Here is a 230686-nt window from a genome sequence, read left to right as displayed (position 1 = left end):
ATCGCCGCGCCGAAAAGCAGCTTTCACCAGTTGATGATCGAGACTGACAAAGAGGCCGGAATAGTGTGCAAAGGCTTGGTTTGCCACGCTCCGGTGGGAGTCCGTGCATAATTTTTCGAGCAGCCGTCGGGTCGTGGCATCCGCCACTTCAAACCTGCTCAGAACGCAATAACGCACCTGCCATACCGGCGAGGACGCTTCCGCTTCCAGGTCATGCGCCGATGCGTGTCTGCCAGTCAAGATGAGGATGAGCGCGATGGCTTGCAGAGTTTTCATGGTGGAGGAGGGGCTCCGCCAAAATGCCCTCGCCTGATCAATGCGCAATGCACACAAAGCAGCCTCAGCGGCGAGCCTTGACCTTTTGACTGCCGGAGCCGTTTCCCGCTCAACCAAACAACTGCGTGATCGGCCTGCCTTTGTCCGCGACGGTGAAGGGGCGCTTGCTGGGGCTGTAGAGCACCTGATCCAGCGGAATGCCGAGGGCGTAGGCGATGGTGGCGTTGAAATCGGGGATGGTCACCGGATTGACGGCGGCTTCGAGGCCGGAGTCATCCGTGGCCCCATAGACCTGGCCGCCGCGAATGCCGCCGCCTGCCATGAGGCAGGAGAAGCCGCGCGCGTGGTGGTCGCGGCCGTCGTTCGCATTGATCTCGGGGGTGCGGCCAAATTCCGTGGCCAGCACCACCATGGTATCTTGCAGCAGGCCGTGGGATTCCAAATCCTGCAGCAGGGTGCTGAGGGCGGAGTCCAGTTCATCGCACAATTCAGGGACGCGGGTGAAGTTGGCATTGTGGGTGTCCCAGCTCCCGAAGGAGACTTCGACAAAGCGCACGCCGTGTTCCACCAGCCGGCGGGCGAGCAGGCAGCCCTGGCCGAAGCGGTCGGTGCCGTATTTGTTGCGCAGGGCTTCGGGCTCCGCGCTGAGGTCAAAGGCGGCGAGCTCCTCGCTCTTCATCATCTTGAGGGCGTCGTCGTACATGTCCGCGTAGGCGCGCACGTTTTTGACGTTGTAGGTCTCCGCAAACTGGCGGTCGAGCTGCTTGGCGACGCTGAGTCGGCTGTTAAAGCGCTCTTCGGTGAACCACTGGTTGGTCTTCACGTTGTTGATGCCGCTTTCGGGATCGTTGATCATCAGCGGTGCGAAGCGGCTCTCAAAGAATCCGGCGCCGGGATGGCGGCTGTCGTTGCCGATCATGACGCTGCCGGGGAGCGTGGGATTGCCACGATCCTGAAACTTCTGCAGCCACGCCCCCATGGAGGGATGGCGGATGCTGCTGCGCTGCGTGTAGCTGGTGTGCTGGTAGTAGTTGCCCTGCTCATGCGCGCCCTGCGTCGTCATCATGCTGCGGATCACGGCCAGCTTGTCCATCTGCCGGGCGATGAGGGGGATGTTTCCGGCGACGCGGATGCCATCGACGTTGGTGTTGATGGTCTTGGTCAGGCCCATGATTTCCTTTTTCTCCGGCTTCGGATCAAAGGTGTCCAGATGGCTCATGCCACCGTTCATGTAGAGATAGATGACATTGCGCGCCGTGGCCGCCTGCTTCAGCGGCGAGGCTCCCTGACCGGGGGCTGCCAGAATGCGGGAGCCGAAGTGCGCTGCCGTGCTGACGCCGAGGAAGGTTTTGGCGGCACCGGAGACAAAGGTGCGGCGGCTGAGGTCATTGCGGAAAGGATTCATGGACAGGAAAGGGCAGGGGATGGGGGGATGCGGCCCTTTAACGCAGGCAGGCGGCGGACTTATCACAAGATTTGCGTTCTTTGGGACATGGAGGTCAGGCCTCTGGCCTGACAACGGCCCGGGGCTTCCAGCCTTCGGCTCAAAGGCGGGCCGGGTCTGGTTGCGCGAGCTCTACCAGAAGGGCGTTTTAGGAAAGGGGGTGAGCGAAAGGGACAACTGCCCGCGATGGGACGAAGGAATCTACGGACGCGCACAACGCGTCCCTACCCTCCGCGCAGCACGCCCAGGGCTGGTAGGGATGCGCTGTGCGCGTCCGTGATTTCGGGTCTGTCGCGTCGCAGGCGCTCAAAAAGGTGCGCCGTCCTTGCTGCGATGAACAGCAGGCTTTTTCCCCGAGGGCAGGGGATTCCCATCGGGCGAGACGCCCATCCTCCGTGGTGCGGCGTGCTACCCCGGCGCTCTCCGCCCAAACTTACGCTCCAGTTCGCTGGTGGAAATCTGCACCAAGGTGGGCCGGCCATGGGGGCAGCAGTAGGGCATCTCGCAGGCGAAGAGGTCTTTCAGCAGCGCCTGCATCTCGGGGATGGAGAGCACGTCGTTGCTCTTCACTGAGGCGCGGCAGGCGATGGTGGCGATGGCGTCCTCGCTCAGGCGCAGGCTGGAGGATTTGGTGCTCAGGCTGCTGAGCTCTTCGATCACCTGGTCCAGCCAGGCGGCGGGATCGTCGGTCTTCAAAAACGAGGGCAGGGTTTCCACCTTGAAAATGTTCGGGCCGAAGGGCTCGATCTCGATGCCCAGGCGGTTCAGCGAGGGAAGATTCTGCTTCAGCAAATCGGCGTCACGCGGCGTGGTTTGCAGGGTCACAGGCAGCAGCAGGCGCTGGCAGGGGACGCCGCCAGACTCAATGGCGCGGCGGAATTTTTCGAAGTTCACCCGCTCATGCGCGGCGTGCTGGTCCATGAGGACGAGTCCCTCTTTGCCTTCCATCAATACATACAGCTTCTGCAGCACGCCGATGATGCGGTATTCCGGTGCTTCAGCGGGCTCGGCTTTGGCCGGGGCAGGGGAGACCTGCGGCGCTTCCTCTTCTTCCGGGGCTTTTTCGGGTGCCGCTGCTTCCGACGGAGCCTGAGGCTCAATGGCGGTAGCACTGCGACCAGCGGCGATTCTCTCCAGCACATCTGCTACGCGATGAGAAACGGCGGGAGCGGCTGGTTGCGTTCGTGGGGTGGATGCGGGCGTGGGTGCTGGCGCCGGGGCGATGTTTCTCAGCGGTGCGGATGAAACCGCCACTGGCATGGCAAACTGCTCCTGACGGCTTTCGGGCACCAGCGGCACTCGCGCTGCAGCAGGGGCGGCTGGAATGGCGCGTGCCGGGGCGTGGCCCGTGGGCAGTTTGGCGGCGTTTTCCAGCGTGTGGCTCACACAGCGGGAGATGGCATCCCGCACGCTGTGGCCATCATGAAAGCGCACCTCTTTTTTGGCCGGATGCACGTTCACATCAAACGCGTGCGGATCCATCTGGATGAAGAGGAAGGTGACCGGATACTGGCCCTTCATCAGCGCAGTGTGGTAGCCTTCGCGCAGGCCATAAGAGATGCTGGCGCTCTCGATCGGGCGGCCGTTCAGATACGTGGTCTGCATCTGGCGGTTGGAGCGGCTCATGCCCGGCCCGCCGATGTAGCCGGAGACGGTCACGCCCTGCACGGTGGTTTCCTCCACTTTGAGCAGGCGGGAGGCCAGCTCGTCCCCCACCAGGCCGCGAATGCGTTCCAGCATGTCGCGCGTGGCCGGCAGGTGCAGCACGAGTTCTCCATTGTGCGTCAGGGTGAAGGCCGTCTGCGGATTGGCGATGGCATGCAGCCGGAGCTGCTGCTCCACGTGGGCAAATTCCGTGTTCTCTGTGCGCAGGAATTTGCGGCGGGCAGGCACATTGAAAAACAGCGAGCGCGCCTCGATGACCGTGCCCGGAGCGCCGCCGTGATCGCGCACCCCCACCAGCTTGCCGCCATTCACTTCGATCTCCGTGCCCACCAGCGCCGATTTCTCACGCGTGGCAAGCCGGAAGCGCGACACGCTGGCGATGCTGGGCAGGGCCTCGCCACGAAATCCGAAGGTGTGGATCGCGCCGAGGTCCTCCTTGGTCCGTATCTTGCTGGTGGCATGGCGCTCCAGACACAGCATGGCGTCCTCCCGGTCCATCCCGCTTCCATCATCGACAATGCGAATCATCGCGATGCCGCCGCGCTGGGCGTGCACCTCGATGTGGGTGGCTCCGGCGTCCAGGCTGTTCTCCACCAGCTCGCGCACCAGAGCGGCCGGCCGCTCCACGACCTCCCCTGCCGCCACCTGGCTGGCGAGTGCGTCTGGAAGAATGCGTATTTTTGCCATGTATTTCGATAAAGTGCGGTGTGGGAGGCGTAGCCTGTACCGCCACCCAGAAATGTTATCTTGGATGCCAGATGGGGATTTGCAATCTCCGCGCTTCTCGGCCATCAGACACACGCCCGCCATTGCCTGCTCAACCATGATTTCCCTCACCTCCAGCGCCATCGAACATCTCAAATCCCTCATCGCGGAAAAGAACGCCGATGCGGGCACCGGGCTGCGCCTGCGGGTGGAGAAGGGCGGCTGTGCTGGCATGCAGTACGTCATGGGCCTGGATCAGGCCAAATCCGACGACGAAGTGCAGTCTCAAGATGGTGTCTCGATTATCATCGATCACGACAGCCTCGGCTACCTGCGCGGCTGCCAGATCGATTACGTCGACTCCCTGGCGGATGCCGGGTTCAAGCTCACTAATCCCAACGCCGCGCGCAGCTGTGGGTGCGGCACCTCCTTTGAACCTCAGACTACGTGAATCTAAGCCTCAGATTCATTGATTTCCTTGGCCAACATTGAAGCAATCTTGTTGCCAACTTATTCACAAAATTTCCTTTTCAAATTCAGTCAATATTGTAGAATTTGAACATTCCTAATTTATAAATACTAAAATTTTCGCAAAACTGTCATGCAAATCCGATTTTTGAGCGACGGCAATGAGTACCGTTCTTACGGTGGCGGGAGCTTTTCCAAGAAGAAAGACTCCGGCGGCATTTTTTGGTGGACCATTCTCATCACTTTGCTGATGGGCTTTGCCACCTTTTGCTGGTTCTTCAGCATCATGGTGTTCGCCCACCCTGAAAAACCATTCAATTACCGCGTGCTCGCACGTTTCGACAAGCTCGACCCCCTTCGCAAGTTCACCAACTACACCGTGCCGCAGGGCAAGTTCCTTCCTGCGCGTGATCTGCTGGCCGAGTTCTATGCCTTCAATGGCGAGCAGCTTGCCGTGAAGAATGATCTCCTCAAGCGTTCCTACATCCGCAACTACAAGCAGGAGCAGCCACTCTACGTGAAGGGCACCTTCCAGGTGATCAACGCCCGCCCGCTTACCGCCAAGGATGTCATCACCGAAGGCTGGGTGGTGCGTGCACGTTCCGCAGACATCGAGGACGTGGACATTGAAATCGTGCTTCCCGGCAACAAGGACAAGGCTGACCCTTATCAGGTGGGCGACTCCCTGGTTCTCGATCAGAAGAGCACCTTCGCCGCAGCGCTGCACGTGCAGAAGTTTGATCAGGAGCGCGTCTGCATCACGCTCATGCCGCTTGCCTATCAGGGCTTCGCCACCAAGGCGGGGGAGCAGTTCAAGATGGCCCCGCCCGCCAAGCTCAACATGGACGCCTACTGGCCTCTCACCCGTGATCCCGGCGCCGCCGTTCTTGAAAGCACCGCCGACAAGGTTGTGTCCAAGCAGGGCTGAGCCTCGTCTCAGAGATTTTGAAAAAGCGGAGGGCATTGCCTTCCGCTTTTTTTGTGCTCGGAGAGTATGCTTCTTGATAGTATGTAAAGATACATCTGTTTAGCTAAAGGTAGAATGTGGTATGCAGAGTGCGAGCGCATTTCTGATATGGAGTGCGATCGCGAAGTGAGGAACGAACGCAGCTACCGCTTTCGACGTGCTGCACGGCTCACGCATGCCACCAGTTGTTCGAAGGCGGCAGCCGGTGCACTTCCGCCTCACCCCTCGCACGCCACGAGACGTTCGAAAGCGGCAGCTTCACCCTTTCAGGGTTGCGCAGCCGCACTCCAAATTCACGCTGGCCACCGCTGTCCTTGCCCCAAGCTCCACCCTGGGATCAAGGAAGAAAAACGCACAAACCAACAACGAAAATTTGACTGCACCACCGCCACTCCATCCCAGCTTCTCCATCCTTTAAATTTCCAACCTCTCCCACCTTGCATCCGCCACGCTTCGCGCCAATAGCAAAGCATGCCCGATGACTACACCCCCGCCACCATCGCCGATGTACGGCGACTGCGTGACACCCTGGATCAGCAGGGAAAAAAACTGGTGTTCACCAATGGCTGCTTCGATCTTCTGCACGCAGGCCACGTGCGCTACCTTGAGCAGGCCCGTGCGCTCGGAGATGCCATGGTGGTCGCTTTGAATTCAGATCAGTCCGTGCGCCAGCTCAAAGGCCCGGACCGCCCGCTCAATCCCGAACATGATCGTGCGGAAGTGATGTCCGCGCTGCGTGCGGTGGATGCCGTGGTCGTGTTTGATGACGAACGCGCCACTTCTCTCATCGAAGCCATCAAACCGCACGTGTATGCCAAAGGCGGTGACTACACTGTGGAGTCCCTCAATCGTGAAGAACGCAACGCGCTGGAAGCCGCAGGCACGCAGATTTCCATCCTGCCGCTGGTGCCCGGGCGCTCCACCACGAAAACGATCAACAAGATGCAGGCGGGTGATGGCGGCGCGAAAAGCAGCGGCCTGCTGCGCATCGCCGTGCTGGGCTCCGGTGCTGGGTCCAATCTGCGCGCCATCATCGCCGCCATCGCGGACAAAAAGCTGAAGGCTGAGATTGCCATCGCCCTCACGGATCAGGCGGAGTCCGGTTTCCGTGAGATCGCCCGCGCCGCCGGCGTGCCCGCGCTGTTTGTGGATGGTGGTGACAATCCACGCCGCCTCAGTGATGCGGCGCAGAAAGAAATCTTCGAGCATCTGGAGCGCGCACGCATTGACGTCGTCGTGCTCGCGGGATTCATGCGCATTCTCAAGGAGCCGGTGATCAGCGCCTATGCCGGTCGCATTGTGAACGTGCATCCGTCGCTGCTGCCGAAGTTCAAAGGGGCCAATGCGCCTCAGCTGGCCATTGATGAAGGCGAGCTTGAAACCGGCTGCACCGTGCACCTCGTCACCGCAGAGATTGATGCCGGACGCATACTGGCGCAGGCCAGGGTGCCGATCAAAATCGGTGACACCGCCGAGATGCTGCATGCGCGGATCAAAGTGGAGGAACACAAGCTCCTGCCGCAGGTGCTGAATGAATGGCGTGAACTGGGTCTGCCCGTACGAGGTGAGGGAGCATCATGAGCGGCTTCACCGGAACACTCAATGCCCAGCAGCGCGAGGCCGCCACGCACATCCACGGGCCGCTGCTGATTCTCGCAGGTGCGGGCACCGGCAAGACGCGCGTGCTCACTGCGCGCATCAGCTTCATGGTGAACGAGGGCATCAACCCGAAGAACATCCTGTCGGTCACCTTCACCAACAAGGCCGCCAATGAAATGCGCGAGCGTATCAAAGGCATGGTGCGCGACGGCCTTGGCAAGAAGGTCGTGGTGGGCACCTTCCACGCCTTCTGCGTGCGTCTGCTGCGCGAGTTTGCCGAGCACGTGGGCTACAAGAACAACTTCGCCATCTACAGCCAGGGCGAACAGGAGACGCTGATCAAGCGCGTGCTGCAGACCCTGCTGGTGAAGGACGAGACGCTGGACCCCAGCATGGCGCTCTCACGCATCAGCAAGGCCAAGAACGCAGGCGAGGGCTTGGGGGATCCGAAGGAGAGCCTCGATGCCGCCGTCATGGAAAAGTACATGGACGAGATGCGCGGGCTGAACGTCATGGACTTTGATGATCTCATCATCCTCGGCGTGCGTCTGCTGGAAGAAAACGCCCAGGTGCGTGCCACGGTGCAGAGCCGCCACCACTACGTGATGGTGGATGAATTCCAGGACACCAACTCGCTCCAGATGCGCCTGCTGCGTGCCCTGGTGCCCGCGCCGTACAACGTCTGCGTGGTGGGAGATGACGACCAGTCCATCTACGGCTGGCGCGGTGCTGAGATCACGAACATCACCGAGTTCGAAAACTTCTTCCCGAATCCGCACGTGGTGAAGCTGGAGGAAAACTACCGCAGCACCACGCCCATCCTGCACACGGCCAACAGCCTCATCAAAAACAACGTGGGCCGCCGCCCCAAGTCCCTCTGGAGCCGCAACAACGGCAGCGATCTCGTGCGCCTCATTGCCAACGAGGATGACAAGGAGGAGGCGGACATGATTGCGAAGGAAGTGGAAACCGCGCACTTCGCGAACAAGCAGCCGCTGGAGGAATTCGCCGTGCTCTTCCGCACCAATGATCAGTCGCGCGTTCTGGAGCAGGCCTTCCGCCAGCGCAAGATCGCCTACCGTGTGGTGGGTGCGCGCAGCTTCTTTGACCGGCGTGAGGTGAAGGACATCGTGAGCTATCTCTCGGTTCTACACAATCCGCACGATGACATGGCGCTGCTGCGCATTTTAAACACGCCCACGCGTGGCATCGGCAGCGCCACCGCCGAGCTCGCGCGCGAGCGCAGCATGGAGAAGCACCACAGCATCTGGGTGGCGCTGTGTGATGAGGAATTCCTGCGCCAGATCCCCGAGAAAGGGCGCAATGCCATCCGTCTTTTCACTGCGCTCATTGTTAAATACTCAGGCCCGGCCAGCACTCCCGGCACCAACCTGGTGGACATGACGCAGGCCTTGATTCTGGAGATCGGCTACATGGAGTATCTCAAAAAAGCCGCCAAGGAGCCGGAAGATTTCGCCGGCTGGGAGAACGGCATCAATGAACTGTTCAAGAGCATGACGAATCATGCCGAGCGCGATCGCGCCAGCGGCCTCGCGGGTTTCCTGGATGAAGTCAGCCTCAATGATGAGCGTGAGGAAAAGGACGACATCGAAAAGAAAAAGGGCGTGTGCTTGATCACCATGCATGCCTCCAAGGGGCTCGAATTTCCGGTCGTCTATCTGCCGGGCATGGAGCAGGGGATCCTGCCGCACAAACGCAGCTTTGATGAAGGCCGCGTGGATGAAGAGCGCCGCCTCTTCTATGTGGGCATCACCCGTGCGAAGCAGAAGCTCACGCTCAGCCACACGCGCACGCGCATGAAGTGGGGCAAGAAGCAGAGCAACATGCCCAGCACCTTCCTCAAGGAGCTCGACCGCAAGTACGTGGAAGAGCTGGACTACACCAAGCACATGAACGAAACCACGACGCAGGAGGAAAACACCAACTTCTTCTCCGGTCTGCGGGCCATGCTGGCGGACAAGTAATCGCCTGCCGCTGCGCTCCATGTCGCCCTCCCGTCTCAATTTCCAGCTCGATGCCCAGGCCAGCGATTCGCACGCCCGTGCCACCACGTTTCACACTCTGCACGGCACCATTCAGTCGCCGCTGTTCATGCCCGTGGGCACGCAGGCCACAGTGAAGGCGCAGACGCAGGAGTCTCTGCATGCCTCCGGCTCGCAGATCCTGCTGGCGAATACCTACCACCTCCTGCTGCGTCCTGGTCCCGATGTCTTCACCAAGCTCGGCGGCATCCACCGCTTCATGAACTGGCCCGGCTCCGTGCTCACGGACTCCGGTGGCTATCAGATCTTCTCGCTGCCGCACTCACGCTCCATGACGGAGAAGGGGGCCGTGTTTCAGAGTTACGTGGATGGCCAGCGCATCCTCCTCAGCCCCGAGCTCAGCATTCAAACGCAGCGCGCCATCGGCAGCGACATCATGATGGTGCTGGACCAGTGCATCCCTTCCACCGCTGATGAAGCCACCGCCCGCGCCGCCCTGCAGATGACGCAGCGCTGGGCCGTGCGCAGCCTCGCTGCGCGTGAGGATTCGCCGCAGTCCATGTTTGGCATCGTGCAGGGGGCTCTGTACCCTCAGCTCCGTCGCGAGAGCGCCGCCGGCCTTATGCAGCTCGACTTCGACGGCTTCGCCATCGGCGGGCTCGCCGTGGGGGAGGAGAAGAACGAGCGCGAAGACGTCTGCGAGCTCACCGCCAAGCTGCTGCCCGCAGACCGCCCGCGCTACCTCATGGGCGTCGGCACACCCGTGGATGTGCTGGAGGCCGTGCATCGCGGCGTGGACATGTTTGACTGCATCATTCCCACGCAGGTGGCCAAGCGCGGCACCGCTTTCACTTCACGCGGAATCGTGGAGTTGCGCCGCTCCGTGTACAAATTCAGCGAGGATCGTCTCGATCCCACCTGCACCTGCCCGGTGTGCGCCACGCACAGCCGCGCCTACTTGCACCACCTGACTAAAACGCAGGAGCCGCTCGGCTGGACGCTCGTGGGCCAGCACAACATCCACTTCTACCACCAGCTCATGCGCGAGATCCGCCAGAGCATTCTGGAAGACCGCTTCATGCCGCTCTACCGCGAGCGCCGCGAGATCCTGCCCATCGAAGATGTGGACCATCCCGTCACGCATCCGAAGCGCACCTCCACCAAACCGCAGCACGAAGGCGACTACGAGCTCCACGGGGAGCCCCCTGCCATTCGCCAAATCAGCAGCGGCCGCACATTGCCCACCACGCCGCAGCTCGATCCCGCCATCGAATCCCAAATCATCCAGCACCTGCGCCAGCCTGCCGACTCGCCGCCACTTGTCGTGTGGGACACGCAGTTAGCCACCGCCGCCACCGGGCTCGCCGTCATCCTCCTCTACGAAGCCGAAGCCGCCAAAGGCCCCCTCCGCCCGCTGCATCTCATCAGCTTCAGTGAAGACCTCGCCCCGCTGCGCCTCGCCCTCCACCACAAACGCCACTTCCCCTACCTTCGCCACGGCGCCGCCGACACCCTCATCCGCCGCGATGCCTGGGAATCCCGCTACTGTCCCGGTCTGAAATGGAGCCTCATTCACGGTTCACTTGCGGAGATGAAGACGAATGCGCCTGCGGCAGATGTGGTGGTGGAAAGTACTCACGAGCTTTAGCTCGTTCTGGAAAAGCGCCGCACCTCCAAGAGCGAGCCAAAGCATTTTCCAAAACGAATTTCCGAAGCGCATGCGTGGCGACGCTCGACGGCGCTTGGAGGACCAAGCGCCCTACCTCACGCCGGACACGCGCATGCCCAGCGCAGGTAGGGCTGGCTGTCCTCAGCCAGCCGCCGCCGAAGCCCATGATCTTCGAGTCAGTAGCACCCTGCTAAACGGAAATAAGTTTTGCGAGCCGCTATAGACTCTCAGAGCCCTACGCAAAGATCACTTCGTCTCGACATCAATGTCATGCGTCTTCGGCGCCGGTTTCTCCTCCGTTCCCTTGCGTCGCAAGAAGTGCCCGATGTCCACGCCGAAGTACGCCAGGCAGTTGATCAGCAGCGCCGTCGCCGCCGCTTCATCCAGATTGCCAAAGATGGGGAAGTTGTCCGGAATGAACTCCGCAAAGCCGAAACCAATGTTCAACAGGTAAAGAGCCGACACAATGCCCGAGGCGAGCACCAAAATATCACGGATCAGTTTCATAAGGGGCAGTATGGCCTCTCGATCATCACCACGCTAAAACATCCTTGGGCTGATTTTGGAATGACCTGTGACGCTGCTCCACTCAGGTTGACTCATCCACACGTCATCCCACTTTGCCCCATGAATCTGGAACAAATCGATCACCTCGCCCTGCGCTGTGCTTCGCTGGAAACGACCAAGGACTGGTACATCCGCACCCTGGGCTTTGAGCACGTCTATCCCGGCCACGGCGGCGGCATCCCCGTCTTCATCCGGCTGGGCACCACCTACCTCACCCTGTTTCCCCAAAAGGAAAACGACCCTCCCGCCAAGAACGGCCAGGCCTGACACCTCGCCCTGCGTGCCGCCACGTATGCCGACTTTCAATCCGCACAAGCCGAACTCGAATCCAAGGGAGTTCCATTCCAGTTCCGCGATCACGAGATCTCCCACTCCGTTTACTTCTCCGATCCCGACGGTTTCCTTCTCGAAATCACCACCTACGATCTTCCAAAAGAGCCCAATCATCAGTGATGCGGGCACTCCTGCCCGCATCAAATGTCCCTTAACCTTCGCCACAATGGAATCCATCCCATTACCGCCAATCGGCCGCACTCAATTCTCGGTGGCGCGGTCCATCATCCTCTTGCTGGTGCTGTATTCCATCACCCTCTGGCTCCTCATGGAAAGGGCCACGGATTCAGGTGCTCTTCTGGAGAGTTATCGGCATGAGTATGCAGGCGGTGGCAGCATGGCATTTCGCACTCCCGAGGGCCATTCCTTCGTCTCTTTGGCCATTCCCTGGGGCTTGCTTGTCTATCCTGCGACTCTGATAGCCGCACTGTCGCTCCTTGTTGCTGCTTCTCACTCCAATTCCATCCGGCAACGAATCTGCAGGCTATCTCTGTGCGCCGCCATGTTCGCCATCCTCATGCGATTTTTCTTTCTTGGCGTCGCAAGCTGTTCACTTGGCAGCTTCTGAAATGATGAGGGTATGGCATCAAGAAGGCAGACCAATTGCACCGCAACTGGTCTGACAAACTCGCCACGCCATAGCGCCCTCCTACTTCTTCACCCACCCATCCTTCAACGTTACCGTGCGGTTAAACACCGGTGCACCGGGCTTCGAATCGATCGGGTCAGCGTAGAAATAAGCGACACGCTCAAACTGCCAGTGCGTGCCGGGGGCGGCATCCTTCAGGGAGGGCTCCAGCTTGGCATCGGTGATGACTTCCAGCGAAGCGGGATTCAAGAACTGCGCAAAATCGCCGTCTTCACCGGCATCAGCATCCGGCGTCTCCACCGTGAAGAGGCGGTCATACAGGCGGACAGCAGCATCCACGGCATGGCGGGCGCTCACCCAGTGAATGATGCCTTTCGGCTTGGTGCGGCCTTCGGGCTTTTTGCCGTGGCGCGTGGCGTCGTCATATGTGCAGCGCAGTTCCACGATTTTACCAGCCTCATCCTTGATGATCTCCTGGCAGATGATGCAGAAAGCAAACTTCAGGCGCACCTCGCCGCCGGGCTTGAGGCGGTGGAAGCCGTCGGAGGGGAACTCCATGAAGTCGTCGGACTCGATGTAAAGCTCACGGCACAGCGGCACCTGGCGCGTGCCCGCAGCAGGATCTTCCGGGTGGTTCGGCGCTTCGAAGTACTCGACCTGATCCTCAGGATAGTTCGTGATCACCACCTTGATCGGACGCAGCACGCCGTAGGCGCGGTGAGAGATCTTGTTGAGGTCTTCACGGATCGAGTGCTCCAGCAGCGCGATCTCCGTGAGCGAGTTGAACTTGGTCAGGCCGATCGTTTTGCAGAAACTGCGAATCGCAGCCGCAGTGATGCCACGGCGGCGCATGCCGCTGATGGTGGGCATGCGTGGATCATCCCAGCCGTTGACGAGATCGTCCTTCACCAGACGCAGCAGCTTACGCTTGCTCATCACCGTGTAGGTGAGGTTCAGACGCGCAAACTCGCGCTGATACGGTGCGCCGGGCAGGCCGTCCACGTTGTTGATCAGCCATTCGTAGAGCGGGCGGTGGTGCTCAAACTCCAGAGTGCACAGGCTGTGGGTGATTGATTCCAGCGCATCGCTCAGCGGATGGGCGTAGTCATACATCGGGTAGATGCACCAGGCATCGCCGGTGCGGTGATGGTGAGCGTGCAGGATGCGGTAGAGGGCCGGATCGCGCATGTTCATGTTCGGCGAAGCCATGTCGATCTTTGCGCGGAGCACCTTTTCGCCTTCCTTGAATTCGCCCTTTCGCATGCGGCGGAAGAGATCCAGGTTTTCCTCCACGCTGCGGTCTGCGCCGGCGCTGCGGGTGCCGGGGGAGGTGAGTGTGCCACGGTTCGCGCGCATCTCCTCGTGCGTCTGGTCATCCACATAGGCGAGGCCCTTGGTGATGAGCTGCTCGGCGAAGCCGTAGAGCTTCTCGAAGTAGTCGCTGGCGTAGAAAAGGTGCTCGCCCCAGTCAAAGCCGAGCCATTTCACATCTGCCATGATGCTGTCCACGTACTCCACTTCCTCCTTGGTGGGATTCGTGTCGTCAAAGCGCAGGTGGCAGCGTGAGTTCGGCGCATGCTCCTGGGCGAGGCCGAAGTTCAAGCAGATGCTCTTCGCGTGGCCGATGTGCAGGTAGCCGTTCGGCTCAGGCGGGAAACGGGTGACGACCTGACCGCCGTTGCGACCTGCGGCGAGATCGGCAGCGATCATTTCACGGATGAAATCAAGGGAGGCGGGAGGTGTGGCGGCGGCTTCGGACATGGAGGGCGGAGTTTCGGCCCAAAGATTTAAGTTCACGGACATCGAGGGCGAAGGAGGGCGAAAGTAGGAGACGGAAGTTTAAAGTTCAAAGTTTAAAGTTCAAAGTTCGCGGTTCTGTCTTCCCAGTTGCACAGGCACGGAATCCGTTGTTTTTCCCCGGAACCATGTCCCATCCCGCCCCAGCGCCCACGCATCTCGATCTCTCGAAACTCGGCGAGCCCGTCTATCGCGGCTCCGTGCAGAATCTCTACGCCGTGCCGGATCATCCTGGCTACGTCGTGTGTGAGACCACGCCTGCAGGCTCCGTCTTTGATGTCGGCTCCATCTTCAACATCGAAGGCAACGACCTGAACCGCGCGATCTTCCGCCACGCGATGTATTCCCGCCTCGGCCAGCCGGAAACCTGGCAGCGAGTGAAGACCGCCATCGAAAACACGCCGATGGACGCCGCCTGGCGCAAGGAACTGCTCACCGGCCCCATGGAAACGATGCTGGAGCGCGGGGCCGCGACGCACCACGTCGGCATGGTGGATGCCGTCACGGGTGAGATCGTCCGCACAGGCCTCCCCACGAATCCGAGCTGCTACAATGTCGTGCGCCGCTTCCCGGTGATGCACCCACCGCAGCGCCATCTGCTGGGCACCCACGTCTTTGACTACGCTCAGTTTCACCAGAGCGCCACCTACGTGGTGCCTCTGGAGTACATTGTGCGCTTTGGCGTGACCAGCGGCTCTTCCATTCTGAAAAAATACCAGGGCCTCAGCGAAGCAGCCAAGCGCAGCTACGAGCAGGAGCTCGGCCTCTCCAAGCCCATGGGCGTGTGGGAGATGCTGGAGCGCCCCATCTATGACCTCACCAGCAAGTACGAGCCTGAAGACCGCGCCGTGAGCAAGCAGGAGGCCCTGATGATGTCCGGCCTCAGCAGCGATGACTTCCTGCACACCGTCAAGCTGGCCATCCTCGGCGGCTGGGCCGTGCGCGAGCTGCTGGAAAGCGCCGGCCTGCTGCTGTGGGATCTGAAATGGGAGTTTGCCGTGGATCGCGAGGAACTGCTCTTTGTGGATACCATCGACGCCGACTCCTTCCGTGGCACCACCTTCCTCGACGTGGAAGGCCGGAAGCTGGTCATCCATTACAACAAGCAGGCCATGCGCGACTATTACCGCCTCGTGCATCCAGACTGGTACGCAGGCATCAATGAAGCCAAGACCCAGGCGCAGAAGATCGGCAAGCCCTTCAAGCAGGTGCTCAAGGCCGGGCAGGCCGACGGCAAATGGCCCCAGACACCAGTGGTGGACATCGAATTCCTCGATTTGCAGGCCCTCAAGACCGCGCTGATTCGTCAGCACGTCGCCGCAGAGCGTGATGCCGCAGAGATTCGCGCTGATTTGGAAGCCGCCGGCGTGGCTGAAGTGGAGTTCTATCGCCAGCGCGGATTGCTGGGTGATTTGCTCGCGGCAAATGCCGTGAGTTAAAAACTCTTCAAAATCAGTGCCAAAAAAACTTGCGTGATGGATGAGAACGTTTATCCATCTCGCCCCCTTCTTCGGGAGCGGGAAAAAGTGATTCCTGAGTAGCTCAGCGGTAGAGCGGGTGGCTGTTAACCACTAGGTCGTAGGTTCGAACCCTACCTCAGGAGCCATCGCAATGGCAGAGTAGCTCAGGGGTAGAGCAGAGGACTCATAAGCCTTTGGTCGGGAGTTCAAATCTCCCCTCTGCCACCACGATAACCCCCACACGTGGTAGGCCAAAAAATTGAGACTGGCGAACATGGTGCGCCCGGTTCGTTGATGATCTGACTCGGCAGCACTTGCCATGGGTCCGCAAAACGGCTATTTTTTTATAGTAATGGCCACTGTGACACTTGATCAAACCTCGCGCATCGAAAGCCTGCTGGCTGCCGGCGAGCTGGTGTTTTTGTCGAAAGCCGGAAAAAAGCTGGGGGTCATCATTCCTGCTGTGGAAAAGGCGCACGGAGTGCCTCTGCCTGATTTTCGTACACGCCTTCGGCAGACATGGGGCAGCCGCGTGTTCAGTGACGCGGAAGTGAAAGCCATGCGCGAGGCCGAACTCGAACATTGCCACGGCTGAGGCACTGCGCGGATACGTCCTTTTTATGCTCGCTTTACCGGCAGCAAAGCCATTCAGAACTGGCCATTGTAACTCTTGAAGACATTGGCGCTCCCATAGTGATTTCTCCTTTGCTTTCGTATGAATTTCGGCAGGCCGCCAGGTTTCAGGTGTTCCTTCGCTCCAAGGATGCCAGCAAAGGATATTTGGAGGCAGAAGCGATGGCAATGCTCGCGCAGTTTGACCTTGATCTGGATTCGGGCGTGGTTGTCGAAGCAGGTGTAAATTATGCAGAGATGGGCAGGGAAGTGGAACGGTTGAGCGAACGCTACACGATGAAACGCGGAGCGCGTTCCTTTGACCTGCTGCACATTGCCACGGCGTTGCAATGGCAGGCCTCTGTGTTTCTGAGTTTTGACGTTTTGCAGCGTGAAATTGCTTCGGCAGAGGGCCTGAAAGTTTTGCCGCTGATGCCTTGATTCGCCATTTGCCCATCGCCCGGCTTTCCCCCAATATTCACGGCAGATGAACCTTCCGATCCGTCCTCGTCGCAACCGCCAGTCTCCCGCCATCCGTGATCTCGTTCGCGAGACGGAACTGACACCGGGCCATTTGATCTATCCGCTCTTCCTGCAGGAAGGGAATGCCAACACTCCCATCGCTTCGATGCCCGGCTGCACACGCTGGAGCATTGAGGGGTTGGTCAAAGAAGCCGGAGAAGCACATGCACTCGGCGTTCCTGCCGTCGTTCTGTTCCCGCGCATTCCCGATGAACTCAAAACTCGTGGCGCCGAAGCCTGCCATGCCGATGACGGCCTCGTGCCACGTGCGATCCGTGCGCTGAAAAGCGCGCACCCAACACTGACGGTGATCACCGATGTCGCGCTCGATCCCTACAACAGCGACGGCCACGACGGCCTCGTGACCGATGACGGCCGCATTTTGAATGATGAAACCGTGGCCGTGCTCTGCCAGCAGGCGCTCTGCCACGCACGCGCCGGTGCGGACATCGTCTCACCGAGCGATATGATGGACGGACGCGTCGCTGCGCTGCGTGCTGCGTTGGATGGCGCAGGATTTCAAGCCGTTTCCATTATGAGCTACACCGCCAAGTATGCCAGCGCCTACTATGGTCCCTTCCGTGGCGCACTGGACTCCGCGCCGAAGGCCGGCGACAAGAAGACCTACCAGATGGACCCCGCCAATGCTCGCGAAGCCCTGCGCGAAGCCGCGCTCGATGAAGCCGAGGGTGCCGACATCCTCATGGTGAAGCCCGCAGGCCCGTATCTCGACATCATCGCGAAACTGCGCGCCGCCAGCACGCTGCCCATCGCTGCCTATCAGGTCAGTGGCGAGTATCTCATGATCAAAGCCGGTGCCGCAGGTGGCTGGATCGACGAGACCAAAATCGTCAACGAATCCCTCATCGGCATCCGCCGTGCGGGCGCGGACATGATTCTCACGTATTTCGCGAAGCAATGGTCTGCCGCGTGGCGCTGAGTATCTGAGCGCCCGCTCGATTAATCCAAGAACCGAAACTCCGGCGTGGACCACAGCGTCTGGATGAAGCGCGCCCAGAGGTCGCGCACGTCATCGGCTGTGGCATTGCCAGACTGGCTGGATTCAAGGAACTCGCGGACCTGAGTTAGCTCCTTCTCCGTGGGGCTGCGCTGCAAGGAGTTCTGGAATGCGGTATCGATTCGTTTATCAGTCTCATGCGATGACTTGAGCACCACCTCTGCCGCATGGCGCGCCTGCTCGATGACCTTCGGGGAGTTCATCAAAAAGAGCGCCTGCGTCGCCACCGTGCTGGTGGTGCGCTGGGCGATGGGCTGGTTGATGTCGGCGAAATCAAAGACTTCAAACAGCGGGTGGCGCACATTGCGGAAAGCTGCGGTGTAAAGGCTGCGGCGCGTGTCGAGGAACTGATAGCCGTATTCGATGTTCTGAATCTTCTGATCGTTGGCATCCACCGCTTTGACTTCACTGACACCGGGTCCGCCAAAGGCGCGATCCAAGGTGCCTGCTGCCGTGAGCATGGCATCACGCAGGCACTCGGCATCGAGGCGTTTGCGGTTCATGTGGCTGAGCAGACGGTTGTCCGGGTCCATCGCATGCTGAGCTGCGGAGGCCGCGCTCGTGGAAGCCATGCGGTAGGTGCGGCTCATGACCATCTGTTTGACGAGATGCTTCAGGCTCCAGCCGTCTTCAATGAACTTGATGGCGAGATAGTCGAGCAGTTCGGGATGGCTCGGCGCTTCTCCGGTGGAGCCAAAGTTGTCGGTGGTGCGGACGATGCCCGCGCCAAACAGCCAGTGCCAGACCCGATTGACCATGATGCGCGCAGTCAGCGGATTGTCACGGGAGGTGATCCACTGGGCCAGTTGAAGACGGCCGCTGGCTTCGGCGGGAATGCCTGGGGCATTGCCATGGAGCGCCGCCTGAATGAAACCACGCGGCACGCTGGCACCCAGATTGCGAATGCTGCCACGGATGTGAATCTTGGCGTCTTCGGGTGCGCTGTCTTCCGCCACGGACATTGCCTCGGGGCGGTCTGGAATGTCCTTTTGCAGGGCCTTGAGTTCTTTCTCCAGAGCGGCGAGACGCTGCTTGAGCTTGCTCGCGGTGGCTGATTCTTTTTTGGCCGCGGGTTCCGCGAGGGTTTCATCTGCAGGTACAAACTGCACGGCATCAATGGTCACGTAGCCCTGCGAGCCCGCATTGGAGATGAGAACGAAGCCCTGACCATTGGCTTCAAAGCGATAGGTGCCCAGCGCGGCAAATTGCAGACCCTTGAGTGAGTCCGTGGTCATCTTCACGCCTTTCAGTTCCTCTCCATCGGCATGGAGGATGGTGGCCGTGGCGCTCTCAGCACGGTTGGGCCCGGCATTGAAGGCCACGCGCACCTCGTAGCGCCCGGTCTTTGGAATCTTCGGTGTGAAGGTGACGGTCTTCTCGCCTTTGCCTTCGTTGTTGTCACTCAAATAGCCGGTGCCGATGTAGGGCGCGTAGCTGGTGGACTGCTTCCAAAAGCCGACTTTCTGCGCAGCGCTGTCATCCACCACAATGCCAGGCAGATCGCTCAGCGCGATGTTCTTTCTTGTCCGCAGATCCGCACTGCCAGCATCCCGCAGGTCGTCTTTGAGCGCGGCGATTTGATCCTTCAGCGCATTCACCTGCTGCTCGTGTTTTTGCAAGGTGGTTTCCGCTTCGCCATCCAGCGGCAGCGGGGTGTCGATCCAATGCGCCACGTTGTCGGTGTAATTCTTGAGCGTCTTGGTACTGCGCAGAATGCCCGCGAGGGCGTAGTAGTCCCGCGCAGAGATGGGATCAAACTTATGATCATGGCAGCGTGCGCAGCCGATCGTGAGGCCAAGGAAGGCGCGGCCCAGCGTGTCGAGCTGTTCATCCACGATGTCCATGCGCAGCATGCCTTTGTCCTGCTCCTCGTAGTTCGTGGGACCGAGCGCGAGAAATCCCGTGGCCGTGACCTGCCTGCGGCGGGCGGCGGAGTCTGTGGCCGGCAGCAGATCACCCGCCAGATGCTCGGTGATCATGCGGTCCACCGGCACATTGTCGCGGATGGCTTCGATGACGTAATCACGGAAACGCCACGCATCTTTGAAGGGCAGGGAACGACCGCCGCCTGAGGATTCCGCAAAGCGGGTGATGTCCAGCCAGTGTGAGGCAAATCGCTCCGCAAAGGCGCTGGAGGCAAGCAGTTCGTCCACGCGCTTCTCATACGCCTGCGGCGTCAGCGGAGCAGGCTGGGACAGGTCAGGCGGCAGTCCCGTGAGGTCAAAGGCCAGCCTGCGCTGCAAAATGGAAGTGCTGGCATCTGGCGCTGGCGCGAGCTGGTTGGCCTCCAGTCTGGCAAGGATGAAGCGGTCGATGTCATTCGCAGGCCATCCGGTGTTTTTCACCGTAGGCACTGGCGCAGCCTTGGGCGGCTGAAAGGACCAGAAGCTGGCATCGGCACGGGCGGATTTCGATTTGCCCCCGGTGCTGGCCACGTCATCGCGCGGATCGGGTGCGCCGGATTCGATCCAGAGCTTGAGGTCGGCGAGTTCGCTGTCCTTGAGCTTGCGCTTGGGCGGCATCCGTAAATCTCGGTCCGCATAGCTCACGGCCTGCCAGAGCTTGCTCTCGGCGAGCTTGCCGGGCACCAGTGCTGGGCCCGAGTCGCCCCCGGTCTGCCATCCGGCGCGGGAGTCGAGGCGAAGGCCGCCCTTCTGCTTGTCAGGGCCGTGGCAGTCGATGCAGTTCGCGATGAGCAGCGGGCGGATGCGCTGCTCAAAATGCGTCATGTCCGCAGCACTCGCAGCGGCGGAGAGAGAAGCGAGAAAGAGGGCTCGTCGGATCATCAGGGGTGCGAAGGCAAACGAGACCCGTCAGGAGCGTCTTTCAGGCCGTGAACCGCAAGATGTAATGCTGCTGATACCGGCCAATGATCTGCGGCTCTGACAGTGCCGCCTGCCTGGCCATCTGCGTGAGGTCGGCCAAGGTCTCTGGAAAGTCATAGGCGGCCACGTGGGAGCAGGCTTCGTCAAGATGCTCCGGCAGCACCTCCGTCCACTGCGTGCGCATGAAGTTCAAGTAGCCGTCGAGGTACTGCTCGCGTGTCTGACCGTCCTCGCGCACGACATCGACCAGGATGAACTGACCGCCAGGAGCCAGACGCTCGGCGCAGGCGGTGAAGAGGCGCTGCTTGTCGGCGGCATTCAGATGATGCACGGCAAAGCCGCTAAAGATGACGTCAAAGGCCGAGTCCGTGTCCTCCACCGCCTTCAGCATGTCCTTGTGGTGCAGCCCCGTGTTGGCAATGCCCTGCAAATACGTGCGTGCTTCCTCCAGAGCGGAGGCGGATAAATCCACGCCGTCATAGCTGGCCGGCGGTGCCGTTTTCAGGCAGGGTGCCAGGAAGCGCGCGTTCCCACAGCCCAGATCGAGGAGGTGATAAGGCCCCTGCGCATGGCGCTCCTGCAGCACCCCGGAAACGTGGTCATAGATCTCACGATGGAACATGTAGTTCTTCTCAGAGATCGCGTCGTAGAGCGTCCAGGCTTTGCGAAAAAGGGCGGTGTTGTCGTCTTGAGTGAGGGAAAGGCTCATGTTTTGCGGGAAAGGGGACCGCTGCAATCGAGGGCGATCACAGCGGCGATGCCGTTGTGCACCTTTCTCACGTCGATACTGGTTTTCAACTGCGGCACCAATGGCATGCCAGCGAGTCTTTAATAAGGGCGCGGAACGATGATGTGCCCGCCGCCATGGGGGCGGTACCAAACGCCGTGATGATTGTAGTATCGCACCCCGCCGTGGTAGTAGGGGCGTGCACCGTAGGGCAGAACAACCGGGCGGCCCACGGGTCGCACGAGAGGCCGACGATAGACGGGACCGACAACGCATGAGGCCAGCGAGAACAGAACAAGGGCGGAGCAGAGCAGATGCTTGAGTTTCATGATGTGGATTGGGTTGCGTCGTTAAAATGACCCCTGTTTGACGAAGTTGCTGAAATTTATTTCACGCTTCTTGATCGAAAGGCTGTGATTTCCACTTTCGTTTACTGCCTCCCGTTTCACATTCCCCGCTCCCATCCCCCCGTCCCGTCCATGACTCCAGCCGAAGCCAAAACCCAACTCGACACCCAAGTCCGCGAAATCATCAACTGGCATTTCTCGCCAGAAACCGGCTGCCCCTTCTGGCTCGACTGGGCTAAAAACAATTTCGACCCCCGTGGCAAGGTGAACAGCTACGAGGACATCCTGGCAAACTTCACCCATTTCCAGGACGAATGGCTCCGCGATCAGCAGCCGGAAGTCTGGGTCCCCGCCGCCTTCAAAGGCAAGCCCTTCAATATTTTCGAAACCGGTGGCACCACTGGCATGCCCAAGCAGCGCATCGGCTGGAATGACTTCCGCGTTGATTACGAGGAGTTCAGCCACAAGCTCGACGACAAGCACTTCCCGCCGGGTGAATCATGGATCATGGTCGGCCCCACCGGCCCCCGCCGCCTCCGCCTCGCCGTGGAGCATCTGGCCAACTACCGCGGCAGCTCCTGCTACTTCGTCGATCTCGACCCCCGCTTTGTGAAGAAGCTCATCTCCAACAAGCAGTTCGACGTGGCCCGCCAGTATATGGACCACGTGGTGGACCAGGCTGTGCTTCTGCTGAAGAACCGCAAGATCTCCGCCATCTTCACCACTCCCAAGCTCCTCGAAGCCCTCGCTGAAAAGGTGGATCTCTACTCCGCTGGCATCCGTGGCTGCTTCGTCGGCGGCACCACCATGACTCCGCAGTACGTGCGCTTCATCGTCGAAGAGGTGCTGGAAAACCGCATCGGCTTCTACCCCACTTACGGCAACACCCTCATGGGCCTCGCCGCCAGCGTGCCGCTGACCCCGGAGGACAACTTCTCCATCACCTACTACGCACCGCAGCCCCGCGCCGTGCTGCGTGTGGTCGATCCGAAGAACACCGACCAGACCGTCGAATACGACGCCTGGGGCCGCGTGGAGCTCACCACCCTCACCAAGGAATTCTTCATGCCCCGCTTCCTGGAGCGTGACGAGGCCATGCGCCGCAAGCCCCGCGCTCCCTATGCCTGGGACGGTGTCGCCGACGTCCGCCCCTTCGGCGCGATGGAGAAAACCATCGTGGAAGGCGTGTACTAAACGCGCCGTTTAAGCCTGCGTTTTTTCAGCCGGGAGTGCAGCCACTGCACTCCCGGTTTGTTTTTGTCCTAGATGGCCAAAAACTCCCATTTGCATTCCCGCTTCCGCACGCTTTAAGACTCGTTTCCCGATACTTTTGAAGACTCTCACGCAACCGCAGGAATGAAGATCGCACTGGATGTCATGGGGGGCGATTTCGCCCCGCAAAACCCCATTGGCGGCGTCAAACTCGCCCTCGAGTCGCTGCCCGCCATCACCAAACTGTTTTTGGTGGGCGTCCCGGCTGCCATTGAGCAGGAACTGCAGAAGCAGGGAATCTCCAGCCCGAAACTGGAAATCGTCCCCGCCAGCCAGGTCGTCGAAATGTCGGACAGCGGCATCGACGCCGTGCGCAAAAAAAAGGACAGCTCCATCAGTGTGGCCGTGGACCTGGTCAAAGATGGCAAGGCAGATGCCGTGGTCAGCGCCGGTCACACCGGTGCCGCCGTGACCGCCTCTCTGATCAAACTGCGCACCCTCACGCATATCGAGCGGCCGGCCATCGCCTCGATCATGCCCTCCTTGACCAAGCACTGGGTGCTGATCGATGCCGGGGCCAATCCGGACAGCGAGCCCTCCCATCTGGTGCAGAATGCCATCATGGGCAGCGTCTTTGCCCGCCATGTGCTGGGCCGGGAGAACCCCAGAGTGGGCCTCATGTCCAATGGCACCGAGGCGGAAAAGGGCAATGCCTTGTGCAAAGAAACCGGCAAGCTGCTGCGCCACACCGCTGGCATCAATTTCATCGGCAACGTCGAAGGCCACGACGTGTGGGAAACGCCGCCGGATGTCGTCGTGTGCGACGGCTTCACCGGTAATGTCATTTTGAAAAACGCCGAAGCCCTGGCCCACACCATTTTCAGCATGGTGAAGAGCGAAATTAAGAGCGGCTTCTGGACCAAGATCGGCGGCCTGCTGGCCAAGCCCGCCTTCAAACGCGTCCACTACCGCACCAATCCCGACGAGGTCGGCGGCATGCCGCTGCTGGGCCTGCGGGGCATCACCATCATCGCCCATGGCAGTGCATCTCCGCTTGCCATGAAGAATGCAATCCGTCAGGCTTGCGAATCCATCCAACACCAGGTGGGGCCGCACATCGAAGCCGCCGCCACCGCCCATTCCATTTCCCTCCATGCCCGCTCCTAGTTCCCAGCCCTTTTGCGCCTCCAGCATCATTGGCACAGGCAGTTACATGCCTGAAAAAGTGCTGACCAACGACGATCTGTCGAAAATTGTCGATACCTCCGACGAGTGGATCACCTCCCGCACCGGCATCAAGGAGCGCCGCATCGCCGCACCAGAGCAGGCCACCAGTGATCTCGCTTCCGAAGCCGCCCGCCGTGCCATGGCCAGCGCCGGAGTGGCCCCCGAGGAAATCCAGCTCATCATCGTCGCCACTGTCACGGCGGACATGTTCTTCCCGTCCACCGCCTGCTTTGTGCAGAAGAAGATCGGAGCCGTAAATGCCGTCTGCTTTGACATCTCGGCCGCCTGCTCCGGCTTTTTGTACGCCCTCCAGGTCGCACGTCATTTCATCAACACCGGCAACCGCACCACCGCGCTCGTCATTGGCGCAGAAAAGCTCAGCAGCCTCATCAACTGGAAGGACCGTAACACCTGCGTGCTCTTTGGTGATGGCGCCGGCGCCGTGGTCATCCGCCGGGCCGATGAATCGGAAACCGAGGCCCCAGGGCGCGTTCTGTCCACGGTCATGGGAACCGACGGCACCTTGGCTGACGTCCTCAAGGTTCCAGGCGGCGGTTCCGCCTGCCCAATCACCCCCGAAAACGTCGAGTCGCATCCCAACACCATTCACATGGAAGGCCGCGAAACCTTCAAGCATGCCGTCACCCGCATGCTGGAGGCCTCCCAGCAGGCGCTGGAAATCGCCGGCCTGACCGCAGCGGATGTCTCGCTCGTCATTCCACATCAGGCCAACGCGCGCATCATCAGCGCCATCGCCGAACGCCTGAACCTGCCGCTGGAGCGTGTGTTCATGAACCTGGACAAATACGGCAACACCAGCGCCGCCACCATCCCCGTCGCTCTCGACGAAGCCAACAAGGCCGGCCGCCTCCAAAAGGGCGATGTCGTTCTCCTCGTTGCCTTCGGCGGCGGCTTCACTTGGGCCAGTTCCGTGGTGCGGTGGTAAGATTCGGATTGGCCGCAAAGAGGCACAAAAAGGGCAAAAATCAGAGTCTGATCTTCTTTCGATTCGGGCTCTGAATTACGGTTGGATTCCGTATTCCCTGGCACAGCCGCCCCACGCCTCTTTTTTGAACCGCTTTGCGCCTTTTTGTGGCCACCCCTGCGCCTTTTGCCCTTTGCATCGCAGCGCACCCCGCCATATTCGCCGCCCTTCGTTTTCCCCCTGACTCATGGCCTCCAAGCGCATCGTTCTCAAATTCGGCTCCGGTATTCTCACGCGTAAAGATGCGCCTGAACCCGATCCTGTGCAGCTGCGCAAACTCGTCGAGGCCGTCGCATTGCTAAAGCGTGCCGGGCATTCGGTCGTCGTCGTCAGCAGCGGTGCCGTGGCCTCCGGCCTGAAGCCGCTTGAATTCAAGCAACGTCCTTCCGATGTGACCACCCTGCAGGCGCTCGCCGCCGTGGGCCAGACGCACCTCATGCACGCCTATGAATCCCTGCTTCGGGATCACGGCCTGCACGTCGCCCAGCTGCTCGTCACCCATGAAGACTTCGAAAATGCGGATCGCGCCCCGCGCGTCAAAGCCGTGCTGGATCGTCTCATGGAGTTCTCCCAGGTGGTGCCCGTCATCAATGAAAACGACTCCGTCGCCATCGAAGAACTGCGCTACGGCGACAACGACAAGCTCTCCTCCCGCGTCGCCCGCTTCTGGGGTGCTGACGTCCTCATCCTCCTCACCAGCGCCCCGGGACTTCTGCGCGACACCAAGAAGCCTGAAGAGGGTCCGATCCCTGTCGTCGAGAATGTCGATGACGTGATCCACCACGCCGAAGAGGAAAAATCCACCCTCGGCACCGGCGGCATGATTTCCAAACTGCGCGCCGTGCAGGACGCAGTGCACGGCGGTGTGGAGTGCATCATCGCCTCCGGTCGTCATGCCGAGCAGATTCCCAGCCTGATCGAAGGCCAGGGCATTTGTACGCGTTTCCCGGCTTCACGTTCGTAATCCTGATTCACCATGGCTTCTGCTGACATCGCAACACTCCTCATCCATTGCCCGGACCGTCCCGGACTCGTGCATGATGTGACCGGGTTCATCTTCTCCCATCAGGGGAACATCATCGATCTGCAGCAGCACATCGACCCCGAGCAGAACGCCTTCTTCATGCGCCTGGAATGGAGCCTGGAGAAGTTCACGCTCGAAAATGAAGAGATCGAATCACGCCTGCAGCCCATGGCGCGCCGGCATGAAATGCAGATGCGCCTGAGCTTTGCCAGCCAGCGCAAGCGCATCGCCCTCTTTGTCACCAAGGAGAACCACTGTCTCTACGATCTCCTCGCCCGTCATGAATCCGGCGACCTGCCCGTGGACATCCCGCTCATCGTTGCCAATCACGAGACCCTGCGGCCGGCGGCGGAGCGCTTCGGCATTCCGTTTCATCACTTTCCAATCACGAAGGACAACAAGCTCGCGCAGGAGGCCGCCCAGATCGAACTGCTGCGCCAGAACCGCATCGACACCGTCGTGCTGGCCCGCTACATGCAGATCATCAGTCCGGCGATGATCGCGGAGTTTCCTCACCGTATCCTGAACATTCATCACAGCTTCCTGCCTGCTTTCGTCGGTGCGAAGCCCTACCATCAGGCCTTCCAGCGCGGCGTGAAGATCATCGGCGCCACAAGTCATTACGTCACCGCAGATCTCGACGAAGGTCCGATCATCCATCAGGACGTCATGCGCGTCAGTCACGAAGACAGCGTGCAAGACCTCGTGCGCCTCGGTCGCGATTTGGAAAAAACCGTCCTCGCCAAAGCCCTCTGGTGGCACTCACGTGACCGCGTGCTGGTCGTCAAAAACAAGACGGTGGTGTTTGACTGAGGATAGCAGACAGCAACGCTGCCAGGCATGAATGGCACTCAGTTAAAGGGGGCGTGCGTTCTTGAGGTCTTGGGCACCCGAGTCACGCGCCAGCGTCTTGGAGTGCGGTGGCAGAGATGCACGGCGCAAGCCTGCATCGCCGACACCGCTTTCGCTAGGTGTTGTATGCTCCTCTTGGCCTGAGACTTCTGTCCGGCCTGCGAAAGCGGCGTCGCGCCCAGGCTTGCCGCACGCACTCCAAGACGCTGCCGCGTTCTCGTGAGTGCAGGACCAGAAGCAAGCGAAGCGAACGATACCCAGCCTTAACTGAGTGCCATTCTTGCAACGCATTTACTTCTTCTTCGCTTTCGCACCACTCGATTTGGCAGGCGCGGCCTTCGGTGTGGCTTTCACTTCACCGGACTTTGTCGCATCGGGGGATGGCGGGATGGGGGTGAGATTGATCGGTGCCGTGGCAGGGCCGGGCAGGGGAGTCGTGGTGGATGGAACTGCCGGCGGGGCCGTTATGGTCCCTGGAGTGCCGGGGGTGGCTGCGTCACTGGTCGCAGGTGGCATGACGGTGACGGGTGGTGGCGGCTCCGGTTTCTTGAACGGGTCTTCCCAGGTGTGCAGCTCAAAACCAGCACCCACGCCGCCCACTTCTCCCAGCAGGGCCAGGCATTTCTCCCGCCATTTCGCGAGATCCGGCGCACTGCGCTCCTTCTCCGCCGTGCCGGGAAAGATGAGGTAGGTCACCTTGAGATCGCTCTCGGGCCGGATGTAGGGAGTGGCCTTGGGATTGATGGTTTTGGCCATGAGCAGCGAGGCTTCGCCCATCTTGAAGCTGGGGCCGTAGTCGCCGCAGATGGCAGGGTAGATTTTTCCTTCGTGAATGACGGCCGCGTAGTCGCCGATCTGCGGCGTGAACTTGTTCTGGTCCGCATAGCCACGGAACAGCAGCGAGATGACGATGAAGGGATCTTTGTCCGCGATGAGACTGCTGCGCACCTTGAAGTCGGAGACCTCAAGCTTGAGCTGGTCGATCATGACCTTGAGCTCCCGGTTGCGTGATGAACTCAGGCCCTTCTTTGAGAATTCATCCTGCGCTTTCTGCAGGCGCTCCTCCCATTTGGCGAGGAGCGGGTTCGGCGTCTTCGTGGTCTTCGCCCACGCATAGCTCGTGAAGGGCTGGTAATAGTCGGAGAGGTAGATGTACTCCTCCAGCGTCGGCATGCGGTCGCCATCCGAGCCGTCGGCCACGACATCCATCTCCGACTGCACGAGCAGTGCGCGGCGCTGAGTGGTCGGGTGGGTCAGTTCTAGGATGGTCTCGGTGTCATAGAAGTTGTGACTGTCGAGGACTCTGTTGAGGCGCGTGAGGTCGTTCTGCACGCGGTTGGTTTTGTTCTCGTAAAGCTTGTGGTAGAAGCCGCTCACCTTCGCCGCAGTCATCATCACCTCGAGTCCGGGCAGGATGGCGGGCAGGTTTTTGTTGATGCGGGAGAGTTCGTCCAGCGTCTGATTTGCCTTGGGCACGCGGATGCTGAGCTGGAACTCCGCCTTGTAGGCCTCGGGATCAAGCCGTTCCAGACTGGCAAATCCGCCTTCTTCGGTGATCAGGTTCGTCTTGACCGTGATGCCGTTGAAGAGCCTGGCCACGTCGATGTCCTTGCGCGGGATGAATTTCTCCGGCAGCGGCGGCTGGACTTCGCGGATGACCTCCTTGGTCACTTCTTTGACGACGGGAACTTCCTTGATCACATCCCGCATCACGTCTCGTGTGATGATGCGTTCCTTCGTGCTCCGTGCGGAGGCGACGATGTCCTGGATGGCTTTTTTGATCTTGCCGGCAAAGGGGGTGAATGGCAGCACCAGTGCAATGAGCAGGATGAGCAGAAACAGCAGGCGGATGAGCGAGCCAAAGCAGCCGCGCTTCTGGCGCTGAGGTCCTGGGAGGGGAGGGGAGTCCGTGGCGGGCATGGGAGATTCCGAAGACATACGCGTGCAGAAGTTTAATCTCGTTTCAGCACCAAGGCGAGTGCATCAACCTTCTTCGAGACGGCCTTCTTTGAGGAGCAGGCGGCGGTCACCGCGCTTGGCCAGGGTTTGATCATGCGTGACGACCACGAGTGTTTTTTTGGCTTCATCGACCACCTGCATCAGCATGTCGATGACGCCGCTGCCGGTGCTTGCATCGAGATTGCCGGTGGGCTCATCAGCGTAGATGATGCCAGGGTTGTTGATGAGCGCACGGGCGATGGCCACGCGCTGCTGCTCGCCGCCGGAAAGTTCGGTTGGCAGGTGTTGGAGACGTGCCGTGAGGCCCACCTTGTCCAGCAGTTCGCGGGCGCGTGTCTCGGCTTTTTTGCCGCCGATCATGGCCGGCAGCATCACATTTTCCAAAGCCGTGAGTTCCGGCAGCAGGAAGTAATGCTGGAAGACAAATCCCATGACCTCGTTGCGAGTGCGCGCACGCTCGGCTGCGGCCGCCTGATACAGCGAGCGGCCATGCACCATCACATCTCCCGATGTGGGCTGCTCCAGCCCGCCGAGGACGTAGAGCAGAGTGGTTTTGCCTGCACCGGACTGGCCGCAGAGAAACACCTTTTCACCGGCTGCGACTTCGACATTGACGCCGCGTAGCACGGGCAGATCATGCCCCGCAAGGTGGTAGGTACGGTGCACATCGTGTGCGGCGAGTGGGGCTGCTTCCTGGCTCATGTAGTAAATTAGGGTGTACGCTCCGCAGATGCCACGCGGCGTCAAGGCATGATGCCCGCCAGCGCGCGTTGTCTGAGCGTCTCATACATCACAATGCCCGCTGCCGTGGCTAGATTCAGACTCCGCGTGCCCTGCATCGGGATGCGCAGGCAGCGCTCCTGCTGGATCACCGAGGTCGGGATGCCGCGTGTTTCCGGGCCAAAAACGAGGAAAATCTCATCCGCTGTGAGATCGGCCTCCCAGTAGGTATGCTCGCCCTGGCATTCGATGAACCAGCACGCGGCTGCGGCAGGAATCTCCGCGGCCAGCGCCTCCCAGCTCTCCCAGACCCGCACATCCACCTCCGCCCAGTAGTCCAGTCCGGCGCGCTTGAGCTGCTTGTCATCAAGGCTGAAGCCGAGAGGTTTGATCAGATGCAGCCGCGCATTCGTGGCCAGGCACAGCCGTCCTATGGCACCCGTGTTGTGCGGAATCTCCGGCTGAAACAAGACGACGTTCAGCATGTGAGGTCAGCCTTTGAAGACAAAAAGCTTCCGGCAGATGAAATTCACCAGAGTGGAAGAAATGATCAGCATCAACTGGGCGGTCAATGTGCTGATCCCATACCACTTGATGAGATACGGCCCGGAGAGCAGGCCAATGGCAAACCCTGTCGAACTGACCACCGAAAAATAGACAAACTCCAACACCCGGTGATGCCGTCCCGGGGTGAATACCCAGAGGGAATTGGTCACATAGGCAAAGATGTTGCCAAAGAAAAAGGCGATGATGTTGTTGTAGATGCTGTGCAGCGCACGCACCTCATCGGTCACACCACTGCTGACCAGGGCTGGATACATGCCCCATCTGGACAGGGCATAAAAAATCGCCGTTGTGAGGGTCAGCGATCCAATTCCGCAGATGCCATACTTGATAAACTGGATCAGCGGATGCGTGTCCCGCGTGTTCAGACGCACCAGTATCGAACGCCAGTCGTTCTCACGAAAAAATAGAAGAGCCTCACCGATTTTTGACATCATCAGGTGAGGCTCTCCGGGGATCGTTGCTCTGCAAGCAAAGATGCGTTGCGTTTAGTAGTAGTGGTAGTTGCCGTTGCGGTCGTAGTAACCCTGCTGCTGCTGGCGTCCACGGTAGCCCTGCTGCTGGCCCTGGTAGTATTGCTGCTGCTGGCGCTGGTCACGAGAATTGCCAATGGCGTTGCCACCCAGAGCACCGAGGCCGGCACCGATGGCGGCGCCTTCCAGGCCACGTCCGCTCTGATTGCCGATGATGCCACCGACGGCTGCGCCGCCGAGTGCACCAAGCACAGAACCTGTTTGAGCATTAGGGCCGGAAGCGCAGGAAACCAGCGAAAGGGCGGTGAGAGCAGTGAGGAGAGTTTTTTTCATGTTTGGATTAATGGATTGAATGTATTTGCAGGGGCTTGATTAATAGTAGTAACCACGGCGGCGGTCACGGGCATTGCCGATAGCATTGCCGCCCAGAGCGCCGAGCGCACCACCGATGGCAGCGCCTTCGAGGCCACGACCGCTTTGAGAGCCAATGATGCCGCCGACAGCAGCACCGCCGAGGCCGCCGATAACAGCGCCCTGTTGAGCGCCCGGGCCGGTGGCGCAGGATGAGAATGTTGCAGCAGTGATGAGGGTGAGGATGAGATGTTTCATAATAGTTTGATTGTTGTGATCAAGCAGACTGCTTTGTCGGTAAATAGGCTCTAATTGTTCATAAAGAAAAGCGAAATCCTAAAGGCATGACAAGTTGACACCTGTAATACGCAGCCCGCGATAACTCCGGCCTGCTCCGGCTTTCTTTATTTGACGCGCATTCTGCCAGCGGCTACAAACCCTCCCGCCCCCTACAACTTTTCTATGCACGTGCGTTTCTTTCTTCGTAGCCTGTTTGCCGTTTCACTCCTCAGCCTTACCGCTTTGCCGGTCCAGGCCGAGCAGCTGCCGCTGGATCACCCCTGCGCCGCCCTGGTGAAAAAGTACCTCACCGCCGTCGTGCAGCAGGACTGGAAAACCGCATCCCAGATGCTGGTTCCCTCCTCCTTGGAGCGCCGTCAGCGTGAAACGGTCAACATCATCAAGTCCGCTCCAACCATGTCCGACGAGGAGAACATGCTCGCCGGTTACAATGTGAAGGGCGTGAGCGAACTGGAAAAGATGTCCCCTCAGGAGTTTTATCAGGTGGATCGCGAAGCCTGGCACAAAAAGCTCAAGCTCACGCCCGAAGCTACCAAGCGGAAGCAGGAGACTCTCAAAGTCATCGTGCTCGGCCTCGTTCAGGAAAAGGACAAGGGCTACGTCCACGCCACCGTCCGCACTTCCCAGGAAACCCTGACCGACAAGATCGAGGAACTCTTCCTCATCTCTTTCATCACCGATCCGGCCAATCCGAAAAACTACCTCATCTCCCCCGAGATGAAAGACCGCCCCGTCATCACCCCGCTGGATGGCTCGGCTCCAAAGGAAAACTGATTACCTCAGCAGCTCCCGCAGACCTGCCAGGAGCACTTTGCCCAGATCGCTGCGCGGTATCGCATGCAGCATGCGGACATCTTGAATTTGCTCAAAAGGCCTCAACGTTTCGTTGAGGCCTTTTTGCATCTGCGCGGCTTCGCCCTCAGTCATGCCGCTCACGGCCAGCACCAGGCGGCTTTCTTTGCGAGCATCTGGGACATCACAAACGGCGGCATCTGCAGTGCTTGAGCCAAGCTTGAGCCGCAGCGCCTCGATGAGGTCCTGAATGGGGCCCAATGCCACCAGCTCGCCGAGGATCTTCACCGTCCCCGCCTCGCGCCCGAGGAAGCGCAGTCGGCGTTTTCCCTCCGCTTCGATAATCTCCACCCGGTCGCGTGTGCGTAGCCCTTCCGCTGGGATCGGCTCCCAGCGCCAGCGGCCTTCCTCAAAGATCGCATAACCCTGCGCCAGTGCGGGGCCGCTCACGATTAGCACGCCCTCCGCATCCGTGCGGACCTGCCAGATCGGCAGCACCTCCAGTTCAGCACCCGGACGCGGCTGCGCGGCAACGCTGGAGCCGGTCTCCGTCATGGCATAGGTGCGGTGCACCTGCCAGCCCAAGTCCAGTGCCGCAGCCTCCAGCTCTGCATTTAAAGCCCCACCGCCCACCAGCACCGCACGCATGGAATTCGGTGCCCTCAGTTGTGCCGCTACCAGATCAAAAATCTGTGTTGGTACCAGCGAAGCCAGCGTGGCCCCCGCCTCTTCACAATTCTGCACAAACGCCGCCGCATTCCATTTTCCCTCCAGCCGGGTGACGGGGCTGCCGCTGAGATGCGCGCGCGCCAGAATGCCGAAGCCTCCCACATGGTGCGTGGGCAGCGCCAGCAGCCAGTGGTCCTGCGCCGTGATGCCAAAGTGCTCGTTCACCGCGCGCGCAGAGATCAGCAGCGACTCTTTGGTCAGCCCCACCCATTTACGCACGCCCTCCGTACCGCTCGTTTGAAAGAAGCACCAGTCCTTCGCCTCTAGCTCGCGCAGCGCCATTTCGGCCAAGCCCGCACCTTCCGTGGTGTGCTCAGAGCGGCCTACCCACACGCTGCCGTCCGTCCAGAACTCGGGTGCCATGTTCACAGCAGTCTCCATGGCAGCGCCTCCAAAACCTCGCCAAATCCCAACCCGCCACCACTGCGGTCCGCTGACAAATGGCCGCCATGGGATGTCACGCGCTCAAAGAACACATCCTTCTCAAACAGATGCTCCGTGCACAGCCCGCAGAAATCCAGCGCTTGCCCCTCGGACTGCGCCACCGCCGCTTCATACGCCGCAAACATCTGCCCCAGCGCATGATCCATCGCCGAGGTCAGCACCAGCGGATGCTGCGGATGGGTTTCTGCCACGATTCGCCAGTCACGCCGCGCCGGTTTCACCACCACGGCATCAAAGCCCTGCGTACCGTCCTTCCAGCCTTTGTCCAGCGCCAGCTTCACACCCCACTTTTGCCGCACGGCCTCCCACGCCGCCGCATCATAGGGGAAGGGGTCCTCCACGAAATCCAGCGCACGGTACACGCGCAGCGGCATGAACTCGATGAACTTGCCAAACGTCAGCCGGTCCAGCACGCCGTTGAAATCCACGCGCAACCGCACGCCCTGCGTTTCAAACCGCTTTGCGCAGCCTTCGAGGAATCGCGTTGTCTCGCCATAATTGGCAAACCCCTTCGCCTTGATCGCGGGCCATCCTTCCGTCAGCACACGCTCCATCTGCGCCTCGGTGTCGGTGGCAAAGCTCCACGAATAGTGGCTGCGCGGAATCTCCAGCCCCTCAAACAAACTCACACCCGCACGCCGCGCCGCACCGTCGATCTCCGCACAGCGCAGCGCCATCGCCGTCACCGGAGTCGTGATACCTTCACTGAGCAGACGCAACTGCTCCTCCACCGGCGCATCGCCAAACTCCGGCCACGGATGCACACAGCCATAGCCGCCATCCACGCAGATCAGCGCTCCTGCAAACACCCGCCGCATCGAGACCGCATTCAGCGCCACGCCACTGCGCAGGAGATACTCATGGACGTAGATAGGGGCGTCGGTCATTCGGGTTTAGCTTTTGTACTTCATATACGCCGCACCCGGCGTGTTCACCGCATCACATCCGCACTCTTCACAATCCCCCAGCACATCAGCGCCGCAAACAGCAACAGTTGCCCCCCGCTCATTGCCAGCAGGCGGTTGTGCCCCCGGCTGGGCGGTTCGGCGATCACCCGCCACGCCACAAACAGCCCAATCGGCAGCGTGATCAGCGGCAGCGTGAACGCTCGCGGCCAGCCCTGCTGAAACCAGTAAATCCCCGCTGCATGCGCCGCCACGATGAGAAGCACAATCTCCGCCCGCGCAAAGCCCACGCCGAAGCGCACGGCCAGCGTTTTCTTGCCGGTCTGCCCGTCCTCCGCGACATCGCGCAGGTTGTTGATGGCGATCAAGACCGTGCTGAGGCAGCCGATTTGAAACCCCGCCACGATGGCGGCTTCATACCACTCTCCGGTTTGTACAAAGGCCGTGCCCGTCACCGCCACGAAGCCGAAGAACAAGATCACAAACAGTTCTCCCAGCCCACGATACGCCAGCGGCACCGGCCCGCCCGTGTAGCCAAAGCAGAAATACAGCGATGGAATGCCGATGAAGAGAATCGGCAGCCCCCGCGCCTCAAACAACGGCACCGCCAGCAGCGTCGCCACCGCCAGCATCAGCCAGGCCGCAAACTTCACCGCCCTCGGCGAAGCCACACCACTTGCCGTGATGCGCTTTGGCCCGATGCGTGCCTGCGTGTCCGCCCCTTTGATCGAATCCAGTGCGTCATTAAAAAAATTCGTCGCGATCTGCAGCGCCCCGCAGCTTCCCAGCGTGCAGAAGGCCAGCCACCAGTCGAAGTGTCCCGAAATCTTCGCCCCCAGCGCACACCCCACCACCACAGGAGCAATGGCCGCCCCAAGTGTTTTCGGGCGTGCAGCGGCGATCCAGTCGAAGAAGTGAGGCATGGGGAAGGGGAATGACGAATGCAGAGCTGAGCAAAGCGAATCATTGCAGAATGACGAATAGCGGTATTATCGCAAACGCTTCGTCATGCGGTCATTGGAACTCCCACCGCCCCAAGGTGCCGGGGTCTCCTGACCCCGTGCCACTCAGACGGTGGATTTTCCTTCATGAGTTGCTATCTGGCTCCCCGCCTTCCAGACGGGGGCGGGAGACCCCGTCGCCTTGGCTTACTTCGGCATCTCCACCTGGCCGTTCGACATCAGGTAGGCGATCAGATTCTTCACATTCTCGTCTCCCAGCGCCGACAGCAGTCCTTCTGGCATCAGGGACATGGGAAGCTGCGCCTGCTTCACGATCTGAGTTCGTTCAATGATGATCCGCTCGGCTGGCGTCTGCACCGTCAGGGTGCGTTCAGTCTGCTCAGGGATGACGCCGGTGATGGTGCGGCCATCCTTCAGATTGAGCACGCTCACGCGGAAGTCCGCAGGCACCACCGCACTGGGGTCCAGGATGTTTTCAAGGAGGTACTTCAGGTTGTGGCGGTCACTGCCCGTCAGCTCAGGGCCGATGGCACCGCCCTGGCCGTAGAGCTTGTGGCAGGCGCTGCACGCCGCCGTGAAGATCATGCGGCCTTTGGAGGGATCCGCCTTGGCCAGGGTGTCCTTCGTCAGCAGTCCTTCCCATTTCGTAAATTCCGCCTTCTTCGCTTCCGGTGTGTCGCGAATCTCGCCCCAGGCTTCGGTGAGCAGGGTATTGAGGGATTCATCACCCAGGCTGCGGATCTGCCGTGCCTGGAAAGGTGAGATCGCCGTTGCTGGCACCTTCTTCGCCTTGATCGCTTCCAGCAGCGCCTTCGCGTAGCTCGGGCGTGAGGTCAGCGTCGCCACCGTGGCGGCCTGCTGCTCCTCGCTGCGGCCGGGCCAGGGATTCAGCATCGCCTTCGGAATGTTCGGATCATCATACGCGGCCAGCGCGTTGCGCGCCACCGTGCCCAGCACCTTGTCATTGATCTGCGCACGAATCACGGCCAGCAGCTCCGGCTTGGCGGTGCGCGTGAGGCTCTTGAAGGCGTTCAATCTCGCATTCGCATCTCCCTCGGTGTTTTTCACGATGGCGATCAGTTCGTCCGCAGCACGGCCGCTGCCAAAGACTGCGGAGAGCGCGAGGAGGGGGGACGTCGCCGTTCCCTTGTCCGCCCCAGCAGCCGGGAGACCGCCGCTCTTGGTGATAAACTCATCCCAGCCCTTCGGCTTTTTCGCCGAGCTGAAACCATCCAAGCCTGCCGCCAGTCCGGCCAGCACATCGTCACGTACATCTTTCTGCTCCGTCATCAGCGCCACCAGCGCATCCACCGCTTCCGGCTTCGCCTCGATCATCTCCGCGATCCGGCGCGCCACCAGACGACGCACGGTCGGGATCTTGGCCTCTTCGATCAGCTCTACGCCCCTCAACGGGTCCGCCGCGACTGAGGGCTCGATGCCGTACCAGATCATGAGCGGTTGCTGGCGGTCGTTTGCGTCTTCGGCATGTTTGGCGAGAGCGTTGGCGATGGGCCAGCGGGATTCGAGGGGGAGATTCTGAAGTGCAGAGGCGATGTGAAGGCGGACGAGGCCATTGGTGCTATCCTTGGCCAGTTCGGTGAACCGATTCAAATACCAGGCGATATTCTCGTCTTCTGGACGGACATTTTCCGGGGCGCTGGGGTGCTTGTTCCAAACCAAATTGAATGCCTGGATCACATGCTTGTCCTTGTCCTTGGCGGAGAGTGCCATTCTAAAGAGCGCCTCTGCTCGCGAATCGTCCTCCGTCTTCCTAATGGGATCTGTTCCCTCAAACCTGAGTCTGCGGTGCATTCTCGTCCACCAATTGTTCTTGAGGAGTTCGTCGGATGGGATGGTTTCGAGGCTGGCATAAGCCTTGGGCTCAATTTTCTTCGACTCCCCATACACAATCTTGTAAATCCGCCCGCTGGTCCGGTGCACGCCGTCGTTGTCATGGCACTCGCCGCTGTCGCTCCAGTCGGAGACGACGACGTTGCCATCGGGGCAGGTGAGGAGGTCGATCCCGCGGAACCACTTGTCCTTGGCCTGCATGAAGTCGGGCGCGTGCTTGCCCACGTAGCCGCAGCCCTCGCGCTCCAGCTTGTCCATGTTGATGCGGTTGCCGTGCAGGTTGCAGGTGAGCATGGCGCCGTGGTATTCCTTCGGCCAGACTCCGCCCTGATAGATGAGCATTCCCACATGCGCGTGCCCGCCGCCGAGCTCCGAGGTCTTCGGGCTGGCACCGCCTTTGCGGATGCTGTCCCACTTTTCCGCGCCCGTGTCCCAGTGGAAGTGATCCGCCGTCTGCTCGATGATCTCATACACATGCGGATTGAGATGCGTGCCGAACATGCGGCGGTAGTACGCACCGGGGATCACATGCCACAGGTGGCCGATCACCGTGTTGATCATGAACAGCTCACCGTCGGCATTCCAGTCATGCCCCCAGGAGTTCGTGCCGCCGTGGGCCACGGTTTCCAAAATCTTCAGCGTGGGGTGGTAGCGCCAGATGGCGCAGTTCATCTTGATGCGCTTGTCCGCAGGAGTGCCCGGTGCGCCGACGCTCGAGGTGTCGGTGATGCCGTGGCGACCGTACAGCCAGCCGTCCGGACCCCAGCGCAGACCGTTCACGATGTTGTGGCCGATGGTCTTCACGTTGAATCCATCCAGCAGCACTTCTGGCTCGCCGTCCGGCACGTCGTCGCCGTTTTTGTCAGCGATGAAGCTCAGCGTCCCGTTGTGCAGCACCCAGACGCCACCATAACCGGTTTCCACGCTCGTCAGGTAGCTGCCTCCTTCCCAGAATACCTTGCGTCCGTCGTGCTTGCCGTCGCCGTCCTTGTCTTCCAGGATGATGATGCGGTCCCGCAGCTTGGTGTCCCAGCGCATGGGGTTCTCCGCATAGGTGTAGTTTTCAGCCACCCAAAGACGGCCCTTTTTATCCCAGCTCATCGCAATCGGCTGCTGCACATCCGGCTCGGCGGCAAACACCACGCACTTGAAGCCCTTCGGCAGTTCCATCGTCCGCGCCACCTCCTCGGCAGGCATAGGATCGCCCTTTTCGGTGTTGAAGGGTTTCGGGAACTCGTCCGCCCATGTGGCGAGAGTTGAAAAGGACAAGAATGACAGAAAGGCGGCGCGGCGTATGCTCATAAACGAAAGTGGACCTTTCCAAACGCCCGGCACGTACGCAATCTTCAAATCATCCCATGAAACGCACCCTCTTTTTTCTGGTCGTGTTTTCCGTGTGTTTCACGGTCGGTGCCACCGCCGCGACCAAAGGCACCGCCAAACCTAAAAGCCCGCCTGCCCGCACCGCCACCGATCTCGCCGCCTCCATCCGCCCCTCGCTGGTCAAGATCACCCAGCTCGGCCGTGAAGGAACCGACGGCATCGGCTCCGGCTTCATCGTCAGCGAGGACGGCCTCATCGCCACGAATCTGCACGTCATCGGTGAGGCCCGCCGCCTTCAGGTGGAGATGCACGATGGCAAAACCTACGATGTCACCGTCGTTCAAGCCAGCGACAGCCACCACGACCTTGCCTTGATCAAGATCGACGCCAAGGGCCTCAAGCCACTGCCGCTGGGAGATTCCAGCAAAGCCCGCCAGGGCGATCCCATCGTCGCCATGGGAGCACCGGAAGGTCTGGGCTTCAGCATTGTACAGGGCGTGCTTTCCGCCACCCGAGACATCGACGGCCTGGAGATGCTGCAGGTCGCGGTGCCCATTGAAAAAGGCAACAGCGGCGGCCCCTTGCTGGACATGCAAGGGAACGTGCTGGGGCTGCTCACATTGAAGTCCCTCAAGACCGACAACCTTGGCTTTGCCATGCCGGTGAACGACCTCAAAACCCTCATCGAAAAACCGAACCCCGTCCCCATGTCCCGCTGGCTGACCATCGGCGCGCTGAATCCCAAGCAGTGGCAGACCTTTCTGGGCGCGCAGTGGACGCAGCATGCCGGCGTCATCCGGTCCGAATTTCCTGGTGCAGGCTTCGGCGGTCGTGCGCTCTGCCTCTCCACGCAAAAGGTCCCGGAGGGCACCTTTGAGACTGCGGTGACGGTAAAGCTGGATGATGAAGCCGGTGCCGCCGGTCTCACCTTCTGCTCCGACGGCAGCGACAAACACTATGGCTTCTACGCCTCCGGCGGCAAGTTGCGCCTCACCCGCTTCAACGGCCCCGATGTCTATTCCTGGACCATCCTCGCCGACGTCCCCAGTGATGCCTACAAGGCCGGTGAATGGAACACCCTGCGCGTGCGCGTCGAGCCTGAGCGCCTGGTCTGCTTTGTGAATGGCAAGCAGGTCATCGAGAGCGACGACACCGGCCTGCGCAGCGGCTCCGCCGGGCTGTGCAAATTCAGAACCACCGTGGCGGATTTCCGCAATTTCCGCGTCGGAACCGATCTCGCAGAAAAACCCCTTCAACCCGAAGTCGCCTCCCAGCTCCGCTCCAAGGTGGAGGAATACATCGCCGCCGCCGCCACCGCCGACAAAACTCTGGACGGCCTGCTGGAAAACCCCGCCGCCGCCCGTCGCGTGCTCGTGGAGCAGCGCCGCAGGCTGGAGGAAGAAGCCGCAAAGCTCCGCGATCTCGAGCGCGAACTGCACCGCCGCGCCATGACCAAGGAAATCCTCGCCGAACTCGCCAAGCCCGAGCCAGAAATAAATTTGCTGCGCTGCGCCCTCCTGCTGGCGCGCCATGACAATCCAGAGATCGACATCTCCACCTACTTGAACAGCTTCAAGGCCATGGTGCTGGATCTCAAAGACGATCCCGAAATCACGAAAGGAACCATCCCTGCGGTGAAACGTCTCAGCCGCTACCTCTTTGAAGAGAACGGCTTTCATGGCAGCCGCGGCGACTACGGCAGCCGCTCCAACAGCTACCTCAACGAAGTCCTCGATGACCGCGAAGGCCTGCCCATCACGCTCAGCGTGCTCTATGTCGAGCTCGCCTCCGCACTCGGAGTGCAGGGCGTGTTTGGCGTGCCGCTGCCCGGCAAGTTTATGGTCGGCTATCGCGACGGCCCTGAAGGCGAACTCCAGCTCGTGGATGTGTTTGAGCATGGCAAGCTCGTCACCGTGGAGCAGGCCGCGAAGGACCTCACCGAAGACGGCCATTTCCCTGAGGGTGCCCTCTCTCCCACCTCCAAGCAGGCCATCCTCCTGCGCATGCTGCGCAATCTCATGAGCAGCGTCTTCGATGACAGCCGCTCCCTGCGCGAATCCCTCCCGTATTTGAATCTCGTCCTCGCCATCGATCCCCAGTCCGCCGCCGAGCGCCTCACCCGCGCGCAGATGCGTCAGCGCCTCGGTGAAAAAGCCGGTGCCCGCGAGGACGTCACCTGGCTGATCGACAACTTCCCCAATGATGGTCCTCCCGAGCTCATGCAGCAGCTCGACCGCTGGTTGCAGTCGCTGCGGGAGTAAAGTTGACCAGTTGCGCCGCAACTGGTCTGGTCCGGAATCCTCCAGTTGCAGCGCAACTGGTCTACTTTTTCACCCCTTAAACCCCGCCAGCCGCACCCCAAACAGCCACCGAAACGGCGGCTTGAGCGCGATTGCTTTGCGCAGTCCATGAGGCAGCAAGTCCAGAAGCTTCTCACAGATTACAGCCGGCCAGGTGGGCAGCAGCATGAATTTGCCACGCCCGCCGAAAATGATGCGTGTTTTGGCAAAACCGACCTGCCGGAAAAGCGCGGATAAATCACCCACGGTGTATTCCTTGAGGTGAAACCCCTTCGCTTCACGATCAATGATGCAGCTGATGTCATGCGGCCCGGTGAAGCGGCTGGGGGTGATGCAAAGATAGACGCCACCGGGAGCCAGCGCGGCATGCAGGTGACGCAGCTGCTCCACCGCATCCTCCGGGTGCAGATGTTCCATCAACTGGTTGCTGTAGGCCACGTTCACGCTGCCCGGTTCCACCGGGATCGTGCTGCCGTCGGAGAGCACCAGCCGCAGATTCTCCGGCAGCACACGTTTGCGGGTGATTTCATCGGACACATCCACTGCCAGCACCTGGGCGACTTGGGCCGCCACCGTTTTGGCCAGCTCACAATCTCCCGGCCCAACTTCGAGGAATACCGTTTTCGGCGTCAAAAAGGGCGTCAGGATCTCCATCTTCTCCGCCACATCGGCCGCCAGCCGTTCGGGGGAGGACTTGTTCGTGTGCTGCGGGTGCTGCGGCACGCGTTTGAACAGCTCGTCATAGACTTCCGAGTAGAGCGTGCGGCGCTGCTCCTTGGTCGCATTTCGCAGCCGGTCGGCGAGTTCGCGCTCCACGTCGTAGTGCTGGCGGAGCTGTTCCGGGGTGCGGGTGTCGGTGACGGTGACGGGCATGGGTGCCGAAAAGCTAAGCGCCATATCCGTTTCAGGCAAGGGTTCGCACTCTCTTGCTCATTGCCGAAGGCGAATTAGCATGGGGGCGATGCTGAAACACCTCCTTCTGCTCTGTCTTTTGACGCTCGTGGCCCATGCTCAGGATTTGGGCCCGGCCAAGGACGATCCCTCCGTGCCCAAGGATCGCGATACCATCCTGCGCATCCAGATCTTCCTCGACAAAAACCTCTTTGGCCCCGGCAAGCTGGATGGCGCCATCGGTGAGTTCACCTACAAGGCGGTGGTGAATTACAACTTCGCGCACGGTCACAAGGATCTCTACAACTGGGCGCGCATTCAGGAGGAAGCGGAAGCCGAGGTGCCCATCATCTTCGCCGCGTTCAAGATCCAGCCCATCCTGACCCGCTACGTGACCGCCGATCTGCCCGAAGACTATGAAAAAGCGTCGGTCTATCCATTCATGGCCTACCGCAGCATGCTGGAGCTCATCGCCGAGCGCTTCCACACGGACGAGTCCTTCCTCACCGTCATCAATCCCAAGAAGAACATGGCCACGCTCAAGCCCGGAGACATCATTGTGGTGCCCAACGTGAAGTCCTTCCGCATCGAGGACATCAAGCCGATGCAGAGCTTCAAAACGGATGCGACCCTCAGCAGCCACACCATCGTGGTGGACACCACGGAGCGCATGGCCGCCATCTACAGCGACAAGGAGATGATGCTGGCCGCATTCCCCATCACCCCCGGCAAGCCGCAGTTCATCCCCGTCGGCACCTGGAAAGTGGTGACCATGATGGCCACACCCACCTTCCGCTATGACAAGCAGTTCCTCGAAGAAGGCGTGCGCGGGGAGGAGGCGTTTCAGATTCCACCGGGGCCGAACAGCCCCATTGGCGTCATTTGGTGCGGCCTGAGCAAGTCGGGCATCGGCCTGCACGGCACCGCCATGCCGCGCACCATTGGCCGCACCCGCAGCGCCGGCTGTGTCCGCTTTGCCAACTGGGACGCCATTCGACTTCCGCAACTCATTCGGCCAGGAACGCGCGTCATTGTGCGTTAATCTTCCACTATGCGCATCCTCATCGCCGGTCTCTTCCACGAGACCCACACCTTTCTCGACGGCCTCACCCCGCTCTCCGATTTCCAAATCCTGCGAGGCGAGGAACTCTGGGCCAGCAAAGGAGACTCCTCACCCCTCGGTGGCGTCCTGGAACTGGCCGATGAATTCGGCTGGGAGATGATTCCAACCGCCGACTACCGCGCGCAGCCTTCCGTCACCGTAGCGGATGAAGTCATCGAGCAGTTCTGGAACGACATCGCCCCCGCTGCTGCCAAAGCCGACTACGACGCCATCTACCTGGTGCTGCATGGTGCCATGGTCTCGGAAACCCTCCTCGATGTGGAAGGCGAAATCCTCCGCCGACTGCGCACCCTCACCACGGTTCCCATCTTTGGGGTCTTCGATCTGCACGCCAATTTCTCGCCGCAGATGGCTGCGCTGGCCGACTGTTTGGTAGGTTACCGCGAAAACCCGCATACGGACGCACGCGAGGCTGGATTGATCGCCGCGCGCCTGCTGAACCGCTGCCTCACCACCGGCCAGCGTCCGCACATGCAGCTCCTGCAGCCGGGCCTCAACTGGCCGCCGACCGGCACCGGCACGGCGAATGATCCCATGCTGACGCTGGAAACGATGGCGCGGCAGTTTGAAAGCGAGAACCCCTCGCTCTGGGTCATGAACATTGTCGCAGGCTTCAGCTTTGCCGACACCCCGGACACCGGAGTCAGCTTCGTCGCCTGCACCACGGCGGATGCGACGCAGCCGTTGGAAGCGCTCAGCAAGCGTGCGCATGAACTCAGCCACCTCGGCCAGATCACCGATCCGTCCGCGGATGAAGTTCTCGAACAGCTCAAACCATTGCCTGCGGGCCTGACCGTGCTTGTGGAACCCGCCGATAACATCGGTGGCGGTGCCCCCGGAGACTGCACCGGACTGCTGCGTGCGCTCATTCGCCATGGCATTCCAAACGCTGCCATTTGCATCAACGATCCGCAGTCCGTCAGCGAAATCGAAGCCGGTGCACGCACCCTCAAACTCGGCGGCAAAGGCAGCCGTCTTGACCCAGGCCCGCTGGAACTCGAAGTCGAACTCGTCGCCTTGAACGGCGGTAGGTTTGAACTCGAAGACAAGAACAGCCACCTCGCCAGCATGTGCGGCGATGCCTTCGACATGGGCCGCTGCGCTGTGGTCCGGCATGCAGGCATCACTATTCTCATCACCAGCGTGAAGACCCCGCCTTTCGACCTTGGGCAGTGGCACAGCCAGGGCATCGCGGTGGAAAATCTCTCGGTGGTCGCCGTCAAAGCCGCCGTGGCTCACCGCCGCGCCTATGACAAGATCGCCGCCCGTATGCTGTGGGTGGATACGCCGGGACCTTGCAGCAGCAATCTGCAGACGCTGCCTTACCGGCATCTCCAGCGCAGCTAATAGATTTATCCCAAGAGGATCTTCAGTGCAGCGTCATGCGGTGTGATTCCACGCCGCCATGAACACGAACGATCCCAATCAGCCGTCTGCGTATCAAGTGCCACCCGGCTGGGAGCGGTTTCAGCCGCCGCCTGCGGCGGAACCCATTATGCAGGCGGTGATGGTGGAAGATGCGGCACCATTACCGCAGGTGCGCACTTCGGTGTGGCTGCGGTGCTGGCGGCAGTTGGGTGGTGGCTCGCTTTTGCTAAGCCTTGCGGTGCATTTCGGTTTGTTGCTGCTGGCTGGTGTGATCATCGTCGGCTCCCAGATCGCGAAGAAGGAGGTGGACTTTATTCCGGCGGGGCAAACTCAGGCGAGTGTGAAGGCTTCGCAAGATTTGGAACATCGAGTCAGCATGAAGCAGATGAGTGCGATGGTGAGAAGGGTGCCGCAGACACGGATTGGGGTGGAAGTGGGAGAGGGGCCTGTGCTGATGGACGGTGAAGCGATGCCGTTGCCGGAGGCAGGGCAGGGGGGTGATATTGGAAGGTTGTTTAATGTGTTTATCAGCAATGGTTTAGGCTCGGATGGGGCCGGGCCTATGACCATGCTGGCTCGTGCTCCCAACATGTTTGCAGGGCGTTGCTCGATGCAGAACCGGCTTGAGAAATTGAGGGAAAATGGGGGCACGCCGGAGTGTGAGATGGCAGTTTCGCGCTCGTTGGCGTGGTTGAAGACGCAGCAGAATGCGGATGGTTCCTGGGGGAGGGCGAACAAGGCGGCGATGACGGGTTTGACGCTGCTTTGTTACCTGGGGCGCTGTGAGACGCCGGATTCGGCGTTCTACGGCGACAATGTGCGGAATGGGATGCTTTATTTGGTGGAGCTCGCGAGGAAGAATCGATATGGGATTTTGGCGGAGAATCTTGTGTCGAATTCCGCAACTTATGAGCATGGAATCGCGACTTACGCGCTCGGCGAAATGTATTCGTTTTACCGGCTGGGAAACCGCAGCCTGCCGGGATTGCGTGATGTTTTTGAGAAGGGGGTGCAGCTCATCATCGAGCAGCAGAATCCGCAGGGCTCATGGACCTATGGCGGCAAGAATGCGGGATTGCCGACTGCTTACAACAAGGACAGCCGAGGGGAGGATTTGTCGGTGAGTGGCTGGCAGTTTCAGGCGCTGAAGGCGGCGAAGCATTCGGGTTTGAAGATTGCGGGGCTTGATGGGGCGATCAAACGGTGCTGTGATTATCTGGAGTCGAAGCAGACGAAGGACGGCGGTTTTGGCAAAACGAACCGGGATGAGCATTACAACCAGTGGAGTCTCACTGGCTGTGGGTTGCTGGGGTTGCAGACTTTGGCGCACAACAAGGCGACTCCGGTGAAGAAGGGGATTCGTTTTCTGCGGGAGTTTCTCACCAGCGAACCGCTGGACTGGGAGCGCAACTGCAACCTGTACTGCTGGTATTATTACACCCAGGCTTTCTTTCAGGCGGGGGCGGATGACTGGAAGTTCTACAATGCGCAGTTTCTGCCACAGATTCTCGGCGCGCAGCAGGCTGACGGCTCCTTCAAACGGGGACGTCCGAACTGGCCTGCAGGGGATGCGGCAGACGCGATTTACCGTCAGTGCCTGTGCACGCTTCAGCTCGAGGTTTATTTCCGTTATCTCAAGGTCGCGGATCGTGATGAGCCGTCGATTTTCGAGAAGTGACAGGAGCGGAAAAAGCGCAGGAATTGCGCTAGGTCACAAGATCGGGTGAGGCATTACCAAGGGGGGGGGAGCGACGGGGGGTAATCTGCGCTTCTATGGGTCCTGCGAGAGCCTGATGCTTCGCAGCCCCTTATGGAAGTATTCGCAGTCACCATCTTCGTCAGCCTGATGTTCGCCGTCCTTTTTGCGGCCCTGTATCTGGCCGAGCGGGGGCAAAGACGGAGGGGCAGCCTCGAACAAGATGCGCTGCTGCCACTCGACGAACCTGAGGGCACTCGCGTGACCGTGCCTGCAACACTTTCCACACAATCCCTTTCCCATGACTAGCACCGCAGCCTCCAAAGTACCCATTGAATTCAACGACAAAGTCGTCCGCCAGTTTATGCTGGCCTCGATCATCTTCGGCGTCGTTGCCATGCTCGCAGGCGTGTTCATCGCCAGCCAGCTTAACTTCCACCAGCTCAACCTCGCTGAATGGCTGACCTTCGGCCGCCTGCGTCCGCTGCACACCAATGCGGCGATTTTTGCGTTCGTGGGCAACATGATGTTCGCAGGCATCTACTACTCCACGCAGCGGCTGTGCAAGTGTCGCATGGGCAATGACACGCTGAGCGCCATCCACTTCTGGGGCTGGCAGCTCATCATCGTGGCGGCGGCGATCACGCTGCCGCTGGGCCTTTCACGCGGCAAGGAATACGCCGAACTGATCTGGCCGATCAACATCGCCGTGGCGGTGATCTGGGTGGTGTTTGCGGTGAACTTCTTCCTGACGCTGCACAAGCGCAATGAGCCCAGTCTCTACGTGGCACTGTGGTTCTACATCGCCACGATCGTGACGGTGGCGATGCTCTACATCGTGAACCATCTCTCCATCCCCACGAGCTGGACGCACAGCTACGGCATCTTTGGTGGTGTGCAGGACGGTCTGGTGCAGTGGTGGTACGGGCACAACGCCGTGGCCTTCTTCCTGACGACGCCGATCCTCGGCATCATGTATTACTTCCTGCCGAAAGCGGCAGAGCGTCCGGTGTACTCCTACCGTCTGTCGATCGTGCATTTCTGGTCGCTGGTTTTCCTCTACATCTGGGCAGGTCCGCATCATCTGCTGAACACGGCGCTGCCCAAGTGGCTGCAGATGCTGGGCATGTTCTTCAGCCTGATGCTGTGGGCACCGAGCTGGGGCGGCATGCTCAACGGCCTGCTCACGCTGCGCGGAGCCTGGGACAAGCTGCGCACTGATCCGGTGATCAAGTTCTTCATCGCCGGTGTGACCTTCTACGGCATGTCCACCTTTGAAGGACCGCTGCTTTCCATTCGTGCGGTGAATTCGCTCTCCCATTACTCCGACTGGACCATCGGGCACGTGCACAGCGGGGCGCTCGGCTGGAACGGCTTCATGGCGGCAGGCCTCTTCTACTGGCTGGCACCGCGCCTGTGGGGCACCAAGCTGTATTCCATCAGCCTGGCGAACTTCCACTTCTGGATCGGCACGCTGGGCATCCTGCTCTACGTGGTGGCGATGTGGATCAGCGGCGTGATGCAGGGGTTGATGCTGAATCAGGTCACTGCTGACGGGCTGGCTGTGAAGAACACCTTCCTGGACACGCTGCAGGCGATCCGCCCGCTCATGGGGCTGCGCATCATCGGCGGCGGCATGTTCCTTCTGGGTTGGATCGTGATGTGCATCAATCTGTGGAAGACCATCCGCAGCGGCAAGCCGGTGAACGAGGTGCGTGAGGTGGCGGTGCTCCAGCGTGGCCAAACAGACACGATGGGCATGAAGGAAACCTTCTTCAACGACCCCACGGCCTGCACCTTTGGCGCGATGCTGCTGGTCTTCGGCTGGATCTTTCTCCCTCCGGGCGCTGACATCGCCTCCCTTGTCTGTGCAATCATCTTCGGTTTCCTGGCGGTGCGCCGCTTCCAGAAGACAAGCCACACATGGGCGCTCTGGTATGAGAGCCTGCTGCACAATTACCTGCCCTTCACGGTGCTGACGTTTGTGGCCGTGGTCATCGGTGGTCTGATCCAGATCATCCCGACTGTGACGGTGAACAGCGCGAAGAACGTGGAAGACCGCATCCAGAAGCTCTATGAGCCGCTGGAACTCGCAGGCCGCGACATCTATGTGAGCGAAGGCTGCTACAACTGCCACTCGCAGATGATCCGCACGCTAGTGCCGGATGTGATGCGCTACGGTGACTATTCCCGCCTCGGTGAGAGCATCTATGATCATCCGTTCCAGTGGGGTTCCAAGCGCACGGGGCCCGATCTGGCACGTGAAGGCGGCCAGCGTCCGGACTCCTGGCACTACGAGCATCTGATGGACCCGCGCTCGATGTCCCCGCAGTCCAACATGCCGCCGTATGCGCACCTGAACACGAAGCCGTTTGATCAAAAAGCACTGCCCGCAAAGATCGCCGTGCTGCGCCGTCTGGGCGTGCCTTATCCGCCGATGGATGGCACGGAGATCAAGATGAAGGCGCTTGAGCAGGGCGTGAAGATCGCCACGGAGCTGAAGAAGTCGAACATCGTGGTGCGGCCCGACAGCGAGATGGTGGCGGTGATCGCCTACCTGCAGAAGCTCGGCCAGTTTGAGCAGCCAGCGGTGGAGGAAGCGCTCGCGAAAAAAGGACAGGGAGTGCCATTCCCGCTCGCCCCGATCATTCCTGACAACGGCCGCCGAGCCAACGGCGCAGAGTAACCCCACGCCCCTCCCAAGCAGCCCATGTACAAGCGCATCATTTACGAAAACTGGCACCTCGTCGTGCCTGTCATCTCCTTCGCCACCACCGTGCTCGTTTTCGGCATCATGACCCTTCGCGGCATGCTGCTGCGCAAAGACAAGGCCGAGCACATGTCACGTCTGCCACTTGAATAACTCTCTCCCTGCCATGGACCCCAAGAAGCCATCCCCCAACAACGAGCCCCAACTTCGCGACCACATCTACGACGGCATTCAGGAGTATGACCAGAAACTGCCGAACTGGTGGTTGTTCACCCTCTACATCGCCATCGCGTGGTTTGTGGTCCACTGGCTGTGCTACTATCAGCTTGGCCTGGGCAGCAGTGACACGGTCGTGATCGACAAGGCGATGGCCGAGATGCAGACGGCACGTGACAAGCAGATGGAATCCATCAGTGACGAGCAGCTATGGGCGCTCTCACGTGATCCCGCCGCCGTGGAGGCCGGCAAGGCCACCTTCATGACACCGGGCATGTGCGTCACCTGCCACGGGCCTGATCTCAGCGGGACACTTGCCGGAGTCAAACTGCCGGGCCTGCCATTGAACGACCAGGAATGGAAGCATGGCGGCAAGCCGACGGAGATCTTCAAGATCGTCCGCAAAGGCTCGCCCGACATCACCAAAGGCATGGCCGCATGGGAGCTGGTGCTGGGCATGAAGCGTGTGAGTGAAGTGGTGGCGTTTGTCCTGAGTCATCACAAAGAAGGCGAGCCGATCACGCGCGCCGCAGATTCACCAGCAGCCGCACCGGGAGCCGCCCCTGCCGCGCCGGCAGCAGCAGCCACCGCTGCACCCGCCGCCGTCATCCCACCGCCTGCTGCCAAATAGCCGCCAGGCCCCCATATGCCCCTTAACCCCCTGAACCTCGTTTCTCTTGGGTCCATCAATGAAGATGGCAGCAAGAAGACACTGCACCCGGCCGATGTGTCCGGCAAATTCACGCGGGGCAGGCGCCTGGTGGCGCTGCTGCTGCTGATCATCTATGTGGCGCTGCCGTGGATTCCGGTGAACGGATTCCCGGCGGTGTTTCTGGACGTGCTGAACCGCCGCTTTCACTTCATGGGCCTGACGCTGGCGGTGCAGGATCTGTGGGTGGGCTTCTTCCTCGTGACGGGTCTGGGGTTCTCGCTGTTTTATATCACCGCGCTGTTTGGGCGCGTGTGGTGCGGGTGGACCTGCCCTTACACGGTGTTTCTGGAGCACATCTACCGCCGCATTGAGCGGCTGGTGGATGGCGATGCCTCGGCGCGGCGCAAGCTGGACGCGGCACCGTGGACGGCGGGAAAGATCGCCAAACGTGTGGTCAAACATGCGCTGTACATCCTCTCTTCGCTGATCATTGCGCACATCTTCTTGAGCTACTTTGTCTCGCTGGAGAAGCTGTATGAAATGATGCATCACTCGCCACAGGCGCACATGATCGCCTTTGGGGTGGTGATGTTTCTCACCGCCGGCTTGTATGGGGCGTTCAGCTGGTTTCGTGAGCAGTTTTGCGTGATCATGTGCCCGTATGGCCGCATGCAGTCCGCGCTGGTGGATGATCACACGATCAATGTGGGCTACGACAAAAAGCGCGGCGAGCCACGCGGCAAGGCGGGCACAGTGGGAGCGGGAGACTGTGTGAACTGCCTGCGCTGCGTGCAGGTGTGCCCCACGGGCATCGACATCCGCAACGGACTGCAGCTTGAGTGCATCGGCTGCGCGGCATGTGTGGACGCCTGCGACACGATCATGACGAAGCTGGGGCGGAAACCCGGGCTGGTGCGCTACTCCTCCCTCGTCGGTTTTAACGGTGGCAAAACGCGCTTCATCCGCCCGCGCATTATTCTGTATACCGGGCTGCTGTTTCTCGGGGTGGCTGTGTTTGCGTTCTCGGCGAGCCGGATCGAGCCGATGCGCGCCAATGTGCTGCGCATGCAGGGCTCGCCGTATTATGTGACGAACAACACCGTGCGGAACCAGTTCCTCGTGCGTCTCATCAACAAGCGCAATGAGCCGCGCACCTTCACGCTGGCGCTGGATGGCGGACTGCCCGCTGGACTGGCCGCCGCAGGTGCGGACGCGCCGATCACCATCGCCGCGCAGGGAGATGAACTGAAACCGCTGATGATCACGCTGCCGGAGAAAGACTTCAAAGCCCCCTTCAAGCTCAGCATCGTCATCACCGACACGAAGGACGGCAAGATCTACCGCACCAAGCCTTTCGAGTTTACCGGACCTGACCCAACCCTGAAATCCAATGACTACCTTGACCCCGGACAATATCTCCAAAAGTGAAACCCTGGGCTGCATCGCCAGCCGGCCGTGGCTGTGGGTGGTGCTGGCCTTTGTGGTGCTTCTCAGCGCGTGGAGCGTGCTGTTTTACATCGCACTCAACAATCAACCGGAGATCGTGCCGCTCAAGCATCTGATACCGGCATGATGCAGATCGACACCAGCGCCGCAGCCTTCGTGGCGGGCATTGTCACCAGCGTCCACTGCGTGGGCATGTGCGGGCCGCTGTCGTGTTCGTGGGCTATCGGGCCGAAAGGTGGCGGCTTCATGCGCAGCACGGCGTTGTACCACACCGGGCGCATGATTTCCTATGGCGCAGCGGGCGCTATCGCTGGAGCGATAGGGGCGGTGCCGCTGGCTTTTTTCCAACATGGGGCGGGCATGGTGCTGCCATGGCTGCTGGTGCTGGCCTTTGCCTGTGTGGGACTGGGGCTGGATGCCTGGCTGCCCAAGCCGCGTTTTCTCTCCGCCGGGCTGCGCCGGGTGCAGACGGCGGCGTTTAAGATGAAGAGCACCTGGCGTGCCGCGCTTCTCGGGCTGGCCACGCCGCTGCTGCCCTGCGGGCCGCTGTACATGATGCTGGCGCTGGCCTCGGCGAATGGCAGCGCCATGAAGGGTTCTGGATTTGCGGTGGCCTTTGGTCTGGGCACGCTGCCGCTGCTGTTTTTGGCGCAGACGCAGCTTCATTTGCTGGGCGGGCGGCTGCAGCCTGCGACGATGCGGAAGGTGCAACGGGGGCTGGCGCTGGTGACGGCGGTCGTGCTTGCGTGGCGGCTGCGGGATACGCTGGACTTTGAAAGCAGTGAGGCTGCGAGCTGCTGCCATGCGATGAACTGATTTTTTTGAAGCTTATGAACACGACCTGCAAGCACTGCGGGACACCGGTCCCCAACACCCGCAGCGACGGCTTTTGCTGCGCGGGCTGCCACTCTGTGCATGACATGCTGCAGCAAAATGGACTGGAACATTTTTATGATCTCAAGTCCGGGCTGAACCTGCCGCCCGTTCCTGCGCAGGCCATGCGGCAGCAGGACTATGGGTGGCTGGAAGCCGCCACGCTGGCTGCAGAGGGCACACGGGTAAGCGAGGATGTGGCTGCTGAGCTGAGCGTGTCTGTGCAGGGTCTCTCCTGCATGGCCTGCATCTGGCTTATTGAACGGGTGTTTGCCAAACTGGGTGGCACGCAAATCAATGTGGACATCTCCAGTGGTGAACTGCGCATGGCGTGGCAGCCGGGAAAATTTCAGCCGGTGGAGTTTGCGCGAGAGCTGCAGCGCTTTGGCTATCTGCTGGGCATGCAGCGTGCCGATGGTGGGCAAACCCGTGACAACGGCTTGGAGCGCCGCACCGGTGTGTGCGGCGCCTTTGCGATGAATGCGATGGCGTTCTCCCTGCCTGCGTACTTTGGCATGCCGGCGGACTTTCCCTTTGCGCATTGGTTTGACCTGGTGGCGGCGGCATCGGCCACGCTGTCGCTGCTGGTGGGTGGAAGCTACTTCGCGCAGCGTGCTTGGCATGCGCTGCGTGCTGGGGTGCTGCACATCGATACGCCGATCACGCTTGGCATTCTGGCGGCTTATGTGGGGTCGCTCATTGGCTGGATGAGTGGTGAGCCGGGGCTGAAGTACTTCGACTTTGTGGCGATGTTCATTTTCCTGATGCTGGGCGGCAGGCTGGTACAGCAGATGGCGGTGGCGAGAAACCGCCGCAGGCTGCTGCGTGATCCCTCCATCCCTGAGGCAGAGATGCTGGAGTCACTGCAAGCGGGCGCGACCTTCACCGTGAAGCCCGGGCAGGCGGTGCCGGTGGCAGCGAAACTGACGGATGAGCATGCGAGCATCAGCCTGGAGTGGATCAGCGGAGAGAGCGACTCCTGCACGCGGAGCAGCGGCCAGCTTCTGCCTTCAGGTGCGCTGAACGCGGGCACACGCACGCTGAATGCGGTGGCTTTGGAATCTTGGAGTGAATCGACACTGCACAAGCTGCTGGATGCACGCCGTGGTGGGGAGCACCGGGATCTGCGACTGGAAAAACTGCTGCGTGGATATTTGGTGGTGGTGGTGCTCGCGGGTGTGGTCGGTGGACTTTGGTGGTGGTGGCACACGGGTGAATGGGCGCGTGGGCTGCAGGTGATGATTTCCGTGTTCGTTGTTTCCTGCCCATGTGCCCTCGGCGTAGCGGCACCGCTGGCGGATGACATCGCTGCAAGCCGCGCGGCCGACCAGGGAGTCTTTGTGCGCACGTTGGGGCTGTGGAAGAAGCTCACGCGGCTGCGTCAGGTGGTGTTTGATAAAACGGGGACGCTCACGCTGGAGAACCCGATGCTGATGAATCCTGCGATGCTGGATGAACTGGATGACCAATCCCGCCAGATGCTGCGCCACCTGACCAGCGGCAATCTGCACCCGGTGAGCCGCAGCCTGTTTGATGCACTGGGCGGCATGCATGGTGAAGGATTTGAAGCTGAAGTGTGGGAGGAGCCCGGACAGGGGCTGCGCTGCGAGCATGCAGGCGCGGTGTGGGCGATCTCACGACCGCAGGATGCGTCTGCAGATGCGATCTTCACACGGGATGGTGTGACGCTCTGCGCCTTCCGTTTTCGTGATGCGCTGCGCGCTGAATCTCTGGCGCAGGTGGAAGCGCTGCAGGCACGTGGGCTGCGGGTGAGCATCCTCAGTGGTGACCGCGAGGCCAAGGTGGCGGCGATCGCCCAGCAGCTGCATCTTCAGCCGGAGCAATGGCAGCACAGCCTGACGCCGGATGAAAAGGCGGCGTGGATCTCCGGCCATGAGCCGCAGGGCACGCTCTACATCGGTGATGGTGCGAATGACAGTCTGGCGTTTGATGCGGCATCATGTGCTGGCAGTCCGGTGACGGGACGCAGCTTTTTGGAGCACAAGGCGGACTTCTATTTCCTGGGACACAGCATGCGCTTCATGAGCAGCCTGCTGGACATCGCCGCCACGCATCGTCGTGCGGTGCATGCGGTCTTTGGGTTTTCAGTGACCTATAATATTGTCACGGTGATCGTGGGACTGATGGGGCATCTGAGTCCGCTGCTGGCTGCGATTTTGATGCCGCTGAGTTCTTTGGCTACGCTGTCGCTGGTGGCGCTGGTGTTTCGGCGTGGTGGGGGCGCTGGGGTACGGAAGTATGCGGAGCCGGATGAGGTGGGTGGGGTTCCGTGTGTGACGGCGTGTTGAGGGGTTTGTTAGGATGAGTAGCGCTATTGAAGCCTGAATCCCAAGCTGGCGAAGGATCTTCTTTGGCCCCTCACCCTGGCCCTCTCCCCCACGAGAAGTATGTGTTTTCGTCGTGGTTCAGGGGCGGGGAGAGGGAGAACTGCTTTGGCCGCCTTGGATATGATGACACTAAATGATTTTAAGCGCGCCTAAATGAGGTGTGGAAAGCGACAGGGGTCTGGTGGCGCATCTTCTTCTGCGTCTTCGAGGTGTGAGCGTGTCTTTAGCCAGAGCTTCAAGGTGCCGTCGTAGGCTGTTTTGATGCAGGTGTAGCATTCGGGGACTTCGGCGCAGCTGCCGTAGTAGGTGACGATGCGGGTGCCGAGGGGTTTTAGCTCAAGCTGCTGCTGCACGTGCAGGGTGTAGTCGTCGTAGAGGCGTGACTCCATTTCCACATCGTGGTCGATGCGCAGCATGGGGAGGATGTTTTCTTCGAAGGGATTGAAGAGATAGAAGGCATCGAAGGCGGCAAAGGAGATGGTGGTGATATTGCCGTGAACGATCTCAGCGCGCGTGATGCGGAGGCGCTCCAGGAGCTCGCGTGCGGCTTTGACGAGCCGGCTGCGCTGCTCCACGCCGGTGAAGTGGCCGAGGGTGGTGGTGGCACCAACGGCGCAGAATTTTCCAGGGCCGCAGCCGATGTCCAGCACGCGGGTGCCGGGCTTCTCGACGAGCATTTGCGCGGCCATCTGGCAGACATCCATGGGGGTCCAGTGGCAGGCGGATTGTTCGCGAATGTGCTCGGGATAGTGCTGGTCGAATTCGTGATCTCTGAATGCGGTCAGGAATTCGGTGTCTGACTCGATGGGTGGAGTCGTGCCGGGAGGTGGGTAGAAACGAGTGGGCATGGGGACGGCCGGGACTGCCAACTCGGCGGTCAGGGGAGCCCGTGAATTTGTCGATTCGCGGAAGGGGAGCGAGAGGTTATTTCACGTGAGCATTACGGACACTTTGGTCTGTGGATGCCGGAATGAATGCAAAGCGGGACGGGGCCGGAGCAGTAACGTGTGGCTGCTGAGGGATGGCGAGGGCGCTGGCCGACAGACAGGAGTGTCTGTCGTACTTCATGGCTTCCACCATGCGTCCAGCTTTGTGCTCAGTGATTTGACTTTGTCTGCGTTTTCGGCTGCGAGGTTTTTCTCTTCGGTGGGATCTGCTTTTAGATCGTAAAATTCCAGGACATCGTTTGGCTGGTTGGTTTTGTCGGGGATGATGAGCTTGTCGAAGCCGTTGATGATCCAGCGCCAGCGCAGGCTGGCGGCGGGGACATTGAGATCCACGAAGTTGTGGGTGAAGCATTCGCCATAGAGTGTTTTGCGGGCGCTGACGGCGGAGGTGTCGAGAAGGTCGATGCCGGGGAAGCTCTTGGTGGGGGCGATGCCGACGGCCTTGAGAAGGGTGGGTACGAGATCGATGGATTGTGCGAGGTCTTCGGACATTTTTGGCTGCACGTGGCCGGGCCAGCGGATCATGATGGGGGTGCGCAGGCCGCCGTCGTACTGGCTTTGTTTTGATTTTTCCGCGTAGCGGCCGGTCTTGGGGTTGGTGATCCAGCCGTTGTCGCTGAGGTAGAGGAAGATGGTGTTTTCCGTCATGCCATTGTCGTCGATGTGCTTGATGAGTTCGCCGCAGGTTTCGTCGAACCAATCCACCATGGCCCAGTATTTGGCCACGTGCTCGCTGGGGGCTTTGTCCTTGTATTTTTCCAGCAGGCGCTTTGGCGGCGTGTGGGGATCGTGAGGCATCATGGGGGCATACCAGACGAAGAAGGGTTTTTGCTGCTTTTTGGCTTCGCTGATGAAATCATAGATGGGCTGCATGGTCTTGCGGCCGATGTCGAGGCCGGCATCTCCATGGCGGCCGCCGTGGGTCATGCCATGGGTGAAGCCGCCGCGCTCGTAGCTCTTCTGCCACCATTTGCCGGTTTGCAGGCTGAGGTAGCCTTTCTGCTTGAGCATGGTGGGCAGCGTGCCGGCTTCTTCGAGGTGCTTGCTGATTACTTCGCGACCGGCGTCAAACTGCGGGCTGGTTTGAAACTCGCGCGGCTTCATGCCGACGGGGATAGGAGGATCGTTGCTGGTGACTTTATGCTGATGGGGATAGAGGCCGGTGATCAGCGAGGCGAGGCTGGGGCAGCAGAGGCTGCAGGGGACGTAGCCACGGGTGAAGGTGAGGCTTTCTGCGGCGAGCCGGTCCAGATTTGGCGTCTGGATGATCTTGTGGCCCATGAAGCCGTAGTCGCTGTACAAATGATCGTCCGAAATGATCATGACGATGTTTGGCGGTGCATCGGCGGCGGAGAGCAGGCAGGGCAGGGCGAGCAGCGAGAGAAGAAGGCGGCGGATCATGGGCGGATGGGAACGACGGGCCAGTGAGGCATCTTGCCGTGCAAAATGGTGCTCAATTGCAGGATGAAGCAATCCAGACTTGCGCATCTGCGCCGGAACGGCAGCCTAGAAGTATGATTCGGAAACGCTTTCGGCGCGTGGTGCCGGCGCTCAGCATCTGCCTTTTTTCACTTACCTCCTGCAAAATGCACGTGGGCTCGTTTGCCTACAGAGCCATGCACAGTGTGTCGAAACCGCTGACCTCGGAGCCGCTGGACTACCTGCCATTTCCGGATCTCAAGCAGTGGGCAGCCCTTCCGGGACCCATGCTGGAAGTGCAGGGGGGCAAAGCGATCCCGCGCAGTCTTTTTATTCGAGATGAGGAGCTGCCGAAGGGATCGCCGAAGGCCAAGAGACCGAGCTCGGGGCTGACGGGCAAGGCGGGGGATCTGATGGGGATGGTGACTTCGCTGCTGGCGATTGCGGCGGGATCCACTTCGGATGACAAGCTGGGATCGATCGATGACACGCGGCGTCAGCTGGCGGTGAATGAATTTCCCTTTGTGCTGCTGCAGGGGGCGGACCTTGTTTATGTGAAGGCGGACAAGCAGATGTGGCCGCGCCTTGCGCGTGCGGACAAGTGGAGCAAGATCACCGTCATCACAAAGGACGGCACGTTCTTCGGCATCGCGCAGCGGATTCATTTTCGCAGTTCATCTTCGGAGGTGGTGCTGGAGGGGGACCCGACGGTGCAGTCCGGGCAGCAGCACATCAAGGGGGCGAAGCCGGATGCGATCATGATTTTGGATTTTGCGAAGCGTCGTGTGGTGGTGAACGGGCCGGTGGTGGAGAAGAAACTGTTTCGGTGAGCTGAAGGGAGGTTTTTCATTTTTCGGTCTGGCGCAAGCCTGTGCCTTCTTCCTGCGTTCTTTGCGTATGGATCCTTTCCTTGAATATCACCGCAGCCAGACCCGCCGGCAGTTTTTTGGCCAGACCGGCTTGCGCCTGGGTGGCGTGGCGCTGGCGGGCATGATGGGTGAGCAGTTTGCGAGCGGGGCATCCAGCCTGGTGCAACCGGCGCTGCCCGGGCTGCCGCATTTTGCGCCGAAGGCCAAGCGGCTGATCTACTTGCACATGAATGGTGCGCCGTCGCAGCTGGATCTGTGGGATCACAAGCCGCAGCTACAGCAGCATTTTGACAAGGATTTGCCGGACAGCATCCGCAACGGGCAACGCATCACGACGATGACGAGCGGGCAGGCGCGGTTTCCGGTGGCGCCGAGCATGTTCAAGTTTACGCAGCACGGGCAGTGCGGGCGGTTTGTGAGCGAGTTGCTGCCGCACACGGCGAAGATTGTGGATGAGATCGCGGTGATCAAAAGCGTGCACACCAGCGCGATCAATCATGACCCGGCCTGCACGTTTGTCATGACGGGCAGCGAGGTGCCGGGCAAGCCGAGCATTGGCTCGTGGCTGGGGTATGGGCTGGGCAGCGAGAGCAATGATCTGCCGTCGTTCGTGGTGTTTACGCCGACCTTCCCTGCGGCGAGTCAGGCGCAGGCTTTGTTTACGCGCATGTGGAGCAGTGGTTTCCTGCCCACGAAGTACACGGGTGTGGCGCTGCGAGGGCAGGGGGATCCGGTGCTGTATGTGAAGAACCCGCCGGGGGTGGATGGCAGTGACAGGCGGACGATGCTCGACGCGCTGAACAGGCTCAATACGATCAATCATGACCGCATTGGGGATCCGGAGATCCAGACGCGCATCGCCCAGTATGAGATGGCTTTCCGCATGCAGACGAGTGTGCCGGAGCTGACGGATCTGAGCAAGGAGAGCAAGGCGACGCTGGAGATGTATGGGGACGATGTGAACCGCAGCGGAAGTTTCACGCACAGCGCGATCATGGCACGCAGGCTCATCGAGCGTGGCACGCGTGTGGTGCAGATTCTGCATCGCGGATGGGATCAGCACAGCAATCTGCCGAAGCTGCTGCGTGGCCAGGTGGAGGACACCGAGAGGGCTTGTGCGGCGTTGATCATGGATTTGAAACAACGCGGGCTGCTGCAGGACACGCTGGTGGTTTGGGGCGGAGAGTTTGGGCGTACGGTCTATTCACAGGGGACGCTAACCAAGGAGAACTATGGGCGCGACCATCATCCGCGCTGCTTCACCATGTGGATGGCCGGTGGTGGGGTGAAAGGCGGCATCGAATACGGTGAGACCGATGACTTCAGCTACAACGTGGTCAAAGACGCGGTGCACATCAATGATCTCAACGCGACGATTCTGCATTTGATGGGGATCGATCACCGCAAGTTCAGCTTCAAATTCCAGGGACTGGACCAGCGGCTCACGGGGGTGGAGGAGCACAGTCCGGTGAAGGCGGTGCTGGCGTAGAGCTAGGGCGTGCTGTGGTTGATTTCCACCGTTACGGAGCGGTGGTCGGAGCCTGTTTCGGGGCCGAGGGTGCGCTTTTGGATGGTCAGGCCGCGTTTGGTGAGGACGTGGTCGATGGGGATCATCATGGGCAGGTTTAGGCCCCAGGTGGGTGGCCAGACGGGATCGATGGAACGGAAGTCCAGTCCGCCTTTTTCACGCAGCAGGCGCATGCCCTCGCACCACGGCGTGGCATTGAGGTCGCCGGCCACAATGACTTCGCCGGTGAGGCCTGCGACGAGGGTGGCGATGCCTGACAACTGCTCGCGCCATTCATGCGCCCGCTGGCCACTTGTCGGCGGGATGGCATGGGTGCCGATGAAGGTGAGAGGTCTGCCAAGGTGATCGAGATTGAGCAAGACAGCGGGCAGTCGCCAGATGGAGAAGCGGCGAACTTCGGAGCTTTTCAGGGGCAGCCGCGTGTAGCAGGCGATGCCGAAATGGACGTCGCTCAGCTCTTCCACGTGATGCGGGTATTTGATGCGAAGCGGCTCCAAGGAGGCGCGCCAGGAGTCATCGACCTCCAGCAGGCAGACGATGTCTGCGTCTGTCTGCATCACATGGCTGACGGCTGAGGTCTGGTTTTTGTTTTCCGTCAGGACATTGAAGGTCATGACGCGCAGGGCTTTCTCATGGGGCGTATCTGCCACCTCGGCCGTTTGGTGGAAGGCTTCAATTATTTGGGCGTTCCAGAGCAGGGAGATCAGGGAGATGAGCACCAGCCAGGTGCGACGACGAATCAGCGCGTAGATCAGCGCGAGGGCGCAGACGATCACGTACTGGAGCCGGAAGTGTGAAAGGAGATCGAAAACCCAGCCATAGCGGCCCAGGCTGCCGAGCCAGGTGCAGGGGAGGGCCAAAAAGACGATGGCATCACAAAGCCCGCCCAGTGAGACGGTTTTTTTTACAGGGATAGGTTTGTCGGCTGGCGGCGCATCGTCACTCATCGGCAATGCAGAACCCTACGCATGCGGGGTGTCGATGCACCTTCTTCTTGCACGCTGAAGCATGCCGTTCATGGATGAAGGCATGGGTAAACTTCAAGATAAAATCGCAGTCGTCACCGGTGCCGGACGCGGCATTGGCAAAGCCATCGCCGAAACCTTCGCCGCCGAGGGCGCGAAAGTGGCCGTCGTCAGCCGTACACTGGCCAATGCGCAAAGCGCTGCGGATGCCATCAACGCCAATTATCCCGATGCTGCGAAGGCTTATGCGCTGGATGTGGCCGATGGGGCGGCCTGCGCCGATGTGGGCAAGCAGATCCTGGCAGACTACGATCACGTGGACATTCTGGTGAACAATGCCGGTGTCACCAAGGATGGTCTGCTGCTGCGCATGAGCGAGGAAGACTGGGACGTGGTGCTGGACACCAATTTGAAGGGCGCTTTCAACATGGTGAAGGCGTTTCAGCGCAGCATCCTGAAGCAAAAAGGCGCGCGCATCATCAACATCAGTTCTGTGATCGGCTTGATCGGCAATGCGGGTCAGGCGAACTACGCGGCGAGCAAGGCGGGCCTCATCGGTTTCACGAAGTCCCTGGCGCGCGAGTTTGCTGGTCGTGGCGTTACGGCGAACTGCATCTGCCCTGGGTTCATCGCCACGGACATGACGCATGTGCTCAATGATGCGGTGAAGGGTGAGATTTTGAAGAAGATCCCGCTCGGTGATCTTGGGGCAGGTGAAGACATTGCTGAAGCCGTTCTCTTCCTCGCCAGCCCAGCGGCCCGGTATATCACGGGCCAGGTGCTGGCCGTGGATGGTGGGATGGTGATGTGAGCTGGTAGCTAGAGGCCTAGATCTGAATGGCACTCGGTTAAGGACATTGATCGTGAGTTTTGGAGCTGTAGCACACTCTGCTACTGCGGCGGGGCTCATTGCAGACGCTGCTGGCGAGCGGGGCGTGTAGCGAAGGCGTTGGGTTTGCTTCCCGGTCGTGTATTGGCATACCCAGGGTCGCCTCGCTGAGGCTCGGCTGACCCTGGGCTGAATTACGCAGCCCCGTTGGGGCTGGTGTGGGCGCGAGGGTGGAGTGCTGGAAGAGAGCTGAACGGCCAAAAAAACGCAGAGTTACTGGCATTGTGAACCAACGAAAAGCTGCCTTAACCGTGTGCCATTCAGGCTAGATTTTCGATCCCTGATGCCAGAATCCAGCATCAGTTTTCTAGGTCTTGTCCACAAACAGCATGGCGATGATGCTCACGGCATTGAAGATGGAGTGAAGGAGCATCGGCACCAGGAGGCAGCCGGTGATTTCGTAGGCGAGGCAGAAGAGGACTGCGAGCATCCACAGGGGAAGGAGGCTGCCGACGTGCATGTGGATGACGGCAAACATCAGGGATGAACTCAGTGCTGCGAATGGGGCATCGGTGTAGCGTTTGAGCACGCCATAAACGAACCCGCGAAAGAGGGTCTCCTCTGCGAGGGGTGCGATCACCACGGCCAGGAAGATCACGAGGAATTTGAAGCCGATGCCGTCTGATTTCTGGAAGGCTTTGACGGTTTCCTGAGGCTCGAGGTCGGTCCAGAAGTTCTGCAGCCAGGTCACCGTAATGGCCGATACCACATTCACGGAGATCAAGATGATGATGGTGAAAATTCCCATCGTCACTGCCAGCGAGCGCCAGTGCAGATTCTGCAGGCCAAAGAGTTCGGCTGGATTCAGGCCGCGCACCTGAAAGAGGTAGAGCAGAAGTCCTGCGCAGACGGTGAGATGGAACACCATGCCGAGGACCAGGCTGCCGTCGTTGACCGTATCTCCTCCGGACTGGCCCGACTCATGGGGCTGCATGGAGAGGATGAAAAGCAGCCCTATCCCGGCCAGCACCAGCAGATCTGGGGCACCATAGGGGCGAGAGAGCACGGACCCTTCGTGGTTCCAGGAGACTTCGGGACGTGCGTGCCGAAGCAGCCAGTAACTGATCACCGCCAGAGCGGTGGCGATGCTGACAAAGACGGACAGATCGTGCAGGACCCCGAATGAATGCACATCCAGCATGATCAGTGGGCGAAGCTCGGGGGCAGGTAATAGGGAACGCCTGGCAGCAGCTTCGGCAGCAGGCCGCTGCTCAGATCCAGCTGAACCTTGGCAGGTTGAGCACCCGCTTTGGCTGAGGCCGCGCCGAACACGTCAAAGAAACTGACATCATGACGATACTTCACGACGCCTGCATCGGCGGCTTTGCCGAGGGTGCGAGCCAGAGCGTAGGCGTCCTCCACATAGCCGATTTGATCCACCAGTTTGGCGGCGAGGGCTTCACGACCTGTCACCACGCGGCCGTCGGCCACGGTGCTCTTGAGCTGCTCTTTCGGCACGCCGCGTGCCTCGGACACGATGCCGAGGAAACGGTCGTACATCTGCATCACCAGATTCTGCACGTAGGCCTTTTCATCTTCACGCATGGGGCGTGCGCCGCTGAGCGAGTCCTTGAAGGCGCCGCTGGTGAAGGCGGTCATCGACAGGCCCACTTTGCCAAACAGCTCGCTGTAGTTCATGGTCTCAATGATCACGCCGATGCTGGCGGTCAGGGTGGTTTCGCTGGCCACGATTTTGGTGGCGCCGCAGGCCACGTAGTAGCCGCCGGAGGCCGCCATCGAATCCATGTAGACGACCACAGGCTTCACTTTGGCGGCTTTCTTGACCGCATTGTAGATGATGTCTGAGGCGGTGACCTCGCCACCGGGGGAGTTCACGCGCAGAACGATGGCTTTCACGTTGGTGTCCGCCACGGCCTGCTCCAGTGAGTTTTTGAGCGACTCCACACTGGGCATGGCTTCGGCAAAAAGCCCGCTCATGGTCATGGAGGAGATGACACCTTCGAGGTCGATGTGGACGATTTTGTCGCGCGAGGACTGCTTGGGGGACTCGACGGTGGATTCATGCAGATGGCGCTTGGGCCGTGCGGTTGAAAAGCTGGCGTCAGCGCCAACATCAAGGTCCAGCTTGCCGAGGAACTGGCCCACATTCAGGCCGAGACTCACGATGAGTCCGAGCAGCAGCAGGGCGATCAGGCATCCATAAGATTTATTGCTCATAAGGGGCGATACTAAGCGGCGTGTGCTGGCTTGCCAAGCCATTCGCGCCGCAATTTAGCGGGATGATTTAGTCGGTGAAGATGTCTTAAATACCAATGGAACAGGGGGCTTTGCCAGGATGGTTGTAGCGAATGGATTCGCGACCTTTTTACCCGACGCGGGAGCCAATGAGCATTCAGCATGGCGCAAGGTTGGCAGGTTAAGCGCTGGCATCGCTACGCGATGCGAGAAAATGGATGTGGACGTTTGACCGGGACGAGGGGTGTCGCTGCGCTCAACCCCTCGCTACAGGCTGGGATGGCTCCGCCATCCTGGTGAGGTTAGCTGGGGGCGTTCACCACAGAAAGTGGTCTACAGGGACGTCGGTGTGGTTTTCAGCAAGTAAGACTGCCCAGACACCGCACAGAGGATTGCCTTCGGCGCGCTTCGCGAGGTGCGGACCACTTTGCTGGCGCCCTCGCCACATGCCCTTGGCGTTTTCACCGTTGCGCAGGTTACGTTATTAAATAAACCGCTCTAGTTGCCTCGACTCGGCAAAAGCTTTCGAAGTAGCTATCAACCACCCGAGAGCCAAACACGCGCACATGCGGCGCGAGGTTATTTGAACAAGCCTTTGAGGCCCTTGAAGGTGTTGATGAGGTCCTTGGCTTTGTCTTCGATGTCATTGCCTAGCAAGTTTTCGAGCTTGACCTGGAGGTCGGGTTTGACCTCGGGATGGGAGAGTGAGCCGGTGATGGTGAGGTCGAAGGTGAGGCGGCCACGACTGTCGGAGAGGCCCTCTACGATGAGCTTTGAGATGGTGCGGTTGATGCCGCGACTGGCGATGCCCTGCATGAGGCTTTGCTTCATCGCTTCCCCACAGGAGAGGCGGGTGAGCATGCCCTGCTGGTCCTTGGCGAAGTCCATCCAGGAGTCACGCTTGATGGTGTACTCGTAGTCTGGGAGCGCAAACTGGGTGTCTTCCAGGAAGCGCATGGATTGCTCGCGGTAGAGGATGTGGGCGTGGACGTCCTGCGCTAGCATGCCGCCGATGCGGACGGCGCTGAGGTCGATGCCGTACTTCATGAGCTTGTCCAGATGCTGGCCGGCGGTCTCGCCGATGGTCATGTTTCCGCCGATGGAGGAACCGCGATCGATGATGAGGTTCAGATCCGCCGCAGGGGACCACATGCGTGTGGCGGGATCCACGGGATTGACGTCGCCTTCGCCGTGGAGGGTCATGTCGGCAAAGCGCACCTGCCGGGTCTGACCGCCGATCTTGGCGACGCCATCCACCACGGTCTTGGCTGCCAGGCGGACATGGAGCCGGTTGTGTGCCGTGAGGTCTGCGGGGTCGATGTCGATGTCCGTGAGTGCGAGGCTGAAGTCGCTGATGTCGGCTTTGAACTGTGAATCCACCCCTTGATTGGTGACGCGGAAGTGCGCCTGCTCGATGCTGATTTCCTGCAGGGAGAGACGTTCGGCGCTGGGCTCAGGCGGGGGAGGCGCGGGCTGCTCCGAGACAGGTGGAGTGGTCAAAGCGGGTGCAGGCTGTCCGGGCGAAGGGACGGCGGCCACGGGCGGTGATTGGACAGGGATGGCGCGAGGTACTTCTTCCTGCTGCGTCTGCGCCAGCTTCTCCGGAGGTGGCTGGAAGAGCTTTTGCAGAGAGCTGCCGTCTTGAGGGCTGACGGTTTCAGTCACATCCAGGCCGATGATGCGAAGGACGCGCGGATAAAAATGGCGCTTCCACAGGCCCTCCGGGACCAGCTCCAGGTAGGCCATCTCGATATTCACAGGCGCATGCTGCATCGGTGGGCGGGCTGCGATGGGGGTGCCGGCGTATTGATCGCGCGGGCCGATTTTGATTCCTGAGAGGCGGAGGCTGGGAGGCCAGGAGAGGATGGAGAGGTTGACTTCATCGAGCTGGACGCGGGCATTGATGTTCTTTTCTGTCTCCAGCGTGAGGCGCTCTTGGTTCACATAGCGGCGTAGCCACCAGACGCCGCCCAGAGGGGCCGCCACGGCGAGCAGCACGCCGAGACCGAACAGGATGAGCAGGATGCGGGTGATCTTCTTCATGCCGGTGAGCATAATCAGTCCTGTGAGATTTGAAATTTGAGATTTGAAATTTGAATTGGCGAATTCCGGCTATTGTCGCCACCCCCTGTTTTAACTCGTTCTGAGCGGGCAGGATTGCCCGCACTACTTCCTTCCAATTATGTCCATTCGCGTCCGCTTTGCTCCTTCCCCCACCGGTGATCTCCACGTCGGAGGCGCCCGCACGGCTTTGTTCAACTGGCTCATGGCCCGCAAAAGCGGCGGCACCTTCATCCTGCGGGTGGAAGACACGGACGGCGCACGCAACACGGCGGAAGCGGCTGCGGGCATCATCAAAGGCATGCGCTGGCTGGGGCTGGACTGGGACGAAGGCCCGGAAGTGGGCGGTGACTGCGGCCCGTATTTTCAAAGCCAGCGGAAGGACATCTACGACGCGTATTTCAAAAAGCTGGAAGACGCCGGGCGCGTGTATGCTGAGGCCGATGGCGCGATGCGATTCAAATTCAGCCGCACGGCCATCACGGTGCATGACCTGGTGTGTGGAGATGTGACCTTTGCTCCGACTGAGGAGCCGGACATGACGATCCGCCGCCCGGATGGCAGCTATATCTTCCACTTTGTGAACGTGGTGGATGACATCGAGATGCGCATGACGCACGTGCTGCGTGGTGAGGATCATCTTTCGAATACCTGGAAGCACATTGATCTTTTCAATGCCTTTGGTGCCACGCCGCCGACCTATGCGCACATTCCGCTGATCCTGAATCCGGATGGCAGCAAGATGAGCAAGCGGGATGAAGGCAGTGCCATCGAGCACAGCTACATGAACGCGGGTTTCCTGCCTGCAGCGGTGTTCAACTACCTTTGCATGCTGGGATGGACGCCGAAGGCGGAGAGTGAGAAGCTTTCGCGCGAGGAGCTGACGGCGTTGTTTGATGCGGATGCGATTCACAGCAGCAACGCGAAGTTTGATTTGAAGAAAGCGCTGTGGTTCAACGCGCAGTATTTGCGTGAGCTGAGCCCGGAAGAGTTGCTGAAGCACGCGCGTCCGTTCCTCACCGCCAAGGGGCTGGCTTGGACCGATGACGCCATGGCTGCTGCCGCTGTGCACAGCGTGCGCGAGAAGGTGAGCCTGCTGACCGAACTGCCGGAGTGGGTGCATTACTTCTTCCGCGAGGACTATCCTTTCGAAGCGGATGTGGTGACGAAGCTCAAGGCGAAGCCTGAGAACGCGGGTCTGCTGAAGGCTGCCGCAGAGCAACTGGCCCAGGCTGCCGAATGGACTGAGCAGAGCGTGCATGATGCCGTGGAAGCGGCAGCGAAGGCGCTGAGTGTGAAGCCGGGTGCGATGATGCCGCTGCTGCGCTTTGCGCTGAGCGGACAGTCACGCGGGCCGGGGGTGACGACGATTGCGCATTTGATTGGGAAGGAGAAGACGCTGGCGAGGATTGAGAGGGCGCTGGCGGAGGTACTGGGTGCTTAACTGGTGTTTCTTCGCGAATAATCGATTGTTCTGCTGGAGCCATGACACGATCAGAAATGGCTTGTTACATTCGCAAAGCAGCAGAAGACGAACTTCTTCCTGCTGAGTGGGAAGCCATCATGGTCAATCATTATGAAGACATCGAGACCGAATCAGCAAGAGCTGCTGTCGTCAGAGTCTTCCAAAACAAACATCTTTGCGATCCAGACGAATTCAAGAGACGGCTGCAAGGCTTTGCTGGTTCTCTAGAACTTCCTGTCAATGAGAACACCTTTTACTATCGAGGTGGTGGCGCGGGAGTTTTACAGACCCTCATGCTGGTAGCTGGGGCAAGCACAGTCGTGTATGAACCGCTGCGAAGCGGATCCCATTACGATCTGCACCGGGCTATCGAATCCGGTGAACAGCCAATCTGCGAGTATATGAAACAGGGGCTTCGTCAGAGTTTTCGCGTAACCAAGGCGACAGAATACGGCCGACTAACAATTCAGGTGTGATATTTTACACAAGGCTGGACCCCACCCAGCGGGCATAGGCCTCCGTCACCTGATCTGGTTTCAACGCCACGATTTCTGGAACGTCGTAGGGGTGGAGTTCGTGGAGGCGGGATTCGAAGAGGGGCCAGGCGGTGGGGGTGGTTTTGAAGATGGCGAGGACTTCGGCGGAGGTTTCCACTTTGCCCTGCCAGCGGTAGATGGATTCGATGGCGGGGATGAGATTCACGCAGGCGGCGAGTTGCGATTCCACCAGTGCCGTGCCAGTCTCGCGGGCTTTCCCGATGTCGGGGAAGGTGCAAAAGACGATCAGGAGGTCGTTCATAATCGTCAGCCTATGAGATCTGCCTTCATTGACAAGCTTATCAAACGCATGGACCGCCTGGAACCGGGCGAGGTTCAGGGCATTGTGATGGAGCTGGTGCGCGAGAAGAAATTTCAGGAGAAGGTGTTCGAGGCGCTGCAGGAGGGGGTGATCCTGCTGGATACGGAGGGGAAGGTCAGTTATGTGAACCGGGCGGCCTGCACTTTTTTTGGACTGGAGCAGGACCAGGTGATCGGCCAGCGGCTGGCGCAGGGGGTGCGGGGGCTGGACTGGAATGAACTGCTGAAGCCCGGGACAGTGGTGAGCCGGGATCTGGAGGTGTTTTACCCGGAGAACCGGTACCTGAACTTCTACATCACCAGCATTGATGATGATTCGGCGCTGGGTTTTGTGATGCTGATCCGTGATGTGACCGAGACGCGCAAGCGCACGGAGGAGCAACTGGAAAGCGAGCGGCTGAATGCCTTCACGCTGCTGGCTGCCGGGGTGGCGCATGAGCTGGGGAATCCTCTCAATTCTTTGACGATCCATCTGCAGCTGATGGAGCGCCGCCTGAAGAAAATGGGGGCGAAGGGGGCCAGCCTGCGGGAGCACCTGGATGTGGCCACGGGAGAGATCAAGAGGCTGGACTTTATCATTGGGCAGTTCCTGGCGGCGATCCGGCCTACGAAGCCGCAGCTGCAGCGTGTGCAGTTGCGCGAACTGCTGGATGAATGTGTGCGTTTCCTCCAGCCGGAGATCGAGGCCTGCAAGGTGAAGCTGAAGCTGGACCTGCGGTCTGATTTGCCGGCCATGCCGCTGGATGCGGGGCAGATGAAGCAGGCGGTGTATAATCTCATCCGCAATGCCTGCCAGGCCATGCCCAATGGCGGGACGCTGACGATCAACGGCACCTTCACGGACTTCGAGGTGCGCCTGAGCTTTGAGGACACGGGGAAGGGGATCAATGCGGAGCAGATGGGCAAGCTCTTCCAGCCCTTTTCCACGACCCGGACCACGGGCACGGGCCTGGGGCTGCTGATTGTGCGCCGAATCATCCGGGAGCATGGCGGGGAGATCGACATTGAGAGCCGTGAAGGGCTGGGCACCCGGGTGAGCCTGTGGCTGCCGCTGGTGGAAAAGAGCGTACGGATGCTGGAGTCTGGGCGGGATATGGGGGCAAAAGCCGAGACGTAGGCGTAGGCTTGAGTGTGGGCTGGCTACGCGGATGGCCTACTGTTTCTCAATATTACGTAAAAGATTATAATTATCGCCTCGGATCAATCCGATTCATCACGGAGGTTGACCATGGGGCAAAATTCGGCCAGCATTTACCCCCATGTCTGACTCAACCAATCCGAAACCCGCCCGCAAACTGAACCCAGCCCTTAGCAAACCCGTCCAACCGGATGAGATTCTTGCGAAAGTGATCGGCTCCGAACCGCTCTCCCGCGGCGAAATGACCAAGAAGCTGTGGGAATACATCAAGAAGAACGGTCTGCAGGACCAGGCCAAGAAGACCAACATCAATGCTGACGAGGCGCTGAAGGCTGTCTTTGGTGGCAAGAGCCAGGTGACCATGTTTGAGATGACGAAGCTCGTCTCGGCTCACGTCAAGTAAGCCCAGCGTCCGCAATTCCCTGAGTTTCGGGGAATTCGCGGTGAAAGGCACCCTTTCCAAAACCCGCAGATCGAGGTGATCTGCGGGTTTTTTGCGTCAGGGTGAGGCTGTCTGCTGGGAGGGGGTAGGGCATTGACCGAGGGCTGCCGCATGAGCGCTCAAATCTCCCTTGCATCGACCGCTCTTCCGCGTCATCTCAGGGGAACCTGCTCGTCACCACCACCTTGGCAACCACCGACTCTTCACGCACTCTCGTAGCCATTCCTGCCCGCTGGGGTTCCACCCGCTTCCCAGGCAAACCGCTCCACCTCATCGCCGGCAAACCGCTGGTGCAGCACGTCTGGGAACGCTGCCAGGAGTGTCGGCAGATCGACGACGTGATCATCGCCACGGATGACGCCCGGATTGCGGAGGCCGCGGCTGGATTTGGGGCGAAATTTGTCCTGACTGCTCCGGAGCATCCGAGCGGCACGGATCGCATCGCCGAGGCGGCGAATTCGTACCCGGACCACCGGGTTATCATCAATGTGCAGGGGGACGAGCCGCTGATCTCACCGGCGCTGATTGACGAACTGGCCCGCACACTGCGCGACGACCCAGGTGTGAAGATGATCACTGCTGCCGCGCCGATCCAGGATGCCGCGCAGATCAGCGATCCGAACGTGGTCAAGGTCATTTTCGACACGCAGGGAGACGCGCTGTATTTTTCGCGCTCGCCGCTGCCGTACCTGCGTAATCCGGAGGCCTGGCCGCGCAGCTACCGCCATCTGGGCATCTATGGCTTTCAGCGCAGCTTCCTCTTTCAGTTTGTGGCGTGGCCGCCTTCGCGGCTGGAGCAGACCGAGTCTCTGGAGCAGCTGCGTGCGCTGGAAAACGGCTCCCGAATTCGCGTGGTGCTGACGGACGAGCTCTCGCCTGGCGTGGATACGCCGGAGCAGGCCGACGCGATTGAAAAGCATCTTCAAAAACAATCTTCTTGAACTGCGCCCCGACAACCTCCAACCGAAGAGAATCCATGAAATACATTTTTGTCACAGGCGGCGTCGTTAGTTCACTTGGCAAGGGGCTTGCCGCCTCCTCTCTGGGCACGCTGCTCGAACTCCGTGGCCTGCGGGTCATCATGCAGAAATTCGATCCGTACCTGAACATCGACCCCGGAACGATGAACCCGTACGAGCATGGCGAGGTGTATGTGCTGGATGACGGAGCGGAGACTGATCTGGACCTGGGTCACTATGAGCGGTTCACCCACACGAATCTTTCCAAGCTGAACAACCTCACCTCCGGGCAGGTGTACCAGAGCGTGCTGGACAAGGAGCGCGCCGGGAAATATCAGGGGCGCACGGTGCAGGTGATCCCGCACGTCACTAACGAGATCAAGGCGCGCATGCACGAGGTCGCGGATAAGATGGGCGGAGACGTCATCATCACCGAAATCGGCGGCACCGTGGGTGATATCGAAGGCCTGCCTTTCCTGGAGGCCATCCGTCAGTTTGGCCATGAGGTGGGTGCTGGGAATGTGCTGTACATTCACGCGACGCTGGTGCCTTACATCAAGGCTGCGCAGGAACTGAAGACGAAGCCCACGCAGCAGAGCATCGCGAAGCTGCGCGAGATCGGTATCGCCCCGCACATCATTCTCTGCCGTACGGAGCATCCTCTGGACCTGGATGTGCGTGAAAAAATCTCCCTGTTCGGTAACGTGCCCATCGAGTCCGTGGTCGAGGTGCGCGACGTGAAGCACACCATCTATGAGGTGCCTTTGAAGCTGCATGAAGAGCGGCTGGATGACAACGTCTGCCGCCTGCTGAATCTGACCACTCCGCAGCCGGATCTCACCCGCTGGCGCAACTTTGTGCAGCGCGTCATTCACCCCACGCACCACGTGCGCATCGGGGTCGTCGGCAAATACATCGAACTGCAGGACGCTTACAAGAGCATCTACGAATCTCTCACGCACGCCGGTGCCTCCCACGACTGCAAGGTGGACATCATCCGCGTCGATGCCGAGAGCATTGAAAAGGCCGGTCCTGAGCTCTATCTCACGGGTTTGCAGGGCATCCTCATTCCCGGTGGTTTCGGTGACCGTGGCACGGAGGGGAAGGTGACTGCTGCCCGCTATGCTCGTGAAAAGGGTATTCCGTACTTTGGCATCTGCCTCGGCATGCAGATCGCCGTCATTGAGTTTGCGCGCAATGTCTGCGGCTTGAAGGGCGCGACCAGCACCGAATTTGACAAGACCACTCCGCACCCTGTCATCAGCCTGATGGAGGAGCAGAAGAAGGTGAAGCAGCTTGGCGGCACCATGCGTCTCGGCTCCTGGGTCACTGATCTGGTTCCGGGCAGCAAGGCTTTTGATCTTTATCGAAGCGCCACCATCACGGAGCGTCATCGCCATCGCTTCGAGTTCAATTCCGACTACAAGGAACTGATGGAGCAGAAGGGCATGCTCATCTCCGGCACTTCACCGAAGGGTGATCTGGCTGAAATCATTGAACTGCCCTCGCACCCCTACTTCGTGGGCTGCCAGTTCCATCCTGAGTTCCTTTCGAAGCCGAACAATCCGCATCCGTTGTTCTTCGGCTTCGTCAAAGCCGCCATGGATCACCATGCGGTGGCGGATCCGGTGTGCTGAACAGAGGCAGCTTGAACTTCGGTTTTGGTGCCTTTTGTGGGTGCCTCAAGCTGAGGAAAAGCATCAAAGAGGTCGATTGACCAACCCACGGGGCGTCTTGTAGCTTGTGATTGCAATCACACTCACAAATCATGCGCTCTTCCAATCCTACGCTTAGTGACCATGTCTTTGAGAAATCACGCTCCGGGAATCCGGCAGAAGGAGTGATGACGCTCAATGGCACTGTGCTCAAAACCGCCATTCTCACCCTGCTGCTGGTCACTTCGGCCAGCTGGAGCTGGAAGATCCTCATGGGGGGCAGTGCTCCTGCATGGTTTGGCTCCGCGCTCACCTATGGCTGGATCGTTCCTCTGGCGCTTGCACTGATCATTTCCTTCAAGCCCAAGACGGCACCGGCACTCGCGCCGGTGTATGCGCTGACTAACGGTGTCATTGTCGGTCTCATCTCCGCCATCTATGAGAAGGCCTTCGGTGGCATCGTCCTCACCGCTGTCATGCTGACCTGCGGCATCCTGTTTGCCCTGCTCGCCGCCTACTCGACTGGTATGATCAAGCCGACCGAGAATTTCAAACTGGGCATCTTTGCCGCCACCGGTGGCATCGCGATCTTTTACCTCGCCACCATGGTGCTTGGCATGTTCGGCATCCACATTCCCGGCCTATTTGGCAATGGCTGGGTGGGCATCGCCTTTTCGGCATTCGTGGTCATCCTCGCCGCGCTCAATCTGGTGCTGGACTTCGATTTCATTGAAAACGGCTGTGCCGCCGGTGCGCCGAAGCACATGGAATGGTATGCCGCCTTCGGTTTGCTGGTCACCCTTGTCTGGCTCTACCTTGAAATTCTGCGTCTGCTGAGCAAGCTGCGCAGCCGCGATTGAATCCTTTAGATTGCTGAACTCCAACCTGCTTCCTGCCATGAAAACATCCTTCTTCTTCAGCCTCCTGCTGGCCAGTGCTTCACTGAGTCAGGCCAATCCTGAAATCGCCACGATCATTGATCAGGAATACGGGGCCGCGACCTCCGAAGGAGTGGTGTTGCTGCAATCACCGGCCAGTGCCGCTGATCCTACGCAGTGGTCCGTCTATGCGCGTGATCCATTCCGCCAGGGGGAACTCGTGCGTGCCATCCTCACCGCTGAAAAAAGCGGCTGGGCACCCAAGGCCGCCGGTGGCGGCACCAAGCTGCTCACGCGCGTGCCGCCGCAGGTCATCGCGTTCAACCGCATCAGATTCCGTTCGTCCGACGCACTCAAAATCGCGCAGCAAAACGCGGCGCTGGCCAAGACGAACTTCGTCACTGCTGCTTACCAGCTCGCCGCCAATGCCACCACTGGAGCGCCTGAGTGGGGGCTCGCGCTCAATGGCACCGATGGCAATGAAGTGGGTTTCATCGTCATCTCTGCCGAGACCGGCGCGGTCATTCATCAGCAGTGGGACAACGGTCTGGCCAGCAATGTGCCCGGCGCGCCTGTTTCTTCTCCTGAGCCCGGTTCCAAAGGTGAACGTGCCGCCGACAACGTGAGACGTGCCGCTCGCAACGCCTGGGAATGGACCGGCGACACGGGGCTCGAAGTCGGGCACTTCTTCAAGCGGCTGTTCAAGAGCGGGAATTGATGCTGACAGGGATGCGGGCACTGCTGCTCGCAGCTCGAACGTTATGATGAGTCGTGCGGGCAAGAGCGCCCGCATTCCTCCTGATATTCGTTTATAGCTCCACCGCCTGATTCATCACCGCGATTTTCACGCTGCTTTCTTCGTGCTTTGCATCCAGGGCGGCTTTGAGGGCGCTGGAGCGGTCGGGTTCGCCGTGGACGAGGAAGACGTTTTTCTTGGGACCCTGAACCCGATTGAACCAGCCGAGCAGTTCGTCGTGGTCGGCGTGACCTGAGAAGGAGTCGAGGATTTCAATGCCGGCGTGGACTTCAAACTCGTCGCCGAGGATGTTCACGTGCTGGTGGCCTTCACGCAGCTTCCAGCCGAGCGTGTTCTCCGCGCAGTAGCCGACGAAGAGGATGATGTTGTGATCGTTGCCGACGTTGTTGCGGAGGTGATGGAGGATGCGGCCGGACTCGGCCATGCCTGAGGCGGAGATGATGATCGCCGCGCCTTTGAGCTTGTTGAGGTTCTTCGACTCATTGACATCCCGCACGAGCTGCAGCCCCTCAAAGCCGAAAGGATCATTGCGCATGAAGGCCGCTTCATGCACCGCGGGTTTGAGTTCATCCACATGGAGGCGGAAGATCTCGGTGGCTTTTACTGCCAGCGGGCTGTCCACAAAGGTGGGGATCAGAGGGAAGCAGCCCTCGTGGCGCAGCTGATCCAGCGTGTAGAGGAGTTGCTGCGTGCGCTCGACCGCGAACGCGGGGATGATGAGCTTGCCCTTTTGCTGCAGGATGCGGCGTATGATCCGGCAAATGTGCTCGTTGGAATCCGTGGCCAGCTCGTGGTGTCGTCCGCCATAGGTGCTCTCCATGATGATGTGATCCACCTTTTCACAAGGTTCAGGATCACTGAGGAGGTCGTTGTTGGGACGGCCGATGTCACCGGAGAACAGCAGGCGGGACTTTTTGCCGGTCTCGCGGTCGTCGATGTCTAGGATGACCTGAGCGGAACCGAGGACGTGGCCGGCATCAATGAAGGTCATGGTCACGCCGTCGGCGATGATCATGGGGCGGTGATAGCCCACGGACACAAACTGGCGCATGCAGTTCTCCGCATCCTCCATGGTGTAGCTGGCTTCCAGCAGCGGCAGGTTGTCGTTCTTGCGGTGGCGGTTGAGCCAGTTGATGTCGCTCTCATGAATGTGAGCGGCGTCCGGCAGCATGATGCTGCACAGGTCACGCGTGGCAGGAGTGGCGAAGATGTTGCCGCTGAAGCCGCGTTTGCACAGGTGAGGCAGATTGCCGCTGTGGTCGATGTGCGCATGGGAAAGCACGACCACGTCAACCTGCTGCGGATCAAAGGGAAAGTCGCGATTACGCTCAAAGGCTTCACTGCGCCTGCCTTGGTAAAGGCCGCAGTCTAGCAGGATGCGCTGGCCGTTGACGGTGATGAGATGCTTGGATCCGGTGGTGGTGCCGGCGGCACCGCAGAAAGTCAGTTTCATGGTTGGAGAAAAGGTGGCCAGTTGCGCCGCAACTGACTGTCAGTCTGGACCGGTTGCGGCGCAACCGGGCAACTTTATTTCATCCGAAATGCCTCCACTTCCGTGGTGAAGGCAAACGTGTTCGGATATTCGCCGGAAAGCTTTTCGTGATGATCCAAGTAGGTGATACGGATGTAGCGCGCCTCCGCGTCAGGGAAATTCAGACCGGCACGTTCTGCCTTGCCGAGTGGAAACACGTGCCTGCCGACTTCGCGGAAGGTCTTGCCATCCGTGCTGACGGAGACAGCGATGGTCTTGGTCGAGCCGACTGTGGGAACGCCGACGCGCACGAGATTGAGCGATTGGGCTTTTTTGAGGTCAATCGTGACGTGCTTGGGAAACGTGTCGGTGTTGCTGGTGGCGTAGCAGTTCGGCGGAAACTCTGCATAAGAGCCGTCGGTCAGGCCGGTGTCCCAGCCGTAGGTGTTTTTGTCGCTGCTTTCCCAGGTGCAGCCACGGGCGAGGTTGTCGCCCAGATCCGGGTCCACCGGCCAGTGTGTGTGGAAGGCAGTGGCGGGCAGGCCTTCTTTGTTCATGAGATTGGCGATGGCGAGCTTGCTCCAGGCAAAGCGGGCACGGCGGGGTTCTGGGGCAGCGGCGGAACTGATGAGGACGCTGCTGCCGTCGATTTTGGCTTCGGCGGGGTGGAAGAGGCCGTCCTTGCCGGCGATTTCGAAATGCGTGAGCGGTTTGCCGTCTCGCGAAGCGAGGCCGCTGGCTGCGTGGTCAAACTTCACACGGATGGCGCTGCCTTCAGTGGCGTGACTTGCATAGAGCGGGCCGTTGGGTTCGATCTCACTGCGGCCGTAGTTTTTTGCCAGCGCCCAGAGTGACAAGCGGCGGGCCACTTCCTTTTTATGCGCAGGGTGGATGTCGGATACTTCACCGATGTCCGAGATGGTTGCCATGCCGGTGTTCGGGATATTCAGGCACTCGCGCTGCGCCTGCCAGAACTGCGGCAGGATTTCCACGTCCTCCGCGCCATATTGCCACGGGGCGATCTGCACAAAGTAGAAGGGCAGATTTGGCTGCTGAAAGACGCTGCGCCAGGAGGCGAGCAGGGCCTTCGTCTTCTCCGTGTAGGTGAAGCCTTCCGCGTGGTTCGACTCTCCCTGATACCAGATGGCACCACGAAAGGCGTAAGGTGCCAGCGGATGAATCATGGCATTGTAGAGCGAGGTCGGCGTGACCTGGTTCAGCGGCAGCACCGCCGGCTGTGCGGGCATGGCTGGTATGGCCTGCTTCTGGCCAAGGGCCGCACGTGCGGACTGTGTCCAGCTTTCGATGGCGGACAGATACTTCTCATTCACCGCACGGTAGGAATCGCTGCCGGGAAGCTTGGAGCGGATGTCAGCGGTGAAATCCTTCAAGGCAGGCACGGCTTCAAAGCCCTCAATGCTTGTCCACGGTTCGATCCGTGTGCCGCCCCAGGCGCTGAGAATGATGCCGACAGGGACTTTCAGCTCCTCCTGCAGCCGCAGGCCAAAGTAATAACCGATGGCCGAGAATGAGGCGGCGCTTTCCGGTGAACTGCGCGCCCAGGCGGTCTTCACGTCATCCTGCGGAGTCAGCGCCACGGTCTTCGGCACTTCGATGAGACGCAGATTGGGATGCGTGGCTTTGGGAATGTCTGCGGCGCTGTCCGGCTTCATCTGCATCTCCCACTCCATGTTGGACTGGCCGGATGCCAGCCACACTTCTCCGACGAGCACATCCTGAATGGTCATGTTGCCAGCCTTCAGCACCTGCGGCTCGGCATTGGCGGCAAGTGGGTCGAGTTTCACCATCCACTTGCCACTCGCATCAGCCTGCGTTGTTTTTTTCTGCCCGGCAAACTCGACGGTGACGTCTTCTCCCGGGGATGCCTTGCCCCACACGGGCACCGGCAGGTCGCGCTGCAGCACCATGTGATTGGTGAAGATGGAAGGCATCTGTACTGCTGCATGCGTGGTGGTCAAAACAGCAAGACAGGCGCAGAGAAGCAGCAGTTTCATGGGTGGTGCGCGAATTCTGGCAGGCTTGCCGAATTGCGCCAGCAAAACGGTGCGCTGAATTGCGTACTCATTTCCTGCTTGGCATTCACCACGCAGTCCTTCATCGTTCCAAGTTCCCACCATGCGCCTCCTCCTCACCCTCGCTTTTCTCGTTCAATCTGCCACCGCCGCCGAATGGACCATCTCCACCTTTGCCGGGAATGGCACCCAAGGGGGCAGCGGTGATGGCGGTCCTGCGACTGCGGCTCAGATCGACAATCCCTTCGGCGTCACACGTGGGCCGGATGGTGCCATCTGGTTCTGCGAATACACCGGCCAGCGCATCCGCCGAGTGGCTCCAGACGGCACGATCAGCACCATCGCAGGCACTGGGAAAAAAGGTTACACCGGCGATGGCGGCCCAGCCTTGCAGGCCACCTTCAATCTGCCGCATGAGCTCCGCTTTGATGCGAAGGGGGATTTGTACATCGTCGATATGACGAATCATGTGGTGAGAAAGATCGACATGAAAACGAAGATCATCACCACTTTTGCAGGCACGGGCGTGGCAGGCTACAGCGGGGATGGTGGCCCGGCGGCGAAGGCGCAGTTCAAAAGCCCTCACAGCATTCAGTTTGGCCCCGATGGCAGTCTTTATGTGTGCGACATCGGAAACAACGTCATCCGCAAGATCGACATGAAAACTGGCGACATCAGCACCTTTGCCGGCACCGGCAAACCCGGTGCGACACCGGATGGCGCTCCCATCGCAGGGACACCGCTAAAAGGGCCGCGCTCACTGGACTTCGACAAGGCGGGCAATCTCTGGCTCGTCACTCGTGAGGGGAACCAGGTCTTCAAGTTTGACCTCAAGGCCGGCAAGATCCATCACGTGGCAGGCACGGGGGCCAAAGGCTTCACCGGCAACGGTGGTCCTGCCAAACTGGCGACGCTGAGCGGTCCGAAGGGGGTGGCGATTGACGCGGCAGGCAATGCCTGGCTGGCCGACACGGAGAGCCACAGCGTGCGCATGATCGATGCGAAAACCGGCAACCTCGAACTCATGGCCGGCACCGGTGAAAAAGGCGACGGCCCGGACGGCAATCCGCTTCAGTGCAAAATGGCGCGCCTGCATGGCATCTTCTGCGATGCAGACGGCACCGTTTATATCGGCGACAGCGAAACGCATCGGGTGCGTCTGCTGAAGCAGAAGTAATACCACTACGAGCGGTGGAAGGCAGAAATGGACAGGTTTGCCTGACGCAGGCGGCTGGCGATTTCCTGCGTCATTTCCTGCAGCAGCGTGATCTTCAGCGAGGGGTTGCGCTCGTTCAGGGAATCAAACCAGGCTTTGGTGATGACCACGCATTCCACGGGCTCCAAGGCCACGATGTCTGCCGAGCGCGCTGAGCCGTCCAGAAAAGCCATCTCACCCACGGTCATCCCGGCGGTGAGGACGTCGATGCGCTTGCGCGTTTGATGATCGGTATGGATCTGCACCTCCACGGTGCCGCCGACCAAAACGAACATCTCAGCCGCCATGTCTCCCGTGCGGATGATGGTCTGATCGCCCGCATACTGACGCCGCTGGAGTTCCTTTTCGAGAAAGGCGATGTCCTCATTGGTGCACTGGCGGAAAAGGGAGCAGGATTTGAGCGACAGCGGTGCATGCGGCCGCCACGAGACTCCTGAGACTTCGAGCAGCAAGGAATCCTCGCAGTGTTCCAAGGCGGCATCCATGGTGGGGAAGATATCCGTTTCAGCGATGCCGACGGTGCGCAGGGAGGTCATGAGCTTGGCGGGCTGGCAGAAGATCACGCGCACTCCGTGAGGGGCCAGGCGTGCGCCGAGATTGGCCAGCAGGATCAGGCTCACGGAGTTGGCGTTGACGACTGCGCGCAGGTCAAAGATGATGTGCTTGCACTCTGCGGCAAGTGAAGTGGCATGGCGAATGACCGGCTCAATGGTGGTGAAGGTGAGGCCGCCCTGCAGTTCCATGACCTGAATCATGGAGCCGTTCACACGCAGGAGCTCGCGCGCCTGCGGTGTCAGCCGACGGCGTGAGACCACCTCGCCGCCATGATAGGCCAGGCGGATGGCTGAGAGAGGCGTCGCGGTCGGATTGAGCATGTGCAGCGCCAGCTCGCGAGAGAGATCCATGCAGACTTTGATGCCGCGATCGCTGTTGCCCTGTTTGTCCAGAGGCGGTGAGAAGATGCCGATACCGAGTTGTCCGGGCAGCACGGCCAGGATGCCGCCGCCGACGCCGCTTTTGGCGGGCAGGCCCACGCGGTAGATCCATTCGCCGGACCAGTCGTACATGCCGCAGGTGGCCATGACGCCAAGCACGTTGTCCACGTACTCGGAGGGGATGACGCGTTTGCGCGTCAGAGGCTGGATGCCTTGATTGGCCAGTGTGGCTCCCATCAGCGCCAGATCCCGGCAGGTGACCTCCACCGAGCATTGCTGGAAATAAGTTTCCAAGGTCTCATCCGGGTCTTCATCCAGGATGCCGAAATTGCGCAGCAGCCATCCGATGGCGCGGTTGCGGTGTCCGGTTTCGCTTTCACTGCGATAGACTGACTGATTGATCTCCAGGGGCCTTCCAGCAAAGCCGCTGAGGTAATTCACCACGCGGTCGATGCGGCTCTGGCCGTCTTTTTTCAAAATCTGTCCGGCGGTAGCGATGGCCCCGGCATTGATCATGGGGTTGAAGGGGGCGCCGGTGCCTTCCTTGAGGCTGATGGCATTGAAAGCTTCGCCCGAGGGCTCCACGCCGATTCGCGACAGGACATGGCTTTCACCGCGGTCCTCCAGCGCGAGGCCGTAGACCAGGGCTTTGGAGATGGACTGGATGGTGAAGGCATGGCGGGTGTCGCCAACTTCATAGACATGGCCGTCGCGTGTGGCGATGCAGATGCCAAACAAGCGTGGATCGGCCTTGGACAGTTCGGGGATATAATCTGCCACATGACCGTCCATGCTGGACGCGTAGCGTGAATACAATTGTTCGACGTACTCTTGGATGGGAGAGAGCATCCTTATTGTAAAGCATTCGCCATGCCGAGTGCGTAAAATTCTGAAAATGGATGTATTGGCGATGTGAATATCGTTTGGAAAAAATCGATGCTTCAGCAAGTATCTCTTCATCACCATGATTTCACTCCGCACCTGCCTCTTTGCCCTTAGTCTACCTTTCATCGCACATGCTGATCAAATCGTGCTCGTCGCCGGCGGGGGAGCGAAGGACGCCATGGACATCGCAGCGACGGATGCAGTGCTGAAGGAGCCCTTTGGCACCGCTTTTGACTCCGGCGGGCACATGTGGATCGTCGAGATGGTGTCAGGCAACCGCCTGCTGCAGGTGGATGGTGGCGGCACCATCCAGCATGTGGCCGGTCAATTGAAACCCGGCGACAGCGGTGACGGTGGGCAGGCCATTCGTGCGCAGTTTAATGGGCCGCACAATCTGGCCGTGCTGCCCAATGACAATGTGTTGATCGCTGACACCTGGAACGGTCGAGTGCGCGTGGTGGACGTGAAGGCGCGCATCGTTTCCAATCTTGAAGGCTGGCGTGCCCCTGCTGGCAAGGAAAAGGGAAATGGCCCTTATTGCATCACGCTGAACTTTGAGGGAACCAAGCTCTACATCGCGGATCTGCTGCAGGTGCATGAACTCGATCTTGCCACGCACCAGAGCAAGGTGATCGCTGGCAATGGCAAACGCGGCAGGCCTGAAGATGGTGCCGTGGCCACGGATGCTCCGCTCTCAGATCCACGTGCTGTGGCGCCCGACCGTCAGGGAAACATCTATATTCTCGAACGCGGTGGCAATGCGCTGCGAGTGGTCGATAAAACCGGCCATATCCGCACCGTGGTCAATGCCAGCGGCAAAAAGGGTGGTGAAGGGGATGGAGGTGCCGCGCTCGAAGCCACGATGAACGGCCCCAAGCATCTCTGCGTGGACAAGGACGACAGCGTCATTATCGCGGATGCCGAGGCTCATCTGGTGCGCCGGTTTGTTCCGACCACAGGGAAGATCGAGCGCATCGCCGGGACAGGCAAGCAGGGCAGTGCGGGAGTGGGGGGGGATCCCCGGCAGTGTCAGCTTGCACGTCCGCATGGCGTCACCATCAAGCCGGACACGGGAGAGCTTTACATCACGGACAGCTACAACAATCGGGTGCTGAAGATTGTGAAGCAGTAGCAGCGCCACTCATTTCAAAATCGGCGCTGGGCTGATTTTGAGGACCAGGGGGCGGTGATCGCTGGCTTTGTAAAAGTCGCGGTCGGCGTGTACGAAGGAGTTGCGGGTGTCGATGTGTGGCCGCAGCAGGCGGCTGGTGAAGCAGTAGTCGAGGCGTGAGTAGATGTCCGCGGTATCCCAGAAATGGGTCCAGACCTCGCCATTGGCATCGCGCAGGAGGACATCAGTCAGGGATGTCTCTGCGGATCGCGGGCTGCCCATGATTTCCGCGAGGGATGGCTCGTTGCGATGGGCGTTGAAGTCGCCGTAGGCCAGGATGCAGGCACCGGGCTCCTGGGTGAAGATGGAGTCGATGTGCAGGCGGAGCAGGCGTGCCTCATTACGGCGCATCTCGGCCTGGTCGGCCTCGGAAACCGTGCGCATGGACTTCAGGTGCACTCCCAGGAGATGCAGATCAAAGGTGGGCGTGATGGCAATCGTCACATCGAGAATACCCCGCTGAACCGGCAATGTCTGGGCACCGATTTGATAGGTTAGCGCGGTTTGCGTGTTGCGTGTCTTGATGGGCAAACGCGAGAGGAGGGCGAGACGGCGTGAGGGATCGCCTCCATGGGCCAGTTCGGTGTAGGGCAGATCCACGCCTGCGGCTTGAAGGCGCTGCTGCAACTCTGCCAGGTCGTCGGCGGTGCCGATTTCACAGATGCCGAGGATGTCGGGGTGAATGGAGGCCAGCATTTTCACCACTTGGGCGCGCTCAGCTTCGGGCTTCGGGGTGGGAGGTTTGCCGATGGATCGCTCCATCGTCAGCCAGTTCTTCAAATTGTAAGAGCAGAACGTCAGGCGCTCCGGCTCGGCGGCAGACAGAAGCGCGGCGAGAGCAAAAAAAACGGCGGGTCCCAAGACCCGCCGCGTGAACTGTGAAAGTGGCAGCATGCCAGCGGATGGATTCGACTAGGAATCTTCGACGTTGGCGACGGGCTGGCGCTTTTCCTGAGGAGGCGTGATTTTTGGGCGCTCGACTTCTTCCTGGGCGTTTTGGAGCTCCTGCTCGAACTCGGTGCGGGCCTTTTTGAACTCGCCCATGCTCTTGCCCAGGCTGCGGGCAAAGGTGGGGAGCTTTTTCGCGCCAAACAGGACGAGAATGAGAATGCCGATGATGATCATCTCAGGCGTGCCGAGAGGACCGATTGCAAGGATGGATGTGGGGTTCATGATGGTACTAGGTTTGCATTGTTCGTGGTGACGTGCAACGCGGACTTTAAGTCGTTCCCAGTGGGGCCATGGTCCTTTGCGCGGAGTGAAAACGACCCGGCAGGAATGCCGTGGTGATGTCTTCTGTGTTATTTAACGCCGCAACGGGCTGGAGGTTAGCAAAAATTCCACATTTATGAGTGATTTCTTTCCAGGCAGGCGCGCCTACCATGGTGTGGTCCAAGGAAGATGGAAAACCCATTTGCTGCCGTGCTGACCTATCGCTCCCGGGATGCCGCTTGACCATCTGTCCTACCTCGTGTTCTCCAGAGGACCGCAATTCATGTCGTCCACATCCCGCCCCGAAGGCTTTGTCATCGCCAGCCAGCTGATCGCCCAGGAGGCAGAGGCGCGCACGGGTGTTCTTGATCTGGGCGGGCTAGGCTTGCAGGCCGCGCCGCTTGCCCTGCGGCAGCTCACGCACCTGCGCGTCTTAAATTTAGGCACCCATTGGTATGACTCCTCGTGTGATGACTGGCACAAGGCGGCGCATGATCTGGGGAACAATGATCTTGATGTAGGCTGGTCCAGCCTCGGGGCGCTTGTCAATCTCCGTGAGCTTTACTGTCCGTGTGTCACGCTCCACTCCCTGCAGCCTTTTGCCGCTCTCACCGCGCTGACCCGTCTGGAGTTCTGGCACACCCAGGTCAGCGATTTGCAGCCGCTCGAAAAGTTCACTTCACTGGCCATGCTCATGTGCGCCAGCACGCAGGTCACTTCCTTGCAGCCGCTTGCCAATCTCAGCACACTGACCGAGCTGGACATTTCCTGCACGGGCATCCGCGATCTTGGGCCCCTGGCTCAGCACCACGGCCTGACCACGTTGAAATGTTACTCCACGCCGGTTAGCGATCTGCGGCCGCTGAAAAATCTCACCAAGCTGACTCAGCTCACCGCCTGGCTCACGTTCATCTCTGACCTGACACCTTTGGCAGGACACACGGCACTGACGGAACTGGACGTCAACGACTCCAAGGTCACCTCGCTGGAGCCAATCGCAGAGCTCACGGCGCTCACGATGCTCAGGTGCGGCGAAACCGCCATCAGCGACATCTCGCCCATAGCCCGCCTGACCGCGCTCACCTGGCTGGATATCAGTGGCCTGCCGATACGCGATCTGCAGCCGCTCGCGCAGCTCACCGCACTGACCAGCCTCAATTGCGACAAAACACAGGTCAGCTCCCTTGAGCCACTGGCCCGCCACACCGCGCTGGGACGTCTGGGGTGCTCAGAGACCTGCATCACCTCACTGCAGCCACTGCAAAATCTCACGGCACTGACCCATCTTGACTGCTCCTCCACCCAGGTCAGTGACCTGCTTCCGCTGGAGGATCTTCCCTTGTTAAATGAACTGGATTGCCGCCACACATTGGTCACCCATTACCCGCCCTTGCTCGTGGAGCGGATGCAGAATGAAAAGCTGAAAATCACACCGCTTTCTTCACCGCGCGGTTACGACATCGCCGTCAAATGCATCGCGGACGAAGCGACCCGGCGTACCGGCACGCTGGATCTGAGCGGGCTCGGACTCGTGGCCGCACCGGAACAGCTGCAGAAACTCACGCACCTGCGAGTGCTTGTTTTAGGCCGCGGTGCTTATGATCCGCAAAAAAAGCAATATGCCGCGGAGACGCATGCGTGTGGAAGGAATGATTTGCGGCGCGGGTGGGAAGATCTCGCGGCGCTGGCGCATCTGACCGAGCTCCAATGCTGCGGCACCGAATTCTCCGATCTCACTCTCCTGGCCCGGCTGCCCGCTCTTGCCCGTCTGCGCTGCTCCAACACCAAAATCAGCGATCTGCAGCCGCTCACTCAGCTCACGGCGCTGGTGCAGTTGGACTGCTCCCACACCGCCGTCAGCAACCTCCAGCCGCTGGCGGAAATGAAGGCGCTGACCCAGGTGGACTGCTCCGGCACTGCCGTCAGCGATTTGGAGCCTCTGTCCCAGCTCCCGGCTCTGACCACGCTGCGGGTGAGCGCGACATCCATCCGCGATCTCCGTCCGCTGGCACGGCTCTCGGCGCTGAAGAAGTTGGATTGCTCTGTCACGCAAGTCGCGGATTTGCAGCCGCTGGGGCAGCTTGCTGCCCTGACCTGGCTGGACTGTTCCGAAACGGAAATCAGCGATCTGCAGCCTCTGGCGCAGCTCCGCTCATTGAACTGGTTGAAATTCTCACGCACTCGCATCAGCGATCTGCAGCCGCTGGCAAACCTCACGTCACTGACCGCTTTGAACTGCTCCCGGAGCTGGATCAGCGATTTGCAGCCGCTGGCGCAGCTCAACGCACTCACCACGCTGAATGTGGCGCTGACGTCGGTTTCGGATCTCCGCCCGCTGGCGCAGCTCTCCGGACTGGAGTCGCTCGACTGCAACAGCACCTTGGTCAGCGATTTGCAGGCACTCTCCCAGATTCGTGCCTTGACCACGCTGGATTGCTCAGGCACGCAGGTCGAAACTCTGGAGCCGCTCGCGAAGCTCACCGCACTCAGGTTGCTCAATTGCTCGCTTACGAAAATCAACGAGTTAAGGCCGCTGGCAAAGCTCAAATCACTCACCACACTGGATTGCAGCAGGATCAGCCTCCATGACCTGCAGCCGCTGAGGGGGCTAACGGCACTGAGCCGGTTGGACTGCTCGCTTACCCACGTGCGGGATCTGCGGCCTCTTTCAAAACTCTGTGAACTTGAAACTCTCCGCATCTCCTTCATACAGGTCAGCGACTTGCAGCCATTGGCGCGGCTCTCCAGGCTGAAGACGCTGGACTGTTCAGAGACAAACATCTCGGATCTGAGCCCACTGGCAAAGCTCCCGGCGCTGGGATCGCTGGACATCTCACGAACGAAAGTCGAGAGCCTGCGGCCTCTGGAAAAACGCCGCACACTTACATCGCTCAAGCTGTCCTGGACGTCGATAACCGATTTGGAGCCGCTGGCGCGACTTGAGGCGCTGAAGGAATTGAACTGCTCTTCGAGCCCGTTGAGCGATATTCGCCCGCTGGCAAAGCTGGCGGAGCTGACCAGCCTGAATCTGGCTTCGACGAACGTCATGGATCTCGGCCCGCTCGCGCAGCTCTCCAAATTGACTGTGCTGAATTTGAACCGCACCCTTGTCAGCCATTTGCAGCCGCTCTCCGGGCTTCATGCGCTGACCACGCTGGGATGCGCAGGCCACAACATCAAGAATCTGCAGCCACTGGCGCGGCTCCGCGCTTTGAAGTCGCTGGACTGCTCCGGCTCTGAGGTGAGTGACCTTCGACCTCTGGCGGGGCATGCCGCCATGGAAAAACTCAACTGCGCCGGCACCAAGGTGGCTGATCTGCGCCCCCTGTCCCGGCTCACTGCGCTGACGGAACTGAACTGCCACCGCACGCTGGTCAGCTCTCTGCAGCCACTCAAGCACCTCTCCGTATTGGCCACTCTTGATTGCGAGCGTGCCTGCGTGGCCAGTTTTCCCATGTGGCTTCATGACCGGGTGAGGGCGGGGACGCTGCGACTGCGTGAGTCATCTCCGATCGAAGGTCTGGACATGGCCCGCCGATTGATCGAAAAGGAGGCGAAGGAGCAGACGGGGTTTCTGGATCTAGGGAGGCTGGGCCTGCGGGATGCGCCCCTTGAGCTTCTTGAACTCACGCATTTGCGCGTGCTGAATCTTGGAAGCTGGTACTTCGATTCCAGCAGAAAAGCCTGGTGCAGATCGGCAAATCACGTGGAGTTCCTAGATGAACGTGCCATGAGCGACAATGATCTGATGCATGGCTGGGCTGCACTCGGGGGGCTGATCCATCTGACCGAGCTCTATTGCTCAGCTGCGCTCATTACGGACCTCAAATTTTTGTCGCGCCTCCCTGGCCTGACTGCGCTGGACTGCTCCCATTCCGCGCTCAAAGAACTCACAGCGGTGGTCCAACTATCCCAATTGACTACGCTGAACATTTCCAATACCGAAGTCAGCGACTTTCAGCCGCTGTCGCAGCTTGCCAAGCTGACTCAAGTTTACTGCTCCAGCGCCCAAGTCTCACGCATTCCCGCCTCGCTGATTGAGAAGGGCATTGTGCGGAGTGTCGCTGCCACATGAGCTGGCGGCCGCCTGCTGTAACCGATCTGCACCTGAAATTCCACACTGGTTCCCTCCTCATACCAGACTTTGCTGATTGCACAGACTCTCTGTGCGCGTACCAATGCGCTCACTATGATTCACAACGTTTATTTCTGGCTCAAGCCTGATCTTTCTGCGGAACAACGCGCCACTTTCGAGACGGAGCTGATGCATCTGCTCGAAATCGACTATCTCGTGCATGCCTTTGTGGGCAAGCCGGCGGACACGGAGAAGCGGCCGGTCTGCGATCACTCCTTCAGCTACTCGCTGACGCTGCATTTCAAGGACCTGAAGGATCATGAGTTCTACCAGAAGGAATGCCCGAAGCACCTGCGCTTTGTGGCGGCGTGCAAGACATTCTGGGAGCGGGTGGTGATTTACGACAGTTCTCCGCTGCATTGATTTCACCCTTCCACGGCCATGTCCTACACTTTTCCGAAATCCGCGGAGCTCTTCGCCCGCGCCCAGCTTAGCATCGCAGGTGGCGTCAACAGCGGCATCCGCAAGATGGAGGTGCCGGTGCCTCTTTACTTTGACCACGGCAAAGGCTCGCGCCTTTTCGATGTCGATGGCAATGAGTACATCGACTTCCAAATCGGGCAGGGGGCCATCCTCTACGGTCACGCGCCGGAAGGAATGGCCAATGCCATTGGCACCCAGGCGCACAAAGGCACGCACTGGGCTGCGCAGAGCGAACTGGAGATCGAGGTGGCCGAGCGGCTGCAGAAGATGATCCCGGGCGCAGAACGCGTGCGCTTCAACAACAGCGCGACCGAGGTGGTGCTCTCCGCGCTGCGACTGGCCCGTGCGCACACCGGCAGGTCGATGATTTTGAAGTTTGAAGGTCATTACCACGGCTGGGGAGATGAGGGACTTGTGGGCTACGCACCACCTCCGGGACAGTGGGGAACCGAGGACGACCCTACCCGCCTGCATCCCAGCAAAGGGGTGATCCCCGAGGTGCTGAACACCTTTGTGGTGGCCCGCTGGAATGATCCTGCGCATTTGCGTCAGCGGGTGGCGGAGCATCACGATCAGATCGCCGCGATCATCTTTGAGCCGGTGCTGTGCAACACGGGCTGCATGCCTGCGGTCGCTGGCATGCTCGAAACGATCCGTGAGTTGTGTGATGAGAACGGCATCGTCATGATCGCGGATGAAACGATCACCGGTTTTCGATTTGGAGCGGGCTGCGCGCAGTCGTATTATGGCTTCACGCCCGATCTGACGATCCTCGGTAAGGCCATCGGTGGCGGTGTGCCGTTTGCCGCGCTGGTGGGCAAAGAGAAGATGTTTGCCAAGATCATGAGCGGCGAAGTCGTGCATGCGGGCACTTTGAATGCGAATCCGCTCTGCCTTTCGGCTGCGAAGTGGTGCCTGGATGAGGTCATTGCGCTTGGAGGCAAGCATCCTGCATCCATGATCGCGCTCGGCGAGCAGTTGATGGCTGGTTTGAGCAAACTGGCTGCGCAGCACAACATCCCGCTGCAGCCGCAGGGGCCCGGCCTCGTCTTTCATGCCACCATGCTCAAGCCTGGTGCGCCTGCTGGACCCATCACGAACTACCGCGACTACGCTCTGCGTCAGGATGCGCCGCGCTGGGCCCATCTGCGCCGCTGCCTCCTTGAAGAAGGCGTGCGCGCCATCGAGCGGGGACTGTGGTTCATCAGTCTTGCGCACACGCAGGCGGACATTGATGAAGCCCTGCAACGTGCCGCGCCCGCCTTTGCCCGCCATGCGGCGGAGTGGAAAGCCCCGTGATATGAGTCATGATCAGAGCGATGCTGCCTTTCCAGGTGAGTTTAAGTCCTCGCCTGTATCACTCCTGATCGCGATGATTTCCTGTTTGGGTATCCTTCTGGGCATTGGGTATTGTTGGGAGGACGGCCTGCATGGTGAAATACCACCGCAGACAGCCTCCTTGCTCTTTACTCCAGTCGTTTGGATCGCTTCGCGTCAGCCTCTTGTGGACCACCGATTTCATCGCTTCGCACTGGCCACGGCGTTGTGTTGTTTTGGGCTTGGATGGTTTGTTTATTCAACGGGCATTCGCATGGGTTATATGGATTGGATCATGGCGCGTGGAGTTGGGCGGAATCCACATTCTCAGAGCCTTCTGCTGGGGTATTTGGGGTTCTCGGTTTTGGTCTGCACGCTGGTGGTTTGTTATCCTTTCAAATCAAGAAACACTCTGGAGCCATGCTGATCTCCGAGACTTTTTATTCCGTGCAAGGTGAGGGCTCGCTTGTAGGCGTTCCTTCTGTGTTTGTGCGGACTTCCGGCTGCAATCTGCGGTGCACGTGGTGTGACACACCGTATGCGTCGTGGAAGCCGGAAGGCACCGAGATGAGCGTGGAGGAAATCGTTGCCGTGGTGCAGCGTGAGCCGACGCGCTTTGTCGTTGTCACCGGTGGTGAGCCGATGGTGGCGAAAGGGATGCCGGAGCTGCTGGCGCAACTGCGGGAAGCTGGGAAGCATATCACCATTGAAACGGCAGGGACCATCGCGCCGCAGGGCGTGGCGTGTGATCTGGCCTCCATCAGCCCGAAGCTGGCGCATTCAACGCCGAGCGAAGCGAAGGCTGGCAAGGCATGGGCGGAGAAGCATGAGAGCCTGCGCCTGCAGCCGGAAGTGCTGCGTGCGTGGTGCGAGAGCTACGACTACCAGCTCAAGTTTGTCGTCGCCACTGAGGCGGACGTGGAAGAAGTGCGCGCGGTGGTGGCGTCCATCGGGGTGCCGGTGCCGCCGGAGAAGATTTTGCTGATGCCGGAGGGTATCACTCAGGAGGCGCTCAAGGCGAGGCAGGCCTGGCTGGTGGAGGTGTGCAAGTGCACGGGCTGGCGTTACTCTCCGAGGCTGCACATTGATCTGTTTGGCAACAAACGCGGGACATGAAACGGCGGTCGTCGAGAGGGTCGCGATTTTTGTGGTGGCTGCTGTGGCTGTCTCTCGCGGTGCTGCAGGCTTGGAATCATTACCGTGACAAGCCGGTGTCGACCCAGCCGCCGGAAGCAGAGAGCCGGTTTGTGGCACTTGCCGACGCCCAGCTCGTCGAGGATGCAGGCAATGATGGCGACAGCTTCAAGATCGCGCATGATGGCGGCGAGCACGTGCTGCGGCTGTACTTTGTCGATTGCCCGGAAAAGCGGTTGTATCCGCTGGTGAAAAATCGGCTGAAGGACCAGGCGGCTTATTTCGGGGGCTTGAGCATTCCGCAAACGGAGCACCTGGGGTTGGAGGCGAAGGTCTTCACTGAGAAACTGCTGCATGAGCAGCGCTTCACCATTCAGACACGGTGGGAGCGCGTCTATGACAGCGCCCGCTCCTATGCGCTGGTCTTTTTTGATGATGGCGAGGAACTCTCTGAAAAGCTGGTGAGGGCGGGACTGTGCCGGATTCACACCAAGGGGACGTGGATGCCGGATGGTCGCGGGGAATTCGACTTTGAAACGCATCTGCGTGCCCTGGAGAAAGATGCGAAAGCCAGGAAACGCGGTGCGTGGGGGAAACCGAAGCCGGTGCCTTCTACATCAAACCCGTGAGCAACGGCACATCCGCCGGGGCGAGATTGTAGCTTTGCAACTGCGAGCGCTCCACCCACACCAGAGCGGTGTGTTCGTGTGGGTGAGGGGCGGGGCTTTCAGGAGTGAGTTCGCAGATGAAGGGGATGAGTTCGATGCTGCCCCAGTCATAGGCGTGGACGAAGGGGGTGAGGGTTTGCGTGATGTGCACGGTGCAGCCGAGTTCCTCTTGAAGTTCACGGTGCAGGGCGGTCTCGGCGGATTCGCCGGGCTCGACTTTGCCACCGGGAAACTCCCACAGGCCACCGAGTTTTTTGTCGGGCGGACGTTGCGCCAGCATGATGTGATCGCCACGCACAATGATGGCGCAGACGACGGGCACGGGCGGGGGCGTTTCCATGGACGAAGTTCAGGCGGTCGCGATGGTCAGAGCGGCCTTGGCGGTGCGCACGGCGGCGTCGGGCATGCTGATCTTGGCCATGTTTGCGCGCATGCGGCGGCCCACGGCGCTGTTGTTGGTGAGGATGCTTTCGACGGCGGCGGCGGTTTCCTTGGCGGTCTTGGTGACGATGCCGCCATCGTGCTTGGTGAGCATCTCGGCATTGCCCTCCTCCTGGCCGGGGACCACGTAGTCGATGACGGCGGGGATTTTGGCGGCGAGCACCTCATGCAGGATGGCACCACCGGCCTTGCAGATGACGACGTCATGCGTGCGCAGAAATTCCGGAATGCGCTTGGTCCAGCCGATGATCTCGATGGTGCCGGGCGGCATGGAGTCCGTGAAGCGCCGCAGGACGTGGTAGAGGCGCCTGTCATGCTTGCCCACGGGCAGGGTCATTTTCACGCCGCTGCGGAAGAGGGGCTTGAGGGCCTCCAGCGTGGCAGCGACGCGTCGGCCAGTTGTGGAGGGCAGGTAGAGAATGCGGGCATGCGAAACCGGCGGCTGCTGGGGCAGGGGCTCTGTGAATGCAAGATCCACAGGGAAACCGGTGACGCGGATCTTTGACTCAGGCACGCCGAAGCCGACGACTACTTTTTTCGTTTCGTCATCGGCTACGCAGAAAAGTTCGCTGCCAGACATGACCCAGACGCGGTTCACGCTGATGGAGTCGGTGATGACGGTGCAGAGCGGCGGCACGGCCTGCTGTTTGGAAAGGGTCTCAAGCAGGATGGCATACAGCGGATAAGTGCTGATGATCAGTCGTGGCTGCTCTTGCTTGATGCGCGCTTTGAGAGCGTTCACCATGGCGGTCTGCCAGAGGGCGTCCGGCCCGGTGACGGAAGGCTTGCCCATAAGGTCATAGGTCATGCGCCAGCCGGCCGGCCAGTGGGTGATGGCGAATTGGTACAGGCTTTTGCACACATCGGATATGCGAGGCATGGACTCGCTGATGAGATCGCTGGTCTCGATTTTCTCATTGGGGCACAGACGGGTCAGAGCCTCCGCCACAGAGCGTGCGGCGGTGTTATGCCCATCGCCAAAACCTGCGGTTAGGATCAAAATCACTGCGCATCGCTGGCTGAGAAACGAGTGAAAACAAGCGAAAAGGGCAGGCAAACTCGTGGGTTGACATTATTTCGTATTTGTTAATAATCAGGATTTAACATGACTCGGCAACGTGCCAGAACCACGAGCCAGACGCTCGCAGCCACCGTGACCCTCGCAGTGGTGCTGATCATGCTCACGCCGCTGCGCCGAGGCGCACTGGAAAATCAGTCACGGCAGGCAGGTTGGACACCGCTGCTCAATCTTGGCGGCATGGCCGACAGCGATTCATTCCACCGTTTGCACACCTCTCCTGCTCACTTTGCGGCGAGCGATCGGCCACTTTCCCGCCAACCTTCTTCCATTCCGGTGCCATGAGCGGCCGGTTCAAGCCTCCGGGGCAGTGTCCGGTGTGTGGTGAATGGGTGCCCCGAGGAGCCGCCGCTTGTGATGACTGTGGAGCCTGTGCGAAGTCTGGGTGGAGTGGCGATACGCATGCGGATGGTCTGGATCTGCCGGATGACGAGTTCGACTACGATGACTTCGTGGCGCGTGAGTTTGGCGGCAAGACCTCCAAGCAACCGCTGGGCATGAACCTCTGGTGGTGGGTGGCGCTGGTGCTGCTGCTCATCCTGGTTGTCGGCGTGCTGATGCCGCTGTTTGGGTGAGTGGGGGATCTCTCCGCTTCACTCGGCGCTCAAGCAGTCAGGGGCATCAAGGAGGCGGAACTCTCAGAAATTCCATTGATCGGATGGGTCCGAAAGACCTGAGCGGACTTCATTGGAGGTGGCGCAAAGATGCGGCTGAGAACTTCTGCAAGCTGGTGTTCATCACAGGGTTTATCCAGAAAGTTGGTGACCCCTAATGCTCTAAATTGGCTCTGGACCTCATCCTCCAGGCGACCGCTGGAAACGATGATTGGAATTTGGGGCAGGATCTTTCTGAGCATGCCCACAAAGGAGAGTCCGTCCTGGTTCGGCATGTGCAAATCGGTGATCACGGCGTGCACAGACGGATGCTCTGCCAGCCATACCAAGGCTTCGAGACCGTCCCGGGCCAGCACGACCTGGAAATTCATGCGCTGCAGCACTTCACGGGCGATCTCCCGAACCGTTGTTTCGTCGTCCACGAACAAGATGATTTCGCCCTGACCGTAAAAAGGCATCTTCTTGTTATGCGCCTGCTCGGGCTCGGCGGCGGAAGTGTCGGCAGGCAGAAAAGCGGTGAAAGTCGTCCCTTGGCCGGGGGCTGAGGACACCTCAAGAAAACCATCGTGCCCCTTGATGATGCCCATGACGGTGGACAGGCCCAGTCCGGTGCCTTTGTCAGGTGTTTTGGTGCTGAAGAAGGGATCAAAAATGCGGTCGCGGATTTCTGCCGAAATGCCTGTGCCTGTGTCATTCACTTGGATTGCCACAAAATGACCGACTCTGGCATTGGGGGGCATGCCAGGATGCACGCTGCTGATTTCCACCTTCTTTGTCATTAGAGTAAGTTTGCCGCCTGAAGGCATGGCGTCCCTGGCGTTGACGCAAAGATTCAAAAGAACCTGATGAAGCTGTGTGGCATCCGCCAGTACCGGGGGGAGGTTTTTTTGGCGCTCCACCGTGATGGTGATGTTTTTTGGGAAGGTGCACTCCACGATGGCCCCCATTTCCTGGAGGAGGTAGTTGACCTGGATAGGACTACGTTCTCCCTCCGAGCCTTTGGCAAAGGTAAGCAGCTGGCGGATCATGGCTGCGGCGCGTCTGACGCTGCTGTCAAACAAGTCCACGATGCCGGGTGCGCCCGGATACTTCGCTTTCAGCAGATCCACCCCCATCATGATGGGGGCCAGCGCGTTGTTCAGGTCGTGTGCAATGCCGCCCGCCAGTGCGCCGAGGGCTTCCTGTCGCTGTGAACGAAGCAGCTGCTGTTCCAGCGCCTTGGCTTCGGTGAGGTCATGATTGACGGCGAGGATGCCGTCAGGAACGCCTTGTGCGTCAGTCAGCAAAGTGAGCTGACAAAAGACGACCAGAGCACGTCCTTCTTTGTTCTTTTGGCGTGTCTCACCGTGCCACTGACCGGCGCGCAGCACCTCTTGAAAAATAGCGCTCATTCGCTCCTCGGGTTCGCGAAAAATCACACGGAAAACGGAATCTCCGCTGATCTCGGCCTGGGTGTGGCCGTAGAGCTTGGTGGCCGCCGGATTCCAGAAGCTCAGGGCCATGCTCTGATCACAGACAAAGATGGCGTCTGTGGCCTGGTCGATGAGGCGGGCCTGACGGCGGATGTGTTCGGTTGCCTGCTTGCGCTGTTTCAACGCATGGTATTCTTCCAAGGCACGCTGGACGGCCGAAGGGAGCCGTTCCATGCGCTGCTTGAGAAGGTAGTCCGTGGCGCCTGCTTTCAGGCATTTGACCGCTTCTTCGGCCTCGATCGCTCCAGAGACAATGATGACCGGAACGTCGGGGCAGCTCGCTCTGGCCAGGATCAGAGCAGTAAGGCCGTCGAAGTCCGGAAGATTAAAGTCACAAAGGATCAAATCATGACCCCGCTGTGCCAATGCCTGCTCATAGGGCCCGCGGCTCATGACATGGCTGATCTCACAACGAACACCGTTGTCATCCAGCAGATCGGCCACCAGCGTGGCATCACGCAGGCTGTCGTCGAGATGCAGGATTCGGGTGGGCGTGGATGGAGCGTGCATGGTGTCGGCCTGGCTCTGCGATTACTTTCTCACTTCATGGCTGGGCTGCACGCTGCACGGAGGCGGTTCGTTCATCATCGCCCAGAACCCGCCGACCATTTTCACGGCTTCGACGAATTCATGGAAGCCCACAGGTTTCACCACATATGCATTGACCCCCAGATGGTAGCTCTTAACCAGGTCCTGCTCTTCGCGCGAGGAGGTCATCATGACCACGGGAATGACTTTGAGGTCCGGGTCACCTTTGATCTGGCGCAGCACCTCCAGTCCGTCGACCTTGGGCATCTTCAAGTCGAGCAGGATGACCGCAGGTTGTTCATTGGTGCGGTCTGCGAACGGGCCGCGCCTGTACAGGTAGTCAAGTGCTTCGGCACCGTCGCGCAGGGTGACCACTTCATTGGCCAGATTGTAAGTGGCAAGCGCATCCAGCGCCATTTCAGTGTCGCGTGGACTGTCATCGACGAGGAGGATTCGTTGGAGGTGTGACATGGATTGGGTCGGGTTGAATGCTATGAATTCGTTGATCGTTTCAGGGTGAAATAGAAGGAGCTGCCTTCACCTGGTTTGCTTTCCGCCCAGACACGGCCGCCGTGCCGGGCAACGATGCGGCGCACGTTTGCCAGGCCAATGCCCGTGCCTTCGAATTCATCCGCGCGATGCAGCCGCTGGAAGACGCCAAAGAGCTTGTGGGCGTACTGCATGTCGAAGCCCACACCATTGTCGCGCACAAACAGAATGAGCCGTCCATCCTCCTCGCCAGCGGTGCCGATTTCAATATGTGCCGGATCGCGCGGGCGGGTGTATTTGACTGCGTTGCCCACCAGATTGACCAGCACCTGCCTGAGCACGGCCGCATCTCCGGTGACCGTGGGCAGCGGTGCGATCTTCCACTCGATGTTTCGATTCTGAGTCGTTGGCTCAAGCCCGTGAAGGGCTTCCTGCAAAAGGGTGCTTAGTTCAACCGAGCCTTCACTCATTTCAATGCGGCCCATGCGGGAAAAGGCGAGGAGATCGTCAATGAGCTGGCCCATTTCCGTGCTCGCTTCGTTGATGATTTTGAGATAGCGCCGGGCTTTCTCTGACAACTGGCCGTCGATGTTTTTTTGCAGCATTTCGACGTAGCCTTGAACATGCCGCAAAGGCGCACGCAGATCATGGGATACCGAGTACGAGAAGGATTCCAGCTCCTTGTTGGCTTCGAGAAGTTGTTCGGTTTGATGCTTCAAGTTCGCGTTGAGCCGTGCAATCTTCGCGTCTGCTTCCTTTTGTTCGGTGATGTCACGGCCCGTGGCATAGGTCAGGCCTCGTTCGGCCTCTCGCTGGGCTTTCCAGGAAATGCAACGCCATGAACGGTCTTTGCGCTGATATCGGTTTTCAAAATGAATGGTTCGTTCGCCGCGATTGAGTTTTTCCATTTCAACGAGTGTGCTGGCATGTTCCTCCGGGTGGACAAAATCCAGGATGGGCCTTGCCTGCATTTCATCTGATGTGTACCCGAGTGTCTGGGTGAAGGCCGGGTTGACTTGCTTGAAAAAGCCGTCCGTTCCGGTGATGCACAGCAGATCAAGCGATAGGGTGAAGAAGCGTTCGCGTTCGGCCTCAGCCTGCTGGCGGGCGGAGGTTTCCTCGGCGGCGAGGCGATGCAGCCGCTGATTGTGGCGTGAGACATAGAAAGCTCCCAGAGCAGCCAGACTGCTGGAGACCGCGATCGTCATGGCATGCGACTGCCAGAGGGTGATTTTTGGAAAAAACCACATCTTGATGAACTGGTAACCGGTCATCAAAACCGCGGTGGCCAGCAGCACCATGAGCGAATGAACGTATGAGTTTTTAGAGCTCATGCGAAACAGAACTGGTGCCAAAGAGTGAAGCGGTCTTTCTGAGCTTTCAGCTGCTCTGGATTCAGACGATTTGGATCGAGATAAAGAACGGACGTGGGTTTGCCTTGCGAGTCAGTGTTGTGATGTAGCAGCAGAGGCATTCAATATGTGGGCTGGCTAAAAATGTGGTCCACATCATATCCTTATACATACTGATAATTGTTACAGTTGTGTGATCCTCAACGATCTAAGGCTATGCTTATGCATTTTTGGGCGCAGATGATAAGTGGTAATCCAAATTACCAGATCTCCCAATGATTGGTCCCAGTCTGGCCGCGCTGCCAATGGCGAATGTTCATGCGATGGCATTGATGATATCGCCCGGATTTGACGGATCACCTCTTTCTCAGACGCTCATGGAATGATCGAGGACGATCACGGCGTCGCCGCGCTCATGTCCTTGCCATTCAGCACGGCCAAGAGCGTCAGATCGACGAGAAGCTTCTGCACATTGCAGCTCGATGCCGCAAAACTTTTCTGCAGGTCCTCCAGCGTCTGTGGCCCATAGGCCAACGGCTGCTGTTTGACGAAATGATTGAAGAGCTGGCGGATGAAGGCGCGGTGGCCGTAGGGGCTGGTGGCGACGTAGTTCACGATGTCGCGTGGGCCGCTCAAGTGCACCACCTTGCCTTCGTCATCGGCAAATTCACCGGCGGCATTCACGGGCTTGTTGTTGTCCTGCGTGCGCCAGCGGCCGATGGCGTCGAAGTTTTCCAGGCTGAAGCCGAGCGGATTGATGGTGGAGTGGCAGGACATGCAGGTCTTGTTGCGAGTCAGTTCGGTGATCTTCTCGCGCATGGTCAGCTTCGGATTGAAGTGGCTCTCATCAAACGTGACCGCCATGGGGGGCGGACGGAGCGAGAGGCCGACGATGTTGCGAGTGAGGAAGACACCGCGATGGATGGGCGAGGTGGCACGGCTGGAAGCCAGTGAGGAGAGCAAGTATGGATGGGTGACCACACCGGCGCGCTGCTTGGGATCAAACGCCACCTGCTGGAAGTCGCTGCCCTGCACGGGCTTGCCGTAGAATTTGCCGAGGCGGTCGTTGAGCAGCAGATAATCGGCCTGCAAGAGCTGGCGGTAGTCGGACTGTGGGCTCCAGACGACTTGGTCGAGGAATTCGAACAGCGACTCGCGCAGATCTGCCAGTACGCTGTCGTCAAAGCCTGGGAAAATCTTCAAGTCCTTGGCGTTGCCCTCAGCGCGCTCGAGTTCCAGCCAGTGGTGGAAGAAGCCGTGCAGCTTTGCCTTTGTGCGCGGGTCTGGCAGCATGCGCTGCGCCTCGGCGCGGATCTGCTCGGGCGTGTGAAGTTTGCCTGACGTGGCTGCCTGCATGAGTTTTTTGTCAGGGATGGAGTCCCATAGCGTGAGGGCCAGGCGTGAGGCAAAGGCGACGTCATCGGGCTTTTCGCTTTCGCGCAGTTCGGGGTAAAGAAACTGCGGTGATTTGAGCGTGAAAAGAACGATGCGCTTCACGGCCTGCTCCGGGCTCTTGGCGGTGGCGAATAGCTTTTCCACGTAAAGCTGCTTTTGCTCATCTGTGAGTGGGCGGCAGAAGGCGGCTTCGACAAAGGTGAAGGCGAACTTCTTGAGTTTCTCCAGGCGGTCTGGCGCGTCAGCTTTGGTGCCGGCGAGTTCGTTCAGGTTTTCCTCGACGTGCTCTGCGGTGGAGATGGCGGCCTCCGTGGCGGATTGATCCCAGCCTTTGGAAATGGAGGTGCCGCGCTCATAGCCCACGCTGCGGTCATCGGCGGGGAAGTTGGTGCGCACGATCATGAGCTCGCGTGGGCGGTCGGTGCGCAGCGCGTGCTGCGGGATGATCTCTGTGACGCCATGGGGTGGCTTCCAAAGGAGTTCGATGGAGGCGGACTGTTCCTTGAATTTGAAATGATCCAGCCGCAGCCGGTAGGCACGGCCACCGACGAGGAAGATGCTTTTCTTTTCCTCGCGCACGGTGGGGCCGGCGCTCACCCAGGCATCAATCAGGGCGTCGTTTTCAGTGGTGTCATTGATCCACAGGCGTGCGCCATTTTCGGTCTTGAGGATGAATTCGTAAACGCCCGTTTCTTCGGCCACCAAGCTGCCCTCCCAGGTGTCCTGAAACTGCTCGGCTTCCATCTTCGCATTGTCCGGACTGCCTGCGCCGAAGTGAAACGCCACCTGCGGATCGACACGCTCAAACTTGTAGTTTGGGCGCTTGGCTTTGATGTCGTCTTTCGGCGTGGTATCCACGACTGGCTCGCCGGGTTTTGGCAGTTCGACGCCGCGATAGTTGGCTTTCAGGCCTGCCTCGGCATTGACGGGGCGGTCAAATCCCGGGCCCATGCGGAAGCGCCCGATGAGGTCCATCACTGAAGCACGATACTGAGAGATGGTCAGGCGGCTAAGGTCCTGATCTGGTGGTTGGCTGCGAGCCTGTGCTGCGGCGGAATAGAAAGACTCATAGATGTAGGCGGCCACCTGTTTGGCATCTTCACCCACGCAGGTGCCTTCCTTGTCCTCCGGCATGGTGCGTTCGATTTTGCGCGTCAGCGCATCAAGGGTGAGATCGCCGGTGAGGGGGTCGTCAAACTTGTCCTTCACGCCCTGGCCTTTGGCCCCGTGGCACTCCTGGCACATCTTTTGGTAAATGACGGCACCTGGATGCTCGGCGGCAGGAGCGTACGCCGTCAGCAGGCCAAGCGTGAGCCAGGCAAATCGAGAATGGGGGGATGTTTGAGCCATGAAAGGGGGTGAAACTTGGCTAAGAGAATAATCCCTTCACCGCAACCCTCTTTCAAGGAACTCGTGCATGGCGGCGCCGGAAGCAGCGGGGTCAATGGCAGCTACAGCCGCCGCAGCCCTGCGCTTTGCGAGCGCCAAGCTTTCGCTCGATCTCCAGCGAGGTCGGCGTGATCGCCAGTCCGCCGAGGGAGGTGCAACGGTGCTCGCGCGGCATCATGGCGGCGACGTTTTTGGCGGCGTCGATCACTTCATCCAGGGGGATCAGCGGATCAAAATCGGCGAGGGCCATGTTGGCACAGGAGAGGGCGTTGCTGGCGGCCATGACATTTTTGCCAAGGCAGGGGGCCTCGACGCGATTGGCGATGGGATCGCAGATCAAACCGAGCATGCTCTGAAACGCCATCGAGGCTGCTGCGATGGCCTGATTCCGAGTTCCGCCAGCGAGGGTGACGAGTGCGGCGGCGGCCATGCTGGCGGCGGCACCACCCTCAGCCTGACAGCCGCCCACCTCTGCGGCAAAGGTCCAGCGCGTGGCGATGAAGACGCCGATGACTCCGCTTGCGAGCATGGCCAGAGCCATATCCTCCTCAGACTTGCCGAGAGCCTCCGCCATGCCGATCACCGCACCGGGCAGCGCCGCACAGGCGCCTGCGGTCGGAGCGGCTACGATCACGCCCATGGAGCTTTTTACTTCCATCAATGCGGTGACGTAGAGCACGATGCGATTGAGTGCTCCGCCATCGAGGAGCCTGCCCGCCTGCATCAGTTCATTGAAGCGCCCGCTTTGATGCCCAAGTACGCGATCTTCGTAATGCGTGCCCGCGATGCCGCTGGCGATCGACTTGCGAAGAATGCGCACGATGGCGATCATCTTGTCGATGACTTCGCGCTCGGGGAAATTTCCGCGCGCTATTTCATACTCGACGGCCAGCCGCCACAGCGGCGTGTGGCGCTCGGCATCGTGGGTGAGCATCTCTGTGCAGCTTGTGAACGGCACGCGCATGTCTTTGCGCGAAGGTACGGGGAGCACGGGAGAGAGTCGTTTGACGGCAATGACGGGCAGGTGATCCGTGGCTGCAAATGCGGCCGACTTGACTTGGAGGATCTGGCATTCGCCTGCGTCATGATGAAGGACTTCATCGGCCTCAAACTCAGCGGAGGTGGTCTTTGGCAGCCAGATGAGCGTCTCATGATAGCCGCCGTCCATGGGCATGGGGACGCCATCAATGGTGAGCACCTCCATCATGCCGCCGCCGGTTGAGATGGCGATGAGTGTGTGCTGCTCATGGGCATTGCGAAGCATCAGCCGGTAAGTGTTTGGATGCGGATCTCCGACTTCCACGGTTTCGATGCGCAGTTTGATCCCGGCGTCTGCGAGAGCCTGCGCGGAGTCGGGCAGGCGCTCATCATCGGCGTCCCAGCCTAGCAATCCGCCAAAGAGCCCCATGTCACTGCCCTGGCTCTCATGCGTGGTTGGCAGTGAGCCTGCGCGGTCAAACTCCACCAGCACATCCGTGATGTTTCCCTCCATCAGATCACGCGCCAGCCGCCCGATGCGCAGTGCCGCAGCGCAGTGGGAGCTGGAAGGCCCGCGCATCACGGGACCGATGACGTCATTGAAGATGGAGACGGCGCTCATGGTTGTTTGGGTTCTGTGCTGCGGCCTTCGGTCTTGGATTTATCGAGCAGGGCTTTCAGTTCGGTGGCGATTTCGGGGTGTTTGAAATAGAGGTTGGTGGTTTCACCGGGATCGCTGGCGAGCTCGTAGAGCTGGCCTGGTGCTTCAGGTGAGACTTCGGGCAGCGCGAAGCGTTTCAACTCGGGACTGGCGTAGTTGTTTCCGCCGGAGCCTCGATGGTCGATGTACTTCCATGCGCCACGGCGGATGGAAAGCGTGCGCTGTCCGCCGAAGGCCTGCGTGAGCAGATAGGGACGGACCGGGGCCGTTGCTTTGCCTTCGAGCACGGGCAGCAGATTGAAGCTGTCCTCTGCGGAATTGTGCGGAAGCTCCGCGCCGGTGACCGCAGCGAGCGTGGCCATCACATCAGTGAGGCTGGCGAGTTGATCGCTGGTGCTGCCGCTTTTCACATGACCCGGCCAACGAACGATGAACGGAACGCGGTGGCCGCCCTCCCATGCATCACGCTTCATGCCGCGCCAGGGCTTGGCGCCATCGTGATCATGATCGGCGCGCATGTGAACGACGCTGGTGGTTTCGGGACCGTTGTCGCTGGATAAGAGGACGAGGGTGTTGTCCGCGATGCCGAGCTTGTCGAGTTCCTTCATCAACTCACCGATGATGTGATCCAGTTCGCCGATGAAATCACCATGCGGGCCGGCCTGCGTTTTGTGCTGGAACTCAGGCGCGGCAAAGGACGGCAAATGCACGGCCTGGGTGGCGTGGTAGAGGAAGAAGGGCTTGTCAGGTGCGGTGCGCATGTGCTCTTCCATGAACTCGCGGCTTTTCTTGAGGAAGAGCAGATCCACTTCCTCCAGCGGGAAATCTGGTGCGATGAGGCCTGCGCGGCAGTCGTTCGCATAGGGGTGCTTGGGCAGTTTCGATTTATCAATGGGGGCCGTGGGTGGGGCGGGTATGCGGTCGCCATCAATGAAGGCATAGAGCCAGTCGGTCGTGGGGCAGCAGGCCGTGCCGAAGAAGTGCTCAAAGCCGTGATCAAGCGGCCCGCCTTCGATGCGACGTGTGAAATCAATGCGCCGGACGTCTTCCAATCGACCTTGGTGAATCGCTTCGCCGAGGCTGTCGCGAAAGGTGAGGCCCACATGCCATTTGCCGACGGCTGCGGTAGTGTAGCCCTGTTTTTTCAGCAGCGCGGGAAGTGTGAGCCGGCCCGGCGCGATCAAGCTGGGCCCGCCAGCACCCTGGAACACCGTGTCGCCATTGGGCACACGAAACGCCATCTGGCCTGTCATGAGGCTGTAGCGTGATGGAGTGCAAACGGTGGCCGGGCTGTGCGCATCGGTGAACCGCATTCCTTCGCGTGCGAGGCGGTCGATGTTTGGCGTGAGGACCTTCGACTGCTCATTGTAGCAGCGCACATCACCGTAGCCGAGATCGTCCGCGAGGATGAGCAGCACATGGGGCTTTGTGGCCGCGTGTGCGTGGCCGCAGACGAGGCTGATCTGCAGCAGTAGCAAACCTAGTGATCTCATGAGGTGCATCGATGGCTATTTTTCCAATTCCTGCCGAGTGGCGATGGGCACGTAGCCAGTCTCAAGGCCCTTGGGTGGCGTGAGGATTAAGGCGGGATCAATGTGCGCTAGTGTGCCGACATCGGGTGGAACGAGGTAGTTGCGGTCTTTGGTCCATGCGCGGTGCAGTTTCTCCACGCGGGCTTGTACTTGTTCACGCTCTTCGTCGGTGAGGTCGGCATTGAGCATCGCGGGCTGGTCGGCGAAGCGATACCAATAATAGGTCACTACACTGCCATCCCCGAGCCGGGCTTTGAAAGGGCCGGCGACGGGGCCGGGTTTCTTCCAACTACTTGCTGCATCATCGGGGGTGGTACGTGGCTCTTGTGGCTTTTCGGCGGGGGTCTCAAAGCGGTGCTGCGTGAGGCCCAGTTCCGAAGGCACTTCCTGAGGCGGCAGGACATTCCACTGCGGCTTTTTGCCGTTGGTGCCCAGAGCGTAGTATTCCGGCAGAGTGACGAGCGAGCCGCTGCTGCGTGTGAGTTGCTTGTTCCACTGATAGCCAAAGGTGATTGGATCTGGTGTGAAGGATGTGGCGAAGTCCTTCCAGGCCAGAGGCACTTTCTCCTCCCGTTTTGTTCCTGGTGGATAGATGCTCCAGTTTGAGCCGCCGCCTGTGCGGAAGGTATGAACAACGGATGCGTCTGCTTTGATCGCGCCATCGGCTGGTGCGCCGCCATCGAACCATTTTTGCACATGATCCCACAGGGCTGCTTTTTTATAAGCGGTGAGCCGGTGCAACACGGTGGAGGTGCCATCGGGGCCGATAGGGAATGATGTCGGAGCTACTCGTGCATACTCCTTGCCGTTTGCGTCTTTCGTGAGAACGGCAGGCACGTGCTGCGTCTCCATCTGGATGGCTTTGTTGGGGCCGGCGGGGCGTGAGTCGAGCAGCATTTCTGCCCACTCGGGGTGTTCGACTGTGGCCTGAGTCCAGAAAAACGGCGTGAAGAAAGCGGCAGGTCCTTTGAAGTTGGCGGTATTGAGAAAGAGCGTCCAGCTTTGATTCCCTGTGGGCGTGTTCTTGCCTGCCGTGGTGCTCTTCGGATTGGTCAGCGGCAGAGGCAGATAGCCGTAACCAAAGAGTTCACCGCTGGTTCCTTGCTTGAGGTTCAGGCCATCGAGTGGAAACAGCAGCCAGGGGCTGAGCTGGGCCACTCCATACTGGCCGCGCGGCTTTTCCCAGGTGCCTGCGCCGTAGCCGGGGCCGTTGGCAATGAAGGAAAAATTCGGCCCCACGCCGCCCATGATGAACTTGGGCGTGGTGGTGGGGAAGTGTGTGTCGCGCCACCAGCCGAGGCCGCCTTCGATGTCGGTGTAGCATTTGCCTTCCGGTTTTTTTCCTTCCTCATTCTGCGGATGCATCCAGGTGCCGCAGAGTCCGGTTTGGAACTTATGTCCCGGATAAGTCGCTACCAGCGGCCACGCAGCCGCGTAGAGTGAAAAGCCGCCGTTGAACTCCTCCGGCACTTTTTCCGCCGGACCAAACAGATAACCGGCCATCTCGCCCTGCTGGGGTTCCACCGCAGGCGATGTCTGCCTTGGATGAACAAGGGCTTCAGCGAAGGCGCGGCCCATGAGTGCAAAGGTCTTGGCGCAGCCGAGATAATGGTAGCCGGCATTGGATGCGCCGCGTTGCCAGAGCGCCCCTTCAGCAGGGGAGATGAGCTTCGCTTCATACTGCTTCAAATAATCGCGCTTCTGTTCTTCGGTCATGTGGCCGTCGGCGTTGGCATGGTTTTTGTGCTTTGAGTTCAGGTAGAAGCCCATTTGGCGGACATGGGCTCTTTTGTCGTCGATGGCTCCGAGTTTCTCTGACCAAAACGGCGCGGTCTGCACGGCGATGACGTTACCTTTGAATTCGGGGAGCAGTGATGGCGCGGTCATTGCCTCGCGGAAGGAAAGAATGTCTGGGCTGGCTTTCGCGCCGCCTATGCCCATCACGCCGATGACAAACGGCATCTGGGGTGCGTTCAGATCCTTTCGCACATCGCTGATGAACTTTGCCAGCAGGTCGCTATAGACTGCATACCGCCCGGGCTTGCCACGGTCAGGATAGGTGTGGCCATCCACCATGTCGTTGAATCCCTGAAGCCAGACGAAGCCCGCGATCTCGTAGCCCTGTGCAGCGTCGTAGGCCGGACACACGCGCTTCGGATCAGCGAGCACACGCTTCACATGCTCGACCATGTAGCGATAGAAGCGCCCAGTTTCCTGTTTCTTCTCCGCAAGCCACTGAGTCATGTCCTTCGGAACACCATGACCCGGCGGGCCGTAGTAGAGCTTCTTCTGGTAGTCGTTGAGTTCATACGGCCCCGCGCTCGGCGGGCGAAACTCGGTGTTCAGGCTTCTGCCTCCCCATGCGGTCTTGATGATAAGCACAGGTTCCTTCAGTGCAGCATCCATCGTGAGGCCGAAGGTGAACTCCGGCCCGATCTTGCCGTTCGACTTCGTTGCATCGTCTCGCGCACCAAAGCCCGCCGTGAGCTTCCCCGTGCCTTCGCCATTCGCGCTGCCGTCGTATTTGCCGGTGTAGTATGAAATCCAAGTGTGATCGCACACCGTAGGTTTGCCATCTGCCCCGCGCATCTGTTTCAGCAGCGGCGCGGTGGCCGGATCATCGCCGATATAATCAAACGTCTCGATCTTCGCATGCCCTTCCATGTTCGACTGCCCGGCGAGGATGAATACCTTCAGGGGCTTGGCGTGCAGCGTGGCTGCGCACAGCAGCAGGGCGAACAGGGCAGTGGTGGATTTCATGGCTTGGCGAGTTGGTGAATGGTTCCGTGTTCAAGGCAGGGGTTTCTCTCAGCGGTTATCGATGACAAAAGCTGGCCTGGAAAGCACGCCTTTGGAGAGCTGACCATAGTGGTCTGAGCGCCAGAAGTTCTTCATGTTGTCTGCAGTGATGAGCTGGATGCCCGGTGTGGCGACGGCGGGATTGCAGAGGATGTAGAGGTTTTCCGCTGCGATGTAGCCACACACATTGAGCGTGTGGCCGGCGCTTCCACCGGGGTATTGCGGGCCGATGTATTTGAAGTCCACGACCACTGGGCGGCCTGCGTCGAGTTCGCTCTTCAGCATCGCGGTCGCTTGATCGAACCCAGCGTCGTCGGGTGTGAATGTGATGAGTTTCCACTTTTGTCCGATCTTCTTCGAGGCATCCAGGAGATGGCCCCAGTCCGTGCCGGTGCCTAGTGGCGAGGGGCAAAGGCGCTTGAAATCCCAGCCGCCGATCTCGCTGCCTTGGAAGCGGGCAAAGATGGCGCAGGCGGTGGAGCCGCAGTTGTTGTAGCCCTGCTGGATGTGCGGCATCTGAACGAACGCGAACTTGCCCGGTTCTCTTTTGCGCACCCTGTAGGGCATGAGTCTCAGCAGATCCGCCGCTTGCTGAGCGGAGGCATTGTCAGACGGTTGCGATGGATGGCCCGTGATGCCCGTGGGGTGGAGTTTTGAAGCCTTGGTCCAGTTTGCTATCGCTGCGTCGGTTTCACCGGCTTGAAAGTGCATTTCGCCGAGCAACACCATGCCCGAGGGATTGTACAATTCAGCCGCGCGTTCTGCCAGGCGGCGAGCTTGCGCAGCATCGCGTCCGACTCCTTCACCGGAATGATAGGCCATCGCCGCACATGCGGCGGCTCGTCCATGGCCCATCTCAGCTGCCTTCTTCCACCATTCCAGAGCCTTCGCGCAGTCCTGCTCAATGCCTTGCGCGCCGTAGTAGCACTGGCCAAGATTGAATGCCGCCTGGGCAGATTCATTGGCCGCGGCTTTGAAATAACCGAAAGCGATGGCCGGATTGCGTTTCACCACCGCACCACGAAGATAGGCGAAGCCGACAAAATCCATCGCGTCGGCGTTGCCGGCATCCGCCGCCATATGCGCCCATCTCAGAGCTCCGGCATCGTCTTTGGCGACGCCTTTGCCGTCTCGAAGGCGATGTGCCAGATCCAGCTGCGCTTTGATGTCGCCGGCAGCGGCATGGGCACGCAGCGTTTCCAGCGCGGTTTGAGCATCGACAGACCCAATGGAAAGTATCATCAGCAATGCGGCGAGGGTTGTTAAAGCGAGCTTGTGCATTTCACTGCATTATCTGACAGGAGCAGCCTCTGTGTCTTGAGTCTTCTAACCTGCGGATCTGACAAAAAATGCACAATGACATCGTGGGTGGAAGGCGCATCACTGGCTGCCGTTATGTCTGGCCTTTCCTTACTGTATGAAAAAAGTCTTATCGGCTGTTCCCGGCGTTCTTTCCAAGAAAGGCACGCTGCTCATCGACGCACGTGTGATCGAGCAGATGGCCGACCTGATGCATGACACGGCTTTTTTCATCAAGGATGCCGAAGGGCGCTACCTGGTGGTGAACCAATCCCTAGTTGATCGGCACGGCCTCAAAGATAAGTCGCAGATGATTGGCAGGAGGCCCTGTGATGTCTGCCCCGGGGACTATGGACGCATTCCGACGGAGCAGGATGAGCAGGTGTTGAGAACCGGGCAGCCCATTGTGGAGCGGCTGGAGCTTTTCTGGCGGCGGCCGAACGTGCCTGTATGGGGACTCACCAGCAAGCTGCCCGTACGCGATGAGCTCGGCAAGGTGTCGGGTCTCATCGGCATCTCCAAAGATCTGGCGGCTCCCGTCAGCCGGGAAGATGTCCCTCCCAAGGTGGAGCGTGTGCTGCGGTATCTGGAAACCGCGTACGATGATCCGGTGAGCCCTTCCTTGCTTGCACGAAAGGCTGGCATGACGGCGGCCCGCTTTGCGCGAATCATCAGGCGCATCCACGGCATCAGCCCGATGCAACTGATCACCAAGACGCGCATCTCCGTTGGCAGCCGTTTGTTGTGCGAAACGGATGCCTCCGTCGCCCAGATTGCGCTCGACTGCGGTTTCGCCGATCACAGCGCGTTCACTCGCACCTTTCGTGCCGTCACCGGGACATCTCCCACCGAACACCGGCGGCAGTCACAGCAGGGCTGAGGTCGGCTAGGGTTGCACGCCCCAAAGCTTTTCCAGCAGGGTAAACATTTCAGGATCATGCTGCTTCAGCTCTTCCCGCGTGTAGGGGAAGAAGTCATTGCGGGTGAAGTAGGCTTCGGTGCATTCGGCAAAGTATTCCTGCGGATTGGTCATCGCATAGGCGCGTTCCATGCGGCTGCGTCCCTCGCTGTCCTTGCGTTCGACGCGATCATACTTGCCGCTGGCTTTGGCTTTTTCGTATGCCGCCTTGATCTCCAGATTGCCAAAGCTCATGCGCACAGTGCGGTTGTGGTAAGCGTGCGCCAGTTCATGCAGCGCAAAGTTCGGCATGCGGCGTGTTTCGGCCTCAAAGATGCGTACGTTGGTGAATTCCACTCCCTTCGCCATCACGGGATCGCGGCCATTTGTGCGCAACCATTCTGCATCTGGATGAAACTCGGCTCGGGGGCGCGTGTTTGGATATTCGGGATTAATCCACAGCGGAACTTTCTGCAGCTCCGCCACCGCCTTGGCTGGAACGACGCGCAGGATCTCATCGAGCTGGGCACGCAGAAGTTGCATGGCTTTTTCCAGGGCGGGTGCGTCCGTTTCGATCAGCTTCACATTCACATGCACGGTCCAGCCGGCGATCAGGCGTTTATCATGTGATTTCGTCCCCGTGGCTTCTTGAAAGCGTTTGACCTGCTGCTGCTTGATCAATCCGCGCGCCTGCATGAGCCGCTCCGGCCACACAAACTTCGGCGCTTTGGATGGGGTGTAACCTGCGAGGTGGCCGCTGAGCCGTGTTTGCGGTTTTGTGTACTTCAATTCAGTGTCACCAAAGACCTCGCGGCAGAGTGCTGCGAGCTGTGGGTCATAAGCGATTAACTCAGCGCGGGTATTGACGTGATTGTGCTGGGCGTCGTTCTCGCGGTTGTTGTCAAACCAGCTTTGCACGCCTTCGGCCCAGTATTCGTGATGGTTTGACGAGGCGTATGCTCCTTTCCAGAGTCCGGCTTTCATCGCGGAATCAAAGGCGTCTTTCAGACGTCTGTCGAAAGTGGGATCCACATTCGACAGGCCGCGCAGGTGAATATTGTGGGCGAATTCGTGAATGAGGATGTTTTCGGTGTCATACGGATCGCCATCGTAAGCGAGGAGGTTTTCCTCTGCGCAGGAGCAGAAAGGGTCCGTTTCGCTGCCGCCTAGGCCGCGCGCACGTGCATCCCAGTAGTTTTTGGCGCCCAGGGACTCAAAGCCTTTCACTGGCTCCAGGAGGGAGAATTCGGGCTGGTCAGTGGTAAATTCGTTGTGAGCCAGAATGCACAGGCGTGCACCGCTGGCGATCATCGCTGCGCGCACGTCTGATCGCCTGGCCAGCATCATGTCCACGAGATAGACCGCCTCCTTCACTGCATATGGGCTGACCTTTGCGGAGGCTACGATGGGAAAGCCGCCCGCACTGGCTCGCTGTGTGTAAAACGATGGCACGCCATCCTTTGCAGCAGGATCGTAGCGCAAGCCCTGCACGCGCACCCTGCTCACGACTTCTGTGTCTTTGCCGTCATCCACGATCACGAAGCGATGTCCGAGGGTTGTGCCAATGATGCGGTCCTTGCCGGGTTCGATTTTGCCATTGGATACGCGCTGGCCATCAGGGTTAAGCCAGAAAACCTCTACTGCATTTGGAGCTGCATTGATGATTTGGAGCTTGGGGCGGTCCAGCGCTAGCGCAGCCGTCGATACGAAGAGAAGGGTGGCAAGTGCGGTTTTCATGCAAAGCGGTCGGGTGACATCAAATCGAGTGACAAGACTGGACTCTCTCCGGCAAGCAGATCACTGACGATCTTTCCTGTCGCGGGGGCAAGGCTCAGGCCCATCATGGCATGGCCGGTGGCGAGGGTGAGATTTTTCCAGCGCTGGGTGCGGCCGATGTAGGGCATGCCATCGGGCGAGACAGGGCGCAGTCCGCTCCAGGGTTTGACTTCAGCGAAGTCGCTTTCCGCAAACGCAGGGAAGTAGGTGGGAAAGGCGCGGGTGATGCCGCGCACGCGGCGCTGGGTGATGGATTCATCGATGCCGGCCATTTCCATGGTGCCGCCGACTCGTAGAGTGCCATCCATGGGGGTGACGGCGAGCCGTGCCTCCGTGCAGATGCTGCAGAGTGAAGGGAGCTGCTTTGGCTGTGGCAGAGTGAGGCTGTAGCCTTTGCCTGCCTGCATGGGCAGTTTGAGATTCAGAGACTTCGCCAGATCCGCTGACCAGACGCCGCTGCAAAGCACCACTTCCTGACCTTCGACTTCACCTCTTGTGGTATTGATCGCGCGCAGTGTGCTGTCTTCGACCTTGAAACCTTTCACTTCTGTTTCCCATAGAAACTCAATGCCGAGGTGTGTGAGTTCGGTTTCGAGGGTGGAGATGAAACGGGTGGGGGGGAGATGGCAGTCTTTGGGGAAGTAAACGCTGCCGCAGACATCCATGGTCACGTTGGGATCGAGTGCGGCGGTGGCTTTGGCATCGAGGACTTGGGCGGGGATGCCGAGGGCATTTGCCTGAGCGGCCATGTGGGCTTCTTCATCGAGGGTCTGCTGCTGCTTGCAGAGCATGAGGAGGCCATTTTTGACAAAGCCGAAATCGAGGCCGATGTCTTCGAAGCACTGGCGGCTTAGCAGGCTGAGGTCTCGTAGTGCGGGCGCGGCGGCGGCGACGCGTTGTTTGGTGGCGGCTTTCCAGAAGTGCAGGCCCCAGGAGAGGAGATCGAGATCGAGGCGGGGCTTGATGTAGAAGGGGGATTCGGGATTCCACATCCACTTGAGGCCGAGGCGGACCATGCCTGGCGCGGCGAGGGGGATGAAGTGGCTGGGGACGATCATTCCTGCGTTGCCAAAGGAGCAGCCATCCCTTTGCGCAGGCTTTTGATCAATGATGGTGACCTGCATGCCGCGACGGGCGCAGTACAGCGCCGTGCTAAGGCCGATGACGCCTGCGCCGAGGATGGTGACGTGGCTGCTCATGGCTTCAGATGCTTGACGAGAAACTCCATGCGGAGGCGTGAGCCGTAGGGTGTTTCGGCGGCGCCGTGGCCGGTGCCGGTGATGGGCATGAAGTCGAAAGTCTTGTTAGCTTTTTGGAGGGCGCCGACGACTTGCGTGGTGGTGGCGGGATCGACGTTGGTGTCGAGTTCGCCGACGATGAGGAGGAGATAGCCTTCCAATTTGTGGGCGTCGTCTTTGTTGGAGCTGCGGGCGTAGCTTTCATCCACGGGCCAGCCCATCCACTGCTCATTCCACCAGATTTTGTCCATGCGGTTGTCATGGCAGCCGCAGTCGGCGACGGCGACGTGGTAGAAATCGTGATGATCGAGCAACGCACGCATGGCGTTCTGGCCGCCGGCGCTGCCGCCGTAGATGCCGACGCGGGTGAGGTCCATCCAGGGGCGGGTTTGGGCGGCGGCTTTGATCCAGGCGATGCGGTCGGGGAAGCCGGCGTCTTTGATGTTTTTCCAGCAGACATCGTGGAAGGCTTTGCCGCGATGATTGGTGCCCATGCCGTCGAGTTTTACGATGATGAAGCCGAGTTCGGCGAGGATGTGCTGATTGAGCAGGCGACCGAATTCCTTGGGTGCGAAGGCGCTGTGAGGTCCGGCGTAGATGTCTTCGATGACGGGGTATTTCTTTGCGGGGTCGAAGTGCGAGGGCTTGATGAGGATGCCGTGGATGTCGGCGGTGCCATCGCGGCCTTTGGCGACGAAGCGCTCGGGCAGGGTCCAGCCTGCGGCGAGGAGTTTTGTGGCATCGGCTTTCTCGAGTTCGCAGACGAGGCTGCCATCGCGGCTGCGGCGGAGTTCATGGACGGGCGGGAGGTCGGCGCGGGAATAGGTGTCGGTGAAGAAGTCGCGGTTTGGGGAGAACTCGACGTGGTGATTGCCATCGCCTTGGGTGAGCTGCTGGAAGCCGGTGCCGTCGAAGTTGATGCGGCAGAGGTGGAGGTGGTAGGGGTCTTCTTCTTTGCGCAAGCCGCTGGCGAGAAACCAGAGCTGGCGCTTTGAGTCATCGACGTGAAGGACTTCGCGTACTGGCCATGCGCCATGGGTGATCTGGTTTTTAACGTGGCCGGTTTTGGTGTCGTAGAGGTAGAGGTGGCACCAGCCGTCGCGCTCGCTCATCCAGAGGAGTTCGCTGGTGGTGTGCAGCCAATGGCGCCAGGTTTTGTGGGTGTAGTCGATGAAGGTTTTGGAGGTTTCCTCGACGACGGTGCGCACGGTGCCGGTTTTAGGATCGGCGGCGAGGATGCGGTAGAGCTGGTGGCCGCGCTGGTTGTAGTCGAAGTAGAACTCGTGGCTGTCGGGGGCCCAGGTGACATTGAGCTTGCCGGATTCGGTGAAGGGGTTTGGATAGAGGTCCGTGGGCACACGAATCTTCTGGCCGTCTTTGCGGGTGATGATCATCTGCGGCTTGGGCAGGGGATCTCCGGGCTTGAGGTAGTCGAGGACTTTGAGTTTGGGTTGAACGCCTTCTTTGGGCGAGGAATCCACGAGGGTGATCTGGCGGCGTGTGACGGGATCGGCTTCGCTCGTGACAAGGAATGCTCCGTCGGGTGATCTGAAGCCGGGCTCCCTGGGCTTCTTGTCTTCCTCTTTGGCTTTAGAGATGCCTTTGCCGTCGATGATGAGTGTCTGGACGAGAGGGCCGGCTTCGATGATGGCGAGGTGCTCGCCGGTGCGGCTGGTGATGAGCCAGACATGTCCGTCGAAGGTGTGCTGCTCGCGTTCGGTTCCCGCACGGATGCCACCATAGCGGATGTGCTCGCCCTGCTGATTGATCCAGAAGAGGTCGACGTCGGCATCGAGCTGATTAATGAACTTGAGGCCGGACTCCTCGCCGGTGCGGGTTGTTTTGCGAAGCTCGATCTTGGCGGTGGAGGACTTGAGGGCTTCCTGTTCGGGGAGGCCGATATCTTTGAGCGAGGCGGCCGTTTTGCGTTCGCCGGTGGCGGCCTGGATGACGACGAATTCGTGGGTCTTGGGTCCGGTTTGGGTGCGGTACCAGAATGATTTGCCGTCCGGCAGCCAGTTTGCTTTGACGCGATCACGGAAGACGAGGTTTTCTGTGCGCTTGGGCAAGCTGAGGGCTTGCTCAAAGTCAGCGGCCATGACGCTTGTGGAGAGCAGAAGCAGCAGGATGGATTTCATGGGATGCCAAATTGAAACGGATCAGCAGGATCAAGGATGAGGGTGGACTCGGCCGTGATGTAAGCAGTGCCGGTGATGGTCGGAATGATGCCGTTTTCCGTGGGGGTGTAGCTGCCTTCGAAGACGCTGCCGATGATGCTTTCCTGCCGCCAGATTTCATTGGGGGCGAGTTTTCCATCTGCGGCGAGGCAGGCGAGCTTGGCGCTGGTTCCGGTGCCGCAGGGGGAGCGGTCGTATTCGCCGCCGGGACAGAGGACAAAGCTCCGGCTGTGATTCGCGGGATCGTGCGCAGGGGCGAAGAGTTCGACGTGGTCGACTTCGGGGAATCCGGCGGCATGAATGGCATCACGCATGGCGAGGCTGGCCTGGGTGAGCTGCGGAATGTTTTCGCGCGTGAGGGCGAGGCCGTGGTCGGAGACCAGAAAAAACCAGTTTCCACCATAAGCGACATCTCCGCTGACGCCGCCTGCCTGAACGGCTTTGGCTTTGCGATAAGAAGGAACGTTGCGGATGCTCACCCGGCCATCCTCATGCAAGGTGGCCGTGACGATGCCCACGGGGGTTTCGATGCGGTGCTCACCTGACGAGATGCTACCCAGATGCCGCAGGGTGGTGATGAGACCAATCATCCCATGGCCACACATGCCGAGGAGGCCGACGTTGTTGAAGAAGATGACGCCAGCGGTGCATGACGCATCTTTGGACACCGTGAGGAGTGCTCCCACGATGACTTCATGCCCGCGCGGCTCGCAGAGGATGGCACGGCGGTAGGTTTCGAGATCCTCGGGACTCATGCCGCCAAGCACGACACGCGTGGGTTCGCCGCCGGTGTGGGAGTCGATGATGGGGATGCGCTTCATTGCGGGCGCTTGGCCATAGCATCGCGGATGATCTTGATGACTTGATCGCGCTCGGTTCCTGCGAGGGGCAGGCGTGGCTCGCGGCACCACTCTTTGCCGAGGCCGGTCTCCTGGCAGAGGAGCTTGATGTATTGCACGAAGTGGATGTGGGTGTCCAGCTTCATGAGAGGCTGCATCCAGCGGTAGAGGGTGCGGGCTTCATCCCAGCGTCCGGCGCGGGTGAGTTCCCAGAGTTTTTGGTTTTCTTTAGGGAAAGCGATGCCGCTGCCAGCGACCCAGCCATCAATGCCGAGGATGCTGCATTCGAGGATGAGGTCATCCACGCCCGTGAAGAGCTGGTAGCGATCTCCGACGAGATTGCGCAGTTCGGTGATGCGGCGTGGGTTGGCGCTGCTTTCCTTGATGGAGGTGAGGTTTTCGATGTCGGCGATCTGCGCGAACATCTCCGGGGTCACATCGGTGTGATAGCCGACGGGGTTGTTGTAGAGCATCCAGGGCAGGGGCGTGGCTTTGGCCAGGGTGCGGAACCAGTGTTCGGTTTCGCGCGGGTCGCTTTTGTAAACCATGGGCGGCATGACCATGAAACCGGCTGCGCCGAGTTGCTCGCCATCCTGCATGTATTGAATGGCGGCACGCGTGCTCATCTCTGCCACGCCGCTGACCACGGGGATGCGGCCTTTGGCGGTTTCGATGGCGCACTTGAGCACGGCGCGTTTTTCATCGGGCTGCAGGCACTGGTTTTCACCGAGGGAGCCGCAGACGATGAGACCGGAAATGCCGGAGTCGATGAGGGCTTCGAAGTGGCGGGCTGAGGCGGGGAGATCGAGGGACTGATCTTCGTGGAGTTGAGTGACGACTGCCGGGAAGACGCCGGACCATTTGGGTAGAGACATGGCGGAGCATGAAATGGGATGGCCAAAGGGTCTTGATTGCTTTTTGGCTGAGCGACTGCCAATTCAGTCAAAACCATGGAATCCACCGGCCCATTCTCCGAGCATGCGACGACGGAGTCGCTTTTCGATGCGCTGCCGGATGTGGTGTTTTTCATCAAGGATGCTGCGGGGCGGTATGCGCGGGTGAATCAGACGCTGGCGGACCGCTGTGCGGGAGGCGACAAGACGAAGCTCATCGGCAAACGGCCTGCGGAGGTGTTTCCGGCAGCGCTGGCCTCAAGCTACGCGAGGCAGGATGAGGCGGTGCTGAAAACGGGGAAGCCGGTGGAGCATCAGCTGGAGCTGCACATCTATCCAGGCCACAAGGCGGGCTGGTGCCTGACGACGAAGCATGCGCTGCGGGATGCGAAGGGGCGCATCATTGGCGTGACGGGCATCTCGCGTGATTTGAATGCGCCGAGTGACAAGGCGGGTGGCTTCGCGGAACTGGCGGCGGCGCTAAAGCATATGCAGCAGCACTTTGCCGAGAGCCTGAGGATTGAGGAGATCGCGAAGAAAGCGGGGCTGAGTGTGTATCAGTTTGAGCAGCGGGTGCAGCGGCTGTTTCAAATGAGTCCGCTGCAACTGCTGCACAAGCTGCGGCTGGATGAGGCGACGCGGCTGCTGCGTGAGACGGATCGCTCGCTGGCGGACATTGCCATCGAGACGGGGTGGTGTGATCAGAGCGCGTTTACGCGGCACTTCAGCCGGTATGCGGGGATGGCACCGGGGAAGTACAGGGGACTGAACCGGAAGTGATCAGGCCATCAGTGCCTTCACCGGCTTCGCGGGATTGACGCCGATGAGCTTGGCGTCGAGGCCCTGGAACTTGAAGCTGAAGCGGTCGGCGTGGAAGCCGAGGAGCTGCAGGACGGTGGCGTGGAAGTCGCTGATGTGGAGCGGGTCTTTGACGATGTTGTAGCTGAAGTCGTCGGTCTCGCCGTAAATGGCGCCGCCTTTGGAGCCGCCGCCGGCCATCCACATGGTGAAGCAGCGGGGGTGGTGATCGCGGCCGTAGTTTTCCTTGGTGAGGCCGCCCTGGCTGTAGATGGTGCGGCCGAATTCACCGCCCCAGATGATGAGGGTGTCATCAAACATGCCGCGCTGCTTGAGGTCTTCGATGAGGGCGTGGCAGGGCTGGTCGACGTCTTTGCACTGGCTGGGCATGCGACCGCCGACGTTGCTGTGGTGGTCCCAGTTGTTGAGGTAGATCTGGGTGAAGCGCACGCCGCGCTCGGCGAGGCGGCGCGCCATGAGCACGCTGTTGGCAAAGGTGCCGGGCTTCCGGGCTTCTTCGCCGTAGAGCTTGAAGATGTGTTCGGGTTCGCTGTTGATGTCGGTGAGCTCGGGCACGCTGGCCTGCATGCGAAAGGCCATTTCGTACTGCTGAATGCGCGTGTGCGTTTCGGGATCGCCGACCTGCTTGTAGTTGATCTCGTTGAGGGCGTTGAGGCCTTCGATGGTGCGCTTGCGCACGCTGTCGGGCACGCCGGGCGGGTTGTTGATGAAGAGGATGGGATCGCCCTTGCTGCGGAAGGAAACGCCTGCGTGCTCGCCGGGAAGGTAGCCGTTTGACCAAAGGCGCGAGGAGATGGCCTGCTCCTGCTCACGGTTTGTCGGTGTGGCGATGAGGACGACGAATGTGGGCAGGTTCTCATTCATGGAACCGAGGCCATAGGAGGCCCAAGAACCGAGGCAGGGGCGGCCGGTGATCTGATTGCCGGTCTGCATGGCGCAGATGGCGGGCTCGTGATTGATGGCCTCGGTATGAAGCGAGCGCATCCAGCAGATGTCGTCGGCGTTTTTGGCGAGGTGGGGCAGGAGGTCGGAGTTCATCCACATGCCGCACTGGCCGCGCTGGGCGAAGTTAAACTTCGACGGCGCGATGGGGAAGCGTGCCTGGCCACTGGTCATGGTGGTGAGGCGCTGGCCATTGCGGATGCTTGGCGGCAGGTCTTTGTCATACCACTTCTGCATCTCGGGCTTGTAGTCGAACAAGTCCATCTGCGCAGGACCGCCAACCATGTGCAGGTAGATCACGCGCTTAGCCTTCGGGGGGAACTGTGGCCCCATGGCGGCGTTGTTTGAGGCATTGGCAAATGATTCGCCGAGGAGGGATGCGAGAGCGGCACCACCGAGTACATTTTTACCGCGTGAGAAGAGCTGGCGGCGGGTTTGGTACATATCCCATTCGTGGAGAATATTCATGGCGGTGTGATTACTTGTTGAGGACTTCGTCCAGATTCATGAGCTCGTTGCAAAGCATGGTCCAGGCGGCGAGTTCGGGCTTGGGGAGGGTGGCGTCGGTTTTGGATTCGCCGACTTTGAGGAGGGCTTCGGCATCGGCTGATTGGGCGCTGTAGAATTTGCGGAGGTCGGCGAGGCTGGCGGTGAGGATGGGTGTTTCCTGGGCTTTGAGCGGACGGCAGAGGACGCGTTCGGCGATGTCGGTGAGCCTGGCGGTGTCGTCGCCTTTGACATTGTTGAGCGTGTGCTGGGCGAGGTTGCGGGCGGCTTCAATGAACTGGGGATCGTTCATGGTGACGAGAGCCTGCAGCGGAGTGTTGGTGCGGTCACGGCGGACGCAGCTCACTTCGCGGGTGGGGGCGTTGAAGACCTCCATGTTGGGGGAGGGAGCGGTGCGCTTCCAGAAGTTGTAGAGGGTGCGACGGTAGAGGTTTTCGCCGTTGTCCTGCTTGTACTTTTCGGTGCCCATGCCGACGACTTCCCAGACGTTTTCCGGCTGGTAGGGCATGGTGCCAGGGCCGCCCATGCGAGGGGAGAGCGTGCCGCTGACGGCGAGGGCGTAGTCGCGGATCATCTCGGCATCCATGCGGAAGCGCGGGCCGCGGGAGAGCAGGGCGTTGTCGCGGTCTTTTTCGATTTTCTCCGGTGTGAGGATGGCGGCCTGACGATAAGCAGCGGAGGTGACGAAGAGCTTGAAGAGGCGCTTCACATCCCAGCCGCTTTCGCGGAACTCCACAGCGAGCCAGTCGAGCAGTTCGGGATGCGTGGGAGGATTGCCCATGATGCCGAAGTCTTCGGTGGTCTTGACCAGACCGGTGCCGAAGAGCTCCTGCCAGAAGCGATTCACCGTCACACGTGCGGTGAGGGAGTTCTCCGGACTGACGAGCCACTTGGCGAGGCCGAGGCGGTTCTTCGGTGCATTGGCGGGAAGTTTGCCGAGGGCTGCGGGCACGGCGGCTTCGACGGCTTCACCCACTTTGTCATACTGGCCGCGCATGAGGATGTTGGCCATGGGTTTGGTGTCCATGCGCTCTTCCTGAATGTGGGTGAGTGGGCTGCGGGCTTTGATGGCATCCTGCTCGGCGGTGAGCTTGGTACTGGTGGCGAGGGCTGCCTGATAGGTGGCGTCACGGGTGACGAGGAAATGCTCAAAGAGTGCCTCCTGCTGCTTGGGGCCGCGCTTTTTCGCAGCGAGCATGGTGCGAAGAGGGCCCACTTTGGAAAGCGTCTGCACTTCGGTGGCGGAGAGCTGGCGGTCGTAGATGCGCACGTCCTGCACGCCGCCATCGCTGAAGTAGGCGCCATTGCTGCGCTGGCCGATCCGTGTGGGTGTGGTGGTTTTGATGCTGCCTTTGAGGGCGTTGGTATCGGGCTTGATGGGAACTTCGACGCCATCCACATAGATGCGCACGCTGCCTGCTTTGCCTTTGCCATCGTAGGTCACAAAGACATGCTGCCAGACGCCGGGGCGCAAAGCGGGTTTGGCGGTGGAGACCTTGATGGCATCGTCAGGCCATTTGCTGACGATGTGGACGGAGAGGCGGGTGTCGCTCTGGAAGAGGTCCCAGCCGCGATAGCCGTTCTTTTCATCCATGCGGGCAAGGATGCTGCCGGAGACTCCGGCGCGATCTGCGCGCACCCAGGCACCGTAGCTGAAGGCGTGATCTTTTTCGAAGTCGCCCACGTCGCCGATCTCAAAGGTGCCGTTGGGTTTCATCACGGGAGCGGGGCCGAGTTTGCCATCGGGCTTCCAGGTGACTTCACCGACGGCCTTGAAGGTCTTGGCGGTGCCGCAGGTGCCGGTGACTTCGCTGCCGGTGCCTTCATTGAGGGGCACATGGGCGGTCATGCCCTTCGTGGGCACGTCTTTGTCGAGGTCCTCGGGCTTGGCGCTGGTGAGCCATAGATCGAAGAGAGGCTTGGCGGCTTTGCGTGAATCGTTCTGCTTCGTTTTGGCGGCGGCGATTTCGGTGGGCAATGCGCTCCAGCGTGGGCGGTCTTTATCGGTGGGCAGGACCAAGATGGGGCCGAGGCCGTCCTTCACGTTGCCATCCTTGGGCTTCTGCGTGGTGTTGCGGAAGAAGGCGGCGAGAGAGTAGTAGTCGCGCTGGGTTATGGGATCAAACTTGTGATCATGGCACTGGGCGCAGTTGGTGGTGAGGCCCATGTAAACCCAGCCGAGAGTCTGCACGCGGTCGCTGGCGTAGTTGGCCAGGTTTTCTTCATCGATGGTGCCGCCTTCGTTGGTGGTGATGTTGCAGCGCTGCAGGCCGGTGGCGATGAGCTGGTCTTCGGTTGGCTTGGGCAGGAGGTCGCCGGCGATCTGCTCGACGGTGAACTGATCGAAGGGCTCGTTGCGATTGAAGGCTTTGACGACCCAGTCGCGGTAGGGCCAGATCTCGCGCTCTTTGTCAAAGTGCAGGCCATGGGTATCGGCATAGCGTGCGGCATCCAGCCAGTAACGTGCGCGGTGCTCGCCATAGGCGGGGGATTTGAGAAGTTCATCGACGAGCTCTGAATAGGCGGCGTCGGAGATAGGGCTGCCGTCCTTCGGCGCGTAGCGGGCCACGAGTTCCGGTGAAGGTGGCAGGCCAGTTATGTCCAGCGACACGCGGCGGATGAGCGAGTGTGCATCTGCCTGCGCGTTGGGCTTGAGGCCGGCGGCTTCGAGCTTGGAGAGGATGAAGCGATCCACCGGATTTTTGATCCACGCGCTGTCTTTGACCTGCGGCTCTGCGGAACGTTGCGGGGGGATGAGCGACCAATGCGGCTGCCATGAGGCACCTTGGGCAATCCATTCCTTCACCAGCGCGATCTGTTCCGGTTTGAGTGTCTTGTGCGATTCCGGTGGCGGCATGAGCTCGTCTTCATCCTTGGTGATGAGACGCTGGAAGAGGTTGCTGATCTCCGGCTGGTTTTTGATGACCGTGGGCTTTTCACCTTCCTTGGCGGTGAAGAAACCGGCCTCGGTATCGAGGCGCAGTCCGGCTTTGCGCGTTCCTGGATCGGGGCCGTGGCAGTGGAAGCAGGCGTCTGCAAGGATGGGGCGTATGTCCTTGTTGAAGCCGATGGGCTGCGCCGCAACCGCAGAGGAGGCGAGGAGCGTGAAGAGCAAGGTGGTGTTGATGCGCATGCAGGTTTGCGGTTTGGTATGAAAATGTTGCTGACTGGTATGATTATGCTTACGAAGCTTCGGCGCGGAATTTTGCGCCGATCTGGCTGATTTGTGGCCGACATTTGGCGTCAGACCATGGCGCTGCGCAGCGCGAGGCGTTCGGACTCGGGGAGGCTGCTGGCGGTGATGGCCCGCCAGGCGGCGTTGATATCGATGCGGCTCCATATGGTGGCGAGGCAGGTACCGAGGCTCTGGCGGTCCTTAGCGGTTCGTACATGGGTGAGCAGCATGAGCGCCAGATCAGGCCGGTGATGCTTCACGACAAGAATGAGGTTTTTCAACTCCTCATCATTGAATGAACGGACGACTTCCAGTTCGCCGAGCAGGGCATCGAGTTGATGCAGATCGCGGGTGTGACCGCGGTGCAAGCTTGCGGCGATGCGCCGTAGCTGCTCGCGGCGCTGGAGCAGGGAATGCTGGAGGTGCTTCATGCCCTAGAATACGCTGAGAGCTGCAATGCCGTCTTGCATGGGCATGGCATGCTTGTGTAAAATACGCGCATTATGGCGGCGATTTCACCACAGGCATTCCTACGACGGGTACGCGGCGCGGAGTTGATGAAGCTCTTTGACCTGCTGCCGGATTTGTCATTTTTCATCAAGGACCGCCAGGGGCGCTTCATGGCTGTGAACCGGCGCGGCTGCGACTACTGCGGGGTGAAGCATGAGAAGGATGCCATTGGCAAAACCGACGAGGATTTCTTTCCGCACAGCCGTGCCGCCGAGTACCATGCGGATGATGAGATCGTGATGCGCACGGGGACGCCCATTGTGAACCGTTTGGAAAGCGCGCCTGAGGCGGAGGGCTCGCCACGGCTGGTGATGTCGAGCAAGATCCCGCTGAGGGATGCGGAGGGAAACATCATCGGCATCGCCGGATTTTCGCGTCAGGTAGAGCAGGTGCGCAGCCGGAGCTCGGGGGAGGCGCGCTTTGCCAAGGTGATCGAGCATATGCATCAGCATCCCGACGAAGCGCTGAGCAGTGCGGCGATGGCGCGCATGTGCGGGCTTTCGCAGAGCCAGTTTGACCGCAGCTTTCGGCGTGTCTTTGGCTCCTCGGCGCGGCAGTATCTGCTGCGCGTGCGAGTGGAAGCTGGCTGCCGGCGGTTGGCGGAGACGGAGGAGACCGTAGCCGCGCTGGCGGTGGAGCTGGGGTTCTTTGACCACGCGCATTTCACGCGGTGCTTTCGGCGCATCATGGGGCTGACGCCGGCGGAGTATCGGGAGCAGCGGGTGCCGAAGGGGACGAAGCGGGGGTGAGGTCAGAAAAAAGTCTTCAGAAGATATTTATTGCCGAATCCGAGGCAAAGATGGGGATCTTCCTGCGTTGTCTCTGCATCGAAAAGTGACACATGGAACGAGATGAAGGACTCAAACGTTATCTGAGTGAAATCGACAATGCGAAGCCGCTGACTCCTATGCAGAAGGGCGAGTCAGGGGTGCGCGAGGTTCGAGCTGGCTTGATTCGTGCGAATCTGCGGCTTGTGGTGAAGATCGCGCAGGAGCAACGGGCCAGCTCTGAGGTGTCGATTCTAGACCTTATTTCCGCAGGCAATATCGGTCTGATGAAGGCGGTGGAGCGATTTGACCCGAGCAAGGAAGGTGATCTTGCCAGCTTCGCGAGCTGGTGGATCAGGCAGTCCATCAAACGTGTGCTGAGTAAGTCGGTGAAGAAGTTTCCTGCGTTTTTTGCTCAAACGCCGCCTGACAAGGGGAGTGACGAGGATCTTGCTTTGCCTGCGTGATTTGATTGAATGCGTCGATGTGTACGATGGAGCCTTGGCTCGCCTTGGGGGCAAGCGCGTTTTCCAGAGGCAAGCTGAAGCTCGAGACTACTATGGCCGAAATTCCGGTGCACGTCTGGCCTGTGTGATCTGCTCAAACGCATGCCCCAACGCGAGGATGCGGGCATCGGCGTTTGCGGTGCCCATGAGGGAGAAGCCGATGGGGAGGGCGTCGACGAAACCCAGCGGTACGGTGAGATGGGGATAACCAGCGACGGCGGCGGGGGTGCTGGCGACGCGGTCGTTGGTGTCGCCATGGGCGAGATCAATGCGGCCGATGGGGTCGTTGGTGGGGCAGATCAGGGCGTCGAGTTGGTGAGACTGCAGAGCGGCATCGATGCCTTCGGGGCCGGCGAGGCGGCGGGCGTTTGCTCTCAACTCGGCCCCTTCGGCGATGATCTCCGGGGTGCTGAGTTTTTCCGCCTGGTCGAAGAACTCCTGGGCGAAGTGGGGCATTTCTGCTTCGCGGTGTTTTTCGTTGAAGGCAATGAGTTCGGCAAGGGAGCGCACGTCACCACCGCGCTGTTCGAGGTAGGCGTTTAAATCTGTGCGCAACTCGATGAGCATGGCCTGCCAGGAGAGTCCACCTGCGGCTCCCGAGTTGGGCAGGCGCACCGGATCGATGATGATGGCCCCGGCTTCGCGCAATTTTTGGAGTGCGATTTCAAACAGGGCGAGCACCTGCGTGTTTTTGCCGCACTGGCTACGCACTACACCGAGGCGTGCGCCTTTGAGGGCGTCTGGTTTTAAATCGACGGTGAAGCCTGCAGCGAGCACCTGCATGAGAAGGGCGGCATCTTTGACCGTGAGGGTCATGGGGCCGGCGGTGTCCTGCCAGTGGGTGATGGGGATGATGCCGCTGCCGCTGATGAAGCCGACGGTGGGCTTGAAGCCGACGATGCCGCAGGCGCTGGCGGGGCTGACGATGGAACCGTTGGTCTCCGTGCCAATGGCTGCAGGGGCGAGTCCTGCCGCGACTGCGGCGGCAGACCCGGAGCTGGAACCGCTGGCGCTGTGGGTGAGGAGGTGTGGATTGAGGGTGAGCCCTCCACGTGCGCTCCAGCCGCTGGTGGAATTGGGGGAGCGGATGTTGGCCCATTCGCTGAGATTGGTTTTGCCGAGAATGATCGCGCCTGCTTCACGCAAGCGGGTGACGAGGGCGGCATCGTGCTGCGGTTTGTGATCCCGCAAGGCCAGCGAGCCGGCGGTGGTCTGCATGGCATCCGCTGTCTCGATGTTGTCCTTGAGCAGAATGGGAAGGCCGTGCAGCGGGCCGGGCGGGCAGGAGGTGGCGAGGGATTTTGCGGCTGGGTTTAACTCGATGATGGCATTGATGTGCGGGCCGCCTTTGTCGATCTGCGCGATGCGTTCGAGGCAATGCTCCACCAGCAACAGGGGCGTGGTGTGTTCCGATTTGAGCATGGCGGAGAGTTCGTGCAGCGTCGCGTAAGGCAGGGGACTGCGGTGCTGTTTAGCGCATGATGCCGGACACAAGGCCAAAGCGGCAGATTGGAGCAGTCGGCGGCGGTTCATGTGGGAGAAGCATGTTGCAGGCAAAGGCTGGCTTCAAGTGCGTCTCAAACGTGCAATGAGAATGAATGTTGCGAGCGTGAAGTGCGGTCGTTGACGGGTGGAATGCAGCGTGCGTAGTTTTCCACTTTTCATGCAGCCGAAAACACGAGCAGACATGACCACGCTTGTGACCGGCAGTTTTTCCGGTGGCTTTGCGCGCAGGCGTGTGTCGCTAGGTTATCGTTTAGGAATGCTGCTGGTGCTGCTGGGTTTGATTATCCTTCCGCTGCTGTATCTCATGCTGATCGCTGGCATGGGCTGGTTGCTTAAATGGCATGTGCAGCATGACTTGGAGTGGATCAGGACTGTCGCGGAGTGGAGTCATCACCATGGGAGGGCGACGGTGCTGGCGGGTTTGCTATATCTGGCTGTGACTGTGGCAGGAGTGATCTGCCTGGTGTTCATGACGAAGCCGTTGTTTGCGCCGCTGCCGGAGCAGCCGCCGACCGTGACCCTGGACCCGATTTCAGAGCCGGCGTTGTTTGCGCTGATTTACCGCATTTGCGATCTGGTGGGAGCGCCGCGCCCCGTGATGGTGGAGGTGGACTCCCGGGTGAACGCGTCAGCCTCATTCCGGCGCGGCATGGCCAGCTTTTTCGGCCACGACATGGTGCTGAGCATCGGCATGCCGTTGGTGGCGGGCATGACGGCACGCCAGCTGGCCGGGGTGCTGGCGCATGAGTTTGGTCACTTTTCGCAGGGCGGGGGCATGCGGCTGAACTATCTCGTGCGCAGCATCAATTTTTGGTTTGCCCGCGTGGTGCTGGATCGTGACCAGTGGGATGAGCGGCTGCAAGCGCTGACTGCCAGGGAGGGCTTTTTCGGCTTCGTAGGGCTGTTTGCCAGCTGGATGGTTTGTCTGGGGAGGAAAGTTCTCCGGATTCTCATGCAGGCCGGGGGCGCCATCAGCGGCTTTTTTTCAAGGCAGATGGAATACGACGCGGATGCCTACGGGGCACAGGTGGCGGGCAGCAGCGAAATGGCTGGTGCGCTGGTGCAACTGGAGCTGCTGGGCCAGGCGGAAAAAGCCACGGTGGAGAACCTGTTCTCGAAGCTGGGGCAGGGTGAACTGCCGGAAAATTTGCCGGGGCGCATCGCCAGCTGCCAGTGGGCCATGTCGGAGTCTTTGCGGGAGAAGGTGAAACGCAAGGCTATGGCGGAGGCATCCTCCTGGTGGAGCACGCATCCGGCGCTGAATGAACGGGTTGAAAAGCTCAAGGACACGGCGGCCAAGGGAGTGTGCCATCTGGACATGCCTGCGGAGCAGTTGTTTAGTGATTTTACAGGCCTGTGCAAAAAGGTGTCGCTCTACTGGTATGAGGTGGAGCTTGGCATGGATCTCAATAAGTTTGATCTGGTGGATACCGATGACGTGGGACGGGTGCAGATGGACAAGCGGCAGCGTCACGCGCAGGAGGCCGAGCTGCAAAAAAGCGTGGATTTGGAGGTCGCTGAATTGATGCGCAAAGCGCAAGTCCGCGAGGCTGCCGTGAATGAGATGTTTGGCCACCCGCCGCCTGCACATCGCCTGCTGCCGGTGCCAATGGGCACGCCGGAGGAATGGGCCCCGGCAGCATCGATGGTGCAGGCATGGAAGGGTGAGTACGGGGCTGCGTGTGAGCGCGAGAAAATGCAACGCGACAAGCTTTGCAAAAGAACGCTGGCCTGTCACATGCTGCACCTGGGGCATGACCTGACGAGCCTCGCAGTTCTGGGGACGGACACACGCAGCGCCGCTGCGGTGATGGCGGCGCAGGCGGAATCCTTGCAGGAGCACGAGATCACATCACAACAGCTCGCCGTCTTTGAACTGGCTGGCTGGACACGCATCACCGCTGCATTGGCCTGGCATTTTCAGCAGGAGTACACCCGGCCGGCGTGGCGCGAGGAGGTGAGACTGCTGGTGGAGGCGCAGCGTGCGCTGGCCACTGCCATGCGGCATTTGATGGCGGTTTGTGTGGAGGCGATGCTGATGGAAAACGCCAGTGCCCTGCCGATGCAGGTGCGCCATGAATATGAGGCGCGGGTACAGGCAGAATGGATGAATGGCCTGCGGGTCCTCGGGACGGCTGCCGATCCCTATGCTCCGCAATCCAGGCCCCTCGCGGAGGCGCTGGGGCAGCAATCGCCGGGCAGGGCTGATGGACGGTTCTCGATCGAGTCCTACACGCAGTTGAAAAACAACCTGTGCCAGTATGCCCACCGTGTGACGCAGGACCTTTGCCTTCTGGCCCGGGAGGTGGAACACACCGAAGAGGATGGACCGTGGAACCCCGCCTTGCGGACCCCCACTTTGTCCGCCTGGCAGTCCTCCGCCATGCCTGCGGCGGCCTGATTTGCAGGGGGCTGGGGCCTTGGATCCTTGTTCGGAAGGGCGGTTTGGAGCAAAATCGGAATGCACTGAGGCCCTCGAAATCGCGTCCGTTCTGATTTTTATCATTGTCACTTCAGAGCCGACATGATAAAAACCGCGCCTTCGTGAAATTTTCTGTCTTTCGTTTGGTCGCTGTTTTCCTTGTTTCTTCCGCTGCTTTGAGCGCGGAGGAACCCATGCTGCCGCAGGCTTTGGGCACCGGTGCGTCGTTTCATGCAGATGGGCCGCGTGGCTTCTTGAAGCCTTCCAAGTCAATCAAGCCCCCGGTTGGCGCCGTAGCGGCGGTTCCTGCGCCTGCCATAGTGCAGTCGCCGACAGCTGAGACCCGCCTGCGCAGGCTGGTGGTGGTTTCGGGAGCGATGACGCCGGAAGCCATCCGTGACACCATTCTCGCCTGCGGGCAGACACGCACGCCGGTGACCACGGCTGGCGGTGTGAATGCGCCTGCTCCCATGCTTTCTGATCTGGCCGGGTTGTTTGGCTCGACGGTGACCGAGGACACGCAGAAGAAAGTTTTGGAAACTGTGCGCAAAGGCATGGGATCGTCGGTCAAGCCGCTCCAGAGGGTGGAAGTTGTCGGCTGGCTGCCCAGTGAAGGCGTCATGGCCGTGGCGGTGTATCCGGAAAGCTGAAGGTGCTTTCCATGAATAGTGCCCCGGTCGAGAAGCCTGCTGCGGTAACGGCATCTGACACCGTTTTTGCATCTGCGCCGATCGCGCCAGCCATTCCACGTGTCCTGCTGGCAGAGGCAAGCCTGCCCTACCGGCGTGTGATTCGCGAGGCGCTGATGGCCTTCCGAATCTGCGAGGTGGATGATGCACCCAGCGGAGAGCGTGCCTTTGAGCTGGCGCTGCAGCGTGAGTACTCGCTGTTTTTGTTCTCTCTGCCGCTGCCAGACATGACGGGCGACATGCTCGACCGCCTGCTGAGCAAGGCCTACCCGATGGTGCATCCCGGTGCGCATGCCGCGCCGCCGGTGATTTTTCTGATTCAGCCTGGGGATGCGCTGCGGTTTCAGGAACTGCAGCGTGATGTGCGAGTGCGTGGCAGCATGCCGCTGCCGCCGAAGCTCGATGTTCTTCTTGCCGTGACGGCATCCTTGCTGCCAGAGCGCCAAGGATTTACCTTTCCATCTTTCCCTCCCCCTCATGTTTCCTGATCCTCAGCGTCGCAGTGTCAAAATTTGTGGCATCACCCAGCCCCAGCAGGCTGCGGTGATCTTTGCGCTGGGTGCTGATGCCGTGGGCATCAATTTCTGGTCCAAGTCGAAACGCCACATGCCCCTGGAGGTGGCGGTGAACTCACTGCAGAATGTGGCGGCAAAGAATGCCTTGGTGGCCGTGCTGGTGAATCCGGATGCAGCGCTGCTGGATGCGGCGATCTCCAGCCAGTTGTTTCAAGCGCTGCAACTCCATGGTGATGAAGCGCCGGCGGATGTGGAGCGGCTGATGAAGCGCGGTGTGAACGTCATCAAGGCGCTGCAGGTGCGAGATGCGGCGTCTCTGGCGCAGATCGGTGAGTTTCCGTGCGATTCGATCTTGCTCGATGCCTACAATCCCGGTACCTACGGCGGTGGCGGGCATGCATTTCCCTGGGAGCTCGCGGTGCGTGCCAAGGAAATGTTTCCCACCAAGCACTTCCTGCTCTCCGGGGGGCTGACCCCGGAAAACGTACGTCAGGCGGTGGAGCAGACGCAGCCCCTGGCTGTGGATGTGGCCAGTGGTGTGGAGTCGCTGCCGGGCAGCAAGGATCTGCTGCAAGTCGCGCGGTTTATATCCGAAGCGCGGGATGGATGGGCGGCCGGGAGTATCCAACAGGTGAAGGTAGCGGAAGAAGGATAAGGCTGCTGAAGGATGGGGCAGGGGAGGTGATGCGGGAGAAACAGAGCGCTTGTGCAGCTCTCGCCATTCGTCATGCTACAAGCGTCATCCTCATCTTATGCAGCCCGATCCTTTCCGACTTCGCCTTTCTGCCCTCATGGGCTTCCTTGCCATCGCTCTTGGGGCTTCGGGCGCCCACGGGCCGGTGCATGACAAACTCGTGGCTGCTGGTGAACTCGCCCAATGGGAGACGGCGGTGCAGTATCAGCTGCCGCATGCCGTTGTGCTGCTGCTGCTCACGCTGCTAGCCAGCAGCAAGCCGATCATGGTCTGGGCCTGGCGTCTTTTTTTCGTGGGCATCCTGCTGTTCAGCGGCTCGCTTTACGTGCTTGCCTACACCGGTACGAAATGGCTGGGAGCCGTCACTCCACTGGGCGGATTGAGCTTCATGGCCGCCTGGGTTTTGATCGCGATGTCGGCGAAAGGAAAATAAGTGACGAGTAATCTGCGCGACACGTGAAAAACACGTTGCGTCATGATTGGAGCTTGCTCCTATACCGGCCCTTCAAGTCAGAGGCTCGGTAGCTCAGTCGGTAGAGCAGGGGATTGAAAATCCCCGTGTCGGCGGTTCGATTCCGTCCCGAGCCACCTCTTGATTTGAAGAGGTGGTGGCGCTGAATGCGCCTCATTGTTTCAGGTTTCGCACGCGTGAATAAATGCGCGTATTGCCATATCGATCCAAGGGAGGTCAGACCAGTTGCTTCTCTCCGCCCGTGCCTTTTTTACGGCATCATCCAATGTGCCAGGACACCCCGGAGGGATAAGAGGGTCAGATGACCGCAGGTTGGCCCTCGTGGCCCTGGCCACAGATCATCACTGCCGAGATCTACTGCCACGCGTCACCCTCTGCCATTTTGCTATTGCAGATGGATGATCCGCGGCAGTATCGAACGGCGACCTCAATCCAGAAGCTTCTCGCCGCCGGTGTATTTTTTCACGACGTCGGGATCGAGTTCGAGGCCGAGGCCGGGGGTGGTGGGGATGGCGAGCATGCCGTCGGCATCGAGGGTCCAGCCACCGAGGGTGATTTCGTCGATGAAGGGGGAGCCGGTGAGGTATTCGACGAGATCGGTGCCGGGGAAGGCGGAGGCGAGATGGAGGTCTGCGGCGAGGCCGACGGCGGTGTTCCAGCCGTGGGGGATGAACTGCACGCCGTGCTCCTGCGCCATCCAGGCGATGCGGCGCTCTTCGCTGATGCCGCCGACTTTGGTGACGTCGGGCTGGATGATGTCGAAGGCACGGGCTTCGAGGAAGGGCTGAAAGGCCTGGCGGCGGGTGAGAACTTCGCCGCCGCTGATCTGCACGGGTGAGTGCTCGCGGAGCTTGGCGAAGTCTTCAAGGGAGTCGGGCGTGAGGGCTTCTTCAAACCAGTGCACGTCGTAATCGGCGAGCATCTTGGCGGTGTTGAGGGCCCACTTGTAGCCGTTGGTCCAATGGGCGTCGCTGCCACCGGCATCGACCATGAGCTTGTTGTCCGGCCCCACGGCTTCGCGTGCAGCGTGGACGATGGCTTCGTCCGTGGCGGCATTGCGCCGACCAAAGGGACCCCAGCCGATTTTGAAGGCGCGAAAGCCCTGGGCTTTCACTTGGAGAAGATGGTCAAGCAGCTTTGCGGGCTCATCCATGAGCAGTGAAGCATAGGGCTGCACGCGCTCGCGATAGCGACCGCCGAGGAGGCGGCCGACGGGCTGCCCGGTGGCTTTGCCGAGGAGATCCCACAGGGCGATGTCGATGCCGCTGATGGTGTGGGTGATGGAGCCACCGCGACCGAGCCAGAACATGTTTTGATGCAGCTTCTCGCTGACGCGCTCGGGTTCGAGAGCGTTCTCACCACGATAGAGGGGCTCAAGTACGGCAAGCGCGGCGCGGACGAGGGCATCATTGGTGAAGACGCTGCCGAGGCCGATGGCACCTTCATCGGTGTGGACGGCGATGAGGGTGTGGACGCAGTCTTCGGGGCGGAGTTCGTTGCTCCAGCCGCCTTCGGGGGTGGCTCCGCGCAAACCTGCGCAGCGGATTTCTCGGATTTTCATGGGTGACGTTGGAAGAGCTGGGCCTGGGGTTGAAAGGGGACTTCAGTATCGAGCGGGAAGATGGGACGGGCGCAGCGGGTGTGGCCGAGGCTGCGGAGATTGGCGCTGGTAGAGCCGGGCGCATCGACATCGATGTAGCGTGCGGCCCAGTCTTTGAACATGTGGCGCTCGCACTGCGGCGACTTCACGACGACAGCGCCGAAGTGCTGGGGATCGCAACCGTGCGCGAGGAACAGGGCTCGATCATAGAGACTGACCGCGCGGCTGGTGACGATGAGCGTGATGTCGCCGGTCTGAATCACGGCGGTGGGTCCGGCCTGCCAGAGTTCGCGGGTGGTCTCGCTGTGAAACCAGCCGTCTGAGAGCATGCGCACGCGGCCTTCGATTTGAAGTGGTGTGAAGCGGGCGGGATCCAGCGCGCCGCCGACGGTGGTTTTGACTGCATGGCCGACGCCGGCGCGGAAAGCAGCGTCCACCGCAGGGGGATCGACGATGGGGATCAAGGCAGTGCCTGCGTAGCCTGCATCGAGCAATGCGCGAAGGATTGCATTACTGTCGCCGGAGGCACCGGAGCTGGTGGCATCTGCCGCGTCCACGAGCACGACGGTGCCGGAGGAGTTCTCGATGGTCTGACGCGCGGCATCGGCGAGGCTGGTGAGGGGGACCTGCATCTTTTCGTGATGCTCCCAGAACAAGCCGGCGATGCGCAGGGCTTCGCGTTCGGCGAGGGCGGGATCGTTGTCTGTCACGACGAAGCTGTTCGAGGCGAGGGCGGGAACATCGGTGAAGGGATTGCCCCACATCATCGCGGCGGAGAGTCCGCCCGGGCTTTGCTCGACCTGCATCGCGGCATTCACCGCATGATGAATGGATCCGGAGGCGGTGATGAGTTCATCCCCACGCACGAGGGCTGGCACGCGCACCTTGGCCGTGACGGGTTTTACCTCGCCAGCGACGATGCGCAGGAGCAGGCGCGCGGAACGCTCGCCGGTGCTGAAGAAATCGACGTGGGGGTAGGTGTGAAAGGCGACGGCGGCATCGCTCTGCTCCAGCATGAGGTCGGTGAGGATGCCGTGGAGATCGAGGGAGACGACGATGGGCACCTGCTCGCCGACGATCTTGCGCGTCTGCTGCAGCAGCCAGCCTTCCGGATCATCCAGGCTCTGCGTGGCCATCGCGCCATGGAGGGAAAAGTAAATGCCGTCCACGGGTGGTGCCGCCTTGATGCTGGAGAGCAGCTCATCCGCGATGCGCTCGAACGCTGCATCCGCCAGCGTGCCTCCGGAGGTGATGAAGTGGGCGCTGCAGGTGGGAACGAGCTCCACGCCGGGCGTTGCATCTAACACACTCAAGGCTCCGCCGACTTCACTGCGCACCTGACGGTGGTAGTCGAGAATCGACTGACCGTGACGGAGCGTGAAGTCGTCGTATCCGCTCAAGAAGGGATTGAAGGTGGAGACTTCCTGTTTGCATTCAGCGATGAGAATTCGGGGCATGAGAAAGCTATTCTACGGTGCAACAACGCCAGCCTTCCGCCATTCCTCATCAAAGTATCCGGCGCGGATGATTTTTTCCTCTGCGCCCACCTGGATCACCGCCCAGTCGCCGAGACGTGGGAAGAGGAGGTAGTTGAAGGCAGAGAACTCCTTCTCGTGAAAAGTGTGGCCGCTGTTGATGACGAGGTAGCGTTTTTTGGCGAGCGGACTGGCGGTGATGAAGGCGGGGGAATGATCTTGGGCGGACTGTGTTTCCGCGCCAAGCCGAAGCTCCTCGCGCGTCCATGTCAGCGGGAGCTGAGGCAGTGCTTTGGCGATCCAGGGATTGCTGCCGGGATCGCCAAACAGGATGAGGTTTTTATCGCGCAGGTCGTCCTCGGTGACTTCGGTGTCATCCTTCACGGGCAAGGGGCCGCGCATGTAGCGGGCCCATTCGTATTCGAAGCGCTGCAATTCGGCCGCGGCCCAGGTGTTGACTGCGGGGTTCCAGGGTTTGCCGGTGCCGCGCACGCAGAGGAAGGGCGTGGCGAAGGCGTCGTCGATGGGGCCTTGCAGGCCGGGTTGCTTGCCGGTGAGCTCGATCTCTTTGCGCGAGCCATCGCAGCGCCAGGTGTCGCCAGTCTTGGTGAAGACGAGGGCGTCGGAGGTTTGGTGCGGCGGCAGTGGGATGTCGGCACCGGCGATGCGCATCGTCTTCAATGGGCGGTGGATGGCGAAGCGGGTGATGTTGCGGACTTCGCTGACGTCGATGCCATCAGCAGTCACGCTGGCGCGGAACTCGGCGCGTTCGTAGTGCCTGCCGAGGCTGAGGAGTTCGAGCCAGTGGCAGCGGTTGTATTTGAGTGTCCAGGTGACGAAGCGAAGCTGCTGCGGATCGTGATCGAGACCCTTTGCTGCGTATTCACCGATGCGGCGCATCTGCTCGGCGTGTGTTTTGGGATCGATGACATGCCCCGTGCCGTGTGAGATGAGATTGGTGAACGGAATGCCTTCTTTGGCGAAGGCTTCGCCCATGATGACGTGCGCCTGGAAGAAGGTGTCCTTGTCGCCGATGCAGGCGATCTCCGGCACCATGGTGGCGTTTGCGGCGTAGTCCACGGAGTCGAGCATGTGCAGGCCGATCTCCTGATGCGGTGGCAGCGGGCCGACCTTGATAAAGCCGGGGATGGGCGTCTCCGAGAAGCGATGCGTGTCCACATATCCGCAGTAGGGGCCGATGGCGACGAAGCGGTCCGGGTGCTTCAAACCGAGGTGCCAGGTGCCGGAAGCGCCCATCGACATGCCGCGCAGCACGATGCGATCGCGGTCGATCTTGTAGTTCCGGCAGACGGCCTCGATGGCTTCAAACACATCCGTCTCGCCCGCCAAGCGGTAGCAGTTCTCCACGCGACCGAGCGGGTGGAGCTCGATGTAGTCCACGTCGGGTGCGTTGCCTTTCTCTTCGTCGCCTTCATCGAAACGGCTGATGAACTTCAGCTCGCTCATGCCGACGGGTTTGGAACTGCCGTGCAGCACGACATCCAATCGCATGGGTTTGGTGCCGTCGTAGCTCTTGGGGATGATCACGCCGTAGGGCTGGATCGAGCCATCGATGGCGGAGAAGAAGCCTCGAATGACTTTGCCGTGCTTGGTGGTCCACGGAGCCGTCGCGGAGACCGCACGTTCTGTGTTCCGCTCGACGGCTCGTTCGATGAGCCGGATGTCGGCCGGTGAAAAGGCGGTGTCAAAGGACAGCGCGTGCTCCACGCCTGCGGAAAAAAGGCCCATATCTGCGGTCAAACGCTCCCGTTCGGCATTGGAACGTTGGATTATCGGAGACGTGGCTAGTTTCGCCATCCACACACCTTCCTGCTCAAATGTCAGTGAGCCTGCCTCACGGAGCACGAACTCCATTGCAGCGACGGTGTCTTCATAGATCGTCGAGTGTCCGCCCATTTCACGGTGGATGATCAGGACCTTGCGTTTGGCCTGCTTTAACTTCTCCGCAAGTCGCAGCACGCTCTGCGGTGGCACCACGTCATCCTTACCACCTGTGGTGAAGGCCACTGGCATGGTGAATTTCTCCGGCCAGAGCTCGGCGCTGCGCTTCTGGTATTCGTCGGGCTTCTCTGTTTTAGAACCGCCATAAGAAGCTGTGCGGGCGTCCTGGAACTTGTCATACTCCGTCAGATTGGCGATGCCGTTCAGGCTGCACACACCTGCGACCAACTCAGGATGCAGCGCGGCAAAGGTCAGCACCGCAGTGCCGCCCATGGAACCACCCGCGATGAAGACACGGTTCACATGATGGCGAGTTTTTAATTCAGCAATGATCTGCACCACATCGGCCTCCGCGGCGGGGCCCATCCACGAGGTTTTGGCGCGGTAGTCGGGCGAGATGAAGATGAGTCCAAACGTTTCGGCAACATCGCGCAGTCCTTTGCACTCGCCGCGTGAGTCTTTGATGAACTGCCAGCGGTCGGAGCCGTGGCCGTGAAAGGCGATCAGCACATCATGCGCCATCATGGGCTCAAAGGATTCAGGCAGGAGCTCCACGTAACGCTGCTCGGTGCCATCGAGCGTGGATTTGAAGGCGATGTCCTGAGGCTCGGCAGCACGAGAGTGGCCGAGAAGGAGGGCGATGCAGAGAAGTGCTTTCATTTGCGTGCTCATGGGTGTTTGCGAGGAATCACCGGCAGCACGACGTGGGAGGCCTGGCCTATGCTGTGCATCACCTTTTGCGTGGCGACGACGCTGGTGGTTTCGAGGCCGATGTTGTCCGCGCCGGTGTTGAGGTTGCGGAGGTAGTAGGGGAAGTAGCTGCTGGAAATCTCGACGCGGATGCGGTGGCCTTTCAAGAAGGCGTTGGAAGTCGCCCGCCAGAACTCGATGGTGTATTCATGGACCTGACCGGGCGTGATGAGGCTGAGCTTCGCCGGATTGAACGAGCCGTTGTGGTCGGGGTCGCGATGGCGGGCGCGCATGACGCCTTCACACAGCAGGGCGGAAAAGCCGTCTGGCTGCACGTCGATGAGGCGGACCATCCAGTCGGTGTCGCGGGCGGAAGTGGCGGCGTAGAGCTTGGCGGTGATGGGGCCGGTGACTTCGACTTCCTCCTCCAGCGGCGGTGTGGTATAAACGAGCACATCGGGGCCGGTGGATGACTTGCGCGTGTCCGCGGCGCCGTCTTCCAGATGCCCGCCGGTGAAGGGTGAGCGCGTGGGTTTGGCGGGATCATAGACATAGGAGTCGGACGCGGTCTCTCCGGCTGCGGGTGGTGAGGTGCCCAGCACGCCGTCGCCGCTACTGGAGTTCGCGTGGCCGCCGCTGTGGAGGTAATACTTGGTCCAGCGTGTCTGAGGGAGAGGCCAGTCCTGCTCGGCGGACCATTGGTTGCGGCCCATGACAAAGACGTGCACCGGCGCGTCATTCATCACGTTGTTGTCGATGCCCTTGAGCCAGTGGTCGAACCAGCGGCAGACATAGCCGTCCCAGTCGATGATCGCCTGCTCGCCGTAGTCGAAGGCGCCGAGTTTGCGGCTGGAGTTGATGATGTGCTGCCAGGGACCGATGACCATGCGCGGGTGGCGTGACTCCGGGGTGGCGCCATGCTGCTTCATGGCGAGGTAGTTCATCGGCGCACCGGGGAAGTCGGCATCAAACCAGCCGGTGGCCGCGAGTGAGGGAATCGTGATTTTCGCATACTCTTCCGGTTTTTGATAAGCGATGGCCTGCCAGTAAGGATTCGAGGACGTGTTTCCGCGAATCCACTTCTCAAACCATGGCGCATCAAGCGCGCCGCGAAGTTCATTCAGCTTCAGGTAGGGCAGCTGCATGTAGTCCGTGAGGCGGCGCTCTTCGGAGGCAAAGCCGCCATACGGCCCCGGGCCCATGGTCTGGCCGACACGCCCCGCATTGGCACCGCCCCAGTCGAGCATCCAGGAAACAAGCACGCCGTTTTGATACGGGGCGTTGAACATGGCATCCGGCGGCGCGACCTCCGGCACGATGGCCTTTAGCGACGGCGGTGTCTGCGTGGCCGTCCACCACTGCGCCCAGCCCATGAAGGACAGGCCCATCATGCCGACTTTGCCATCGCACCACGGGCGCGAGGCCAGCCACTCGACCAGGTCGTAGCCATCGGTCTTGTGCTTCGGATCAAACGGGTCCCAGGTGCCCTCGGAATCAAACCGCCCCCGCGAATCTGCCACGGCGACGATGTAGCCACGTTTCGCAAACCATGCGGCGCGTTTCTGAAAGCCGGGATTGTTGCTGTAAGGCGTGATGATCAGGATCGCGGGGAAGCGACCTTCAGCCTTTGGCTGCGCGACATCCACTGACAGTTTCACGCCATCGCGCATGGCGGCCTTGTGGCCGCGGGTGGCTTTGACCTCGAACTTTTCGGCGGAGTATTGGCCGGGACTGGGAGCTTCGGCCTGAAGCGGGGCGAGTGCCGCCAGCAGAATGGCGGTGAAGATGAGGAGCGGCTTCATGAGGTTCAAAGGGCGGATCGCATGAGCTGTGTTTCGATGTCCATGCCGACGCGTTCGCTCCAGGCCGACTGCATGGTATTGAACCAGAGGCCGGGTTTGCCGGTGCCGATGGGGATGTTGTTGATCTTGGTGCAGGGGGCGAGGCAGTAGGGTGTGGTGGTGAGCCAGGCTTCGTCGGCGTTGATCACGTCGTAGGGCTGGAAGTCTTTTTCGATGAATTGCATGCCGATGCCTGCGGCGAGCTCCTTCACCGTTTGCAGGCTGACCCCCCAGAGGATGTTCCGCGTGGTGGGGGAGATGATGGTGCTGTCTTTGATGATGACGAAGTTGGAACCGGCGCACTCGGTGACGTTGCCATCGAGATCGAGCAGCAGGGTGATGGCGCGCGGATCGACGGCCTGGGACTGTTTGTCGGCGAGGAACCAGTGCAGGCGGCTGCGGTTCTTCATCTTGGGCTCCACGCATTGCGGCGGGATGTGGCGGATGGATGGCGTGACGACGTGCGCGCCCTCGACGAAGAGATGCCGCCACATGCTGAAGCGCAGAGGGAAGGAGTGAATGCAGATCGTTGGCGTCATCGGACCCGCAGCGCCCGCGGAGCCGGCGTAGAGCGCATTTTCTCCAGGCGTGACGAAGTGGACGATGCCGAGATCTTCGTCCGGTCGCAGCAGCTTGCAGTTGGTTTCGGCAAGCTCGTTCGTTTTTGCCAGCATCTCCTCCGGGGACAGGGGCAGGGCGATGCCGGAATACTTCAGCGAGCGGTAGAGCCGCGCCACATGATCCATGGCGCGATAGGGCTTATGCCGGAAGGTGCGGGTCATCTCGGTGAGCGTCGCGCCGAGGACGATGCCGAGATCGTAGATGTTCAGCTTGGCCTGCGAGGCGGGCAGGAAGCCGGTGTTCAGATAGACGACGGGTTCGTTCATAGGGTTTTAAAACAAGGGTTCTCAGCGGTGATCAGGTGCGCCCAACTCATACTTCACATGAGCCTCCACTTTCTCGATCTGCAGGGCGGATTTTCCGGAGGAGACGCGGGCTTCGACTTCGTTAACGCCCTGCTTCCATGCGCTGAGCGGCACGGTGCAATCGAGCCGTAGCAGTTGTTGTTTGGGATTCACGGGACGCGGTTTGTAGCCGGAGGTGGGCTGGGGTTTGGGTGAGAAGATCTGCGCGTCCTTCCATTCAGGATCACGTGTCGTCACCGGCAGCAGCGTGCCGTTGCAGCGGAGTTCGATCACGTCGGACTCGGTGGCCTGAAAGAGGATGCAGCGGAGGGTGAGGCTGGCCTTCACACCGTCAGTGGGTGGTGCATCGCTGATGTGCAGGGTGAACCTCGCGGTGCGTGGATCGTCGGAGAAGGAATAGGGGAGGGGAGCGGTGTCGTTGCGATTGAAGAAGCCATCGGCCCAGGGATAGCCACCGCGGCGTTCGACGGCGAAGAACTTGGCCTTGCCTGCCATGGTCTGCAGCGTGCCCGCTTCATGGTAGGCGGCCTGATGTGAGGGCGGGCCAACTTCAGAACCGGTGATGAGGCAGGCGGCGGCGGTGCCGATGGACCAGTTGAAAGTAACCACGCTGTCGGCACCGCGTTGAAGGTGATTGGCGAAGACGCCGCGCAAGTACTCGATGGAACCGTAACGATAGCCGTCGGTGGCGTGATGATCGTCCACGCAGGGCTGAAGCTGCACGGTCTTGCCGACCGCCGCACGAATGCCTTCTACATCGACATCCATCGTGCGTGAGCCGAGCGTGAGAACATCGACAAGATGCATCTCCGCCCAGGTCTGCACATCGAAGCCGTCGGCCTGACAACCGGCGAGCGTTTGCGGCACCTTCGCCGCCAGCAGGAGCGGACGTCCGCGCTGCTGTGCGACGTCCAGCAGCATCACCCGCACCATGCGCATGAATTCGGTGATCTGCCCACGCAGCTCCCACTGATGCCCGACGGGCAGGCAGGGAATATGGCGGGAGAAATCGATCTGAATGCCGTCGAGGTCGTAGCGCGTGACCAGTTCACGCAGGAGATTCACCTTGTGTTCACGCAGTCCGGCGGCGGCGAGATTCCACATGCCCTGCGGCCACCACGTGGCAGGCACCACCCACTCGGGGTGCGCGAGCTTGAGCGGATGAGGCTGCTTGGAGAGGCCGCCTTCGGGAAGGCATTCGACTTCGCTGATACGGTGGTTCCAGAAGACCTCCAGCTTGCGGCGGCGGGTTTCATTGATGAGCTGCTCGACCCAGTCCACGCCATTATGCAGCCACTGCTTTAACAGAGGATGGTCCACCGGGAGCTCGATCTTGCTGGGGTAGGAACATCCGAGCGGACTGCCGCCGATGTCCCACCAGATGGCGTCGATTTGACTGCCGGGTTCGTCTGCATAGGAGAAGACGGCATCGCGGAAGCGGGGGAAGGAGGTGTCGCCGTTGCGGTTGTGCTTCCAGTAGCTCCACATCGTGTCATTGGCATCGTATTGTACCACGATACGGCGGCGGCGCTGCTGCATCAGCTCGCGATGAGCGGCGGGTAATTCCACCGGCTGCGTGTTTGCGGTGGCAGAGTGGAGCAGACGGGGGCTGAGCAAGGCGGCAGCGCTGGTGTGGAGGAAGGTGCGGCGGTTTAGAGGTGAAGACATATCATGGGGGAAGTTGTGTGTCTTACTTCGATGATGAAGGCTCGACGCGGACGCGCCAGAAGAGCTCCTCGGGTTTGGCGTATTCATCGGCGAGGTGGTCGTGGATGGGTGAAGTGCCCTGCTGGTGATCTAGAATGGCCGCGCGTTTGATTTCGAACTGCGCGGGGGGCAGGGTCACGCGGCGGTCTGGCGCGGCGGCGGGCGGAGCGCCATGGACGACGTAGGTGAAGAAATCGCCGTGATAGCCAGCGGAGCGGATGGCATCACGGACGAGCAGGAAGGCCGTGCGATGATCGCCATGGGTGTCGGCTTCATGTGTGACATAGATTTCCCGGGGATGGTGGTTACGGATGATCTCCGCGAGGTCACCCACCACGTTTGCTTTGAGATAAGGCGCGGGCTGGCCGTGCACGGTGGAATGATAGTCAGGCGCGGTCACGCCATAGGTCGCGCTCTTCTGAGTGAACATCTGCCGGAACGGTGTGCTGCCGTCCATGGCGTAGATTTTTTCCAGGCCTGAATCGGGATAGCCGAGGAAGATCAAGCCGTCCTTCGGCAGACCGAGGCGCGCCAGCGCCCGCACGGAATGCTGCTGCCGCAGAGCGCCGGCGCTGATGAAATCTGCCGCAGTGAGGTGGTCGCGGTCCTTCTTGGCGGCGGCTGCTGCAAGGGCCGGATAGCCATCACCGCTGGTGATGACCACCACGCCGACCTGCTTGTGCTGCTCCAGCGCCTGGAGAATGACACCGGCGCAGCCGATCACCTCGTCATCGGGATGCGGAGCGATGACCAGCACATCGAGCGGTGCATTCTGAGCGGGCAGTGGAGATGAGCATGCCAGTGCTGCCGCGGAGAGGAGCGTGTGGAGGAGGCGGTTCATGGGGGCATGTTTTTTGAAGGCTGGCCGACGGGCAGGAGGCTGGCGAGGCTGCCGCAGACCACTCCGGCGGCAAACGATCCCGGCATGATCCACATGATACTGATGGGGGGCAGACCCAGCGGAGCGGCATAGGCGATGCACACGGCCGTGGCGACGCTGGCCAGAGCGGCCACCAGTGCGCCGAATGTCGTGGCGCGGCGAACGAACATGGCCAGGAAAAAGAGCACGAACAGCGGCGCGGTGAGCAGATTCACGGCGCGGTAGCAGACATCGAGGAGATTGCCCTCGATGCGGCTGACCAGCAGGCTGATGAGGATCACGGCGATGCCGATGGTGGCTGAAATCCAGCGGGCCAGCCGCATGCGGCCGGCATCGGTGAGCGGTGATGATCGCAAGCGCAAAATGAAGTCTTCGGTGATTACCAGGGAGGAGGAGTTCATGCCGGAGGACAGGCTGGACATGGCAGCCGCGAGCACGGCGGCGATGATCACGCCGGTCATGCCCGCAGGCAGGCCGACCATGACGAAGCGCGGGAACAAGCGGTCAGCGCCCGTGACGAGGCTGGCGGATTCGGTGAACAATTCAGGATGCCGGGTGAAATAGCCCACGAGTGAGAGGCCGACCAGCCCCAGAAGGATGCCCACCAAGGCTTCTGAAGCCAGCGTGGTGAAGAGGGATCTGCGAGCCGCCCGTGCATCGCGCGTGGCGAGCCAGCGCTGGATCGCCATCTGATCCGAGCCGAAGGTGCAGACAAACCATGCGAATGAAGACATGATCATGCCGAGGAAGGTCATGCGCGTGGTCGAGTCGAAACCAAAGCGCGGCTCATCCCAATGCGCCGCCCATTGATGCGGCCACCACGCGGAGACGCCGCCGAGATCCACCGTGACAATCACAATCACCGCCACCGCGCCGCCGAGCATGATCAACGACTGCACCGCATCGGTGAGGACGACGGCGCGCAGTCCGCCTTCCGCGGTGTAGATGAGCGTGATGATGCACATGACCACGCTGGCGAGCAGCGTGGCCTGCGGGCCGAGACCGAGCATGGGGGCGAGGACTTTGTCAGAAGTCGCATAGAGGATCGTCGCCATCCAGCCCAGGCGCATCGCCAGGAACATTGAGGCGCCGAGCAAACGCACGCTCGGCCCGAAGCGCTGCTCCAGCATCTCATAGGCACTGGCGGCTTGCTGGCGCATGATGAAGGGGATGAGCCCCCACCCGACGACGATGCCGATCAATGGAAACACCGCATACTGCACGAGCTGCATGGGCCCGTGTTTGATCATCTCCCCAGGCACCGCCAGGTAGGAGAGAGCACTCGTCAGCGTGGCGAAGAGCGACAGCCCCACCGCAAAGGGGCTCATGCGCCGGCCTCCGAGCATGTAGTCGTCGGTGGTCTTGTTGCGCCGCGCATAGTACTGGCCGATCGCCAGCATGCCGCCGGCGTACGCTGCGATGACGAGCCAGTCCAGGAGTCTCATGCGATGTGGAAAAAGGGAGCGAAGTTCATGACGGGATCTGGGTTTGAGCGAGATCGCGTGGAAACAAGGTGCGGATGCCGAAGATCAAGGCTGCACCGGCCACGAGGTAGGCGAGTGCTGTGATGGAGAGCAGGCGGTCGATGCCGAGGGTTTGCTTCCACATGCCGCCGAAGAGGGTGGCGAAGCCGGAGGTGATGGCGCCGCAGAAATTGAGCATGCCCACGGCGGTGGCGCGGGCGGTGGCGGAGATGATGTCGAAGGTGGCAGGGAAAATATTTGCAATGAAGAGCCCGCTGAACAGGCCGAAGCCCGTGGCGGCGATGCGGGTGACGAGCAGCGTGTCACTGTTTCCCAGCGCATGAATGCAGGGCGCGGAAAGGACGAGGCCGCAGACCATGAGCCAGAAGCGCGCGGCTTTGGTGCGATGGTAGAGCGCATCGGCGAGCATGCCGCCACCAATGACACCGGCAAAGGTCGCGGTTTGAAGGAAGACGGTTGCGTTGAAAGCAGCGTCGGCCTGATTTAGCTGGAACTTATCGTGCAGGAATGCCGGGAGCCAGCCGTAGAGCAGCCAGAGGCCAAAGACGAACACGGGGAAAACCAGGCAGAGCAGCAGGAAGGTGCGGGAGCGGGCGAGGGCGCTGAAGGTGATGCCCGCCGTGGTCGCGCTCTGGTCCGCCTGCGGCTCCTCAACGCGACGCAGGAAGGCGAAGTAAGGAATCGCATAAAGGACGCCGACCGCGCCGAGTGCGAAGAAGGCTCCGCGCCACTCGCCGCGGTCCGCCATCCAGCCGCCGAACCAACTACCCGCCACGGTGCCGGCGATCTGCCCCGTCATGAGCACGGAGACCGCACGCGAACGTCGTGCTGCGGGATACGCGCCCGCTGTGAGCGCCACCGCACTGGACATATAGAGCGACTCGGAGACGCCCATGGCGGCACGCATGGCGAGCAGCGTTGCACCCGAGGCGACGAGTCCTGTGCCGATGGTGATGAGACTCCACACCACGAGGCTGAGCACCACGAGCAGGCGCTTGGAGAAGCGATCGCCGAGATAGCCGGAGATGGGGCAGCCGATGGCATAGATCCAGAGAAACACGGTGCCCACGAGGCCGAGCTGCTGGTCGCTCATGCTGAGGCCGGTTTTCAGCGAAGGCAACATCGCGAACACGGCCTGGCGGTCGCAGTAGTTGAGGAAATACGCGAACCACATGAAGGCGACGAGCGCCATGGCGCTGGTAGCGGCCTTCGGAGAAGCGGATTGCGCAGGGGATGAATTCATGCGCGCAGCACTTCACGTTCGCTGACTTGTCTTGCGATCACCGCCACGCAGTCGCCCTGCTGGGTGAGGCAGGGGGCGCGCATGGTGATGAGGTAACCCGCGCTCTGTGCAATGATGGGTTCTGGCGCACGATCAGGCCGCTCCAGATGATGGATGTGGCCGATGGTCTGGCCCTTTTTGATCTTGGCACCGAGATCGGCGGTGATTTCAAAGATGCCGGACTCGGGCGCGAGGATGTAGTCCTCGCGATTGGTGGCCTGGGTGATGATGGCGGGGGCTTTGCGCGGCTGCACACGGCTTTTGAGCGCGCCGACATGGATGAGCACGCTTTTCAATCCGCTTTGGGTGATGCGATGCACGCTGGCGGGGACGCACTCGCCGCCGCCGAGTTCGGTGGTGATGACGAGCTTGCCCTGGTTTTCCGCCTCCACCGGCAGCAGGCCCGTTCCAGCAATGTCTGCGTAGATGAAGCAGAAGTCTGTGCCCCAGGCGAGCATGGCGGCAAACATCTTGGCACGCTGCTCACGGTCCGGCACGAGGTGCATGTGAGAGCAGGGCACGAACTCCATGCTGCGCCCACCTGAGTGCATGTCGATGACGACGTCGCTGAGCGGAAACAGCACGGTGCGCAGGTAATGCGCGACCTGGCTGGTGACGGGCCCCTCGGCATCACCGGGAAAGGCACGGTTCATGTTCATGCCATCGAGCGGAGACAGGCGCGTCGCCGCGCGGGCTGCGGGCAGGTTCAGCGAAGGGATCAGGATGATGCGGCCCGTAACCTTCTCAGGCGTGAGCTCGCGCGCGAGTTTCATGGCGGCGATCTGGCCTTGGTATTCGTCGCCATGATTGCCGCCGAGAACAAGAACGGTCGGCCCTTTGCCACGGGCGACGATGGTGATGGGGATCATCACATTGGCCCAGCCGCCGAGGTTGTGGGAGTAGGGGACCTGCAGGAAGCCCTGCTGTTTGCCCGGTTTGCCGAAGTCGAGGGAGGTGATGACCATCCCTCCATTACGGAGCGAGCAGGCGTGACCTCACGGACTAAATTCCGCCCAGATGAAATGCTCCCGGGAAGGTTCTTGGCACCCGTGGTCAGGAGGGGGCAGGTCAGTGCAAGGAATGAAGCGATGAGCGCTTGAATTGATTGCACTCAAGAAGGTTAAATGACTGGATTAAGCAATGGTTTAAAAGAGTGTCGTGACTTTCAACAAATGACACTTGAAGGTTCAATCGTTGTGCTAGTCTGAATGACTATGAGAATCCTTTCTTTCCTGATGCTGGTGTTGGTATGCGTGAATGTGCGGGCGGCTGAATTTGATGGGCGGGCGGTTTTCGGCACGGCCCCTGGTCACGATGTGGATTCGGCGCTGAAACGTGCGGTGAAGGAAAAGAAGAAGGTGTTGCTGTTCGGCTTTGATCCCAAGGCGGGTGGAAGCTTTCCTGGGTACGACATCAATTTTTTCATGGATCTGGATGAAACGAAAAAGCTGGTGAAGGGCAACTTCATCGTGGTCGTGCTGGAGCGCGGCCATCAGGACCTGCAACGTTATCCCAACCCGGGCTCTGCCGAGAAGGCCTACTATGTGCTTATCAACGCCGAAGGGAAGTCCCTGGCCTCCGGTTCGGCGGGCATCAATGGCAACAGCAGCCTGAGCATGGTGAAGAAGTGGCTGGCGCAGCCGTGAGTGTGAAGCGGACGACAGATCTGCATTGTCAAAAACAACACTGTATGAAACTCTTATCCTTGCTCATGCTAGCGCTGCTGTGTGTGAATGTGCAGGCGGCTGAATTTGACTCCCGTGCCGCGTTTGGGATGGCGCCTGCCCGGGATGTGGATGCCGCGTTGAAGCGCGCCGCCAAAGACAAAAAGCAGGTCATTTTGTTCGGGTTTGATCCCATGGCGGACGGGAGTTTTCCAGGCTACGGCATTGCGTATTTCATGGAACAGCCGGAAACGAAAAAGCTGGTGAAGGAGAACTATATTGTCGTGGTGCTGGAACGCGGCCACAAGGATCTGGAGCGCTACCCCAACCCCGGCACACCGGAGAAGCCCTACTACGCGCTGATCCGTCCGGACGGCAAAACTGCGAAGACCGAAATGGTCATTGCCAATTCCAGCGTGGGGCTGAGAACCGTTAAGGGATGGCCGACGCTGCCTTGAGCAGCCTCAACCCTGTCCGCCGCCATAAGGAAAGCGGCAGACGACGCTGACTCCGCCACGGGCTCTGGATTTGATGGAGAGACTGCCGTCGATGAGATTGGCCCGGTAGTCCATGACGCGCAGGCCTATGCCTGGATGTTCGTGAGTGCGTTTGCCGAGGCCCGAGCCATTGTCTTCGATCTTCAGCACGGCTTCGTGTTCTCCCAGAAGTTGGAGAGACAACTTGATTCTGGAAGGATGGCCATGGCGCAGGGCGTTGTTGGCTGCTTCCTGGGCGATGCGGTAGATGTGCGTCTCTTTTTCCGAGTCCTCGATTTTGATGTCAGGATTGACTTCGCAGGTGCAGGCGGTGCGATGGTTGGTGCGGATCGTTTCAGCCAGCAGCTGGAGTGCTCCGCCCAGACCGCGATTTTTCACCGATGCCGGAGACAAGCTGTGGGACATGCGCCGGACTTCCTGAATGGCTTCCTGAATGAGATGATGGATGCGGGCGGCGCTCTGGCGCTGATCACCGGTGAGTTCGGATTCGAGCGCTTCAATCAAGCTGGCCACTCCCGTCATTGTCTGCCCGACACCGTCATGCAGGTTGTGTCCGATGCGCGCCTGCTCCTGCTCGGAGATTTTGAGGACTTCTTTTTGCAGGCGATTGCGCTCCGTGAGGTCGGTGCCGGTGACGATGATGCGGTCCACCGCGCCTTCGGGCGTGCGGGTGATGATGCTGGAAAGCGCGACGACATGGCGCTTGCGGTCTTTGCCGATGAGAGTGACCTCCCTGGAGTCAATGTTTTTGCCGGCCAGCATTTCCTTGAAGCGCTTTTGCGAACGCGCCTTTTCCGCAGCCTCCATGAAGTCGGATTTCCAGGGCGGCTGTTTGCCGACGAGATCCTTCCGTTTGTAACCGAGCATCTGGAGGGTGGCTTCGTTGGCGTGGATCAGATTGCCGTGCCGGTCCAGCAGGATGATGATGGCCGATGTGTGACTGGCCAGGATTTCATTAAAGCCGAGCTCCCTGCGGTAGTTTGCCTCCGCCAGCTTGCGACTGGTGATGTCCTCCACCATGACGAGCATCTGGTTGGGGCGTCCGCTCATGGTGCTGAGCAGGGAGGCATTGAGATTCACCCAGACCACGGAGCCATCTGGACGCAGGTAGCGCTGCTCCACTTGAAATTCCGAGGACTTGGCTGCTTTGAGCTGCTTGTGCAGATAATGGTTCTTGGCGTGGTCATCCGGGTGGGTGATCTCATCAAAGGCAATCTTCAGCATGTCTTTGCGCGACCTGCCCATGATTGTGCAGAAGCGGCGGTTCACATCCACAAAGCGGCCTGTGGTGAAATCCACGAGGCCGACGCCCACGACGGCCTGCTCGAAGATGGCGCGGAAGCGAACCTCGCTCTCAATCAAAGCCTGCTCCGCCTGCTTGTGCTCGGTGATGTCCTGAAACGTGCCGATCAGCTTGACGGTCTGGCCGTTCTTGCGAATGGCGAATCCCTGGGTGCGCGCCCAGAAGCGCCGTCCTTTGGCGGTGAGGACGGGCAGTTCCAAATCGTAGGCGGTGCCGTGTTCGATGGCGGCTTTCACAGCTGCCCGGATGACCTGCTGCTCCTTGTGGGCGTAGAAGCTGATCGCTTGTTTCAGTGAAGGAGTCGTCTTGCTCTCGATCTCGAAAAGCCGGCAGGTTTCGAGGGACCAGAACAATTTCTTGGAGGCCACCTCCAGCTCCCAACCGCCGATTTTGGCCATCTCTCCGGTCCGCTCGAGCAACTCCGTCGTCCTGGCCAGTGACTGCTCCACCTGTTTGCGCTCCGTGATGTCCTGCATGATGGCGATGTGCCGCGAAGGGGGCTCGCCTTTTTTCCACATGGGGGAAACCGTGAGATTGATCCAGGTGATGCTGCCATCGGCATGAAGGTGGCGTTTCTCGATGGTGTAGGTTTGGATCTTGCCGGCTTTCAGCTTCTCCATGTGTTCCAGATTCGCCTGCAAATCGTCTGGGTGGGCGATGTGCATGAAGGTCGTGGCCAGCATCTGCCTGCGTGTCAGCCGGGCGATGTCGCAGGCCCGTTGATTGACGTTGAGAAAGCAGCCTGTGTTGCTGTCGATCAAGGCTACGCCGACGGCGGCCTGCTCAAAGATGGCACGGAACTGCGCATTGCTCTCCCGCATGGCAGCCTCGGCGGCTCTGCGTGCGGATGTGTCCGTCAGCAGTGCCATGGCCCCCACATAGACGCCCTGGTTGTTGGTGATGGGATTGGTGGAGACAAACGCCCACAGGGGCGTGCCGTCTTTGCGCATGTATTTGAACTCGAACTGCTCTGAAATTCCTTTCTTCCTGTTCTTGATGTGCGTGGTCAGCAGGGCCTTGCCCTCATCGTCCAGGAAGTCGCTGATGGGACGTCCGATCATTTCCTCCGGCTTGTAACCCATCATCTTCGCCATCTTGGGATTGACGTAGTCGGTGAGTGAACGGGCATCGATAGTCCAGATACCCTCTTCGGCGGTTTGCACGATGCGGCGGTAAAGCTCCTCGCTTTCGTGCAGGGCCAGCTCTGAGTTGCGGCGTTTGGTGATGTCAATGATGCTGCCGGAGAGGTGAGTCACACGGCCCTTGGCATCCATGACCGGGGTCACGGAGATTTTGCCGTATTTGATGCCCGATGAGTGGTGATAGGTTTCATCCCAGCGAACGGTCTGATGGCTGCGGATCGATTTGCGGCACTGCTTCAGCACGCGTGCGCAGGATGGCTCCGGGATGATTTGTTCGATCCGTTTGCCGATCACCTGTTGCGGCCGCAGACCTGCGACGACGAGAAAACGGTGGTTGGCAAAGTGGAAGCGCAGCTGCTGCCCCGGCTCCACGGAGAGGCTGAAGAGAGCGGCGTCGACGCTGTTGTAAAACTGAGCCAGCTGTTCAGCAGTGGCAACAGATTCACTTCCCGGTGTGAGTGATGCAGCAGTGGCCTTGGCTTTGCGCCGGGCCGCCGTCTGGGGAGATTTCTTCATGCAAGAATGCAGTCGCTGATTTTAACAGTCCCGACCTTATCCACGGGGCAGGGGCGAAGCAAGCAGGATGGCAGGGGGTCAAACGACGATGGCACTCGCCACAATCTCTGCAGCGAGCCCGGGAATCTTCGCGAGGGTCCTGGCAGGGGTGTCGCGCATGGCCGGCACATGCAGGGTGTCTTTTCCCAAACTGTGCAGCAGGCGGTCCAGGGCCTGGCCGAATGCGGTGACTGCGGCACTTTCCTCCTCTGCGTCATGACGCAGGTCGTTGAGCAGGGCCACATGCTCGTAACGCTGCAGCCATTCGTTGGCGCGGGGGCGGTAGCGTTCGATGATCAGGCGCATGAGACTTTCGGCGGAGCGGGGCTCGGCTTCGCGGAGGACCTGATAAACGAGGCAGCGGGCGACATCTGCGGCGGCGGTGATCAGTCCCGGTTCGTTGACCCCGATCTGGTCGTGAGCGAGGCTGCGGTGGCGGTGCTCGAAATGAAAGCCCAGATCCACCTGGCACTGCTGCTCACCGGGCAGATGACGGAAGGCTTCGCAGAGAAGGGCGATTTCCAAGCCCCAGCCGCCGGGCAGGCAAAAGCATTCCATTGCCTGCATGTCAGCGGCAAATTCACCCGAGAGCGGGTAGCGGAAGCTGTCGAGATGTTCGAGCATGGGCTTCGAGCCCAGCACATCACGGCATGCTTGGATGAGAGGGAAGATCAGCAGCCGCGTCACCCGGCCATAAAGGCGGTCCGACACACGGCTGTAGTAGCCTTTGGCAAACCGATAATTCATGCGCGGGTGCAGCAGCGGATAGCAGAGCCGCCACAGCAGATCACGGCTGTAGTTCAAGATGTCCGTGTCGTGGCTGACGATGACGCCCCCAAAACTGCGCGCATGAAGGTAGGCTATGCCCATCCAGATGTTTGAGCCTTTTCCTGCATGGGGTCCGGCGAGTCCGGCCTGATCCATGCGCTGATAAGCTTGGGAGAGCTGCGGTCCGTCATTCCAAAGAATGTGGGCGGTCTTGCCGCGCAGGTTTTTGCGGATGAGCACCAGGGCCCGCTCGAGTTCGGCGGCGTCCATGCCATTCATGCTCAGGATCACCTCAGAGATGTGACCTGCCTGGGAGACCTCCTCAAGAATGCGAGGAAGGGCGGGGCGCTCGCACTCGGCATAGAGCGCGGGCAGCAGCAGGGCCACCGGTTTGTCCCGAGCCCAGTCCAGCATCTCAGTTTCACGGGCGGAACTGTCCGCATGAGCCAGGTGGTGGAGGGTGGGCACACGCGCGTGCTGATAAAAATCTGCCATGGAGGTTGGAGAAACCCTCAATTACACAGTCCCGGCGCTGCGTGAAATGAAAATGTTCAAATCTGCACGGTGCTGCTGCCGTCCGCGTGATGCTTTTCGGAACTGTCGGAATCCGCTCCATTGAGTGCCAGCGTCTCTGCCTCGGGGTCGATCTCCACCGTTTCCGCCTCGATCTCGATCTCCTGCCGCCATTTGCGCGAGACCCATGGACGTACCAAGCCATACAGCAAGTAACTGACAAACAGAACGGCGGGCATCCAGTGCCAGTTCATGACCGTGAAGGCTATGACGAAGATGGTGACCAGGACCCAGTGAAAGGAGCGTTTCGTGCGCCAGTTCACGGCCTTGAAGCTCGGGTACTCCAGATTGCTCACCATAAGGTAGGAGAGCAGCGCCATCAGTCCGGCAAGGGCATACTTCCAGTTGCCGATCTCGCGCTCGGTGCTGTCGAGCCAGATGATGAGCAGCGTCAAAGAGGAAATCACACCTGCCGCCGCCGGGATGGGGCAGCCGCGGAAGCCTTTCATGCTGCTTTTCACATCGGCTGCGGCGAGGCAGTTGAACCGAGCCAGGCGCATGGCACCGCACACCAAATAGACGCAGGAGATCAGCCAGCCCAGGCCTTTGGGGGTGTCGATCTCTTTCAGTACAATATCATGCACCAACAGTGCCGGTGCCACACCGAAGGAGACGATGTCCGCCAGGGAATCCAGTTCCCGCCCAAAGGGGCTCTCCGTGCCGCCCATGCGCGCCACGCGGCCGTCGAGCGCATCGAACAGGCAAGCGAGGAGGATGAAGACGATGGCGTAGTGGTAGTGCTGGTAATTGTTGAGATCGACCGAGGTGGTCATCGCCAGATGGCGACCGTCAAAGATCTCCAGGATGGCGACGAAACCGCAAAGAATGTTACCCGCCGTCATCAGCGTGGGCAGGACCGGGATGCGTGGCTCGAGTTCTTGAGACATGGCGGGCAAGGTGAATGCAGAATGAGGAATGTCGAGCCGAGAGAACGAAAGGGAGTGTCGAGGTGAGGACACGAGGTCCAACCGGGAGCCTGGGACATGCTTGACCACTCCTACCAAAAGCTATCGGCCGCGTGAACCTTAGCGGTTCTATTGTACTGCTGCCGGGGAGTGCTGGCGGGCCTCCGCTTGCATTGGGTGGTTTTGCCGTTATGGCATGTTTTCCACCATGCCAACCGCTGAACTTCCGCCACTGACCGGCGACATGACCATGAGCCAGGTACTCCAGGCCTACCCTGGGGCGCAGAGGGCGTTGTTTGCGCGCTACCACATTGGCGGCTGCCGCAGCTGCGGCTTTCAGCCCGGCGAGACGCTGGCGCAGGTGTGCGAGCGGAATGAAAACATCCCGGTGGCTGAAGCGGTGGGGCATATTCAGGAAAGCCACCAGGGCGATGCCTCGCTGCAAATCTCCCCGCAGGAACTGGAAGTGCTGCTGCGCAACAAGCCGGATCTTGTGCTGCTGGACGTGCGCACGCGGGAAGAGCATGAGGCGGTGAAGCTGCCTGGCGCGCGACTGCTGACTCAGGAGTTGGTGCAGGAAATTTTCACCAGTGGTGACAAGACCCAGACGGTGGTGCTGTATGATCACACCGGTTCGCGCTCGCTGGATGCGGCGGCGTATTTCATCGGCCATGGGTTTGGCGAAACGAAATGCCTCACCGGCGGGATCGACGCCTACAGCAGTGAGGTTGATCCAAGCCTGCCGCGCTATCGTATCGAAATTGAAGATTGAATCACGACCATGGACGAAGCCGCACTTCAGCAAGCCCTCACGGACACCCAAAACTTGGGCGAAATGCCCGACGCCGATGCCGTGGGCACCGTGGGAAGTCCTGACTGTGGCGACATGGTGCGCCTGTGGATCAAATACAAAGAGAAGGACGGCAGGAAGGTCATCGACAAGGCCAGCTTTCAGAGCTTCGGCTGCCAGACGGCCATCGCCGTGGCCAGCATCGCCACGGAGTTGATTCGTGGCAAAACGAAGGAGGAAGCGCTCTCCATGTCTGCCGAGGAACTTAGCAGGCCTCTTGGTCCGCTGCCGCCCATGAAAATCCACTGTGGGCAGATGGTCGAAGGAGCACTGCGTGCTGCGCTTGAAGCCGAAAACAAACCCGCTGGTGCCGCTGCGGCTCCTGTTGTGTCCGATCAATCCGGCACTTTGGCCGATGCTCTTAGCGCCGCTGGCAAAACGCAGGGCAAAATCAAAATCGTCCTCACGAGCTAGTCTTTACATTTTTTCATTCTCATTTCATCCATGCACTCCTCCCTTGAACTCAAACGCGAAGTCGATGCCGTCCAGATTCCCAGTGGTGATCTGATCAAACTGCCGCTCGGCATGAAGGTCATCATTACGCAGTCGCTCGGCGGCACCTACACGGTGGCCACGGACTTCGGTCTTGCCCGTATTCAGGCGGGTGATGTGGATGCTCTGGGCATTGATCCCGAAGCGAGCAAGAAGGAGCAGGACAGCAGTTCCTCAAACATCCCCGCCGATGTCAGCGATCTTGAAGGCCAGGTGTGGAACCAGCTCAAAAATGTCTATGACCCGGAAATTCCGGTCAACATCGTCGACCTGGGCCTTGTGTATGACTGCAAGGTCGAAGCCGATGCCGATGGCAAAAACAAGGCCATTGTGAAGATGACCCTCACAGCCCCAGGCTGCGGCATGGGGCCGACGATTGCCGCCGATGCGCAAAGCCGCATCATGACCATCGAAGACATGGACGACGCAGCTGTCGAACTCGTCTGGGATCCGGCGTGGAATCAGGGGATGATCAGCGTCGAGGGGAAGATGAAACTGGGGATGATTTGATCCGTACTCACCTGTCTCAGCCGCCTGTCGCTTCCAAGACGCAGCGAAAGCCATCGCAGCGCCAGCGGCGCGTGGAGGGCTGGTTGCCGCGAAAAGAGGAGAGCAGTGGCTGTGGGGCGCTGCTGCCCCAGGAGGCACCTCGCAGGACGTGGTCTTTCTGGGCGGCATTGTACCAGTCCTCACACCACTCCAACACGTTTCCGCCGAGATCGTAAATGCCAAGTTCATTGGGTGGGAAACTCATGACGGGGGATGTCAGAGGAAACCCGTCGGCGTAGTCGGCGATGATTTTTTCCGCAGGGATTTGTTTTTGGCATTCCATGTCGGCGTAATTGCCGGCGTTTTGGGTGGGCGGCCATTGGCCCCAGGGGTAGACACCTTTGATTTTGCCGCTCAGGCTTTCCGGCGTGGCTTCGGCGCCCTTTTCCTGAGCACCGATGCCGACCGCAAGACTCCACTCACGATCGGTTGGCAGCCGGTAGGTGCGGCCCTCCTTCTGGCTGAGCCATGCGCAGAACGCTTTGGCATCATCCCAGCTCACATTCACCACCGGATGGTCGGGGGCGACGGTGGCGGAAAGGCTGTCGAGTTTCGTATCTTTCCATGAGGCTTCGGCTTCGGGATGGGCATCCACATAGGTGGCGTAGTCAGCTCTGCGCGTCTCATGCATGCACATGAAGATTGGCGTGCCGGGCAGGGGGACAAATTTCATGCCAAGGCTGTTGATGAAAGGTTTTATCTTCAAGACACTGGTATGTCCCGGCAGCGCCCCGGGGACGTTTTTGAAATCAAAGTCTGGGACGGCTTCGGCGGCGAGGGTGGAGATGCGGTGGTGGAGCTGATAGACGGCGGGGCGTGTATCTTTGGAGGTGTCCACGTAGCGGTTGCAGAGGAAGATCACGAAGGTTCTGGAAAAGGGATCAATCCAGAGCATCTGCCCGGTCCAGCCGGTGTGGCCGTAACCGCCGATGGGGAAGAGTGCCCCTCGGGACAGAGAGTAGTCGTGCGGCGGAGTACGGTAGGGGGTGTCGATGTCCCAGCCAAGGGCGCGGCGTACGGGCAGGTTTTTGGCATCGGGGCTGGTCAGGCCGGCAGGGCTTTGAACGCTGGTCATGAGCCTGACGGTCTCGGGTTTGAGGATGCGGACGCCATCGAGTTCGCCGAGGTTCAGCAGCATCATGCGGGCAAAGCGGGCCATGTCCGCCGTGGTGGTGAATAGGGAGGCATGCGCCGAGACGCCGCCGACTAGCCGGGCCACGGTGTCATCCACCTGACCACGCTCCGGCGCACTGGAGGGCGCGACACGCTTCAACAGCTCGCCACCGGGACGAAAAACGGTGTCATTCATGCGCAAGGGGCGGAAGATTTCTGAGGTGCAGAATTCGTCAAACTTCCTGCCGGTCACGCGTTCGATCACACCGCCAAGAAGCATGGTGCCGACGCTGCTGTAGGCAAATTTGGAGCCGGGCTCAAACAGCAGCTTCGTGTGGCAGATCTGCCCGACGGCTTCGTCGTGAGTGGTGAAGGGCTGTGTTTTGGGATTGAGATTGATCGGCAGCCCGGAGGTGTGCAGCAGCAGGTGGCGCAAGGTGATTTTCTCACGTCCTTCGCCGGTGAACTCGGGCAGGTGCTGTGACACGGGGTCATCGAGCTGGAACAAGCCGCGCTCGATGCAGAGCATTGCCGCGCTGGCGGCTGCCATGACTTTGGTGATGGAGGCCACATCAAAAAGGGTGTCCTCGGTCATCGCCTCAGCCGAGGGTTTCAGCGCGCGCTGGCCATAGGCTTTGTGGTAGGCCACGCCGTGGCACTCCACCCACAGGGAGGCGCCGAGCAGCTTGGAATCTCGGATGGCCTGCTCGATGGTGGCATCCAGTTCATTGAGTTTTTCAGCACGCAGCGCGGTTTTGGGAAGCTCTTCCGCAACCGCAGGGACGGCTCCCCCAAGGGCGGCGAGAGAGAGGGCGATGAGTGCCAAGAGGTGTTTCATTTCGTTTTTGACGGCAGCAGCTTGAGGACCGCGGCAGCGACTTGCGCACCCTGCATGGCCCTGCCTTCCGGCTTGTAGTGCAGCCCGTCGGAGCAGCACTCGGGGTGTGGCAGCATGAGCGCGTAAAGATCGTCCACGGGGATGTCTTCCTTGGCCATCAGTTCGGCGGCGATCCGGTTCCGTTCCTTCACGTTTTCGTTGCGTGCGTCCAGTTGCTCAAATTTGCCATTCACATGGGAGGGTGTGCTGCTGGCCCAAATGAGCTTCGCCTTGGGCGCGAGCTTGCGGAGGTGAGCGAGCATCTGGGGAAGAAACTCGGCGTACTCTTTTTCGCTGACCGCACCGACGCCGTGCAGGCCGTTGTTGAAGTGAATCACGTCAAAGGTTTCCGCGCCGAGCACGGCGGCGATCTCGGCATGCAGGACGGGATCTCCAACGCAGCGCGAGGTGGCGAGGCGCGCGACGTAGGCCTTGCCGGCGAGCTGCTTTTCAACGTCGGGGCCGTAGCCCTGGGTCACGGAGTCGCCGATGAGCAGCACTCGCGGCAGGTCGTTCTTGTTGGCGTTCGGCATCCAGATGTTGCACCACTCGGTGCCTTCGCGCGGCACGACGCGGTCGGCGGCCGGGGTGAAGGTGGCCAGCGTGAGGAAAAGCAGGGCGAGTTTCATGAATCAGACTCCGGCGATGATCTTGTTGAGGCGGTCGTTGAATTCGGGCAGGGGCAGGCCGTTGTCTTCAACCGTGATCCAGCCGTTGTAACCGACATCGTCGAGGGCCTGACGCATTTTTGGCCAGTCGATGCTGCCATCGCGCGGATGCACGAACTTGCCGCTGTGGTTGTCCGGCGCGAGCGCGTAGTCCTTGATGTGGATCTTCTTGATGAGGCCGCCCAGCGTGTGGATCCAGTCGTGCACGGGCACGAGATACTTCACGTGGTTGCCCACATCGTAGTAGGCCTTCACAAAAGGGTGGTTGAAGGATGCGACGAAGTTTTTGTACAGATCCGGACGCACCCAGAGGTTGTTCCAGACGTTCTCGAGGCCGATGATGACGTTGAGCTTCTCGGCCAGTGGGATGAGCTTCGTCACCTGCTCCTTCGATCCGTCGGTCGATTTGTTTTGCAGCGCGATGTAGCGCTCGAAAGGTGTGTTGTCGCCCTTCACGACACGGCTGACGTGGCCTGTCTTTTCGTCGAACTCGATGTCGAATTCCCACGGCTGCGGCATCTTCACGGTCGGCCCACCGACGCGGCAGGGGACGAGCAGGATCGTCTCTGCACCGAGCCAGTTGGCCGTGCGCAGGGCTTTCTCCGTCACCTCGTAGCTCGCGGCGACCTGCCCCGGATCATCGCTGTTGAACTCCGCCCACCCGCGCAGCACGGAATGCACCTTCAAACCGATGCTTTCGACGAGTTCACGAGCCTTTTCGGCCTCCGTTTCGTCATCAAAAAGATGGGAAACCTCCACGCCGTCGAATCCGGCCTCTTTGAGCTCACGCAGCGCCTTTTCCTCCGGCTTGCCGATGATCTTGGCCTTCTGGATCGTCGTTTTAAACGTCGCCGCTTGCGATGAGGAAAGGAATGACAGCGAGGCGGCGCCAGCAGTGGCAAGGAATTGACGACGGGACGTAGAGGAAGCGATTGGTTTCATCGGAGAGCCAAACGAGTCTGAAGCGTGATATGTTGCCGTGCTTGCGGCAGGAAAGCGCAACTGCTGGAAGCACCGGAACTCAAGAAACGAGTGCGGATGAAAGTGGAATGTCGCGCGGGTTCCTGCCCGCAATCCTCATGAAGCGTCTCATTCTGCTCAATTCTCGAGCGGTGGAGTCGATGAGATTTCGACCTTCCTTGCGTGGCAGAGGCGAAGGGAATGGGCCGTCGTTTGCTCTGAGGAGGTATTCTTCGTCTATTAAGCTGACGAAGAATGGCGGACAGGGAGGGATTCGAACCCTCGGTACCGATTAAGGTACACACGCTTTCCAGGCGTGCTCGTTAGACCACTCTGACACCTGTCCAAATTCTTGCTCCGGCAAAAGGAGAGCGCGGATAGTGGCGCAGTCAGAGAGACAGGCAAGCGATTTTGCCTGATGATTTTTGCTTTAGTTGGCTGGCTGCTCCGACTTCACCCATGCATGCACGATGTACGTGGAGGCGGAGGAGCCTAAAGCAGTGACGGCCTGCTCCTTGGTCAAGGAGGGGGAGGTGGAGGTGACGGTGACTTTTTGGGTGCCGGGTTTGTCTCCTGGAACAATCTGCACCTTGGAGACGCCTTCAAGCTTGGTGAAGGAGGCGGTGACGTGGTCTTTGCAGCCGGCGCAGACCATGCCGGTCATCTCGGCGATGTAGTTGACGGGGGCGTCACCAGCCGTGGCGGGCAGGGTGAGGAGGGCCAAAAGGGCGAAAAAGAAGGCGGAGCGTGTCATAATTGAAGGGGGTGGAAACAGATATACGATGACTTTGTGCATCCAAGTCCAAGTTTGTGCGGGGATGAAACGTTGATGTGGAGAATTTTTTCAGATAAAGATTTTTCCTGCACCCATCCGCGTTTTGCCTTGTTTATTTTTCCGACCATGAAATTGACTCAACTCCTGCCTCTGCTGGCCTTGGTGCTGGCATCTCCTGCCCCTGCGCAAACACCTGCGGCTGAACCTGAGAAACCTGCAAGCAAGGTGATTCTCACGCCAGCGCAAACGGATCACATTCTCAAAGAACTGGAAAAAGTAGAGGCTCAGATAGGCAAGGGCAGGGGCTCCGTCTTTGGTGCGGCCATGGCGAAGTTCCGCGAGGGAATGGCCAGTCCGGCGGCTGCGCTGGCACTGTATCTGGACTGCTACAAGCTGGAGCACTTTGACCGCAAGAACCTGAAGCAGGCAGATTTCATGGATTGGAAGAACAAGAATGAGGCCAATCTGAAAGATGAGGATTTCAAGCGGGCGCTGTGGCTGCAACTGGAGTACCTCGTGCTGACGATCCAGGCTCAAGAGATTGATGAGCCAAAGAAAATGGCTCCGATCGTCACCTCGGTGCAAGCCTTTTTGGGCAAGGCTATCACTGCCGTTCAGGGAGCCACCACTCATTCGGCCTCAGGGGCCGTTACGGACAAGGATGCAAAGGGTGGTGGCCAGGGTGGCGGCGGTGGCGGGCGTAGAGGCGGTGGTGGCAACAACGTGCCAGCCGGAGACATCATGGGTACCCTGCGTCAGTCCGTGGCCAGTTCCGAATTTGCCAAAGCTTACTCGCTGGAAGACTTCTTGAAGCGGAAAGAATGGGAGTATCAGCCGCTGAATGTCAGGGGCATTTATTCCAATATTATTTTCCCCTATTATCTGGCGGAAAAGCCCACTGATCTGCCTGCACAGTGGGATTCCCGCATGAGTGCGGAGGTGGCCATGCAAAAGGCCATCAAGAGTGAGACCGAATTCAATGAATTCTATAAAGATGCGGGCCCGCGCATGATCTGGGAAAAGGACAATTACCTGGTGCAGAACAACGTCACTCCAGTCAATGCGCTGGCAGACATGCTGAAGGTGATTCAGACCTACCCGAGCCATCCGGATGCCTTGAACTGGCTGAAGGAATTCCGTGATCTGGTGAAAGAAGTCTCCGAGCCTGCTGCGGAAACGGCTCCGGTGGAAAAACCTGCGGGCTCGCAGTAGCCGAATTGTCCCCACATGACCCGCTGGCTTGCATCGGTGCTCCGCAGCTTTGGTCCTGCGCTGGCGGGATTGGTCTGGGCGCTGAAAACGCAGAGAAATCTTCAGGTGCATGGCCTCGCCACGGTGCTGGTGGGGGGCTTTGGCCTCTGGCTGAACCTGGCGGCCTGGGAATGGTGCGTGGTGCTTCTGGCGGTGGGGCTGGTATGGGCGACAGAACTGCTGAATACGGCGATCGAAGTCCTGGCGGACCGCGTGAGCAAGGAGCGCGAGGAACCCATCCGTCTGGCAAAAGATGCGGCAGCCGCAGCGGTTCTGGTGGCGGCGCTTGCGGCACTGGGAGTGGGATTGGTGGTCTTTTTGCCGAAACTCTGGCGCTTGCTTTGAGAATATTCCGCCGCCGCCTTGACGCAGCGAAGCACACTTCTATGATGCGACGCTTTCACGCACCCCCAAAACTTTTACCGAATTCATCCCGATGGCCATTCTCGTTGAAACTGACACCCGCATTCTTGTTCAAGGTATCACCGGAGATTTCGGCTCGCGCCATGCGAAGGCTTCCATCGACTACGGCACCCAGCTGGTGGCTGGCGTGACGCCGGGCAAAGGTGGGCAAATTTTTGAGCACAGTGGCAAGAAAGTGCCGGTGTTTGACACCGTGGCTGAAGCCGCCCGTGAAACCGGCGCGACTGTGAGCGTGATCTTTGTGCCGCCGCCATTCGCAGCGGATGCAATCCTCGAAGGTGTGGATGCTGGGCTCGACCTCGTGGTGGCCATCACCGAAGGCATTCCTGTCAATGACATGATCAGAGTCAAAGCCGCCATGAAAGGCAGCAAGACGCGCCTCATTGGCCCGAACTGCCCCGGCCTTGTGACTCCGGGCTTCGGCGACAAATCCCATGGTGGCTGCCGTATCGGTATCGCCCCAGGGTACATTCACAAGCGTGGCAATGTCGGTGTCGTCAGCCGTTCCGGCACGCTCACTTATGAAGCCGTGTGGCAGCTCACGACGCGTGGATATGGCCAGAGCACCTGCGTTGGCATTGGTGGTGATCCGGTGAACGGCACCAACCACCTCGACGTGCTCAAGATGTTCAACGATGATCCTGAGACCGAAGCCATCATCATGATTGGCGAAATCGGTGGCAATGCCGAAGTCGAAGCGGGTCTCTGGGTCAAGGACAACTGCAAGAAGCCGATCGCCGCCTTCATTGCAGGAGCCACAGCACCTCCAGGACGCCGCATGGGCCACGCCGGTGCCATCATCGGTGGCGCTGACGACACTGCTGCTGCCAAGAAGAAGATTCTCGCGGAGTGCGGCATTGCCGTGTCCGACTCACCTGCTGACATGGCTTCCACGCTCCTGAAGCGCTGGGGCAAGGCATGATCTGAGATCAGAAGCAATGTGATGGTCACCGACAGTGGCGATCCACGACAAGCAAAGCCATCAGCGTGAGCTGATGGCTTTTGTTGTCGTCATGGTCACGCTGGGATCTGCCAGCGAGTAGAACCTTGCCGTCTCTTTAGTGATGGTGGCCGTTTTGGGCCTTTCTTCATGATCGTCGATTGAGATGCAGGCGCAGGCTGCCAGTGATATGAAGACAGCAATAGCTTCCAGAATTGGATGTGATTTCATAACATCTCTTCTTCGTTGGGATGCCCTTGATCGCGTGTATCCAAAATGGGCCTGCTGACTTCAAGTCATCTTCGGCGCATATTTCAAGAATTGCGTCAGGAGCCGGCATGGGATCGTGTCTCATGCCGGCCCGATGAGGTGGTTATCGGCAATCGCAGTCGCTGTCGCAGTTTTCCTTCATGTAGCGTTTGATCGCTTCCTGAGATTCTCCGGTGCGCTTCTGGATGCGGCCAATGAGTTCGTCTGATTTTCCTTCTGCAAACTGGAGGTCATCATCGGTCAGATTGGCCCATTTTTGCTTGAGCTTGCCCTTCAGGATGTTCCAGTTGCCTTTGGTTTCTGTCGCAGTCATAACAGTTTGGGGTTGGTGTTTTTGACCGCCTTGTGGCGGCAACTGGATTTCGTTGCGCGCTCACATTTCTAGCGTCAGGGCAATGGCCCATGCGCGAGTAAGGGGGGGCTTCCGGAACAGGGGCAGAGCTGCTTCGCGGCACGTGAAGCCACCTTCAACCAGCGCCATTTAATGGACGCAGCCTCAGTTCCAAAAATGGAACCACTGATTCAGCCATCCAACAACGGCGGCGATGGAACCGAGGACAAGCATGCCTTCGGTGAGCATTCGCAAGCGCTCGCTGCGGCGTGCGCGCTGTCTGGCGATGGGGACGCGGCGATGACGTGGGGCAGGGGATGCCAGCTCCATGGGCGGTACCATGTTCACGTTGGCCAGGCGGCGCTGGCGCTCAATGCGTGGAGCTGCGGTGATGAAGCATTCCAAGCGGTGAATCTGACTGTTCAGTTCATCCGAGCGCTTGGTCAGACTGCGTGATTTGCGCTGGGGCGAAGCCTCTTCCTTCAATGCCTGCACGGGCTTTGGACGACGTGACCGGACTTTGCGATTGCCAGAAAACAGAGCCATAAGGATGAGAGGTGAGGGGTTCGCTAAATCAGAACATCAGACGAATGAGGACGATGGCGACGATCACCGTGCCCATGAGAGGGAGGGTGAAGGCAAAGCCACGGCGCATCCAAGTCTTCAGGTCGTCGGCAGAGCCGAAAGCGGGCATTACAGTTGCGTTGGCGTCGTCGAGATTGATCGGTCCACCTGCGGACACGCCTTCTTGCGGGCCCATGGCGTGCAGACGGCGGATGCCTTTGGCGTAGTCGCCTTCGGCATCGTCAATGGCGGCCAGGGCGCCGTCGAGTTCTTCGCTCACCTGGGAGCGATGCCATTTTTCCGGCTGGAGGGATTTCAAAATTTCCTGATGGCGGCGGAATTCGTCGTGAATGGAGGCGAGATCCTCGACACGCTTCTGGGCGTCGTAGAGTTCACGTTCGACCAAGCTGGCGGAACGGGTGATTTTTTCGACGAGATCACGCTTTCCTGCGACGAACCGCTCCTGCTTGATGCGCAGGGCTTCGAGGTGCTGCTTCTGACGTTCGATCTCTTCCTGCTGGCGCCGAAGCTCCTGCAACTGCTCCTGAGCGGCCTTCACTTTGGAATCCACATTCTCAAGCGAGGAGGCAACAGCGTGGCCGTCCATGAATTCGGGAGCATCTTCAAAAACAAGGAGATTATCCTCGTTGTAGCCGTTGGCAGTGGCGAGAGCGGGTGCTTTGCGGGTGATCATGGGAGTACTGGAAATTATTTCCAGTATCCAAATACTACAGATGTCTTAAGTATTCCAGATTTTTCGTCTGCCGTTTGGCAAAAAAATATGGAATGCCTCCAAAAGCCACGGTTAGCACAGCCAGTCCACCCAATGCTGCCAGTTCGATTTTGCCATTATAGCCCACCATGGCCACGGCATCCTGCCTGAGATTTTGCCAGGAAGGGATCAGCAGCAGGACCATTCCGCCTACGATGTAAACAAAACTGGCGATCAAGCAGACCGTGCCGCCAAAGCCGGAGACGATGCGCGCGGGATTGGATTCCCGAAAATTGGGCACCAAGGCGCCGAGGGAAAGTGCCAGCGAGGTCAGTCCGTAGCTCAGCATCAAAATCGAAGCGCTGAAAAAGAGAATGCGCTGCCCTGAGAGTCCGAGGGAGATTCCCGAGACCACGACCAGCGTCACCATGACAAGGGCCAGCACGCTGGCGCTGAGGCGGAGTTTCAAGGCCAGCACGCGGTGCAGAGGCAGAGGCGAGAGCCCCAAAATCCACAGGCGCTGCCCCTCCAGGCTGAATTGCGGGTAAATGAAACGGGTCGTGAGTGTGGACAGTGCGAGGCAGCAGACCAGCAAGTTTAAATGACTCACGATGGTGATCCAAAACGGACTTTGCAGATCGTAGCCCAGCTTGCGCAGGTTCATGGAATAGATCAGGAGCAGGCCAAAAATGATCGACGACTGCCCCCACTGCACGGGTTCACGCAGGAAAGTGCGGACTTCCTTCACCAGCAACGCATAGGAGGCGCGGTCAAGCGCCAGAATACGGCGCAGCCAATGGCTCAGGCGCCCACGCCTGGCACGTGCCTGGGGGGCTTTGACTTTGCCGACGACTCCGGGCGCTGCACTCATGATGCGATTCCAAGCCGGATAATAGAAGACGCTGGCGATGCGCGTGGTGATCAGAATGCTCATCAAGGCATTGGCCAGAAGGACAAGGTTGAAGAACATGGTGCGCTCGAAGGTGCCACGTCCGGCGGCTTGAATCGTTTCCGCCACCCATGAGCTGGGCAAAAGCGGATGCATGCAGATCTCGGTGTGACGCAGGATTTGGTTCAAGCTCGCGCTGAGGTCTCCTGAGTTCAGTGACTCCACGCTGGAATGCCAGATGGGCAGGGTTCTGATCAGCAGCAGAACGACAACTGCGAGCAAGGGCTTCCACATCCAACGTTTGGCCCAGAGCACAAGGGCGATCAGCAACCATGTGGAAACATTGGCGGCAATGGTCACCAGAGCCAGAACCGCAGGCAGCACCACAAGCATGAATTTAGCATCCGCCTTGTAGGTCTGGGCCAGGGCCAGCAGGATGGGTGTGGTGAGCAGCAGCAGTCCCCAGCTTGCCAGCAGCATGCCTTCCAGAGTCTTCCACAGCACCAGGCTGCGCGGTGGCAGGGGTAGAGCAATCTGCCATTCCATGTCTTTCCGCCGGAACAAGCTCATGCCGGTGATGGTGGCATTGGAGATGACCAGCATGACGAAGAAGAAAAAGAAGAGCAAAAACACCAGCCGCTCCGTGAGCAGCGGGCCGATGAGGGGCAGCTTCATCATGAAATCCAGCCCACGGCCCACCAGCAGGTAGGCTGCGAGGCTGTACAGTCCGAGGAACGCGCCCACCGTCACGCTGAGAAGGCGGTTTTCGCGCATGCCAAAGCGCAGCTTGTGCCGCAACATGCGACCATGAGTGCGTGCCAGCAGCCATGTGGCGGATGAGGTGGTCATGCCTCGATGTCCACGTTATTTGTTTCCGAGCACATTCTGCTCAATCACGTTGTCCTTGCCGCCGACAATGCTGAGAGATGGTTCCTTGCTGCGCTGCTCTCCTTCACGGTCATCGCGGATGATGTTTCCGGCGACCATGCTGTTGGTCACCTGCTCCAGGCGGAGTCCGGTGCCATCAGAGTCCAGAATGCTGTTGTGGGAGATCTGAAGACGGTTGCATGATTCGATGTCCACTGCGGCACGTTGCTTCCACACGCCGCTGATGACGTTGTTATTAAAGATGCTGTCGGTGCAGCGCTGGAAGACCACACCGTTTTTCTCGGCGTTATCGTTGCCGTTCACGAGGTAGCGCGGGTTGCGGTCAAAGTTGTTTCCTGTGACCACAATGTTGTCACTGTCCGTTATAACCAGATCGTGCTGAAAGCCTTCCCAGAAGGTGTTGCCGGTGATCGTCACCCCCCGCGAGTGCTGGATCTCCACATTGACCTGTACATCGCTGAAGACATTGCCGGTGATGGTCACATTGCCTTCGCGTGTGTGCTCACGTCCGGCGCGGCGCAGGAGGGATGGATCCGTGCCGGAACCGATGATGCGGATGTTGGCTGAATCCGGTGACTTGTGCGTGTGCTGCAAGGTGCAGCCGGTGATGGCGACCTCGCCGATGGAGCCGCCACGTGAGTCGAGCATCACATTGGCGCTGGGCGGACCGTCCTTGGCGTGATTGCCTTCGATGTCGCAGGTGCCGATGTGAAGATTGCGAACATTGCCGCCCACGGAAACGACACCCCCGCCGCCGTTGTAGCTGATGTGGCTGCCCACGATGTTGGACTGGTGAAGGTTCACATTGTCGTAAAACACGCCGATGCCGGTGTTGTGGTAGAAGTGACAGGCTGAGATCAACACGTTGCGGTTGCGGGTGGAAAGATGCACTGCGTGCCGACATTCACGAATGACGACGCGGCTTAGAGTGATCTGCATCGTGCCCGTGGCCTCGATGCCATCAGCTTCGGCATCCGCTCCCACGATTTCGATGCCTTCTACCATGGGCGTGCGCTGGTTCTCCCAAACGTCCGGCTTGAATGAATCGGGTGCCGCCGAGCCTTCATGCGTGCCCACGAAATGCAGCGCCGGACCGTCGCCTGCCATGATCAGCCGCACGGTGCCGTCTCCAGTGAGCGCCGCGAAGCCGGTCTTTGCCAGATCGATCTTCACGGTTTGCGTCAACAGGTAGGTGCCTTTGGGAAGCTTCACACTGCCCACGGTGTCAAAGAGGTGTTGAATCGCCGCCGTATCGTCCGTCTTGCCATCACCCACGGGTTGCTGGCCGAATGCCACGCTTGCTGCTGCGAACAGCAGGAGAAAAGATTTTGAGAACATTTGTGCAGCCTAGCCGCCTGCCGGTGATTTCGTCAATTTGAAGCTGTGGCGGGTGTTGAGAAATCGTCTCAGCCTTGGTTGCATTGCAATCACTTGAAACCAGGGCCTTCCACGCCACGTATCGGACTCGCTACTTTTAATCCAACATCCTATGAACCCCACCGCTCGCATTTTTGCTCTTTTTGTCGGCTTGAGCACTGCTTCCGCTTTCGCGCAGGCAGATCTGTCAGAAGCCTTCCTGCCGATGTTCATGCCGCTCCCTGCTGAGGTCGCATCCCCGACGAATGAACTCACGGAAGCGAAGATCAATCTGGGGCGCCAGCTCTACTTTGAAACCCGCATCTCCAAAGGCGGGAAAATGTCCTGCAACTCCTGCCATGTGCTCGACAAATACGGCAACGACAACCTGCCATTCTCTCCGGGGCATGAAGGCAAGCTGGGTGGCCGTAGCTCGCCTTCGGTTTACAATGCCGCGCTGCACGTCGCCCAGTTCTGGGATGGCCGTGCGCCGAGTGTTGAGGAGCAGGCCAAAGGCCCGGTGCTCAATCCTGTGGAAATGGGTGCTCCCGATGAGGCCTTCGTCATCAAGGTGCTCAAGAGCATGCCCGGGTATGTGGATGCCTTCAAGGCAGCCTTCCCCGGCGAGGCTGATCCGGTGAACTACAACAACTTCGGCAAGGCAGTGGGCGCGTTTGAGCGCAAGCTGCTCACTCCTTCCAAATGGGACGCCTTCCTGAAGGGCAACAAGGAGGCGCTTACCGCCGAGGAGAAAAAAGGTTTTGCCACCTTTGCCAAAACCGGCTGCGTCACCTGCCACAATGGCGTGGGTGTCGGCGGCATGATGTATCAGAAGCTTGGCCTTGTGAAGGCCTGGCCTGATCTCAAGGACAATGGCCGTGCCGACATCACCAAGAACGATGGCGAGAAGGGCTTCTTCAAAGTTCCCAGCCTGCGCAACATCACCGAGACCTATCCCTACCTGCATGACGGTTCCGTTAAAACGCTGGAGCAGATGGTTCAGAAGATGGCCGAACACCAGTTGGGCAAGACGCTGAGTGACGAAGAAACCGCCTCCATCATCACCTTCCTCAAGTCTTTGAAGGGCGATCTTCCCGCAGACTACATCAAAGCTCCCAAGCTTCCAGAAAGCACAGCCGAGACCCCCAAGGCGTAAATAGAATACTCCATTCTGAATCTTCTCATCAGCCGGGCCGCACAGCCCGGCTGATTTGTTTTCAGCGCCTGCGTCTGAAAAGACTGATTCCCATGGCCAGTCCCAGAAGGAGCATGCGTGAGGGCTCCGGCACGATCATGACAACGGCAATGGTGCCGTTGGTTTTGAAACCGCTGATGTCCCAAAAGTAACCCGAGCCGGAAATGTCCGGCAGGTCGAGTCCGCTGGCTTCATCGCCATTGCCGGTGAGATAACCGGTGAAGGTGAAGCGGCTTGCAAACGTGGGTGATGAGGACAGTCCGGACCAGTCGAGTAGATTGAAAACTTCCGGAGCGGTGGGAGTGAAGGCATCCGCTGTGACGGTGAGGTTGCCGTTGAACAGCAGTGTATTCGTGCCGGTGCCTATGATATTGAGCAAGTCGGAGGTGCTGCCTGGATGAATGCCGAGGATGATCGTGCTGCCTGATTGGAAATCGAGGGTGCCGGAACCGGACACTGGCTGGAAGGTGAGCGTGCCGTAGTTGCTTTGCGTCGTCCCGTCTCCTGCTTGGACGATGGCACCGCTGCTGGCGGTGAAACTGGAGCCCCGAATAACGCCGGTGCCAATCAGGGTGGCTGTACTTTGAACGCTGACAGCTCCTGTGCCGGTGGTGCCCGAGCCGCTGCTGCCGATTTGCAGGACGCCAGCGCTGACGGTTGTTGCTCCCGTGTAGGCATTGGCACCGGAGAGGATCTGCGTGCCTGCCCCGGTTTTAACGAAAGCGAGAGTGCCGTCAGTGCCGGTGCCATCACCATTGCGCAGTGTGCCGCTGTAGGTTTGTGTGCCGGAGGCGACATTCGCGGTGAGTGTGCTGGTGGCTGCGCTGCCAGATTCGTTTTCCACAATGCCCGCGCCGCCTGTGCTGCTCAGGCCGCCGACGGTTTCGTTTTTGTTGTTGAGGCGGAAGATGCCTGCGGTCGTGCCGCTGCCATTGAATGTGAGGATGCTGGTGTCGGCGATCTGGTCGCTGTTGATGAGCTTCAGCACCGCCCCGGTGGTGCCATCACCGACGGTGATGTTGCCGGCAATCGCATTGACGCCCGCGGTTTTCGAGAGGTCCAGCTCTCCGGCATTGATGTTGGTACTGCCGGTGAAGGTGTTGGCATCAGCACCCGAGAGCGTGAGCGTGCCGAGACCATTTTTAGTCAGGCCGCCAGAGGTGTTGACTGCGGTGGTGATGGTGCCCACCACAGCGCCGCTGCCACCGCCACCGAGCAATGACACGGTGGGCGTGGAAGTGTAGCCGACGCCGGGATTGCTGATGGTGATGCGCAGCAGTTTGCCATAGGTGGGGCTGGAGGGATCGAGATCCACTGTGGCGAAGGCCATGGCACCTGAGCCACCGCCGCCGCTGATCTCCACATAGGGGGCACCGTAATAGCCGCTGCCGCCGTCGGAGACGGCAATGCTGGTGACGCCGTTCCCGGTGGGGGCATTCAGAGCGATGGGGATGGTGACGTTGAAGCCGTTCGTGTTGATCACCGCGCCGCCATTGTAGCTGCCGAAAGCGCCATTGACGTAGGCGGTCAAAGTTCCTGTGCCGCCAGTGCCGCTGACGGATATGAACGCGGGGGTGTTGGCGGAAGCCTGCAAAGTTCCGCCATTGAAATTGACGTAGGAATTGATGGCGGCGCCGGTGGAGTTGTAGTGGACGATCTGGTTGTTAATCAGCGTGCCTGCATTGAGGTTGAGGTAGGCAGTGCCGAGCGCCGTGTTGTTGTTCTGCTGGCCGAAGGTGATGCTATAAATTGAATTGTTCACCACGCCGCCCGCCATGGTCATGGCGCCCTGCGCCGTCGTGGTGGCCGTGCCTGCGCTGCCGCCGCTGCGGAATCCCAGCGCGATGGCGTCTCCAGTCCGGAGCACCTGGCCCCCTGTGACGGTGAACTCCCAGCGCTCATTGCGGAACATGATGTAGTTGGACGTATTGAGCGTGCCGCCGCTGACCTGCAGCACGGCAATGGAGGCGGTGGTGGTGCCATCCAGCGAGTCCACGCGCTTGGTATTGAGGGTGCCCGAGGACAAAAACAGGCCACCATAGCCTGTGCCGCCGAGGCCGATGCCCGCCTGAGTGTCGGTGGTCGTGAGTGTCAGGGTACCGCCGCGGAGGACGACCGCACCTTGAAAACCTGCGCTGGCTCCAATGCTCAGGTTTTTGGTGGAGTAATCCGCCCCAGTGCCCAAAAGCAGCATCCCCGGGGCGGAAACCGAACCCACGGTCGTGAGAGCCGTGCCGTTGGTCAAGGTGTTCGAGATCTCGAGCACGCCAGTGGAGACGGTGATGTTGCCCGCGATGTTGACGCTGCCGCTCAGCAGCAGATTGCCCATGCCCGTTTTGGTGATGCCGATGGCACCGCTCACCGAGGTGATGGCTGAAGAGATGGTGAGATCGTGCGCGGCATTGAGGCTGTCGTTGATGGCGAAGGTGCGAGCGGCTGCGCCCAGATCAAGCGTACCACCCGTGATCACTGCTCCCAGAGGATTGTTGGTGGCACTCACCGTCACCGTGCCGCCGAGTGTGAGCACTCCGCTGCCGATGTTGATGGTTCCCTGGCTGGTCGCGCCCGAAGTGGCATCATAAAAGGTGATGGCTCCCGAGGTCCAGTTAAAGCCACTCAGAGATAGCAGTGCCGAGCTGCTGCCCCCAGCGCCTGTGAGGAGCAGGGCTGAGGTGGAGGAGACGGCATTGGTGATGCCAAACTGGAGCGTGCCGCCCGAGGTGATGGTGATGCCTCCGGTGAAGCTGTTGGCGGCATTGATGAGAAGTGTTGCACCTGAGTTGATCGTCGTAGCGCCTGCGTAGGTGCAGGCACCGGTGAGAGTCAGGCCTCCCGCGTTGAGCGTTGTCGTGCCGGTGTAGGTGTTTGTGCCGCTGAGGGTCAGGTTGCCAAGGCCAGACTTGATGAGAGCGAGAGTGCCATCCGTGCCTGTGCCGTCTCCATTGCGCAAGATGCCGCTGAAGGTCTGTGAGCCGGAGTCCACATTGACCGTGAGCGTGGCCGTGCCCGCGGCGCCGGATTCATTTTCCACGATGCCAGCACCGCCTGTGCTGATGAGGCCGCCGATGGTTTCATTCTTGTTGTTAAGGCGGAGGATGCCTGCGCTGGCACCGCTGCCATTGAGAGTAATGAGGCTGGTGTCGGCGATCTGGTCGCTGTTGATGAGTTTCAGAATGGCCGCAGTGGTGCCATTTCCGAGGGTGATGGCACCTGCGATGGCGTTGACGCCGGCGGTTTTGGAAAGATCCAACTCACCGGCGTTGATGAGGGTCACGCCTGTGTAGGTGTTGGCGGCGGCACCGGAGAGCGTCAGGATGCCGAGGCCGTTTTTGGTGAGGCCGCCGTCCGTGGCATTGTCTCCGTTGATGCTGGAGTGGTTCAGCGCCCGCGCGATGCCAATGGCGAAGCCGTTGTTGTCGATAACCACACCACCGTTGCGAACATTGACGGTGGTCAAGGAGGTATCCAGCAGGCTGGTGATGGTGCCATTCGCTTTGATGGTGCCGCCGTTGAAATTGACAGTGGAAGCCCCCACCGTGCCGGCAGTGATGGTGCGGAGGGTTGCCAGGGTCCCACCATCCAGACTGAGGGTGCCCGTGCCAGTTGGGTTTCCTGCGGTGTTGGAGCCGAGGAGAATGGTGCCGGTGGTGGTGCTGGTATCGAGGAGGCCGGTGCCGGAAAGAGTGAGCATGCTGGCACCCCCAAGCTCTCCATTGGAGTAACCTGCGCCGAGCCGGATAGCCACCGCCGGGCCTGCAACGCTGACGGTGCCGCCAGAGATGTTGAGAAAGCCGCCGGCAGTGTTTGCGCCACGGCCTAGCACGAGCCCTGAGGAAGCCGTACCCACTGTAAGAGTGCCGCCGGTGACATTGACGGTGGCGCTGGTGCCTTCGCCGATCCGGAAGGTGGAGCCTGTGCCGGAGAGGTACTCGGTGCCTGAGAAATTGGTGGTGCTGTTGCCTGAGAAGGCCGTCTGGCCTAGTGGATTGGCTGCTGACGTTCCCAGCGTTCCGGTGACATTGAAGGTTCCACCGTTCACGGTTAATCCGCCGTTGTTCAAATAGGTCGTGCGGGTGTAGCTGCCTGAGAGGTTGGTGGTGCCGCCGCTGACGGTCAGGTTTAACGCGTCAGTCATTGTGCCTTTGAGATTGAGCGTGCCGGTGCCTGATTTGCTGATGTTAAAACCACCGCCCGCGATGCTGTAGGCCGTGTCAAACGTCAGGGTGCCTGAGCCGGAGAAGGAAAGACCGGCGGACATGGTTAAACTGGACTGGATCAGCGCCTGTGTTCCGGCGTTGGTGACGATCACATTGCCGCCGAGGGTGAGGGTGTTTCCATTGCCCGCGAGGGTATAGCCGTCCACGCTGAAGGTCAGACCGCCGGCAGTGACCGCCTCGGTGAGCGTGACTGTGCCCGCCGTGCCTCCAAAGGAAGCGACGTCGTTGGTGGCATTGGTCCATGCCTGCATGGCGGTGGAGTTGGTCCAGAAAAGGGAGGTCGTGTTCCAGTTTCCGCTGCCGCCCGTACCGCCACCGAAGGTGCCGTCGGCATCCCAGAAGAGTGTGGCTGCCCAGGAAAGCGAGGGCAGAAACAAAAGCGCAAGAATAGGCGCACAGAAGCGCCTACGCCGTGTGGGGTGACCGACGGCAGAGATGGATTGCCTGGCAGAGGATTGCATGACCCTTTGTTCCTAAGCATTCGCGAGACCATGCGGAGGTATCGCGCAGACCCTAAATAAGGCGAAGCTGACCCTTTTTGTGCATACTGATTCCGCAATGGAAACTTGCGCGTGCGTCATGGCGTCCAGGGGGGGCTTTGGCTCGAAGATGTTGGCATACTGGTGCATGCTTCACTGGACATGCAAATCTGCATGCCAAGTTACTTGGTCATGGCCGGGCGTGGTCGCGGATAAGCGATTTCGGTGCGCTGGTCGGGATGCTTTGCACCCGGTTTCTTATGAGCAGCTGTCGTGACACTGGAGAGAAACTGCAGCCTGCTGCTGCTGGTGCCGGAGCCTCGAAGCTCTTCGAGCAGTTCATCAACACCCTCCAGAACGCAGGTGGGCTGGTAGACGTAATTGCGCAGATCTTCGAGGCGTGTGGATCCGGTCAGCACCAGACAGGCCTGCATGCCAACTTCAATGGCACCTCGGATGTCTGTCTCCATGGTGTCGCCCACCATCATCACTTCCTCGGTGTGGCGCTGCAGCAGCCGCCTTGCACGCTGGAACATGTAGGGGTTTGGTTTGCCGAGGAAATAGGCGCGCTGTCCTGTGCTGGCTTCCAGATAGGCGGCCAAAGCACCCGCACCTGGTCGGGTCACTTCTTTTTTCACGGGGCACCAGTTGTCTGGATTGGTGGCGACCAGCCGCGCACCTTTTTCGATGAGTTCATGCGCTTTGGAGAGTTTCTCCGTTGATTGCATGCCTTCGCCAATGACCACGTAAGTGGGGCGGATGGAATCGTTGGGGATTCCTGCCTTCTGCAGCGCCAATGTCAGCCCGGCATCGCCCATGACAAAAGCCGTGCAGCAGGGATGGTTTTCCGCCAGGAACTCGGCGGTGTTCATGGCGGCTGTGTAAAAATGCCGTGCTGAGATCCCGTGAATTCCCAGATGGTTGAGTTTGACGACCAGATCTTCAGGCGTGGGTGCAGAGTTGTTGGTGACAAAGAGGAAAGGGGTCGAAGTCTCGATGAGGTGATGAATGAATTCCGCAGCCTTGGGCAGCAGCTGGTTTTCACGGTAGATCACACCGTCCATATCGATCAGCAGTCCTTTGGTTTGAGGCATCGTTTCAGAGGGGTGAGAGTTTGGAGCATGCTTCAGAGAATTGTCCGCATGCATCGATGAACTCTTGTTCTAAGCATGCGCGAGGCCACCATTCCGTCCTTGCAGACCCCGAATTGAGCAAAGCAGACGCTGTTTGTGCATTCTGCTTCAGGAAGACTGCATGATCCTGCTGCGATAGACCAGGGGGACGCAGTGCTGGTGCTCTCTGAACTGCCGCTGGAAATGCGCAGGTGATACAAAGCCGCAGTCCATCGCAATCTGGCTGACGGTCAGGTCTGTTTCTGCGAGCAGAAGGCAGGCTCGCGCGATGCGCAGCTCATTCACATACTGAGGCACGGTGCGTCCGGTGCTTTTTTTGAACAGACGGCTGAAAGCGCTTTTACCCAGACCCACGATGGCTGCCAGATCAGCCACATAAATGGGTTCCGGAAGATGGGATGCGATGAATTCACACGCCATGCTGATGCGGTCGGATGTGCCGGGTCGTGGCTGCGGCAGGACGGGAGAGGAGATTTCCTGCAACTCCTCCGAGTTTGACAGCAGATCAAGCAACTGCAGCAGCAGGATCACTCGCTTCATGCCATGCACATGGAGCATTTCCTGAACGATGCGCGTGGCGGTCAGCCGGGTGATGCCTGTGACCTCCAGGCCTTGGTCAGCACGTTGAAACAACCGTCGCACGGGTGTCATGGATGAGCGCTGCATCCAATCCTCATGTCCTGGCAGTTGCGGCATGAACTGCACGACGATGGCCTCCACCTCTGTGAGAGGCGTGCCCGGTGCAGGCTGGTTGCGGTAATCGTGCGGCACATTGGAACCCAGAAAGACGAGATCTCCAGGCTGGATTGAAGAGATGTTGTTGCCGACGAGTCGTTCAGTGCCGCCTTTCAACACCAAAGTGATCTCACATTCCGGGTGGTAATGCCACACACAGCCAAAATCCTGTCCGCGCACGACTTCGCAGACCACCGGTTCGGCGGCAGCAAGCGGGGAGAGCATTTCAACAATCGGTTTCATCAGTTGCTCGTGCTGAGAACATGCAGGGTCCCGTTCCTGCAGTGATGGTAGGCGAACGTATCAAATCGTTCATGAAAACAGATACGAATCAAAGCTGCGTGCGGAAGTTCATTTCTTGGATGAAGGATGGAAGGCAGAGTCGATTTTAGGCGAAAAAGAAGTTTCACAGTGCGGAGGTGAATAAACCTTTAGCCGGAGCATCAGGCTATGTGCATGGCTATGCAGCATGCGTGCCACCTGCTGGATCTACGCCTATCATTCGCACAGATGTGTGATCATCTGCGACATTCGTATTACTCCTGCTCTACTGGTTCCACGCCTGCAAGCCAGCCACTGGCAGCAGCGCATCGGCGGCGGCACGCCATGCCGGCGTTCCGGCTTTTTGAAAGAGTTCGTAGATGAGCTTCTTGCTGTGCGGATTTGCGACAGAGTTTGGTGCATTGCGCCATAAACCAAGCCTCAGGCCACCCTCGTGAGCATGATCTACATGACGGTGGTAAATAAAGGCGTCGATGGTGGGCTGGGTTTGAATCTTCTCCCAAGCATATGCGTAGGCGGCGGCCTGAAGCTTTTCGCCCTCGGGCGTGAGAAGTGTGTGGAAACCTTGCTCGCTGAGGATAATGCGGCGTGGTTTTCCATGGAAGAGAAGTTCAGGGCGCTCCAGATGTTTTGGCAGCACCTCGAGGTTTTTGAAAGTGACCTTGTTGGTGTTGTCATCGTGCGTGACGGTTTTATCCGCCCAGGCACGTGGATTGCCGAGGTCTTCGGGGTAGGGATGCCAGGCGACATTCCAGTCGAAGTCGCCACGCTCACGCACGAGTCTCGCGAAGGTGTCGAGAAAGTCGCGGCCCGGGGTGGCTTCCTGCGGGCTCACGTTGTGCATGCTGCTGCTCCAATGATGATCTGAGGAGAGATAGGTGCGGGCGTTCTGAGAGTGTCTGCGAATGGCTTGATGCATGATGCGGAAGGCCTTTTCATATTCGCTGGCGGCGTTTTCGAGCGGCACGAGGCCCATGTTGTTCCAGAGGAAGTGAGAATTGACCTCGTTGCCGATGATCCAGCCCCAGACGCGTCCGTGGCCGGAATGCGCTCCGTTCCAGCGTTCTGCGAGCAGGTCCATGACGGCGTTCAGAAACCCGCTCGTCGCGTTCACGGCCCCGACGCTGAACTTGTAATCTTTGCGATGTCCCGGATGTAGCACGACGGCGTCGATGGCCGGGTTCTTTGAGGGATAGGCAATGATGATGAGGTAAACGAGCACGCCTTTGTCGGAGAGCGGCTTGATCTGGCGGTCCAGCGAAGTGAGATAATTCTGATTGAAAATAAAGTCGCCGGTTTCCGGTTTCGATTTGGGATCAAACAGGCCGGTGAGGTTCACATTGATGCCTGCGTGGTGAATGCCGAGCGCCAGCGCATCATCCACCATCTGCACCTGCAGGCCCTTTTGATTCGGCGGCGTGGGAAACGGATCGCTGTTTTGAGCACAGGCGATTTGCGTGAGGAGGAAGCCAAGAAGAAGATGACGCATGAGTGATGAGACAACCAGCGCAGCAAATGAGCAACTGCAAGCCGCCTGCGAACGCTGCGGCAAACCGGATGCGGTGAAGTTTGGCGATGAGTTTATCTGCGACGAGTGCTACGTGGCGTGCGGTTCGTGCTGCGCAGGAGAAGAGGGATAATGACGGTTACTCCTTCTCCGGCACGAGCGATCGTTCGGGCGGACCAGCCCCGGGCCTTCGAAATAATATTCAGGATCAGCATTGCGCCTGGTTACCACATGGTTCTGGTCCAAGGATTCAGCGGCGTGAACCCAGCACGCAATAATGAAGACCAATGCAAGGATTGAGGCGACGCGGGGAAGGCGGGGATGAAAACGCACCCGCAACAACTTCATCCAACCAGAATGATCACAACAATGCACAACATGCGTTGAGACGTGGTCCATTCCATTCGTAGGTTTCCGCATGTCTCTCACTTCCTTTTTCCAGCCGCGCAGCATTGCTCTCGTCGGAGCCACGGAGCGCGACGGCAGCGTGGGCCGTGCGATCTGGGACAATCTGCGCAGCTTCTCATGCCCGGTGTTTCCGGTAAATGCCAGACGTGCCGAGGTGTGTGGCGTGAATGCTTACCCGAATATTGCGGCACTGCCTGAGGTGCCTGAGATGGTGGTCATTGTGACGCCAGCAAGCACGGTGCCGCAACTGGTGGAGGAGGCTGGGATTGCAGGCGTGAAGGCGGTGATTGTTATCTCGGCGGGGTTCAAGGAAACGGGGCCGGAAGGTGCGAAGCTGGAAGCGGAGGTGCTGGCGGCGGCCAAGCGGCATGGTGTGCGCCTGATCGGGCCGAACTGCCTCGGTTTGATGAATCCGCATGCGGGTCTGAATGCGACGTTTGCCAGCAGTGTGGCGCAGCCGGGAAGGGTGGCCTTCCTGAGCCAGAGCGGGGCGCTGTGCACGGCCATCCTCGACTGGAGCCATGACCAGCATGTGGGCTTCAGTGCGTTTGTTTCCACCGGAGCGATGGCAGATGTGGGCTGGGGCGATCTGATCCGGCACTTCGGGGAGGATCCCAACACGAGCAGCATTGTGATTTACATGGAGTCCGTGGGTCATGATGCGGCGGCATTTCTGGCGGCGGCGCGTGCCGTGGCGGCGCAAAAACCCATCGTGGTGATCAAGGTCGGCCGCACGGCAGAAGCCTCGCGTGCAGCCGCTTCACATACCGGTGCTTTGACGGGCAGCGATGCGGTGCTGGATGCGGCACTGCGACAAAGCGGTGTGCTGCGCGTGGATACGATCGAGGAACTGTTCGACATGGCCGAGGTGCTGGCCAAGCAGCCACTGCCCACAGGGCGGAGGCTAGCGATCGTGACCAATGCGGGTGGCCCCGCTGCGCTGGCAACGGATGCGCTGGTGCTTGGCCATGGGGAGCTGGCGGAGCTGTCGGCGAAGACAATGACGGACTTGAACGCGCTGCTGCCCGCGCACTGGAGCCATCACAATCCAGTCGATGTCCTGGGCGATGCTGACGCAGCTCGGTTTGCAGAAGCATTGCGAATTGTTGCCGACGACGCAGCTGTGGATGGTGTGCTGGCTATTCTGACTCCGCAGGCCATGACTCACCCCACGAACATCGCGCAGGAGGTCGTGCGGATCGCAGGCCGGATCAATAAGCCGCTGCTGGCGAGCTGGATGGGGGCGCAGAGTGTCCAAGAGGGACGCGGCATTCTCAATGAGGCGGGTGTGCCAACTTATGACTACCCCGACGAAGCAGCGCTGGCGTTTGTGCGCATGCGAGAGCATCGGCTGCGTTTGATCTGGCTGAGTGAGACGCTAAGCGCTCATGCCGATGATGATGACAGTGAAGCTTTGCCTCTGGTGGGTGAGATGATTGACGCAGTGCTCAAGAGCGGGCGCACGCTGATGACGGAACAGGAAGCCAAGCAACTGCTGCAGGTGGCGGGAATTCCCATCGTGGAGACGCGCGCGGCCTACGATGAAGAGGCGGCAGTTGCCGCGGCTGAGGCGCTGGGTTTTCCAGTGGTGGTCAAGCTGCTTTCCTCCTCCATCACGCACAAGAGCGACTGTGGTGGGGTGCAGCTCAATCTGCTCAATGCCGCCGCTGTGCAGCAGGCTTGGCGTTTGATTCGGGATAACGTCACTCACCTGCATGGCCTGGCTGCTTTTGAAGGGGTGACGGTGCAGCGTATGATCACGAAGAAGGGCATCGAATTGATTCTCGGTGTGAGCACAGACGCGCAGTTCGGTCCGGTGCTGCTCATCGGCGCGGGGGGAACATTAGTGGAGGTGCTGCAGGATCACGCGCTGGCACTGCCGCCGCTGAATCATGCGCTGGCACGGCGCTGGGTGGAGCAGACGAGAATCGCCAAAGTGCTGCACGGCGTACGCGGTCAGCCTGCCGTGGACCTGGCTGCGCTGGATGATACGCTGGTGAAATTTGCCCGGCTGGTGCAGCATGAGCGGCGCATCGTTGAACTGGATATCAATCCGCTGCTGGCGACGCCGGAGGGCATCATCGCGCTGGATGCGCGAGTGGTGGTGCGGGCCTAGATGGTGATAGGTACGATGCAGGGGAGCACGCCTCGCGTAATGAGATTTGCTCGCCTAAATGTGGCGGCAGCCGCCTGTTTAAACTGAGAGCAGCGGAAAGTTGGCAGATTCGTTGGTTGCTTGTATTTACGTTTGCTGCGTGAGATCAGCGGCGTCCAGAAGGACGCAAGAAACGAATTGTTTGAGCATGAATACACTTTTTAAACACCCTCTTTTCGTGCTGGCGCTGCTGCTCGCGAATTGTGGGCGCACTCCTTCGGGGCCTCCCCCTGCAGCTCCGGGACCACCCGGCCCCATGGAAGTGGGGGTGATCACCATTGCGACGACACCTGTGACGCTGACGCAGGACCTTCCAGGGCGCATCTCAGCTTTCCGTGTGGCCGAGGTGCGGGCGCGCGTCAGTGGCATCGTCCTCAAGCGTCTCTTCAAGGAGGGCAGCGATGTGAAGGAAGGGCAGGTGCTCTATGAAATCGATCCGGCGCAGTATGAGGCTTCTTATGAGAGCGCGCTGGGCACGCTGGCCCGTGCCGAAGCGGGTCTGAACTCTGCGCAGTTGAAACTGAACCGCATGAAGTCGTTGATCGACTCCCATGCCGTGAGCAAGCAGGATTATGATGAGGCCTCAGGCAGCCAGCGCGTCAATCAAGCGGAGGTACTGCTAGGCCAGGCGGCGGTGAAGACCGCGAAAATCAATCTCGACTACACCAAGGTGACGTCCCCGATCACCGGGCGCATCGGTCTTTCGCAGGTCACAGAGGGGGCTTATGTGCGGACAGATCAGGCAACCTTGCTCTCAACGGTGCAGCAGATCGACCGAGTCTATGTGGATGTGAACCAGCCCAGCAGTGACCTGCTGCGCTTGAAGGCGGCCATTGCGAGTGGCAGGCTCAAGGCGGATGCCTCGGGACAACCGCGCGTGAAGCTGGTGTATGAAAATGGCGAGATCTATCCCGAGGAAGGCACTCTGGAAGTTTCTGACGTGACAGTGAATACGCTGACCAATTCCGTTACCGTGCGGGCTGTGTTTCCAAACCCGCGCGGTGATCTTCTGCCAGGCATGTTTGTACGCGCCCGATTGGAAGAAGGCACCACGCCGGATGCCATCCTCGTGCCGCAGCTGGCTGTCACTCGCAATTCGAAGGGCGAACCGACCGCGATGGTGATCGGAGCGGAGAGCAAGGTCGAGCTGCGCGTTCTGGAGACTCCGCGTGCTGTCGGCAATCAATGGCTGGTCACCTCCGGGCTCAAGCCGGGCGATCAGCTCATCATCAACAATCTTCAGAAGATCCGCCCCGGTGCGCCGGTCAAAGTCGCTGCGGATGCTCCTGCTCCAACCCCTGGCGCCGCCAAGTAATCCACGATGTCACGCTTCTTCATTGACCGGCCTGTTTTCGCGTGGGTCATCGCCATCATCATCATGCTGGCGGGGGCGCTCTCCATCGAGAGTCTGCCCATCGCCCAGTATCCGAGCATCGCGCCGCCCACCATCGCGATCATCGCGACGTATCCTGGCGCTTCGGCCAAGACGCTGGAAGACACGGTGACGCAGGTCATTGAGCAGAAGCTCAATGGCATTGACCACCTGCGCTACATTGAATCAGCCAGTACTTCGGACGGTACCGCGACGATCACCGTCACGTTTGATGGTGAAGCCAATGCTGACACCGCGCAGGTGCAGGTGCAGAACAAGGTCGCGCTCGCCATTCCATCGCTGCCGCTGGAAGTGCAGCAGCAGGGCGTGCAGGTGAACAAATCGGTGCGCAACTTCCTCATCGTCGTGGGTCTCATTTCCACGGACGGCAGCATGTCCAACACCGACCTCGCCGACTACAATGCCAGTGTTATGAAGGATCCCATCAGCCGTCTGCAGGGCGTGGGTGAGATCCAGGCCTTCGGCACGCAGTATGCCATGCGCATCTGGCTGAATCCCGACCAGCTGACCAAGTATCAGCTTTCCACGAATGACGTCATCGCCGCCGTGCGTGCCCAAAATGCGCAGATTTCCGCCGGTGCGCTCGGGGCGCTGCCCGCCACGGAAGGCCAGCTTCTAAATGCCACGGTCATGGCGCAGAGCCGCCTGCAGACGCCGGAGCAGTTTGGCGCCATCTTGCTGCGGGTCAGTCAGGATGGTTCGCGTGTCTTCCTGCGGGATGTCGCACGCACGGAGCTGGGCAGTGAATCCTACAACGTCATGGCGCGCTACAATGGCATGCCTGCCAGCGGCATGGCCATCCGGCCTGCGCTGGGTGCCAATGCTCTGGAAACCGTGAACATCGTGAAGAAGAAGGTGGAGGAGCTCTCGCAGTTCTTCCCACCGGGCGTGAAGGCCATCTATCCCTACGACACCACGCAGTTTGTGCGCATCTCTGTGGAAGAGGTGGTGAAGACGCTCATTGAGGCTGTCATTCTCGTCTTCGTGGTGATGTTCGTCTTCCTGCAAAGCTGGCGTGCCACGCTGATCCCCACCATTGCCGTGCCTGTCGTGTTGCTCGGCACCTTTGGTATCATGTCGGCGGCCGGGTATTCCATCAATACACTGACGCTGTTTGGTCTGGTGCTGGCCATCGGCCTGCTGGTGGATGACGCCATCGTCGTGGTCGAAAACGTCGAGCGTGTGATGCAGGAGGAGGGGCTCTCGCCGAAGGAAGCCACGCGCAAATCCATGGATCAGATCAGTGGTGCGCTTGTGGGCATCGGGCTGGTACTCAGCGCGGCCTTTGTTCCCATGGCCTTCTTCACGGGTTCCAGCGGTGTCATCTACCGGCAGTTCTCTCTCATCATTGTCAGTTCGGTCACGCTCTCCGTGCTGGTTGCGCTGATTCTCACACCGGCTCTCTGCGCCACTCTGCTGAAGCCGGTGGCCAAAGACCACGGCATCAACAAACGCGGCCCCTTCGGCTGGTTTAACCGTGCCTTCGAGCGAACGGCAGATCATTACACGAACGCGGTCGCCGTGTTCCTGCGGCACTATGTGCTCGCGCTCATCCCTTATATCGCCATCGGCGTCGCGGTCGTTTTTCTCTTCGAGCGCGCACCCACCGGCTTCCTGCCGGATGAAGACACTGGCGTTCTCTTTGCCATGGCTCAGCTTCCACCCGGATCCACGCGTGATCAGTCGGATCAAGTGCTGAAGAAAATGGAGAAGCATTTCTTCGAGGAGGAGAAGGACGTGGTCGAGGGCGGCTTCGGCGTGCTGGGCTTCAGCTTCAGCGGCAATGCGCAGAACCAGGTGCTCATGTTCGTCAAACTCAAGCCCTGGGAGGAGCGCAAACTGCCGGCGCAGAAAGTGAAAGCCATCCAGATGCGGGCATTGGGCAAGTTCGGTCAGATCAAGGAAGCTCTCGCCTTCGCTTTCGCGCCACCCGCCGTCCTGGAACTCGGCACCGCGACCGGCTTTGACATGCGCCTTGTCGATCTCGGCGGGCTGGGGCATGAGGCACTTATGGATGCCCAAGGCCAGCTTCTCGGCATGGCCTCGAAAAATCCTCTCCTCGCCTCCGTTCGCCCCAATGGACTTGCGGATACGGCTGCTTATCAAATCGAAATCGACCAGGAAAAAGCCAGCGCGCTGGGTCTCTCACTGGCTGACATCAATGCCTCCCTCAGCACCATCCTTGGCTCCACCTACATCAATGATTTCATCGACAAGAACCGCGTGAAACGCGTGATGATGCAGGGAGATGCCCCGTTCCGCATGCTGCCGGAGGACATCAACCGCTGGTATGTGCGCAATGCCCAGGGCGGCATGGTGCCGTTCTCCGCCTTCTCCAGCGCTTCTTGGAAAATGGGCTCGCCGAAGCTTGAGCGCTTCAATGGCTCGCCGTCGCTTTCCATCCTTGGTGAACCCTCTCCGGGGCACAGTTCCGGTGAGGCCATTCACGAGATCATTCAGATGGCGAAGTCACTGCCGCCTGGCATTGGCGTTGCCTGGGCGGGGCTGTCATATGAGGAGCAAATGTCCGGCTCCAAGGCCTCATCGGTTTACATCATCGCTTTGCTCATGGTCTTCCTCTGCCTTGCCGCGCTGTATGAGAGCTGGGCCATTCCGTTCTCCGTGATGATGGACATGCCGCTCGGCGCGCTGGGTGTGGTCGCCGCCACACAGTGGCGCGGCATGCCTAACGACATCTATTTTCAAATTGGCCTCATCACCATCATCGGCCTCTCTGCCAAGAACGCGATCTTGGTCGTGGAATTTGCCAAGGAGCATTTTGATCGTGGAGCCACGCTCATTGATGCCGCACTTCACGCTGTTCGTCAGCGTCTGCGTCCGATCCTAATGACCTCCATCGCATTTGGTCTTGGAGTGCTGCCACTGGCGATCAACACTGGCGCGGGTTCTGGCAGTCAGAACGCCATTGGCACCGGGATTGTGGGTGGTGCGGTGACAACCACGTTGCTGGGGCTGTTCTTCGTGCCGTTGTACTTTGTGGTCATTCTGCGGTTATTCCGGGTGAAGCCGCTCAATGCGCATGAAGGGCATAAGGCTGAGGCAAAGTAGTTCAGAGAGCGCCCCGCATTTGGACTGCGGTCGCGAAGTGAGGAACGAGCGCAGCTACCGTTTTCGACGTGCCGCATGGTGCGCGAATACCCGGGGAACTCCAAAGGCGGGGGGCAGCCGCCTTTCGCAAGCCGGTGAGCAAACGTAGGTCACGAGACGCTCGAAAGCGGCAGCTGGCGCGGCCGCACTCCAAACATGCCTTCGAACAACGATGCTCTATTTGTGAAATGGGGTCGCGCAGTAAGACAGCTCACGCCTTGATGACTCCCTTCAGCACCTTCATCTGAGAAGCAGCGCGCTCCTCGACAAAGGCCATCGCCTTTTTGACCTTGGCCTGGGCCGCGGGGTAGTCTTTGTGGATGCTCATGAGGATCTCGAACATCTTGGTGGCCGGGGTGGCGTCGAACTCGGGGGCCCATTCTTCGAGGCCGATGTCCTTGAACATCCAACACTTGGGCGAGTGGAATTCGGAGAAGGTGTGCATCATCGGCGTGCCCATGGCCAGGGCCATGATGGGCGTGTGCGGCTCGTGGCAGATGACGGTGTGGGCACGGGCGTAGAAGGAGCAGGCTTCGTCCACGTTCCAGAATTCGTCAAAGTTGACCACGTAGGGCTTCAGGCCGTCCGGCAGGGTGTCGTAGATGAACTTCTTGTTGTACTCCATCTCCTTGTTCACCTCCGGGGCGATGACGACCTTGAACCCAGTTTCCTTCACCCACATGGCGATGAGGTCCTGATAGACCTTCGCGCGGCGGGTGTCGTCGGCGATGTTCTCCGGGGTGGGGTGCAGCGGGTTGAGCTTCTGCGGGCGTTTGTCATCCACGCCGGGGCTGCTGGGGGAGTGCGTGCGGAGTTGGATCGTGATGAACTTCTTCTCCTCCAGGCCGTGCTTCTTCATCCGTGCGAGGGCTTTTGCATCATCGCGCACGTCGATGCCGAAGCAGCCATCCGGACCGAACTCCAGCACCGGCGGCTTCACGCCCGCTTCCTGGAGCAGCTTCAGCGTCTTGGAATCGCGGCAGTAGATGTAGGCCGCGCTGTTCAGCAGCGCGATGCGCTTCTCCGCATCCTTGCCCGTGACCATGTCCGGGAAGTAGGACTGCCCCTGCAACCCCCACGGCTTGCCCAGCTTCTGGCAGTAGATCATGAAATCCGTGCTCTGCCCCATGCCGGGCCCGCGCAGGAAAAAGTCGCAGCGTTTCACCGCCTCCTGCACCGCGCCACCCTCTTTGGTGAGAGAGCCCTTCACGATTTCCAGCTTGGGAAACCGCTTCCTCAGCATCGCATCCACCGCCTCATTCGTGTTCATTGCCCACAGAATGACCGTCGCCTCCGGCAGATACTGCTCCAGGAAGCGCAGCGTGCCCGGCGTGTGCCCAATGTCGCCGATGTTCTTCGTGGCCCAGCCGCATTGAAGGAGGACGGTTTTTTGAGAAGGTGCCGTTTGAGCGAATGCGGAAAGGGCGGGGGAGCCGAGTGTGAGCGCGGAGGTTTGGAGGAAGGAGCGGCGGGTGGGCATGGTATGATTGCTGAGAAATGGACGGCCCTCTGGAGGCTCCGATATTTTTTCGCTAACGGATCGAATGCTTATGTCTTGCCTAATTGAGATACTATAGGGAAGCCAAGTGCATGAGGCAGTAGGAAACGGTTTTTTGATTTTTTTAGACCAGATCTTGGTCTGCCGTATATTATTCTGGCTCCATAATCTCCAACTTAAGATCTGACGCACACTTATGCGAATGATAGTTAACAGTCTTGCTAGGCTCATCAATTAGCCTTGCGCAAAAGAACACGAAGGGAAAATTCTTCGCAAAATGCCCACATTCCCCGCTCATCCATTTCGAGTTTTAGTTTAATGGGGGTGGTTCCATTATGGCCTAATTTGGCTGCTTCAGCAAGAATGCGCTGGGGATCTGCTTTAATTGAGCGCTCCAATGACACAACGGTTTTTGCACATCTATCTGACATTAGAAGCACATCGGAACCTGTTCCATCGCTCATCATGCCGCCTCCAATTGGTGCATAAATGGTTCCATCATCCATCTTAATTACAGTATTAAAGTGCACCTTTCGTAACTGCTTAATATCTTGGCTGTCGGGATTGTGAGCTACATCAACTATTCCCTTGATTCGGAAGTGCTCAATTACAGATGGCCAATTTTCATGTATAATCTCAACAACTTCCCGGTTAGACCAGTCGCCATGAGGATACACTTGTATTTCATGGACCGTAGTGGCGTTTACTAGAACAAATAAAATAGGCCCGCTGCGCTCTACAAATCCATCAGTTTCGATTACTTCACCAAGGTGCAAATGATGAACACCCCAATCACTAAGGAGATCGTCTTCTCCAGCCACTTTTTTTAAACCTCGACTCAGATGGGGGGTAAGGTCCTCTCCATTTTTGATTTTATCCTCGAGGGTACTCAGGCCTGCCTTTAGATCGTCTGGACAAATGAAGTTTGTTGATCTTTTGATGGAGCGTTTTGCGGCGGGAATTCTACGCCGAAGGGCATTAAAGTATAGAATAGAAATGTCTTCGTGAGATGCACCTGCAGGTATGCTATATCCTAATGCCACCAAGCGAGCACTCGCTATAGCAATCCAGTCATCGTAAAAATTTGCCTCGATCATATCAGATTTTTTAAAATTTCTGTATTTTCCTTTCTCTCACTTCGTCTCCCCCTACTGCGCCGCCAGTGCCGCTGCGGCTCTCGCCTTCGCAATCTCCGCCTTCTTCAAAATCTCTTCCGTACTCGGCAGGCTCGCCAGCACATCCGCCGGGATAAACCCATCGCCCACCAGCTTGGTCAGGCACTTCTTCCGTTCATCCAGGGCCTTGTCCGGGCTGCGTTCTTTGCTGAAGCGGGATTTGGCGGCGGCGCTGCGGTCTTTGAGGGCGGAGTAGATGTCGCCGCCGAGGAGGGAGGAGATGTCGACTTTGATCTTCTCGCGGCCGGCTTCGTGCTCGTTGATCTCGTCGCCGTTGATCGGTCCCGCCTGATACTTGGGGAACATGATGGCGACCTCAGGGCAGACGCGGGAGCAGGCGGGGCAGTTGGTCTTGCAGTTGTCGTTGTTCTGCACCTGGATCTTGTTGTCCTCGCTGACGCCATAGACGTCGAAGAGGCAGAAGCTGAGGCACTGCATGCAGTTGGTGCAGCGGGAGTAGTCGATGACGGGGAACCAGGGCTTCCATTTGCCGGGCTCGTTCATGGTTTTCTCGCCGCGGGATTTGTCCACCAGCGCGACGATGGCATCAGGCTCCAGGCCGGTGATGTCGCAGGTGTCGATGGTGATCTTGCCGGTGGCGTCTTCCAGCGTGGGGGCTTTGCCCTCGAAAGCGCCGAGCACGAGTAGGTTGCGTTCATCATGCGGCATGGCGGGCGCGCCGAGGCTGCTGCGGGTGACGGTGTAGCCTTTGTCCAGCAGGGCCATCATGACCTTGGCACGGGACTCGGCGGGAAGTTGGATGCTGCCGCTGCCTTCATAAAGGACGACGCGGAGCGGGCGATGAGTGTGGGTGATCATGAGGAGATAATTGAGGAATGACGAAACCCGAATGACGAATGAAGGATCAGGCAGCGGGTGCTGCTTCGGCGCTGAGGAGGGCGTCGGCGATTTCCTGCGCGGTCTGGGTGCGCATGTTGAGGATCTCGGTGTCGGCGGGCAGCGGGAATCCCGCCTGCTGGAAGAGGCCTTTCACGGCGCGAGGGTAGCAGGCGGCGATGCGGAGCTTGCCACAGGAGGCGATGGCTTGCAGGCGGGGATCGCGGTGAGCGGCCATCTCGCAGAGATCGGAGACGGTTTCAAAGCTGGCGTTCGAGTCGCAGAGCTTCTGCAGGACTTCGTTTTTGACGCCGGTAGGAACGACCTGGGCGTAGGCGCAGCGGCAGTAAAGGATGGTGGCAGGGGTACTCAAAAGGGCGCGAAAAAGGTGGAGATCAGTGTGGGCTCAGGTGGCGAACTACGCAACACCAGTGAAGGCGGGCATGGCAAATTTAGGCCTAAAAGCACAAAGTCGGCGCGAGGCCGACTTTGTGGTTTAGCGCTAGTCGATTGGTACGAAGGCCTACGAGGTGGTCTTGCGTTCAACGTTGAGGCCCATCTTCCGGTACAGCGTGGCGATGGAGACGCCGAGCATACTGGCGGTCTTTTCGCGGGAGCCGCTGTTGTACTTGAGAGTTTCCTGAATGAAGGCGCGCTCCTGCCCCTTGATGAAGTCATCAAGCGTTGAGCCGATGGGCAGCTTGGTGACGCCTTCGGTGGTGGAAGGGGTGGGAATCTCGATCTGCTGGGTGACTTTGGCCGGCAGGTCGGAGGGGCGGACGCGGTCATTTTCCGCAAAGGCGCAAGCGCGTTCAATGGCGTTGCGCAGTTCGCTGACGTTGCCGGGCCAGTTGTACTTCTCCAGGAATTCGATGGCCCCGGCGTCGATGGTCTTGGGCTTGGAGTCAGTGCGATCGGCGAGGTCTTTGAGGAAATGCTCGACGAGCGGGCGCACGTCCACGCGGCGCTCACGCAGCGGCGGGATCTTGAGCGGGACGACGGAGAGCTTGTAGTACAAGTCTTCGCGGAATTTGCCGGCTTTCACCGCGTCTTCCAGGGAGGTCGTGCTGGAGACCACGAGGCGGAAATCTGCGCCGCTGGAGCCGTTGCCCCAGCCTTTTTTCGACTGCGCTTCGTCCAGGAAGGTGTTCAACTGGGCCTGTATGCGGGCCGGGAGCTGATTGATTTCCGCCAGATGAATGGTGCCGCCGGAGACGCGATTGAAGATGGCGGTCTGGCCGAAGAGCTCGGTTTCGAGGGCGTCTTCCGGCATGGCGCTGCACTGCAGTTCCTTATAAGGAGAGTTGTTGCGGCGGCTGGCTTCATGCAAAGCGCGGGCGACCATGTGCTTGCCGACGCCGAATTCACCTTCGAGAAGGACGGGGCTGTCGTTGTTGGCCACGCGGCGCACAATATCAAAAATGCGCTGAATGGCATCGCTGTGACCGATGAGCTTTGAGGCCGAGGAGGAACGAAGCGTCGCGCTGGGGATGCTCGTAGGTGTGGCAGCGGCGATGCCGTTGCGCTGCAGGGCCTGATTCACTGTCTTGATGAGATCGCCAAGGTCGAAAGGCTTGGTGAGGTAGTCAAAGGCACCCAAGCGCATGGCTTCCACGGCGGTTTCCACGCTGCCATGACCGGTGACCATGATGACGGCGGTGCTGGGGAATTGATCCTTGCACATGCTCACGAGATCGAGACCATTCACATCGCCGATGCGAAGGTCCACAATGACGAGGTCGGGCTGGTTGGAACGGATGGCCGCAATGCCGTCGATGCCGGTGGTACAGCCAAAAACTTGATGACCCGCAGCTTTGCAAAGCTTGGTCATGAGTTCGAGGATGGCGGCTTCGTCGTCTATGATTACTAGTTTAGCCATATTATTTTCGTGAAGTGAGAGGCATGGTTGATTGTTAAATAGGCTAAACGTTTCTCAGGATTGCGTCAATTTAAGATTCTCAAAAAAGAGAATGGAGGGCTTTTAGGGGGATGTCGGAGGTCCTGTATCACGTGTCGCAAGAGCTAAGCTGGATGGTCTTTGGCCCCCCTTCAGCTTCTTCCCAGCGGGGTAATCAGTGCGGGATTTAACCGGGTCTCACTGGAGGATCGCAACTCTTGGTTTTTACGAGGGTTTCTCCACCTGCAGTCAATCCAACCAGCACACCCACATGAAATCCAAAACCAACCGACTCTCCTGGCTTTGCGGTGCTCTCGCGCTCAGCGTCGCTCCATTGCAAGCCCAAGATGCCAAGCCTGCAGATCAACCGCCCGCCGCTACGCCACTTCCTCCCGCAGCACCCAAAGTGGATGCGCCGCCTGCTGCGGCACCACGTGACCTGCCGCGTCCTGGAGAACAGCGGGAAGGGAATGGTCCTCGGCCTGATACCCTGCGTGAACCGCAGCGCCGCCCGGATGGGGCTGGTCCGCGTGATGGCGCTCCGCCGCAGCGTGACGCACAGCCCCAGCGCGATAGGCAGCGTGGACCTGTGAATCCTCCGCAGAGCGGAGGCCCCGGCCCCATAAATCCCCCTACCGCTGGCAACCGCACTCCTGATCAGGGCCCTGGACATGGCCGCGAGGGCTTCCGCCGTCCACCCATGGACGGGCAGCAGGGTGGTGAGCATCCGCGCGGCGAGCCGCAGGCTCAGGGCAATCGCGGCCCGATGAACCACCCTCAGCACGAAGGCGGTCGGGGACAGCAACATGCGGGTCGTCAGGATCATTTTCGCCAGTCCCCAGAACCGGGAGGCAATGAACAGGGCGGTTTCCGGCCTCGCGCCGAAGGCCGTGGTCCGCAGTCTTTCGCCCAGCGCGGAGCGTTTGGTGCACAGCGTGGCGGAGAAGGTTTCCGCTCACCTCAAGGTGGCGATCCGGGCGGGCAGATGCATCGCGGCCGCGGCCCTGAGGGCAGGATGGGGCGTGGCAGGGGCCAGCGCTTTGGCGGTCGGCATCAGCCTCAGAATTTCGGCAGTTCTCGTGGAGATTCGAGATTTGGCGGTCCGCGTGGTCCAGCGCCCCGGTTTGACCAGCATCGGGGTCCCGGCCCGCAGCAGTTTGGGCAGCAACGCGGTGGAGAACATCGTGGCGAAGGCCCCCAGCACTTCGAGCGGCCAATGCATCAGCCTCCGCAGGAGGGCATGAGAGGCGGAGAACGCGGGCACGGTCCAGCTCCACGAGACGGTGGTCCGCATCTGGCCCCGCCTTTTCACCGGGGGCAGGAAGGACCGCATGGCCCGCCGCCGATGAACCATGAGCGTGGCCGCGAAGGCCCGCCGCGTGATCGGAGCGTGTGACAATTACGAGTGCCAAAAATCATGGCATGGCGGCCCGGGCAAACCGGGCCGCTTTTTTTTTGCGTAATTGCAGGCGGCATTCGCGTCTCGTGTGTTGTGTTTGTGCAAACGAACTCCATAGTCGCGCCGCCGCCCGCAGCCCCGCATGGGCCGCCACGAAATCCACCGCATGAGCTTGGTCAAAAAACTCGCCAAAATGTTGAACTCAAAAGCGCAGTCCTCTGCGAACGGAGTTCATGGACCGGCGGAGCTCCCATGGTGGTCGCCGGACCGGTGGGCACACCATTGGAATGGCCAGCCGCAGGTGTCCGCCGCCTCGGCCGCCACCGCCAATACCATGCTGCCGGTGCTGATCGAAGTCTTCGCGGCTTTCAGCAAGCTGGACGGCAACATCGAGGAGGAGGAAGTCGAATCCAGTCTTGGTTACCTGCGCTATGACTACCCGGAGGCGATCTACGCCGACATGCGGCGCCTCTATTTTGAGGCCCTGCAGGAGCCGCAGGACCTGACGCAGCGCGCGAAGGAGCTGAGCCAGAAACTTACCCAGGAGCAAAAGATCCTGCTGGGCGTGCAGTTGTACCTGCTCATTTCGCGTGCGCAGCAGAATCAGCGGCAGATGGTGGAGTTTTACCTCTTCATGACGAATCTGGGCATCGCCGCCCAGGCCATCGACATCGTCTATCAGCTCAATGCAGGGGACAAGCCGCCGGAAGAGGGGTTTTCCACCAAGGGCGGCCAGCCGCTGGACACGTTGCGCATCGGTGCCACGAAGAATTGCGACGTGCTGCTGCGCTCCCTTTCAGATGACTGCTCCGTGGTGGCGTTCCGGTTTCAAAACCTTGTGCTGCTGAAAAACACCGGCAGCATTTCCATCCTGGTGCGCAGCCGTCGGCAGCCGCCGGGAGAATTCTCGCGGCTTTATCCGGGCGAGCGCGTGGTGATGGAGGACGTGACGCTGGACTACAATGACCTGATCACCTACTTCAACTCCAAGAAGACGCTGTCAGGCACGCAGATCTACCTGACCCTCACGGAAAATGGCAGCGCAGAAATCGCCCCGCAGCGCACGCGCGGCACGAATCTGCGCCTCAGCTTTGGCTTGGGCGTCACGGTGGAGGCCCTGCGTACAACCAAGGCCACGCTGAATGGCGTGGTGCTCAGCAGCGGCACCGTGGTGGAGGCCAGCATTGAGGACAGCATCATTGCCCATGGTGAAGTGGAAATCGCGCTGCGTGATCTGCGCGTGCGTGCGCAGGAATTTGGCGGGCAGTTCCGGCTGGAAGGCAGCCGCAACACGTACCTTGTCTCCAACAAGCCTGAGCTGCTGGATGAGGGAGACATTCTCCTCTCTGAAGACACCGATGGTGAAATCCTGCTGCGCATTGAGTGCAATTACGCGCAGAAGACCGGCGTGCTTGAAGTGCTGCGTTCCTCGCGCCCGCTATACATTGGTTTGATTCCGGTGCGTGACAGGATCACCCTCAATGACGGTGACACCATCACGCTGGGTGAAGGGCAATACCTGCGCTGCCACTTTGCTGACCGCATCATCGAAGAGGAGCGCAACACCGTGCGCCAGATCGAGGTGCGCGAGCTCAGCCATCGATTCGACGGCCGTGACACCGCGCAGGACGGCGTGAGCTTCATCGCGCGTCGTGGCGAGATGATTTGCGTCATGGGGCCCAGCGGCTGCGGCAAGAGCACGCTGCTGCGCATTCTCGGCGGGCAGCTTAAACCCAAGGGAGGCGAAGTGCTGATGAACGGCATGGCGCTGTATGATAACCTGCACAATCTCACGCCTTACATCGCCTACATTCCGCAGGAGGATGCCTTTGACCCCTTGCTGAAGGTGCAGGAAAATCTGGACTTCTCGGTGGCGGTGCGCTGTCCGCATCTGAAAACCGAGGAGCGGCGCAAGCGTGTGGATGCGAAGCTGGCGGAACTCGGCCTGGCCGATCTGCGTGACCGGCTGGCCGGCACGCCGCAGCAGAAATTTCTCAGCGGTGGCGAGCGCAAGCGACTCAATGCGGGACTCGACATGATCGGCATCTCCGACGTGTACCTCTTTGATGAGCCGACTTCCGGCCTCTCATCCAAGGACAGCGAGCACGTGCTCGAAATCATCCGCAGTTTGGCGCGCAACAAGATCGTCATCACCTCCATCCATCAGCCCAGCTCACGGCTGCTGCAGATGTTTGACAAGGCCCTGCTGCTCGACAAGGGCGGCAAGCTGGCCTACTTCGGCACGCCGCAGGGCATGATCGAGTACTTCTGGCGCGTGTACCACACGGAGACCGGCCAGGCGGGGGATGCCGAGGCTCAGCCGCCCGACAAGCTCACACCGGACTTTGTCTTCGACGTGCTGGAAACACCGCTGCGAGACATCAGCGGAGACATCATTCATGAACGCAGTGCGGACGGGCATCTGGTGGCTGCGCGCCGATTTCCGCCCAACTTCTGGCGCGATTCCTATCAGCGGCATCTCATCATGGAGAGCATGGCCAAGCAGCGGTCCGCGCCGGGCAGCACCAGCCTCATTGCCCGGCCCAAGCGGGATGAAAGCCACAGCGCCAGCCGCATGCGCAGCACGCCCAAGCCGCCGAAGCACACCTTCCGTGAGGAGAGCATCCTCTTCTTCACCCTGCTGAAGCGCGCTTTTCTGAGCAAACTGCGCAACCGCACGAACCTGCTGACGACCCTGCTCGAAGCTCCCTTGCTTGCCTGGATCATTTCCAGCGTGCTCAAGTACTCTGAGGAGGCGCACTACACCTTTGCCACTGCCTTCCACATACCGACGTACCTCTTCATGAGTCTCGTCGTGGCGATGTTTCTTGGCCTGACCAACAGCGCCGATGAAATCATCCGTGACCGCCACACCCTGAGCCGGGAGCGAAATCACAACCTGCGAACGTTTTACTATCTCAGCGGCAAGATCATCTCGCTCTCCACCTTTGCGCTCATCCAATGTGTGATTTACCTGCTCATCGGCAACTGGGTGCTCGAGATCCGCGACATGTTCCTGATTCACCTCTGGTGGATGTTCCTCACCTCTCTCACGGGCGTCTGTCTGGGACTGTTCATTTCCAGCATCGTCAGTGACAACCGCACTGCGGTGAATGCCATCCCGCTGCTGCTGATTCCGCAGATCATCCTCGGGGGGGCGCTGATCAAGTACGAGGAGATGAACAAGAACCTCGACCTTGTCTATTCCGTGGGCAAGTGGCTCAAAAAATCCGGCAATGACGAGGAAAACGCCAGCAAGCTCAAGGTGCCCTTCATCTGTCAGTTCATGCCGCTGCGCTGGTCTTATGAGGGCATGGTCATTTCGCAGTCCAAGCTCAATCCGCTCACGCGTAATCAGGACTTCCTCGACGAACGCATCCAATCGCTGCTGCCGCCTTCAGGGGCGGAAATGAATGACCGGCAGCGTCATGAACTGGAACTTACCAAGCAGTCCCTCGCGGTCGTGTCCGGCCTCTATGCCGAGAACCCACGCGAAATCTCCAAGCGCCTCGGCTCCATCCGTGATGCGGTGCTCAGCGGCCGCATCGAGCCACCCATGCTCGACAGCATGCTGCAGCAGAACGACGGGGTCAGTGCCGAAGAAATCTACGTGAACCGCAAGGTGCTCGACCTCGTGACCAAGGCCGAGATGGAACGCGAGGACTACCGCCGCAAGACCAGCCCGAACGTGTTCTTCGGTACGCGAAAAATGTATCTAGGCACCAAGTACAACACCCTTTGGATCAACAGCATCGTCATCCTGTTTACACTGTCGCTCATCATCGCCGCGGTGGAGCTGAGTCTGCGCAGGCAGTTGACGAAGGTGTAGTGGGTCAAGTCATTGTGATCGCTCTCGTCGCCTGCCTGTAGCGGGTAGGACGGGTATTCACTAATGCGGAGGGTGGATGATAATGCTGACGAAGGCGATGGATACACTCACGAGGTTAGCGGCAAAGAGGAGCCAGAAACCTCGCCTGCCTAGCTTTTGCTTGAAGCCGTTCTGGAGTACCAATCCCTCGACCAAAGTATTGACACCTGCAGCGAGTAAGACAGTCGCGCCCCAGGTGACCGGGTTGAATGTGCCGACGTTGAACAACGGGTGGATAGTGATGCCGGCAAGCAACTCCCAGAGGATGCCGGAAAGGGGAATCAGCAGCATGCCCAATGCAGCGGAGGCGAGATTCATTGTGATGTCGGCAGTCAGGCAGCGCCTGCCTCGCAGATTGGTAGCCCGACGAATGAAGAAAAATTCCACGAGCAAACCTGCGGCAATTGGCCACACTGCAAGCATTCTGCTGGTGAGATACAGAGCGGGCCAGACAAGATTGGCGAGAATGGATGTCATTTCATGAAAGGCGTCCAGGTTGCCTGACTGATGAGTGATCAGGTGCGCTTGGATGCGACTGCATCCGGAAGTTCCTCGAAAAGGTCCTTCCAAACGAGAATGTCTTCATCGTCTGCGATGTCCCACACCCGCAGCGACTCGCGCTCTGATTGCCTGAAAAAATAACCTGTAATGCCGTCATAGCGCGACCATGCGAATGAGTCGAACAGTAGAACTTCGTCAGCCACGAACGAGTCGCGCAGTGCCGCGAACGTATGACGGACACGGTAACGCTTTCCAACGATGAAAGGGCAGTCACTCACTTCTCCAGCTTCTTCAGCGCCGCCGTCACATTCCCCACCGTGAGCAGTTCATCGAGGATGAAAGGTTCTTCCACTCCGGGGATGTAGAGCACGTTCACTGGCACGGCGCGTTTGCCCAGGGCTTCGAGGGCGAGGCGGATGGTTTCGTTTTCGTCGGACCAGTCGGCCTTGAGGGTGGCGACATGGTGCTGCTTGAAGAGGGCTCGCAGACCTGTGTCGGAATAGACACGTTTGTTGACCTGGCAGGTCCAGCACCAGGAGGCGGTGAAGTCGATGTAGACGGGCTGCTTGGCGGCACGCAGCGCGGCTACTTTTTCGGGAGACCAAGTTTCCCAATGCAGCGCATCGGGGTCTTTGAGATTCACGGCTTCTTCAGCGTGTGAGCGTTTGGCCGAGGCATTGGGCAAGCCGAACCACAGGCCGCCTGCAATGGCGAGGAATGTGAGCAGTCGGGCGATGTTCTGTGTGCGCTCGGGCTTGTGGGGCAGGGCCCAGCGGCCGTAGATCCAGCAGCCCAGGGCGATGAGCACAAGGCTCAGGATGGCGAACAGCACGGGCAGGCCTTCGATCTGATTGGTCAACACGTAGAGCATGAAGCCCACAGTACCGAAGAGCAGGAAGGACATGCCCTGCTTGAAACTTTCCATCCATGCGCCGGGGCGTGGCAGGGCGGAGATGAGGCCGGGGAAAAGGGAGAGCAGCAAAAACGGACTGGCGAGACCGAGGCCGATCAGTGTGAAGATCAGCATCGATTGCGAAGCAGGCATCGCGAGCGTGGCCCCAAGTGCGGTGCCGAGAAACGGAGCGGAGCAGGGGGTGGCCACCACTGTGGCGAGCAGGCCGGAAAAGAAGGAGCCGCCGAGACCGCCTTTCGACTGCAGGCCTGAGCCAACGCCGATGGCCGAGGTGCCGATCTCAAACAGGCCTGCCATGTTCAGGGCGAAGATGAGGAAGAAGGCGGCGAGGAAGAAATTGAAAGCCGGTGATTGAAGCTGGGACCCCCAGCCCTTGTTCAGCGCGATGGCGAATCCACCCAGCACCCAGAACGAGAGCAGCACACCCACGGTGTACATCAGGCCATGCAGCACCACCTTTCGGCGGTCTTCACCCGCCTGCTGCACCACGCTGGTGACCTTGATTCCGAGAACCGGAAACACGCAGGGCATGATGTTGAGGATCAAGCCGCCGATGAAGGCGTAGAGGAGCAACTGCGCAAAGGTCAGGGGAATTTTCGGTGCGGCGGCTGGCGCGGCAGCAGGGGCTGTTACTGGTTCTACAACCTTGGGCGCAGCTGGCTTCGCTTCATTCGCAGCAGGCGCTACGGCTGTGCCCTCAGAGCCTTTTTTTTCTGCGGCAGGCGTGCTGCCAAATGCGGCGGCATTCGCTTCATTGGCCACAGGCGTTGCGGCCACATTCAGTGTGAGCGCGACTTCTTTGACAAAGGGCAGGCAGCTCTTCGGATCGCACACGAGCGCATTCACTTTCACTTTCAGTTCGGCGCTGCTGCCCACGGCGGCACTGGCTGGTGGGGTGATTTTTACCGGGAGATACACGGTGCCATCATAGCCATCGCTAATCGCTCCGTCAGTGGAGGGGACTTGATGGGTTGCTGGCCAGGGCAGTTCCTCGATCTGCCAGCCTTCGGGCAGGTTCCAAGTCAGCTTGGTGGGTTTGCCGATGACGCCCGGAGGAAGAACTTTGCCATAGGTGTGGCAATCCTTGGCATGAACAAGTTTGACCGCAGCCTGAAACGGCTGGCCGGGTGCGGCGGCGGACACTGCCGCGACTAGTTCCGCCGTGACGCGCTCCTGCTTCGGAGCAGCGGCTTCGCCAAAGCCAAAGGATTGCGAGTAGGCGACGGTGGCGACGAGCAGCGAGGCGGCGAGTGACAGGAAACAGCTTCGATTCATGGTTGGGGAGGGTGGCAGGTAGGAGAACGCGCCGTGCGGGTTATTCCCATCACGGCGCGTTTCGCTGACTTAGAATACTTAAAGAGCTTTACGAATCAGAGCGCCTTGTGGCTGCCATCGCAGAAAGGCGGGTTCTTGGTCTGCTTGCAGTTGCACAGCCAGACCTTCTTGGCTTCAGGCAGATTGAATTTCTTCGGGCCAAAACCGGTGCCCTTATGGGTGCCATCGCACATCGGCTGATGACCGCTCAAACCGCAGGCGCACCACCAATGGTCTCCAGCAGGAAGTTCAACAGCGACGGGTTGTTTCTCGTGAATTTTGGGAAGATTTTCCATGGTGGTTAATCTGGCAGATGGGGAAAGAAGGTCAAGGCGTGCAGGTGGATGTTGTGACGGGCTATTTGATGGTCTCCAGAACCTCTCTCACAAGGCCCGGTCCACGATACACCAGCCCGCTGTACACCTGCACAAGGGCGGCTCCCGCTTTCATCTTCTCAACCGCATCTTTTCCGCAGACGATGCCGCCGACTCCGATGAGCGGGATCTGCTCCTTCAGCAGCATGCGGAAGGCCTGCAGCACGAGGTTGGAGCGCTCACGCACTGGTGCACCGCTAAGGCCGCCGGTTTCATTCGCCAGACGATGGTCTGTGATGGCGGTGCGATCAATGGTTGTGTTGGTGGCGATGACGCCGTCGATGTCCTGTTCATTGAAGACGCGGGCGAGCGCCTCGATCTGCATCTCATTGAGATCGGGAGCGATCTTGACGAGAAACGGCACCTGCTTGCCGTGCTCCTTCTTCAAGACGGCCTGTTCCTTCTTTAAAGCAGAGATCAGTTCACGCACCGCACCCTCGGCCTGGAGATCGCGCAGCCCCTTGGTATTCGGAGAGGAGATGTTCACCGCGATGTAATCTGCGACTGGATACGCGGCCTTGAGGCAGATGAGATAATCCTTCACGGCATCTTCATTCGGCGTGTCGAAGTTCTTGCCGATGTTCACTCCGACGACGGCTTTGGTGCGACGATGCTTGAGCTTCGCAACGGCGGACTGAATGCCGGGGTTGTTGAAGCCCATGCGGTTGATCAGCGCTTCATGCTCCGGAAGGCGGAAGAGGCGCGGTTTTGGATTCCCCGGCTGCGGGCGCGGCGTGAGCGTGCCGACTTCGACTGCGCCAAGTCCGAGCGCCCCCCAGGCCTCCACGGCGCTGGCAGACTTGTCCATGCCGGCTGCGAGTCCGAGAACATTGGGAAAGGTGAGCCCCATCACACTGCGCGATTGCTGGGGGCCGCTGACCACTGACCTGAGCATGCCGAGGCGATGCGCGATGATCATCATCTTTACCGTGAGTGTGTGGGCACGTTCGGCATCAAGCCGGAAGAGCCACGGTTTCAGCACGGGATAAAAGGATTCGATCAAGGTCATGCGTCAGGCGGGAGGATGGATTTCACGAGTGCTGCCACGGCTTTGCCGAGTCGTCCATGTGCAGCCGCATCTAAATGGATGCCGTCGCTGCCGGGCTCGATCAGTGTTTGTGTATTGAGGAAGCCGCAGCCGAGTGAACTGGCAACAGCTTCATAATACTTGGGCAGCCTGCGGCTGTCTTTTTGACCCGTGGGGAACTTGGCGGCGACGTCTGGCAGGTGCAGTTGATCGCCGATGGCCGGCGGGCAGAGCAGCAGGAGTTTCGGGGCTTTGTTGCCAATGCCGGCATCGCTGCCCAGGATCATCTGCGCCAGCATTTTGACTCCAGTGGCGATCTCTCCGGGGGAAACGCCATACACGGCTTTGAGGTCATTCGAGCCGAGCATCAACACCACCAGATCCAGCGGCTTGTGGGATTCCAGGATGGCAGGCAGCACCGTCTTGCCATTGCGTGCGAGGGCAAAGGGGTCGTCGTGTACGGTGGTACGACCATTTTGCCCTTCTTCGATCACCCGAAAGCTGGTGCCCAGTTCGTGGGCCAGAATTCCAGTCCAGCGCACGTCATGCGGGTGGCGTTCAGGGCAGGGGAGTGAGATGCTGTCGGGTTTGAAGCCCCAGGTGTTAGAATCGCCAAAACAGAGAACGTTTTTCATCAGGCGTGCATGATGCCTTTCATCGAGGCGGGGGCAACTGCTCTCCACAAATGTGAATAACTCATCAAATTCCAGCTTGCGCCTCTTTTCGTCTGTGTTAGACATCCTGCCCCCTGCTCCAAAAGCAGGGTTTTGAGTTCCCCCAGACTCACCTTCTTTCACTACTCCTGTATGCGCGTCCGTACCTCCGTTAAACCTCTCTGCGAACTTTGCCGTGTTATCCGCCGCAAAGGTGTTGTCCGTGTTGTCTGCAAAAATCCACGCCATAAACAGCGTCAGGGTTAATCCTTTCTTTAAATCCCAATACACTGAATTATGGCCCGCCTGCTTGGAGTCGAAATCCCGAACGAAAAGAAAATCGAATACTCACTTCCGTATATCTACGGCATTGGGCTTTCCGTCAGCCGCAAGATTCTTGCTGCCACCAATATCGACCCGAACATTCGGGCAGGTGAACTGAGCGACGAACAGATCGCTGCCATCACCCAGACCGTTCAGGGGATGAAGATTCCGATCGAAGGCGACCTTCGTCGTGAGCTTCAGATGCACATGAAGCGCATCCTTGGTATCAACTGCTACCGTGCCCATCGTCATCGTCGTGGTCTGCCAGTGCGCGGCCAGCGTACCCACACCAACGCCCGCACTCGCAAGGGTCCACGTAAGACCGTGGGCGCCCAGAAGGCGAAGTAATCTGAATTTTAGCAACGTCCCCGTTCCATATCATGGCTGAAGAAACGACCCCCACCGCACCCGCCGCCGCAGCACCAGCTCCGGCAGCAGCCCCCGCTCCGGTAGCGGCACCCGCCCCTGGCGCAGCACCTGCTGCTCCTGGTGCAGACCAACGCCCCTCCGGCAGTGGCGACAAGCAGGTTTCCCAGAGCGTCTGGCTCGAAATCGGTGGTGAAGCCGCCGAACAGAAGGTCGTCAAGGCCAAGGGTTCCAAGAACGTCTCCTCAGGTCTTGTCCACGTCTACGCCACCTTCAACAACACCATCGTAACGATCACCGACCGCGCAGGTGGTGTGATCGGCTGGTCCACTGCTGGCAAGATGGGCTTCCGTGGTTCCCGTAAAGGCACTGCATACGCCGCTCAGGTGGTTGCGCAGGATGCCTGCCGTCAGGCAATGGGCCATGGTCTGCGTGAAGCTGAAGTCCGCCTTCGTGGTCCTGGCTCCGGCCGTGAGTCCGCTGTGCGTGCCGTTCAGGCCCTCGGTGTCGAAGTGACCACCATCAAGGACGTCACTCCCATCCCGCACAACGGCTGCCGTCCGCCAAAAGCACGTCGCGTCTAATTTTTCAGCTCTTTTCTCTTACCCATTATGGCACGCTACACAGGTCCTCGCGAAAAAATCAATCGCCGTTTCGGCATTGCGCTTTTCGGTCCTTCCAAATCTCTCGAAACCCGTAATTTCCCACCAGGACAGCACGGTGCTCGCAACACCCGCCGCAAGACCTCTGAGTACGGCACCGCCCTCGCTGAAAAGCAGAAGCTGCGCTATCAGTACGGCCTCATGGAAAAGCAGTTCCGCCGCTTCTTCGCTGAAGCTCAGCGCCGCAAGGGCGTGACCGGTGAAAACCTGCTTCAGATGCTCGAACTGCGCCTCGACAATGTCGTGTATCGCATGGGCTTCGCCAACACCCGTTTCGCTTCCCGTCAGCTCGTCAGCCATCGTCACATCACTGTGAACGGCAAAGTGGTGAACATCGCCAGCTATCAGGTCAAGCCCGGTGACGTCGTTGCCGCCCGCGCCAGCAGCCAGCGCAGCCAGCAGCTCATCGGTCGTTTCCTTGAAATGACCCAGGGCACTCCTGCTTCTGACTGGATGACTGTCGATCGCGACAAGATGAGCGGTGTTGTCAATCGCGTCCCAGTGCGCGAAGAGATCAACCCGATCGCCAACGAGCAGCTCGTCGTCGAACTCTACTCCCGTTAATCCCTCCGGATTAGCCATCATTCTTCAAGAGGGACGCTTTCGGGCGTCCCTTTTGCTTTCCCACCCTCGTAGCCTTTCTCTCATGACACCGACCCGCCTGGAACTCATCGGAACCGAAGTTGCCCTCGTTTGGAGCGATGGCACCGAGCAGTTCATCTCCATGGAAAAACTGCGCGCCGCCTCACCCAGCGCCGAGAACACCGGCGAACGAGATCTTCTTGGAAAAAAGATCGGTGGCACCAATCAAAAGCACTTTCCTGGCGTCACGGTGAAGGACTGGCGCATGGTTGGCGGCTACGCGATCCAGTTTGATTTCAGTGACGGGCACAATACCGGGCTTTACTCGTTTGATTATCTCCGCGCGTTGGATGGTGTGGATGCCGCGTAAGAGCGCTGGCATGCGATATTTCGCATTCATTCCCCCACCACGCTGACCACAATGCTCCGCGTATGCGGGGCACGGCGGTGCTCGAATAGAAAAATACCCTGCCATGTCCCAAGGGCGAGTCTGCCGTTCACGACGGGAATGACTTCGGAGGTGCGGGTCAGCGCCATGCGCAGATGGCTCGGCATGTCGTCCGGCCCCTCATAGGTGTGAACGAAATAAGGCGTGTCCTCTGGAACTAGGTGGTCAAAGAAGCTGTGCAGGTCGGTGCGTGCGGATGGATCGGCATTCTCGTAGATCACCAGGCTCGCGCTTGTGTGCTGCACAAACACAGTGACCGTGCCCGTGCGGATGCCACTGACGCGCACGATCTCCTGACAGCGCTCGGTGATTTCATAGGTGCCCTTGCCCCGGGTGGGGATGGAGAATTGATCAGCGTGAGCGGCCATGATTAGGGTAGATGACAGAACAAAGCTACGAACGGCCTGAGCACTCAACCACAAAAAATGCCATGTGATGATGAATCACATGGCATCGGAGTGTTGAAAACTGCAGGTCGATTACGACAGCTCAGCAAGCTTGGCCTTCACCGCAGCGAAGTCAGGAAGATCTTTCGGTGTGGCGGTCTGTTCGGCGTATTGAATGACGCCATTTTTGTCGATGACGAAAGCTGCGCGGGCGGAGGTGTCGCCGATGCCGGCGAGGCCTGGGAAGAGCACGTCGTAAGCCTTGGTGGTTTCTTTGTTCAGGTCGCTGACAAGCGTGATGCCGATCTTTTCCTTCTGAGCCCAGGCTTCCTGTGCAAAGGGGCTGTCCACGCTGATGCCGATGACATCGGCGTTCAAGTCGCTGTAGGAGCTGAGACCTGCGGTAATGTCGCAGAGTTCCTGGGTGCAGACGCCTGTGAAAGCGAGGGGGAAGAAAAGCAGGACGGTGTTCTTGCCAGCTGGGAGCGAGACATCGCTAAGGCCGGTGGCGGATTTCGATTTGAGGGTGAAGCCAGGGGCTTTGGAGCCGACGGAGAGTGCCATAGAGGTTGTGTGGGTGTGGGTTGCGTTCAGGCCGTGTGGCCAGGAGTCCGGTTATCAAGGCCAGACTGGCCTTCAGGTCAAACTAACGTTGCTGCTCTCCGTTTTGGATGCCCTGCCGTATTTACGCCAGCGGGAGCAGTTCTTTGATTGGATCCCCGAAGGGGAGGATGGGCATCGGGCGGCCCTGAAAGTCATCAAAGGAGTCTTCCGGGTCGATGCCGAGATGCTGATACACCGTGGCCCAGAGGTCGTTGGGGCTCAGTGGGCGCTCGATGGGGAATTCTGCCCGTGGATTTGTCGCTCCGATGATCTGGCCAGTTTGCATGCCGCCGCCGCTGACGATGAAGGACATTGCACTGGGCCAATGGTCGCGCCCAGGCTGGCTCACGCCGGTCTGGGTGCCGATCTGCGTGTTGATCTTGGGTGTGCGGCCAAACTCACCGGTGATGATGACGAGCACGTCTTTATCCAGCCCGCGCTGGTGGATGTCCTCGATCAATGCAGACGCTGCCTGATCATACACCGGCATGCGCCAGCGGGCGTCGGCGTACATGTCACAGTTCACCGCGTGGCTGTCCCAGTTGTAGGTGCAGTTTTTCGGGATGGTCGTGGAGAAAGGGTTCTCCCAAACCATGGTCACAAAACGGCAGCCAGCTTCCACGAGACGGCGTGCCATGAGTCCGCGCTGGCCGTAGGTGCTGTAGCCGTAGCGCTCGCGTGTCTGGGCAGACTCCTGGGTCAGGTCAAAGGCATCACGCACCGAGGGCGTGGTGAGCATGCCAAACGCCCTCTGACTGAAGCTGTCCATGGCGTCCATGAGGCCGCTGCGGTCCATCTCGCGCTTGAGATTGTCCATGCCCTTGAGCAGGTGCATGCGGTCGTCCATGCGTGAAGCCATGTCAGGCGTCAGGCCGATGTTCTCGACCTTGAAATCCTTGGCGCTGGGATCTCCCACCACCATGAACGGGGAGGCGGAAGGCCCGAGATAGGCTGCGCCCATGGAAAACACATCGATGCCGCTGCGACCACGATCCACACCTGCCACACAGGTGGGCATGGGCTGCCCGGCGCGCTGCAGCTTGCGGGTGATGATGGACTGCACCGAGGGCGCATCATTGACGAAGCCCACCGGCAGCGCGGGATTGCGCCCGGTCATGAAGCGCTTGTGCCCTCCGCCATGATCCGAGAACTCATGATGCACGCTGCGGATGATGTTGAACTTGTCAGCGATTTTGGCCTGCTTGGGAAACAGTTCGCAGATGTGTGTGCCGGGCACCTTGGTACGGATCGGATTGAGCACACCACGATATTCCACCGGCGCATTCGGTTTCATGTCATAGCTCTCCAGCTGCGACATGCCGCCCGGCAACCAGACAAAAATGACCGACTTGTCCTTGAGCCGTTTTCCTGCCGCCTTGGCGATCGTCTCTGCACGCAAGGTGTCGCTCAGTGACCAGCCTGTGAGTCCGAGCGTGCCCATGCTGAGAAAACTCCGCCGTGACAGCGGGCCGGAGCAGCGGTGGGGGGAGGCGGAGGACGAGAAGGACATGGGATGTCACAGATACGTCGGCTCCAGCAGGGACTTTCAGCGTGGCGGATTGGTGCTATTCTTCGCTATCATGGCTGTTTTCGATCTTTTTGCTCAAGCCGCTCGTCTTTCATCCGAGGAAAGACGCTTTCTGGCAGAAATCATCTGGGAGACGGTGGACGCGGATTTGCCAGCACAGTGGGAAAAAGACTCCACGATTTCAGCGGAGGTCGAGAAACGCTTTGAGGCGTTTAAAGCGGGCCGCGAACGAGGATTGAGCCATGATGAGGTGTTTGCGGCTGCAAAGATATTTGTGGCATGAAGTGGTATTTGGAACTCTTTTCAGGCGTGGCTATGCAGAATTACCGAGCATGACTCTGCCCGGCAGCCAGAAACTTTCCGTGCATCATTTGCCGATTTTTGACGCTCCACCCTTTTGCGGAGAGCTCTCGCCTCCTGCCGATGGGGCCGCGCTGAAAGTGAGCTGCTGCAGGAAATGATACAACGCCTGCTTCCACTCCGGGGCGTCGTGTTCATGGTCGGTGACGTGCCATACATGCGGTACATCCTGGGTCTTCAGCCAGGCATGGAAATCCTGACTGATGGAAAAGAGCCCATCCTTGCTGCCGCAGGAAAGCCAGAGCAGGCGGAGGTGTTTGGTTGCATTGGAGTTCGGCAGCAGTTCGGCGGGTTTGCGGGTGTTGGGTGCGGAGGAGAAGCCGCCGACCCATGCAAAGAGCAATGGATGACCCAGCCCGAAATTCAGCGCCTGCCCGCCCCCCATGGAGAGTCCGGCCAGCGCACGGTGCTCGCGGTCCGCCTGCACGGCATAGCGCGCTTCAATGGTCGGGATCACATCGTCCAGCAGGTCCTGCTCAAACACCGCAAAGGCTGGCGCATGCTTGAAGACATCGCCTGTGGGCCGGTCGTTTTTCTGCGCGCGGCCGTTTGGCATGACCACGATCATCGGCACCGCTTTCCCATCGGCGAGGAGATTGTCCATCAGCACGTCCGGGTGGGCAAAGCGCTCCCACTCTGTTTCATCGCCGCCGATGCCGTGCAGCAGGTAGAGCACCGGCAGTTTTGTCTCCGACGTGTAACCTGGAGGTGTGTACACATTCATCCGCCGCCGCGTGCCCACGGTCTTGGAATCGTACTCGATCATCGTCAGTTTGCCGTGAGGGATGCCTTCCCGCCGCTTGTCCCAGCCTTCGGGTGGCGGGGGAAAGGCGGGGCGGTCATCTTCCTTCAGCACGATCGGTCCCCACGACTTGCGCGGCTCGCTTTCGACCGAGTGCGACAAAGCAGGGCAGGTGGTCAGGATCAGCAGAAGAGCGCGCGCAATGAAGTTCATGGCAGGCGCTGCTTCACTTCAGGCTCATGATGAACGCCTTCACATCGGCGAACTCCTGAGGCTTTAGGATGAGGTTCATCGGCGGCATCGGAGAGATCGGTGTGGCGGTGTAGCCTTCGGCGAGTTTGGCGTTCGGATTGGTGAGGCTTTCGAGGATGTAGGCGGCGTCCTTGCGCGTGGCGATGCCGTCCAGCGCTGGGCCGACGGCGCTGCCTTGGCCTTTGAGCATGTGGCAGTTTTTGCAGGCGGCCACGGGGTGCTCCCAGAAGATCTTTTCACCGCGCTTCACATCACCTGCGAGTTTGGATTCATCGTCTTCAATTTCGGGAATCAGCTCCACCAGGCGCACATCATCAAAGTAGGTGTCACCTTTGCCCACGTGCAGCAGGTTGATGCTCGCCTTGTCGCGGGTCTTGCTGTTGAAGGTCACGTCCACTTCAGTCCAGTCCTGCGTGCGGGTGAGCTTGGTCGTTTCAGAGCGGCCAAGGTGGTCATTGAGGCTGGCTTTGCCACGGAAGCCGTGGGTCTTGATCCAGGCGCTGAGCTTGTATTCCGTGTTCGGCTTCAGCGGTACATCGGCAAAGAAACTGGTGTCGGCATCATCGCGGGTGATGACGCGGAAGGCCTGCTTGCCACTGTGGATCATCTTCTCATCGGTGACGATGCTCCATTCGGCCCCGGCATTGCCGGGCTTCGTGCCGTAGTTGCGCAGCGTCCAGCCGGTCGGTGTTTTGGCACCTGCCACCACTTCCTCAAAGCCGGGATTCGGCAGGAGATTGGGTCCTTCCTTGTAGTTCAGGGCCTTGTGTTTCTTGCCCAGCATCTTGGCGGCTTCGGCCAGCCATTCGTCATTCTTCACCACCGGATCAATGGCGAGTTTTTTCACCAGCGTTTGGATTTCTGGCGTGGTGGGGAAGTCGGCGAGCTTCACGAAAGCGGCAAGGCGCGTGTGGAGATCTGGATCGCTGATGACGCCGGTGCCGAAGAGCAGGGATTGCGCTTTGGCATCGTTGCCGAGGGCGCGAATGGCATTGCGGCGCAACCCGGCGTCCTTGGCCAGCAGAGCGGCTTTGTGGGTGGCTTCATCAAGTTTGCCCAGCCCTTGCAGACTCCATAAGGCGTGGATGGCGGCCGTGCTGTCACTCGCATTCAGCACTGTGTGGTCGATGCTCTTCACATCCACACTCTCGCTGCTTTCGACCATCTCACGCTGCGCGGTGAGGCGCGCATACTGGGTGCTGGCAGTCAGTGCAGGCTTCTCCGCCTTGGGATTCGTCCCCTTGGCAACGATCCGGTAAATCCGCCCGCGGCTGTGATCGCGCAGATCATTCTCATGCGCGCCGCCTTTGCCGGTGGTGGCCACGAAGCCGCCGCGTTCCAGGCTTGGGGTGGGATTGTGCTGGATGATGAAGTTTTGGAAATCGGCCACCCACACCGCGCCGTCTGGGCCGACTTCGGCGTGGACGGGGGAATTCCACTCATCGCTGCTGGCGTAGATGTTCATGAAGTCGAGCGCCTTCCAGCCGGCGCCATCGGGCTGCACATCGAAGAGTGAGACGACCTTCATCGTGGGTTCGCAGACCATGGCCTTCCCTTGGAAGCGCTTGGGCAGGTTGCCGCTGTAGATAAAATTGCTGCCCGCTGCCGCCGTGTAGCCGCCGAACACATCCACCTGACGAAAGTTGGGCGTGATGGTGTGGCAGGCCTCGACCACGTTGATTTTCTTGGCCGTCATGCCGCGTGAGCCTTCGGGGTAAACGGTTCCAGGGATGCCTCCAAAGAAGATGGGCGCGCCGTTCGCGGTGCCGCCGAACTGATCGCCCGCATCGTTGGTGCTGTGCGCCCAGGAGTTGTTGGTGAACTGATGCAGGAACTCGATGGCGCTGCCGTCTGCCTTGAAGCGATAGGTGCCCATGGCGAACTGATGCTTCTTGCCGCCGACGTAACCTTCGATGCCGCTGTAGCCCACGCAGCCGTAGAGCCAGTTGTCGAAGCCGTAGTGCAGATTGCTGGCCTGGGCATGCGTGTCGCGGATGCCCCAGCAGTCGATCACGGTTTCACGCACATCGGCTTTGTCGTCGCCGTTGGTGTCCTCAAGGTAGATGAACTTCGGCGGCGCGGCCACGATGATGCCTTTGCGCGCAAACACGATGCCCGTGGGCAGGTTGAGCTTGTCGGCGAAGACGGTGAACTTGTCGGCCTTGCCATCGCCGTCGGTGTCTTCGCAGATCTTGATGCTGTCCTGGCCTTCGCCACTGTCGGTGACGCCATGCGGGTAGTCGCGCGTCTCCACTACCCAGCAGCGGCCACGCTCATCCCAGGCGAAGGCGATGGGCTTGGCGATGTCCGGCTCGCTGGCGAAGAGCTTCAATTCGCAATCCGCCGGCACCTGCGTGCGCTCCATGCTGGCTTTCACGCTCATGGGCAGTTGCAGTGTGAGCGGTTCCGGGCGCTTCTCGTAATTGGCCACCTGCGGGTGCTTCTTGCGCTCTTCGGGATCGCGCTGCTTGAGGAAGGCTTCGTAGCTGGCTTTGCGCTCGGCGCTGAGTATGGAAAGGATGGCCTCGCGGCTCAGATCGCTGCCGGGCTTGACGATGAGGTCGTAGTTTTCGGCTGGCAGTTCCTCCTTGGCATAGTCAAACCAGATCGCATCGCGGCCCAGATCACGCATGGCCTCATGCAGCGGGCCGACGGCGGTTTGCGCCTTGCCCTCGGCATCCAGATACAGCACGCGGATGGGGCCGGTGGGTGCAGCATGGGCTAAAACGGCAGTGAAGAGGATGAGCAGGATCGCTTTCATGGTTGGTGATGTGAAATCTCACTCGAAATAACGCTTTCTGGCCAGCCTGATGTGCGGACAACTTTTGGGAGGAATCGGACACGGTGAAAATGACGGAATGTACGTTTGGCTTTTCGTCTGGCGGCGGCATGATCCCGGCCCGTGACTGATACCAAACGACTGCGCCTGTTCATGCTCATTGCCCCGCTGCTCAGCGGGATCATTCTGACATTTGCCTTTCCAGGCTGGAATTCCAATCTCGCGGTCTGGCTGTGGCTCCTGCCGCTGCTGGCCGTCTTGTGGCCCTGGAAGCATGCAGAGGGTGTCAAAGTGCGTCCGTTTTGGCGCGGCTATCTGGCCGGCCTGGCCTTCTTTTTGATCAATCTGAAGTGGGTGCATCATTCGGCGCGCGTGAGGCTTGGCAATGCGATCGACGACTCTTGGTCGGGACTGCTGCCGGAGCTGGCAGGATTCGGCGCGCTGGTCGGTCTTTCTGGATACTGCGCGGTTTACTTTGGGCTGTGGGCCTGGTTCACGCATCGCTTTGCACGGCCCAATGTGGCCACACTGACCAAGGATGCGTGGTGGCCCAGCACGCTGCATTCCCTGGCGTGTTCCTTTCTCGCTGCTTCGGCATGGGTGGCGTGTGAATGGCTGCGCAGCACGACGGTCTTCACCGGCTTTGGTTGGAACGGTCTCGGTGTGGCCATGTACGGCATGCTGCCTCTCATTCAGGCGGCGGATTTGGTGGGCGTCTTTGGTCTTTCCTTTCTGCCGGTGTTCATGGCCTGCACGGCATGGAACACGATGACGCGCCTCATCATCGCTTATCGCGGAGAGGGCACGTGCAAGACGCGGCTCGATTTCACCGTGGCTTTGATCCTCATGCTCAGCACGGCGGGGTATGGAATGCTGAAGCTGACCGCCAAAGAGCAGGACGCCATTACCGTGCGCACCGTTCTGGTGCAGCCCAACGTGTCGCTGGTGGATGCCGCGACGGGCAGGCTGGCGGAGCAAACGTATCAGCACCTCGATCAGTTCACCCGCATGTATGGCACGGCGAAGGAGGGCAAGACCTCCACGGATCTCATCATCTGGCCGGAGAGCGCGCTGCCGGTGAATCTGGAGGACCGGTATCACTATCTCCCGCAGGACTTCCACAAAAATTACTTCAATGACATGCTGCAGGCCGGAGACTTCAGCCTCTTCTTTGGCACGGATCTCTATAAGAGCGCGGAGATCGGGCATGTGTCCGCCGTGCTGTTTCGTGGCAGCGCCGAGCATCGGCAGGATTACCACAAGGTGCATCTGGTGCCTTTTGGCGAATACCTGCCGCTGAAAAGCATCCCGCCTTTTTCCTTTCTGAGCAGCATGTTTGAAGGGGCCTTCACGCCGGGAGACAAAACCGAGCCGATGCTGCTGGAGCAGCCGCAGGTGCAGATCATCCCGCTCATCTGTTTTGAAGACACCGTGGGCAGTCTGGCGCGCAAGTTTGTGCGAGAGGCGCCGCAGATGATCGTGAACATCACCAACGATGGCTGGTTCCTGCAAAGTGAAGAACCCGAGGTGCATCTGACCAATGCGCTCTTCCGTGCCATCGAACTGCGCCGCCCCATGGTGCGTGCCACGAATACGGGCGTGAGCTGCTTCATCGACACCTGCGGTCGCATCACCTCCCGGCTGAAAGATCCTGAGACGGGTTCAACCTTCATCGAAGGAACCCTGCCCGGCGAGGTCAAGGTGCCGCGTGCAGGTCACCTGACGCTCTATGCACGCTTTGGCGACTGGTTTGCGCTGACGCTGCTGGGCCTCTGTGTGTTCACTTGGTTGTACAAACGGAAAGCGGCGATCAAGGTTTGATCAATGTCATTGTAAACTCGACGAGAACTGTTCGGATTGTTTATCTTGAAAGCACTATCATGAAAAAGTTGCTGACTATTACCCTGGTTGGAATCGCTTGCTGGGCGCAGGCACGGTTGGTGAAAACTTGGACGCAAGCCGAACTGACGACTGCGGCTGATACGGTGGTTGTGATCGAGGCGGTAAGCACCGAGAAAACAGACTTGGAACCGGACTTTCTCCAAAATTCACATCTCTCAAAGGAAGACTATCAGGCGTGGGTCACCACCTTCAAAGTCCTTACTGTTTTCAAAGGTTCGGCGAATACTGAAAAGCCGCTGAAAATCGTTCACTTCACTTACTCGGACCGTGTGCGTAGCATCAATAACGGAGCCCAGTTCGTGAAGTTTGCCATTGGCCCCGTTGAGCGTGAGGCCACCGTGAAAGTAAACGGAGTGGGACAAGGAACCGTAACCTGGTCTGCTTATCATCCGACTTTTCTGGCCTACCTCAAACAATGCAAAAATGGGCGCTTTGAACCGGTGACTGGTCACTACGATGCAGTGCCATCATTTTATGAGCAGAGCAGAGTGCTCGCATTTCCCTGAAAACAGCCTCAGTCACCCCGCCACCAGGAGCGCCAGGTCGGGCGTGGCTTGGGATCATGCTGAGATTGCAGCGGTCCCGGAAGGTGGGCGTCGTTGGCGTTTTCGGCAGGAGTGGCGGTGCTGTCTTCTTCGGAGAATGGCTTGGCGAAGCTCTGAGGGGCCAATTTGGATTTCGCAGTGACGGAGTTTTGCATCGGAGCACGCGGGCGCAGGATGATCTCGGCTTCGACCACGGTGCCTGCCGTCTGAGGCTGAAAGGGAACTGCGGGCGTTGTTGAAAACACGTCCGGTTCAGGCTGCCATGGATTGTGAGGTGCTGCGGCCAGCGGGGGATCGAAGGATGCTTCGCCAGGAGCCGCCAACACGACCGGGATATCCCGCGCTGCTGCTGCCGCGGGCTGAGGTTCAAAAAAGAGTGCTGGTTCCCACGCAGGGGCCTCGGCGGCCGCAGCCGGTGGTGGCATGGGCGACGCGGGGACAAAGGGTGGGGTGACCTGGATTTCATCCGGGAGTGCCGCCCCTTGGAATACCGAAGAGGAAAAGAAGAGCGGCGGTCCGGGCTCTTCATGCTGCAAAGGGGCGGTGGAGAACATGTGGGAGTGCGGAGGCTCCACGGTGCTCTTGGGGGCTTCTTGCGGCACCGGAGTGCTGAAGAACATGTCGCCGACGGGGGGGACGTAGGGCGCGGATTCGTTCAAGCTCGGCAGAGGATCGACACCGAGAGTCCATGCAGCATCTGCCGCAACGGGAAGCGATGGCGACGGCGGGGGCGGCGTCTGCAACTGCACTCGCTCAGGCTCAAGTGGAGGTGGCGTCTGCTGTAGAAATTGCGGAGGGAAGAACGGGGGAGGGACCTGCTGTAGAAATGGCAAAGGCTGCGAAGGTGGGGCTTCTGGCTCTTGTTCCGCTTCTATCTCCACGATTTCCGGCGCAGGCGCTGCAATCGGCATCGGCATTGCCTGCGAGGCGGGCTCACTGAGGCCGGCAAAGACATCGTTGTTGGGCGGTGGTAGTGAGCTGGGAAATTCCTCAAATTCATCCAGAAGGAAGGATTCCGGCTGGTAATCTTCTTCGGGCTCTTCTGGCGTGATGCTGGCTGCGGAGAAATCAATGACAGGGGCCTGCTCTTCGCGAATGATCTGGCGGGAAAGCCACTGTTCGACCTGGCTTACCACAGGAATTTCAGGCGTGAGGGGAGCTGGGGGCGGCAGGCTCTTTGGCGTGGCCGGCGTCGGCGGAGCGGCGGTCTTTTTCTGCTTCAGCATCGCCATGGCAGCAGCACCTGCGGCGAAGAGCAGGGGGGCTTTGCGGATGCGTGCCGCAATGACTCCACCCAGCGCCGTGGCCGCAAGGATGGCCAACGGGCCAGGCTGATGACTGGTGCGTTGCGGCTGTTCTGACGAATGGTCCTCGGAAGCCGTGCTCATCCTTGAATTAAAACGATGTTAATTCACCGCAGTAGCTGCGGCAAGACTCAACTGCTTCACTGCCAGTCTGCTGCTGACTATTTGTTGGCATCGCCGCCGCTGGCGACGGCAAGGCCGGCATCCTCGGGAGGAAGGAAGGCTTTGAAGCGGTTTTTGTCGATAGCCTTCATGTAGGCTTCCATCGGGGTGACGTAGCCGTCACGGAGCTTCTGCCAGATGGCTTCGTCCATGAACTGCATGCCCTGGGATTTGCCGCCGATGATGACGTCGTAGAGCTTCTGTGTGGCACCTTCACGAATGATGGCGCCGACGGCGGGATTGGACACCATGATTTCATTCACGGCGGCACGGCCCTTGCCGTCAGACTTCTTCATGAGGAGCTGGGCGACCACGCCCTTGAGCGAGGCGGCGAGCATGGTGCGTACCTGGCTCTGCTGATCGGAAGGGAAGACGTCAATGATACGGTCAACGGTTTTGCGGGCGTTGTTGGTGTGCAGGGTGCCGAAGACGAGCAGGCCGGTCTCTGCTGCCGTAAGGGCCAGAGAGATGGTTTCAAGGTCGCGCATTTCGCCCACGAGCACGATGTCCGCATCCTCACGCAGAGCAGCGCGCAGGCCGTCGGCGAACGATGGGGTCTGGATGGGCACCTCACGCTGGGTGATGATGCTCTTCTTGTTGCGGTGCACGAACTCGATCGGTTCTTCGATCGTGATGATGTGGCGGCGGAAGTTGGTGTTGATGTAATCCAGCAGGGCGGCCAGCGTGGTGGATTTGCCCGAACCGGTGGGGCCGGTGACGAGCACCAGGCCGCTGCGCATGTGGCCGAACTCCTTCACCACGGGCGGGATGCCCAGCTGCTCCAGGGTGGCGATCTTGGTGGGGATGATACGAAACACGGCGGCGTAGCCGTGCTGCTGACGCAGGTAGTTGCAGCGGAAGCGGTTGTCCGCATCCATCTCGTAGGCGAAGTCGAGGTCTCCCTTCTCCTTGTAGCGGTCCCAGGCGCGGGGCTCGCAGATTTCACGCATCATGGTTTCCATGAGGCGCTCGTCCAGGATCTGGTCTGAGATGGGCTTGATGCTGCCGTGCACGCGCACCTTGGGCGGCTGCTTCTGGCTGAGGTGAAGGTCGGATCCGCCCAGTTCGATGAGCTTCTGGAAATATTGATCAATGATTGGCATGAGACGTTCGCAGTGGTCGGTTGGCTTGGCTGATGGCCTCAGGATTCAAAGAATTTTTTCATCATGACCTTGTCTTCGGCGCGGAACTCACACTCCTCGCGGCTGATCTGTCCGGTCGAGTACAGATTGCGCAGTGAATCATCCATCGTGATCATCCCGACGCCTTTGCCGGTCTGCATCACACCCGCGAGCATGTAGGTCTTGCCTTCACGAATGCAATTGCCGACGGCCGGCGTGTTCACCAGCACTTCCAGCGCCATCACGCGGCCATTGCCGTCGAGTCTGGGAACGAGCTGCTGGGAAAGAATGCCACGCAGGGATTCAGACACCATGATGCGGATCTGATCCCGCTGATCGATGGGGAACACATCCAGCACACGGTCCAGTGTACGTGCGGCGCTGCTGGTATGCAGCGTGCCCAGCACCAAGTGGCCCGTTTCCGCAGCCGTGATCGCCAGGGAGATGGTTTCAAGGTCGCGCATTTCACCGATCATGATGACGTCCGGGTCTTCACGCAGCGCACCGCGCAGCGCGGCGGCAAAGGAGGCCGTGTGCGTGTGCACTTCGCGCTGATTCACGTGGCAGCCCTTCGGCTCAAGGATGTACTCAATCGGGTCTTCCAGCGTGATGATGTGATCCTCCCGCTCTTGATTGATGGAATCGACCAGCGCGGCAAGCGTGGTGGACTTGCCGCAGCCGACAGGGCCGGTGACGAGGATCAGGCCGTTGTGGAAACGGGTGAGTGTTTTGGCCGTGGCAGGCAGTCCAAGATCTTCGACAGATTTGATCTGCGTCTTGATGACGCGGAAGACCATGTCGATGCCCAGGCGCTGCTGAACGACGGAAGAACGGAAACGACCGAACGGAGGCGAGTAGGCGAAATCGACGTCACCGCGAGATTCGAGCTGTTTGACGTGGGTCTCTCCCAGAAAGCCGTAGGCGAGGCGGCGGGCGTCTTCCGGGGTGAGGATCGCTGCATTGTCCCAGATGGGCTGCAGGTTGCCGTAGCGACGCCAGACTGGTTGTGCGCCGGTGGCGAGATGCAAGTCAGACGCATCATACTCCATGCAAAAACGCAGGTAGTCGTCCACGGAGCCTAAAACAGGAAGGAGATCTTGTGGGGGTTGGTTGGGATCGGACATGAAAGGGTGATGACGCTAGACTGCTTCTGAATCCGGGACGTTCGGAGATATTTTCTGGCGCAGGTAAGTTTCAAACAACTGAGTGCCGTAATTCATCAAGGATTTACGAGCGAGACCGAGCAGCGGACTGAGAAGCAGAGCAAACAAACCGCTTCTCTGAGCGCCACTAAGGGAACCTTCATGATGGCGGGATGTGCCCCTCGAGGGCCAGACGGCCTTCAGCACCGCCAGACCTGCGACGGCGGCGGCTCCAATCCACAGCGCACGGTGCTTTTCCACGCTGCGGGTGATCAGGGCCCGCGGACTCCATTCCTCCACCGCATGGGCAGCATGATGCGCCAGAGACGCACGGGCGTCTTCCAGATCACGCAAAGCCTGCTGCTTCGGGGTTAGTTGTTCTTGTTGCTGGCGAGCCATTCGCGATCCCGGCGGAATTGATTGAAAGTTTCCTCAAAGAGCTGCATGCCGCGCAGCCTGGACTTCAGTCCGGCGAGCAGCAGCACGCCGAGGAAGAGATGAATGCCGGCACCGGCAAGAGCCACCCGCGTCCAGTGCCAGCCATTGGCGTCTGCGATGATCCAGACAAGTGCGGGGGCGGCCAGCATCCAGCCGATGACAAAGGCGGCAAAGGCCAGCATGAACATGCCGGAGAGATTGGTGAGGCGGCTGCCCGCCTCCTGGCCTTCAATGTGCAGCAGGCGTCCGCGTGACTCAATGTACAAGGCGACGGCGCGCAACAGTCCTGTTGCGCTGGCGCGTTCCTCGGGGGCGGGCGGCGTGCCGGGGTTCATGAAAAGGGGGCGCGATGTAAGAATCAGCGACGCAGAATGGCCCCGACGACGAATCCAATGCCAAAGGCGGTGAGCAGAGCCTGCAGCGGCTTTTCACGAGCGAATTTTTCCGCCTCGGCGCGCAGGTCGTCATAGCGCACACGCGCTTCGCTGAGGGTGTGATCGGCGAATTCGCCGGCCTTCTCCTTGATGTTGGTCGCTTTCTGCTCGGCGGTGTCGCGGAACTGCTGTGCCTTTGTTTCCGCGGCAGCGCGGAATTCGGAAGCCTTTTGCGCAGCTGCGGCACGCAGCTCCTCGGCGGCTTTCAAGGCGCTGGCTTTCGCGGCTTGAAAAGGGTCGTGCGAAGGACTGCTTCCAAAGACGGAATCTGCGGTGGGGTTGTCAGTCATGATGCGAAAAGTGTGGGGGTGGCGTGCAGGGCTAAGGGCCTGCATTACGTTTCTGAATAAAGACGGTCTCTCACGCTTGGCGAGAGGAAAAAACATTTGGTCGATTTCTTCGATCAGGCGCTGCGAACCGTGCCCCGAGGGGGGCTTTTCCGCATGGCCGGGGCTGGCATTCTGCGTCGTGCGAGCAGCAAGGCACGCTGCAGCGCGGAGTTCTGCTGCCTGGCGCTGGCGATTTCCGCCTTGGCGGCAGCGAGTTCAGACTCAAGCGACTGGATGCGCAGCGTGTCCATGGCAGGCAGCGGAGGCAGAGCAGCCGGGGGTGGCTTGGGAAGAGCGGCGGTGAAGGGTGGCGGAAGTGCTGCGGCTGCCGGCTTTGGCTGGGCGGCCAGCGCGGCCTCAAGCTCGGAGATCTTGGCAAGTGCGACCGCCAGCGTCTGCTGATGCACGGCATCCATTTCCTTCAGGGCATTGGCACCCCCCTGATCCACCTGCTGCAGCCGGTGTGAAAGTTCACTGCGCAGGGCATCAAACTGCCGCTGGGTTTTGGCTCTCCAGGACATGGCGTCATGGTGGACGGAGGTGACCTCCAGCTGCTGCAGCACGGCCTGCTTTTCCATCCTGGCGATTTCAACCTCCATGCGGTGGTTGGCGCGAAGGAGCCGAAACGTGCGAACCAAGGAAAGCAGAAACAAACCACTTACGATGCTGAGTCCGATGATCAAAGCCTGGAGGTCCTGAGGCATTTCACTATTCATTCCTGTGTGTGCGGCAAATGTTGTTCTAAATCAGTCTTGTGGGAGGTCCTTGGCCCTGCGCTGAATTTCAATTCCGCGTGGCTTTCTGAGATGGCTTGGTTCAGGAGATGTTCAGCGCCGGAACGGGCAGCACGGGTTTCTCTTCCGGTGCTACAATCTTGGCCAGCACGGCGGGTGGCGGTGCAAAGACTTCAGTCGGCTTGACGGCGGTTTCACAGCGCTGCTGGACCTCCTTGTAACGTTGTTCGGATTCTTCGAGACGTTTGGAGAACTCCGCACGGAAAGAATCAAACATGCGCTGCAGTTCTCCGCGCCAGGCATTGGAATCTGAACGAACCGAGAGGAGCGCCTGATGCTGGTTGAGCACCTGCTGCTCCATTTTGGCGGTGCTTTCGCGCAGACGGGAGTTGGTGCGCAGCAGAAACACAATCCTCACCATCGAGATAAGAAGCAGGCCTCCAACGATTGCCAGACTCAGTTTCAACGTGGGAACATCGAGTGCAATTTGGGAAAGGTCCATAGGGAAGGACGTGAGCATGTTTCATTCCAAAATCAATGAGGCCTGCTCATTTATTTAGACCGTTTGCTCTTCGCATTTTTGACAATGTCCGGCTTTTTCCAAGCGCCGACGGGCAGCACTTGCGCGTGTGCCGCCCAAGTTTCCCAAGCTGCGGACATGGCTTCTACGCGCTCGGGTTCTGCGGTGGCGAGGTCATGCATCTCAGCACGGTCCTGGTCGATGTTGTAGAGTTCCCATGGCTTGTTTTCCTTGGCCACGAGCTTCCATGGACCGGCGCGATGAGCGCGGTTGCCTTCATGCTCCCAGAAGATGGAACGCGTTGCCGGACTCTGGCCCTTGAAGACGGGAATCAAACTGATGCCTTCTTTGGGGCGGATGGCCTGGCCGTTGAATTCGGCGGGATAGGTTGCTCCGGCCACGTCGGCGCAGGTGGCCATGAGATCGATGAGATGCCCGGGCTGGGCTTCGATCTTGCCATGCTGTGCGTCTGGAATCCCGGCGGGCCAGTGGGCGATGAGCGGGGTGGAGATGCCGCCTTCATGCACGAAATGCTTGTACTCGCGGTGCGGTGTGTTGGAGACGTTGGCCCAGGCTTCGCCATAGGCGATGTAGTCGTTCGGCCCGCCCGGCATGATGCCCTGGCCCTGCTTCACGGGTTGGCCGTCGCGGGTTTGCTTGGGGATGACATCGAGGCGAATCGTATCCTGAGCGATCACTGGGAAAGTCTTGTCATTGAATGCAGGCGGCTTGGCCTGACGGCCGATGGGTTCCTGGCAGCCGCCGTTGTCTTGGAGAAAAAGAATGAGTGTGTTTTGCAGCAGGCCCTTCTTTTCCAGCGTGCCCACCACGCGGCCGATGCCCTGGTCCATGCGGTCGATCATCGCGGCATAGGTTTCCATGCAGCGCGTTTCCCACTCCTTGTCTTTGACCTGTGTCCAATCGCCGAAGGTGGGGGAGAGCTCCGCGTTCTTGGCAATGAGTCCCATCTGCTGCATGCGCAGCAGGCGTGCCTGCCGCATGGATTCGTAGCCTGCGTCATACTTGCCCTTGTATTTGGCCACGTCTTCCGGCAGCGCGTGCATGGGCCAGTGCGCGGCGGTGTAGGCCATGTACATGAAGAAAGGTTTGTCCTTCTGCGCGGTGGCATGCTCGTTGATGTAACGCACGGCGTGGTCGCTGATGGCGTCGGTGTAGTAGTACTGCTTCGGCTGGTATTCCGCATCGGCGAAGGGCGAGATCATCGTGTCATCGCGGGCCAGCGTGCCGGGATCGTAAAAGCTGCCCGCTCCCGTGATCGTACCGTAGAAGCGGTCGAAGCCACGATGCAGCGGCCAGTTGTGCTTGGGGCCTTCTGGCACCGCGTGCTTGGTGACGTGCCATTTGCCCACGGCATACGTCCGATAGCCTGCCGGTTTGAGCACTTCGGCGATGGTGACGCAGCGGTTGTTCAAATCGCCGCGATAACCGTCGTGCCCGCGATCTTCCATCATGTGCCCGATGCCCGCCTGATGCGGATACAGCCCGGTCAGCAACGAGGCGCGTGTGGGGCAGCAGCGCCCGGCGTTGTAGAACTGGCTGAGCCGCACTCCGCCCTTCGCGAGGCGGTCCAGATTCGGCGTTTGGATTTCTCCACCGTAGCAGCCGAGGTCCGAGAAACCCATGTCATCCGACATGATGAGGATGATGTTGGGCTGTGCGGCGTGCAGCACTGAGGCCAGCGTCGCCAGCAGGAGGGACGCAAGGGGGAACAAAAGACGGTTGAGCATGGCTGGGAGGAAAAAGGAATGGGTGCAAACGAACCATCGATGAGGTTCTCGCATGGGACATTCCCGTTTCTCACCCGTGCCATGGAGCAAGGGGGCTCTGATTTAAAAAAGCGGCGCCCCTCACTTCACCTCGACCACGTCCACCACATTGAGCTGGATGAACTGGCCGTTGAAGGGCTGCGGGGCAGGTGCGACTTCGGGGACGACGAGTTTGGCGAAGTTGGTGATCATGTGGCCGTTCTGGCCGTTGCCGTGAAGGGTGAGCGTGGCGCCGCCTTCGACTTCGATCGTGGCGGTGTAGTCGATGGTGAAGATCTTGTGGCCCACCTTGTCCTGGCGGTTGAAGAAGAAATGCTGCGCCGGGGCGGAGACGGTGAGCTGGTAGATGTTGTAGGTGGCGTTGTTGGGCGCGCCGCCGATGTAGAAGTATTCGCCCACCTGCTGGCCGTCCTTGTACATCATGGGCTCCACCACGCCACGCACGCGGAGGGTGACCTTGTAGCGCTTGCCGAGCTCGCCGCCAAACTTGCGCACGTCGGTGAACTTGTCGTTGGTGGCGGGATCATCCGTGGCACGGGCGGAGATGCCGTCGGCACCGGGCTTGGGGTTTTCCGGCATGGGGTCCCGGCAGGCGAATTCGAAACGGTAGCCATCCAGACTGGCGGCGACGGCTTTCAAATCCTCCGCTTGAGAAACGGGTGCGACGCAGAGAGTGAGGGCAAGGAGGAGGGTGGAAAGGCGGTGCATGGGTGGTGGTTGGGTGAACCGACGAAACGCAGCCAATGCATGGAATCCACCATCGTTCGTCGAAAAAGATGAAGTTCTGGTTTATAGCGAGCGCCCCACTTCATGCCTGCCCCCTCCGCGCTCCCCATCTGGAAAATTCACGCCGACATCCTGCGCACGTTGCAAGGCGGCAATCGCTTGGTGCTGGTGGCGCCGACGGGTTCGGGCAAGACGACGCAGGTGCCGCAGATGCTGCTGGATGCGGGCGTGGCGGGAGACAAGATGATCGTGGTGCTGCAGCCGCGTCGCGTGGCCGCACGCACCGTGGCGGCACGTGTGGCCTCTGAGCGCGGAGGGAAGCTGGGCGCGGAGGTGGGTTATCAGATCCGCTTTGATGACCACACCAGCGTGGGCACGCGCATCTGCTTTGTCACGGAAGGGATTCTGCTGCGCTGGCTGCAGGATGACCGCGCGCTGTCGAAGATCGGCGCGGTGGTGTTTGATGAATTCCATGAGCGCAACCTGCTCAGCGATGTGGCGCTGGCATTGGTGAAGCATTTGCAGCAGAGCCAGCGGCCCGATCTGGTGATGCTGGTGATGTCCGCCACGCTGGATGCGGAGCCGGTGGCGGCGTATTTAAACCAGTGCCCGATCCTTGTCTCCGAAGGGCAGAGCTTTCCGGTGGAGGTGGGCTATCTGCCGGTGCCTGATCAGCGCCCGTTTACGGTGCAGGCGGCGGAGGCGGTGGAGCGAATCCTGTATGAAGGCGAGCCCGGCGACATCCTCGTATTCATGCCGGGGCGTGGCGAGATCAATGGCACGCTGGACGCGCTGAGAGGTCTGCGAACGCAGGAGCGGGTGGCCTGCATTCCTTTGCACGGCGAACTGGAGCCGCAGGAGCAGGACCGCGCTTTTGCGCCGAACGCGCTGCGCAAAGTCATCGTGGCGACGAACGTGGCCGAGACCAGCATCACCATCGACGGCATCCGCCACGTGGTGGACAGCGGCGTGGCGCGCGTGGCGCGTTATGATGCAGAGCGCGGCATCGGCACGCTGCTGCTGGAGCCGATCAGCCGTGCCAGTGCAGACCAGCGCAAAGGGCGTGCGGGGCGTACGGCACCCGGGACTTGTCATCGTTTGTGGACCTCCATCGGCCACCAGACCCGCGAGGAGCGCAACACGCCTGAGATTCAGCGCAGCGATTTGGCGGAGGTGGTTCTGCTGCTGCACTCGCTCGGCATTCAGGAAGCGGCCACGTTTGACTGGCTGGACAAACCGGACCCGCAGGCCGTGGTGCGCGCCGAGAAGCTGCTGACCATGCTGGGAGCCTTGCACGAGGGCAGGGCGGAGCTCACCCCGGTGGGCCGGCAGATGCTAAGACTGCCGATGCACCCGCGCTACTCGCGCATGCTGATCGAGGCCAGCCAGCGCGGCTGCGTGCCGGATGCAGCCCTGTGCGCCGCTCTCGTCAGTGGCCGTGATTTGCTGGCGCGGCTGGATCGCGATGATGCGCAAATGAAAGGCTTGCGCGAGATGTTTGAGGACAGCGGGGACTCCGACTTCATCACGCTGATGCGGGCCTATGAGTTTGCGAAAGAGAACGGCTTCAGCTTTGAGCGCTGCCGCAGCCACGGCATCAATGCGCAGGTGGCCCGGCAGGTGGAGCAGACCTGCCAGCAGATCCTGAATGCCGCGCAGCAGCAGCGGCTGTTTGATCGTGACGGCGGAACTACTGCCAAAGGTGACGAAGCCCTTCTCCGCTGCCTCATGGCCGGATTCGTGGATCAACTGGCCAAACGCCGCCTGCCCGGCAAGCCGGAGTGCGATCTCACCGAGCAGCGCCAAGGCCAGCTCGTGCGCGAGAGCGTGGTGCAGGAGGCGGCGTTTTTCGTGGCTGCGAATCTGCGTGAGGCGCCCTCGCGTGGCCCGGTGCCGTTGACGCTGCTCAGCCTTGCCACCGCTGTGCAGCCGGCGTGGATCGCGGAGATGTTTCCGCAGCACCTGACCACCACGGTGGAGCATCTCTTTGATGCGCAAAACAAGCGTGTGGCCGCGATGAAAGTGGTGCGCTATCGCGACCTCGTCATCGAGCAGAAGGCGCAGCAGCGTGATCTTGATCCCATCGCCAGCGGACGCTGCCTCGCCGAAGCGCAGCGTGCCGGGGCCTTTGATCTGCCGCTGATGGATCATCGGCTAAAGCAGTTTATCGCCCGGGTGGATCTCGTCCACTCCACCTTGCCGGAGCTGGAGTTTCCGCGCTTCGATGCGGAGGCCGTCACCGCGTGTCTCGCCCGTGCGTTCAAAGGCCTTTCCTTGGTGAAGGAAGCCCAAGCTGCGCCGCTGATCGCCGCCTTCCACCAGCATCTGGCCCAGGGGCAGGTGAGCTGGCTGGATGAACTGGTGCCGCTTTCCATCTCATGGCCTGCGGGTGGAAGCCTGAAGGTCTCCTATGCGAATGAGTCACCGGAAGTGCAGGTGAAGCTGCACGAGTGCTTTGCGCTCACGGAGCACCCGACGCTGTGCGAAGGGCGGCTGCCGGTGACGCTCATCCTCTGCACACCAGATGGGAAGAAGCTGGCGACCACGAAGGACTGGTCTGCTTTCCAGACGCGTGAATGGCCCAAGCACCGGCAGGCCGTGGCGAAGAAGTTTTCGGGGCTGTTGTGGCGGTAGCGTTCGGGCAAGTGCTAACGCGTGCGCGACAGCGTCTTGGACTGCGGTGACAAGCCTGGGCGCGGCACCGCTTTCGCTGGCCGGACGGGGTGCTGATTTCGAAGAATGTTCAAGACCCCGCGAAAGCGGTGTCGTCGATGCAGGCTTGCGCCGTGCATCTGCGCGACCGCACTCCAAAAGGCTGTCGCGACGAGCTTGATCAGCCCTTCCTCATTCGATCCCTCACACCCGGATCACAATCTTCCCAAAGTGCTTCCCACTCGCGATGCGCTGGAAGGCTGCCGGGGCGTCTTTAAACTCAAAAGTGGAGTCGATCACAGGCTGCAGTTTCACCCGCTCCATTTCCGCGAGCATCTGGGCAAACATCTCGCGTGAGCCGACGTAGATGCCGTCCAGGCGGATGCCTTTGCGCAGGATCTGCACGGTCTGCACTTCGCCGCTGGTGCCCGTGAGCACGCCGATGAGGGCGATGTGACCGCCGAAGCGCGTGGCTTTGACCGAACGATTGAGCGTCTCAGGGCCGCCGATCTCGATGACTTTGTCCACGCCCAAGCCACCGGTTTGCATCACGGCCCACGTGTCCCAGTCGGGATCGGTCTTGTAGTTGTGCACGGCATCGGCTCCCAGTTTGAGGAGGTGCTGGGCTTTGATGTCACAGCTCGTGGTGGCCAGAACGCGGGCGCCGGCCAGCTTGGCAAACTGCAGGGCGAAGACCGAGACGCCGCCGGTGCCGAGGATGAGAACGGTTTCCCCGGCCTTCAAGCCGCCACGGCAGTGCAGGGCATCCCAGGCGGTGACGGCGGCGCAGGGCAGGGTGGCGGCGGCTTCGGTGGAAAGGTAGTCGGGGATGGGCAGCAGGCTTTCGGCGCGGATGACCGCCAGCTCGCGCAGAAGGCCGTCCACGGCGCCGCCGAGGGCCTGGGACGAGTGATACTGTGTAAACTGCCCCTCCAGCCAGGTGGGCATGAAGGGGCAGACAACGCGGTCGCCGGGCTTGAACTGGGTCACGCCTGCGCCCACAGCCGCCACCTCGCCCGCGCCATCGGAGCAGGGAATGCGGGGCACGGGGCCGGTCACACCGCGGATGCCCATGACGTTCATGTAGTCGCGGTAGTTGAGGCAGGTGGCCCGGATGCGGACCAAAACCTCCCCGGGGCCGGGTGTGGGATCTGGCAGGGTCACGGCCCGCAGAGAGTCGAGGCCGGTGGTTCCGGTGATTTGGTAGGCGTGCATAGGGGGAGGGGAGTACTTAGTGGCGAGGCTACCGGAACCCACTGCGGCAACAAGGTGGAAGTGAGGCTTCGAAGCTTCTCGGAGGCAAAGATTTCTGAGGTTTTCCCCGGGCAGAAAAAGATTCTCCACAGGGGGTGTGAACAAATTGCTTGCGATTCACCCAAAGGGAATGCCGGGGCAGAGCTAGAAAGGCGAGATTGTCAAAAATGAAAGTATTTATGTTGCAAACGAAATAATGACGCCATGAAATCCATAGGTGGCAAATGGCGGTTTGCTCGCAGCTTGGCCTCGCTGCCTTCTCTGGCTGCCTGTAGAAGGTGCTGTACCTGCAAATGGGGGCAGTATTGAGCGCTTCTTTCCTGTGTTAATGGTGTGTAAATACCTGAACAACAATGAATTAAAAATGTTATTAGCTCTATTGAGGCGGGGTTCCTACAGTCAGCTGCCTAGTTAGGTGGCTGGCCTAGTGTGTGTCGAAATCGTTGCACGACGAACCTTCCCTGCACGTTCCACGATTCAAACACAAGGGTTCCACGCTCAAGGTTTTGTTCCTGATCTGTGACAAACTCTTGGGGAAAATTTCTAGCTTTTGATTCCTCAAGACACAGAAATGAGAGCTCTCAATTGTTTGTGAATAACCTGTCAAGAACTCCACTTTGCGTAGGGAGAAACTGCGAACAAACGGGTGCCCTCCGGGGCAAATGCGATCTGAGGAAAGGGAGCGCACCCAGAGTGCCCCAGACTAGCGCGCCTCGGCGGCCAGTTTCTCGATCCATTTGCCCAGATCCGGTGGCTGGAAGGCCTCCATGCGGGCCAGCAGGGCGGTGGGTTGAGTCTCAACCAAGACACAGGCGGCGTGCTCGGGCTTGAGGAAGCCGCTCCGGCTCATGTGGGAGATGAATTCAATGAGGCCGTCGAAAAAGCCGCCCACATTCAGCAGGCCCACGGGCTTGTCGTGAAAGGAGAGCTGCAGCCAGGTGAGGGTCTCGAACAGCTCATCCAGCGTGCCAAAACCGCCGGGCAGGGCGATGAAGCCGTCGCTGAGGTCCACCATGAGTTGCTTGCGCTCGTGCATGCTGCCGACCACATGAAGCTGCGTCACGCCACCGTGGCCGAGCTCTTTTTCCATGAGGGAGCGCGGGATCACGCCGATGACCTCTCCCTTTTGCGAAAGAGCCCCGTCCGCAATGGCTCCCATCAGGCCCACATTGCCGCCGCCATAGACGAGCCCGATGCCGCTCTGCGCGAGAAATGCGCCCAGATCATGCGCGGCGGCGCGATGCAGGGGATCGCTGCCAGAGGAGGAGCCACAGTAAACACAGATTCGGCGCAGTCGGGACATGGCGGCATGATGAATGATTTCTGCTGCGGGTGCAAAGGCTTGCGCAAAAGGGAAGTTCTTCGCTACGATTAGTGAAGATGAACCCGACACGCCGCTCCTTCCTTGCCTCCTCTGCTGCTGCCGCTCTCACCGGCTGCAATCTTTTCTCACCTTCAGGAAAAGGAAACTGGATCGACGCGCATGTGCATGTGTGGACGCCCGACGTGCAGAAGTATCCGCTGGCCCGTGGTTTTGCCGTGAGCGACATGCAGCCGCCGAGCTTCACGCCGGAGCAGTTGTTTGCCCACTGCAAGCCGGAAGGGGTGAACCGCATCGTGCTCATCCAGATGAGCTACTACCAGACGGACAACAGCTACATGCTGGACATGATGCGCGCGCATCCCGGTGTCTTCAGCGGCGTGGCCATCGTGGACGAGCACGCAGCAGGGCTGGCTGAAACCATGCGCAGCCTGGTGAAGCAGGGCGTGCGTGGCTTCCGCATCACTCCCGGCAAGGTGAAAAATCTCTCCGACTGGCTGGGCTCCCCGGGCATGGCCACGCTGTGGAAGACGGCGGCGGAGCTGAAGGTGAACGTCTGCCCGCTGATCAATCCGGACACGCTGCCGCTGCTGGACAAGATGTGCGAGTGGTACCCGGACACGGGCGTGGTGGTGGATCACTTCGCCCGTCTGGGCATGGCAGGGCCGGCCAAGCCTGAGGAGGTGCAGAACCTGCTGCGTCTGGCACGCCATGCCAAAACGCACGTGAAGGCCTCCGCCTTCTATGCCTTGGGCGCAAAGAAGGCTCCTTATACCGACATGGGTCCGCTGGTCCGTCAGGTGCGGGATGCCTTCGGTCCCCAGCGTGTGATGTGGGCCAGCGACTGCCCCTTCCAGGTGGAGCACGGCCACAACTACCACAACGCCATCGCGATCATCCGTGACCGCCTCGATTTCCTCACCGACCAAGACAAAGCGTGGATGCTGCGCGGCACGGCGGAGAAGGTGTTTTTCTCGGCGGCGGCGGTGTGAGGCGCTGGGCGGACATGCCGGTCATTTGGAGTGCGGTTGCGAAGTGAGGAACAGCTTGTCCTCCGGAGCTTTAGCGAAGGGGGAAACGCAGCTACCGCTTTCGACGGGCGGGTCGGCTTACGTGCGCCGTGGGATGTCCGAGGGAGGGGGCTTTTGAAAAGGGGGAATGCGAAGCGTCAGCAGCCCACGCTGGGACGAAGAATTCCACGGACGCGCACAGCGCATCCCTACCATCCTGAGCAGCGCGTGCCGCAGGGCGGGTAGGGAACCGCTGCTGCGGGTCCGAAGCTTCGGGTCTGTGGCGTCGCGGGCCTTCAAAAAGGTGCGCCGTCCTTGGAATGCGGAAAGGCAGCAGGCGTGGGATGTTGCCGAGAGATTTGCTGAGAGTCTAAAAGACAGCCCTTCATCCCCTGCGGGTCGAGGAAACCAGGCGGCCCAGGAGCGCGGACTTCCAGTCCGCAGCACTGCGCCGAAGCGCTGGATTCTTATTCGCGAATCGCTCTCATCACACCGATGGGGTGCTCGTCTGCGACGAATTCGTAATGACGATCATTCATGGCTTAAAGCGGACGTATTAGAAGCTCGGGTCGCTGTGCGCTTGCGGTGTGCTGCGGACTGAAGTCCGCGCACCGCATGAAAAAGCCCCGCCAGGGATGCTGACGGGGCTGAATGAAGTGGGGAGAGTGACTTGGCAGTCCTAAACTCAGGCGGCGGCTTCGGCGCCTTTGTGGCCGAGCTGCTTCACGGCGAGATTGAGCTGATCGTATTCGATCGGCTTCTTGATCACCGTCACCGGTCCGTGGGAGAGTATACGGCTGAGGATTTCGCTGTCAGGGTAGCCGGTGATCACCACGATGGGGAGATCCGGATACAGCGCCTTGAGCTGGGAATACACTTCATCTCCGGGAACGTCCGGAAGCTTGAGGTCGAGGAAGACGAAGTCAAACTTCTGCTTCTTCGCCATGGTGATGGCTTCAGCGCCGGTGCCGACGACGAGGCGTCCGAAACCAGCCTTCTTGAGGAACTGCTTGAAGAGGGCCTGCAGGGCGGGGTCGTCATCCACCACCATGACCGTGGGCTGCCCGGCTTCGTCTTCTTTGCGCAGCACATCGCGGTCAAGCAGGCTGCGCTTGATGCGCCAGCGACCGCCGATTTGCACAGCGGGCAACTGACCACGCTGGACGAGATAATAAACCGTTGGAAGAGGGATGCGGAGGTATTCCGCGGTCTCTTTCACGGTCATGAGTTCGGGTGCTGCTAGATCGGCCATAAAATTGGGAGTGTGTCTTGTTGCCTGCGATTAACTGTAAAAATCGAAACTGAGTCTCGTTGAGAAGTTGTTAACAACGTTAACCGATAATTTCTATCATTACGGGGTAAATATCGGGGTGTGGCTAAATGTGTGGTTCCAGATAATTGGTAGATTTGCGAATTATTGCCACAATTGCAAACCAAAAGTGTGTGCTAGCTAAAAAACTTCGGAAATCCTGAAGAATATCATACAATTGCTATCAATCCAGAATGGGGAGCATCGAACGTGCGGAATAGAGCCAGTCCAATGGTCTAAATTTTATTTAGATGGTGGCTACGATGAGTGTTTGTATTCCAATACGTTACGCGTGCCCATGGGGAGATGGCTTTTTTGCAGTGGGTGTACCTGAGGCTACCCATTTGCCAAGTCGCCAGGCTTGGCCTAGATCAATCCTCCCATGTCTGATTCCATCCCCAATGTCCTCGCTGAACGTTACGCCACCGCCTCCATGCGCGCCCTCTGGTCGCCTGAAGGGAAAGTCAGACTGGAGCGCGATTATTGGATCGCAGTTTTGAAAGGCCAGCGCGATCTCGGCATCGGCGTGCCCGATGGCGTGATCGAAGCCTATGAAAAGGTGAAGGATCAGGTGAACGTGGCCTCCATCATGGAGCGCGAGCGCGTGACGCGGCATGACGTGAAGGCACGCATCGAGGAATTCTGCGACCTCGCGGGCCACGAGCACCTTCATAAAGGCATGACCAGCCGCGACCTGACTGAGAACGTGGAGCAGCTTCAGGTTTTCCGCTCTCTATTAGAGGTACGCAACAAATGCGTGGCCGCCCTCGCGGGCCTCGCACGTCGCGCCAAGGAGACGCGTGACATTCCTCTCACGGCACGCACGCACAACGTGGCCGCGCAGGTGACCACCCTGGGCAAGCGCCTGGCGATGTTTGGCGAGGAACTGCTCGTGGCCTTTGGCGATCTGCAGCATCTCATCTCCAGCTACCCGGCCCGTGGGCTGAAGGGTGCCGTGGGCACCCGGCTGGATCAGATCACTCTCTTTAATGGAGACGCGAAAAAAGCGGCCGAGCTGGAAAGCAGCATCTTGAAGCACCTCGGCATGCCGGCGGCCTTCAATGCCGTGGGGCAGGTGTATCCGCGCAGCTTGGATCTGCAGGTGGTCGCCTCGCTCTGCCAGCTCGCCAGCGGACCGTCCAGCTTTGCGCGCACGCTGCGCCTCATGGCCGGGCAGGAACTCGCCAGCGAAGGCTTCGCGAAAGGGCAGGTGGGCTCCTCCGCCATGCCGCACAAGATGAACAGCCGCTCCTGCGAGCGCATCAACGGCCTGCACGTCATCCTCAAAGGCTACCTCACCATGGCCTCCGGTCTGGCCGGGGATCAGTGGAATGAAGGGGACGTCTCCTGCTCCGTCGTCCGCCGCGTCATGCTGCCGGACGCCTTCCTCGCCATGGACGGCCTGCTGGAGACGCTGCTCACCGTGCTCAATCAGATGGAAATCTTCGAAGCCGTGGTGGAGCAGGAACTCATGCGCTACCTGCCTTTCCTCCTGACCACCACCGTCATGATGGAAGCCGTCAAAGCAGGGGCCGGTCGCGAGACCGCCCATGAAGTGATCAAAGAACACGCCGTGCAGGTGGCCAAGGACCTGCGCACCGGCAAGGTGCGCGAGAACGACCTCCTCGCCCGCCTCGTGGAAGACGTGCGCCTCACCCTCACCGCCGAAGACATGCAGCGCCTCGTCGAAGCCGGCAAAGCCAACGCCGGCGACGCCCCCCAGCAGGTGGACGCCTTCTGCGAACACGTGGCCGCCATCAAGAAAGAGTATCCGCACGCCGCGAAGTATGAGCCGGGCGTGATTCTGTAGGCTTTCATTCGATCACCCTCCCAGCGGCGGCTTGTCTCAAGCCGCCGTTTTTTTTGTGCCCCATGCCTGCATCCGAATCCTGAAATTCTGGAATCTTGTGAATCCTGTCCAAATCAGCTTCGAGCAAAGATGCAGCTGGAAGTGGTGGGTATTGCGGTGCCTGTTTTGACAGGATTAACAGAATTGCATGATTCACAGAATTTTCTCAGACGAGATCTGTGCGCCTGCATCATAATCCTGCAATTCTGGAATCCTGTAAATTCTGTCCAAACCAGCGTGGAGGAAAGATGAAGCTGGAAGTGGTGGGTGTCGCGGTGCCTGTTTTGACAGGATTAACAGGATCGCATGATTCACAGAATTTTCTCAGACCGGGCCTGCTCGCTTGCTTCAAAATCCTGCAATTCTGGAATCTTGTGAATCCTGTCTAAATCAGCGTGGAGGAAAGATGAAGCTGGAAGTGGCAGGTAACGCGGTGCCTGTTTGGACAGGATTCACAGGATGGCATGATTCACAGGATTATGTCAGAAGACATCCTTTCTACCACGCTCATGAAAGCCTCCTTCAGTTCCATCACTCCCATGATCCCCACCGGCGGCAGCCTGGCGGAGGCGCTGAGCTTTTACGCGGATCACATGGGTTTCGCCATTCTCTGGCAGGGCGATGGCATGGCCGGCATCGAGCGCGACGGCGTGTCCCTCAACCTCGTCGAGAACGACAACCAGAACTGGGCGGACAACGCGAGCTTCAGCATTCGGCGTCTCCGACCTTGAGTCCCTCTACGAGGAGTATCGGGCGATCCCGGCCCGGGTCGGCCCGCTGGAACTCAAGCCCTGGGGCAGGCGGGAGTTTCATCTCATCGCGCCCTCGGGCGTCTGCTTCCAGTTTTACCAGCGCGCAGCCGCCTGACCCTGAGCCGCCACCGAGGAAACTTCCGCAACTTCCACATCTTCTGCGGGGGGGTGTACACGCGACGCACTGCCCGGCAAGCCAGAGACTTGCGCTACATCCGGAGTCGCCACCGGAGGCGACTTCAACTATTTCAACCATTTCAACGGGGGGGGTTAACACACCGCTCACTCACGGGATTCTACCTTGGCAAACTGTCATGACTTCGGCCCTCAAGGGCACAAGGTTTGTCAGGTGAACTTGCGAACCTGTGGGATCAACGCTTGTTGGTCAGCTTAAGCATCTGGTAAGGGTCTGTCCTGCACGTTGGACAACACGCAGTTTCATTCACAATCATGCCGAGTTATACCCAGTCCGGTGAGTATTGTAGTGTCAGTTACGTGACTGGCCCTGCGCATGTCCTGCTTCAGGTCTCATTCACATCGGTTCCGGTTTCGGAACCTTCGCTTGTGGCGCTGCCCGCCGTCAGCGCCCTGCCACATGCGTCCCTTGATCCGCAGCAGATCCTTGGCGCCGTGCTCAACGCCGCCACCGCAACGAATGCCGAGCTGGGCACGGCCTTCTTTCCAGCTGTCATCCGGTATGTGGCTGATGACTCACCGCGCTACTCACTCTACGCCCACTGCGCCACCTTGCTCATTCGTCGCCTCGCCAGTGGAGAACCTTTTCAACCTGTCACAACCACGGCTTGCTGAGCTACGGCAGGCCGCCTGCGCGTACACCCCCCCGCAGAATTTGCGGAATTTGCGGAAGTTTCCCCCTGACGGATGGCGTGTGGAAACCACCCCCCGTTGAAATCGTTGAAATAGTTGAAGTCACCACCGGTGGCGACACCGCATGTAGCGCAAGCCTCCGGCTTGCTGGGATGGGCGTTACCTGCCTGCGCCGGGAGGCTGGGCATTGCACCCTAAGGTCCACGGAACGCTGCGTCGAAGTTCACCTTGCACCGTGCTTCACCGATGCTGAGTTGGCGGAGTCGCCCCACTTCCATGCCTCGCCTTGTTCTCACTGAAGCCCAGAAACAAGCCATTCGGCAGGCTCGATCCCCGGAAGTCGCGTGCCATCTGGTCTATCATGCCACAGACGATGCTTTCTACTTCGGGGATCCGGACGACATCACGGGTTGGATTCGCGATGTGCTTTGCGTCGAGACTTGCTTCGGGGCCATGTGCGATGGCGGAGTGGTCACCTGGTTTGACTGGGATCACGGTCGTTTGGCGCATCTGGTGCCAGGCGCCCTGCGTGCGGTGGGGCTGCCAGAGTTTGCCTCCTGTGCGGACAAGGTGCTGGCGGTCCATTTCCCACCTCCTTACCCTGCCACCATTCAGGAGTGGGGCGAGGCCGTCGAGCAGATTCGGGATGCCCAACTGGAAGACGATTTCGACGCCTCGGCTTATGACGCCATCGAGCGGGAGTTCTTTGCGCTCTATTTCGCGGACAAGACTTACTTTCGAAATAAGCTGCACAGTTACGTTCTTGAGCACCTTGAGGATTGATTCCGGGTCAAAGCGTTGGTGAAAGAGGTTCCGATTTGTTCAGAGATTTGGATGTGAAAAAAGGCCTGACGCGAATGACGACCAAGTGAGGCGGTGTGTGCTTTGGAACAGCTGGTGCTGGACAATGAAGGGGTTTGGCTTTAGTGATGTTCGTAGAAGTGTTTCTCAATCAACCCTCGCAACCTCATGCGCCGAATTGTTCTTCTTCCGGTCGTTTTGACTCTTCTTCTGGGTGGTGGTGTTCTGGCCGGCACGCTGGAGGAGTATGCAGCGGGGCGCGGCAACCTGCGCTCCCTTCTTGAGCGGCATGCCCTTTTCATCTTAACCCCCTCTTATCAGGGCAGTGTTTCCCTCGTTTATCACCGCGGCCCGCGCGAAAAGGACGCTCCCAAGAAACGGGACCTGCATTTCACGGCTTTCACTCCAGATGGTTCCCGCTACGGAGAGACGGATTGCCCCAAACCCAAGCTGCCCGCCATCCTCGAGGCAACACCTCTTGAGGATCACGGATTTGGCACGGGTGTGTTTGCCTTCTCGGAGTCGGCGCCCGCAGTTGAACGACTGTCGCGCTGCACGACGCTCAAAGATTTGCAGACCGAAGTCCCAGGCCTCGTCCATTACTCCCTCGATGAGGAGGAGGCTGAGGAGGATGCTGCTTCAGGCTTCTGGTTCAACTGGTTCCAGCTCGAGAAAGACGGCCAGGTTCAGGTCGTCTTGCTGGATGTTGATAATGATGCCGAAGGCAGGTTGATCTCCATGGAGATTTGGACCGGCACCCTGCCTCCACACCCATGAGTGCGAAGACTGGCCCGGTGCTGGCGTAACCTCTCCCGGCGGTGCGCTTACCCCTCGGCGCTCTCTCCGCTCTTCGGCTCACGCACCACGCGGTCCACGGCGTGCTTGGTGATGATGTTCCCCTGGGACTCGCGGCCTTTGATGGCGATGGAGTTGAAGGGGAATTTGATGGAAAGGTTGCGCAGGTAGAGGGCGGGCTTGAGGTGGACGACGACGTTTTGGGCGTTGGAGTCTTCCTCGGTTTCGTGGCGGATGAAGTAGAGGACGTTGCTGCCGGGGGTGCCTTTGGTGAGGACGTATTCCTTGTCGCGGGTGACGCCGCCGATGCGGAAGCGCTTGGCCATGAGGCTGCCCTGGCGGCCGTCACGGTAGATCATGGTATAAACGGCGCTTTCGTCCTTCTTGAAGAGATTCACGTAGAGCGGGTTCTTGCCCACGAAGAACTTCGCAGCCGCCTTGGTCACGGTCATGTTGCCCTCGCGGGTGAAGAAGAGCACGTCATCCAGCGGGGAGCACTTGCAGATGGGGTCGCCTTCGCGCTTGAGGCTGGTGCCGGCAAAGCCTTCCTTGGCATTGAGGTACAGGGTCTCGCCCTGCACGATGACTTCGGCGGCGGCCACGCGCTCGAAGCCGCTGATCACGGTCTTGCGCTCGCGGCCGGTGCCGTAGGTCTTTTTGAGCTCTTCAAAGTGGCGGATGGTGTACTTGGTCAGGCCCTTGAGGAACTTCTCGGCCTGATCGATTTCCTCCTCCAGCTCACGGATGTGCTCGTCGGCCTCGAAGCTGTTGAATTTGGAGATGCGCTTGATCTTGATCTCGGTCAGGCGCGCCACGTCGTCGTTGGTGACTTCGCGCTTGAGCACATGGAGGTGGGGCTTGAGGCCCTTCCAGATGGCCTCCATCACGGCCTCCCAGGTTTCGGCTTCTTCGATGCGGCGGTAGATGCGGTTCTCGATGAAGATTTTCTCAAGCGAGCTGAAGTGCCACTTCTCGTTGAGCTCGCCCAGCAGGATGCCCAGCTCTTCGCCGAGGATTCTCTTGGTGTTCTCCGCGCTGGCCTTCAGCAGGTCGTTCACGTTCATGAAGCGCGGCTTGTCGTCCTGAATGACGACGGCGTTCGGTGAGAGTGAGACTTCGCAGTCGGTGAAGGCGTAGAGCGCCTGGATGGTCTGGTCGGTGTCGGTGCCGGGAGGGAGGTGCACCACGATCTCCACCTTGTCCGAGGTGTTGTCCTCGACGCGGGCGATCTTGATTTTGCCCTTCTCATTCGCAGCGACGATGCTGTCCATCACGCCGCCGGTGGTGGTGCCGTAGGGGATCTCGGAGATGATGAGGATGTTCTTCTTCGGGCCTTCGTCGATCTTGGCGCGAATGCGGATGCGTCCGCCGCGCATGCCGCCGTTGTAGTCGGCGGCGTCCATGATGCCGCCGGAGATGAAGTCGGGCAGCAGGTTCACTTCCTCACCGCGCAGCGCGGCGATGCTGGCATCGCACAGCTCAATGAAATTGTGCGGCAGGATGCGGCAGGAAAGACCCACGGCGATGCCTTCCACGCCCTGCGCGAGCAGCAGCGGGAACTTCACGGGGAGCGTCACGGGCTCCTTGTTGCGGCCGTCATAGGAGGCGGCCCATTCGGTGACCTTCGGACTGAAGACGACATCCAGCGCAAATTTGGACAGGCGTGCTTCGATGTATCGGGGAGCAGCGGCGTTGTCGCCGGTGAGGGTGTTGCCCCAGTTCCCCTGGGTGTCGATGAGCAGGTCCTTCTGGCCCAGCTGCACCATGGCATCGCCGATGGAGGCATCGCCATGCGGGTGGTATTTCATCGTGTTTCCCACCACGTTCGCCACCTTGTTGTACCGGCCGTCCTCCAGCTCGTCCATGCTGTGCAGGATGCGGCGGTGCACGGGCTTCAGGCCGTCATTGATGTGCGGCACGGCGCGCTCAAGGATGACGTAGCTGGCGTAATCGAGAAACCAGTCGCCATAGAGCGTGTCCACCGGCTTGTGCTCCACAGGGGCGGCGGATGGCAGGATGGGGGAGAAGGCTTCTTCAGCGGATTTTTTGGAGGACTTTTTGGCCACGGCGAAAAGGGGGAAAGAACAGGGGCGGCGAGAATAGACAGTGGCGGTGGGAGTGCAAGGGCTGGCAGCGCGGATGGGTGAACTATCAAGGTCTGCGAACAGTCAGGAGAACGGTGGTTCTCTTACAATCAACTGAATTGAGCAGCGCTCATAAGACCGCTTCTTCACAGCTTTGAAAATTTGCTCATATATGAATCGCGAAAATGCAACCCTTCAACTGGGGGGACGGCTAATCAGGCCCGGCCTTAGGGGTTTGTGTGCCCTGCTTCTGCTGGGTGTCGGGAATCTCGTAAAAGCAGATAGTGTTAGTCATGCCGAGGCGGATGCCTTGCTGGCAGAGGCCGCACGGCTGGCACCTGCTGCGGAGGCGGTGGTGCTGAGTGTGGGTGCCATTTCCCCGGCGGAATACGTCACCAAAGGCAGCTGGAGCGCCGTCATCCCCTGGACGCCGCACATTCCCACCTCCGCCGCCATGCTGCCGGACGGCCGGCTGCTGACGTTTGCGTCCAATCAGCGCACGACCTTTCCAGACGGGCCCCAGTTTACCTACGCAGCCGTGTGGGATCCCGCCACGGGCCTCTTCACGGAGATCAACAACGGGCGGCATGACATGTTCTGCGGCGGCCTGTCGTTCCTGCAGGACGGTCGGCTTCTCGTGAATGGCGGCAATGGCATCAATGGCACCACGGCGCTGGCCAGCTTGTTTGACTGGCGCACGAATGAATGGGTGCCCGCGCAAACGATGGCGGATGGCCGCTGGTACAATACGAGCATCGCCCTGCCCAACGGCGAGGTGCTCACCGCAGGCGGCAACGGCGGCGCGAATGGCAACGGCACCATCGAACAATGGAATGCCAGCTCCGGCTGGCGGCGCATGAGCGGCATCTCATGGCAAACCGTGGCGAATTCGCCCATCGCGAATGCGATTGAAACGAACTGGCATCCCTTCTTTCTCGTGGCCCCGGATGGCCGTGTGGCGCACTTTGGTCCGCATCAGGCGCTGAACTGGATCACCGCCGCAGGCACCGGAGCCATGACTGCGGCAGGGGCCAGCATTCCCGGCACGCATTATCCGAAGCAGGGCGCATGGGCCATGTATGCGCCGGGCAAGGTGGTCGTTGCTGGGGGACTGACAGCCATAGATGACGGGATGGTGGTGAACAAAGCCTTCACCGTGGATCTCAATGGCACCACGCCCGTGGTGGCCCCCACCGCGCCGATGGCGAATGCGCGCTCCTTTTCAAACTCCGTCATGCTGCCCAACGGCGAAGTGATGGTGGTGGGTGGGAACACTTCGGGGCAGTTCTTCAGCGACTTGGGCACGGTGTTCACGCCGGAAATCTGGAACCCCACGACGGGGCAATGGCGTGCGGTGGCGGACATGTCCGTGCCGCGCAATTACCACTCGCTGGCGATGCTGCTGCCGGATGGCCGCGTGTGGTCAGGCGGCGGCGGCTTGTCGGGCGATGCGCTGACGGATCACCAGGATGCGCAGGTTTTCACACCGCCGCAGTTGTTCAATGCGGATGGCACACCCGCCGTGCGTCCCGTCATCACGGCAGCGCCGGATCGCATCGGCCCTGCGTCCATCTTCACCGTGAACGCCAGCGACGGCGTGCAGTACTTCAGCGCCATCAGCATGTCTGCGCAGACGCATTCGGTGGACACCGGCCTGCGGCATGTGCGCTTCACGCATACGAATCCATCGCCAGGCGTGTATGCGGTCACAGCGCCCGCGAGCATCAATGTGCTCACCC

General features: G+C 59.9%; 198 protein-coding genes and 4 tRNA genes (2 of these 202 cut by a window edge). 93 read left to right on the top strand and 109 right to left on the bottom strand.

The features are described from left to right. The 3 genes from AC3RLQ_RS09915 to mutL all read right to left on the bottom strand — a co-directional run. Positions 1-324: the start of a HEAT repeat domain-containing protein gene (locus AC3RLQ_RS09915; protein ID WP_493036658.1), read on the bottom strand. 444 nt of this gene lie to the left of the window's left edge; 324 of the gene's 768 nt are visible here — the first part of the coding sequence; it begins with the start codon at positions 322-324; its stop codon lies beyond the left edge, outside the window. A gap of 61 nt (positions 325-385) precedes the next feature. Next, complete coding sequence (locus AC3RLQ_RS09910; protein WP_493036656.1) at positions 386-1681, bottom strand: DUF1501 domain-containing protein; 1296 nt, start codon at positions 1679-1681, stop codon at positions 386-388. 447 nt (positions 1682-2128) lie between these two features. Beyond that, positions 2129-4072 carry a DNA mismatch repair endonuclease MutL gene (mutL, locus tag AC3RLQ_RS09905; protein ID WP_493036654.1) on the bottom strand — a complete coding sequence of 648 codons (1944 nt, stop codon included), beginning with the start codon at positions 4070-4072 and terminating at the stop codon, positions 2129-2131. 136 nt (positions 4073-4208) lie between these two features. Here mutL and AC3RLQ_RS09900 point away from each other — a divergent pair, with 136 nt between their 5' ends. The 5 genes from AC3RLQ_RS09900 to tgt all read left to right on the top strand — a co-directional run bounded on the left by AC3RLQ_RS09900 (position 4209) and on the right by tgt (position 10775). After that, positions 4209-4541 (top strand): HesB/IscA family protein, encoded by a 333-nt coding sequence (locus tag AC3RLQ_RS09900; RefSeq protein ID WP_493036652.1) that lies wholly within the window; start codon positions 4209-4211, stop codon positions 4539-4541. Between the two features lie 150 nt (positions 4542-4691). Next, positions 4692-5486: a hypothetical protein gene (locus AC3RLQ_RS09895; protein WP_493036650.1), complete on the top strand. Its 795-nt coding sequence runs from the start codon at positions 4692-4694 to the stop codon at positions 5484-5486. Positions 5487-5996: 510 nt separating this feature from the next. Continuing rightward, complete coding sequence (purN, locus tag AC3RLQ_RS09890; protein WP_493036648.1) at positions 5997-7106, top strand: phosphoribosylglycinamide formyltransferase; 1110 nt, start codon at positions 5997-5999, stop codon at positions 7104-7106. Further along, entirely contained in the window at positions 7103-9109 is a 2007-nt protein-coding gene (locus AC3RLQ_RS09885) for an ATP-dependent helicase (protein ID WP_493036646.1), read from the top strand. Before purN ends, AC3RLQ_RS09885 begins: the two co-directional genes overlap by 4 nt. 19 nt (positions 9110-9128) lie before the next feature. Next, positions 9129-10775 carry a tRNA guanosine(34) transglycosylase Tgt gene (gene tgt, locus AC3RLQ_RS09880; protein ID WP_493036644.1) on the top strand — a complete coding sequence of 549 codons (1647 nt, stop codon included), beginning with the start codon at positions 9129-9131 and terminating at the stop codon, positions 10773-10775. A gap of 267 nt (positions 10776-11042) precedes the next feature. Here tgt and AC3RLQ_RS09875 read toward each other — a convergent pair whose 3' ends face one another. Beyond that, positions 11043-11303: a DUF1232 domain-containing protein gene (locus AC3RLQ_RS09875; protein WP_493036642.1), complete on the bottom strand. Its 261-nt coding sequence runs from the start codon at positions 11301-11303 to the stop codon at positions 11043-11045. A 120-nt stretch (positions 11304-11423) separates the two neighbouring features. Here AC3RLQ_RS09875 and AC3RLQ_RS09870 point away from each other — a divergent pair, with 120 nt between their 5' ends. From AC3RLQ_RS09870 to AC3RLQ_RS09860, 3 genes are read left to right on the top strand one after another with little or no spacing between them, the layout of a single operon-like run. Further along, positions 11424-11630 (top strand): VOC family protein, encoded by a 207-nt coding sequence (locus AC3RLQ_RS09870; protein ID WP_493036640.1) that lies wholly within the window; start codon positions 11424-11426, stop codon positions 11628-11630. Positions 11631-11639: 9 nt separating this feature from the next. Then, a complete protein-coding gene (locus tag AC3RLQ_RS09865; RefSeq protein WP_493038835.1) occupies positions 11640-11816 on the top strand; it encodes a VOC family protein in 177 nt (58 codons plus the stop codon). A 46-nt stretch (positions 11817-11862) separates the two neighbouring features. Beyond that, the gene (locus tag AC3RLQ_RS09860) at positions 11863-12264 is read left to right on the top strand and encodes a hypothetical protein (protein ID WP_493036638.1); all 402 of its coding nucleotides are present in this window, start codon (positions 11863-11865) and stop codon (positions 12262-12264) included. Positions 12265-12345: 81 nt separating this feature from the next. On the opposite strand, the gene AC3RLQ_RS09855 is transcribed toward AC3RLQ_RS09860, so the two are convergent. Continuing rightward, on the bottom strand, positions 12346-14046 hold the full coding sequence (locus AC3RLQ_RS09855) for a glutamine--tRNA ligase/YqeY domain fusion protein (protein WP_493036637.1): 1701 nt from the start codon (positions 14044-14046) through the stop codon (positions 12346-12348). A 164-nt stretch (positions 14047-14210) separates the two neighbouring features. Between AC3RLQ_RS09855 and AC3RLQ_RS09850 the strand changes: the two genes are divergently transcribed. The 6 genes from AC3RLQ_RS09850 (at position 14211) to hemB (ending at position 17616) form a co-directional block, all read left to right on the top strand. Next, positions 14211-15521 (top strand): phosphoribosylaminoimidazolesuccinocarboxamide synthase, encoded by a 1311-nt coding sequence (locus AC3RLQ_RS09850; RefSeq protein WP_493036636.1) that lies wholly within the window; start codon positions 14211-14213, stop codon positions 15519-15521. Between the two features lie 92 nt (positions 15522-15613). Then, positions 15614-15688, top strand: a tRNA-Asn gene (locus AC3RLQ_RS09845). 7 nt (positions 15689-15695) lie between these two features. Then, positions 15696-15770: transfer RNA gene (locus AC3RLQ_RS09840), tRNA-Met, on the top strand. Positions 15771-15894: 124 nt separating this feature from the next. Then, a complete protein-coding gene (locus tag AC3RLQ_RS09835; RefSeq protein ID WP_487682593.1) occupies positions 15895-16137 on the top strand; it encodes a hypothetical protein in 243 nt (80 codons plus the stop codon). Beyond that, entirely contained in the window at positions 16125-16595 is a 471-nt protein-coding gene (locus AC3RLQ_RS09830; RefSeq protein WP_493036635.1) for a type II toxin-antitoxin system VapC family toxin, read from the top strand. The genes AC3RLQ_RS09835 and AC3RLQ_RS09830 overlap by 13 nt, the downstream gene beginning before the upstream one ends. Before the next feature lie 46 nt (positions 16596-16641). Beyond that, entirely contained in the window at positions 16642-17616 is a 975-nt protein-coding gene (gene hemB / locus AC3RLQ_RS09825; RefSeq protein WP_493036634.1) for a porphobilinogen synthase, read from the top strand. Between the two features lie 20 nt (positions 17617-17636). Here hemB and AC3RLQ_RS09820 read toward each other — a convergent pair whose 3' ends face one another. The 3 genes from AC3RLQ_RS09820 to AC3RLQ_RS09810 all read right to left on the bottom strand — a co-directional run bounded on the left by AC3RLQ_RS09820 (position 17637) and on the right by AC3RLQ_RS09810 (position 21575). Then, complete coding sequence (locus tag AC3RLQ_RS09820; protein WP_493036632.1) at positions 17637-20480, bottom strand: DUF1553 domain-containing protein; 2844 nt, start codon at positions 20478-20480, stop codon at positions 17637-17639. A 40-nt stretch (positions 20481-20520) separates the two neighbouring features. Next, positions 20521-21228 carry a class I SAM-dependent methyltransferase gene (locus AC3RLQ_RS09815; protein ID WP_493036630.1) on the bottom strand — a complete coding sequence of 236 codons (708 nt, stop codon included), beginning with the start codon at positions 21226-21228 and terminating at the stop codon, positions 20521-20523. A gap of 119 nt (positions 21229-21347) precedes the next feature. Beyond that, entirely contained in the window at positions 21348-21575 is a 228-nt protein-coding gene (locus AC3RLQ_RS09810; protein ID WP_493036628.1) for a hypothetical protein, read from the bottom strand. 150 nt (positions 21576-21725) lie between these two features. Between AC3RLQ_RS09810 and AC3RLQ_RS09805 the strand changes: the two genes are divergently transcribed. The 5 genes from AC3RLQ_RS09805 (at position 21726) to purU (ending at position 26854) form a co-directional block, all read left to right on the top strand. After that, positions 21726-22787, top strand: coding sequence for a hypothetical protein (locus tag AC3RLQ_RS09805; RefSeq protein ID WP_493036626.1), 1062 nt, complete (start codon positions 21726-21728; stop codon positions 22785-22787). Positions 22788-22949: 162 nt separating this feature from the next. Then, the gene (plsX, locus tag AC3RLQ_RS09800) at positions 22950-23972 is read left to right on the top strand and encodes a phosphate acyltransferase PlsX (protein ID WP_493036624.1); all 1023 of its coding nucleotides are present in this window, start codon (positions 22950-22952) and stop codon (positions 23970-23972) included. Further along, positions 23959-24978, top strand: a complete 1020-nt coding sequence (locus AC3RLQ_RS09795) for a beta-ketoacyl-ACP synthase III (RefSeq protein WP_493036622.1) — start codon at positions 23959-23961, stop codon at positions 24976-24978. Before plsX ends, AC3RLQ_RS09795 begins: the two co-directional genes overlap by 14 nt. A gap of 226 nt (positions 24979-25204) precedes the next feature. After that, on the top strand, positions 25205-25981 hold the full coding sequence (proB, locus tag AC3RLQ_RS09790) for a glutamate 5-kinase (RefSeq protein WP_493036620.1): 777 nt from the start codon (positions 25205-25207) through the stop codon (positions 25979-25981). A 12-nt stretch (positions 25982-25993) separates the two neighbouring features. Further along, entirely contained in the window at positions 25994-26854 is an 861-nt protein-coding gene (purU, locus tag AC3RLQ_RS09785) for a formyltetrahydrofolate deformylase (RefSeq protein ID WP_493036618.1), read from the top strand. A gap of 330 nt (positions 26855-27184) precedes the next feature. Here purU and AC3RLQ_RS09780 read toward each other — a convergent pair whose 3' ends face one another. The 6 genes from AC3RLQ_RS09780 to AC3RLQ_RS09755 form a co-directional block, all read right to left on the bottom strand. Then, positions 27185-28813 carry a glycoside hydrolase family 75 protein gene (locus AC3RLQ_RS09780; RefSeq protein ID WP_493036616.1) on the bottom strand — a complete coding sequence of 543 codons (1629 nt, stop codon included), beginning with the start codon at positions 28811-28813 and terminating at the stop codon, positions 27185-27187. Between the two features lie 63 nt (positions 28814-28876). After that, positions 28877-29554, bottom strand: coding sequence for an ABC transporter ATP-binding protein (locus AC3RLQ_RS09775; RefSeq protein WP_397385923.1), 678 nt, complete (start codon positions 29552-29554; stop codon positions 28877-28879). Positions 29555-29595: 41 nt separating this feature from the next. Beyond that, the gene (locus tag AC3RLQ_RS09770) at positions 29596-30057 is read right to left on the bottom strand and encodes a tRNA (cytidine(34)-2'-O)-methyltransferase (RefSeq protein WP_493036614.1); all 462 of its coding nucleotides are present in this window, start codon (positions 30055-30057) and stop codon (positions 29596-29598) included. 6 nt (positions 30058-30063) lie between these two features. Next, a complete protein-coding gene (locus AC3RLQ_RS09765) occupies positions 30064-30573 on the bottom strand; it encodes a GtrA family protein (RefSeq protein WP_461524632.1) in 510 nt (169 codons plus the stop codon). 51 nt (positions 30574-30624) lie between these two features. Beyond that, positions 30625-30942, bottom strand: coding sequence for a YMGG-like glycine zipper-containing protein (locus AC3RLQ_RS09760; RefSeq protein WP_493036611.1), 318 nt, complete (start codon positions 30940-30942; stop codon positions 30625-30627). Between the two features lie 39 nt (positions 30943-30981). Then, a complete protein-coding gene (locus AC3RLQ_RS09755; protein WP_395734417.1) occupies positions 30982-31218 on the bottom strand; it encodes a YMGG-like glycine zipper-containing protein in 237 nt (78 codons plus the stop codon). Positions 31219-31428: 210 nt separating this feature from the next. Between AC3RLQ_RS09755 and AC3RLQ_RS09750 the strand changes: the two genes are divergently transcribed. Continuing rightward, the gene (locus AC3RLQ_RS09750; protein WP_422321353.1) at positions 31429-32034 is read left to right on the top strand and encodes a hypothetical protein; all 606 of its coding nucleotides are present in this window, start codon (positions 31429-31431) and stop codon (positions 32032-32034) included. On the opposite strand, the gene AC3RLQ_RS09745 is transcribed toward AC3RLQ_RS09750, so the two are convergent. The 4 genes from AC3RLQ_RS09745 to AC3RLQ_RS09730 all read right to left on the bottom strand — a co-directional run bounded on the left by AC3RLQ_RS09745 (position 32035) and on the right by AC3RLQ_RS09730 (position 38245). Further along, complete coding sequence (locus tag AC3RLQ_RS09745) at positions 32035-33162, bottom strand: AMP-binding protein (protein ID WP_493036609.1); 1128 nt, start codon at positions 33160-33162, stop codon at positions 32035-32037. Then, complete coding sequence (locus tag AC3RLQ_RS09740) at positions 33147-34112, bottom strand: hypothetical protein (RefSeq protein WP_493036607.1); 966 nt, start codon at positions 34110-34112, stop codon at positions 33147-33149. Before AC3RLQ_RS09740 ends, AC3RLQ_RS09745 begins: the two co-directional genes overlap by 16 nt. 44 nt (positions 34113-34156) lie before the next feature. Continuing rightward, on the bottom strand, positions 34157-35053 hold the full coding sequence (locus AC3RLQ_RS09735; RefSeq protein WP_493036605.1) for a 1,4-dihydroxy-2-naphthoate polyprenyltransferase: 897 nt from the start codon (positions 35051-35053) through the stop codon (positions 34157-34159). A 225-nt stretch (positions 35054-35278) separates the two neighbouring features. After that, positions 35279-38245, bottom strand: a complete 2967-nt coding sequence (locus tag AC3RLQ_RS09730; RefSeq protein WP_493036601.1) for a PVC-type heme-binding CxxCH protein — start codon at positions 38243-38245, stop codon at positions 35279-35281. A gap of 56 nt (positions 38246-38301) precedes the next feature. On the opposite strand from AC3RLQ_RS09730, the gene AC3RLQ_RS09725 reads away from it, so the two are divergent. Further along, positions 38302-40527 carry a trypsin-like peptidase domain-containing protein gene (locus tag AC3RLQ_RS09725; protein WP_493036599.1) on the top strand — a complete coding sequence of 742 codons (2226 nt, stop codon included), beginning with the start codon at positions 38302-38304 and terminating at the stop codon, positions 40525-40527. 69 nt (positions 40528-40596) lie between these two features. Here the strand turns inward: AC3RLQ_RS09725 and AC3RLQ_RS09720 are convergent, their stop codons facing one another. Continuing rightward, a complete protein-coding gene (locus AC3RLQ_RS09720) occupies positions 40597-41439 on the bottom strand; it encodes a class I SAM-dependent methyltransferase (RefSeq protein WP_493036597.1) in 843 nt (280 codons plus the stop codon). An 88-nt stretch (positions 41440-41527) separates the two neighbouring features. On the opposite strand from AC3RLQ_RS09720, the gene AC3RLQ_RS09715 reads away from it, so the two are divergent. From AC3RLQ_RS09715 to AC3RLQ_RS09665, 11 genes are all read left to right on the top strand, one after another. Then, positions 41528-42499, top strand: coding sequence for a L,D-transpeptidase (locus tag AC3RLQ_RS09715; protein WP_493036595.1), 972 nt, complete (start codon positions 41528-41530; stop codon positions 42497-42499). Positions 42500-42508: 9 nt separating this feature from the next. After that, positions 42509-43927 (top strand): M81 family metallopeptidase, encoded by a 1419-nt coding sequence (locus AC3RLQ_RS09710; RefSeq protein ID WP_493036593.1) that lies wholly within the window; start codon positions 42509-42511, stop codon positions 43925-43927. A 58-nt stretch (positions 43928-43985) separates the two neighbouring features. Further along, a complete protein-coding gene (locus tag AC3RLQ_RS09705) occupies positions 43986-45626 on the top strand; it encodes a prenyltransferase/squalene oxidase repeat-containing protein (protein ID WP_493036591.1) in 1641 nt (546 codons plus the stop codon). 132 nt (positions 45627-45758) lie between these two features. Further along, a complete protein-coding gene (locus AC3RLQ_RS09700; protein WP_493036589.1) occupies positions 45759-45953 on the top strand; it encodes a hypothetical protein in 195 nt (64 codons plus the stop codon). Next, complete coding sequence (ccoN, locus tag AC3RLQ_RS09695) at positions 45946-48330, top strand: cytochrome-c oxidase, cbb3-type subunit I (protein WP_493036587.1); 2385 nt, start codon at positions 45946-45948, stop codon at positions 48328-48330. Before AC3RLQ_RS09700 ends, ccoN begins: the two co-directional genes overlap by 8 nt. Positions 48331-48354: 24 nt before the next feature. Continuing rightward, positions 48355-48507, top strand: a complete 153-nt coding sequence (locus AC3RLQ_RS09690) for a hypothetical protein (protein WP_300931642.1) — start codon at positions 48355-48357, stop codon at positions 48505-48507. Continuing rightward, positions 48500-49201: a cbb3-type cytochrome c oxidase N-terminal domain-containing protein gene (locus AC3RLQ_RS09685; protein WP_493036585.1), complete on the top strand. Its 702-nt coding sequence runs from the start codon at positions 48500-48502 to the stop codon at positions 49199-49201. The genes AC3RLQ_RS09690 and AC3RLQ_RS09685 overlap by 8 nt, the downstream gene beginning before the upstream one ends. Positions 49202-49216: 15 nt before the next feature. Then, positions 49217-50650 carry a cytochrome c oxidase accessory protein CcoG gene (gene ccoG, locus AC3RLQ_RS09680; RefSeq protein ID WP_493036583.1) on the top strand — a complete coding sequence of 478 codons (1434 nt, stop codon included), beginning with the start codon at positions 49217-49219 and terminating at the stop codon, positions 50648-50650. Continuing rightward, entirely contained in the window at positions 50613-50795 is a 183-nt protein-coding gene (locus AC3RLQ_RS09675; RefSeq protein WP_493036581.1) for a hypothetical protein, read from the top strand. The genes ccoG and AC3RLQ_RS09675 overlap by 38 nt, the downstream gene beginning before the upstream one ends. Next, positions 50792-51484, top strand: coding sequence for a sulfite exporter TauE/SafE family protein (locus tag AC3RLQ_RS09670; protein WP_493036579.1), 693 nt, complete (start codon positions 50792-50794; stop codon positions 51482-51484). Before AC3RLQ_RS09675 ends, AC3RLQ_RS09670 begins: the two co-directional genes overlap by 4 nt. A 14-nt stretch (positions 51485-51498) precedes the next feature. Beyond that, positions 51499-53850 carry a heavy metal translocating P-type ATPase metal-binding domain-containing protein gene (locus tag AC3RLQ_RS09665; RefSeq protein WP_493036577.1) on the top strand — a complete coding sequence of 784 codons (2352 nt, stop codon included), beginning with the start codon at positions 51499-51501 and terminating at the stop codon, positions 53848-53850. Positions 53851-54038: 188 nt separating this feature from the next. Here the strand turns inward: AC3RLQ_RS09665 and AC3RLQ_RS09660 are convergent, their stop codons facing one another. After that, the gene (locus tag AC3RLQ_RS09660) at positions 54039-54737 is read right to left on the bottom strand and encodes a class I SAM-dependent methyltransferase (protein WP_493036575.1); all 699 of its coding nucleotides are present in this window, start codon (positions 54735-54737) and stop codon (positions 54039-54041) included. A gap of 216 nt (positions 54738-54953) precedes the next feature. Then, entirely contained in the window at positions 54954-56237 is a 1284-nt protein-coding gene (locus AC3RLQ_RS09655; RefSeq protein WP_493036573.1) for a sulfatase family protein, read from the bottom strand. Positions 56238-56452: 215 nt separating this feature from the next. Between AC3RLQ_RS09655 and AC3RLQ_RS09650 the strand changes: the two genes are divergently transcribed. Then, complete coding sequence (locus AC3RLQ_RS09650) at positions 56453-57085, top strand: hypothetical protein (protein ID WP_493036571.1); 633 nt, start codon at positions 56453-56455, stop codon at positions 57083-57085. Positions 57086-57152: 67 nt separating this feature from the next. After that, positions 57153-58613 (top strand): DUF1501 domain-containing protein, encoded by a 1461-nt coding sequence (locus AC3RLQ_RS09645; RefSeq protein ID WP_493036569.1) that lies wholly within the window; start codon positions 57153-57155, stop codon positions 58611-58613. A 2-nt stretch (positions 58614-58615) separates the two neighbouring features. On the opposite strand, the gene AC3RLQ_RS09640 is transcribed toward AC3RLQ_RS09645, so the two are convergent. Then, a complete protein-coding gene (locus AC3RLQ_RS09640; protein ID WP_493036567.1) occupies positions 58616-59599 on the bottom strand; it encodes an endonuclease/exonuclease/phosphatase family protein in 984 nt (327 codons plus the stop codon). A 61-nt stretch (positions 59600-59660) separates the two neighbouring features. Here AC3RLQ_RS09640 and fabG point away from each other — a divergent pair, with 61 nt between their 5' ends. Next, the gene (gene fabG, locus AC3RLQ_RS09635; RefSeq protein ID WP_493036565.1) at positions 59661-60428 is read left to right on the top strand and encodes a 3-oxoacyl-[acyl-carrier-protein] reductase; all 768 of its coding nucleotides are present in this window, start codon (positions 59661-59663) and stop codon (positions 60426-60428) included. A gap of 385 nt (positions 60429-60813) precedes the next feature. On the opposite strand, the gene AC3RLQ_RS09630 is transcribed toward fabG, so the two are convergent. The 3 genes from AC3RLQ_RS09630 to AC3RLQ_RS09620 all read right to left on the bottom strand — a co-directional run bounded on the left by AC3RLQ_RS09630 (position 60814) and on the right by AC3RLQ_RS09620 (position 64745). Further along, positions 60814-61647 (bottom strand): CPBP family intramembrane glutamic endopeptidase, encoded by an 834-nt coding sequence (locus AC3RLQ_RS09630; RefSeq protein ID WP_493036563.1) that lies wholly within the window; start codon positions 61645-61647, stop codon positions 60814-60816. A 2-nt stretch (positions 61648-61649) separates the two neighbouring features. After that, positions 61650-62684 (bottom strand): signal peptide peptidase SppA, encoded by a 1035-nt coding sequence (sppA, locus tag AC3RLQ_RS09625; RefSeq protein ID WP_493036561.1) that lies wholly within the window; start codon positions 62682-62684, stop codon positions 61650-61652. Between the two features lie 597 nt (positions 62685-63281). Further along, positions 63282-64745: an AsmA family protein gene (locus AC3RLQ_RS09620; RefSeq protein WP_493036559.1), complete on the bottom strand. Its 1464-nt coding sequence runs from the start codon at positions 64743-64745 to the stop codon at positions 63282-63284. Positions 64746-64884: 139 nt separating this feature from the next. On the opposite strand from AC3RLQ_RS09620, the gene AC3RLQ_RS09615 reads away from it, so the two are divergent. After that, positions 64885-66207: a glutamate--tRNA ligase gene (locus AC3RLQ_RS09615; RefSeq protein ID WP_493036557.1), complete on the top strand. Its 1323-nt coding sequence runs from the start codon at positions 64885-64887 to the stop codon at positions 66205-66207. Between the two features lie 41 nt (positions 66208-66248). Beyond that, on the top strand, positions 66249-66704 hold the full coding sequence (locus AC3RLQ_RS09610; protein ID WP_493036555.1) for a hypothetical protein: 456 nt from the start codon (positions 66249-66251) through the stop codon (positions 66702-66704). 4 nt (positions 66705-66708) lie between these two features. Here AC3RLQ_RS09610 and cutA read toward each other — a convergent pair whose 3' ends face one another. Then, entirely contained in the window at positions 66709-67026 is a 318-nt protein-coding gene (cutA, locus tag AC3RLQ_RS09605; protein WP_493036553.1) for a divalent-cation tolerance protein CutA, read from the bottom strand. A gap of 12 nt (positions 67027-67038) precedes the next feature. Between cutA and AC3RLQ_RS09600 the strand changes: the two genes are divergently transcribed. From AC3RLQ_RS09600 to AC3RLQ_RS09575, 6 genes are all read left to right on the top strand, one after another. Next, a complete protein-coding gene (locus tag AC3RLQ_RS09600; protein WP_493036551.1) occupies positions 67039-68202 on the top strand; it encodes a two-component system sensor histidine kinase NtrB in 1164 nt (387 codons plus the stop codon). A 142-nt stretch (positions 68203-68344) separates the two neighbouring features. Further along, positions 68345-68626, top strand: a complete 282-nt coding sequence (locus tag AC3RLQ_RS09595) for an SWIB/MDM2 domain-containing protein (protein WP_422314952.1) — start codon at positions 68345-68347, stop codon at positions 68624-68626. Between the two features lie 224 nt (positions 68627-68850). Continuing rightward, complete coding sequence (kdsB, locus tag AC3RLQ_RS09590) at positions 68851-69606, top strand: 3-deoxy-manno-octulosonate cytidylyltransferase (protein WP_422314949.1); 756 nt, start codon at positions 68851-68853, stop codon at positions 69604-69606. Between the two features lie 35 nt (positions 69607-69641). Then, the gene (pyrG, locus tag AC3RLQ_RS09585; protein WP_493036548.1) at positions 69642-71261 is read left to right on the top strand and encodes a CTP synthase; all 1620 of its coding nucleotides are present in this window, start codon (positions 69642-69644) and stop codon (positions 71259-71261) included. A gap of 131 nt (positions 71262-71392) precedes the next feature. Next, complete coding sequence (locus tag AC3RLQ_RS09580) at positions 71393-72139, top strand: Bax inhibitor-1/YccA family protein (RefSeq protein WP_493036546.1); 747 nt, start codon at positions 71393-71395, stop codon at positions 72137-72139. Positions 72140-72176: 37 nt separating this feature from the next. Then, positions 72177-72875, top strand: a complete 699-nt coding sequence (locus AC3RLQ_RS09575; RefSeq protein ID WP_493036544.1) for a hypothetical protein — start codon at positions 72177-72179, stop codon at positions 72873-72875. Between the two features lie 91 nt (positions 72876-72966). Here AC3RLQ_RS09575 and AC3RLQ_RS09570 read toward each other — a convergent pair whose 3' ends face one another. Together AC3RLQ_RS09570 and AC3RLQ_RS09565 are read right to left on the bottom strand one after the other, a co-directional pair. Then, positions 72967-74367, bottom strand: coding sequence for an MBL fold metallo-hydrolase RNA specificity domain-containing protein (locus AC3RLQ_RS09570; protein ID WP_493036542.1), 1401 nt, complete (start codon positions 74365-74367; stop codon positions 72967-72969). Between the two features lie 74 nt (positions 74368-74441). Beyond that, the gene (locus AC3RLQ_RS09565; RefSeq protein ID WP_493036540.1) at positions 74442-76400 is read right to left on the bottom strand and encodes a sialate O-acetylesterase; all 1959 of its coding nucleotides are present in this window, start codon (positions 76398-76400) and stop codon (positions 74442-74444) included. Between the two features lie 121 nt (positions 76401-76521). On the opposite strand from AC3RLQ_RS09565, the gene AC3RLQ_RS09560 reads away from it, so the two are divergent. Then, on the top strand, positions 76522-77595 hold the full coding sequence (locus AC3RLQ_RS09560) for an NHL repeat-containing protein (RefSeq protein WP_493036538.1): 1074 nt from the start codon (positions 76522-76524) through the stop codon (positions 77593-77595). Positions 77596-77600: 5 nt separating this feature from the next. On the opposite strand, the gene glsA is transcribed toward AC3RLQ_RS09560, so the two are convergent. Beyond that, positions 77601-79418, bottom strand: a complete 1818-nt coding sequence (gene glsA, locus AC3RLQ_RS09555) for a glutaminase A (protein ID WP_493036536.1) — start codon at positions 79416-79418, stop codon at positions 77601-77603. A 115-nt stretch (positions 79419-79533) separates the two neighbouring features. On the opposite strand from glsA, the gene AC3RLQ_RS09550 reads away from it, so the two are divergent. After that, positions 79534-80586, top strand: a complete 1053-nt coding sequence (locus tag AC3RLQ_RS09550; RefSeq protein WP_493036534.1) for an NHL domain-containing protein — start codon at positions 79534-79536, stop codon at positions 80584-80586. Between the two features lie 9 nt (positions 80587-80595). Here the strand turns inward: AC3RLQ_RS09550 and AC3RLQ_RS09545 are convergent, their stop codons facing one another. Both AC3RLQ_RS09545 and AC3RLQ_RS09540 read right to left on the bottom strand, forming a co-directional pair. Continuing rightward, positions 80596-81519 (bottom strand): endonuclease/exonuclease/phosphatase family protein, encoded by a 924-nt coding sequence (locus AC3RLQ_RS09545; protein WP_493036532.1) that lies wholly within the window; start codon positions 81517-81519, stop codon positions 80596-80598. Positions 81520-81537: 18 nt separating this feature from the next. Beyond that, entirely contained in the window at positions 81538-81798 is a 261-nt protein-coding gene (locus tag AC3RLQ_RS09540) for a Sec-independent protein translocase subunit TatA/TatB (RefSeq protein WP_395731087.1), read from the bottom strand. A gap of 322 nt (positions 81799-82120) precedes the next feature. On the opposite strand from AC3RLQ_RS09540, the gene AC3RLQ_RS09535 reads away from it, so the two are divergent. The 5 genes from AC3RLQ_RS09535 to AC3RLQ_RS09515 all read left to right on the top strand — a co-directional run bounded on the left by AC3RLQ_RS09535 (position 82121) and on the right by AC3RLQ_RS09515 (position 89475). Continuing rightward, positions 82121-85912, top strand: coding sequence for a leucine-rich repeat domain-containing protein (locus AC3RLQ_RS09535; RefSeq protein WP_493036530.1), 3792 nt, complete (start codon positions 82121-82123; stop codon positions 85910-85912). Between the two features lie 114 nt (positions 85913-86026). Then, entirely contained in the window at positions 86027-86335 is a 309-nt protein-coding gene (locus tag AC3RLQ_RS09530; RefSeq protein WP_493036528.1) for a Dabb family protein, read from the top strand. 18 nt (positions 86336-86353) lie between these two features. Continuing rightward, positions 86354-87694 carry an aspartate aminotransferase family protein gene (locus AC3RLQ_RS09525; RefSeq protein ID WP_493036526.1) on the top strand — a complete coding sequence of 447 codons (1341 nt, stop codon included), beginning with the start codon at positions 86354-86356 and terminating at the stop codon, positions 87692-87694. Positions 87695-88132: 438 nt separating this feature from the next. After that, entirely contained in the window at positions 88133-88828 is a 696-nt protein-coding gene (locus AC3RLQ_RS09520; RefSeq protein WP_493036524.1) for a 7-carboxy-7-deazaguanine synthase QueE, read from the top strand. Positions 88829-88857: 29 nt separating this feature from the next. Next, a complete protein-coding gene (locus AC3RLQ_RS09515; protein ID WP_493036522.1) occupies positions 88858-89475 on the top strand; it encodes a thermonuclease family protein in 618 nt (205 codons plus the stop codon). Here AC3RLQ_RS09515 and AC3RLQ_RS09510 read toward each other — a convergent pair. Then, a complete protein-coding gene (locus tag AC3RLQ_RS09510) occupies positions 89459-89854 on the bottom strand; it encodes a (deoxy)nucleoside triphosphate pyrophosphohydrolase (protein ID WP_493036520.1) in 396 nt (131 codons plus the stop codon). The two genes, AC3RLQ_RS09515 and AC3RLQ_RS09510, sit on opposite strands and share 17 nt — an antisense overlap. A 9-nt stretch (positions 89855-89863) precedes the next feature. Next, the gene (locus AC3RLQ_RS09505) at positions 89864-90961 is read right to left on the bottom strand and encodes an MGDG synthase family glycosyltransferase (RefSeq protein ID WP_493036518.1); all 1098 of its coding nucleotides are present in this window, start codon (positions 90959-90961) and stop codon (positions 89864-89866) included. Positions 90962-91060: 99 nt separating this feature from the next. Here AC3RLQ_RS09505 and AC3RLQ_RS09500 point away from each other — a divergent pair, with 99 nt between their 5' ends. Together AC3RLQ_RS09500 and AC3RLQ_RS09495 are read left to right on the top strand one after the other, a co-directional pair. Further along, complete coding sequence (locus AC3RLQ_RS09500) at positions 91061-91318, top strand: hypothetical protein (RefSeq protein WP_493036516.1); 258 nt, start codon at positions 91061-91063, stop codon at positions 91316-91318. Beyond that, positions 91315-91608, top strand: coding sequence for a hypothetical protein (locus AC3RLQ_RS09495; RefSeq protein WP_493036514.1), 294 nt, complete (start codon positions 91315-91317; stop codon positions 91606-91608). Before AC3RLQ_RS09500 ends, AC3RLQ_RS09495 begins: the two co-directional genes overlap by 4 nt. A 29-nt stretch (positions 91609-91637) precedes the next feature. Here AC3RLQ_RS09495 and AC3RLQ_RS09490 read toward each other — a convergent pair whose 3' ends face one another. The 8 genes from AC3RLQ_RS09490 to AC3RLQ_RS09455 all read right to left on the bottom strand — a co-directional run bounded on the left by AC3RLQ_RS09490 (position 91638) and on the right by AC3RLQ_RS09455 (position 105523). Next, positions 91638-93629 carry a hybrid sensor histidine kinase/response regulator gene (locus tag AC3RLQ_RS09490; RefSeq protein ID WP_493036512.1) on the bottom strand — a complete coding sequence of 664 codons (1992 nt, stop codon included), beginning with the start codon at positions 93627-93629 and terminating at the stop codon, positions 91638-91640. A 21-nt stretch (positions 93630-93650) separates the two neighbouring features. Then, the gene (locus tag AC3RLQ_RS09485; protein ID WP_422320536.1) at positions 93651-94118 is read right to left on the bottom strand and encodes a response regulator; all 468 of its coding nucleotides are present in this window, start codon (positions 94116-94118) and stop codon (positions 93651-93653) included. A 20-nt stretch (positions 94119-94138) separates the two neighbouring features. Continuing rightward, a complete protein-coding gene (locus tag AC3RLQ_RS09480; protein WP_493036509.1) occupies positions 94139-95470 on the bottom strand; it encodes a sensor histidine kinase in 1332 nt (443 codons plus the stop codon). Positions 95471-95884: 414 nt separating this feature from the next. After that, the gene (locus AC3RLQ_RS09475; protein ID WP_493036507.1) at positions 95885-98233 is read right to left on the bottom strand and encodes a DUF1592 domain-containing protein; all 2349 of its coding nucleotides are present in this window, start codon (positions 98231-98233) and stop codon (positions 95885-95887) included. 91 nt (positions 98234-98324) lie between these two features. Beyond that, positions 98325-99872, bottom strand: coding sequence for an L-serine ammonia-lyase, iron-sulfur-dependent, subunit alpha (locus tag AC3RLQ_RS09470; protein WP_493036505.1), 1548 nt, complete (start codon positions 99870-99872; stop codon positions 98325-98327). Beyond that, on the bottom strand, positions 99869-101404 hold the full coding sequence (locus AC3RLQ_RS09465) for a sulfatase family protein (protein ID WP_493036503.1): 1536 nt from the start codon (positions 101402-101404) through the stop codon (positions 99869-99871). Before AC3RLQ_RS09465 ends, AC3RLQ_RS09470 begins: the two co-directional genes overlap by 4 nt. A gap of 15 nt (positions 101405-101419) precedes the next feature. After that, positions 101420-104203 (bottom strand): sialate O-acetylesterase, encoded by a 2784-nt coding sequence (locus AC3RLQ_RS09460; RefSeq protein WP_493036501.1) that lies wholly within the window; start codon positions 104201-104203, stop codon positions 101420-101422. Positions 104204-104251: 48 nt separating this feature from the next. Next, complete coding sequence (locus tag AC3RLQ_RS09455) at positions 104252-105523, bottom strand: C39 family peptidase (protein WP_493036499.1); 1272 nt, start codon at positions 105521-105523, stop codon at positions 104252-104254. A gap of 136 nt (positions 105524-105659) precedes the next feature. Between AC3RLQ_RS09455 and AC3RLQ_RS09450 the strand changes: the two genes are divergently transcribed. Continuing rightward, complete coding sequence (locus tag AC3RLQ_RS09450; protein ID WP_493036497.1) at positions 105660-106421, top strand: helix-turn-helix domain-containing protein; 762 nt, start codon at positions 105660-105662, stop codon at positions 106419-106421. 6 nt (positions 106422-106427) lie between these two features. On the opposite strand, the gene AC3RLQ_RS09445 is transcribed toward AC3RLQ_RS09450, so the two are convergent. Genes AC3RLQ_RS09445 through AC3RLQ_RS09425 form a run of 5 tightly spaced genes read right to left on the bottom strand, consistent with a single transcriptional unit; the run spans position 106428 to position 113344 of the window. Next, complete coding sequence (locus AC3RLQ_RS09445) at positions 106428-108176, bottom strand: zinc-dependent peptidase (protein WP_493036495.1); 1749 nt, start codon at positions 108174-108176, stop codon at positions 106428-106430. After that, positions 108173-109414, bottom strand: coding sequence for an NAD(P)/FAD-dependent oxidoreductase (locus AC3RLQ_RS09440; protein WP_493036493.1), 1242 nt, complete (start codon positions 109412-109414; stop codon positions 108173-108175). The genes AC3RLQ_RS09445 and AC3RLQ_RS09440 overlap by 4 nt, the downstream gene beginning before the upstream one ends. Further along, positions 109411-111591 (bottom strand): prolyl oligopeptidase family serine peptidase, encoded by a 2181-nt coding sequence (locus tag AC3RLQ_RS09435; RefSeq protein WP_493036491.1) that lies wholly within the window; start codon positions 111589-111591, stop codon positions 109411-109413. Before AC3RLQ_RS09435 ends, AC3RLQ_RS09440 begins: the two co-directional genes overlap by 4 nt. Then, positions 111588-112451, bottom strand: coding sequence for a proline racemase family protein (locus AC3RLQ_RS09430; RefSeq protein ID WP_493036489.1), 864 nt, complete (start codon positions 112449-112451; stop codon positions 111588-111590). Before AC3RLQ_RS09430 ends, AC3RLQ_RS09435 begins: the two co-directional genes overlap by 4 nt. Then, positions 112448-113344 (bottom strand): dihydrodipicolinate synthase family protein, encoded by an 897-nt coding sequence (locus AC3RLQ_RS09425; protein WP_493036487.1) that lies wholly within the window; start codon positions 113342-113344, stop codon positions 112448-112450. Before AC3RLQ_RS09425 ends, AC3RLQ_RS09430 begins: the two co-directional genes overlap by 4 nt. Positions 113345-113419: 75 nt before the next feature. Here AC3RLQ_RS09425 and AC3RLQ_RS09420 point away from each other — a divergent pair, with 75 nt between their 5' ends. Then, entirely contained in the window at positions 113420-114142 is a 723-nt protein-coding gene (locus tag AC3RLQ_RS09420) for a PAS domain-containing protein (protein ID WP_493036485.1), read from the top strand. On the opposite strand, the gene AC3RLQ_RS09415 is transcribed toward AC3RLQ_RS09420, so the two are convergent. The 3 genes from AC3RLQ_RS09415 to AC3RLQ_RS09405 form a co-directional block, all read right to left on the bottom strand. Next, positions 114143-115591, bottom strand: a complete 1449-nt coding sequence (locus tag AC3RLQ_RS09415) for a DUF1501 domain-containing protein (RefSeq protein WP_493036483.1) — start codon at positions 115589-115591, stop codon at positions 114143-114145. A gap of 10 nt (positions 115592-115601) precedes the next feature. Further along, positions 115602-118763 (bottom strand): DUF1553 domain-containing protein, encoded by a 3162-nt coding sequence (locus AC3RLQ_RS09410; RefSeq protein ID WP_493036481.1) that lies wholly within the window; start codon positions 118761-118763, stop codon positions 115602-115604. Positions 118764-118873: 110 nt separating this feature from the next. Beyond that, positions 118874-119236, bottom strand: a complete 363-nt coding sequence (locus AC3RLQ_RS09405; protein WP_493036479.1) for a hypothetical protein — start codon at positions 119234-119236, stop codon at positions 118874-118876. A gap of 126 nt (positions 119237-119362) precedes the next feature. On the opposite strand from AC3RLQ_RS09405, the gene AC3RLQ_RS09400 reads away from it, so the two are divergent. Both AC3RLQ_RS09400 and AC3RLQ_RS09395 read left to right on the top strand, forming a co-directional pair. Then, positions 119363-120064, top strand: a complete 702-nt coding sequence (locus tag AC3RLQ_RS09400) for an AraC family transcriptional regulator (protein ID WP_493036477.1) — start codon at positions 119363-119365, stop codon at positions 120062-120064. Between the two features lie 92 nt (positions 120065-120156). Continuing rightward, positions 120157-120549, top strand: coding sequence for a sigma-70 family RNA polymerase sigma factor (locus tag AC3RLQ_RS09395; protein WP_493036475.1), 393 nt, complete (start codon positions 120157-120159; stop codon positions 120547-120549). Positions 120550-120639: 90 nt separating this feature from the next. On the opposite strand, the gene AC3RLQ_RS09390 is transcribed toward AC3RLQ_RS09395, so the two are convergent. Then, the gene (locus AC3RLQ_RS09390; protein ID WP_493036473.1) at positions 120640-122121 is read right to left on the bottom strand and encodes an amidase; all 1482 of its coding nucleotides are present in this window, start codon (positions 122119-122121) and stop codon (positions 120640-120642) included. A 154-nt stretch (positions 122122-122275) separates the two neighbouring features. Here AC3RLQ_RS09390 and AC3RLQ_RS09385 point away from each other — a divergent pair, with 154 nt between their 5' ends. From AC3RLQ_RS09385 to AC3RLQ_RS09360, 6 genes are all read left to right on the top strand, one after another. Continuing rightward, positions 122276-124495 carry a M48 family metalloprotease gene (locus AC3RLQ_RS09385; RefSeq protein WP_493036471.1) on the top strand — a complete coding sequence of 740 codons (2220 nt, stop codon included), beginning with the start codon at positions 122276-122278 and terminating at the stop codon, positions 124493-124495. Positions 124496-124638: 143 nt separating this feature from the next. Further along, a complete protein-coding gene (locus AC3RLQ_RS09380; protein WP_493036469.1) occupies positions 124639-125166 on the top strand; it encodes a hypothetical protein in 528 nt (175 codons plus the stop codon). An 11-nt stretch (positions 125167-125177) separates the two neighbouring features. Beyond that, entirely contained in the window at positions 125178-125693 is a 516-nt protein-coding gene (locus AC3RLQ_RS09375) for a PleD family two-component system response regulator (RefSeq protein WP_493036467.1), read from the top strand. Then, positions 125683-126375 carry a phosphoribosylanthranilate isomerase gene (locus tag AC3RLQ_RS09370; RefSeq protein ID WP_493036465.1) on the top strand — a complete coding sequence of 231 codons (693 nt, stop codon included), beginning with the start codon at positions 125683-125685 and terminating at the stop codon, positions 126373-126375. Before AC3RLQ_RS09375 ends, AC3RLQ_RS09370 begins: the two co-directional genes overlap by 11 nt. 97 nt (positions 126376-126472) lie before the next feature. Then, positions 126473-126847 carry a DUF423 domain-containing protein gene (locus AC3RLQ_RS09365; RefSeq protein ID WP_493036463.1) on the top strand — a complete coding sequence of 125 codons (375 nt, stop codon included), beginning with the start codon at positions 126473-126475 and terminating at the stop codon, positions 126845-126847. 82 nt (positions 126848-126929) lie between these two features. Continuing rightward, positions 126930-127002, top strand: a tRNA-Phe gene (locus AC3RLQ_RS09360). Between the two features lie 311 nt (positions 127003-127313). Here AC3RLQ_RS09360 and AC3RLQ_RS09355 read toward each other — a convergent pair. Genes AC3RLQ_RS09355 through AC3RLQ_RS09310 form a run of 10 tightly spaced genes read right to left on the bottom strand, consistent with a single transcriptional unit; the run spans position 127314 to position 141698 of the window. Beyond that, entirely contained in the window at positions 127314-128447 is a 1134-nt protein-coding gene (locus AC3RLQ_RS09355; RefSeq protein WP_493036461.1) for a mandelate racemase/muconate lactonizing enzyme family protein, read from the bottom strand. Then, positions 128444-129943, bottom strand: a complete 1500-nt coding sequence (locus tag AC3RLQ_RS09350) for a M81 family metallopeptidase (protein ID WP_493036459.1) — start codon at positions 129941-129943, stop codon at positions 128444-128446. Before AC3RLQ_RS09350 ends, AC3RLQ_RS09355 begins: the two co-directional genes overlap by 4 nt. A 12-nt stretch (positions 129944-129955) precedes the next feature. Then, complete coding sequence (locus tag AC3RLQ_RS09345; RefSeq protein ID WP_493036457.1) at positions 129956-132595, bottom strand: prolyl oligopeptidase family serine peptidase; 2640 nt, start codon at positions 132593-132595, stop codon at positions 129956-129958. Then, positions 132592-134415: a CocE/NonD family hydrolase gene (locus AC3RLQ_RS09340; protein WP_493036455.1), complete on the bottom strand. Its 1824-nt coding sequence runs from the start codon at positions 134413-134415 to the stop codon at positions 132592-132594. Before AC3RLQ_RS09340 ends, AC3RLQ_RS09345 begins: the two co-directional genes overlap by 4 nt. A 5-nt stretch (positions 134416-134420) precedes the next feature. Further along, complete coding sequence (locus AC3RLQ_RS09335; RefSeq protein WP_493036453.1) at positions 134421-135341, bottom strand: aminotransferase class IV; 921 nt, start codon at positions 135339-135341, stop codon at positions 134421-134423. A gap of 21 nt (positions 135342-135362) precedes the next feature. Next, entirely contained in the window at positions 135363-137048 is a 1686-nt protein-coding gene (locus AC3RLQ_RS09330) for a family 10 glycosylhydrolase (protein ID WP_493036451.1), read from the bottom strand. Between the two features lie 22 nt (positions 137049-137070). Continuing rightward, the gene (locus AC3RLQ_RS09325) at positions 137071-137928 is read right to left on the bottom strand and encodes a PIG-L deacetylase family protein (protein WP_493036449.1); all 858 of its coding nucleotides are present in this window, start codon (positions 137926-137928) and stop codon (positions 137071-137073) included. After that, on the bottom strand, positions 137925-139412 hold the full coding sequence (locus AC3RLQ_RS09320; RefSeq protein ID WP_493036447.1) for a sodium:solute symporter family transporter: 1488 nt from the start codon (positions 139410-139412) through the stop codon (positions 137925-137927). Before AC3RLQ_RS09320 ends, AC3RLQ_RS09325 begins: the two co-directional genes overlap by 4 nt. Positions 139413-139437: 25 nt before the next feature. Continuing rightward, positions 139438-140694: an MFS transporter gene (locus AC3RLQ_RS09315; RefSeq protein WP_493036445.1), complete on the bottom strand. Its 1257-nt coding sequence runs from the start codon at positions 140692-140694 to the stop codon at positions 139438-139440. Next, positions 140691-141698 carry a succinylglutamate desuccinylase/aspartoacylase family protein gene (locus AC3RLQ_RS09310; RefSeq protein ID WP_493036443.1) on the bottom strand — a complete coding sequence of 336 codons (1008 nt, stop codon included), beginning with the start codon at positions 141696-141698 and terminating at the stop codon, positions 140691-140693. The genes AC3RLQ_RS09315 and AC3RLQ_RS09310 overlap by 4 nt, the downstream gene beginning before the upstream one ends. A gap of 249 nt (positions 141699-141947) precedes the next feature. Between AC3RLQ_RS09310 and AC3RLQ_RS09305 the strand changes: the two genes are divergently transcribed. Both AC3RLQ_RS09305 and AC3RLQ_RS09300 read left to right on the top strand, forming a co-directional pair. Next, the gene (locus tag AC3RLQ_RS09305) at positions 141948-142379 is read left to right on the top strand and encodes a hypothetical protein (RefSeq protein WP_493036441.1); all 432 of its coding nucleotides are present in this window, start codon (positions 141948-141950) and stop codon (positions 142377-142379) included. Between the two features lie 44 nt (positions 142380-142423). Next, the gene (locus AC3RLQ_RS09300; RefSeq protein ID WP_493036438.1) at positions 142424-142855 is read left to right on the top strand and encodes a thioredoxin domain-containing protein; all 432 of its coding nucleotides are present in this window, start codon (positions 142424-142426) and stop codon (positions 142853-142855) included. Positions 142856-142861: 6 nt separating this feature from the next. On the opposite strand, the gene AC3RLQ_RS09295 is transcribed toward AC3RLQ_RS09300, so the two are convergent. From AC3RLQ_RS09295 to pssA, 3 genes are all read right to left on the bottom strand, one after another. Next, positions 142862-145855, bottom strand: a complete 2994-nt coding sequence (locus AC3RLQ_RS09295) for a PAS domain-containing sensor histidine kinase (protein ID WP_493036436.1) — start codon at positions 145853-145855, stop codon at positions 142862-142864. 78 nt (positions 145856-145933) lie between these two features. Further along, on the bottom strand, positions 145934-147157 hold the full coding sequence (locus AC3RLQ_RS09290; RefSeq protein ID WP_493036434.1) for a glycosyltransferase family protein: 1224 nt from the start codon (positions 147155-147157) through the stop codon (positions 145934-145936). Positions 147158-147213: 56 nt separating this feature from the next. Further along, on the bottom strand, positions 147214-148122 hold the full coding sequence (pssA, locus tag AC3RLQ_RS09285; RefSeq protein ID WP_493036432.1) for a CDP-diacylglycerol--serine O-phosphatidyltransferase: 909 nt from the start codon (positions 148120-148122) through the stop codon (positions 147214-147216). 226 nt (positions 148123-148348) lie between these two features. On the opposite strand from pssA, the gene AC3RLQ_RS09280 reads away from it, so the two are divergent. Genes AC3RLQ_RS09280 through sufT form a run of 3 tightly spaced genes read left to right on the top strand, consistent with a single transcriptional unit; the run spans position 148349 to position 149992 of the window. Beyond that, complete coding sequence (locus AC3RLQ_RS09280) at positions 148349-148912, top strand: rhodanese-like domain-containing protein (RefSeq protein ID WP_493036430.1); 564 nt, start codon at positions 148349-148351, stop codon at positions 148910-148912. 9 nt (positions 148913-148921) lie between these two features. Beyond that, positions 148922-149404 carry an iron-sulfur cluster assembly scaffold protein gene (locus AC3RLQ_RS09275; RefSeq protein ID WP_493036428.1) on the top strand — a complete coding sequence of 161 codons (483 nt, stop codon included), beginning with the start codon at positions 148922-148924 and terminating at the stop codon, positions 149402-149404. A 30-nt stretch (positions 149405-149434) separates the two neighbouring features. Then, positions 149435-149992, top strand: coding sequence for a putative Fe-S cluster assembly protein SufT (sufT, locus tag AC3RLQ_RS09270; RefSeq protein WP_422321308.1), 558 nt, complete (start codon positions 149435-149437; stop codon positions 149990-149992). Between the two features lie 16 nt (positions 149993-150008). Here the strand turns inward: sufT and AC3RLQ_RS09265 are convergent, their stop codons facing one another. The 5 genes from AC3RLQ_RS09265 to AC3RLQ_RS09245 form a co-directional block, all read right to left on the bottom strand. Continuing rightward, on the bottom strand, positions 150009-151982 hold the full coding sequence (locus AC3RLQ_RS09265) for a serine hydrolase (RefSeq protein WP_493036426.1): 1974 nt from the start codon (positions 151980-151982) through the stop codon (positions 150009-150011). Continuing rightward, a complete protein-coding gene (locus tag AC3RLQ_RS09260) occupies positions 151979-152650 on the bottom strand; it encodes an SGNH/GDSL hydrolase family protein (protein WP_493036424.1) in 672 nt (223 codons plus the stop codon). Before AC3RLQ_RS09260 ends, AC3RLQ_RS09265 begins: the two co-directional genes overlap by 4 nt. Positions 152651-152653: 3 nt before the next feature. Beyond that, positions 152654-153631, bottom strand: a complete 978-nt coding sequence (locus tag AC3RLQ_RS09255) for a sugar phosphate isomerase/epimerase family protein (protein WP_493036422.1) — start codon at positions 153629-153631, stop codon at positions 152654-152656. A gap of 274 nt (positions 153632-153905) precedes the next feature. Then, positions 153906-153995: transfer RNA gene (locus AC3RLQ_RS09250), tRNA-Ser, on the bottom strand. Positions 153996-154079: 84 nt separating this feature from the next. Beyond that, entirely contained in the window at positions 154080-154403 is a 324-nt protein-coding gene (locus AC3RLQ_RS09245; protein ID WP_493036420.1) for a heavy-metal-associated domain-containing protein, read from the bottom strand. A 147-nt stretch (positions 154404-154550) separates the two neighbouring features. Here AC3RLQ_RS09245 and AC3RLQ_RS09240 point away from each other — a divergent pair, with 147 nt between their 5' ends. From AC3RLQ_RS09240 to sucD, 3 genes are all read left to right on the top strand, one after another. After that, entirely contained in the window at positions 154551-155636 is a 1086-nt protein-coding gene (locus AC3RLQ_RS09240; RefSeq protein WP_493036419.1) for a hypothetical protein, read from the top strand. 15 nt (positions 155637-155651) lie between these two features. Then, the gene (locus AC3RLQ_RS09235; protein WP_493036417.1) at positions 155652-156020 is read left to right on the top strand and encodes a diacylglycerol kinase family protein; all 369 of its coding nucleotides are present in this window, start codon (positions 155652-155654) and stop codon (positions 156018-156020) included. A 91-nt stretch (positions 156021-156111) separates the two neighbouring features. Then, complete coding sequence (gene sucD / locus AC3RLQ_RS09230) at positions 156112-157020, top strand: succinate--CoA ligase subunit alpha (RefSeq protein WP_493036415.1); 909 nt, start codon at positions 156112-156114, stop codon at positions 157018-157020. Between the two features lie 60 nt (positions 157021-157080). Here sucD and AC3RLQ_RS09225 read toward each other — a convergent pair whose 3' ends face one another. The 6 genes from AC3RLQ_RS09225 to AC3RLQ_RS09200 all read right to left on the bottom strand — a co-directional run bounded on the left by AC3RLQ_RS09225 (position 157081) and on the right by AC3RLQ_RS09200 (position 162030). Continuing rightward, complete coding sequence (locus tag AC3RLQ_RS09225; protein ID WP_461524733.1) at positions 157081-157269, bottom strand: hypothetical protein; 189 nt, start codon at positions 157267-157269, stop codon at positions 157081-157083. A 142-nt stretch (positions 157270-157411) separates the two neighbouring features. Next, positions 157412-157621 carry a CsbD family protein gene (locus AC3RLQ_RS09220; protein WP_461524734.1) on the bottom strand — a complete coding sequence of 70 codons (210 nt, stop codon included), beginning with the start codon at positions 157619-157621 and terminating at the stop codon, positions 157412-157414. Positions 157622-157804: 183 nt separating this feature from the next. Continuing rightward, the gene (locus AC3RLQ_RS09215; protein WP_422321344.1) at positions 157805-158185 is read right to left on the bottom strand and encodes a hypothetical protein; all 381 of its coding nucleotides are present in this window, start codon (positions 158183-158185) and stop codon (positions 157805-157807) included. 28 nt (positions 158186-158213) lie between these two features. Continuing rightward, complete coding sequence (locus AC3RLQ_RS09210; protein WP_493036412.1) at positions 158214-158897, bottom strand: hypothetical protein; 684 nt, start codon at positions 158895-158897, stop codon at positions 158214-158216. Positions 158898-158931: 34 nt separating this feature from the next. After that, on the bottom strand, positions 158932-160653 hold the full coding sequence (locus AC3RLQ_RS09205) for a putative ABC transporter permease subunit (RefSeq protein WP_493036410.1): 1722 nt from the start codon (positions 160651-160653) through the stop codon (positions 158932-158934). Between the two features lie 15 nt (positions 160654-160668). Next, on the bottom strand, positions 160669-162030 hold the full coding sequence (locus AC3RLQ_RS09200; RefSeq protein WP_493036408.1) for a right-handed parallel beta-helix repeat-containing protein: 1362 nt from the start codon (positions 162028-162030) through the stop codon (positions 160669-160671). A gap of 151 nt (positions 162031-162181) precedes the next feature. Here AC3RLQ_RS09200 and AC3RLQ_RS09195 point away from each other — a divergent pair, with 151 nt between their 5' ends. Beyond that, complete coding sequence (locus AC3RLQ_RS09195; protein WP_493036406.1) at positions 162182-163204, top strand: cytochrome-c peroxidase; 1023 nt, start codon at positions 162182-162184, stop codon at positions 163202-163204. A gap of 61 nt (positions 163205-163265) precedes the next feature. Here AC3RLQ_RS09195 and AC3RLQ_RS09190 read toward each other — a convergent pair whose 3' ends face one another. The 4 genes from AC3RLQ_RS09190 to AC3RLQ_RS09175 form a co-directional block, all read right to left on the bottom strand. Next, positions 163266-167921 carry an autotransporter-associated beta strand repeat-containing protein gene (locus AC3RLQ_RS09190; RefSeq protein ID WP_493036404.1) on the bottom strand — a complete coding sequence of 1552 codons (4656 nt, stop codon included), beginning with the start codon at positions 167919-167921 and terminating at the stop codon, positions 163266-163268. 200 nt (positions 167922-168121) lie between these two features. Continuing rightward, positions 168122-169033 (bottom strand): HAD-IIA family hydrolase, encoded by a 912-nt coding sequence (locus tag AC3RLQ_RS09185; RefSeq protein ID WP_493036402.1) that lies wholly within the window; start codon positions 169031-169033, stop codon positions 168122-168124. Between the two features lie 147 nt (positions 169034-169180). Further along, positions 169181-170050, bottom strand: coding sequence for a helix-turn-helix domain-containing protein (locus AC3RLQ_RS09180; RefSeq protein ID WP_493036400.1), 870 nt, complete (start codon positions 170048-170050; stop codon positions 169181-169183). Between the two features lie 304 nt (positions 170051-170354). Further along, entirely contained in the window at positions 170355-171578 is a 1224-nt protein-coding gene (locus AC3RLQ_RS09175; protein WP_493036398.1) for a DUF5722 domain-containing protein, read from the bottom strand. Here AC3RLQ_RS09175 and AC3RLQ_RS09170 point away from each other — a divergent pair. The 4 genes from AC3RLQ_RS09170 to AC3RLQ_RS09155 all read left to right on the top strand — a co-directional run bounded on the left by AC3RLQ_RS09170 (position 171577) and on the right by AC3RLQ_RS09155 (position 178621). Beyond that, the gene (locus AC3RLQ_RS09170; RefSeq protein ID WP_493036396.1) at positions 171577-171729 is read left to right on the top strand and encodes a hypothetical protein; all 153 of its coding nucleotides are present in this window, start codon (positions 171577-171579) and stop codon (positions 171727-171729) included. The two genes, AC3RLQ_RS09175 and AC3RLQ_RS09170, sit on opposite strands and share 2 nt — an antisense overlap. A 285-nt stretch (positions 171730-172014) precedes the next feature. After that, positions 172015-174120 (top strand): acetate--CoA ligase family protein, encoded by a 2106-nt coding sequence (locus AC3RLQ_RS09165; protein ID WP_493036394.1) that lies wholly within the window; start codon positions 172015-172017, stop codon positions 174118-174120. Between the two features lie 187 nt (positions 174121-174307). Continuing rightward, a complete protein-coding gene (locus AC3RLQ_RS09160; RefSeq protein WP_493036392.1) occupies positions 174308-175474 on the top strand; it encodes an efflux RND transporter periplasmic adaptor subunit in 1167 nt (388 codons plus the stop codon). Between the two features lie 6 nt (positions 175475-175480). Continuing rightward, entirely contained in the window at positions 175481-178621 is a 3141-nt protein-coding gene (locus tag AC3RLQ_RS09155) for an efflux RND transporter permease subunit (protein ID WP_493036390.1), read from the top strand. A 250-nt stretch (positions 178622-178871) separates the two neighbouring features. Here AC3RLQ_RS09155 and AC3RLQ_RS09150 read toward each other — a convergent pair whose 3' ends face one another. The 5 genes from AC3RLQ_RS09150 to AC3RLQ_RS09130 form a co-directional block, all read right to left on the bottom strand. Further along, the gene (locus AC3RLQ_RS09150; protein WP_493036388.1) at positions 178872-180140 is read right to left on the bottom strand and encodes a polysaccharide pyruvyl transferase family protein; all 1269 of its coding nucleotides are present in this window, start codon (positions 180138-180140) and stop codon (positions 178872-178874) included. Between the two features lie 248 nt (positions 180141-180388). Continuing rightward, positions 180389-181255 (bottom strand): hypothetical protein, encoded by an 867-nt coding sequence (locus AC3RLQ_RS09145; protein WP_493036386.1) that lies wholly within the window; start codon positions 181253-181255, stop codon positions 180389-180391. A 51-nt stretch (positions 181256-181306) separates the two neighbouring features. Beyond that, positions 181307-182152, bottom strand: a complete 846-nt coding sequence (locus AC3RLQ_RS09140; RefSeq protein ID WP_493036384.1) for a ferredoxin family protein — start codon at positions 182150-182152, stop codon at positions 181307-181309. A gap of 46 nt (positions 182153-182198) precedes the next feature. Further along, positions 182199-182543 (bottom strand): hypothetical protein, encoded by a 345-nt coding sequence (locus AC3RLQ_RS09135; protein ID WP_493036382.1) that lies wholly within the window; start codon positions 182541-182543, stop codon positions 182199-182201. A 150-nt stretch (positions 182544-182693) separates the two neighbouring features. Further along, positions 182694-184049 carry a sigma-54-dependent transcriptional regulator gene (locus AC3RLQ_RS09130; RefSeq protein WP_493036380.1) on the bottom strand — a complete coding sequence of 452 codons (1356 nt, stop codon included), beginning with the start codon at positions 184047-184049 and terminating at the stop codon, positions 182694-182696. Between the two features lie 452 nt (positions 184050-184501). On the opposite strand from AC3RLQ_RS09130, the gene AC3RLQ_RS09125 reads away from it, so the two are divergent. After that, positions 184502-184660, top strand: coding sequence for a hypothetical protein (locus AC3RLQ_RS09125; protein WP_493036378.1), 159 nt, complete (start codon positions 184502-184504; stop codon positions 184658-184660). Between the two features lie 362 nt (positions 184661-185022). Here the strand turns inward: AC3RLQ_RS09125 and AC3RLQ_RS09120 are convergent, their stop codons facing one another. Further along, positions 185023-185400 (bottom strand): hypothetical protein, encoded by a 378-nt coding sequence (locus AC3RLQ_RS09120; protein ID WP_493036376.1) that lies wholly within the window; start codon positions 185398-185400, stop codon positions 185023-185025. Between the two features lie 208 nt (positions 185401-185608). Here AC3RLQ_RS09120 and AC3RLQ_RS09115 point away from each other — a divergent pair, with 208 nt between their 5' ends. Continuing rightward, positions 185609-189295 carry an ATP-binding cassette domain-containing protein gene (locus AC3RLQ_RS09115; RefSeq protein WP_493036374.1) on the top strand — a complete coding sequence of 1229 codons (3687 nt, stop codon included), beginning with the start codon at positions 185609-185611 and terminating at the stop codon, positions 189293-189295. Between the two features lie 60 nt (positions 189296-189355). Here AC3RLQ_RS09115 and AC3RLQ_RS09110 read toward each other — a convergent pair whose 3' ends face one another. The 6 genes from AC3RLQ_RS09110 to AC3RLQ_RS09085 form a co-directional block, all read right to left on the bottom strand. Continuing rightward, on the bottom strand, positions 189356-189811 hold the full coding sequence (locus AC3RLQ_RS09110) for a hypothetical protein (RefSeq protein WP_493036372.1): 456 nt from the start codon (positions 189809-189811) through the stop codon (positions 189356-189358). Between the two features lie 38 nt (positions 189812-189849). Then, positions 189850-190113 (bottom strand): hypothetical protein, encoded by a 264-nt coding sequence (locus AC3RLQ_RS09105; RefSeq protein WP_493036370.1) that lies wholly within the window; start codon positions 190111-190113, stop codon positions 189850-189852. Continuing rightward, entirely contained in the window at positions 190110-192023 is a 1914-nt protein-coding gene (locus AC3RLQ_RS09100; protein WP_493036368.1) for a protein-disulfide reductase DsbD family protein, read from the bottom strand. Before AC3RLQ_RS09100 ends, AC3RLQ_RS09105 begins: the two co-directional genes overlap by 4 nt. 95 nt (positions 192024-192118) lie before the next feature. Then, positions 192119-192358, bottom strand: coding sequence for a CDGSH iron-sulfur domain-containing protein (locus AC3RLQ_RS09095; RefSeq protein WP_493036366.1), 240 nt, complete (start codon positions 192356-192358; stop codon positions 192119-192121). 61 nt (positions 192359-192419) lie between these two features. After that, the gene (locus AC3RLQ_RS09090; RefSeq protein WP_493036364.1) at positions 192420-193445 is read right to left on the bottom strand and encodes a quinone-dependent dihydroorotate dehydrogenase; all 1026 of its coding nucleotides are present in this window, start codon (positions 193443-193445) and stop codon (positions 192420-192422) included. After that, positions 193442-194098, bottom strand: a complete 657-nt coding sequence (locus AC3RLQ_RS09085; protein ID WP_493036362.1) for an SGNH/GDSL hydrolase family protein — start codon at positions 194096-194098, stop codon at positions 193442-193444. The genes AC3RLQ_RS09090 and AC3RLQ_RS09085 overlap by 4 nt, the downstream gene beginning before the upstream one ends. 171 nt (positions 194099-194269) lie before the next feature. On the opposite strand from AC3RLQ_RS09085, the gene rpmJ reads away from it, so the two are divergent. The 5 genes from rpmJ to AC3RLQ_RS09060 all read left to right on the top strand — a co-directional run bounded on the left by rpmJ (position 194270) and on the right by AC3RLQ_RS09060 (position 196420). Further along, entirely contained in the window at positions 194270-194383 is a 114-nt protein-coding gene (gene rpmJ / locus AC3RLQ_RS09080) for a 50S ribosomal protein L36 (RefSeq protein WP_133796336.1), read from the top strand. Positions 194384-194413: 30 nt separating this feature from the next. Next, the gene (gene rpsM, locus AC3RLQ_RS09075) at positions 194414-194788 is read left to right on the top strand and encodes a 30S ribosomal protein S13 (RefSeq protein WP_395731177.1); all 375 of its coding nucleotides are present in this window, start codon (positions 194414-194416) and stop codon (positions 194786-194788) included. 32 nt (positions 194789-194820) lie between these two features. Next, positions 194821-195390, top strand: coding sequence for a 30S ribosomal protein S11 (gene rpsK / locus AC3RLQ_RS09070; protein ID WP_422323627.1), 570 nt, complete (start codon positions 194821-194823; stop codon positions 195388-195390). A 27-nt stretch (positions 195391-195417) separates the two neighbouring features. Continuing rightward, positions 195418-196032: a 30S ribosomal protein S4 gene (gene rpsD, locus AC3RLQ_RS09065; protein WP_422323625.1), complete on the top strand. Its 615-nt coding sequence runs from the start codon at positions 195418-195420 to the stop codon at positions 196030-196032. Between the two features lie 82 nt (positions 196033-196114). Beyond that, a complete protein-coding gene (locus AC3RLQ_RS09060; RefSeq protein WP_493036358.1) occupies positions 196115-196420 on the top strand; it encodes a gamma-butyrobetaine hydroxylase-like domain-containing protein in 306 nt (101 codons plus the stop codon). Positions 196421-196446: 26 nt separating this feature from the next. Here AC3RLQ_RS09060 and AC3RLQ_RS09055 read toward each other — a convergent pair whose 3' ends face one another. From AC3RLQ_RS09055 to AC3RLQ_RS09045, 3 genes are all read right to left on the bottom strand, one after another. After that, positions 196447-196866 carry a secondary thiamine-phosphate synthase enzyme YjbQ gene (locus tag AC3RLQ_RS09055; protein WP_397381118.1) on the bottom strand — a complete coding sequence of 140 codons (420 nt, stop codon included), beginning with the start codon at positions 196864-196866 and terminating at the stop codon, positions 196447-196449. A 111-nt stretch (positions 196867-196977) separates the two neighbouring features. After that, positions 196978-197448, bottom strand: a complete 471-nt coding sequence (locus AC3RLQ_RS09050; protein WP_493036356.1) for a redoxin domain-containing protein — start codon at positions 197446-197448, stop codon at positions 196978-196980. Between the two features lie 121 nt (positions 197449-197569). Further along, on the bottom strand, positions 197570-198997 hold the full coding sequence (locus AC3RLQ_RS09045; protein WP_493036354.1) for a DUF1501 domain-containing protein: 1428 nt from the start codon (positions 198995-198997) through the stop codon (positions 197570-197572). A gap of 70 nt (positions 198998-199067) precedes the next feature. Between AC3RLQ_RS09045 and AC3RLQ_RS09040 the strand changes: the two genes are divergently transcribed. After that, complete coding sequence (locus tag AC3RLQ_RS09040; RefSeq protein WP_493036352.1) at positions 199068-199298, top strand: addiction module protein; 231 nt, start codon at positions 199068-199070, stop codon at positions 199296-199298. A gap of 84 nt (positions 199299-199382) precedes the next feature. On the opposite strand, the gene AC3RLQ_RS09035 is transcribed toward AC3RLQ_RS09040, so the two are convergent. Together AC3RLQ_RS09035 and AC3RLQ_RS09030 are read right to left on the bottom strand one after the other, a co-directional pair. Further along, complete coding sequence (locus AC3RLQ_RS09035) at positions 199383-200330, bottom strand: alpha/beta hydrolase (RefSeq protein WP_493036350.1); 948 nt, start codon at positions 200328-200330, stop codon at positions 199383-199385. A gap of 13 nt (positions 200331-200343) precedes the next feature. Further along, positions 200344-203130, bottom strand: coding sequence for a PVC-type heme-binding CxxCH protein (locus tag AC3RLQ_RS09030; protein ID WP_493036348.1), 2787 nt, complete (start codon positions 203128-203130; stop codon positions 200344-200346). Positions 203131-203271: 141 nt separating this feature from the next. On the opposite strand from AC3RLQ_RS09030, the gene lnt reads away from it, so the two are divergent. Both lnt and AC3RLQ_RS09020 read left to right on the top strand, forming a co-directional pair. Then, positions 203272-204969, top strand: a complete 1698-nt coding sequence (lnt, locus tag AC3RLQ_RS09025; RefSeq protein WP_493036346.1) for an apolipoprotein N-acyltransferase — start codon at positions 203272-203274, stop codon at positions 204967-204969. 59 nt (positions 204970-205028) lie between these two features. Then, positions 205029-205556, top strand: coding sequence for a hypothetical protein (locus tag AC3RLQ_RS09020; RefSeq protein WP_493036344.1), 528 nt, complete (start codon positions 205029-205031; stop codon positions 205554-205556). An 8-nt stretch (positions 205557-205564) separates the two neighbouring features. Here AC3RLQ_RS09020 and AC3RLQ_RS09015 read toward each other — a convergent pair whose 3' ends face one another. The 10 genes from AC3RLQ_RS09015 to AC3RLQ_RS08970 all read right to left on the bottom strand — a co-directional run bounded on the left by AC3RLQ_RS09015 (position 205565) and on the right by AC3RLQ_RS08970 (position 214274). Then, positions 205565-206983: a hypothetical protein gene (locus AC3RLQ_RS09015; protein ID WP_493036342.1), complete on the bottom strand. Its 1419-nt coding sequence runs from the start codon at positions 206981-206983 to the stop codon at positions 205565-205567. A gap of 77 nt (positions 206984-207060) precedes the next feature. After that, complete coding sequence (locus tag AC3RLQ_RS09010; RefSeq protein ID WP_397381142.1) at positions 207061-208164, bottom strand: type IV pilus twitching motility protein PilT; 1104 nt, start codon at positions 208162-208164, stop codon at positions 207061-207063. A 38-nt stretch (positions 208165-208202) separates the two neighbouring features. Then, positions 208203-209306 carry a type IV pilus twitching motility protein PilT gene (locus tag AC3RLQ_RS09005; protein ID WP_493036340.1) on the bottom strand — a complete coding sequence of 368 codons (1104 nt, stop codon included), beginning with the start codon at positions 209304-209306 and terminating at the stop codon, positions 208203-208205. Positions 209307-209321: 15 nt separating this feature from the next. Continuing rightward, a complete protein-coding gene (locus tag AC3RLQ_RS09000; protein WP_493036338.1) occupies positions 209322-209723 on the bottom strand; it encodes a hypothetical protein in 402 nt (133 codons plus the stop codon). After that, complete coding sequence (locus AC3RLQ_RS08995; protein WP_493036336.1) at positions 209696-210097, bottom strand: phage holin family protein; 402 nt, start codon at positions 210095-210097, stop codon at positions 209696-209698. The genes AC3RLQ_RS09000 and AC3RLQ_RS08995 overlap by 28 nt, the downstream gene beginning before the upstream one ends. Positions 210098-210120: 23 nt before the next feature. Next, a complete protein-coding gene (locus AC3RLQ_RS08990; RefSeq protein WP_493036334.1) occupies positions 210121-210486 on the bottom strand; it encodes an ElaB/YgaM/YqjD family protein in 366 nt (121 codons plus the stop codon). A gap of 113 nt (positions 210487-210599) precedes the next feature. Further along, positions 210600-211229, bottom strand: a complete 630-nt coding sequence (locus AC3RLQ_RS08985; RefSeq protein ID WP_493036332.1) for a hypothetical protein — start codon at positions 211227-211229, stop codon at positions 210600-210602. Between the two features lie 112 nt (positions 211230-211341). Beyond that, positions 211342-211779 (bottom strand): hypothetical protein, encoded by a 438-nt coding sequence (locus tag AC3RLQ_RS08980; protein ID WP_493036330.1) that lies wholly within the window; start codon positions 211777-211779, stop codon positions 211342-211344. 32 nt (positions 211780-211811) lie between these two features. Continuing rightward, positions 211812-213527 (bottom strand): arylsulfatase, encoded by a 1716-nt coding sequence (locus tag AC3RLQ_RS08975; RefSeq protein WP_493036328.1) that lies wholly within the window; start codon positions 213525-213527, stop codon positions 211812-211814. 120 nt (positions 213528-213647) lie between these two features. Further along, positions 213648-214274, bottom strand: coding sequence for a hypothetical protein (locus tag AC3RLQ_RS08970; RefSeq protein WP_493036326.1), 627 nt, complete (start codon positions 214272-214274; stop codon positions 213648-213650). Between the two features lie 102 nt (positions 214275-214376). Here AC3RLQ_RS08970 and hrpB point away from each other — a divergent pair, with 102 nt between their 5' ends. Beyond that, complete coding sequence (hrpB, locus tag AC3RLQ_RS08965; RefSeq protein ID WP_493036324.1) at positions 214377-216926, top strand: ATP-dependent helicase HrpB; 2550 nt, start codon at positions 214377-214379, stop codon at positions 216924-216926. Positions 216927-217148: 222 nt separating this feature from the next. Here hrpB and AC3RLQ_RS08960 read toward each other — a convergent pair whose 3' ends face one another. Continuing rightward, the gene (locus tag AC3RLQ_RS08960; RefSeq protein ID WP_493036322.1) at positions 217149-218159 is read right to left on the bottom strand and encodes a zinc-dependent alcohol dehydrogenase family protein; all 1011 of its coding nucleotides are present in this window, start codon (positions 218157-218159) and stop codon (positions 217149-217151) included. A 742-nt stretch (positions 218160-218901) separates the two neighbouring features. Continuing rightward, positions 218902-219501, bottom strand: coding sequence for an LOG family protein (locus AC3RLQ_RS08955; protein ID WP_493036320.1), 600 nt, complete (start codon positions 219499-219501; stop codon positions 218902-218904). A gap of 77 nt (positions 219502-219578) precedes the next feature. On the opposite strand from AC3RLQ_RS08955, the gene AC3RLQ_RS08950 reads away from it, so the two are divergent. Further along, complete coding sequence (locus tag AC3RLQ_RS08950; protein WP_493036318.1) at positions 219579-220511, top strand: amidohydrolase family protein; 933 nt, start codon at positions 219579-219581, stop codon at positions 220509-220511. Between the two features lie 703 nt (positions 220512-221214). Here the strand turns inward: AC3RLQ_RS08950 and AC3RLQ_RS08945 are convergent. After that, on the bottom strand, positions 221215-221781 hold the full coding sequence (locus AC3RLQ_RS08945) for a response regulator (RefSeq protein WP_422320481.1): 567 nt from the start codon (positions 221779-221781) through the stop codon (positions 221215-221217). Positions 221782-222220: 439 nt separating this feature from the next. Here AC3RLQ_RS08945 and purB point away from each other — a divergent pair, with 439 nt between their 5' ends. The 5 genes from purB to AC3RLQ_RS08920 all read left to right on the top strand — a co-directional run bounded on the left by purB (position 222221) and on the right by AC3RLQ_RS08920 (position 226845). After that, entirely contained in the window at positions 222221-223648 is a 1428-nt protein-coding gene (gene purB / locus AC3RLQ_RS08940; protein WP_493036316.1) for an adenylosuccinate lyase, read from the top strand. A 518-nt stretch (positions 223649-224166) separates the two neighbouring features. After that, the gene (locus tag AC3RLQ_RS08935) at positions 224167-224418 is read left to right on the top strand and encodes a VOC family protein (protein WP_493036314.1); all 252 of its coding nucleotides are present in this window, start codon (positions 224167-224169) and stop codon (positions 224416-224418) included. 471 nt (positions 224419-224889) lie between these two features. Next, positions 224890-225249 (top strand): hypothetical protein, encoded by a 360-nt coding sequence (locus tag AC3RLQ_RS08930; RefSeq protein ID WP_493036312.1) that lies wholly within the window; start codon positions 224890-224892, stop codon positions 225247-225249. A gap of 294 nt (positions 225250-225543) precedes the next feature. Continuing rightward, on the top strand, positions 225544-226050 hold the full coding sequence (locus AC3RLQ_RS08925; RefSeq protein ID WP_493036310.1) for a DMP19 family protein: 507 nt from the start codon (positions 225544-225546) through the stop codon (positions 226048-226050). A gap of 186 nt (positions 226051-226236) precedes the next feature. Further along, a complete protein-coding gene (locus AC3RLQ_RS08920; RefSeq protein WP_493036308.1) occupies positions 226237-226845 on the top strand; it encodes a hypothetical protein in 609 nt (202 codons plus the stop codon). A 47-nt stretch (positions 226846-226892) separates the two neighbouring features. On the opposite strand, the gene AC3RLQ_RS08915 is transcribed toward AC3RLQ_RS08920, so the two are convergent. After that, a complete protein-coding gene (locus AC3RLQ_RS08915; RefSeq protein ID WP_493036306.1) occupies positions 226893-228929 on the bottom strand; it encodes a DNA gyrase/topoisomerase IV subunit A in 2037 nt (678 codons plus the stop codon). A gap of 253 nt (positions 228930-229182) precedes the next feature. Here AC3RLQ_RS08915 and AC3RLQ_RS08910 point away from each other — a divergent pair, with 253 nt between their 5' ends. Further along, positions 229183-230686, top strand: partial view of a PA14 domain-containing protein gene (locus AC3RLQ_RS08910; RefSeq protein ID WP_493036304.1) — the start only. 6332 nt of this gene lie beyond the right edge of the window; only the first 1504 of its 7836 coding nucleotides appear in the window; its start codon is at positions 229183-229185; its stop codon lies off the right edge, out of view.

Source organism: Prosthecobacter sp. GW821-HT29F12 (assembly GCF_058803405.1).
This window is presented reverse-complemented; position numbering and strand designations above follow the sequence as displayed.

Coding starts and splice junctions, on each gene's coding strand:
- AC3RLQ_RS09910 (WP_493036656.1), bottom strand. CDS start 1,681: ATGAATCCTTTCCGCAATGACCTCAGCCGCCGCACCTTTGTCTCCGGT.
- mutL (WP_493036654.1), bottom strand. CDS start 4,072: ATGGCAAAAATACGCATTCTTCCAGACGCACTCGCCAGCCAGGTGGCG.
- AC3RLQ_RS09900 (WP_493036652.1), top strand. CDS start 4,209: ATGATTTCCCTCACCTCCAGCGCCATCGAACATCTCAAATCCCTCATC.
- AC3RLQ_RS09895 (WP_493036650.1), top strand. CDS start 4,692: ATGCAAATCCGATTTTTGAGCGACGGCAATGAGTACCGTTCTTACGGT.
- purN (WP_493036648.1), top strand. CDS start 5,997: ATGCCCGATGACTACACCCCCGCCACCATCGCCGATGTACGGCGACTG.
- AC3RLQ_RS09885 (WP_493036646.1), top strand. CDS start 7,103: ATGAGCGGCTTCACCGGAACACTCAATGCCCAGCAGCGCGAGGCCGCC.
- tgt (WP_493036644.1), top strand. CDS start 9,129: ATGTCGCCCTCCCGTCTCAATTTCCAGCTCGATGCCCAGGCCAGCGAT.
- AC3RLQ_RS09875 (WP_493036642.1), bottom strand. CDS start 11,303: ATGAAACTGATCCGTGATATTTTGGTGCTCGCCTCGGGCATTGTGTCG.
- AC3RLQ_RS09870 (WP_493036640.1), top strand. CDS start 11,424: ATGAATCTGGAACAAATCGATCACCTCGCCCTGCGCTGTGCTTCGCTG.
- AC3RLQ_RS09860 (WP_493036638.1), top strand. CDS start 11,863: ATGGAATCCATCCCATTACCGCCAATCGGCCGCACTCAATTCTCGGTG.
- AC3RLQ_RS09855 (WP_493036637.1), bottom strand. CDS start 14,046: ATGTCCGAAGCCGCCGCCACACCTCCCGCCTCCCTTGATTTCATCCGT.
- AC3RLQ_RS09850 (WP_493036636.1), top strand. CDS start 14,211: ATGTCCCATCCCGCCCCAGCGCCCACGCATCTCGATCTCTCGAAACTC.
- AC3RLQ_RS09835 (WP_487682593.1), top strand. CDS start 15,895: ATGGCCACTGTGACACTTGATCAAACCTCGCGCATCGAAAGCCTGCTG.
- hemB (WP_493036634.1), top strand. CDS start 16,642: ATGAACCTTCCGATCCGTCCTCGTCGCAACCGCCAGTCTCCCGCCATC.
- AC3RLQ_RS09820 (WP_493036632.1), bottom strand. CDS start 20,480: ATGATCCGACGAGCCCTCTTTCTCGCTTCTCTCTCCGCCGCTGCGAGT.
- AC3RLQ_RS09815 (WP_493036630.1), bottom strand. CDS start 21,228: ATGAGCCTTTCCCTCACTCAAGACGACAACACCGCCCTTTTTCGCAAA.
- AC3RLQ_RS09810 (WP_493036628.1), bottom strand. CDS start 21,575: ATGAAACTCAAGCATCTGCTCTGCTCCGCCCTTGTTCTGTTCTCGCTG.
- AC3RLQ_RS09805 (WP_493036626.1), top strand. CDS start 21,726: ATGACTCCAGCCGAAGCCAAAACCCAACTCGACACCCAAGTCCGCGAA.
- plsX (WP_493036624.1), top strand. CDS start 22,950: ATGAAGATCGCACTGGATGTCATGGGGGGCGATTTCGCCCCGCAAAAC.
- AC3RLQ_RS09795 (WP_493036622.1), top strand. CDS start 23,959: ATGCCCGCTCCTAGTTCCCAGCCCTTTTGCGCCTCCAGCATCATTGGC.
- proB (WP_493036620.1), top strand. CDS start 25,205: ATGGCCTCCAAGCGCATCGTTCTCAAATTCGGCTCCGGTATTCTCACG.
- purU (WP_493036618.1), top strand. CDS start 25,994: ATGGCTTCTGCTGACATCGCAACACTCCTCATCCATTGCCCGGACCGT.
- AC3RLQ_RS09780 (WP_493036616.1), bottom strand. CDS start 28,813: ATGCCCGCCACGGACTCCCCTCCCCTCCCAGGACCTCAGCGCCAGAAG.
- AC3RLQ_RS09775 (WP_397385923.1), bottom strand. CDS start 29,554: ATGAGCCAGGAAGCAGCCCCACTCGCCGCACACGATGTGCACCGTACC.
- AC3RLQ_RS09770 (WP_493036614.1), bottom strand. CDS start 30,057: ATGCTGAACGTCGTCTTGTTTCAGCCGGAGATTCCGCACAACACGGGT.
- AC3RLQ_RS09765 (WP_461524632.1), bottom strand. CDS start 30,573: ATGATGTCAAAAATCGGTGAGGCTCTTCTATTTTTTCGTGAGAACGAC.
- AC3RLQ_RS09760 (WP_493036611.1), bottom strand. CDS start 30,942: ATGAAAAAAACTCTCCTCACTGCTCTCACCGCCCTTTCGCTGGTTTCC.
- AC3RLQ_RS09755 (WP_395734417.1), bottom strand. CDS start 31,218: ATGAAACATCTCATCCTCACCCTCATCACTGCTGCAACATTCTCATCC.
- AC3RLQ_RS09745 (WP_493036609.1), bottom strand. CDS start 33,162: ATGGAGACTGCTGTGAACATGGCACCCGAGTTCTGGACGGACGGCAGC.
- AC3RLQ_RS09740 (WP_493036607.1), bottom strand. CDS start 34,112: ATGACCGACGCCCCTATCTACGTCCATGAGTATCTCCTGCGCAGTGGC.
- AC3RLQ_RS09735 (WP_493036605.1), bottom strand. CDS start 35,053: ATGCCTCACTTCTTCGACTGGATCGCCGCTGCACGCCCGAAAACACTT.
- AC3RLQ_RS09730 (WP_493036601.1), bottom strand. CDS start 38,245: ATGAGCATACGCCGCGCCGCCTTTCTGTCATTCTTGTCCTTTTCAACT.
- AC3RLQ_RS09725 (WP_493036599.1), top strand. CDS start 38,302: ATGAAACGCACCCTCTTTTTTCTGGTCGTGTTTTCCGTGTGTTTCACG.
- AC3RLQ_RS09720 (WP_493036597.1), bottom strand. CDS start 41,439: ATGCCCGTCACCGTCACCGACACCCGCACCCCGGAACAGCTCCGCCAG.
- AC3RLQ_RS09715 (WP_493036595.1), top strand. CDS start 41,528: ATGCTGAAACACCTCCTTCTGCTCTGTCTTTTGACGCTCGTGGCCCAT.
- AC3RLQ_RS09710 (WP_493036593.1), top strand. CDS start 42,509: ATGCGCATCCTCATCGCCGGTCTCTTCCACGAGACCCACACCTTTCTC.
- AC3RLQ_RS09705 (WP_493036591.1), top strand. CDS start 43,986: ATGAACACGAACGATCCCAATCAGCCGTCTGCGTATCAAGTGCCACCC.
- AC3RLQ_RS09700 (WP_493036589.1), top strand. CDS start 45,759: ATGGAAGTATTCGCAGTCACCATCTTCGTCAGCCTGATGTTCGCCGTC.
- ccoN (WP_493036587.1), top strand. CDS start 45,946: ATGACTAGCACCGCAGCCTCCAAAGTACCCATTGAATTCAACGACAAA.
- AC3RLQ_RS09690 (WP_300931642.1), top strand. CDS start 48,355: ATGTACAAGCGCATCATTTACGAAAACTGGCACCTCGTCGTGCCTGTC.
- ccoG (WP_493036583.1), top strand. CDS start 49,217: ATGCCCCTTAACCCCCTGAACCTCGTTTCTCTTGGGTCCATCAATGAA.
- AC3RLQ_RS09675 (WP_493036581.1), top strand. CDS start 50,613: ATGACTACCTTGACCCCGGACAATATCTCCAAAAGTGAAACCCTGGGC.
- AC3RLQ_RS09670 (WP_493036579.1), top strand. CDS start 50,792: ATGATGCAGATCGACACCAGCGCCGCAGCCTTCGTGGCGGGCATTGTC.
- AC3RLQ_RS09665 (WP_493036577.1), top strand. CDS start 51,499: ATGAACACGACCTGCAAGCACTGCGGGACACCGGTCCCCAACACCCGC.
- AC3RLQ_RS09660 (WP_493036575.1), bottom strand. CDS start 54,737: ATGCCCACTCGTTTCTACCCACCTCCCGGCACGACTCCACCCATCGAG.
- AC3RLQ_RS09655 (WP_493036573.1), bottom strand. CDS start 56,237: ATGATCCGCCGCCTTCTTCTCTCGCTGCTCGCCCTGCCCTGCCTGCTC.
- AC3RLQ_RS09650 (WP_493036571.1), top strand. CDS start 56,453: ATGCACAGTGTGTCGAAACCGCTGACCTCGGAGCCGCTGGACTACCTG.
- AC3RLQ_RS09645 (WP_493036569.1), top strand. CDS start 57,153: ATGGATCCTTTCCTTGAATATCACCGCAGCCAGACCCGCCGGCAGTTT.
- AC3RLQ_RS09640 (WP_493036567.1), bottom strand. CDS start 59,599: ATGAGTGACGATGCGCCGCCAGCCGACAAACCTATCCCTGTAAAAAAA.
- fabG (WP_493036565.1), top strand. CDS start 59,661: ATGCCGTTCATGGATGAAGGCATGGGTAAACTTCAAGATAAAATCGCA.
- AC3RLQ_RS09630 (WP_493036563.1), bottom strand. CDS start 61,647: ATGCTGGATGTGCATTCATTCGGGGTCCTGCACGATCTGTCCGTCTTT.
- sppA (WP_493036561.1), bottom strand. CDS start 62,684: ATGAGCAATAAATCTTATGGATGCCTGATCGCCCTGCTGCTGCTCGGA.
- AC3RLQ_RS09620 (WP_493036559.1), bottom strand. CDS start 64,745: ATGAAGAAGATCACCCGCATCCTGCTCATCCTGTTCGGTCTCGGCGTG.
- AC3RLQ_RS09615 (WP_493036557.1), top strand. CDS start 64,885: ATGTCCATTCGCGTCCGCTTTGCTCCTTCCCCCACCGGTGATCTCCAC.
- AC3RLQ_RS09610 (WP_493036555.1), top strand. CDS start 66,249: ATGACACGATCAGAAATGGCTTGTTACATTCGCAAAGCAGCAGAAGAC.
- cutA (WP_493036553.1), bottom strand. CDS start 67,026: ATGAACGACCTCCTGATCGTCTTTTGCACCTTCCCCGACATCGGGAAA.
- AC3RLQ_RS09600 (WP_493036551.1), top strand. CDS start 67,039: ATGAGATCTGCCTTCATTGACAAGCTTATCAAACGCATGGACCGCCTG.
- AC3RLQ_RS09595 (WP_422314952.1), top strand. CDS start 68,345: ATGTCTGACTCAACCAATCCGAAACCCGCCCGCAAACTGAACCCAGCC.
- pyrG (WP_493036548.1), top strand. CDS start 69,642: ATGAAATACATTTTTGTCACAGGCGGCGTCGTTAGTTCACTTGGCAAG.
- AC3RLQ_RS09580 (WP_493036546.1), top strand. CDS start 71,393: ATGCGCTCTTCCAATCCTACGCTTAGTGACCATGTCTTTGAGAAATCA.
- AC3RLQ_RS09575 (WP_493036544.1), top strand. CDS start 72,177: ATGAAAACATCCTTCTTCTTCAGCCTCCTGCTGGCCAGTGCTTCACTG.
- AC3RLQ_RS09570 (WP_493036542.1), bottom strand. CDS start 74,367: ATGAAACTGACTTTCTGCGGTGCCGCCGGCACCACCACCGGATCCAAG.
- AC3RLQ_RS09565 (WP_493036540.1), bottom strand. CDS start 76,400: ATGAAACTGCTGCTTCTCTGCGCCTGTCTTGCTGTTTTGACCACCACG.
- AC3RLQ_RS09560 (WP_493036538.1), top strand. CDS start 76,522: ATGCGCCTCCTCCTCACCCTCGCTTTTCTCGTTCAATCTGCCACCGCC.
- glsA (WP_493036536.1), bottom strand. CDS start 79,418: ATGCTCTCTCCCATCCAAGAGTACGTCGAACAATTGTATTCACGCTAC.
- AC3RLQ_RS09550 (WP_493036534.1), top strand. CDS start 79,534: ATGATTTCACTCCGCACCTGCCTCTTTGCCCTTAGTCTACCTTTCATC.
- AC3RLQ_RS09545 (WP_493036532.1), bottom strand. CDS start 81,519: ATGCTGCCACTTTCACAGTTCACGCGGCGGGTCTTGGGACCCGCCGTT.
- AC3RLQ_RS09540 (WP_395731087.1), bottom strand. CDS start 81,798: ATGAACCCCACATCCATCCTTGCAATCGGTCCTCTCGGCACGCCTGAG.
- AC3RLQ_RS09535 (WP_493036530.1), top strand. CDS start 82,121: ATGTCGTCCACATCCCGCCCCGAAGGCTTTGTCATCGCCAGCCAGCTG.
- AC3RLQ_RS09530 (WP_493036528.1), top strand. CDS start 86,027: ATGATTCACAACGTTTATTTCTGGCTCAAGCCTGATCTTTCTGCGGAA.
- AC3RLQ_RS09525 (WP_493036526.1), top strand. CDS start 86,354: ATGTCCTACACTTTTCCGAAATCCGCGGAGCTCTTCGCCCGCGCCCAG.
- AC3RLQ_RS09520 (WP_493036524.1), top strand. CDS start 88,133: ATGCTGATCTCCGAGACTTTTTATTCCGTGCAAGGTGAGGGCTCGCTT.
- AC3RLQ_RS09510 (WP_493036520.1), bottom strand. CDS start 89,854: ATGGAAACGCCCCCGCCCGTGCCCGTCGTCTGCGCCATCATTGTGCGT.
- AC3RLQ_RS09500 (WP_493036516.1), top strand. CDS start 91,061: ATGACTCGGCAACGTGCCAGAACCACGAGCCAGACGCTCGCAGCCACC.
- AC3RLQ_RS09495 (WP_493036514.1), top strand. CDS start 91,315: ATGAGCGGCCGGTTCAAGCCTCCGGGGCAGTGTCCGGTGTGTGGTGAA.
- AC3RLQ_RS09490 (WP_493036512.1), bottom strand. CDS start 93,629: ATGCACGCTCCATCCACGCCCACCCGAATCCTGCATCTCGACGACAGC.
- AC3RLQ_RS09485 (WP_422320536.1), bottom strand. CDS start 94,118: ATGTCACACCTCCAACGAATCCTCCTCGTCGATGACAGTCCACGCGAC.
- AC3RLQ_RS09480 (WP_493036509.1), bottom strand. CDS start 95,470: ATGAGCTCTAAAAACTCATACGTTCATTCGCTCATGGTGCTGCTGGCC.
- AC3RLQ_RS09475 (WP_493036507.1), bottom strand. CDS start 98,233: ATGGCTCAAACATCCCCCCATTCTCGATTTGCCTGGCTCACGCTTGGC.
- AC3RLQ_RS09470 (WP_493036505.1), bottom strand. CDS start 99,872: ATGAGCGCCGTCTCCATCTTCAATGACGTCATCGGTCCCGTGATGCGC.
- AC3RLQ_RS09465 (WP_493036503.1), bottom strand. CDS start 101,404: ATGAGATCACTAGGTTTGCTACTGCTGCAGATCAGCCTCGTCTGCGGC.
- AC3RLQ_RS09460 (WP_493036501.1), bottom strand. CDS start 104,203: ATGAAATCCACCACTGCCCTGTTCGCCCTGCTGCTGTGCGCAGCCACG.
- AC3RLQ_RS09455 (WP_493036499.1), bottom strand. CDS start 105,523: ATGCACAAGCTCGCTTTAACAACCCTCGCCGCATTGCTGATGATACTT.
- AC3RLQ_RS09450 (WP_493036497.1), top strand. CDS start 105,660: ATGAAAAAAGTCTTATCGGCTGTTCCCGGCGTTCTTTCCAAGAAAGGC.
- AC3RLQ_RS09445 (WP_493036495.1), bottom strand. CDS start 108,176: ATGAAAACCGCACTTGCCACCCTTCTCTTCGTATCGACGGCTGCGCTA.
- AC3RLQ_RS09440 (WP_493036493.1), bottom strand. CDS start 109,414: ATGAGCAGCCACGTCACCATCCTCGGCGCAGGCGTCATCGGCCTTAGC.
- AC3RLQ_RS09435 (WP_493036491.1), bottom strand. CDS start 111,591: ATGAAATCCATCCTGCTGCTTCTGCTCTCCACAAGCGTCATGGCCGCT.
- AC3RLQ_RS09430 (WP_493036489.1), bottom strand. CDS start 112,451: ATGAAGCGCATCCCCATCATCGACTCCCACACCGGCGGCGAACCCACG.
- AC3RLQ_RS09425 (WP_493036487.1), bottom strand. CDS start 113,344: ATGTCTCTACCCAAATGGTCCGGCGTCTTCCCGGCAGTCGTCACTCAA.
- AC3RLQ_RS09420 (WP_493036485.1), top strand. CDS start 113,420: ATGGAATCCACCGGCCCATTCTCCGAGCATGCGACGACGGAGTCGCTT.
- AC3RLQ_RS09415 (WP_493036483.1), bottom strand. CDS start 115,591: ATGAATATTCTCCACGAATGGGATATGTACCAAACCCGCCGCCAGCTC.
- AC3RLQ_RS09410 (WP_493036481.1), bottom strand. CDS start 118,763: ATGCGCATCAACACCACCTTGCTCTTCACGCTCCTCGCCTCCTCTGCG.
- AC3RLQ_RS09405 (WP_493036479.1), bottom strand. CDS start 119,236: ATGAAGCACCTCCAGCATTCCCTGCTCCAGCGCCGCGAGCAGCTACGG.
- AC3RLQ_RS09400 (WP_493036477.1), top strand. CDS start 119,363: ATGAAGCTCTTTGACCTGCTGCCGGATTTGTCATTTTTCATCAAGGAC.
- AC3RLQ_RS09395 (WP_493036475.1), top strand. CDS start 120,157: ATGGAACGAGATGAAGGACTCAAACGTTATCTGAGTGAAATCGACAAT.
- AC3RLQ_RS09390 (WP_493036473.1), bottom strand. CDS start 122,121: ATGAACCGCCGCCGACTGCTCCAATCTGCCGCTTTGGCCTTGTGTCCG.
- AC3RLQ_RS09385 (WP_493036471.1), top strand. CDS start 122,276: ATGACCACGCTTGTGACCGGCAGTTTTTCCGGTGGCTTTGCGCGCAGG.
- AC3RLQ_RS09375 (WP_493036467.1), top strand. CDS start 125,178: ATGAATAGTGCCCCGGTCGAGAAGCCTGCTGCGGTAACGGCATCTGAC.
- AC3RLQ_RS09370 (WP_493036465.1), top strand. CDS start 125,683: ATGTTTCCTGATCCTCAGCGTCGCAGTGTCAAAATTTGTGGCATCACC.
- AC3RLQ_RS09365 (WP_493036463.1), top strand. CDS start 126,473: ATGCAGCCCGATCCTTTCCGACTTCGCCTTTCTGCCCTCATGGGCTTC.
- AC3RLQ_RS09355 (WP_493036461.1), bottom strand. CDS start 128,447: ATGAAAATCCGAGAAATCCGCTGCGCAGGTTTGCGCGGAGCCACCCCC.
- AC3RLQ_RS09350 (WP_493036459.1), bottom strand. CDS start 129,943: ATGCCCCGAATTCTCATCGCTGAATGCAAACAGGAAGTCTCCACCTTC.
- AC3RLQ_RS09345 (WP_493036457.1), bottom strand. CDS start 132,595: ATGAGCACGCAAATGAAAGCACTTCTCTGCATCGCCCTCCTTCTCGGC.
- AC3RLQ_RS09340 (WP_493036455.1), bottom strand. CDS start 134,415: ATGAAGCCGCTCCTCATCTTCACCGCCATTCTGCTGGCGGCACTCGCC.
- AC3RLQ_RS09335 (WP_493036453.1), bottom strand. CDS start 135,341: ATGAACGAACCCGTCGTCTATCTGAACACCGGCTTCCTGCCCGCCTCG.
- AC3RLQ_RS09330 (WP_493036451.1), bottom strand. CDS start 137,048: ATGTCTTCACCTCTAAACCGCCGCACCTTCCTCCACACCAGCGCTGCC.
- AC3RLQ_RS09325 (WP_493036449.1), bottom strand. CDS start 137,928: ATGAACCGCCTCCTCCACACGCTCCTCTCCGCGGCAGCACTGGCATGC.
- AC3RLQ_RS09320 (WP_493036447.1), bottom strand. CDS start 139,412: ATGAGACTCCTGGACTGGCTCGTCATCGCAGCGTACGCCGGCGGCATG.
- AC3RLQ_RS09315 (WP_493036445.1), bottom strand. CDS start 140,694: ATGAATTCATCCCCTGCGCAATCCGCTTCTCCGAAGGCCGCTACCAGC.
- AC3RLQ_RS09310 (WP_493036443.1), bottom strand. CDS start 141,698: ATGGTCATCACCTCCCTCGACTTCGGCAAACCGGGCAAACAGCAGGGC.
- AC3RLQ_RS09305 (WP_493036441.1), top strand. CDS start 141,948: ATGAGAATCCTTTCTTTCCTGATGCTGGTGTTGGTATGCGTGAATGTG.
- AC3RLQ_RS09300 (WP_493036438.1), top strand. CDS start 142,424: ATGAAACTCTTATCCTTGCTCATGCTAGCGCTGCTGTGTGTGAATGTG.
- AC3RLQ_RS09295 (WP_493036436.1), bottom strand. CDS start 145,855: ATGAAGAAATCTCCCCAGACGGCGGCCCGGCGCAAAGCCAAGGCCACT.
- AC3RLQ_RS09290 (WP_493036434.1), bottom strand. CDS start 147,157: ATGGCAGATTTTTATCAGCACGCGCGTGTGCCCACCCTCCACCACCTG.
- pssA (WP_493036432.1), bottom strand. CDS start 148,122: ATGTCTCAAGAACTCGAGCCACGCATCCCGGTCCTGCCCACGCTGATG.
- AC3RLQ_RS09280 (WP_493036430.1), top strand. CDS start 148,349: ATGCCAACCGCTGAACTTCCGCCACTGACCGGCGACATGACCATGAGC.
- AC3RLQ_RS09275 (WP_493036428.1), top strand. CDS start 148,922: ATGGACGAAGCCGCACTTCAGCAAGCCCTCACGGACACCCAAAACTTG.
- sufT (WP_422321308.1), top strand. CDS start 149,435: ATGCACTCCTCCCTTGAACTCAAACGCGAAGTCGATGCCGTCCAGATT.
- AC3RLQ_RS09265 (WP_493036426.1), bottom strand. CDS start 151,982: ATGAAACACCTCTTGGCACTCATCGCCCTCTCTCTCGCCGCCCTTGGG.
- AC3RLQ_RS09260 (WP_493036424.1), bottom strand. CDS start 152,650: ATGAAACTCGCCCTGCTTTTCCTCACGCTGGCCACCTTCACCCCGGCC.
- AC3RLQ_RS09255 (WP_493036422.1), bottom strand. CDS start 153,631: ATGAAACCAATCGCTTCCTCTACGTCCCGTCGTCAATTCCTTGCCACT.
- AC3RLQ_RS09245 (WP_493036420.1), bottom strand. CDS start 154,403: ATGACACGCTCCGCCTTCTTTTTCGCCCTTTTGGCCCTCCTCACCCTG.
- AC3RLQ_RS09240 (WP_493036419.1), top strand. CDS start 154,551: ATGAAATTGACTCAACTCCTGCCTCTGCTGGCCTTGGTGCTGGCATCT.
- AC3RLQ_RS09235 (WP_493036417.1), top strand. CDS start 155,652: ATGACCCGCTGGCTTGCATCGGTGCTCCGCAGCTTTGGTCCTGCGCTG.
- sucD (WP_493036415.1), top strand. CDS start 156,112: ATGGCCATTCTCGTTGAAACTGACACCCGCATTCTTGTTCAAGGTATC.
- AC3RLQ_RS09225 (WP_461524733.1), bottom strand. CDS start 157,269: ATGAAATCACATCCAATTCTGGAAGCTATTGCTGTCTTCATATCACTG.
- AC3RLQ_RS09220 (WP_461524734.1), bottom strand. CDS start 157,621: ATGACTGCGACAGAAACCAAAGGCAACTGGAACATCCTGAAGGGCAAG.
- AC3RLQ_RS09215 (WP_422321344.1), bottom strand. CDS start 158,185: ATGGCTCTGTTTTCTGGCAATCGCAAAGTCCGGTCACGTCGTCCAAAG.
- AC3RLQ_RS09210 (WP_493036412.1), bottom strand. CDS start 158,897: ATGATCACCCGCAAAGCACCCGCTCTCGCCACTGCCAACGGCTACAAC.
- AC3RLQ_RS09205 (WP_493036410.1), bottom strand. CDS start 160,653: ATGACCACCTCATCCGCCACATGGCTGCTGGCACGCACTCATGGTCGC.
- AC3RLQ_RS09200 (WP_493036408.1), bottom strand. CDS start 162,030: ATGTTCTCAAAATCTTTTCTCCTGCTGTTCGCAGCAGCAAGCGTGGCA.
- AC3RLQ_RS09195 (WP_493036406.1), top strand. CDS start 162,182: ATGAACCCCACCGCTCGCATTTTTGCTCTTTTTGTCGGCTTGAGCACT.
- AC3RLQ_RS09190 (WP_493036404.1), bottom strand. CDS start 167,921: ATGCAATCCTCTGCCAGGCAATCCATCTCTGCCGTCGGTCACCCCACA.
- AC3RLQ_RS09185 (WP_493036402.1), bottom strand. CDS start 169,033: ATGCCTCAAACCAAAGGACTGCTGATCGATATGGACGGTGTGATCTAC.
- AC3RLQ_RS09180 (WP_493036400.1), bottom strand. CDS start 170,050: ATGAAACCGATTGTTGAAATGCTCTCCCCGCTTGCTGCCGCCGAACCG.
- AC3RLQ_RS09170 (WP_493036396.1), top strand. CDS start 171,577: ATGAGTGATGAGACAACCAGCGCAGCAAATGAGCAACTGCAAGCCGCC.
- AC3RLQ_RS09175 (WP_493036398.1), bottom strand. CDS start 171,578: ATGCGTCATCTTCTTCTTGGCTTCCTCCTCACGCAAATCGCCTGTGCT.
- AC3RLQ_RS09165 (WP_493036394.1), top strand. CDS start 172,015: ATGTCTCTCACTTCCTTTTTCCAGCCGCGCAGCATTGCTCTCGTCGGA.
- AC3RLQ_RS09160 (WP_493036392.1), top strand. CDS start 174,308: ATGAATACACTTTTTAAACACCCTCTTTTCGTGCTGGCGCTGCTGCTC.
- AC3RLQ_RS09155 (WP_493036390.1), top strand. CDS start 175,481: ATGTCACGCTTCTTCATTGACCGGCCTGTTTTCGCGTGGGTCATCGCC.
- AC3RLQ_RS09150 (WP_493036388.1), bottom strand. CDS start 180,140: ATGCCCACCCGCCGCTCCTTCCTCCAAACCTCCGCGCTCACACTCGGC.
- AC3RLQ_RS09145 (WP_493036386.1), bottom strand. CDS start 181,255: ATGATCGAGGCAAATTTTTACGATGACTGGATTGCTATAGCGAGTGCT.
- AC3RLQ_RS09140 (WP_493036384.1), bottom strand. CDS start 182,152: ATGATCACCCACACTCATCGCCCGCTCCGCGTCGTCCTTTATGAAGGC.
- AC3RLQ_RS09130 (WP_493036380.1), bottom strand. CDS start 184,049: ATGGCTAAACTAGTAATCATAGACGACGAAGCCGCCATCCTCGAACTC.
- AC3RLQ_RS09120 (WP_493036376.1), bottom strand. CDS start 185,400: ATGCGGTCCTTCCTGCCCCCGGTGAAAAGGCGGGGCCAGATGCGGACC.
- AC3RLQ_RS09115 (WP_493036374.1), top strand. CDS start 185,609: ATGGGCCGCCACGAAATCCACCGCATGAGCTTGGTCAAAAAACTCGCC.
- AC3RLQ_RS09110 (WP_493036372.1), bottom strand. CDS start 189,811: ATGACATCCATTCTCGCCAATCTTGTCTGGCCCGCTCTGTATCTCACC.
- AC3RLQ_RS09100 (WP_493036368.1), bottom strand. CDS start 192,023: ATGAATCGAAGCTGTTTCCTGTCACTCGCCGCCTCGCTGCTCGTCGCC.
- AC3RLQ_RS09095 (WP_493036366.1), bottom strand. CDS start 192,358: ATGGAAAATCTTCCCAAAATTCACGAGAAACAACCCGTCGCTGTTGAA.
- AC3RLQ_RS09090 (WP_493036364.1), bottom strand. CDS start 193,445: ATGACCTTGATCGAATCCTTTTATCCCGTGCTGAAACCGTGGCTCTTC.
- AC3RLQ_RS09085 (WP_493036362.1), bottom strand. CDS start 194,098: ATGAAAAACGTTCTCTGTTTTGGCGATTCTAACACCTGGGGCTTCAAA.
- rpmJ (WP_133796336.1), top strand. CDS start 194,270: ATGCGCGTCCGTACCTCCGTTAAACCTCTCTGCGAACTTTGCCGTGTT.
- rpsM (WP_395731177.1), top strand. CDS start 194,414: ATGGCCCGCCTGCTTGGAGTCGAAATCCCGAACGAAAAGAAAATCGAA.
- rpsK (WP_422323627.1), top strand. CDS start 194,821: ATGGCTGAAGAAACGACCCCCACCGCACCCGCCGCCGCAGCACCAGCT.
- rpsD (WP_422323625.1), top strand. CDS start 195,418: ATGGCACGCTACACAGGTCCTCGCGAAAAAATCAATCGCCGTTTCGGC.
- AC3RLQ_RS09060 (WP_493036358.1), top strand. CDS start 196,115: ATGACACCGACCCGCCTGGAACTCATCGGAACCGAAGTTGCCCTCGTT.
- AC3RLQ_RS09055 (WP_397381118.1), bottom strand. CDS start 196,866: ATGGCCGCTCACGCTGATCAATTCTCCATCCCCACCCGGGGCAAGGGC.
- AC3RLQ_RS09050 (WP_493036356.1), bottom strand. CDS start 197,448: ATGGCACTCTCCGTCGGCTCCAAAGCCCCTGGCTTCACCCTCAAATCG.
- AC3RLQ_RS09045 (WP_493036354.1), bottom strand. CDS start 198,997: ATGTCCTTCTCGTCCTCCGCCTCCCCCCACCGCTGCTCCGGCCCGCTG.
- AC3RLQ_RS09040 (WP_493036352.1), top strand. CDS start 199,068: ATGGCTGTTTTCGATCTTTTTGCTCAAGCCGCTCGTCTTTCATCCGAG.
- AC3RLQ_RS09035 (WP_493036350.1), bottom strand. CDS start 200,330: ATGAACTTCATTGCGCGCGCTCTTCTGCTGATCCTGACCACCTGCCCT.
- AC3RLQ_RS09030 (WP_493036348.1), bottom strand. CDS start 203,130: ATGAAAGCGATCCTGCTCATCCTCTTCACTGCCGTTTTAGCCCATGCT.
- AC3RLQ_RS09020 (WP_493036344.1), top strand. CDS start 205,029: ATGAAAAAGTTGCTGACTATTACCCTGGTTGGAATCGCTTGCTGGGCG.
- AC3RLQ_RS09015 (WP_493036342.1), bottom strand. CDS start 206,983: ATGAGCACGGCTTCCGAGGACCATTCGTCAGAACAGCCGCAACGCACC.
- AC3RLQ_RS09010 (WP_397381142.1), bottom strand. CDS start 208,164: ATGCCAATCATTGATCAATATTTCCAGAAGCTCATCGAACTGGGCGGA.
- AC3RLQ_RS09005 (WP_493036340.1), bottom strand. CDS start 209,306: ATGTCCGATCCCAACCAACCCCCACAAGATCTCCTTCCTGTTTTAGGC.
- AC3RLQ_RS09000 (WP_493036338.1), bottom strand. CDS start 209,723: ATGGCTCGCCAGCAACAAGAACAACTAACCCCGAAGCAGCAGGCTTTG.
- AC3RLQ_RS08995 (WP_493036336.1), bottom strand. CDS start 210,097: ATGAACCCCGGCACGCCGCCCGCCCCCGAGGAACGCGCCAGCGCAACA.
- AC3RLQ_RS08990 (WP_493036334.1), bottom strand. CDS start 210,486: ATGACTGACAACCCCACCGCAGATTCCGTCTTTGGAAGCAGTCCTTCG.
- AC3RLQ_RS08985 (WP_493036332.1), bottom strand. CDS start 211,229: ATGCCTCAGGACCTCCAGGCTTTGATCATCGGACTCAGCATCGTAAGT.
- AC3RLQ_RS08980 (WP_493036330.1), bottom strand. CDS start 211,779: ATGCTCACGTCCTTCCCTATGGACCTTTCCCAAATTGCACTCGATGTT.
- AC3RLQ_RS08975 (WP_493036328.1), bottom strand. CDS start 213,527: ATGCTCAACCGTCTTTTGTTCCCCCTTGCGTCCCTCCTGCTGGCGACG.
- AC3RLQ_RS08970 (WP_493036326.1), bottom strand. CDS start 214,274: ATGCACCGCCTTTCCACCCTCCTCCTTGCCCTCACTCTCTGCGTCGCA.
- hrpB (WP_493036324.1), top strand. CDS start 214,377: ATGCCTGCCCCCTCCGCGCTCCCCATCTGGAAAATTCACGCCGACATC.
- AC3RLQ_RS08960 (WP_493036322.1), bottom strand. CDS start 218,159: ATGCACGCCTACCAAATCACCGGAACCACCGGCCTCGACTCTCTGCGG.
- AC3RLQ_RS08955 (WP_493036320.1), bottom strand. CDS start 219,501: ATGTCCCGACTGCGCCGAATCTGTGTTTACTGTGGCTCCTCCTCTGGC.
- AC3RLQ_RS08950 (WP_493036318.1), top strand. CDS start 219,579: ATGAACCCGACACGCCGCTCCTTCCTTGCCTCCTCTGCTGCTGCCGCT.
- AC3RLQ_RS08945 (WP_422320481.1), bottom strand. CDS start 221,781: ATGGCCGATCTAGCAGCACCCGAACTCATGACCGTGAAAGAGACCGCG.
- purB (WP_493036316.1), top strand. CDS start 222,221: ATGTCTGATTCCATCCCCAATGTCCTCGCTGAACGTTACGCCACCGCC.
- AC3RLQ_RS08935 (WP_493036314.1), top strand. CDS start 224,167: ATGTCAGAAGACATCCTTTCTACCACGCTCATGAAAGCCTCCTTCAGT.
- AC3RLQ_RS08930 (WP_493036312.1), top strand. CDS start 224,890: ATGCCGAGTTATACCCAGTCCGGTGAGTATTGTAGTGTCAGTTACGTG.
- AC3RLQ_RS08925 (WP_493036310.1), top strand. CDS start 225,544: ATGCCTCGCCTTGTTCTCACTGAAGCCCAGAAACAAGCCATTCGGCAG.
- AC3RLQ_RS08920 (WP_493036308.1), top strand. CDS start 226,237: ATGCGCCGAATTGTTCTTCTTCCGGTCGTTTTGACTCTTCTTCTGGGT.